The following is a 227129-nucleotide window of genomic DNA, read 5'->3' on the forward strand; positions in this document are numbered from 1 at the left end:
TGGCCAAGGCGATCGCGTCCGGCGACCCGCGCCTGATGCAGAAGGCCGGGCTTGAGGCCGAGATCGCTCGTCTCGAACGGCTCCGCGCCGCCCACATCGATGACCAGCATGCCATCCGCCGCCAGCTTCGTGATGCCGAGCGCGAGATCGAGCGTGCCACCCGCCGCATCAGCGAGATCGGGCAGGACATCGTCCGCTACGTGCCGACAGGGGGAGACGCCTTCGCGATGACCGTCATGGGCATAGCCTTTACGGAGCGCAAGCCCGCCGGCCGGGCGCTGATGCAGGAGGTCCTGTCCCTCGTTCAGCTTCAGCACGAGAAGGAGGCGATCATCGCCTCGATCGGTGGTTTCGAGCTTGTCTTCGCTGGCCAGCGTCTGGGACGTGAAGGCTACCACTACACGACCTTGGTTCGACGCACCGGCGCGGAGTTCGAAATCGACCTTCCCGTGACGGTAACGCCGCTCGGCGCCATCGCTCGCCTCGAACACGCACTGTCCAATCTTGAGGGCGAGCAGGACGCCTACCGGCACCGGCTCGCCGACGCGCGCAAACGCCTCGACACCTATGGCACGCGGGTCGGGGAGGCCTTCGCGTTCGACGCCGAGCTCGGTCTCAAGCGCGCGGAACTCGCCAAGATCGAGGTCGATCTTGCCAATGGCGGCGATAGCGCTGACACCGCCGGGTTAGCGGATGTCAGCAGAGCGGTCGCTTGATCGCCACGGTCTCGTCCGGCTCCCGCCTCAACGTGACAGCCGGTTCTCGTCATCGATCAGAGTGAGGCGCGACGGCGGTGAGGCGCCCCAGTCCCAGAGTACGAGATTGAGATCGGTCTCGGTTGCACCGGGCGCGAAGCTTCTGACCAGCAGCGCACGAAAGCCCTTGCCCATTAAGCGCCGGGCAAAGCTCTGCGCCCTCGCCTCTCCCGTCGCCTTCATCTGATCACGCCATGTCGTGTCGGCAAGCGCGGCCGCATCCATGCCTTCGGCCTTCAGCGCCTCCTCGTCTCGGCAATCAAAAACGTCCGCGATCTCCGCGTCGTAGGAGACGAGCGTCGTCGGCTGGAGGCTACCCGCCTGGTTGGCTTCCCGGAGCGCGGTCATCACCGTCAGCGACGAATAGAGTGCTGGCACACCCTTGGGATTGAAGCGTCCGCCGTAGAGTTCGGCGCCGCGGCCCGACAGCGGTTCACGCGCATAGATCGGGTTAAGGGCGCGATAGAGCGGGCCGCGATAGAGCATCGGTCGGATCAGGCGTAGACGCCGGCATCGACCGCATCGACGTATTCGAGCACGTCGTCAGCGCGGCCGCTGCGCACGAGCTGCATGGCGGTCAGCCCCGAAAAGCCCGGCAGCGGCTCGGATCGATACCAGGCATAGGCCATCATCGCCGACCCGAAACGCGGCTCGACCTTGTTAATGATCTCGACCATTTCGCGCAGACGCCTCTGGGTCTTGTCCGAACGGACCCGCTCCTTGCGCTGAACGGCGTCCTTGCCCAGCCCGGCTGTGCGCGCGACTTCCTCGCTTGTCGTGCGAAAGGCTTCCGCGATCTTGCGCGGGGCAAAGAAGCCGTCGTCGGCATATCGGACCAATCCCATAGTCGGTCTCCTTCGGAATCCTTATGACGCCTATTATGACGCAATATAGCGTCAGATAAAGCGGCATTCAAGGGGTTTAGCGATGAAAAGAGGGAGAGAAACCCGCTCGCAGAGCAGCCGGAGCGCCGCCGCTGGCGCTCAACCGACCGTCTCGCGATCCCGGCCGCGGCGCGCTCGCAAGGCGCTTCGCGCCCCGCTCGCGCCTGCCGGGCAGGGATGCTCGCCGGCAGTTGCGCCGCTCCGCTCGCCCTGCGGGCCGGAGGGGGTCTTCGGAAAGAAGACGATGAAGGCCGGCCGAGACGGTGGGCCCGAACCCTCGATGGAGCATTGCCATGGAACTGAGATTCGTCGATCCGCGCGCGCTGAAGGAGAACCCCGACAAGGCGCGCCACTCCAAGTCCAATCCCCAGGCCGACGCCTTGCTGCTCGCCACGATCAAGGCGGTCGGCATCGTCCAGCCGCCCGTGGTGACGCCCGAAGGTGACGGAGGCAACGGCTATGTCATCGACGCCGGGCACCGGCGCATCAAGCAGGCCATCGCAGCTGACCTTGAGGAGATTGCAGTCCTCATCGTTGACCGGGCTGAAGATGGCGGCGCCATGCGATCGCTCGCCGAAACATTGGCGCATGAGCCGCTGAACCCGGTCGACCAGTGGCGTGCCATCGAGCGGCTCGTCGCGCTCGGCTGGACCGAAGAGGCGATCGGCGTCGCGCTCGCACAGCCCGTCCGCCAGATCCGAAAGCTTCGCCTTCTTGCAAACGTCCTGCCAGCGATGCTCGACCAGATGGCCAAGGGCGATATGCCCGATGAACGCCAGCTTCGGACCATTGCGTCGGCCTCGCTTGAGGATCAGAAGGAGGTCTGGAAAAAACACAAGCCGAGCAAGGCTAATCCTCAGGCCTCGTGGTGGAGCGTCGCGCAGGCGCTGACCAAGACACGGATGTACGCGCGCGATGCAAGCTTCGGCGAAGACCTCGCCCAGGCCTATGGCATCCTTTGGCAGGAGGATCTGTTCGCCCCGGCCGACGAGGACAGTCGCTATACGACCGATGTCGAGGCCTATCTCGGCGCGCAGCACGAGTGGATGGCGAGCCATCTGCCCAAGCGCGGCGCGATCGTCGAGGTCAACGAGTACGGCCAGCCGAAGCTGCCGCCGAAGGCTGACCGCGTCTATGGCAAGCCCGGAAAATCCGACCACACCGCGATGTATCTTGATCGCGAGGGCAAGGTGCAGTCCGTCTGCTATCGCATGCCTGCTACAGCCAAGAAGAAGGCGGGCGATGACGAATTCGCTTCGGAGGACGGCCCGATCGAGACGCCGAAGGCGCGACCCGAGGTAACGCGCAAGGGCTTGGAAATGATCGGCGATCTTCGTACCGATGCATTGCATGAAGCGCTCGGACGAGCTCCGATCGAGGACGACATGCTGATTGCGCTGCTGGTGCTCGCCTTCGCCGGTCAGAATGTCAGCATCGCCTCCGGCAATGCCGATGGTTTCGCGCGCCTTGCACGACATGCTGCCCACCTGATCGACAAGGATGGCAAGCTCGCCTTCGAGCGTGAGAGTGTACAGCAGGCGGCTCGGGCCCTGCTGATGGACGTATTGTCTTGCCGCGTGAACCGGTCGGACAGTGGTATCGTTGCGCGCGTCGCTGGCGATGCGGTCGGCGCCAACAGCTTCCTGCCCAATATGGGCACGGAGGAGTTCCTGTCGTGCCTATCCCGAACGGCGCTCGAGGCGGCCTGCAGGGATACGCCCGTGTTGCCCCGACCGCGGGTGAAGGAAACGCGCGCTGAACTCGTCAAGCATTTCTCGGACGGGCGCTTCGTGCATCAAGTGGCCCTCTTCGCGCCCTCGACTGACAATGTCGTAGCTTGGGCCGAACGCTCTTCCTCGGCCGACCCAGACGAGCTCGACGAGACGTCTGAAGCGTCTGACGATCGTGACGGCAAGGACGCCGCAGCCGTGGCTGAGGATGTCGCGGTCGATGAAGGCTTTGAGGAGCCCGCCGGCTCCTATGCCGTCGCGGCCGAATAGCCCCTCCCCTCTCCTTCCGAACGATCTACGCCGTCGGCTCCGGCCGACGGCGGTTCTGTTTCCACAACCCGATACAGGAGGACGTCATGTCCGCACAAGCCATCTACGACACTGTGCCGCTCGGCTCTCTCGTCCGCTATTTCGATGGCACGCCACGACCACCCGAGCGATTCAAGAGAAAGCTCGCGGCCTGGGAGAACAACAACGATGGCGGTCGCCTCGTGCGCAAGAGCGCGCCACACACCGTCGGCACGCATACCACGCCGGCGAGCGTCACGCTGCACCAGGGCGACTTCGGCAACGCCGGCGTCATCGTCCTGAAGGTCTTCAAGACCTTCTCGGTGAATTCGGCGCTGACGTTCACCGTGATCGAACGTCCGATTCCTGGAATGGTGCGTGTTCTTGACCGCGCCGGCGACAATGCCGAACTTCTGCATCTCGCGGATACGCGCGCCGCGGCCAAGGCATGGCTCATATCGCACAGTTATTCCGACGCCGTGCTCGACGAGGTCTCCGCCGATGAGAGCAGATCGGACAGGGCTGAAGGGAGGGTGGCATGAACAAGCCTCAGCCCGCGCCCCATGACGACGACCCCACCCCTGCTTCGGCGGGGGTTTTGTTTGCCCGGACCCATGACGGCCTTCTGGTGGCGAAGGTCGGTGACCACGCCTTCGTCATGATGCCGGGCGCCAATGGGCGCCACTATCTCGCATCGGCCTGGCGGCTGTGCGCGCCGATGGAAGAATGGACACGCGTCGACTTTCACAGTCATGGCGGCGAGCTGAAAGACGAAGCCTCCTTTCGGGCGCGCGCACACGAAAATGCCGAGCATCAGCGCCACCGTGCCGCGCTCGGCCGGCGGGAGATTCGGTCCCGCGCAAATACGCCTTGGGGCGTGTCGCAGGGGGAGACCGTCTATTCGGACGGCGTCGTCGCCCATTCGACGGCGGGGCACGGCGGTTTTCATCTCGATGCCGCGCACAACACGAAGGTCCACCCTGCCCTTCGCGCGCCGGACGGCTGGTACGAGGAAGACTGCGCCTGGGCGGCCGTGGCGGAGGCCTTTCCGGAGCTGTTCACCGAATACGAACGTCGCTGCGCCGACCGGACGATCCGGGACTGGTATCCCGACGCCTGGGAGGCCATTCATAGCCGTCCCCTTCGACCGGGCGAATCCCATCAGAAGGATCGGCGCGAATTCGAGCGCGATCATGCCCTCCGCTGGGTCGTGATCTCCGCTATCCGCTCGGGCCATCATCCCGGCATGGCGGAATGCGTCGCCACGCTTGGCGGCAATCGCGGCGCCGCCGAACAGCGCCGCTATCTCGTTCCCTCGGGCGAATACGATCCCGGCCGCTTCGGGTTCGTCATCGATGAAGCGCGGCATCATCTCTACGACGGTCCCTCGAACTTCGTCGGATGGAGGTGACCAATGCCCTGGCACCTCATCTCCAAGGCCTTTGGCTGGTGCGCGCCACCGACGAGGACGGCATCACGCCCCTCCTCGTCGTCTGGCATCCGCTGCTCAAGCGGCATTTCAGCGGAGATGACGCCTGGAAGCGCGCCGTGCGGCTCTCCGTCCACTCTCCGGAGTCCTAGCGCCGTCTTCGCTCCGGGAAAGGCCAAGGAAGACGCTTCCATGATCGAGCCTATGCAACAACGCAATGCTGCTGGCGAGGATGGAGACAGCCGAGGGCGACACGCGTCGCCGCCTTCGCATCATCGAACGCCAGATCATCTCCCGCGCCGAGCGCATGACGGTCACCGATCGCGTGAGGCGACGACGGCTTGGTCGCGGCGCGTCAACCGGGACGCGCGCCGACGAGCGACTGTTCCGGCAACTTATTGCGGAACTCACACTGGCACGTCGCGGCGAAGTCGACGCTCTGACGCGCAAGCTCGAGCGGCAGGAGCTGGCGATCGCCGCGTTGCGATCGCGTCAGAGCAGTCCGGCGGCGCCGTGATTGCGCTGCGTCCAGGCGGGCCATAGCGATGAGGTGCCCGGCCGGCAAAGGCGAAACGGGCTGGCTTGGAGAAGGTCGGTCGATCATCGCGAGCCGATCTCGGTTCGCAGTCGAGCGTAGACCCTCGGCCGTCACTCCCTCGGTTTGTGCTGCGGTCTGAACCGGCCGCGGTCCTCTTCAAGGGCAAGTCGCGAGCGATCGGCGGCCGCCGTCTCGACATGGGGGGGCCGCGGCCTTCGCAGGCCTGAAGGCCCGCTCGTCCGCGCCCCGCCCATGCTCGCCGTGCAACCGCCGCCCCCTGAAGCGGCCCGCTCGCGCCGGTTCTGGTGGACCGCACCCGAGGGACAGACGGTCGAGGGCCGAAGCTCCCGAGGGCGAAACCGAGAAAGGATCTCACCATGACCAAGACTACTCGTTCCTCTCGCGCCAGCGCCCGTGTCATCCCGCTTCGCAAGGGCATCACTCTCGAAATGGTCCGGCTCGCTTGCCCAGACTCGGCGCAGGCGCAGCGCATCTCCGAAAGCTTTGGCCTTGCGATCCTGGACAGCGACGGCATACGCGATCTGCATGAGCGGCTCATCATCGAAACCGCCGACGCGCTCAAGGACGGCTTGAGTGAACGCGCCATGCAGATCCACCTTCAACGGATCGTCGGAGCTTATGTCGGGTCGGCCCACGGTGCCGGGCAGTTCTACACCCGCGCAGTCACTGAAGCGCGAGATGCGACCGCCAAGCTCGCCAACGACAGCCGCGATGAGGACCTCGATGGTCCGGTCGGCTTCGATAGCCAAGCCCAGCGCAGACGTGAATTCGCCGCCGACATGGGCGTGCAGGCTCACGCGCTTCGCATGGCCGCCGAAGGCGCCGTCGAAGCCTACGAAAAAGTCATCGGCGAGGCCTGGAAGCCGTTCGAGCGTCCCGTCGACAACACGACCGACACCGTCGGCCGGAAGGCGGCCACGGCGCAGATGTCAGCGTTCGACTGACCGTTGGCGCGGGGCCTCGGCCCCGCGCCTCTTCCACTGCAACCAATTGAAGGGCCGGTCCGCGAGATCGGCTCTTTTTCGTGTCGCGATGGCAACCATGTCAGTCGTCCAAATCACTCGCCATTGCTGCCCCTCCCGGTCCAGGTCGCTGCGCCGGACCCGTTGCCCGCACAACGGCTTTGCCGTCCTTCGCGTTGCTACGGCCCTTCCGGGTGCGCGGACTTCGGGCCCGGCGGTGGCGGACCCCGTGAGGGGCCGCGATGGGCGCGGCCTCCAGAACGGAGGTTATTATAATGAGCAGAAACGGAGAAAAGTCGCGAGGCGAGCTGTACGCCCGCATCACAGACCGCATCATCGCGGAGCTTGAACGGGGCGTGCGGCCCTGGGTTCAACCTTGGGCCGCGAATATGTCGGGCCGCATCACGCGACCGTTGCGGCATAACGGCCAGCCCTATACGGGCATCAATGTCGTGCTGCTTTGGTCAGAAGCCGTCGCGCGCGGTTTCCGCTCTCCTATCTGGATGACATTCAGGCAGGCCAGCGAACTCGGCGCGCATGTCCGCAAGGGTGAGACCGGCAGCACTGTGGTGTATGCGAGCCGCTTCACCAAGAGGTTGGCGGACACTCACGGCGACGAAGTCGAAAGGGATATCCCGTTCCTCAAAGCCTATACCGTCTTTTGCGTCGATCAAATCGATGGCTTGCCAGAGCATTACTACATTCGGCCGGCTGCCGTCGCATCAACGATCGAGCGCAATGCGCACGCCGACGCGTTCTTTGCCAACACCGGCGCGATTGTTCGGCACGGCGGCTCGATGGCGTTTTACGCGCCCTCGTCCGATCACATTCAGATGCCGCCGATCGAAAGTTTTCGCGACACGGACTCCTATATCGCCGTTAGAGCCCATGAGACCGTGCATTGGACCGCTCCCGCTCACCGCGTTAATCGCGATCTCAGCCGCTACGGCAAGGATCGGACCGAACGCGCGCGCGAAGAGCTGATTGCCGAACTCGGGAGTTGCTTCCTCTGCGCGGATCTCGGGATATCTCCTGAACTTGAACCGCGGCCGGATCATACAAGCTACCTCGCGTCGTGGTTAAAGGTCTTGTCTAGTGAAAAACGCTTTATCTTCTCGGCTGCCGCGCATGCGCAACGCGCCGTCGCCTATCTGCACGACCAGCAGCCGAAGGCCGCAGACGTCGAGGAGGCGGCATGATGAGCGCACAACGTAATGGGCACCGGCGCTTGCCGGCCCTTGTGTTCTGCGATCAGCGATTGCAACCCCTTGCTTGGCCGCTCGACGGCCAGCGCCCCTTTATTCCTCGTGCTGGATGTCGTGACCTGACGGTGATCTTGGTTACCACCCTTCGAGGGGATGACGTTCTGGCTTTGCACAGGTTCTCGCTTTGCCGAGTAAATCTCACTCGCGGCCTGCGGGTTCACTTTGCGCTTCCGCGTGACTCCTGGCGACTGGGCAGCACGCGCTTACCTTCCCGGTTGCCGCCTCTACGAGCAAGCTTGGGGAAGTGCCGGATGTGTGCGGTGAACGGTGATCGGGGTTCCGTCCTCGGTCAAGATCGACGGTCGCAATTCGTGTTTCCTTGGCGGTTTCTTCGGGCACACCCACGTCGTCCTCGATTGGGCATGTCTGACCGAAGGGCGTTGTCGCTGCGCGCCACCTCGCTCTTATCCCCGCAACAGCCGGTGACGACTTTCTTCCCCTGGACCGCTGCGCGTCCATTCCTCGCGCAAGACAAGAAAGTCGTGCCCCTGGCTGCCCTTTACTGCGTGCCGGCCCCTTCAGGGTGCGGGTCGAGCGCCTCCGGTCTGTCGCCAGCCATCGAGGTCGCGATGGGCGCGGCCCGAGAAACTGAAAAGGACACGAAAATGGCAACCATCGGTACCTTCACCTCGACCGGCAACGGCTTCAACGGCACGGTTCGCACCCTGGCCCTCAACGCAAAGGCCAAGCTGGTTCGGGTCGAGACCCCCTCCGAAAAGGGACCGCACTTCCGCATCTTCGCCGGAAATGTCGAACTGGGCGCGGCCTGGCAGAAGACCGCAAAGGACACCGAGCGCGATTACCTCTCGGTCAAGCTGGACGACCCGAGCTTCCCGGCTCCGATCTACGCCACCCTGATCGAGGTGGAAGGCCAGGAAGGTCTCCAGCTCATCTGGTCCCGCCCCAGCCGGGACTGACGGCCCGACCTTAGGCCCCGCCGAAAGGCGGGGCCTTTCCTCGGGTTCCCCTGCAATCTTGTCGAGCAGCGCGCTTCCCCGGCAAGAAACTCATCGAAAGACGTTGGCAGCAAACCGCCCGGCGGGCCCCAAGGAAATGAATCGACAAAGGTCGGCCTTGAAATTCCTGTCTCCTATCCAGCGAGCGGGCGAGATGGAGCTGGATTGCGAAAAGCGCCACGCTGCGTCACGTGCCGTCAGAGAAAATCTTGCAGCCGTGCGAGTTCGATGACATGCGCGGCCGATAAGACCTCGGTAATTAGTGGGGCTGCTGCGCAGTATGTATTTCATATAAGTGACGCGTCGCTTCAGGCTTGGCCATGAACTCCCGTATGCACGCCCTTAGCGTTCCTTCGGCCACCAAGTATGGACCCGTGCCATCATTGCGACGCGCATTATTCAGCGAGGGCCATTTGCGAAGGATGGCAGGAACGTCAAATTTAACGTGAGGTCCGGTCATTCATTCACTCGTCGAGACCGGCGAACTTTTCCATCGACCGCACCGGACATGGCGATAGAGACGAGTGTCGGCCGCATCCAAGCGGGCGCCTGAACGGCGCTCGTGGCGAGCGCTTTCTTGTCGCTCGCCGACAGCCGCAGGGCGGCGACGCGAGCGACGTCGGCCGCCCGCATCGCGCCGAGATGCCTCAGCGCCTGAACGACGGTGCCAGCCGCGCTGCCGGGAGCGATCAAGTGCTTGGGTGAAGCGTGCCGTAGATAGACGATCCGCTTGCCGAGCACGACGCGGCGGGACGGACCGTCGGTCAAATAAGTGTTCTTGGCAGGAACCTGGGTGGACAGGCCGAGGGCGTTGGCCGCGCGAGCGCCGGCAATCTGTACCCGCGAGTTCGTCTCCCGAGCAAGCGCTCGCGCGACATCGTCGGGTCCGGGCGAGAGCGGGCCGAGCTCCGGATGCACCTTGGGGAAGTCGTAGAGGCCGCGCACCAAGCGGCGCAGCCTGCCGCCCTTAGCCAGCCGCGAGAGCGCCTGATCGACAGCCGCGCGGCCGGCCATGTCGAGGAAATCAGCCGGCGTGAAGACGCTGCCGCGCCCGCCGGTGCGGGCGCGCTTCATGATCCTGTCCGGAACTGAGGATGGTGCAATTTTCATGTCAGAAAATAGTACATGTTTTTCTGACATTCAAGATTTCAAAACCATCCGCCCCCTCCCGATCCCGCCCGCCTGCTTCGCGCTTGTGCTGGCCGCGACGACCAACAAAGGCGGCGCTCGACGCTCACGTTTGAGCCAGCCGAGGCCTGCAGCGCTTCTTGAGCGCCGAACCACGGCGGGCGATGCTGATCAGGCACCACGTGGTGCGCAATATGGGACTGCCCCATAATGTGTTGACCGCGGTATCCTCGCCTTGAGTCCTTCCGGATCGTCCATGCAAAAACCGCCGTCGACCCAGATGTCGCCGACGCGGCGCCGACTGCGCCCGCTCTGACCGGCTATGACGAGCGGCACCAGGTCACGAATCTGCGCTTGCTCGACGCGGAAACCAACGGCGCCGATTGGAAAGAGGTTGCGCGGATCGTGTTGCACCTTGATCCGGGCCGCGAGCCTGATCGCGCCCGCCGCGCCTGGAAACCCCATCTCGCCCGCGCCCACTGGATGACCGAGCACGGCTATCGGCATCTGCTTCGTGGCGGCGCACCCCACTGACTCGGCACCCTACAAGATGCCCCATGCCCGATAGCGTGCCCTCCCGGTGGCCTCGCGCAAGCCGAGCTCGGCGACGAGGTTTTGGGCCGCACGGGGCGTGATCTCGAGCTCGGCCGCGATCATGCCGGCCGAGACGATCGGCCGGGTCAGCACGTAGTCGAGGAGATCCGGCAGTTTTGAAGTGGCGCGACGGCCGGCGAGCTTGCGGGCGAGCAGGTTTCTGGTCATCAGCCAGCGGTCGTGGTCCTTGCGGCCGACCTCGGCCGCAGCCGAAAGCGCATCGAGCTGCACGGCGAGCCGCGCCGCGGCGTCGCGTGGCCGCCGGCGCTCGCGCGGAATGCTTTTTAGCCCGGCATGCAGGCACGGCAGATGCCAGCGCGCTTTGCCGCGGTCGCGCAACAGCGCTGCGGCCAGCAGACGTCCGAGCCAAGGCATATGTTCGAGCGGTTCGATGGCGCCCCAAGCGTCGGCGGCGATTGCCGCCGCCAAGGTCGGCGGCAAGCCGCGGGTTTGATCGACCACGGCGCGCCAATGGTCGAGACGTCCGTCCTCGTCCCAGTCGGGATCGTAGATTAGGGGGGCCCGTTCTGGCCGCGACCGAGTCTCGTCGGCGAGCCTGCGCTCCGCCCTGGCGTTCGCGGCGTCGACCGCGGCGAAGGCGGCCGCCAGGTGAGGATCGGTGTCGATCACGCCGCGCGGCGCATCGAGATCCACCTCGTCCCCCTCCGCACCCTCATTGCCGCCTCCAAAACTTCCCTCATCGCTCTTTCGGCGGCCCTTTTCCTCCTCTCGCTCGCCCTGTCCTCGAAGGCCAGCAAGTCCGGCATCCGACAGCGCCCAATCGGGCTTCGCCTCGGCGATGCGCCGGCGGGCGCGCAGGACGGTATGGGCCCGGGTCAACTCGTGGGTGGGGGTACGGACGTCCATGCCGGCGTCGTGGAGCACGAGGTCATCGAGGTGGACAAGTTCGCCGTCAAGCCACAGACTGGCGCAGGCGTCGGCGAAGTGCGTCCGGCTGATCGCGCCGTCGCGGATTGGGCTTTTGGCCAGCCGCTCGTCGAGGCGGGCAACAGTGTCCTCGGCGGCCGCGAGCGGCCCGGCGAGCTGAGCCCAGGGCAGCGGATCGGGGATTTGATAGTTGGGTGTCAAGACCTTGATAACCCTAACGGGAATCGACCAAACGGAAGCTAACACAGCATTGGATTCCGTCATAGCGACCCGTGTTCTCCGGTCACTGCTCACTATCAAATCACCAAATCGGTAGTGTTGGACGTCAGAACTCGATTTGACGGCCCAGATCCCGGAAATGGCGACCGCCGAACGCCAGATCGACGAGAGATCGCATCCGTGCGGCCCGCCAATCGCGCGCTTCGATATATGGAAATTCCGGCAATTCCACAAAGACTTGCGGCTTTCGCGGTACGTTAGGTAGATTCATATATGGTCAATTATCTATTAACGCCCTCCCCCTCCCTCTCCCGGACGCGGCTTCCATCAATGTCATGCTTGCTGATCTCGATCCGGCTTCGGCCGACGACGATTCGTCCCTGCCGTTGTTTGCTTCGATTTCAGTAGGGCGCGGAACGATGAGGAGTACTGACGTGATGCCCCGTGGGTTCGACTGGAGGGATACTTTCTTCGGATTGCGGCCCTGGATCACCGGGCGACGAGGATGTTGTCAGCTGACAACAACGTGTTCCGGCGATTGGTGGACGTATGGCTAGCCTGTCCGCGTCTCCCATCACCTTCATGAGCAGCACGCAGCTCGATATCCGCGACTATGCCTACTTCATTCGCCTCCCTTGCCGCCCGCCAAGGGAGCGACTGTGCCCCTCGAAGGCGTCGAGCGCGATCCGTGCCGTCTCCGGCGGCACCGCGACCACGGCGATCTCCATCAGCGCGAGATAGTCTTCGACCGCCTGCAGCACGGCATGCCGACGTCGCGGCGGCCCTGTGCTGCGAGGTACAGGCCCGCATATGGCGTCGACGGCAAAGCGATGTCTCGCAAGCTCGGACATTGGTGGAAAGGGCAGGAGGGTCCGTTCGCCTTGCCGAGCCAGGGCTCGGCGCTGCGGGGCGGGTCGAGCACCTCAGCGATGAGCCGGCGGTGCCGCTCAATTCATGTGATCCGAAGTCGCCAACGTTAGCACGCTTGGCGATCCAGTTCGGTCGCACCAATACTGGCGATGTCAGCGACGAGGGTTGTTTCTGGTCGGACCCTAGTCAACCTGCGCGAATGGCAGCGGCAGACATCACGAACGGTACGGTGTTCTTCACCGAGCCGCTGTGGGATGGCGAGTTCGAAGCCGGGGAGTTTTCCGCTCTCATATTCGGCCGAGGCCGCGCGAAAGTCAGCTACTACAGGACTGAGCGCAGTCAGCGGCGCGCCGCCCATTTGGGAGTTTGCCGAGAACGCTACTGAGTTGTCAGCGTACAACTCGAAGCGAGCCGTCCGTCTCGAGGCTAGTCTAGTCTAAAGTTTGAGCCTCAATCGGCAGAAGGCCTATCGAATTATCCGCTTGGACATAAGCTTACTTGAGCTTACTTGCCGGTTGCTCTCAGATCGGGCCCAGTTAGAATTCGATTCGATTCGGACGTCAACGGTCGCAGCGGTCCGCGTCCAATAGCGAAGACCAATTGCGATCCGTGCGCTAGACCAGTCCGTCGCTTGCTGCCGTCCTCAGTCCAATCGCGGTAACTGATTCGGGTCGCCGTTAAGTTGTCAGCGTACAACTGCGTGCTTCTCATGCAATCGTGTGTGACGGCGGCGGGTGGTGCCTCAAAACACTCGTAGCCGTTAACCACTTGTTAACTCAATAATCCTTGCGGCTTCGAAAGAATCGGGCATTACTAATCATCAGCGCATTTTGAGACCAACTGCTCAAAATCCCGCAGATGCAGAGATCTAGAATGCCGACGTTAACCAAGCCCCTCGACGATAATGTGCGTGATCTCCGGTCGCTGATCAATGCCGACGCGGCAGAGCTTTCGACACGATTGCGCGCGCAGCAACTGCGAGACTTCCCGCCAGCGGCGGAGAAGACCATCCGTCGATTCTCATCGGCCGAAGCCGCACGCTTTATCGGCATCGCTGAGGGTTATCTTCGGCAACTGGTTTCCGAAGGGAAGGGCCCCGCTGCACCGCCGAACAGCCGTCGCAGCTATTCAATTGAAGACATTGACGCGCTGCGAAGCGACCTCGATAGCGCCGGCAAAGGCGCCCGCCGGTACGTTCCACACAGGCGCGATGGCGAGGCTCTGCAAGTCATTTCGGTGATGAACTTCAAAGGCGGCAGCGGCAAAACCACGACGGCCGCGCACCTGGCTCAATATCTTGCGTTCCGCGGCTACCGCGTCCTTGCAATCGACCTCGATCCGCAAGCGAGTCTCTCAACACTGTTCGGACACCAGCCCGAACTTGATGTCGGCGAGAATGAGACGATCTACGGTGCCATCCGCTATGATGCCGAACGCCGCGAAATGCCGGAGATCGTGCGAGGCACCTACATTCCGAACCTGCACATCGTTCCGGGGCAGCTTGAACTCATGGAGTTCGAGCACGAGACGCCCAAAGCGTTGATGACGCGTCAGAGCGACGACTCGATGTTTTTCGCCAGAATTGGCGAAGCGCTGGCCCAGGTCAGCGATGCCTACGATGTCGTGGTGATCGATTGCCCCCCACAACTTGGCTTCCTCACTCTCTCCGCCCTATGCGCAGCGACGTCAGTCCTGATCACCGTGCATCCTCAGATGCTCGACGTGATGTCAATGTCCCAATTCCTCAACATGACCGGAAGCCTTCTCGATGTCGTCGCCAAAGCCGGCGGCGCCACTCAATACGATTGGATGCGTTACCTCGTCACTCGCTACGAGCCCAGCGACGGACCACAAACGACGATGGTTGGTCTCATGCGCTCAATCTTCGGCTCGCGCGTGCTGACTCACCCAATGGTCAAGAGCACCGCGATCGCTGATGCGGGGCTCACCAAGCAGACTCTGTATGAGGTCGAACGACAGCAATTTACCCGCGGCACCTATGATCGGGCCACCGAAGCGCTTGACCTGGTGAACGGAGAGATCGAAGGCCTGATCAAGCAGGTCTGGGCCAGGAGTTGACGATGGCGCGCAAGATCAACTTTGATCCTCCCGTGACGGAACCCTCAGAAACGCACGAGGTCGCCCCGCAACGCGCGCGCCCGCTTCTCGGGCTTGAACGCACCATCAAGCAATCCGGTGCGCTTGGTGCGATATCGCACTCGCTTGGCGGCATCTCCGAGAAGGTAAAGCGTGCGGAGGAAATCGAGCAGAAGCTCATTGAAGGGCAGGTGATCGTTGATCTCGATCCGGCGCTCATTGACAACTCCTTTGTGCCGGACCGCATGGAGGCGACGGAGGAGCAAAACGCTGCATTCTGCGAGCTCATCCGCCAGCACGGCCAGAACGTACCAATCCTTGTTCGTCCGAAGCCCGGCGGCACCGAGCGCTATGAGGTAGCATTCGGGCACCGCCGCCTGAGGGCCGCGCGTGAGCTCGGAATAAAGGTGAGGGCGGTGGTTCGCTCCCTCACCGACGAGCAACTGGTCATCGCGCAGGGCCAGGAAAATAGCGGTCGCACTGATCTCACCTTTATCGAGCGCGCGCGTTTCGCAGCCCGGCTTGAGGATCGAAAATTTTCGCGCGAGATCATTATGGCATCGCTGAACGTCGACAAAGCCGCCCTCTCGCGGCTCATCGCGATCGCAACCCGGGTGCCCGCTGAGGTTATCGACGCCATCGGGCCAGCCCCGGCCTTCGGCCGTGTAAGGTGGCAGGAACTCACCGATCTGCTGGAGCAGGAGGCCAATCGTGCTCTCGCCCTCGATATCGTCAAGGCCCCAACTTTCAACGGGTTGGACACCGACAAACGTTTCGAGGCGCTTGCCGCGGGCCTGCGTAAAAAGACGTTGCGCGCGCGGGCCGAGAATTGGGCTGCCAAGGACGGAACGCATGCTGCCAAAGTCTCTCGCGTCGGCAAGAGGCTCACTCTGACATTCGACGATCGCGTAGCACCGAAGTTCGGCGACTTCGTCAGACAGAAGTTGCAGACCCTTTACGACGAATTCAAAGCCGGCGATCCCCCGGCATGAACCCAGCTTGCCCGGTCGGAATGAGCCGACTGGATCAGGACCACCGTAACCAAGTCGGAGAACCATAGGCAAAAGAAAAAGGCCCCCGTCACGTTGCCGTTCCGGAAGCCCCTTCTTTGTATTCGCACCCAAAGAATCACACTTCCGCGAATCAGTGTCAAGCGTTTTGGCGTCGTTTCGGCGAGCGGATTTTCTTTGCCCAACTAAGGCAAAGACATGCAGTCACATCCTCCAACGACGCCCTTTGGGCGGCGATCGCTGACGCTTGCCCATGTGGCAAGCCAAATGGGGGCCACGGCGCGACCGCCCGAAAAGGTCGTGCATAAATGGAACATATTCCACGCCATCTGTACGGCGCGGCCGCGCCTTGGTGTCTCCGAGCGTTCACTTTCCGTGTTGAACGCGCTTTTGACCTTCCATCCGGAGACGGCCCTGACAGGGGAGGACGACCTGATCGTCTTTCCGTCCAACGACAAGCTCACGTTGCGCGCACACGGCATGCCCGCTTCGACACTACGCCGGCATCTCGCCGTCCTGGTCGACGCTGGCTTGATCATTCGGCGCGATAGCCCAAACGGCAAACGCTACGCGCGGAAAAGCGGCGCTGGCGAAATTGAGCTTGCCTTCGGCTTCGATCTGTCACCGCTCGTCGTGCGGTCAGAAGAGTTCGAGCACCTGGCGGCTGACATTGAAGCAGAGGCGCGCGCGCTCAAGCTTGTGCGCGAGCGCGTCACTCTGTGCCGGCGCGACATCGCCAAGATGATTGCCACCGGCATCGAGGAAGGCGTCCCGACACGCAGGGGAGGGCAGGGGCCGGCCGACTGGCAAGACGTCCACGCCACGTTCAGGGCAATGCTAGCCCAGATTCCGAGGACCGCCACCCGTCAGCAGCTCGAGCCGATCGCTGACGAGTTGTCTCAACTCGCCGACGATGTGCTCAATCTTCTGGAAGCACACATCAAATCCAAGAATCCGAGCGCCAATGAGTCCCAGTCTGAGCGCCACATACAGAATTCAAATACAGATGCCCCTATTGATCTTGAACCTAGCCTCCAAAAAGGCAGGGCGGGGGGAGCTGAGCTAAAACTTCAACCATCGCGAGTCGCGGAAGGTTCGTATCCGTTGGGAATGGTCCTGAGTGCATGCCCGGACATCGTCGATTATGCGAAGGGCGGGATTTCGAACTGGCGCGATTTCCTGGCCACCGCGGGCGTTGTGAGATCGATGCTGGGGATCAGTCCGAGCGCCTGGGAGGAGGCGCAAACCGTCCTGGGCGAAATGCAAGCGGCGGTCGTCGTCGCATGCATCCTGCAGCGTGGGACGACGATCAGATCAGCTGGCGGCTACTTGCGCGGACTGACGCGGAAGGCGGAGGTCGGGGAATTTTCCCTTGGGCCAATCCTGATGTCGCAGATCAATTCTCGGCTTCACGAAAAGCGACGAGCTTGAGCGAGGTGAAGATGGGGGCTGTGGCAGGTTTCGGCTTGAGCGGGCTAAGCGAGATTGTTTGGCGCATTTCAGGCGACGTTGCCGACCTCACGCGAGCCAGGTGAAAGCGATGATCATCAGTTTTCCTCGGCTCCAGTGGTCGCTCCGGTTGCATGGCTTGGATACCTATGGCCGTCGGCGGCCGGTCATCACTGGAGAAGAATCCCTTGCCGTATTCCTCCGGAAACGGGTCGGTCCGGGATTCCATGCGCTCGCGCCCTCGGCGGCAAAATTATTTGGTAGGAACGGGTCCGGCGAGCTTATCTCTCGTCGCCTTCGCTCCTCGCCCTGCGGGACGTTTCGGGCGGGATGCCGCACGGCGCTTGCCCGCTGCCTGCGTTCGGTGGACATCGGCTCTGTTCGTCTTTCCAGCCAATACGGGCATCGCGAGGTGGCTGAGCCTTTGAATGTGTTGGTTTAAACCAACACGGGCAGGGGGGCCGCGCGTTCGGTTTCGTTAGCTTCCGGCACCACCAATGCCGCCTGTCCAATGGCGCGAACTGGTTTTGATTGAGCGCTTTCTTTGTTTGGTTTGGCCACCTGACTCTTCTGGCAGGGGATTTTGTGCCCGGTTTTCGGGAGTGTGGGGCACGCGCTGGTCCATTGCGGGTGTTGGTTCAAACCAACACCCGGGATGAGGAGGCCGGTCATCAAGGTAGGCGCGGCGCGCTGGAGGAGGAAAATCGATGAAACGGGCGCAGATAGTTTCATCAAGCTTCATCCGATGAACACGATCGTCATCAACAATCAAAAGGGCGGCGTCGGCAAGACGACGCTTGCAGTGCATCTGGCCTGGTTCATGGCGGAAGCTGGCCGCCGGGTTCTGATGATCGATGTTGATGCGCAGGGCAACGCGACAGACACGCTCAAGCAGCATACGGGGTCGACTTCGGCGGCCGATCTCTTCAAGCCCGCGACCCGACTTGCTGCTGGCGAAAACAACGGTATCACGCTGGCGCCGGCCGACAGCTCCCTGACGGATATCGATCGCGGCAATGCTGCTGCCGTCATGACCCTGCAGCAGAATCTCGCCGATGTCGCCGAACGATTCGATATCTGCGTGATCGACACCCCGCCGTCGCTTGGCCTTCGTAGCGTCGCTTGCCTGGTCGCCGCCTCCCATGTGCTGGCGCCGATTTACCTGGAAGACTATTCCGTAAAAGGCGTCAAAGGCCTGATGCAGACCGTGATCGGTGTTCAACGACGGTACGGTCGCCAGGACACGACATTCCTCGGCCTGCTGCCTTCGAACTTCAATACCAAGTCGCCTCGCCAACGAACGCATTTGGAGCAGTTATTGCGCGAAGCGGGCAAGTACGTGTTCCCAGGCCAAATTGTTGCAAGGGACGGCTATGCCGAAGCCGTTGCGGAACGGGTGCCGGTCTGGAGCTTGAAACGCCGATCGGCGCAAGAAGCGGGTCGAGAGATCCGCGCGATTCTCACCAAGATCGCAGAACGGCTTGATCAGGAGACAACTAGTGACGCTCGATCTCAGCTTTAAGGAACTCGTCGACGCCGCTGCAAATCCTAACGCGACAACCGGGAGGCCGCTCACGGTCGCTATCGACTGCATTGACGAAGACCCCGATCAACCACGCCGCAACTTCAGCGAACAGGAACTGGAGGAGCTGTCGCAAACGATTCGCGAGCATGGCGTGCTGCAACCCATCATTCTTCGCCGTTCCAGTGAGGATGGACGGTACGTCATCGCTATGGGCGCGCGCCGGTACCGCGCTACGCAGCGCGCGGGACTGCGTGAGATACCCGCATTCGTTCGAGACGTGGGCTTGCCGGATCGATACGCGCAGATGATCGAGAATATCCAGCGCGATGATTTGCGCGCGCCTGAGATCGCGAGGTTCATCGCAGACCGGCTGGACGCCGGCGATACCCAAGCGGATATCTCGCGCAAGCTAGGGAAGCCAAGAGACTGGGTGTCGCGCTACGCGTCAGTTCAAGGCATGCCGGAATTTCTCCGGGCGAGACTTGAGGGAAGTTCGATCCGCGCTCTTTATGAACTCTACCAGGCTTGGCGCACGCATCCGGACGAGATCGAACGGCGATGTGCGACGCAGGACAGCTTCACCGACGCACAGGCTCGGCAACTGGCCCGGGACGTACGCGCCGCGGCCGACCGCGCCAAGGGCCAGGACCAATCGCCTGCTGGACCACCTCGATCCGAAAGATGCGATCTCCCGCCGGAAGCTGTTCTGCCACGTATCGGTGCCAAAGGCCGAGAGGCAGCACCCGATGATCAACTGCCAAAAACGCGCCTCGTGTCACAATCGAAGTCGGCGCCATCGCTGGCAATCAGGGTTCGGTATCAGAACCGGGCTGGTCAGCTGGTTGTTGATCGGCTTGCAACGCAAGGCTCCCGTCACGCTGTGGTGTTGGTCGATGGTTCGGACAACGCAGAAGAGGTTCCAACGTCGGCACTCACGATCGAGGAGATCGTGTCGAGATGAACTCGTTCGACACCTTCGCAGCCGCAGAGACAGACTACCGGCGTGTGGCGGCGGAGCGACTTTCCCATCCGAAGGATGGCGCGTTAGCGCAGCAGCCGAAGGCCGAACGCGCTCCCCATAGCGCTGTAGTGAGGCCGCAGGCTGCTGGAAAGTCGCGGTCCACATCGCCGATGTTAGTTAGCTTGTTCGTTTACTTTGTTGCCGGCGGATCGGTGATCGCGATGGCTACTTGGTCAAAGAGGGACCGCGGGCGGAATTTGGCAGAGAGGGCAGGGCCCGTCGCGTGCTTCGCCGTAGCGAGCCCTGAACACACAGAGTATTGGTTTGAACCAACACCGAGGGGTACGTTTTTTTGCTTTCTAGTGCAGGATAGGCTTCGCGCCAGCGATGTATTACATCGCGATTGGGATTGGAGTGCATGGCTCTGATCTCGCTTCGCGTCTCCGACGAAGTCGCGGCGGAGTTCTCAGTTCTCGCAGCGACCCAGGGCGGCAAATCCGCGCTGCTGCGGCGTCTCATTGCTGATGCACTAGATGCACCAGCGCCGCGCATCTTGGCATTGCCGGTCGGACGGCCGGAGAAGGTGACGGTGCGATTTCGCGAGAGCGAGATGCGGCAGCTCGCAGAAGTTTCACATCAGCGTGGCATGACCCGAACTGGCTGGATCGTCGCGCTGGTGCGCTCCCGATTGGGGTCGCCAGTGCAACATTCCCCAGAGGAGCATGCCGCGCTTCGCGCCATCGTTCGCGAGCTCAACCGCATCGGAGGCAACATCAACCAGATCGCGCGCGCCGCAAACACCAGCGTGCTGCAGCGCAGGGCGGTTGAGCCCGATCTGTCCGCAATTCAAGAGGCCAAATTGGTCATTGAAACGGAACTCGCACAATTACGGAATGCGTTGAATGGCAACGCGGATTATTGGGATGGACGGCGATGAGTCGGCGCCGCTCGCCGCGGCCGACCGATCTGGCCTCCGAACTCCCGCCGATCTCGTATGTATGGGAAACGCCCAATCGGCGTCCACGGGGGGCCGAGTGGGATATCCCCGATCCGGCCGCCCCCGGCCGCCTTACGCCGGCGATTCGTGCAAAGCTCGAACGCATCGTGCGGCGGGCACCAGAGGTGATGGTCAAGATCACCGGTCGCACAAAGGGCGTGGTGCATCTCAAGTCGCACCTGGCATACATCACGCGCAACGGTGAGCTCGATGGCGAAACAGAGCAGGGCGCGGCGCTGACGGGTCGTTCCGGATTGAAAGACCTACAGCAACGCTGGGAGGATGATGCGGGTCTCGACGACAAACGCCGCCGCGACGGATCGCTTTCGGTCAACATCATTCTGTCGATGCCGGCTGGCACCGATGCCATCGCAGTCAAGGATTCGGCGCGGGCATTTGCGATCGAGACTTTCGGTCACAATCACGACTACGTCTTCGTCCAGCACCTCGACGATAAGCATCCCCACGTGCACTTGACCGTTCGGTCCTTGGGCCATGACGGCAAGCGCCTCAACCCCCGCAAGGCGCATCTTCAGGCCTGGCGGGAACGCTTTGCCGGCGAACTTCGGCTTCGCGGAATCGCGGCGGAGGCAACGCCGCGGCGAACCCGTGGGCGCATTCGAAAGGCCGACCGTGGGGCGGTGTTAGCTTTGCGCAAACGAAAGGTCACGCCTGATGTCGATCGGCTGGCGCGCGAGGAAATTCTCCGCGAGGTGAGGGGTGGCAAGACGACCGAACGACCTTGGAACGCCCGAATTTGGTCACGTCAGGACGCGATCCGGCAGCGCTATCTGGACTACGCGGCCGAGCTGCAGCGCTCTGGGACGGCGCGCGATGACGCGCTCGCGCGGCAGATTCGTCAGTTCGTCAAAGACATGCCCGCGGTCGAAACCCGCCGGCACGTGTTGAAGAGGGAGCTTTCGGAGCTTGCCGATAACCGGCGGCGCGACGCGGAGCAGGGCGTCATTGCCGACCAGCGCGGCGATACGCGAGGCGACGAACGCAGCAAGTAGCCCACCGCGGCTCTGGGCCTGAAATCGGTCAACCATTATTTGGGCTATGCCGGATGGACCTGGAATTTGCCGCAACGTTCGATACGCCTGGAATATACCCTAGTTGCTGCTCCAGGGCGATAAGGGCCTGGCGGGCTACCTCCAATGTCGTAGTCGCCTTGCTCATGGCGTCCCACGCTTCGTTCGATCGCAAGATCGCAGCCAAGCCAGTTTGAAACAGATTGTCTTTGACTGGTGGTGCGCAGTCTTCGAGGATTGCGTGTTCAAGATCGGGCAGCATCCCCGTCAGCGCTCGCTGCGCTGAAGCTTCCGCTTGTTCCTGGCTCTCAACCCTGGCGAGAGCCTTGCGATAATGCCGCAGTGCCTTGATGGTTTTCTTTTCAAGATCGGCTCGGTCGCTCAATGGCGTTCTCTCCCGAGAGAATGTTCAAACCGCTAGATGCCACCTGGAAACAAACGAAGATTTAACGCCGTACATGCAGCGGCGATGCGTTGAAGAAATCAACTCTTGAATCCCCCGCCTCGAAAACCTCTTCTGAGACGATCTCTATGGGACGGCCCCAGAGCAGGGGCCGGCTATGTAGGTCTGATCGTGCGGGGCGTCAGAAAAGAAGGAACTGCTCTTTCTTAAGAACCGGCAGCGATTCGCCTTTAACCTGCTTGGCAGGCACGTTCTTGATACTCGTCTCTCCGATCTTCAACTGACTCAATCTTACGCAGATTCTTCGCTCCTGAGGGCAGGGAAAGCTATTGTTATCTAAAATCCGCCTCACCAAAGCCCGCCAACATAGTGCCCGCCCAAGAATTTTGGGTGGAAATATAGAAAACTCAGCTGGCACCGCGCACGATTCGCCAAGATCATGTATGGTGGAAGTCGCCGCGTCCGGCTCGCATTAGTTGTGTTGGCTGTAGGAATAATTGGAATTCTAAATGAGCGAGCCAACGATCGTCTGTCCGAACTGCAAGACCGAATTCAAGTTGAATGAGTCACTTGCTGCGCCGCTTCCCGTGGCGATGTCTGTCAGACAATCACTCATTTCTTTGTCGGCTGCATGTCAGGCAGGCGAAGGTCAACAAACCAAGATGGAGGTGGTCTATCAATACCTGACGGGACCGCGTTTCCGTCACCGCATTGAAGCGATCGTCGAGAAGTTCTCTGACATGCATTCGGATCTCGAAAAAGAGCGCAAGGCGACAACCCGCCTTTGGGCAAAACGGGAAATGCAGATTAAAGGCGTGATCGAGTCTACGGTTGGTATGTATGGCGATCTGCAAGGAATAGCAGGTAAGTCACTTCAGGAAATCGACGGGTTGGACATGCAACTCCTCAAACCTCCGAAAGAAGATTCCGACAGCCCTGAAGCTAACGACGAGAGCGACACAAAGTCGCGTCAACAATCTTTTTCGCTAAAAATAATTAGGGGAGACAGCCTTTGACCACAACATTTGACCCTGTTCGCGAGGCGGAAGAGCTTCGCGAGCAGTTAGGTTCCGATCGGCGCCGATTACTTGTGTTCTTTGGTGCTGGCACATCTCAGGCCGTTGGCATTGACGGAGTGGTGCAGCTCACCAAGAATGTGGCGAGCGATCTAACGGGGGACCAGCGTGCTCATTACGATAGACTTCTCAGTCAATCTGGTACTGGGGCCCACGTAGAGCATGTATTAAACCGAGTCCGTCTTTGCCGAGAAATGATTGGGGACAGCAAGACGGTCGAAGCTGATGGGATCAAGGGTGAAGACGCTACGAAGCTAGATCGAGCTATTTGTAGCGCCATTTATAATCGCGTAAAGGTCGATCCTCCCAAAGGCTTCCAACTTCATGCGGAGTTCGCAGCATGGTTGAGTTCCATACAGCGGACCAAGCCCGTCGAGATTTTTACGACCAACTACGATCTGTTAATTGAGCGCGGGCTTGAGATCGCAATGGTGCCGTACTTCGATGGATTTGTCGGCACGGTCAACCCTTACTTCTCTGATGCTGCCGCAGATTTCAAAGATGACAATGATAATCAAGTCCACATTCCCCGATCTTGGGCGCGACTTTGGAAAATTCATGGGTCAATCGGTTGGCGAGCTGCAACGGAGGTTGTGACGGGTACAAAAAAGATACTTCGTCTTCCGCTTGTTCCGCCCACTACCAACGATGACTTGATGATTTTCCCTTCGAGGGAGAAGTATTTAGATTCTCGGCGGCTTCCTTTTGTTGCGCTTCAGGACCGGCTACGCCGGCTAACGGCCTCTGGAGAATGTCTTCTCCTTATCGCCGGGTACTCTTTTGGGGATCAGCACATAAACGATATTATTTTTGGCAATCTGCGTAGCAACAACCGCTTTTCTGCAACTGTATTGTCATTTGACTCGCTTAAAACCCTCGGCATCGGGGAGAACTTGATCAAGCCAGCACAAGGTATCAGGAATCTCACGGTTTACGGACCGGATATGGCTCTCGTTGGTGGCGTTCTGGGCAAATGGTCAGCTCCTGCGAAGCCTCCTGCAAGCATGACGAAATGGCCGTTTTGGGATGACGCGAGCGGTACGTTTAGTCTAGGCAATTTCGCGAACTTTCCCAATTTCCTACGAGAGTTCATCGGTGCCCGACAGCTCACGTTTATATCGCCTGCACCGCCGGTTTCGTCCGCCGCGCCCGTGACTCCGACAGCTCCGACGCCCGTAGGAGCGGTGGTAACACCATGAAAGACGAGGCGACCTATCTAGGAACAGTCCGCCGCGTGATCGGGGCCACAGTTTACGCCACCCTTTCGTCCGACCTTCCCTCGACGAGTCCTATTGTGCATGGCCGCGTTTACCGAGTAGGCCAAATTGGTAGCTTTGTTCGAATTCCCTTGGGGTTCTTGAATGCCTACGGAATCGTATCGATGGTTGGTGCCGCAGAGGTTCGCGGGGACTCGGCACTGGGGCCGGTTGCGGCCAATGCCGAGTGTACGCTGGAGATCAAGTTAATCGGCGAAGCATATCGGGGGTCGCCATTTCAACGTGGCTTGAGTATCTATCCGACCGTGGATGATGAGGTTCATGTCGTTACCGAAGACGATCTTGCAAAAATCTATGCGCCATCGGGATCTTCGGCGGTTTGCATTGGAACTCATTCAGCGTCCGAAAGCTTGGCGGCGACCCTTGACTTAGACAAGTTGGTAACGCGCCACGGCGCTATCCTGGGGTCAACCGGCGCGGGCAAATCAAACACGGTTGCGGCGATTCTAAAGGCGATCACAAGCGGCTCCTTGCCAAAGGCACAAGTCATCGTCATTGATCCGCACGGTGAATATGGGGCGGCCTTCAAGGGCATCAGCCGAGTTTTCAGCATTGGAGCCAAAGACCATCCCTTTTTGCTCCCCTATTGGTGTTTGTCGTTTGATGAGCTTGGCTGGTTTCTGGTCGATCGCCGTTCCGCGTCAGAGACCATGCAAGATGGCAATTTGCGCGACAAAACGTTTGAGATGCGACAGCAAGCTGCTGCAGTTGCTAATGTGGGAAAAAAGCAAAGCAAGCTTACCAGTGATGAAATCACGGTCGACTCCCCGCTACCATTTGATGTGAAGAAACTATGGTACCACTTCGACCGCTTAGAGCGGGTCACCTACAAAGATATGACCCGAACCAGCGAGGAGCTTGTCAAAGAAGGGGATGGGGCGACCCTAAAGTCTGCTCAATTCAAGCCGGCTGGTGCTGGCTCATCTGCGCCATTTAAGCCTCAGCCGCCGCCTGTTATGGCGTCATATACAAATAAGATTCTGCAACGTCTGCGTGACCGTCGTTATGACTTTTTACTGAACCCTGGAGATTACGACGGGGTGAAGCAAGATTTGGGTGATCTCGTTGACACCTGGATAAATCACGACCAGCCCATCACTGTATTTGACCTCGCCGGTGTTCCTCCCGAAGTCATCGATCTTGTTGTTGGCTTACTTTCGCGAGTTTTATTTGAAGTCATGTTCTGGGGAAGAGATTCCCCGGATATGGGCAAACAGCGTCCTGTACTGATGGTGTTCGAGGAAGCCCACCGGTATCTCCCAAGCGGCGAGGGCTTTTTCATTCAGGGCTATGCTCGCAGATCAGTCCAGCGAATCTTAAAAGAAGGAAGGAAGTATGGACTAGGTGCCCTTCTCGTCAGCCAACGACCATCTGAGTTAGACGAAACGCTACTATCTCAGTGCGGGACTTTCGTTGCCTTGCGTCTGACGAATGGTCAAGATCAAGGGCGAGTAAAGAGTGCGGTGCCGGATGAGCTGGCTGGGCTTGTCGATTTACTTCCCGCGTTGCGCACGGGCGAAGCAATTATTACCGGAGAAGCGACGCAGATCCCAAGCCGTGTTAGGGTTCAGCTTATTGAACCGCGCCCAAATAGTGGTGATCCAGAGGTTTCTAAGCTCTGGAGTGATAAGAGCAAGAAGGCGCCAGACTATATTGCTGCCGTTACGAATTGGCGTCGGCAGCGAACAACATAAAAAGGGACGGAACGATAATGGAGTATCAGTCGGTAGCATCTTCAAACGTGGCTGCGGTCGCTTACGACGATGCGACGAGCACGCTTGGTGTTAGGTTTCTGAATGGAACCGAGTATCACTACAGCGGTGTTCCGCGCGACGTTTACGAAGGACTATTAAGTGCGTCGTCCGTCGGGACATATTTTAATCAGCAGATAAGGAACCCAGGATACCCGTGCTCACGCGTGGGGTAGCTTTGTGTATTTTGATCAACGGCGTGGACTAGTTGAGTGTTTGAGGCAGCGGCGCGCCGCCATTTTTATTGCCAGCTCGTTCATCGTTATCAAGAAGTGCGCGTGGACAATGTAACGGACATTTCCAGTCTGCGCGAAATATGTGCGGACGTGACGGATCAATGCCAGATCTGGGGGGACACGTACATCCTTGTGCCAGGGCCCCGGGAGAACCCGGGTGCAAGACGGGGCCCTGCATGTTCAATTGGTGAATTCGTTTCATGCCAACTAACGCTCAGCCTTGGCGTTAGTTTCGCCCAAAATGGATGCGGTTCTCAAAATGAGCGTCAAGAAGAAAACGCCGAAGTTCTTCCGACCGATCAATAGTCCAGTTTATGTGCGCAATCTTCTGACCGGATGAACACCATGAGTTACGTTGACAGCGCACGGCGCAGTAGGAATTGGATTGAGGCGACAGTCGTCGCGCAGCATTGAGGTCGTAACGAGCGAAACGGAGCCGTCATGTCAGGTCCGCCCGTATGTTCATATGCAGAAGTTGAAAAAATCGAGTGGTATGTGGACACGTATGATTTCGAGGTGACTTCGCTTGGTTTCCGCTGGAAGGATTGCCCGTTCTGTGCAGCCTCCATGAGAAGCAGAACCGACAAGAAAGAATCGCATGTTCTGGCTGAATGCGAGAGTTGCGGATTCTGGCGGGTCGCGCACATAAAGAACGTGGGAGGCTTCCAGAGCGGTGAGCCAGTTCTTGCGTCACGTGGTGTGGCAAAGCTGTATGAGGTAGATTCGCTCGACGTTCCATTGGCTGATCTGCGGCGCTTCCTAAAGCGCGATCCCTTGCATTTGGCTCACGTGAATCCCTTTGTATTTGAGGAGCTAGTTGCGAGCTGTCTTAGGTCGGTATTCCCGGACAGCGAACTGATCAAGGTAGGAGGGCGGCGCGATCGCGGTATAGATCTGATGCTGCTTCAGACAAGCGGCGAAAACTACCTGGTACAGATCAAAAGACGATCCAACATTCAAAAGAATGAGGGAGTCGACGTCGTCAGGCAGCTGAACGGCGTGATATTCCGAGAGAACGCAGCTAAGGGATTGGTAATCACCACAGCGAAACGCTACACTCCGGATGCTGTCCAAGAAACCCGGATCAAGTCGAATCGGGGTAGTTGGCAATCCATCGATCTGTATGGCTACGAGGATATTGTTCGTTGGCTGAATTTGCCAAATCCTTCTCCCTATGAACCGTGGAAAGATGTCACGGGGAACTTAGAATTGTCTGATGAGTTTTGATGGACCCTAACCTGTAGCGCGGTTGTCTCCAGCGTTACCAATCTACTGCGTTCAGGAAGCTGCTTACGCGCTCCGGCCGCTTTCCCCTCACTCGTTCACTGCTCGTCACATGGTGGAACCTCTCGCTTCTTCCGCCCGTTGAGTGGGCGAAAGTGTTAATTGGGGCAGCGCGTTGTCGCACAGGGCGAAGCCGCAAAGGCCAGCGCGAAGCGGAAGGCGAAGCCGCACGGCTCCGGGTGCAGCGAGTGCGGATTGCAACATAAATCGTGTTATTGCAATGACTTAGGAAGGCTGAGGCGCGTCAAACGACCAGATCCTTAGTGGCACGTGTTAGCGTGAGATCATCACGTCAAAAAGAGAACATGATGACTGAACGTTCGGGTTCTGTGCGTAGTCCGCTGCAGCGTGATATCGAATTTCCCGCCTTATCTGGTGAGAAGGTCCGGCGACGCATACGAATCGCTAGAAGTTGTGCGATCTTTCGGTCACGCGCATTAAACCAACATCAGCGATTTCAGCTGGATTCTCGCGTTGTGCAATTTGCAAAGTGCGCCGCCGCACCCCAACATCCCGTAAGCGCCCCTTGGACAGGTGTCTATTGAACAAGCCTTCCCTCAGCCCCGAAGACTTGATGGCGATGATGTCGGATGTCGGCGGCCGTACCGAGTTGAGGCTTATTGTTGCCGAGCTAGAGACATGCCTGCGCGACGCTCAATCGTTTGATGCGCTCCACCTTGCGGCCACGTTCGGCGGGTTGCTCACAGTACCGGAGCTTCAAAGCAACTGTCTTCGCCTCGAAGCTCTCGTGCATCTCACGCTCGCCATAGGCGACGGTCAAAGCAATCCCAACCGAAAAATCGTAGGGCGCCTGTTTGCGGAAGCTGGAAAAGGAAGGCTCGGCGCAAAGGAAGATCCGGCCGAAGATGTCTTTGTAACGCTGATCGTGACCCCGCGCGGCGATTTCCGGGTCCTCGAAGGAATTTGGGAATCTGCAGGCTTCTATCTTCAGAGATTTGTAAACTTCCTGGAGCTTCTGCCGGCTGGAGACGTTGCCAACGAACTTCGTGAACCCGTCTACGCATTGTTGCGCTTGTCAGACGTCGTTTGCCAGCGAGCGGCCCTTGCCCGTTACCAGCTCGGCAGTGACAAACGATTCGAGGTGCTGCCCGCTTCGGTGTTGAACACAGTCAGTACGTGGGCCGAAATTGTCTCATTTACCGAGGCGGATTTCAAAGAGCATGGAATAGCCCTTGAACATCTGGTGGAGTTCGGATTTCCGGCGGATCAGCGGGCGATGCTGCCCTTCGAAACGATCGGGAACTCGACTTTAGAGCGATTTCCGATCGTGCATCGCGATGGCGAGTTCTGTTTCCTTCTGCCGACAGCGGCCAGCGCCGCTATTCGCCGGTACATTACCGAGATAATGGAAAGCATTGATCATCGGGAAGCCTTCATTGGCTTCCTGGCGCTCGAATACGGCCATCTCTTTGGGGACATCCCGCTGCTCGGCGAACGCCGGGGTGCTCCAATTGAATTTCAACGAACAGAAGATAGCCTTCTTGCTGGCGTGACGATGGAGGTTGATCCGGGGCTGTTCATCAACGTCGTGTTTTTCGTCGATCCTCTGAAGGACTTTGCGCAAGACGGCCTGATTGGAGAAATGCCCGATCTCGACAAGCTGAGTAAAGACGTCAAAGCGTGGATAGAAAGCGCAACTGACCCAGCATGTTCCTCGCCGGGATATCGCGCGGGAATGACTTTGCTCGTCGGGTGTGGCATCGGCCGCGGCGCCACTCGATTTCCTGTCCCGCGACTGCCAAAGGGTTGGAGCTTTCAGGCGATCAGCGCTGCCGATCTGCACACACTATGCTGGTTGAATGACTTCAATTCGCTTTCGATGTGGCGACTGCTTGAAAGCGAAAGGCGCCTCAATGAGCTTGGCGTTGCGCTTTTTAATATGAACGGCCTTCTCAATCTTGTCGGGTGGTCGCGCTCGTTGGACGGTCACCTCGTTCCACATGACGACATTCCAGACGAGTTTGCCAAAGACGATCTGAACGGCACCATCGTCGTAGAACAGAATGCTCTGCGTGGTGTGAGAGCGGCAGTTCTGCATTTCATCGACCCGCACTGCGCTCAGACCAGGGACGGCCGCTGGCTGAAGCTCCACAAAGAAGGCAGGTCAATATTTAAAGAGGATAACCGGGAGCCCTCCTACTATGCATACGACGGGCGCGGTAGCGGTGACTTCCCGCTCACCGCTTATGAATCGCCATCGCATGTTTGGTGGTGCGATCTGGATATGGCGGACAAATCTGCTCGTCCGTTTGCTCAAGATCGGATGAGAATGCTGCAGATGTGGCTCTGCCGGGGCGTTCCCGTCATGGAACGGGTCCTTGCGGGACTGCCTGCCGGGCCTCTATCGCTCAAATGTACATTTCAAGGACAGCCCGGCAACAAAGAAGGAATCGGTAATCGTGCCCGCCTCACATTCGAAGACGCGAAGGCGGCAATCACTCCGTCCATTGATCATGCCAACGCGACCGTTACTCTCACAGTCGGCCCCCGTTTCGAAGAAGCATTGTTTCATCCGGAAAACATAGCAGAGCGTGCCCTTGTCGAATGTCTTCTTGAGAGCTTTGCCGCGCTAGCTGGGCAAGACTTATCTGATCCGGAGCGATACGCCTTGCTCGGGGAAATTGTCCCCAACGTCCATGCGAGGCAGGCTCACGTCGTTCTTGCCGCCAGATTTCGGGACTTCGTGCGGGATTCTGTTTGGGTCGCCCCCGTCACCATCGATGAGGACGACGACGCATTTCTCAAGCTCGGGCTTGGTTGGCGGCTGCGCAAGCGTGCAGAGGGAAGCAATATCGTCGGAAAACAGGCGTGCCTCTCGTATCTAAATCCCCTTGTCGAATTGCTCGAAGACGAGATCTGCCAGGAACTTCGTCAACTTGACCGCCGATCCGTTATTGGGACTGTTCTGCTCAACCATGAGAGCGCGGCGGCGGATGGCGATAACTGGAGCCGCACCGCTGCGGCGGTGTTGGCCCTGCACAACGACCAGGTCGCCACCCGTGACACGATGACGAAACGTGAGGCTGATCGCACGACGGTTTTTATAGCATCGCGCATTCTGATCGAATTTGCGATCTGCGAGTGCCCATTGGTGGGCGGTCGAGGAATGGGCAAGCTTGATCTGTCCCGCCTTATGGCAAAGATCATGATGGTCCATAGGCTCGGCGGTTGGTCGGATGCGATCCGATGGGACGGTATGGAGCCTCGCTTACGCATAACGCCTCTCGGCGATGTCCACGCCAACTTTGCTTTCTATGATGGAATCCTTGCGCCGTTTGCGCGTGTGGCAAGCAACTTACGGGTTGATGATGACGTCAGCTCGTACGCGGAGGGCTTTGAAGAGGTTGAAGCTATCCCGACAGACCCGAATCCATGGCCCGCCGCTTTCTGGCAAGCCTGGGAGGAGGAGACCGGTGGTACGTTTGATGAGATGCGCAAGTTTCTCGACATTGTGGAGGACAACGTTCTGAAAACCGGGCGCGCGATAGTCTCCATCAAGCAGAGCCAGTTGCTGGGGTTCTTTGGCGGAGAGACTGCCGTGTCGTCGCTTGTCGCGCGCCGCATCGTGGAGAATCTCACCCTTGCCAGCAGATCGCGGTGGCGTGCGGTGCCCGACGGATTTGACGAAAAGGATCGGTTTCCTTGGCGTTTTCGGCGGCGGCTTTCCGTATTACGAAGACCCCTGATCCAAATTGATCTAAGCGATGATCCGACTTTTGTTCTAGCGCCAGGGCTCGTACGGGAAGCCGTAGTCTACATGATCGGCAATTATCATCGTGGCGACTTTCCCCGTTGGCAGCTAAAGCCGAAGATGAAGTCATGGGCTGGATCGTCCCGTCACAAGATGGGTAGTGCGTTTGCTCAGAAGGTCGCCGAGCGGTTGACAGAGCTTGGTTGGAAGACGGCCGTTGAAAAGAAGGTCACGGAAATTCTACGTGCTGGCTTCGATCGAGATTATGGCGACGTCGACGTACTTGCCTGGAACGACGCTACCGGTCGCCTCCTGCTTTGCGAGTGCAAGGATTTGCAATATCGCAAGACAGAGGGAGAAATCGCCGAGCAGCTCTCGGATTACCGGGGCGAAATCGACGATAAAGGCAAGCGAGACGACCTAAGGAAGCATCTCGATAGGATCGATCTGATCACGGGGCACCTTCCCAAGTTGCAGGCCTATGTTAGTATGTCCGAGACGCCGCTCGTTGAAGGTCATTTGATCTTCCGGAACCCGGTGCCGATGCAGTTCGCTTGGGAGCAGATGAGGGCCCGGACGGGGTTGCACACCTTTGCTGACCTTGATCGAATTTAGTTCTGACCAATATACCTCATGGGCGACGACGGCCTGAAGCAGAAATAAAAACTAAAAAGATCGACGTCGGCGATAAGCTGCTCTTTGCATCTCACTGCCGCAAGATGGTTTCGAAGCTGGGACGAACGTTCACCGAAGCAGTTGGCGGGTTACCTTGACCACGTCGTTGTCTTCAGCGGTCCCTTTCTTATCTTCAACAACTTTCAGCGGGAATTGTCCGACGGGCCGCGCGTGCTCAATTGCTAGGTGTCCGCCGTCCTTGGCTATCAATGATTGAAGTCGTTCGAATTCTCCGCACCAGATCGTTTCGACGTCGCGGTCTCGGCTTGCATCCCGAGGTTCGGTTGAATTGCCGAACGCAACCGCTCTGACTTGAAGAAGGTCGGACTTCGATCCTCCGGAAAGCTCAACGCCGTATCCGGGACTGGCCGCCTTCCGAAGGACAACTCGGCCGCCATTGACCCAAGCCGTCGCCATTCCTTCTGAAACTTCGTAACCCAGACCTGCCAAGCCTTCCAGCACGGCGCGCCGGCGCTCTTCCGCAGCCATCGCTTGAACCTCTGCCTCGATGAGGAAGTCCGCGCGCTGGATAAGTGCCGCCTCGTTGCCGACCGGATCTGTTGAAAGACTTTGGTCAATTTCGGATCGAAGCGAAGCGGCCTCGGCAGATTTCATTTCAGAAAGCTCGGCATGGCGCGCGCGGAGGTCGCATAGTAAGCGTGCGCGCTCGCGTCCACTCTTGACGGCGGTCGCCAAGTCGAGGAGCAGGCTATCCGCGAGAAGACCACGGCGGGCAGGGGCCTCCAGTTCCAGAGACGAGACGCGGGCCGAGAAGGGTCCTGGATCGATGCCGAGACCCTTCAATTCTCCCAAAAAGCCGTCGACCCGAAGCAGCGCCTGGTCTTCCTTCACACCGGGCTGCTGGGACGTCCATTCCTCCAAGCTCATACGCCTTTCACCTGCGCCAAGCCGGGCAGCGATGTCGCGCTGCAGATCGGAAACGCCTTTGGTCGGAGGCGCCGAATGAAGCATGAGAAAAGCCTTATTGATGGCTGCTTCCAGTCGCTCGGATGGCGTCCCCGAAGACGCAAGTCCCTCCCGAATTTGATGGGGGATTTGAATGCCCGACGTCTCGAGGCTGGCGAGGAGCGCTTGGGCAGTCCCTTTCATCCTCCTCAAGGCTCGTTTCGATTGCGCCTCCATCTCGGCAGCCTTCTCGGCGCGCCGTTCGGCGTCGGCCTGAAGGTACGATATTTCAGCCGGGATCTGCTTCTGCAGCTCGACGAATTTATCTGCCGACAGCAGACCACGAAGTGCGTCCCGTCGCGCAATGACTTTGTCGATGTCCGCTTTGTCGACCGTGCCATTGCATTGGCCGCGAGAGATCCAGTCCTCAATGGCGGCGTCCAACCGGGCGAGGCTTCGTCGGCAGATTGTCATAATTTCGGCGCGGGTCACGATACGGAAGGCTTTGGGACCGCTCATTGGACTCCTCCTTCGCTTCGAAGTGCATTCTCGACCGCTTTCTTGAGGCGTTGACGTTCGGTGTCCCCCGAATGCGTCCAGGCGTAAGACGAAACCCTGTGAATGTGAGGTACCGCCTTTCCCAGCACGTTCGGCCGCCAAACCTCCCGTGCTCGCGCCCTTTCCAAAAGACGGTGACGCGGGGCGTCACACTCCACACCGATCGCATAGAGTCCCGTCCGGGGATCGGTTATCGCGAAATCCAGGCTGAATGCTCCGCCGTCGCGTGCCTTTGCGGGCGTCCATCCTTGCGCTTCCATGAAATTCTCCACGGACTTCGTAAAGCCATCTTCGTCGTAATTCCCGAGATCGTGTTCAGCACTGTTCTCGGCTACCATCCGGTCAAGAAGTGTCCTGCCTGAATCACCGGCGCCTTCCGAGACGGTCCGGGCATATTCGAGATAGCCCTGAAGATAATCCCGCGGTACTCGCGGGCCGCGACGTGTGGTCAACAGGTCGGATATCTCCGAAATCGGCATCGAAGTTATAATGACGATCTTTTTCCGAGCGCGTGTCACCGCCACGTTCAAGCGGCGTTCACCACCGGCCTGTCCCAGCGCGCCGAAGCTTTTCCGGAATACGCCATGCTCGTTATGCCCGAAGGTGGTGGAGAAAATGATGACGTCCCGCTCGTCTCCCTGCACGTTCTCGACATTCTTTACGAAGAAACCCATGTCTTCGCCGCCTTCGATCCGTTCACGCTCGCGCATCAGGGCGTCGCGAAAGGATGCGTCATCTTCGGCGCGCTCTTCGAGGGCATCTTCGATCAAATCCGCCTGCTTGCGGTTGAACGTGACGACCCCGACCGAGGGAGGCGACTCGTCTTCCCAAAGATTGCTGAGGTATTGGACGACGTCGGCGGCTTCCTTCGGATTTGTCTGGTTCTTGTACACGCCGTCCGACCGGATCAACTCGATCGGTCGCACTTGGCGTATGATTTCGTCCGGATGGCGAACGGGAACGCTCAGCCGGTTTCCGTAGAAGGAAGCGTTCGAGAACGATATGAGCTCGCGATACTCGGACCGGTAATGGACCTGAAGGGTCCGGGACCTCAGTACCGATCGGGCGAGCTGGAGCAGATCGGGGCAGTCCTTAATCTCACGTCGGTTCCAGGTTTCAGTGAAGACGTCGCGTTCCTCCTCGCTTGCCGCTTCTTCGGGCTCTTCTCCATCAAAGATCGCCGCTTCATCGTTCTCGACCTTGCTCGCAAAGAAGCTGGTCGGTGGCATCTGCTTTTCGTCCCCACTGACGACGACGATTTTGCTCCGAAACAAAGAAGGCAGGGCGTATTCGACCGGCATCTGCGAGGCTTCGTCGAAGATGACGGTATCGAAGAGGCCGGGCTTCGGCTGAAGTACGCGGCTTGCCACGTCGGGCGTCATGAGCCAAACGGGCCTCAATGCGAGCAGGCCTAGTGCGCTCCCGCGATCGATGAATTCGCGCAGTCGCAGCGCCCTGTGGCCGGTTAGTCTCGTTATTGGCACCCAATCAGACACCGGCCGAACGCGGCGGGGATCGATGTCGTTGATGAGCAATTCCCTGTTGCAGTTCCGGATTTGTCTATCGGCTTCCGCAAGCGACTTGACCTTCACGTCGCTCGCATCACCGTCGAAAAGGACCTCTGGATTGGAGGCTTCCGTTGCGGCCTTCCATGCAATCCTGGCCTCGCGCGCGATTGTGCCGCGAACGCACGCGTCGAGATCGGATGCCGGCAGCCCCGATAGTTCTGTCGCCTTCGCCCTGAGGGTCTGGAAGATTGTGCGTTCCACCTCTCCAAGACGCACCGAACGAAGCCGAAATTCCTGAAAACTCGCGAGTGTCGGGGCAGCTTCGAGAATGAGACTGATGGCGGTTCTGTTTGAGCGCCCGCCATGGATTGCCGAACGCCGCAACCCGATCCAAAGCTCATCGAGATATGGTTTTAGCTGCTCTAGAGCTTGGGAGCTTACCACCCGCGCGTCGTGACGTTGAAGCGAACGTTCTGCACGATCGAAGAACGTATCCAGGTCCTTCACCGCGCCTGTCATGGCAGCTTGATCTAGCTCGGCTTTCTGAGGGCACTCGTCGATAAGCGACACGAAGCCATGAGCGCGCGTGACGATGGAATGCAGATTGCCGGCGAGGGCAGCCAAGGGAGCGGGCGGAAGCTTCGAGTCCGGAGCGCGATTGAAGAGCGCCATTACGTAGTCGGCAAGCTTGAGCCTTAACGGGCGCAGGCCCATCTCCAGGTCGATCGCATTATCGAACGACCGGACGCCCTCATTGTCCGGAACAAGCTCCATTGCAGTCATCATTTTTTGCAGATTTCGCTTTCGGATCCAGCGCATGGGATTGATATGCCCCAGTCCGCCGACGGGGCTAAGGACCGCCTTGGCCAGGGCGCCAAGTTTGCGAAGTTCGTCCGATCGACTTGAAATAAGCTTTTCCGAAATCCCGGGCTGGTGATGGGAGGCGTTGAGCGCGGACAGTCCCGCTTCGAGCTGGATAAGTCCGGCAAGAATATTGGTGCCCCGAGAACCGGTGCCCTCGGGACTTCGAAACAACGGAAGCCAACGGCTCAAATTACTGCAAAAGGTGTCGCCGATGGAGCGCAAATCGCCGGCTCCTGCCATCCACGTGCGCAAGCTCTCGGCGTCGGCGATGTCCAACGAGTCCGATGTCTCGGCATCAACCTCCTCGCGCCTTGCATCGATTTGCGCGAATGCACGTAGAGACTCCACCAGGGTGTCCGCGGTGCCCTGATCGGGATTGAAAAGCTTGAGTACGGAGAGGGCGCTACCTTCGAATTTCGCCGGTAACCAAAATCGTGCCAACGGTCCGCAATTTTCTTCGAGCGTGACGACATCTGCGGGGTGAAGATCCGTGAGCAACGGGCGGATCGACGGAAGATCCATCGGCTTGGGTTGATCTGCTTCGATGGCCAGGAGCTCGCCGAGCAGCGTGCGATAGGTCAATCCCGTATTTGGGTCCTCCGCATGTAGCGCCGTCTGCTGCCGATCGAGATCCGCTTCCAGCGATTCGATGCGCGCCGCCAACCGTTCGCGATCCCGCTTCCAAGCCGGAGCTCCGCCGACAGGCTGGCTATGCAAGCGCTCAACCTGCTCCCGGACCGATCCGATGATGGCACCGCGATCACTGTTGACATCGGTGATCATCACGAAACGGTTTCCCAGTCGTTCCTTATCCAAACGCTTCCTGACCACCTCGAGCGCAGCTTGTTTCTGGCAGATCACCAGCAGAGTTTTACCCATACCGATCGCATCGGCGACCATGTTGACGATCGTCTGGCTCTTCCCTGTTCCTGGCGGGCCTTCGACGACAAGCCCCGGCGCCTGGCGAGCTTCCATGACGGCCGCCTCCTGCGAAGGGTCGCTGTCCGCCGTGAAAAACCGGTCGATCTCCCGTGCACGGACCGGGCCATCGCTTTCCGGCTTGTGATCCGAAAGCCGAAGTGCGGCTTCGAGCGCGGTCGAGCTCGGTGGCAGGCCTCGAATCAATTCGAGATCCTTCATCACGGCCTGACCCATAAAGGCAAGATGGAACAAGACGGCGGACGGGAAGATCTGCCGTTCCTGGGCGCCAACCTTGACGTCCTTACCGGGCAAGGGCGACAGCGTGTTACAGGCTGCCGTTGCGAGATGTCCGAACGCGTCCATCACGTCCAACGCCGAGAAAGTCGCACGAGCAAGGAGTTCTTGGGCGGCTTCCTGCCACCTCTTGGCCTCTTGAATGCCGACCATTCCTTCAAGGGCAGGATTGAGGACGACGTATTCGGCGTCGGCGTCGGCGCTTCTCTCCCGCCCATACCCCAGCGTGACGTGTCCGCGATTTCCGACTTCCGGAATGACGCGCGCCGGCCACAGGAGCACGGGAGCGATGCGGGGCTTTGCGTTCGGCCTGCCGTCGCGCATCAATAGAAACGGGAAGGCCATATAAAGGCCGTCGATGCCGGTATCGCGCCTGTACAGTAGCGCGTGGGAATGCAGCGAACGGAGCCTCCGCTCCAATCCATCCTTCTCGGAGAATGCGGCTGGATCGATGTTGACCGTTCGGGTCCCGCGCGAAAGTAGATGCTCAAGGATCTCCGCGGCCGGCACCCTCGACGTATCGAGTTCGGTCAGATCCACCCGCGCAGTTTTTCCGATGAGCATGCGGGTGAGCGGTCCGCGCAGAACGCCACCGGAGATTCGCTTCGCGAAGAAATCCAATATCGTGGACACGTAACCCTGCTTCGGCAGGGGTTTCCAGGTTTCCGAAGCGACCGAAAGCAGCGCCAGCGCGCGCGCGATCGGCATCCTCCGGTCCAGGCGGAACTGGTTCGCCCACTCGTCGACGGACGAGACGCTGCATCTTGCAAAGTTCTCGATGCGATCGTCAATCGTGCGGTAGATCTCGCGTCGAGGCCGCATCAAAAGTGCTGCGGCTGCATCGCGGGAAAATCCGGTCAATCCTGCCGTGGAAGCTTCCTTGGCGGCTTCGTCAACGACCTCCGCAACGGATCGGAACTGGCCTGGCGACGCACTGAGAAGGATAACAAGATCCTCCTCGGCCGACTGGCGACGCTCGATCAGGGAAACCACGCCGGCATGGTCCGTGTCGGGAAACAGTTTCCTCTTTTCTTCCCAGAGTGCGGCCAGACGGGCCATGGATGTGGAAAGGAGATGGACGCGAAGTGTTTCCTCGTCGACCGCGATCTCGAGTTGCTGGAGGCGTTTTCGGACCGTCTCGGCCCGCAGCTTGAGACGCCAGAGCCAATCGTCAGGATCGACCTTCCGGATGAGATCCGGGGCCGGGCCGGTGATCAGATTGTATCCGTCATCCGGATGGTCGAGGAGCCACCCCGGCGTGACGATGTTGCCTCTGACGATCAGGGGCATTGACGGGTTCAAGGTCTTGAGGGCGATCGAAAGCCGTAAGTCGTCGGACAGTCCTTCTGCTCTGGCGAACTGACGAAGCGCGGAGGGAATTCTTGGCTCGAATCCGGCCTCGGACGCCCATGTCGCCACCGCGCCACGCAGTAGAAGGTCTTTTGCGGCGTTCCAGTTGGCCGCTTCGGCCGCCGCCAGCGCAAAGGATCCCGGCGAGCGGTATTGCTTGCCGCCCAAATAAATCGGCGCGCGGCCATCGACATCCTCGGAGCGAGCGGCAGCTTCAGGTGCCGCGACCGGCTCACCGGCAAGCCAGGCCTGGACTTCCTTCCACTGCCACCGCTGCCGACGGTCGCGGGCAAGTAAGCCGCGAAGCAGCAGCTCGGTATTGGCATTCAGATTTTCCGAAAGCGGAACGCCGTTGGTGAGGACATGGATCAGGAAGGCTTGCTCGTTGATACCCTCGAAGCACGCGCCGTTCGTGACGCGTTCCAGAAGTATCATGCCCATACTCCACCAGTCCGAGGCCGGTGCGACGCCGCCGGCAATCGCCTCGGGCGCCATGTAGCGTGTGGTCTCGAGGGGAGAGGCGATATCGAGGTCGAATTCCGAAAGGCGTGCTGAACCGAAGCCGGTGATCACGAGATCCAACGGATCCCGAGCGCGTAAGAAAATCGTTGAAGGGCGCAAATCGCGGTGTCTCAGACCCGCCTCTGATAGGGAATGAAGCGCTTGGCCGAGTTCGGTAACGAGGATCCGGATCGCTTCGGATCCATCCGCCTCTAGCGGTAGATCTGCAAGCGTCCCGCCCGTAAATTCCTCGACCACCTCGTATGCGCGGTCGCACCATCGTCCTGTCGCGAATATCTCGGGCACGTGATCACGTGGAAGTTTGCGCAGGAGGTCGTAGATTGCGCCGTCCGGCTCGGATCCCGCCGCATAGAGGGTAAGTACGCCCCTTAGGCCGTCTGACTCGCGAACGGCCGCGAAACGCTCGCGGACGGTGCTCGATGTACTCATCCGATCCTGTACGCGCCAACCGTCTATTGCCGTCTCGACGGGCTCGGGGTCCGGATCGGGCGTAGGTGAAGGCTCCGGTGCCGGCGTCGGGTCGGCGGGCCGCTCATCAACTGGCTCGCCGCACACGTTGCAAACGAGATCTCCGGGCGAATTCTCGTGGCCGTTTCTGCAGGCGGGCCCGCGTACCGGCGTCGGTATGGGCTGAGGCTTCGGAGCCGGTCCCCCGTGCGGCGTGATATCGACCGCCGACAGGTCCCACCCGCAGTTATGGGCATTTACCGTCCCTTCGCAGAAGATCTCGGTGAGTGGCCGTTCCGTGTCGCAGTTTGGGCAGAGCCTGATCATCGGGCGGACATCCCGCCGCTTGACGCTCGCTTATCATCTGAAGTGCTGAGTTTTGCACCAGCGTTCTCGAGCATTTCCCGCAAACGCCGGAAATCGTCCCGCCCCGGTATGCCCGCAAACCAGACGTCGCCGCGGTCATCGAACATGACGTCCACGGTTCTTTCCGCCTCGGTGATCGGCCGTTGGAAGGATCCAAAGCTCGTTTGGCCCAATGTAGTCAGTAAGTGGAGTTCCTGGTTGTCGCTTCCGCGAAGGGCGAGCGATTGGCTCTGGTTGACATCGAACGGTCCTGTAACAAGCGCGTCGATCAACCCGGGGAACGCATCGACCGTTTCCCTGATTTTAATCCACGGATGCCCGGTAAATACGAGCACGTCTGCCTCGGTGAGCGAACGCAGTCTTCCCAGAAGATCCATCAGGGCGACGGGCTGATCGAACGGCTCGCCGCCGGATATGGTGATGCCGTCCGCGGTCGGCATCCATTGAGCGATAGCGCTGACAACCTCGTCGATGGTCGTGATCCCGCGGCCCGGCGCCCACGTGTCCATCGAAATGCAGCCGGGACAGCGGATCGAGCATCCCTGAAACCAGATGCCGATGCGCCGGCCCGGCCCCAAGGTCGTGACGGGGAAATGGATTCGCGACAGGGCGATGCTTGCGGTCATGCGACCGGGCCGTCCGCGAACGTAACCGTCGTCGATGCGCCGGTCGTGATCTCCCGGACCTCATATCGGCGTCCAGTTTGCGCGTCGCTGTCGAAGAGGGCGCGTGAAAGCGGATTGATGAGATGCGCTTCGACCTGGTTCCGGATGCCTCGGCCGCCGTTCGAAAGGTCGGCTAGGCACAGACCGCGGAGCGTCGCTTTTGCGGCCTTCGAAAGGGAAACATCGTAACCCAGCGATCCGACATCGTTGAGCAGGGCATCGACCATCTGATCGAAGATTTCGTCCGCGACTTCGGGGCGGATGAAATCAAAGACGATGACGTTCTCTCCGATGCGGTTCAGTATCTCGGGCCGGTTAAGCACGGACTTAAAGTGCTTTTCGATTTCGCCGCGCACTTTTCGCTTCACAGTATCGAAAGTTTCGTCGGGCGTGACGTTGGCGATACGTTCGCCGGACGGACCCGGCGTATAAATCCCCAGGTTGGACGTGAACACAATGAAAGTCTCGGAGAAATAGACACGGTCGCCGCGGCCGGAAGTCAGGACGCCGTCGTCCAGCACCTGCAGAAATTTGTCGAGAATTCGTGGGTGCGCCTTTTCGATTTCGTCGAACAGAAGGACGCTGAAAGGCTTTTCCCGGACGGCATTGGTGAGTTCGCCCCCGACGTCGTATCCAACGTAACCTGGGGGCGCGCCGATCAAACGCTGGTCGGAATGCTCCGCGCTGAATTCCGACATGTCGAAGCGGATGTAGGCGCTATCGTCTCCGAACAGCAAACTGGTGATCGTCTTTGCGAGTTCCGTCTTTCCGACACCGGTCGGGCCGGCGAGGAATGCGACTCCCCTTGGCCGTCCGCCCCGTGGAGACTGGCCGATTCCGGTGACGGCGCGTTTAACGATATCTAGCATGTGGGTGACGGCATGGGCTTGGCCTTTTACCCGCCGCTTCACGAACCCCTCGGCCGAACTGATCTTGTCGCGGCTGATCTTGCGCCAGGGGTCTTCCGTTACGCCGACCTTGAAACGTCTGACCGCGTCCGAAATCCGGTCGAATGCGACATTCTCGCTCCGCGCGAGCTGTGCGACGGCGCTCAAATCGACAAGCAGAAGTCCTTCGGTTTCGTCGACGAAGCCTTCAATCGACTTTTCGACTTCGGCCTCTGCTGCATTTTGAGCACCCGGAAGACTTCGCATCAGCGAACGGATTAAGCTCCGTCGTGCCGCGTGGTCGGGTTTGCCGATAGGAATGTGTCGAACGCGCGGATTGCCGATAAGGAACCAGTCGGGCAGGTCGCCTTCCTTGTCGGCGATCCAGATGACCGTATTGAATAATGGTTGGCGGCGCTCGCCGGCGGGGCGGGCCCGCGCGGAGTGCGAGAGGATCAATGCGCGGGAGAACAATTGATGTTCTGCCGGCGAAAGCGCCTCGTTGCGCGTAATCAGACGTGAGGCGAAGTCGACAATGAGCACGCCCGGTGGACCGTCAGCGCCCACGAGCCGTTCAAGCGTTGCGGACAAAAGGTCAACGCCGCCTGCGGCGACCCCATTCACTGGTGTCAGGCCGAGCTGTGTCAAAAAACTGTCGTCGCCCGGCTCGAGAGCGCGAAACCCATTAAGCAGGTCGAAGCTGGCGATCCGCTGATATCCTGCCTCTTTCAAGGCGTCCGGAAGAGCGCGTGCGAGCGGCACTGCTGTGATGGTTCCGGGGATCGGTTCATGGATCTGCAGGTCTCGCGTATTGCCGGAAAGGACGAACTGGCTCCGGAGAGGCAGGAAACGCTGCAAATCACGCAGCCAACGCGCTTTTTCGACCGAACCCGCCAGCACCAAATGGCCCCCCGTTTACTCCACCGAGGCGACTATAGGCCGGATTGCTCGCCTACTTCGAGTGCAATCCAGGCACGATACTCGGGAAAATAGCATAATATACACGGCGAAATCGAGCCGGCTAACCTCGCTGGATCGTCGACAAGGGTGGGCAATGCAGAAAATCGGGGCAACGCTAAATTTCAGCTCGGGTGACTTGGTCGGGCACCTGAATTGCCGCTACCTGACGGAGCTCGATCTCAAGGTTGCGAACGGGGAACTCGAGAAGCCGAAGGTCTGGGACCCGGTACTCGAAGCGCTTGTGGAGCGAGGGGTGCTGCACGAGCAGGGCTTTATCGAGCATATCAAATCCGGCGGAATCGCCGTAACGCTGATCAACGGAGTTGGTGTCGACAGCATGTCTGTCGCTGCGACCGACGATGCGATGGCCCGCGGTGATCCGATCATTGTTCAGGGCGCGCTTCAGGCGGGCCGGTGGAGCGGACGGACCGACGTTCTACGCAGAGTGGAAACACCGAGCCATTTCGGCGCTTGGTCGTACGAAGTGATGGACACGAAGCTCGCCCGCGAAACGAAGGGCAACACGGTCCTTCAGATATCCCTGTACTCCGACCTGCTTTCCGAAAAACAAGGGGTGCAGCCGACCTCCGCCTATGTGGTGACGCCGGGCACTAACTATACTCCGGAAGCTTATCGTATTGCCGACTATGCTGCTTACTATAGGCACGTCAGGGGAAGCCTGGAGCGCTCGGTCTCGGTTACTGTCGCCGATCCTGCGTATCCCGAACCGGTCGAGCACTGCGAAATTTGTCGATGGCGCCGTCATTGCGATGACCAGAGGCGGGCCGACGATCATTTGTCCCTCGTCGCAAGCATCAGCAAATCCCAAATCGGAGAGCTGGTCAGGCACGACGTCGTAAGCACGGCTGCGCTCGCAACCATGCCTCTGCCACTCCAGTGGAGACCCGATCGGGGAGCCGCCCAAAGCTACGAGAAGATCCGTGAGCAGGCCAGGATTCAAGTCGAGGGGCGGACGCTGGGGTCGGTCGTGTACGAAACCCTGCCTCCGATCGCGGGATTTGGTCTATCTCGCCTTCCTGAGCCCTCGGCAGGCGACATCTTTTTCGACTTCGAAGGTGACCCATTCGTCGGAGACGGCGGGCTGGAATTTCTGTTCGGGTATCTTTACCTCGATGCTGACGGCGCCCCCCTATACACTGGGGATTGGGCCTCCAATCGGCAGGATGAGAGAGCCGCATTCGAGCGCTTTATCGACTTCGTAAGCGGACGCTTGGCGACCTATCCCGACTTGCACATCTACCACTTCGCACCCTACGAACCCGCAGCGTTGAAGCGCCTGATGGGTCGGTACGCGACGCGCGAAAGCGAGGTAGACAATCTGCTGCGCGCCGAGGTCTTCGTCGATCTTTTTGCGGTCGTCCGCCACAGTATCCGTGCCAGCGTCGAAAGCTATTCGATCAAGAAACTCGAGCCGCTCTATTCATTCGAACGAACCGTGGCGCTGGAGGACGTTGGCCGTGTAATGGCAAGGACGCAGGCGCGCTTGGAAATGGCAGATTCGTCGGGCATTCCTGAGGACGATAAGACCGCGATCAAGGGCTACAACCGGGATGACTGCGATTCCAACTCTGCGCTTCAGATGTGGTTGGAAGCGGTGCGAGCTAGTCTCATCGCCAATGGTGCAATAATCGAGCGGCCCGTTCCGAAGGTCGTGGAGATCAGCGAAAAGCTGGGCGATTGGCAGAAGAGGGTAGAGGGCCTTATCGTTCGGCTCACTAACGGCATACCCGACGACGTAGCCGATCGGACGGTTGAAGAGCATGCGCGCTGGCTTCTAGCGTACATGCTGGATTGGCACGGTCGTGAAAAGAAAGCCGTTTGGTGGGAATATTATCGGCTTCGCGATCTTTCAGCCGAGGACCTTCTCCACGAACGGGCGGGTCTCGCCGGACTAATTCTCCTTGAGCAGGCTGGTGGCACCGCCAAGGCGCCCATCCATCGCTACAAATTCGAGCTGCAGGATACCGATATCCGACCGAACGGCAAACTTCGGAGCATCGGAGGAGATCACTACGGAACTGTCGTCGCCATTTCGCACGATGATCGGACGATCGATATCAAGAAGCGCGGCGACACGGCCGGCTTCCATGCTGAGGCGGTCTTTACCCATAAATCGTTTGACCACGATGAGCAGGCTGAGTCCCTCTTTCGGCTCGGAGAATACGTGGCCGCCAATGGGTTGGAAGGCGAAGGGGATCATCGAGCCGCACGCGATCTTTTGATGGCAAACGCGCCGCGACTTCGGGGACAAATGCTCCAACTCGATCGCGAGCCGACGCTGATTGCCGCTGTGCGGATCGCTCTCGATTTAGATCATAGCGTTTTTCCAGTCCAGGGTCCGCCGGGCGCGGGGAAAACATACACTGGCGCTCGTATGATCTGCGCACTCGCCCGTGACGGTAAGCGGATCGGTGTTGCGGCGAACAGTCATAAAGTAATCCGCAACCTTCTCGACGGAGTGATTGTCGCGGCGGCTAGCGAGGGCTTGCAGATCCAATGCGTTCAGAAGGTGACCGACAAGGAGGATGATCTTCCGACTCTGCAATTCGCGACGAAAAATGAAGTTGCTCTCGATGCGTTGGGTGGCAGCTGTGCCGTTGGTGGAGGTACCTCCTTCTTCTGGGCTCGAGCCGACGCACGTCTTTGCGTCGATGTGCTGTTTATCGACGAAGCCGCGCAGATGTCACTAGCAGACGTGTTAGCAGTTTCTCAGGCGGCAAAAAGCATCGTGCTTCTTGGAGATCCTCGGCAACTAGAGCAACCGATCCAGGGAAGCCACCCGGACGGCATAGGCGTCTCGGCCTTGGATCATATCTTGGGGCCTCATGCTACCGTTCCGCCTGATCGTGGTCTTTTTCTTGCCGAGACTTGGCGACTGCATCCCCTTATCTGCGCTTTCAATTCGGAGTTATTCTACGACGGCCGCTTGAAATCTCGGACGGGCCTGGAGCGCCAAGAGATAAAGTCAATCGGTAGGCTAAAAGGTGCTGGCCTTCGATACCTCCCGATCGAGCACACCGGCAATCAGAGCTCCTCGCCGGAAGAGGCCGATGCTATCCACGATCTTGTCTCTGCGATCTTGGGATCTGGCACGACGTGGGTCGATCGACTCGGCGCCGAGTCCCCGATTGCACTCGACGACTTCTTAATCATCGCTCCATACAACGCACAGGTTTTCGAGCTCCAAGAGCGACTGCCAGGTGCGCGTATCGGAACTGTGGACAAGTTCCAAGGACAGGAAGCGCCCATAGTCATCTATTCGATGGCGACGTCCAGTCACTCCGACGCCCCGCGTGGTATGGAGTTTCTCTACAGCGCTAATCGCCTGAACGTTGCGACGTCGCGTGCGAAGTGTGTCTGCCTTATCGTTTCATCGCCTAGATTATTCGAAGCGGAATGTCGGACGCCTCGCCAGATGCAGCTGGCTAATGCATTTTGCAGATACCTAGAGCTGGCGACGCCGGTTTGAATTGGCCGACGTAATAGCTTTCGACCAAGCCGATCCATGGTCCCATCAAAGCGGCAGGCTGAATTGAGGCTCCGCCTGTACTTCGCCCTGTAGCGAAGAAACCGAGACACCTAAAAGCCGGACCGGCTTGGGGACCGGCATCTGCAGCAAAGCGACCGATAGGCGTTCCAGGTCGCTTCGGCTCGAAACCGCGACCGGGACAGATTTGCTGCGCGTGATAATCTCGAAGTCGTTAAATTTTATTTTAAGCGTCACCGTGCGTCCCCGGTTGCCGGCGCCTTCGCAATATCGCCAGACCTTGTCGATGAGCGGTTGGAGTTCGACGACCATAGCGTCGAAGTCAGTGAGGTCGGTGGAGAACGTGTTTTCGGCGCCGACGGATTTGCGGATCCGGTCGGCGCGGACCTCACGGTTGTCGACGCCCCGCGAGATCCAGTAGTAGTAGCTTCCGGCCTTCCCGAAGTTGGCCTGCATGAATTCAAGCGACTGGTTGCGCATGTCGAGGCCGGTGTAGAGGCCGAGAGCGTTCATCTTGGTGCTCGTTGCCGGTCCGATTCCATGAAACTTGCTGACCGGCAGGTTTTCGACGAACGCCGGTCCCATTTCCGGCGTGATGACGTACTGGCCGTTCGGCTTGCGGTGGTCGGAGGCGAGCTTTGCCAGAAACTTGTTGTAGGAGATGCCGGCCGAAGCGGCGAGGCCGGTTACTTCTTTGATCTTCGCACGGATCGCGAACGCCACGTCCCGCGCCAATGGAATGCTTTGCAGATTTTCGGTCACGTCGAGGTAGGCCTCGTCCAGCGACAGCGGCTCGATGATCGGTGTGTGCTCTGCGAAGATCTCACGGATTTGCTGCGAGACCGCCTTGTAGACTTCGAAGCGCGGCTTCACGAAGATCAGATCTGGACACTGCCGCTTGGCGGTTACCGAGGGCATGGCCGACCGCACCCCGAACTTGCGGGCTTCGTAACTCGCGGCTGCTACGACGCCCCGCTCCTGGGATCCGCCGACCGCGACTGGCTTACCGCGGAGATCCGGATTATCCCGTTGCTCAACGGACGCGTAGAAGGCGTCCATGTCGACGTGGATGATCTTGCGCTGGCGGCCCGGGGGAACTGCCTGGTCGTCATCGTCCTGGACGGTCACGTTGTCTGCCCGGCCGGATCTTCCTTGACGCCGCGGGCGACGATTTTGAGCGACCCGTCCGAAAGCGGCCGCTGCAGCTTCAAGACCTCGTCCGCAGGAGCCGTCATCCAGGTCTCGACTTCGTCCGGCGTCGTCAGAATCACAGGCATTGCCTTGGGGTGGATGGTGCCGACCTCGGCGTTCGGCTCTGTCGTGAGGAACGCGTAGAGATCGTTGGTCGTCTCGCCCTCCTTGACCTTCCGAACGGACGTCCAGTTGGTCCAGATGCCGGCGAAGCAGGCGAGGGGGCGGCTCTCATCGAGCGCGAACCAGATGTCGCCGCCTTCGGCCTTGTTGAACTCGCTAAACGAGTTGAACGGCACCACGCAGCGGTTTTCGGTTCCCAGCCATCTCGTCCAGTGTTTGCTCTTCACGTTGCGGATGTTGGTCGTGCCGCCGTCCGGCTCCATCCGGAGCAATTCGTTGAAATCGACCGCCTTGCCCTTGGCCTGCAGCTTTTCGGCTCGTTTTTTGGTGGCGTCCATCAACGCCTTTGAGGACGATGGCATGCCCCACCGCGCCGTGGCGAGTTCGCGTCCCCTGGCTCCGTTGCGCACGATCGGTGCCTTGTAGTCGGGAAACACGCCGGGCATCGGCGCCAGATTGCCGACGTACCGGTTGATCACCCGAAACAGCGCGATGATGGCGGCCTGGTTGGTGGTGATCGAGTAGAGATTACACACGGGGGTCTCGTCTGTTTTGACGGCCGCACGAACGGCTCTTGAACGGTCTCGAATCCTATTTGCGCGAGCAGGTGGTGTCGCTGATCTTGTACCTGCCGCCGGAGTATTTGGGCCAGTCGCACGCGGTGCCGGACCTGGTCATCTGTTCGGCTATGTCGACCTTGTCGAGGAAGCACTGTGCCACGATGCGGTCCCGACTGGTAGGTCGGGACCGGCCGTCGCAGACGGTGCCTTCACCCACTTGCAGGCAATGCACCGTCTTGCCCTCGATCATGCTCGACAGCACGCCGGCGGCCTGACCGTAGCCGGCTTGCCCGCGCTCGGGGGCGTCGATTCCGCAGATCCTCACGCGTACCTTGGCGCCATCGGCTTCCATGGTGAAGGTGTCGCCGTCCGACACGGCTAGAACCTTTCCCAGGTAGTCCGCCGCTATTGCTGGCGAACAAACAAATGCGGCGACCATTGCGGTGAGTAATCTCATTTCGGCATCTCCCGGCTACCGCCACATTCCCCGCATGCGGGCGCCTATATCCACCTTCGGCCCTTCCGGGGGTGCGCGCCACAGTACCGGCAGGCACAATCGGCCAGGCCGTCCGCTCGAACAGTTCCAGCAGCTTTTCGGGAATGAAGCGCGTCCTGGAGGCGTAGAGATGACGATCGCCCTGCGCGTGCTGGCCATGGACGAAGAAGCGCTGCGGCACCACTAGATGGAGGTCGTCCTTTGCGCGGGTCATGGCGACATAGAGAAGGCGACGTTCTTCCTCGATCTCGGCCGAGGTGCCGGCGCCGAGATCGGAAGGCATGCAGCCATCGACGACATTGAGTAGATAGACCGACTTCCACTCCTGGCCTTTGGCGGAGTGGATCGTCGACAGGATGAGGTAGTCTTCATCCAGCAGCGGCACGCCGGCCTGGTCGCTGGTCGCGTCGGGTGGATCCAGCGTAAGTTCGGTCAGGAAGCGTTCGCGCGAAGGATATCCGGAAGCGATCTGCTCGAGCTGGAGCAAGTCAGCCCGCCGGGTCTCGGCGTCTTCATGGATGCGATCGAGATGTGGTTCATACCACAAGCGAGCCCGCTCCAGATCGGCCGGCCATTCCGAATATCTGAGGTTGCCCAAGGTCTCGACGAAACCCTTCCAGTCGTCGCCGGCGCGCGGCGGCGTCGGGATGCCGGCGAGCGTGGCGATCGGGTCGGCAGCTTCCGCCATGCGTTCTAGCACGCGCTGCGCTGTCGCTGATCCGATGCCCGGCAGAAGGTGCAGCAGACGGAATCCTGCGACCCTGTCGCGCGGATTTTCGACGAACCGAAGCAACGCCAGCATGTCCTTGATGTGGGCGGCGTCGAGAAATTTCAGTCCGCCGAACTTCACGAACGGAATGTTCCGGCGCGTCAGCTCGATTTCAAGCGGACCGCTGTGGCTGGACGTCCGGAACAGAACGGCTTGCTCCTTGAGGAGCGTACCCGACTCGCGGTCCTCCAGGATGCGCTCGACGATAAAGCGGGCCTGGTCGGCCTCGTCGCGGACGGTGACGAGTTGCGGCTTGGCTCCGGACGTCCGATCGGTCCAGAGGTTCTTGGTAAAACGCTCCTTGGCGAGACCGATAACGCCGTTGGCGGCGGCGAGGATTGTCTGCGTCGAGCGATAATTGCGATCGAGCGTGATAATGTTCGCAGGCGGCGAGAACTGGTCGGGAAAGTCGAGGATGTTGCGCACGGTCGCGGCGCGGAACGAGTAGATCGATTGGGCGTCGTCGCCGACGACCGTGAGGCCGCGGCCTCCGGGCTTGAGCGCCAGCAGGATCGAGGATTGCAGGCGGTTGGTGTCCTGATACTCGTCGACCAGGACGTGGTCGAAGCGGCCGCCGATGTCATCGGCCAGGCCGGCATCGCCGACCATCTGCGCCCAGTAGAGCAGGAGATCGTCGTAATCGAGAACGTTCTGCTTCTGCTTGGCCTCGACGTAGGCAGCGAACAGCTCCTTCAGCTCCGCCGCCCATCCGGCGCACCATGGGTACGACGTGCCGATGACCTGCTCGATCGGCATCTCGGCATTGACGCAGCGCGAATAGATCGAGAGACACGTTCCTTTAGTGGGGAAGCGGCTTTCGGTCTTAGAGAAGCCTTTCTCATGCCTGACCAGGTTCATGAGGTCGGCGGAGTCTTCGCGGTCATGGATCGTAAAGGCTGGATCCAAGCCGATCTGTTCGGCGTATTCGCGCAGCAGCCGGGCGCCGATGCCGTGGTAGGTCCCGGCCCAAGTCAGTGCGTCCGTCATGACGCCGGCGTTGTCACCCAATACTTTGCGGGCGATGCGTTCGACCCGCTTGGTCATCTCGGACGCGGCACGCCGTGAAAACGTCATCAGCAGGATCCGGCGCGGGTCGGCGCCCTGAACGATCAGATGGGCGACCCGATGGCCGAGGGTGTTGGTCTTTCCGGACCCCGCTCCTGCGATCACCAGTAGCGGCGGCGCCCCCAATCCTCCCGCGGGGCCGTGCTCAACCGCACGCCGCTGCTCGGGATTGAGGGCTTCGAGGTAGGCGGTTGCCGTCTGCACCTTGGGCGTCCGTTCATGGTTGGAAGAAACGACGGTCAATGATTCCTGCCGTGATCGCAACCTAGACCTCCCCTCGAGGGTGACGCGGCTGCCAACCAAGTTGGAGCAAGGTCGCGGAGGGGCGCCGCCCGGCCTTGGCGCACTTGCGGCAGCGCAGACGGCTTGCAAGATCGTGCACGAAGGTGGTCGGCGGGTGCTTGAGGGCTGCCAAATCGACATCGTTCGGGGTCTTGCACCGTGAACACTGGATTTCCAGCCAGGGAAAGCCGCCGTTAATAGCCTGGTCAATGGTTGGCGAGGGGTCGATCGGTTCGCCATCGCTCCACATCCGCTCGTTCCAGCTTTCGCAGAGCAACCTGTCGGCCTGCTGGACCAGCGCAGCACCCTTGGCTCGCATCTCAGCTGATTGCGCAGCCAGAATGCCGGTCATCGCGCGTGCTTTCCCCAATTCCTTCGTCAGAGCCTTTCGGTCTCCGCCTGACAGCGGCGTGGGGTGGTGTTTTGGCGCCATTCGGACATCCAAGCGCAGACCAAACTCGGGGTGCAGGCTAGGTCATGTCAAATCCCGGCCAGCACCCGTCTTCTTCGTGTCTACCGGTGCGCTGCTGGCAGGTGTTGTCGAGCAGCCGCTGCGCGACGTCCTTCCAGACCGCGTTGCCGCCATACAATCGGACTGCATCGGTGGTCTGGATTTCCACGGTGCGCTCGCAGCGACGGCAGGAGATGCGCAGCACGTGGCGCTGGATTTCCGAAAGACGCCGCTGCCGCAGCTGGGCTCCGGTCGCATCGGCGCGAGGGTCTTTAAGGACCGATTCCCAGTATTCGGCCGGGAGGGGCGCATCCGGAGCCGCAGCGGAGGGGGCCCGACTGCGGCCGGCTTCAGCGGCGAGCTTTTCCATCTGTTTCGGGGTCGGCATGCGCCAGCTCGCGGGTCGGTCGGTCATCCCGAATTAGAACATAAAGAGAACGAAAGTCGAGTCCGATCGAGCCGCTCCGTGAAAAAATCATCGGGTTGGAAAGGTCGCGATGTCGGAACCAAGCCGGGCAATTCGTCTTGAATCCAGCATCAGTAGTGGAGTTCCCCCCGTCATGGCCCCCCGCGCTAACTGGAAAGGCTTTCTGCGTCTTTCCCTCGTCACCTGTCCGGTAGCGCTCTATCCGGCCACGTCGGAATCCGAAAAAGTCACCTTCAACCAGCTCAACCGGAAGACCGGCCACCGCATCAAATACGCCAAGGTGGACGCCGACACCGGCGAGGAGGTCGCCAACGAGGACATCGTCAAGGGCTACAAGGTCGACACCGACACCTTCATCGAGGTGACGAAGGAGGAGCTTGAGAACGTCGCGCTGGAATCGACGCGGACGATCGAAATCGACGAGTTCGTCGACCGCAGCGAGATCGACCCGAGGTATCTGATTCGTCCTTACTACCTGGTGCCGGACGGAAAGGTCGGCCACGACGCCTTCGCCGTCGTCCGCGAAACGATCCGTGAGATGAACAAGGTCGCCATCGGACGGGTGGTGCTGACCAACCGTGAGCACATCATCGCCCTCGAGCCGATGGACAAGGGCCTGATGGGGACGCTGCTGCGCTATCCTTACGAGGTGCGTTCTGCGGACGAATATTTCGACGATATTCAGGACGTCAAAGTCACCAAGGACATGCTTGATCTCGCCAAGCACATTGTCAACCAGAAGGCGGGCCACTTCGAGCCGGACAAGTTCGAAGACCAGTACGAAACCGCCCTTCTCGATCTCATCAACCAGAAGCGCGCCGGCAAACCCATCACCGCGAAAGCGCGCCCCCGCGGCGAGAACGTGGTGGACCTGATGGATGCGCTGCGCAAGAGCATCGGACGAGGCGCGGCGGCAGCGACAGAGGCGCCGAAAAAGCCAGCCAAGAAGGCGCGCAAGGCGGCGGCCGGGCAGAAGGAAATGCTGATGCCGATTGCCGGCAAGAAACCGGCCAAGGAGGCCGCGGCAAGGAAGCTGCCGGCCAAACCGCAGCGGAAGTCGGCTTAAGCGGGTTCATGGAAAGCTCGCTCCGACACGCCGGATGCGTCGAAAATTCCTGGGCGGACCGCTCTGGAAATTCTCTGCTCGCGAGGTAGACTGCACGGCTGATCGCATGGCAGCGATCAGGGGGCGGTGCGGGGAAGCGTCTCATGGCGAGAAAACTCAAGACCTACCAGACCTCGCTGGGCTTCTTCGATCTGGCGATGGCCGCTCCGTCGATGAAAGCGGCTCTGGAAGCGTGGGGCGCCGACAGCAATCTCTTCCACCAGGGCGCGGCGAAGGAAAGCGACGATCCGGACGTCATCGTTGCGGCCATGGAAAAGCCTGGCGTCGTTCTCAGGCGCCCGGTTGGAACCGACCGACCTTTCAGCGAACATGCCGAACTACCCACCGATCTCGGCGGCGGTGGACCAACGAAAGCCGCCCGCAAATCGAAAGGCCATAAGGCGAAGAAGCCTTCCTCTCGCCCCGTCGACAAGGCCGCGGAACGAAAGGCCGCTTTCGACTACGAACGGGAACGGAGGAGCCGCGAGCTTGAACGGGCGAAGGAAGAGGCCGCCAGGCAGAAGGAGCGTGGACGCCGTCAGCAGGCGGTCGACAAGGCGCAGGCTGCGTTGGACAAGGCCAAGCAGGAGCACGCGAAGCGGGCCGCCGCCATCCAGGCCGAGGCCGAGGCTATCGAGAAGAAAGCGCAAGTCGAAAAAGCCCGCTGGGATAAAGAGAAGGAGCGATTGGGAGCCGCGTTGCGGCGCGCGCAGGGTTAGTTTCTGTCACGCTCGGCGCCGGTCCTTCTAATCAGGAGGGCATTCTGGGCAGGTATCACCGATCGAGTTCAGCACGTCGCGAACCTCGGCCGCCGCTGCATCAGGGGAGACGCCTGTTGGCGGCTCTTTACGGGCGATATCGAACGCTCGCTCCCACGCATGCGGATCGGCGCGGTCCTGCATCCAACCGTGCCCCTCGCACTCGCGGATGGCGCCAGCGTCCTGAAGCACGTCAATCGCCCATCCGTGCATCGTCCGTATCACCGGCCTTCGTTGACTTGTCATCAGCATGGAAATGGCTCCTGAACGGCGAATCTGATCCGACTTTTTGTCTACCGAATACCAGTAGCGGCTTGCCGGGCTCGCCGGCGGCGCCTAGTTTACGTTAATTGCACTCCTCGTCACAGTCGCGCCGCATTGTGTTCTTGATGGCAGTCACCCAGAGAATCTTAGCTCGCGCGCACGCCGAATAGGATATAGTAGCCCTCGACACACCTCATTCAGCCCTTTGCTGCGCGAGTAAATTGCGATGTTACTTGGACCTACCGACCCGGAAGAAATCATTCGTTTTCTCTTAGAGGATACTCCCGAGCCGTACCTATTTGCGCGGGCGATCGGACTTCTTACACTCTGTGCGTGGATGAGGTGGCCCGATGACCAAGACGCCGTCCTGGACGCCCAAACGACGGCCGCGGCCACCGCTTTCTTACACGAGCGAACAAAAGGGAATATGCCGACAATCCCACTTACTCTCGACCGATTGTGCGATTCCATCGTGAATAGAAGAGCCGCTGGCCAATATTGGGAGGCATTCAATGAGCAGATGGGAATAACTGACATAGTCTCGTTCTTCATGCACTGCCCTGAGGAGCAGCGGCCCAGTCTAGGCAAAGCCTATTACTTCATCGATGAAGGGGGCCTCGTTTCGGCCGCTTCCGACGAAGAGGAACGAACGCCCTTGAAGCGCGACCGTTCATCCTTGAAGGATGCATGGAAGAAGCATGCTAGGTCCGGTCCATTGCTCTGGGCAACCCTGGTGTTTGAAAAAGACTCGGAAGCTTTTTGGTATGCGCCAGATGACATCCACTGCTTGAAGAAAGCAAATGCCTTGGTGCAGAGCAAACAACGGCTCTTGAATTTATTTGGTATTGCACTGTTCTCTCAGGAACGGCTCATCCAATTATTGCAGACGACCGGCGCCGCTCCGAGCAAATTCCCTCTCTTTCCAACAATCGTTAAGCCGATTGAGCCAGACATTGGCACGTTCGACAAAGAACAGCTACGGATCCTCGATAGCTACTCTGCGCCCCAATAACATCGGATTTCTCCACGTGGGAGGTGACGGATGGGTGTCCGGCATACGGCCTAAATCCGGTGCCGACGGACATAAGGCCGCGTACTTTCCTACGGTTATCTGCATCGTGCGAAACTCGGCGGCCGTCATGGCGCCGAAACCAACCGCAAGCAGCATGGGCATCGCAGATCTGCGAAAGCAGCGAGGCGACCTGCCAGGAGCATGCGTTTCGATCTGAATTTCGCGTCGGAACAATGCCAGACTATCGCCGCAAACCAAACGACAGCAACCAACGTCCGGCTCAGCGCGAGCGGAGATTCTGCGCGGGTCATCGCCGGTGCAACGATCTCCAAGCCGGCGCGTCGTGCACTTAAAAAAGAGCCGAGGCCTATTGAAGGCCTCGGCTAAGTCTAGGGAGGAACGACCATTCGCCCGGTGTATGACCAGGCCCGTGGGCCGCGACGGAGCTCAAACGCGTAGTTGCGTCGTGATCGCTCGATGTGTCGCTTGCGACGCGTCAATTGTATTTTACGAACCCCGGCTCGTGGGATTTGCAGTCGTGCTGCGCCCGACATGAATTCTGCATCTCCGGCATGAGCATGACCGTCGCAACGATCATCCCCAGATTGATGAGGACTCCCAGAACGGCCAGGCCGAGAATTGTCCCTTCTGACATTGATGATGCGTCAGACACGTCGTACTCTTCAGGTAGAAGCGGGTGCATTACTCTTTCCCCGGTTAAGCGATTGGCCTTCGAATAATTACGTGAGCCCGCGCTAATTTAAGATCATTCGGACGTCGATCACGCTGAGGCCCTTTGGATAAACGATCGTCGGATTCAGATCGATTTCCTCTATCTCGGAATAGGACATAGCGAGGTCTGAAACGCGAAGCATCAGGTCGACAAGTGCCCGACGATCGACAGGACCAGCGCCTCGGACGCCATCAAGCAGGGCGCGACCCTTAATCTCCTCCAGCATGCCGAAGGCGTCTGCCTCGTCGATCGGGAGCGAGCGGAATACGACGTCGCGTAAGGTCTCGACGAGTGTCCCGCCCAAGCCGAACATCACGACTTTGCCAAACGTCGAATCGGTCGTAACTCCGATGATAACTTCGAGCCCGCCCTTGGGCGCCATCGCGGCTACGAGTACACCCTGAACGGCGGCGTCCGCAGAATACTTTCGAGCATTATCCAGGATTAGGTTGTACGCTGAACGAACAGCACCAGCGCTCCCGATCGCCAACTGGACCCCGCCCGCTTCAGTCTTGTGCACGATGTCCTTTGAAACGACCTTCATCGCCACAGGTTGTAAACCGAGCATCTCAAAGGCGTTGACCGCTTCCTTCTCGTTGTGTGCCATGTAGGCGGGAGCCACAGGAGCGCCTGCAGCTTCCAATATCGCTCGACCTTCATGTTCGAGAACAATTTTTCGTTTCTCAGTACGGCAGTTCGCCAAGACGGTATCAAAGACGTCTTGACGTCTCACGCCGAAGTCGAAAGCGGGAGACGATGCTTTACGACGCACCTCTTCAAATTCGGCCAAAGCCTCCAGCGCTCGTATGGCGTGGTCAAGCGACGCGTAGACTGGTACGCCGATCTCCTGCATCCGTGAAAGGGGACGCGGCTTCTGGTGGCTTTGAAGGGCGGAGTAGAGGCTATGAATGAGAACGGGTTTGGCGCTTTGCTTTGCCAGTTCTCCAATGGCGTCTGTCGTTGCGAGCTCGATTTCTAACAACGAGGACGCAAATCGAACCGCGTACCCTCCAAAAAGCCCAGTGATGAGGAGCCCATCCACATTCGGGTCTTCAAGCAATGCCTTCGTACAAGCGGCGAATACGGACGGATCCGCGTCCGTGCCACCGGCTACGTCAACGGGGTTTCCAAGCGAAGCTGCCGGAGGCAGAATGGATGCGAGCTTCTCAGTCGTTTGAGCGGACAGTGTTGCCAGCGAAAAATTCCGATGGCTTAAGGCGTCGGCCGCGATGGTTGCGTGGCCTCCACCGTCGGCGAGGACCGCGATCCGACGGCCCCTGAGGCTGGGCGAACACTCGAGTGCCTGGGCGATCGGGAGGATTTCGTCCGAGCGTTCGGCCAAGATTGCCCCTGCCTGCTTGAGCACCTGCTGCGATACGAAGTAATTTCCTGCAAGAGCGCCGGTATGTGACTTCGCGGACGAGCGGCCAGCCTCGGATCGACCCGACTTGTAGATGACAACAGGCTTAGTCGCCGTTAGCCGGCGTAGCGCGCTCAAGAAGCGCGGGCCATCTTTGATTCCTTCGACGTAAACGATCAAAACGCGCGTGTTTGGATCGAGGGCGAAGTAATCTAGGTATTCGTCGAATCTCACGTCGGATTCGTTACCAATCCCGATATAGGTGCTAAGACCGACGGAGCCCTGAGCTTCAGCTTCGGTAACGAGCGCTAAAGCCATATTGCCGGATTGCGACAGCAGTCCGATGTGGCCTTTCCGCAGGTTGGAGAAGCCCACAATGTTACAAGCGTTGTGGGTGTTGAATATCCCGGACGTATTGGGGCCGATAATGCGCACTCCACCACGACGAGCGATAGCGACCATTTCGTCTTGAAGGGCCTTGCCTTCCTCATCCGCCTCGGCGAAGCCGCCGGCGAGGACAACAGCTCCCTTGACCCCCAGCGAGGAAAGGCGCTGCATCAGATCTGGAAGGGTTTTCGCTGGCGTGCAGACCAGGGCCAGATCGACCGTCGCAGGTACGTCGTCAATGCTCCGGTAGCACTTAAGTCCGAGAATTTCGGGCTCTCGCGGATTCACCGGATAAATCGTGCCGGTGTATCCGTCCTTGATGAGGCGCTCGATCGATCGAAAGCCGCGCTTGGTCGGGTCTTTCGACGCGCCGATGACGGCGATCGAGCGCGGATAGAGCACGTCAACGATATTAGGGCTCGGCACGTATCATACTCCCTTGAACACCGGAGCACGCTTCTCCGCGAAGGCGTCGATGCCCTCCTGCCAATCCGCCGTTGTGGAACAAAACATCATGCCTTCCAGCTCGGCGATAAGGGCTGCCTCGAACGTGGCGTCCGATGAAAAGTTGAGCAGGTTCTTCGCGAGCTCCATGGAGAACGGCGCTTTCGTCGCGATCTCCTTTGCAAAACGGCGAGCGTCCACAAGGAACTGGTCATCGGGGAAGCAGCGTGTTGCAAGCCCAATGCGCGTGGCTTCCGCGCCATCAATTCGCTCACCCAGGAAGACCAGCTCACGAGCTTTGCTGAGGCCGACCAGACGGGGGAGCAGCGTTGTTACGCCACCGCCGAGGAAGTTTCCGATGCTGATCTCGGGAAGGCCAATCCTGGCACTCTCGGCCATGACCAGGAAGTCGGACGCTATGGCAATTTCTGCTCCGGCGCCGAGTGCGAAGCCGTTAACTGCTGAGATCACGGGCTTCCCGAGCGTATAAATCTTCTTGCAGACCTCTTGCTCTCCCCGCAGGTACTGGCGGCGATCGAACGCGGTCCGGCCCTGCTTGTGTTCCTTGAGGTCCGCCCCGACGCAAAAAGCGCGACCCTCGCCCGTTATGATGACGACGCGGACCTGGCGATCAGCCTGCGCATGGTCCAAAGCTTGGTTGAGCTCGTCATATAACTGCTGAGTGACGGCATTCAGGCGATGCGGTCGGTTCAAACGAATCTCTGCTATCGCATCTTCGACGCTATAGATGATCGTTTCAAAGGCCGTGCTCATGTCGCCATCCTCAATTGCAAGCTGATAGCCTGCGAGACTGGGCAGAACTTGATGTGAGCCAGCGGCGTTGGCGAATACAAAATACTCAGACCCGATAAGTCGCGGTTATCTGACGGGCGAGGGAGGTCTGAGAAATCCTGTTAGTGGCCGAGCCGATGCTCAAGCCTGCTGGCAAGGCGGATGATCGGCCACAGAATGGCAAGATAGATCGCGGCGGCGAGAACGATCGGCGATGAGTTGAGCGTTGCGGCGCGGGCCATGTCGGCAGAATAGAGCAGCTCGGGTAGCGCCACGACGCTCGCGAGCGACGTCATCTTGACGACCTCGACAGTATTCGAGACGAGGTCGGGCAGCACGTTACGGATTGCCTGGGGCAAAACGACAAATAGCATTGTTTGCATGTAAGATAGTCCGGTTGACCGGGCCGCCTCTCTTTGCCCGCGCCCAACGCTTTCGAGGCCCGCACGGTAAACTTCGCCATAATAGGCGGACGTGTTCAGCAGGAAGGCCACGCAAACACACGAAAAGGGGGACAGCCGCACGCCCATGAAGGGCAGCCCGGCGTACAACAAGATGAGCAGGAAGAGCGGCGGAAGTGCCCTGAATAGATCAATGAACGCGATCACCGTAATTCTGACGGCCGTCAAGCGTGTTTGTCGTCCAAGGGCCACAACCAGGCCTCCAAGGAGTCCAAGCGGGATGACCGCCGCGCATATCAACAATGTCATCTTCAGTCCCTTCCAGAGAATAGGAAGAGAGTTGATCATTGTCTGATAGTCGAAATACTGGTGGGCCAGATTCATCAGGCGCGGGTCCAGGAAAACTGAGCTTCAATCCAGCGGCCGAGCACCGTGATCGGAATGAACAGTGCCAAGTAGGCAAGCGCTCCCATCGTTAGCGGGGTGATGTTTCCAACAAAGCTCTCGGCCGTGCTCGCGACATTGAGAATTTCCGGGACGCCGATGACGCTGCCGAGAGCCGTGTTCTTGATGATAACGATCGTTCTGTTGGTAAGCGGAGGTACGGTGATCCGAATGGCCTGAGGTAGGACGACAAAGAGTAGCGTCGGCGAATATCCGAGGCCGGTTGATCTTGCTGCTTCCCACTGTCCTCGGCGGACCGACAGGATTCCCGACCAGAAGATCTCTTCCGCAAATGCGGCCAGCACCAGACTTAGCACGATCCAAAGTACGGAGAAATTGGACAGATCGATGCCGAGGCCAGGTAAGCCAAAATAGGTCAACAGAATCAGAACCAGCGGAGGAAGAGACCGGCAAATGTCGCTAAAGGCGACGATGACGAAGTTGATCGCTCGTATCTTGTAGGATCGAATAATCGCAAGCAGGAGGCCCAAGCCAACGCCAGTCACGATGACGCAGGCCGCGACCTCGATTGTCACTAATGTTGCCCGCGCAATATCGTCGAAGTAACGGGCAACGAGGTCCGACCGAAAGAACGTGTCGATGAACTGGTTGGTTGTGCCCAAAGTCGCGCCCTATTCGATGCTTGAGCGGGAGACAAAGGCCTGGGTCTCAGGGCGCGCGCGCGAGCTGAAAATGTGCTCCGCCGTGCCCTGCTCTTCGATTACGCCGTCTCGCATCAAGATGATGCGATCCGCCGCTTCTCTCGCGAATCGCATCTCATGGCTTACCACGACCATTGTCATCCCAAGGCCGCGCAAGTCGCGCAGCACATTGAGCACGGAGTCGACCAAGCTGGGATCTAGTGCGGACGTTGGTTCGTCGAAGAGCATGAGTTTCGGCTCAAGCGCGATTGCGCGCGCAATTGCAACTCGTTGCTGCTGTCCTCCCGAGAGTTCCGAAGGGTATGCTTTGGCCTTGTGTCTGAGTCCGACTTCGTTCAACGCGGACAGCGCAATCGCATTGGCGGTCCGTCGGTCGTGCTTGAGAACGAGGCGCAAGGCCAACTCGACATTGCCGATGGCGGTCATGTGAGGGTAAAGATTGAACGATTGGAAGACCATGCCAATTGTGCGGCGGACTTGATTGAGGTCAGTCCTGGCGTCCAGGATGTTCACGCCGTCCACGGTGATCGAACCACTATCGGGGTCTTCAAGACGGTTAATGCATCTCAGGAGAGTACTCTTTCCCGAGCCGGAAGGACCGACAATAAAGACGAGCTCCTGCGGCGCTACGGTGAGATCAACCCCTTTCAGAACCTGGACCCCGGCGAATGACTTCTTGATCGCTCTCATCTCGAGAATTGGGTGTCCAGGCGAAGAGCATGGATTTGCAATATCAGGCCTGCGAGACATCGATTGCATAAGGTTCATGTTTTCGGCTTGCACGCAGGGGCTGGATGAGGTGTCGGATCGTAACCGGCGACGTCCGGCACTCCCAGGCCTGGGTAGATTGTGACGCTCGCTGAGTCGGGGTCGGGCGGAATGCCGAACCATTTTTGATGAAGCTGGGCGATGATTCCTGCCTGCTTCAAGCATTCAATGGCCAAATCCAATCTTTCGCGGAGGCGGAGGTTGTCCTTCTTCACCGGAATTGCAAATACCAGGCCTGTTGAAGTCTTTAGCGAAAGGGTCACCGCCGGGTTTTGTTTGACGATCCAGGCGGCGGCCGTGCTGCCGGTGAGCATCGCGACCGCTTTTCCCGAAAGGATGGCTTGAATTGCGTCAACGCTGGTTCCAAACGACTCGATCTTCCAGCCGACGGTAGAGGCCTGACCTCGCGCCCATTGATCGTAGGTCGAGCCCTTGTTTACCGCTATCGTCTTGTTCTTGAGGTCGTCGAGCCGCTCTAACGCAAGGCCACTCTTGGGAACGATGAGCTGAAAGTCCGTGTTGATGTAACCCTCGGTGAACAGGAGATTACTTGCGCGTTCCGCGTTCGCCGAGACCGGCGCTGCGAGGAAATCGTAGACCCCCGACTGGAGGCCGGGGACGAGTCCCGAGAATTGAACGGAGTCGAGCTGAATTTTCGTTCCGAGCTGCTTTTCAATCTCTTTGACGAGATCTACGTTAAAGCCGTCGAGCGTGCCGTCGACTTTCGGCATTGCATGTGGTGCGAACGTGCCGTCGATGCCGGCGCGAAGGGGTCCCTCTTGACAAAGGACCGCGGTGGTGCCTGCAAGCATCAGGCTTAAGATAGGAAATATAGCAATGAGGCGCACAGTACCCTCCGACCTCGAAGTCCCTATCAACGCCGCCAAACGACCATGCGGCATTAGGGAGTTGGGATAGCGCGACGCTTCCACAATTCAGTGTGCGGGGCCATTAAGAAAGTGCCGGGCGAGTATAGCTTAAACATATACGCGGCGCGTCTATTGACTTTGACATGACTCGGCATTGCGCCTTTAGATAGGTGCATCGAGCGTCGACCTCGGACTGCAGACCCGAGGTGGGCGCGGTTGTCTCAAACGAGGATGAGTTGTTCGCATGACGTTCAACCGAGAGCTCAGTGAATCGGCTGATGTGAGAGGGCAGGATCGCGCTGGCTCCGTGATGCTTCAGGTTCAGGACGAGCCGCATCAATCGATCTACGAGCAGGCCGACGTTCTTCTCGCGAAGTTTGAAGCAACGCCGCTGGCGCAACTTCTGTCACAGGCAAGGGCCCTGAGAGAAGAAGGGCATGGTCGGGTCGTCAGCTACTCCAGGAAGGTTTTTATCCCGCTGACCCGTCTTTGCCGGGATACTTGCGCGTATTGTACGTTTGCTACCGTACCCAGCAAACTCAAGTCGGCGTTCCTTTCGCCCGAAGAGGTGCTTTCGATTGCCAAAAGCGGCGTGGATGCTGGCTGCCACGAAGCCCTGTTCACCCTCGGCGACAAGCCAGAACTTCGGTACGAGGCGGCAAGGGTCGCTCTTGCCGAGTTGGGGTACTCTTCCACCGTAGAATACCTCACAGCGATGTGCAGCCTTGTTATGAAGGAGACGGGTCTGCTTCCGCACGTCAACGCGGGTGTGATGACAGAAGCGGAGATGGCTCAGCTGCGTGCTGTGAGCGTTTCGCAAGGGATCATGCTCGAAAGCGTTTCTGATCGTCTTTGTGAGAAGGGCGGTCCCCACTATGGTTCTCCAGACAAGGTTCCGGAGGTCCGTCTGGCGATGATTGCATCGGCGGGGCGCTTAGGCATTCCGTTTACCAGCGGGATTCTGATCGGAATTGGCGAGACGCGGCGGGAGCGGGTTGCGTCTCTATTGGCGTTACATCGCCTGCATTGGCAGTACGGTCACCTCCAGGAGATCATCATCCAGAACTTCAGGTCGAAGCCCGACACGCGAATGGCTTCGAACGAAGAGCCGGGGATGGACGAGCTGCTGTGGACCGCCGCGGTTGCAAGAATCATTTTCGGCGCGAAGATGAACATTCAGGTGCCGCCGAACCTGAGTTACGATCGGTTCTCGATGCTGCTGCAGGCTGGCATCAATGATTGGGGCGGAGTATCGCCTGTGACGCCCGATCACGTAAATCCTGAGGCGCCATGGCCCGATCTAAATCGATTGGAGACTGCGACGGCGGGAGCAGGTCTCAATCTTGTGGCGCGCCTGGCGATCTATCCCGATTTTGCGCAAAACGCCGACAAATGGCTTAGTTCCGAGCCGGCGCTGCGCACCCAAGTCCTAAGGTTTTCAGATGCCTCAGGTTTCGTGCGCGACGACGACTGGGCTCCGGGACTGTCGGGTATCTCGATACCCAAAATGCAGGGGGGCAGGTCCACCAGTTCGGTGGAGCGCCTGATTGCCCGTTCGTTATCCGGGGTTCGGCTGTCTGAGCGCGAGATTGCCGACCTTTTCGAAGCCCGGGGCGGCGACGTCGAGGCAATTTCGGTTGCTGCGGATGATCTACGGCAGAAGGTCTGCGGCGACGTTGTTCGCTATGTCGTGAACCGCAATATCAACTACACGAACGTCTGCACATTTAAGTGCGGTTTTTGTGCCTTCTCCAAAGGCAAGCTGAGCGAGCAGTTCAGAGGTACGCCGTACGACCTGTCATTGGAGGAAGTCGCCAGGCGCGCGCGGGAGGCGTGGGACAGGGGCGCTTCCGAGGTTTGTATGCAGGGCGGAATCAACCCGCATTACACGGGTGCGACCTATTTGTCGCTGCTAAAGGCGGTGAAAGATGCCGTTCCCGAAATGCACGTTCACGCCTTCTCGCCTCTCGAGGTGTCGCAGGGGGCGGCGACGTTGGGTCTGTCGATTCGGGCGTTTCTCGAGCAGCTTCGGGACGCGGGCCTCGGTTCGTTGCCTGGCACCGCCGCTGAAATCCTAGACGACGAAGTTCGCGCTCAGATCTGCCCGGACAAGCTCAGTGAGCGGCAGTGGCTCGAGATTGTCGGTACGGCTCATGAGGTGGGACTCAGGACCACCTCGACGATCATGTTCGGTCATCTTGAGCGCCCCATCCACTGGGCGCGTCACTTGCTGGCCATTCGCGATCTGCAAGAGCGTACGGGCGGGTTCACCGAGTTCGTTCCCCTACCGTTTGTTCACATGGAAGCGCCGCTTTATTCGCGAGGGATGACACGACGAGGGCCGACCTGGAGGGAGGTGCAGTTGATGCACTCGATCGCCCGCTTGGTGTTGCATCCTCTTATCCCAAACATCCAGGCATCCTGGGTCAAGCTGGGCACCGAAGGTGTGACGCGGCTTCTGCGGGCGGGTGTGAATGACCTGGGCGGAACGCTGATGAATGAAAGCATCTCGCGGGCCGCGGGGACTCAGCATGGTCAGGAACTGGGTCCTCAAGCAATGGAAGCATTGATCGCTTCGTTGGGGAGAATCCCGCAGCAGCGGACGACGCTCTACACGCCGATCTCGCAAGAGCGGAGAGAAGCAAGCTTCCGCGCCGCAACGCTCGCCGATGTCGTGCAAACGCCGTTCCGCGCCAAACGGAAGGCGCCGCGCAACGAAACACAAGCCGTTTAAGAAGGAAGGCAAGTATGGTCGAGAAGTCTTTGTCAATTTGCGTTGTTGGCGGTACTGGCGCCGAGGGAAGTGGCCTTGCGCTCCGCTGGGCGCAAGCTGGACATAAAGTTACCATTGGCTCGCGCGACGTCAGTAAGGCCCAAAGCGTTGCGGCGGAACTTAACGCCATCCTGGGCAAGGATTTGGTCGTAGGCGTGGACAGCAAGGCCGGATCTTCAAGCGCAGACATCGTGGTTTTGACCGTGCCGTTCAAAGCTCAACTCTCGACGGTGGAACTGCTGAGGGATGAACTTGCCGGCAAAATCCTGATCGACGTCACTGTGCCGCTTGTCCCGCCAAAAGTCTCCCAAGTGCAACTACCTGATCATGGCTCTTGCGTCGTCGGGGTTCAGCAAAAGCTTGGCTCGAAGACGAGAGTTGTCTCGGCTTTCCAAAACGTCTCGGCGCACAAGCTCAAAGACCTGAAGGTAGAGATCGATTGCGATGTTCTGGTCGCCGCCGATGATAAAGAGGCGCGCGAGACTGGGATATCACTCGCCAAAGACGCCGGTCTGCGCGGTATCGACGTTGGGCCGTTGGCGAATTCGGTCGTCGCCGAAAGCATGACATCGGTTCTGATCGGCATCAATCGGAAGTATAAGGTTCCTGATGCCGGTATCCGCATCACCGGCGTTGGAGTTGCGCAGCTAAACCAATGAAGTCGCAAGATCTGTTGATTCGTCCCCTTCGTGGTCTACCAGCTGTCGCTGCCGGCGACGACTTGGTTGGCCTCGCGTTGCGCTCGATCAAGTCGATGAATGATGAGCTCCAGGACGGGGACGTTCTGGTCATCACCCAGAAAATCGTCTCGAAAATGCAGGGACGCTCGGTCGACCTTGCGAGCGTCGTTGCATCGGCTGAAGCGATTGAGTTGGCGCGGAAGACAAACAAGGATGCTCGACTGGTCGAGCTGATCCTCAGGGAATCTAGCGAAGTCGTTCGGGCTGTACCCGGACTGATCATCGTCGCTCATCGTCTCGGCTTTATCCTAGCAAACGCGGGCATTGACCGTTCGAACTCGAGCGGCACTGAAGTGGTGCTTTTGCTACCGGAAGATCCGGACGGTTCGGCTGACGAAATTCGGTCTGCTATTTTGGCGAGGACCGGAAAGAACGTCGGGGTCGTGATTATCGACAGTATCGGTCGTGCTTGGCGCTTGGGAACGGTTGGTACCGCAATCGGCGTGAGCGGGATGCCCGCTCTTCTAGACCTTCGGGGGAATCTCGACCTCGATGGACGTCCACTCGAATCCACGGAAATTGGGTTGGCCGATGAGCTCGCAGCCGCATCGTCCTTGGTGATGGGGCAGGCCGACGAAGGAACGCCGATTGTTCTCGTTCGAGGCGTTCCCTATGAGAGGCTCGCTGGCAAGGCGACCGATCTGGTGCGTCCTAAGAACAACGATCTATTCAGATGAGCAGGTATTGTTATCCCTCTTGGATGGTTGGAGCGGGGTATGGTTGATCGGTTCCGAGTCCTCGCACTCGCGGGGGGAGTTGGCGGCGCCAAGCTGGCCTATGGTCTTGCGCGATCGTTAGGTGACCGTCTCACCGTGCTCGTTAATACGGGTGACGACTTCGAACATCTCGGCCTTCACATTTCGCCGGATCTAGACACGGTGATGTATACTCTTGGAGGGATCGCAAACCCGGAAACGGGCTGGGGAGTTGCCGGCGACAATTGGAACTGTTTGGATCAAATCGGAAAGCTCGGCGGACCAAGCTGGTTTCGTTTGGGCGACAAGGATTTGGCGACCCATGTGCTGCGTACAAATCGCTTGCGCCGCGGCGAGTCACTCACCGCGATTACGAACGACCTCTGTAGGGCTCTGAATATCACCTCTACGATATTGCCGATGACGGATGATACGGTCAGAACGATCGTGCATTCGTATACGCGGACGCTTCCCTTCCAGGACTATTTCGTGCGGTTGCGGTGCGACCTGCCCGTCACACGGCTTTCGTTCGACGGGGCGGAGACAGCTAAGTTCAATGAAGGGTTGTCGAAGTTGGCGAAGGGGCAAGAGCCTATTTGCGTGATTATATGTCCGTCGAACCCCTATCTGAGTATTGATCCAATTTTCTCGCTTCCTGGCCTTAAGGATTGGATCCATGACGTCGCGTCTGCCGTGATCGCCGTCTCCCCGATCGTAGGCGGAGCTGCGATTAAGGGACCTGCGGCCAAGATAATGGGCGAACTGGGTGTCGTCCCATCGGCACTGTCTGTGGCTCGCCACTACCGCGATGTCGCTGGTGGATTTGTCATGGATCGTGCTGACGCCGCTGATGCGGATGAGGTTCGCAGCTTGGGTATGGAGGTCGTTACCACTCAGACCGTTATGCGCGATCTCGATGGTCGAGTGACCCTAGCTCACGATTGTCTCGACTTCGCTAAGCGCCTTATGAAGGAAAGGTCGTAGCCATGCAGGTCGTTATTCCCTGTAAAGCGTTCGGCTCGGGCAAGTCGCGTCTGTCCGCATGTCTCGAATCGGTTTCGCGGCAAGAGCTGTGCAAGAGCCTATTTGTTCGCACGCTCGATCTCGCGATGAGAACCTTTTCGAGGCAGCAAATTTGCGTGGTGACCAACGACGAGAATGCTATCGCGCTGGCTCGAAGTCTGTCGATAGAGTGCGTGATTGATCCTGGCAGAGGTCTCAATGAAGGGCTTGAGACGGCAAAAAGAGAGATGTTGCGTGCAACCAGAGCGGCCGGAGCGATGTTGGTCCTTCCGATCGATCTGCCGTACGCCGACAAGCAAATTATCTCGAGCTTCTGCGAGTCAGACAAAGAGATTGTGATCGCGCCGGACGACGGCAGGACCGGGACAAATCTTCTCAGGATTCGTGCCCGGGCACTAAAGGAGTTTGCGTTCGAGTTCGGGGAAGGAAGTTATGAGCGCCACCTGGCTCAGGCCCGCGCCAAAGGATTGAGCGTGGAGACGGTTACCGATTGGCGGCTGGGATTTGATTTAGATGGCCCTGCGCAATACTCCAGCTGGACGCGGTGCAAGGAAGACGCGGCGGTCATTTAAGACATCCCGTGCACGAAAATAGGGCGAGCCGACGTATCCCTCTAATCAGGAGTAGCTGGAGGGTTCGTGATCCCATCCACAGCTTGCTACCTGGTGGGAAAGGTCCTCGTCCGCTCTTCTCGAGCAGAATTGTCCGGAGTATGCGCCGTTGGCTCTTGCGTCACTGGCTTCTTTGGCGACCCGCCTCGGCCGCGCTTTCTTAATTTCATGACGCTGGAGATGGTCTTCTCCTCCCTGTGGAATTGGTTCGCTGGGGTTTGTTCGACCCGAGAATGACGCCCACCGATTGGGCTTGATTGTCGCGCCGTCCGAAATTGTGTAAGCGGGCCACCGCTTAAGCGGGCAGGGCGCCCGTAGCGCGAAACCTTCGAATACCTGGGAGGAGCTATTGGCCGTTTGCAATGATGCCGATCCGATCGAACGTCTAAATTCGGCTCATTTAGGCAGCTAGTTGATGTCGAAGGTGGTCACCCTAATGCTGTTGCCGACGCGCGCGAAGACGGCAAGTATCGCGACCGCTGTGGGATGATATGCGGCTCGCCGAAATGCTATGCGGACGAAGTAGATACGAAGCTATGCATCCGCACCTCCGTGAGCCGGTGTATCCCGACTGTTCTTCCGCGGGCTTGATAACTAGGAGTTATGGCGCCGGTCCATTTTGTATTCGCCTGGCCAATTTGACTGTTTCATTGTCCGTTCGAGGCAAAGCGAACGGTGGAATGGAAACGAGGCTGTCGATTCTATGAGCGGTAATTCGGGGTTTGATGATATCGGTGCGGTGGCATCTGCCGTAAAGGCAAACGAGCAGTACGCGACGGACATCTTCGCTGAGCTTAGAGCGGGGAGCCTGTTTGGCGGCGGAATTACACGAGACGCCTATGGAAAGGGCGAGCAGTTCGCGCATGATTTGGTTGTTCGTCATGGGCGAGAAATGTCACTTGAAGTGACCCATGACGCCGCGCGAAATACCTATCTCACCCTTCCGGGGAGGGATCGGGGTCTACCCTCCGTCATCATCGGGTCACACCTGGATTCAGTTGCTAACGGGGGTAATTTCGACGGCGCGGCTGGCGTGATCGCCGGTCTTATTGCGGTAAAGTCGCTCGTAAGCATGAACTTTCGTCCGGTGTGCGATGTGACTGTTATGGGGGTACGCGCTGAGGAGAGCGTTTGGTTCGAGCAGTCCTACATCGGGAGCCGATCCGCACTGGGGCAGCTTTCCTCCCAGGCTTTAAAGGCGCCTAGGATCGACACCCGCAAGACTCTGGAGGATTACATCCGAGAGGCAGGTGGCGACCCTGAACTGATCCGGAGAGGACAGCCGTTCCTTAAGAAAGAGCAAGTGCGTGCGTTCCTTGAGGTTCACATCGAGCAGGCGCCCGCGCTCGTCGACGCAAAATGTTCCATCGGCATTGCCACAGGTATTCCAGGCAACTTCCGCTATCCGAACGTCAAGGTAACCGGCGAATATGGACACGTCGGTCTCTACAAGAAGTTCCGGCAGGATGCGGCTTTGGCCGCTGCGGAATTCGCTCTTTGCCTGGACCGCACGTGGGAGGAATGGGAGCTCAAGGAGCGGCCGATGGCCTTCACGATCGGGCGTTTCCACACGGATCCCAAGGAAGATGCCCTGACAAAGGTGGCCGGCGAGTGTACGTTTAGCCTCGACGTTCGCGCCTACAGCGAGAGCGACATCCTGGAGCTCCATGAGACGGTTCTCGGCTTCGCGGCTGAGATCTCACTGAAGCGCAAGGTCCGGTTCGAATTTGGCGCAACCACCAGAGCGGAGGTGGCTCTCGTAAATAAGGACTTCCGGAAGGGCCTTGAGGAAATTGCTCACGAGTTCAATTTTCCGTTCATTCGCCTCGGGAGCCCTGCCTCGCATGACGCAGCGGCGTTCGCCATCGCCGGCGTGCCGATGGGAATGATTTTCATTCGCAATGAGAACGGCAGCCACAATCCGGCAGAGGCGATGGAGATCTCCGACTTTCTGGATGCAACCGCCGTGTTGACGCGCTGGCTTCATCGCGAGTTGCGCTGACAGCGCAAGCGCGAGTACCAGCTCTCCCGAGGGGGCAGTTGCCCGCTCTCGATTGATGCACTTTCGATGAGGCTGAAATAGTATAAGAAACGACACATTAAGCGGAAGGAAATCGCGGTGAGTGACTTTGATCTCGTTCTTCAAGGCAACGTTGTTCTTGCCGACCAGGTGAGAGAGGGGTGGGTCGCCGTGTCCGATGGGCGCGTGGCATTGTTGGGAAGTGGAGCCCCGCCTGCCGCACGCGAGCGGCACGGACTAAAAGGTGCGTGGATATTCCCAGGCGCGATCGACGCTCAGGTCCACTGCAGAAGTCAGAAGAATCAAGAGGGCTTCGAGAAGGCCACAAAAGCCGCGGCTGCAGGCGGTGTGACCACTATCTGCGATATGCCCTTTGACGAAGATAACCTGATTTGCAACGTGCAACGATTTGATGCCAAACGAGCCGATGCAGAAGCTGAAGCTCACGTTGACGTTGCGTTGTTCGCCACGATCGATCCCTCCGTCGGAATAGATGTGATCCCGGAAATGGCGACCGCAGGCGCATGTGCATTCAAATTCAGCACATTTGAAGCCCATCCGACGAGGTTTCCCCGAACACCAACTCCCGTGTTGGTGGAGGCGTTTCGCAGTGTTGCGCAGACCGGACTGATTGCCTGCGCGCACAACGAGAACCAGGAGGTTATCGCCGACATGTTGGCGCGGGCCGCCAAGGCCGGGATGACCGGTCCGGAAGTGCACGCATATACACGACCGCCGATCAATGAAGCCCTGGCGATGCTAGAAATCTACGAAGCTGGCGTTGCTTCCGGCGCTCACGCGCATGTTGTACACTGCTCGATAAGCCGCGGCATCGAAATCTGCGAGGCTTACAAGCGTCAGGGACATCCGGTAAGCGTCGAGGTGCTTTTGCCTTTCCTTTTCCTCACGGAAAAGGACGTGGCGAAGCATGGCGCCAAGGCAAAGATCAATCCTCCTGTGCGCACGGCTGACGAACGAGAGAAGCTTTGGCAGCATGTAGTCGCCGGCCAGGTCGACCTCGTGTCTACCGACCACGTCGCCTGGTCCGCTGACCGAAAGTCAAATCCGGAGATGCTTAAGAACAATTCGGGATTCCCCGGCCTTGAGCTTCTGCTGCCGCTCTTCGTCACGGGGTGCCTGGAGCGCAACGTCAATCTGGCGGTTGTCAGTCGTTGCCTGGCTTTCAATCCTGCCCGTCATTTCCGGTTTGCTTCGAAGGGAGCGCTGGAGATTGGGCGTGACGCGGACATTGCTGTTGTTGAGCCGTCGGAATGGACCTATGATCCGACGGCCGGCGTGACCTGCGTCGATTGGAGCCCGTATATCGGTCGGAAAATGAAGGCGCGCGTCGCTTCGACGTGGCGCCGAGGAGAACTGGTGTTCGACGGATCGAATGTTCGATCGAAGCCCGGAAGTGGCAAGTTTGTCAGGCCGTTTCTGGGAAGCCGCCTGCCCAACCGATGACGATTTAACCCGTCTCGTTGAGCGCGGAGCGAATGTCAGTGACGATCAATTTTGCCAGCTTTGACAGTGGGCGATCGCTGGCATGGACGATGAACGCGCCAATCGAGATCGCGGGCAACAGCGGTTTCACAACGACGTTGGGTGAGGTTAGAGTTCTTGCTGAATACTCGTCAACAATGGCGAGTGGTGCACCACTTTCCACCAACGCGCATGCCGTAGCGCAAAAGCGGGCTTCGATACCCCAAGATAATGGTTCTCCCAGCGCCGCTACCGTCCGGTCGATTAGGTCACCCAGGACTGTTCCTCGTTCGAGGCGGACGATACTTACGCCTCTCAGATCAGAAATCCTTATCGCGTTTTGGCTCGCGAGCGGGTGGTCGTGGCGCACGACACATACAAGTTGTCCACGATGGACCGGGACACCGATGAGATTCGGGTGTTCTCCGAATTCCAGCACCAGTCCAATTTCGGCAACGCTACGCGCAACGTGATGAAAGATGGTCTCTCGTTCGCGGATATCGATTGAGATCCTGATGCCGGGCCGCCTAGCTGCAAAAGAGTGAATGGCTTGCGGCAGCACCGAATTGCCAAGGCTAGGCGTCGCCGCGATCCGGAGCGAGCCAAATCGGCCTTGCTTAAGGTCCTCGACTTTTCGCTGCAACGATCCGAACAGCAGGAAGATGGAGGAGCTTTCAGCATAGAGCGACAGCGCCTCTTCGGTCGGGATAAGGCGTCCGCGCACCCGCTGGAACAGCTCCATTCCCAACTGGTCCTCGGTGTGCTGAATCAGCAGGCTAACGGCCGGTTGGCTGATTTGCAGCAAATGCGCGGCCCCCTTCGTCGTCCCTGTTTCGACAACAGCGCGGAATACTTCGAGTTGGCGCAGCTTCATGTCTTGTCTCAAACCATCTGGCCCATGCACCACGTGCAGCGGCTCAACCTATCGAAAATTGGCAGATCACTAACGAACGAGCCTAAACGGCAATGGTATGCCAAGGCAAACTGTATACGGTAATTTTATATCTCTAGTCGGTTTTTTATTGGCGTCTTTGGGAGCGATTTGAGACAGATAGAGGCGTGATATACCCGTTATCCTGCATGAGCAGACTTGGCCGCCGCTACAATTCGGACCGGCATCACAAGTCTAACAGCGCAAATCGCGAGTTCGCCAGGAAGCGGAAGCGGTGATCGAAAAGTCGAGGGCTGCCGTTGACGCGGGCGTACGGTAGTTCTGAATGTTCACTAGGACGGGGGATCCGCTCCATGAAAAATTGGCGTGAGGTCATGACGCGTTCTAAGACTATAGAGGCGGCGCGGGTTTTGCTTAGGCCGTCCTTTAATCGTCGATAACAAGAAGAAATTGTGGTCAGCGTGGTGCAACGCGCGATCTTCAGACCGCTTCTGGGAGTCTCGATGTGGTAGATCTCGTTCAACTTCTCATCGCCGGCATCACGGTCGGTGTCGTCTACGGTTTAATCGCGTTGGGATTCTCAATTATCTGTAACGCCTCGGATGTCATCAACCTCGCGCAGGGCGAGTTCGTGATGATCGGTGGTATGGCGACGGTTTCGCTACTGGCGCTAGGTTTTAGTCTGCCGATTGCTGTTCTGTTGGCGATAATTTGCGCGATTGCAGTTGGTTTGATCTTCGAGAAGATTGCGATCGAGCCCGCGCTTGGATCCGGCACTACCAATCTCATTATCATTACAATCGGTTTATCGATTTTGTTGCGCGGTGCGGCCCTTCTTCTTTGGGGCAAAGATTTCCACTCGATCCCAGCATTCAGCGGTGTCGAGCCGGTCCGTTTTTTGTCGGCATCCGTGGTGCCTCAGACATTCTGGATCTTGGGGGTTACCTTGGTCCTCGTTGTTGCACTTTGGGTATTCTTCAGCCGATCTAAACTTGGAACGGCTTTCCGCGCTGTCTCAGACAATCCTGTCGCGGCAAGGATCGTTGGAATTGAGCCGCGCTTTATCATCACCCTTGCTTTCGGTCTTTCAGCAGCAGTTGGGGCCACTGCCGGCATTCTCGTGGCACCGGTTACTTTGACCTCATACGAGGTCGGGATCATGCTGGGATTGAAGGGGTTCAGCGCCGCAATTTTGGGTGGGTTGCAAAGTCCATTTGGTGCCTTCCTCGGCGGGATTGTCTTTGGTGTCATTGAGACGCTCGCGGCAGGCTACATTACTTCGGCCTACAAAGACGCAATCTCCTTCCTCGTTATCTTGCTTGTCATCTTTGTTCGTCCGCAGGGCTTTTTTGGCGGCGCTGTGAGGCATCGCGTATGAGAACCTTTGTTGAGCGTTTCGGTCCGATAGCGACGCTAGTTCTGATTGTCGCTTGTTTGCCTGTGTTCCTCCCAAATAGCTTTTACGTCGAAGTCGCGATCCTCATTGCGGTGAATGCGATTGTTTGCGTTGGTCTCAATCTGCTCTTTGGTTATGCCGGGCAGATCAGCTTGGGCCATGCCGCCTTTTTCGGTCTCGGAGCTTACTCATCGGCGCTGATTGCCATGCAGGGGATTCCATCGCTCCTGGCTATTCTCCTTGCTGTCCTGGGCGTGGCTGCCTTCGCCTATCTGATTGGGCGACCAATTCTAAAGCTGGCCGGACATTATCTTGCGATGGCAACGCTCGGTATTGGGTTGGTCGTCTGGACGTTCTTTTCGCGTGAGATCAGCTTGACAGGCGGTCCTGATGGAATGGCGGTTTCACCGTTCCGCATTGGGGGGCTTTCGATCACCACTCATATGGCGTGGTACTGGATAATTGGCAGTACGCTTGTTTTGACGGTGGCCTTCGCTGAGCGATTGGTGAGATCGCCGATCGGCAGGGCGCTGCGCGCTATTCGCGGATCGGAAGTTGCAGCGAAAGCCAGTGGCATCGACGTAGCCGGTTACAAAGTCTTTGTGTTCACGTTGTCGGCTGTACTGGCGAGCCTGGCGGGAAGTCTCTATGCAATGTTTGCGCAGTTCATCACTCCAGCGGAGGCAACATTCTTCCGTTCAGTCGAATTCGTTACGATGATAGTGCTTGGAGGTTTGGCGTCGATTTACGGTGCGGTCGTCGGTGCGGCGATATTGACGTTGCTGCCGCATCTTTTCGCACGTCTGCATGACTATGAGATGGTTGTAATCGGAGCGATTCTTGTTCTCTGCATGGTACTCCTCCCGCAGGGGTTGGTCCCGACTATCGCCAAGTTTGTAAGGGAACGGCGTCGATGACGAACGATTGCGTTCTTAAGATTGAAGGCGTCACCAAGCATTTCGGCGGCGTCTATGCTTTGACGGACGTTAGCTTCGACGTCAAGGCGGGGCACGTCCAGGCCATTATTGGTCCGAACGGAGCTGGCAAGACGACGCTCCTCAACGTGATATCTGGCATCAATCAACCGAATGCCGGGCGGGTCATTCTCGAAGGCAAAGACGTGACCGGGCTGCCATCGAACAAGTTGGCTGAAGCCGGTGTGGCGCGTACGTTTCAAACGCCTCAGATCTTCCAGCACATGACGGCTTTGGAGAACGTTGTTGTCGGTTCGCATTTGTTCACGGATCGCAATCTTCTGACGTCGATTTCGAATACGAAGGGGTTCCGGCAAAGCGAAGCGGAGCTTTTTCGGTTTGCTAAACAGTTGATGATCGACGTTGGTCTTGAGCACCGTATCAATGAGCATGCGTCGCAAATGCCCTATGGCGAGTTGAAGCGCTTGGAAGTCGCGCGTGCGCTGGCGCTGCATCCGAAGCTGCTGTTGCTGGATGAGCCTGCAGCTGGCCTAAATCACTCAGAGTCCAGTCAGATTGGCGCGATTATCCGCGGGCTGCCGAGCAAGGGTGTTACGCCTATTCTCATCGAACACGATATGAAACTGGTGATGAAGATTTCGGATCGTGTTCAGGTTCTTGAGTCCGGGCGTACGCTTTCGAATGGTACACCGGATGAAGTTCGGTCTGATCCTAAGGTTATTGACGCATATCTTGGAGCGGCGGACGAAAACGAGCTCTCTCTCAATGAGAAAAGGGTGGGCTGATGTTGCTTCGCTTGCAAGGAGTGTCGGCGCGCTACGGAGCAGTTGAAGCGCTGAAGAACCTTTCGCTCGAGGTCGGCGAAGGTGAACTTGTCTCGTTGATTGGCGCCAATGGTGCAGGCAAAACAACGACGATCCGAGCAATTGCGGGACTTTGTCACGTTTCGGCAGGGGATATTCAGTTTGATGGCCGCAGTATCAGCAAGCTCTCCACGGCCAAGCGTGTCAGCAGCGGCATCTGTCAGTCGCCGGAAGGGCGCATGGTCTTTCCGACGCTCTCCGTTGACGAAAATCTATCGATGGGCGCTTACAGCCGATCTGACAGCGACATTGAGGGTGACCGCGCCAAGGTTTACGAGCTGTTTCCCGCTCTGTCGCAAAAGAAGTCGCAGTCGGCGGGCTTTCTTTCAGGCGGCCAGCAACAGATGCTCGCGATCGGGCGGGCATTGATGGCTCGTCCTCGGCTTCTTTTGCTCGATGAGCCCAGCATGGGGGTCGCGCCGCTGCTCGTGAAGGAGATCTTTCAAAAGATCGTGGGGTTGAGAAAGTCGCGAGGCCTGTCCATTCTTCTTGTTGAGCAGAATGCGCAGCTAGCCCTGTCGATTTCGGATCGCACGTATGTCCTTGAGGCTGGCCGTCTGTTTCTGGAAGGGTCCTCAAAGGATCTCGCCAAGAACCCCACCATTCGCTCCGCATATCTCGGGTTGTAGGCCAAGCTCGAGCGGCATCGTTGGCTAGTTCGGGGCCCTTCAGCGCACACTTGTTTTACAGGTGCATCAAAACGTTGCGATTCGCTAACATCCTATATGTAGCGCTTATACGCAGACCCCTCTTTTTTACTGGACGCCGTTGGCTCGATTCCAGAGACTTGTTGAAAAGAAAGCCAGCGGCTTGCTGGTTCGAAGTGCGAATAGGGTTCGGTGTTGTAGTTTAGACAGGGGGATTGTTATGAGCTGGAAAACTTGGATTGCGGGAACTTGCGTCGTATCAAGCATTGTGACGTCGGCTCTTGAAGCTGCGTACGCTCAGACAAAGGAGCCTCTGTTGTTGGGCGGAACGTTCTCGACAACGGGACCCGTATCGTTTCTTGGCGATCCTGAACAAAAGGCCGTTGATCTCTGGGTCAAGAAGACTAACAACGAGGGCGGCATCAACGGTCGCAAAATCAAGTTCACATGGTATGACGACGGTGGCGACGCCAGGAAGGCGACCGCAAACGTTCGTCGACTGATCAATGATGACAAGATAACTGTGCTTGTCGGTGGATCGACGACCGGAGCGACGATGGCGATAGCTCCGATCGTTGAAGACGCAAAGATTCCATTCGTATCGGTCGCCGGCGGCACGGTGATCACGACACCGCCGAAGAAGTGGGTGTTTGCGTCGTCCTTCACTGACCGCCTTGTGGTCGAAGGCCTGTTTGCTGACTTCAAGGCGAAGAACTTGCTGAAGGTCGGCCTACTCTCCGGACCGGGCGGCTTCGATCAGTCATGTCGCGGCAGCGCGAAGGCCCTGGCGCCGACCGTCGGCTTGACGATTTCTTCGGACGAACTGCATGGCGATGGCGACACAGACATGACGGCGCAGTTCTTGAATATCCGCAATGCCAATATCGACGTTGTGCTTTACTGCGGGTTTGGCACGCCGACCTCAATTGTCGCACGCAATCATAAGCGTCTCGCTATCAAGCAGCCGCTCTATATGACGACCGGAGCGGCTTCAAAGCAGTTCATTAAGGGCGCCGAGGGCGCTGCTCAAGGCGTGAAGCTTGGCGTATCGGCTGTTCAGATTTCGTCCCAGCTTCCCAACGGACATCCGCAAAAGGCGGTAACGGAGGAGTTCATTAAGCTGTACTCAACCGCGTTCGGTGGCGAGGTGTCGCTGTTTGCGGCGGCAGGCTACGACGCCGGCTTGATTGTCGGAGACGCGCTGGCCCGCGCTGACAGCGTAAATTCGGAAAAGGTTCGCGACGCCATTGAGACAATCAAAGGCCTCAAGGTGATCGACGGAACATTGAACATGAGCCCCGAAAATCATCTCGGTCTCGATGCCTCCGGCCTCATGTTGGTCGAGGTTGATGGCGATGACTTCAAGCTTTTGAAATGAGGATCCGGCGGCTGCCGTGGCCGATATGGCTGCGGCAGCCGTTTGTCTTTCGAGAATTGTTGAAGAATGGTGATCGGAGTGAAGCGCCCCCCAGCACGAGAGATCAAGGAGATGCCAGCGATCGCCGGTGTTGGCCTCGCGACTGCAAAGGCGGGCATTAGATATCCGGATCGCTCCGATGTCATGCTCATGTGCATGTCGCCGGGCTCCTCGATCGCGGGAGTTTTCACCACGTCGCGCACAGCGTCCCCACCTGTGAAGTGGTGTCGAGAAAACCTTAAGGGAGGGGTGGTTCGCGCGATCGTCGTTAATTCGGGCAATGCGAACGCGTTCACCGGCGCGACTGGTCGCGAGATTGTACGAGAAACCGCAGCTCAGACCGCCGAGCTCCTCAATTGCAGTGCTTCAGAAGTTTTCGTTGCATCGACGGGCATCATCGGCGAGCCGCCACCGCTCAGCAAGCTTCTGCAGGCATTGCCAGTCCTGGCTGGTAGCATTGCTCCAACCAAGTGGATGGAGGCCGCAACAGCCATCCGTACCACCGATAGCTATGAGAAGGTCTCGACCAAGACCATCAAGTGCCTTGACGAGACGGTGACAATTAATGGGATTGCAAAAGGCGCTGGCATGGTCGCCCCGCAGATGGCGACGACGCTTGCGTTCATTGCAACTGATGCTGCGATCGAGCACTCGGTCCTTCAGAACTGCCTGCGGAGCGCGATTGACAAGTCCTTCAACTGCATTTCGATCGATGGCGACACATCGACGAGCGACACCATCTTGATGGTCGCGACTGGTGCGTCAAAGGCTCCGCTGGCGAAGGATGAACAATTTCTGGCGGCCTTTCAGAAGCAGCTCGATGAGCTCTGTCTTGAGCTGGCGCTTCAAGTTGTTAGCGATGGCGAAGGCGCAACGAAGCTCATCGAGATCTCCGTTTCGGGCGCTTTGGATGCTGCTGCTGCGCACCGCGTCGCGATGAGTATTGCCAATTCCCCTCTCGTCAAGGCGGCCATTGGTGGAGGCGATGCGAATTGGGGTCGCATTATTATGGCGGCTGGCAAAGCCGGTGTCGAGTTCGACCAGGCGGCCTTGAATTTGAAGATTGGCGGGATACCTGTCGCTAGCAAGGGTGAAAAATTAGACGGTTTTCATGAGAATCAGCTGTCTACTCATATGAAGCAGAGCGCGATCCTTGTTGAGTTGGACTTAGGACTTGCGCAGGGAAAAGCTACAGTTTGGACTTGTGATCTCACGGAAGAGTATGTCCGTGCAAATGGATCCTATCGCACTTAAACGGGGCCGATCAATGGCTCCATCATGTTCCACCTGCTAACCGATACACGGGTGAATGCACGGCTACAGTTTGATTTGGCACTTAGGTCAACGGTGCAATTCGCGAACTATAATTTACGGTAATGCCGCTCACTAAACTCGAATTCGACATTCGAGCTGAGGTCAATTAGGTAATAGAGAGAATGGCCGGGTCTCTTTTTGATGGAGACCCGTATGTAAACAAATGAAGACGCCGGGTATCCGAGGGGATGTTTAAGTTGAATGGTGCAGCGCGCTCAAAACGTCAGCTTGGCCCCAAATAGTTGACCGTCTAGTCCAGTGCGCCCAGGGAGCGCATGCGGAATAGCGTTTTACGAGAACCACACAAACGCAAGATTGGAGAAACAAGTGACTTCCATGAAATTCGGAATCAACTTCATGCCGACCGCCCCAGCGATGGAGGTCGTTGAGTGGGCGAAAGAGGTCGAGCGTGGCGGCTTCGATTTGCTCGGCATCGCGGACTCTCAATCAATTTGCCGCGATGTCTATGTGACTCTGGCGATGTGTGCGGCCAACACGGAGCGCCTACGCTTCGGTCCACGCGTCATTACACCGCTCACGCGCCATCCTGCCGTAGCCGCGTGCGCGGCGGCGACACTGGAAGAGCTCGCACCGGGACGAACGATGCTGGCAATTGGCACCGGGGACAGCGCCGCCTTCAATCTCGGCCTCAAGCCAGCGACACTTGGTCAGCTAAGTGAGTATGCGGTTGCGATCCGTGAACTGATGACATCCGGGACCACGGTGTATCAGGGTAAGAAAGCCAGATTGACATGGGGCCATTCGCCCGTGCCGATCTTTTTGGCAGCTTCCGGACCTAAAACCCTTCACCTGGCGGGTCTGATTGCCGATGGGGTCGTCGTTCGAACGGGCATCACGCCCGACATCATCCGGGATTCGATCGCGCACATCCATGCTGGCGCTCGCGAGGCAGGTCGAGACCCCTCGTCCATCGACATATGGTGGTGGCCCGATGTCAATATTGCAGGGACTTATCGCGAGGCGGTGACTGAGATCACTATGTCATTAGCGGCGGCTGGTAATCACATGACCCGCTTCACGACAGAGGGAAAACACATCCCGCCCGAACTCCTGCCAAAGCTCCAGGAATTGGGCAAGCGTTATGTTTTCGAAGAGCACGTTGCGGTAGGAAGTGCCAACTGCCGCCTGATTGAGGAGTTAGGTCTGATCGATTATCTCGCCGACCGGTTCGCGATTGTCGGAACCGAAGCCGACTGTGTTAAGAAGCTTGAGGCCGCTGCTGAAGCGGGTGCAAATCAGATATGGATAGGATTGCATTTCGGCGATAAGCATCGGTTCATGCGCGAGTGGGCGGCAAAGATCATTCCCGCATTCAAGTGAGATGGACACGACCGTCTGCATTGGACAGTTCGGTTGGATTGAACGAGCGGCGTTCTGATAGGTTGAAGCGGTCTTCCCGGAGCAGACCGCTTCAAGGCGTCTCGGTTAGCTGGCGTGTCAATTTAGCAGATCTTGCAATGACAGCCTCGTAGCCGCATTGTGCCCCGCCGTTCACATCAATTCGGCGTGATTTATGAAGCATCGGTCGGTTGAGAACAGATCGACCGGTGCTGTCCGATCAACTTATCGATCCGTGGCGAGTCGAGAGCCGAGCGAAGGCTATTCGTCAGCTTTGCTGTGGCTGCGACCCGCTGCAGGGAGGTCGGAGTGCAATGCGTTTAAGATCGATCATGACGAGATCAGCGCAGTAACCCACCTGATCTCCAATCTGATCAATGCGGTGGGAGAGCTCGTATGCCGCTACGACCCGGCAACACGGTGATCGTAGATGGCTTATTGTTCAACGAGGCTTCAGTGTTTGGCGCTGCTCGGCTCCTACATCAAACGTATTAGGCGCACGGTCAGCGAATATCAAATCGATATAGGCCGCCATAAAATCTAATTTGCCCGCGCAGAGCCGGTGCGTTTACGTAACGGACTATTTAGGGCGGAGTAGTCTGTGACTATAAGAATTGCGATTGCCAAGGAAATCGATGCAGCGGAGCCGCGTGTCGCGGCGACTCCTGATAGCGTCAAGAAGTTCAAGGCGCTGGGCGTCGATATCGCGATCGAGCCGGGAGCGGGCGTCAAGTCGGGCCTGCCCGATTCCGAATTCACCGCGGCCGGCGCTACCGTCAGCGCCGATGCATTGAAAGATGCCGACATCATCATCAAGGTGAAGCGGCCGGAGGCGAGCGAACTCTCCCAGTGCAAGCGCGGCGCGCTGGTAATCGCCATCATGGACCCCTACGGCAACGAGGCGGCGCTGAAGACGATCGCGGATGCCGGCGTTTCTGCCTTCGCGATGGAATTGATGCCGCGCATCACCCGCGCGCAGGTGATGGACGTGTTGTCGTCGCAGGCCAACCTCGCCGGCTACCGCGCGGTGATCGAGGCAGCTGAGGCCTTTGGCCGCGCCTTCCCGATGATGATGACCGCGGCGGGCACGGTTCCCGCGGCAAAAGTGTTCGTGATGGGCGTCGGCGTCGCCGGCCTGCAGGCGATCGCGACCGCGCGCCGGCTTGGCGCCGTCGTCACCGCAACCGACGTGCGGCCCGCCACCAAAGAGCAGGTCGAAAGTCTCGGCGCCAAATTTCTCGCGGTCGAGGACGAGGAATTCAAGAACGCCCAGACCGCCGGCGGCTACGCCAAGGAAATGTCGAAAGAGTATCAGGCCAAGCAGGCCGCGCTGACCGCCGAGCACATCAAGAAGCAGGACATCATCATCACCACCGCGCTGATCCCGGGGCGGCCGGCGCCGCGTCTGGTCTCGGCCGACATGGTGAAGTCGATGAAGCCCGGCTCGGTTCTGGTCGATCTCGCGATCGAACGCGGCGGCAATGTAGAGGGCGCCAAGCCCGGAATCGTCGTCGATGCCGATGGCGTCAAGATCGTCGGCTACACCAATGTCGCCGGCCGAGTCGCGCAGTCGGCCTCGAGCCTTTACGCCCGCAACCTGTTTTCCTTCATCGAGACCATGGTCGACAAGCCGAACAAGGCGCTCGCGGTCAATTGGGACGACGAACTGGTCAAGGCCACCGCGCTGACCAGAGACGGCGCCGTCATCCATCCGAACTTCCAGCCTAAATAGCCAGCCCAGGAGAGCCGCCATGGATCATATTGCACAGGCCGTCGATCCCTTCGTGTTCCGGCTGTCGATCTTCGTCCTTGCCGTTTTCGTCGGCTATTTCGTGGTCTGGTCGGTGACCCCCGCGCTGCATACGCCGCTGATGTCGGTGACCAACGCGATCTCGTCGGTGATCGTGGTCGGCGCGCTGCTCGCGGTCGGCGTTCCCATGATCTCGAGCGGCTCAGGCTGGGCGCGCGGCTTCGGCTTCATCGCGCTGATCTTCGCTTGCGTGAATATCTTCGGCGGCTTCCTTGTCACCCAGCGCATGCTGGCGATGTACAAGAAGAAGGTAAAGTGAGCGGCGTGCACCTCGGGGTGGCGAAGACAATAGGGGACCTGAGATGAACGCCAATCTGGCTGCATTATTGTATCTCGTGGCGGGTGTGCTGTTCATCCTGTCACTGCGCGGCTTGTCCAGTCCGGCATCGTCCCGCCAGGGCAATTTGTTCGGCATGGTCGGCATGGCGATCGCGGTCGCGACCACGCTCGCCAGTCATCCGCCGGCGGACGGCCTCGCCTGGGTGCTGGTGATCCTCGGCATCGCCATCGGCGGCGGCATCGGTGCCGTGATCGCGCGGCGGGTGCCGATGACCTCGATGCCGGAACTGGTCGCCGCCTTCCACTCGCTGGTCGGTATGGCCGCGGTGCTGGTGGCCGCCGGCGCGTTCTACGCGCCCGAAGCGTTCGACATCGGCAAGCCCGGGCAGATCCACGCCGCGAGCCTGATCGAAATGTCGCTCGGCGTCGCGATCGGTGCGCTGACCTTCACCGGCTCCGTGATCGCGTTCCTGAAACTGTCCGGCCGCATGAGCGGCGCGCCGATCATCCTGCCGGCGCGCCACATCATCAACATCGCGCTGGCTCTGGCGCTGGTGTTCTTCATCTTCGGCCTGGTGCGGTCCGGCAGCGCTCTCGACTTCTGGCTGATCACGATCATCGCGCTGGTACTCGGCGTGCTCATGATCATTCCGATCGGCGGCGCCGACATGCCGGTCGTGATCTCGATGCTGAACTCCTATTCCGGCTGGGCCGCGGCCGGCATCGGCTTCACGCTCGGCAATTCCGCACTGATCATCACCGGCGCGCTGGTCGGCTCGTCGGGCGCGATCCTGTCCTACATCATGTGCCACGCGATGAACCGTTCCTTCATCTCGGTCATTCTCGGCGGCTTCGGCGGTGAGACCGCGGCGGCCGGCGGTGGCGGTGGCGAGCAGAAGCCCGCCAAACTCGGCTCGGCCGACGACGCGGCCTTCATCATGAAGAACGCGCAGAAGGTGATCATCGTGCCCGGCTACGGCATGGCGGTGGCGCAGGCCCAGCATGCGCTGCGCGAAATGGGCGATCTGCTGAAGAAGGAGGGCGTCGAGGTAAAGTACGCCATCCACCCGGTCGCGGGCCGCATGCCCGGCCACATGAACGTGCTGCTGGCCGAAGCCAACGTGCCCTATGACGAGGTGTTCGAACTGGAGGACATCAACTCCGAATTCGCCCAGGCCGACATCGCCTTCGTGATCGGCGCTAACGACGTCACCAATCCGGCGGCCGAGGACGACAAGACCTCGCCGATCTACGGCATGCCGGTGCTGCAGGTCTGGAAGGCCGGAACCGTGATGTTCATCAAGCGCTCGCTGGCATCGGGCTATGCCGGCATCGACAATCCCTTGTTCTATCGCGACAACACCATGATGCTGCTCGGCGACGCCAAGAAGGTGACCGAGAACATCGTCAAGGGGATGTAGACTGCATTTACAATCAGCTGAAGAAAGTGAGGCACGCGGTGCCAGCTAACATGGATGGTTCGATTGAGTTGGAGGTTCCAAAAAGTCTTGTTTGGGAAAACTTGAACTATCCTGACGACCTCAGACAATGCATTCGCCGGATGCGAAAGCCTTGAGAGAGACGGGATGTCGGTTTACGGGCGGTTGCTAAGCAAAATCAGACCGGTTTCCGCGCGTTTCACGGGTGCAGTGTCCACGTTTCATCGCGCGGATGGCCGGCGCTAAAGCAAAGTAGAATCAGCGAGATTAATGATGGTCAAGTATACGGATATCGGCGTCGAAACCAGGGGTCACATCGGCATTATCGAGCTTCAGAAGCCGCCACTGAACTTCTTCGACGCGGTGCTGATCCAGCAAATCGCGAATGCGCTTGATGAGTTTGATGCCAACGTCGACATCCGGGCAAGCGTTCTCTGCGCGCAGGGCAAGGCGTTCTGCGCCGGTGCGGACTTCAAGGATCCGAACCGTCAGGAGACTGTTGCAAGCGAAGCGGCTAAGCAGGGCGATCCCGCCGACAACCTGGGTTCCATCAGCCACCTATACATTGAGGCTGTCCGTATCTATCGGGCCAATAAGCCGGTCGTAGCCGCCGTGCATGGTGCAGCCATCGGCGGCGGTCTCGGCCTTGCAGTATCCGCGGACTTCCGCGTCACGTGCCCCGAAGCACGCTTCGTCGCAAACTTCACGAAGCTCGGCTTCCACCCGGGGTTTGGCCTCACCGTTGCGCTTCCTGAACTGATCGGCAAAAATAACGCTGAACTAATGTTCTACACCAGCCGTCGCGTCACCGGCGAAGAGGCGTACCGTATGGGCCTTGCCAACGTACTGGTGCCGCAGGATCAGGTCCGAGCCGAAGCCCTGAAACTCGCTAACGAGATCGCTGAGTGTTCACCGCTCGGCCTGATCTCAACGCGAGCGACAATGCGCGCCGAACTCGCTGACCGCATTCACAAGGCGACTGAGCACGAGCTTAAGGAGCAAACTTGGTTGCGCTCGACAGAGGATTTTAGAGAAGGCGTCAAGGCGACGGCCGAGCGCCGGACGGCAACGTTCCGCGGATGCTGACCAAACGAACGCCGTCATTGAGCTTGTGGACTCGCAGTTTGTTCGGCTCGAGGAATTGGGTACGCGCTCTCAGCGCTGGTGAGGGATATCTTACCCACGCATTGGATGGTTAGTTTCGGAACGATTAGGGCCGTTAACGAACGGCTTGAGCATCGCATACGCCAAGCTGTGGAAAGGCGTCGGAATACTGTGGGCCTTGGCCAGCCGAACCAATTCTCCGCTTATCCCCTCAAGCTCGAGGCGCTTTCCGGCGTCTAGATCGAGCCTCATCGAAGCAACCGCGGTCGGAGGAAAGCTTTGCAGAAACTTCAGCGCATTCTCTGCCATATCATCGGGGAACTTTATGCCCTCCGCTTGACCGACCGCAATCACCTCTGCGATCGATTGTCTCACATATTGGAGAATGCCTTCGTCGTGGTAAACAACCCCGGCGGGCAGTCGCGACAAGCAATTGATCGCCGCGCCGGTCGCAAGTCCGACAAACTTCATCCAAAGAATTTTATCGATTTCGGGAGAAATCGAGGCATCGACGCCGACGCTCCTCCAAATGTCCACCATAGCTTGCGCGGGGGCCGGCACTTCGCATTCCGGATTTCCGAGGATAACGCGTTCCGCCCCGCCATATGAAATACTGAGTGGTTCGTCGATGCGTGTCACTGAGAAGACTGGTCCGACAGCGATTTTGGAGGGCGGCAGGATGGCCTTAAGATCTCGAAATACATTGATACCGTTCTGGATGGCCACCATAGAACCTGCCGGCCTCAAGGCTGGCAGGGCGGCCGTAGCCGCTGCCTGCAGATCGTAAAGCTTGACGGCCAGAAGGATGGCATCGACATCTTCGATCTCCCGGATGTCGGCCACGGCATTCAGGTTGTCCAATGAAAAGGGCAACCTTCCGTGCGCAATCAGTGGCCCAGATTTCAAAGCCTCCAGCCTGGAACCTCGGGCGACGAACGTTACGTCGGCGCCCCCGAGCTTCAACCACCCTCCATAGAGTAGACCGATGGCACCCGATCCCATGACCGCAACCCGCATTGCTCCTCCTTTTCTGCATTTGCAGCGATCAATCGAGCGTGCACTGCAGCACAAAGCTCAAACCCTCGAGGGGGGTTTGCCGGCCAGCCCCTTTCGGGAGAATATCGTTCCCTGGCTGATGACGAAAAAAGCGGCCCGGGATGCTCGGCAATTGATCAATAGGAGACGTTGCTTCGACCGCGTAAGTTTGAAACGGTGCCTATTCACCGGTAGTATACCGTACCGAACTTTCGATGCCTGAGCTGAAAATGCCGCATGCTCCTTCATCCGTCGTGGAATCCACGCCTACAGCTCGCGTGGATGAACCTGCGCGCGCTGAGGACGCGGCGCTACGCAGCTCACTCGGTGCGCCGAGCCGTGAAGACGTATTGTCGCAGCTATCTAAGATTTTGCAGTCCGCGAGCTTCGGTGGTGCGACACGAACGAAGGGTTTCCTACGGTATATCGTGGAAGAGACGCTTTCGGGAAATGGACACAGGCTCAAGCAGTACAGCATCGCTACTTGCGTTTTGGGAAGAGACAGTGAATTCGACCCGGAAGCGGATCCTGTGGTCCGTCTGGAGGCTGGGAAACTCCGGCGCGTGCTTGAGAATTACTATTTGCGCGAAGGATCAACCGATGTCGTAGAGATATCGGTCCCGAAGGGCAGCTATATTCCGTCGTTCAGATTTCAATCGCGTCGGTCCGAACCCGCGTACTCGGCGAACTCAACGAAACTTCAGCCAGACGCAACTCGAATGATCGTCGTGACGCCCAGTGGGCCGTTTGAAAGCAACGATTGTCGAAGTATTACGACGGGACTGTTTGAGCAATTGGTGGTTGAACTCGCCCGCTACAGTGACGTGTCGGTCGATTCTTGCGACGGCGCTGCGTTGTCGGCGGGCGGAAGAGTTACTCCGATCACTCTTGGACGAGAATCTAACGCGCGCTTCGTGATAACGAGTGGAAATCGACAGAGCGGCACGAAAGTTCGCGTAACCGTTCGCCTGCATGATGCGCAGAGCGAGTCGATCATCTGGACGGAATCGTGCGATTTTGACGTCGCTCAGGATTCCATTATGGAACTCCAGGACAAAGTAGCTCGGCGAGTGGCTGCCGATATTGCCGATTACCACGGAGTGATAGGTCGCTTGCTAAGCTTGCAGTCGGTTTGCGCCGAAGGCGAAGCATGGTCTGTGCAGAACGCGATTCAGAAGCATCGATATTTGGCTCGTGTCACCAACGAGAGTGTGTATCGAAGGGCTCGCTCCGATCTGGAGCATGGCATCAACGTGGCTCCCTACAATGCGATGATGTGGGCGGCTCTCGCCCACACTGTCTTTGCTGGAAATATCCTTGGCTTTAGTGACGATGCAGATTGGCTAAGTCTAGTCGATAGATATGCGCAACGGTCATTTGAGTTGGATAGAAAATGCGCTTTTGGTCATGTCGTCGCAGCGACACTTGGCGTTTATCACCGCGATCGTGAGGGGGTGATCGAAACTTGCCGTCACATCATGGAAGATAATCCTCACGCGCCAAGCACACGATTGAGTGCGGGATTCTTCCGATCGTTGGCGGGTGATTGGGATGCCGGTGAGCAGATGATTTCTTCGGCGCTTGAAATGATCACCTATCCGCCGGGGTGGGCGTTTCGAACGACTTTTTTAAATGCCTACCGGCAAAAAGATTACAACCGGGCGCTTTACGAGATCAAGAAATACCCCGCGGCTGAGCAGTTTACGCCCCCATTGCTGAAAGCGGCCGCGTTGGGGCAGCTCGGTCGTAAGGATGAAGCTCAACTGGCGATCGCCGAGGTATTCCGAATCTGCCCGCAGTTCGTGAAGCTTTCCGAGAGGTATTTCCGCTATCTTTCGTGTTTCGATCCTCTATCGGATCACTTGAAGGAGGGGCTTCATAACGGTGGTCTCTCGCTCTGAGACGCAAATACCGTTCCGCTCCTGCCGCCGGTCTGACTTTCAGGCTTCCGTAGCATACTTTTCCCGACGGTAGTGCACCTTCCGTGAACCGGCGGGATGCCTTCTAGTTCGTAGTTCGGCCTCAAGGGGCCCGTTCAGGAAATGAGCGGCTCGGCAGCAGATGCTCCGGCGCAACGAAGCGAAGGTGAACCCATGATCAAGTCTACCCTGCAGGCGCTTCTGTTTTTGGTCGCCGCTCTGATCTCTTTTGATGCCTCTTTCCCAGTTCTCGCCCAAGACTTTAAAGGTGAGGGCGGCAAGGTCCGTATCCTTTCGTTTCCGACCGGGAATGATTATCCGTTCCGGACGATCACCAAGCTCGGCCTGGACAAAAAGTACGGTTTTGAACTTGAAAACGTTGCAGTCCAACCCGGGGGAGCCGCGGTCACCGCTTTGCGCGCTGGCGCCGCAGAGGGAGGACTCATGAACTGGCTCGAGGTAGCGCGTGTTCGCGCGAACGGAGACCAGATCACGGCCGTTCTGCCCTTTATCAAGATGCCAAACGTCTGGGTAGCGCCTAAGAACTCGACTGCAAAGGACCTTCCTGGTCTAAAAGGCCTTAAAGTGGGTACCTACAATCGGTTTACCCCGGAATGGGTTCTCTATCTCGCGGTGGCAAAATCGAAGTATGGCTACGATCCGCGGTCGGAAAGCACAGTCCAAGAGGCGGGCCCGGGGCTCCTTCGTGGCCTTCTGGACCAAAAGCAGCTCGACAGCGCTTTTATCTTCTACAATCTCGCGATGCCGATGGTTGCTACAGGAGAGTACAAGATCCTGTTCACGAGCCGGGATCTCCTTGAGGGCCTGAATATTCCGACCACCATTATGCTGACCTCCGTCGCATTCCGGGAAGAGTACATTCGCACTCACCCAAAAAACGTAAGGGCGTTTGTGCTCGCCTATCAAGAGGCAGTGCAGTATCTGCGTAAGAACGACGAGATCTGGACGGAGCTGTTAGCGAAGCAGTCCATCACTGATCCAAAAGTCGTTGATCTGATGCGCGACTGGAGCCGTGACGTTACTCTCGAGAAGTTCTCTGACGACCCAATGTCGGAGACAAAGAAGCTTTTTGATACGCTTTACGCTGCTGGTGGAAAAGAGGCGACGGGTATCGATCAACTGCCAGCTGGCATTTTCAATACAGAAATCTCGAAGTAAGTCGCTCATGACTGGAATGTTTAAGAGCGATGTCTCGGTCAAGGCTGCATCGATCGGCTTGTTACTGCTCTTGTGGTATGCTGCAGCGCTGCTCCCGGCAAAGCCGATCTTTCCGCCGCCACATGTTATACTCGGCTACCTCATCCAAGATTTGCAGGGGCGGGTCATCTGGGAGCATCTGGTTATTACGTTGACCAGGATTTTTCTGAGTTTCGCCCTGGCTATGGCTGTTGCCGTCCCTTTCGGAATCGCGCTCGGCTTCTCATCGCTGGTGCAAAGGCTCTTCGGATCGTGGGTCACTATCGGATTGATGACGCCAAGCCTAGTCTTCATCATTCTTGCCTACACGTCCATGGGCCTGAACGAAGCGGCGGCGGTGATTGCAGCAGCCTTGTCCGTCGTCTGGGTTCTGACGATCAACATCTGGGAAAGCGCGAAGGCCGTTGATCCGAAGCTGATGCAAATGTCACGCGTATTTGGCCTGGGCACGTACCAGATCGTCAGGCGGGTTACCCTGCCTCAGCTCGCCGCGCCTCTGATGGCATCGGGACGTTTTGGCCTCGGCCTGATCTGGAAAATGGTGCTGTTCGTCGAACTCCTAGGCCGGAGCAACGGCATAGGATATCAGATTGAATACTACTATCAGCTCTTCGATCTTGGGCGAGTTCTCGAATATACGGTTTTCTTTGTGTCGATCATGCTCCTCATCGAGAAGGTAATCGTAGGTAGTCTTGAGCGCCGGCTGTTCCGATGGCGCCCTTCTGTTAGGATTGCTTGAGATGTCCGTATCCATACGCATCGAAGACCTCTGTAAGGACTTTCCGGCAACCTCGCATGGCTCATCTTGGCGGGCACTGGAGCATGTCAACGTCTCGGTTGAACCGGGAGAGTTCGTGACCATCCTGGGTCCCTCGGGATGCGGGAAATCGACCCTGCTCAACGTGTTGAGTGGGCTCGATACCGATTTCCAGGGCGGCGCGGCGATCGAAAGGGATGGTCAACGTACCAAGAAGGCGCGGATCGCCTATCTCTTTCAAGAGCCTCGGCTGCTTCCCTGGCGAACGGTTCGATCGAATATCGAGTTTGCCATGGATGCCGTAGGCATTCCCAGCAGCGAATGGGCCGGTCGATGCACCAAGTGGATCGAGCTCGTTGGCTTAAATGGATTTGCCGACTTCTATCCGCTTCAACTCTCGGGCGGGATGCAGCAGCGGGCCGCCATCGCGAGGGCCTTTGCGGTCGATCCGGAAATACTCCTGATGGACGAGCCCTTCAGTGCGCTCGACGAATTGACCGCACGCCGGATGCGCCAGGAATTGTTGACCCTTTGGGAGGCCAACCGCCGTACGGTGCTTTTCGTCACTCATAATTCGCTTGAGGCGGTCTATCTTTCTGATCGAATCCTCATCATGAAAAAGGGGCCTGGCAGCTACGTTTGCGATGAAGTCAAGCTGGATCATCTGGCGCGGCCGCGCCGGTACGACGATCCGGCCCAGTACGAGACGCAAAAGGACGTGTTGCAGAGATTGATGAAATTCGTGTCTTAGTCGTTGCCTGGCGCAAGGCGTTTTCCCGTCGTGAACGTCGCTGGGGTCCGGGTATCACACGTGAAAACCGTACCGGAGAAAGTAGTTGAAGCCCAGGTCGTTCGAGTACCGCCGTGTGGCCAATCTAGAAGAAGCCTACGAGCTTCTGTCAAAGTACGCTGACGATGCCAAGATCATCGCCGGCGGTCAAAGCCTAGTGCCGATGATGAATTTGAGGCTGGCATCGCCGTCGGTCCTGGTCGATATCGGAGGAATTGACGAACTCAAGCGAACGAGCTGCGATGGTGAAGTGCTCCGTATAGGAAGCTTGACGCGCCACAGGCAGGTCGAGACGGATGAACTCATTGCTCGGAATGCTCCACTGCTTGTCCTGGCCGTTCAGCATGTTGCGCATCTGGCCGTTCGAAACCGCGGAACGTTTGGTGGTAGCATTTGTCACGCGGATCCGGCAGCGGAATTTCCGGCATGCTCTCTTCTGCTCCAAGCCGAGATGGAGTTGGGATCGGTGCGCGGAATTCGCAGCGTACCAGCTAACGAATTCTTCCATGGTCCGTTTATGACCTCGGTCGAAGCCGACGAGGTTCTGCTCGCGGTCAAAATTCGGTCAGCTGCGTCGGACGAGCACTTCGCGTTTCACGAGCTTTCTCGTCGCCAGGGCGACTTTGCGATGTCCGGGGTGGCGGCAAGAGCGAAGTTCGCGCCGCAGCGGATCGAGACGCGCTGGGTCGGCTTCGGGGTGAGCGGTCATCCTATACTGCTGCCGGCTGTGACGGAGCTCTTCACTGAACGAGCTTTTGATGCTGTGAGCGAGTCTGAGGTGAGGGCGGCGGTGGATGATGATCTTCCGGCGGAAGATGATGACGTTGAAAAAGTGATGCTTCAAAGGACCCTGACTTCCGAGCTCGTTCAAAGATGCGCGTCGGATCTTATCGGTTCACGGGAGCGGAGGTCGGGCTAATGGACGATTTCGTTCGCGTTTCTGTTACGGTGAATGGACGCAAGTTTACGCGAGCTGTGTCCCCACGCTTGAGTGCCGCTGATTTTGTCCGGCATGAACTTGGGCTGACTGGGACGCACGTCGGTTGCGAGCATGGTGTTTGTGGCGCTTGTACGATCGTGGTCGACGGTAGCGTTACTCGCGGTTGCCTAATATTCGCGGTGCAGCTTGATGGCAGCGAAGTGGAGACCATCGAGGGAGCGTCCGAAAGCGGCCGCGTCGCCGAACTTCAAGCCGCATTTGTCGAGCGAAATGCGCTCCAGTGCGGGTTTTGTACCCCGGGGATGATCTTGACCGCAGCGGAGTTCGTCGGGAGGCATCACGAGTCAAACCGGGCGGAGATTCGTGAAGCACTTTCGGGCAATATCTGTCGTTGTACGGGCTATGAAGCGATCGTCGACGCAGTCGAGAACGTTTTAAAGGCGAAACGATGATGAAGAGCCAGCGGGCAATCGGTAGCTCACGGCCGCGCGCCGAAGCCAAGGTGCTTGTCCGAGGACAGGGGCAATATCTCGACGATGTCGACATGCCTGGCTTGTTGCACATCGCGTTTCTTCGGTCGCCGTATCCTCATGCGGGTATCGGAGTGATCAACGTCGCCGCAGCGCAGGCCCTCGACGGGGTTGTGAAGGTGGTCACGTGGAACGATTTATCGCCGATTTGTAAAGGTTGGGAAACGTCGCAGACATATGCTGGCTTGTTGATTCGATTGCAGACAGCTTTGGCCGATTCGAAAGTTGTATTTGTTGGTCAACCTGTCGTGGCAGTGGTCGCAGAAACGCGTGCAATTGCCGAGGACGCGATTGAACTGATCGAAGTTGAGTGGAATCCTGAGCCGGCGGCTTGTGAGCTTGATCAGGCGCTAACCGAAGGTAGTGCAACTGCACACACAGATCTGAAGAGCAATCTGGCTTACCATGCCAAGATCGGCGATCCGATCTCGCCCCATCCCTTTGAGACTGCGGAGCACGTCCTAGAGGAGAGTTTTTCCTTCAATCGTCTCACCGGTTGTTCCATGGAAACACGCGGGGTCGTCGCGAGCTATCTGGAAAGCGACGAGAGTCTTACGGTCTACCAGAGCCACACGGCGCCCCATCAGCTTCGATCGCTATATTCGATGCACCTCGGCCTTGATGAGGGGCGGATCAGGGTGATCTGCCCACACGTCGGTGGCTCGTTTGGTGTGAAAATACATCTTTATGCGGATGAGATTGCCACTGTTGCGACCTCTCGACTGATCGGAAAGCCGATCAAGTTCATCGCCGATCGGATGGAATCGTTCGTTTCCGACATTCATGCTCGAGAGCAGAAACTGTATGCCCGCCTGGCGCTAGATGGAGAGGGCCATTTCCTGGCGTGGGAAGCCCACTGCCGGCTCGCCATCGGTCCATTCTCGACTCATCCGGGCTCTAGTGTTCAGGAAGGCGACGAGGCGCTGCGCGTTGCAATGGCGCCTTATGTGGTGCCGTATGTCAGCGGCGAACTGGATGTTGTCTTTCAGAATAAGACAATGGTTGGCCAGTATCGAGGCGTCGGCCATCCGATGGCGGTCGCCATAACGGAATTCATGATTGACCAGGCGGCGGCGCGTCTTGGCGTGGAACCGGCAGAGCTACGACTCAAAAACTTTATTCCGGATGATTCCTACCCGTCTAAGACGCGCACGGGGGTCGATCTGGACGCCCTTTCGCACGAAAAGTGCATGAATAGGCTGCTGGAACTCGTCGAGCTGCCTACATTGCGCGCTGAAAACGCTCGTTTGCGGAATGAAGGCATTTACCGCGGATTTGGATTTGCAACTTTCGTCGAGCGGACAGCGACGAATGCGCCTATGAGCGCACATATTCGGAAAGCAACGGCGCAGGATGGTGTCACGCTGACGATTGATCCGTCGGGAGCTGTGCGGTGCAGCATTAGCGTGACAGATCAAGGGCAGGGTACTCACGCGGTACTCTCGCAGATCCTATCGGACGCTTTGGGCGTGCCACCTGAACGCGTGAAGATAGTATCCGGCGACAGCCAAGCGACGCCATATGGCTCGGGAGTGCGCGCCTCGCGCGGCACGCCGGTTGGTGGAGAGCTTGCCCTTCAAGCTGGTCGCGAACTGCGCGAAGTCGTGCTCAAGGCAGCGGGTCAGTTGCTACAGACACAGCCTGAAGCATTAGATATCCAAGACGGGATCATCGCGGAAGCCTTAACCGGTTCTCCCAGCATTTCGTTGGCCGATCTGGCGGAGATCATCTACTTTAAGCCGCAGCTCCTGCCTAAGGGGCCGCAGATCAGCCTGTCGTTGTCGAAGCATCTCGGACATGATTGGCCAGCCCTTGTGCCCACGAATGGCATACAGGCATCTCTTGTCGAGGTGGATGTCAAGACCGGCTTCGTTCGTCTGCTAAAGCATTGGGCCGTTGACGACTTCGGTACGGTGGTAAATCCGCTCCTGGTCTCCGAGCAAGTACGTGGCGGTATCGCTCAGGGAATTGGTCAAGCCCTGTTCGAAGAGCTGGTCTATAGCGAAGACGGCCAGCTTCTGAATGGGACCTTCGCCGACTACTTCATTCCTCTTGCAGCAGATTTACCGGATGTGATCGTCGAGCATGTGGAAACGCCCTGGCCACATACTGCGCTTGGTGCCAAGGGCGCCGGGGAAGCTGGTGCAACGGGCGCGGTGGGCGCAGTCCTGAACGCGGTGAATGACGCGATCAGGCCTCTGGGCGCGAAGATCACCGAGGTGCCAATGACGCCAGCGAGAATATTGAAAGCGCTGGGACGGTTGTGAGGGTTGTAGATGGACGTCAATAAATCGTGGCCCTCCTGGAGCCGCATTCACATTGCGAACGCAAACATCCCGGCCGACCTACTTGGGGATCGATCGGTCGCCGACGTCGGCGTAGATGGGCTTTGTAAGGTTGATCTGATCGTCGATGACGGGAAGATCGCAGACGTTGTTGCGGCCGGCGCTCCCTCCGCTGGACCGGTCTACGACGTCGACGCTGGAATCGTGCTGCCGCCGTTCGCCGATCTTCACACGCATCTCGATAAGGGACAGATTTGGCCGCGCGCGCGCAATCACGATGGTACGCTCGAGACCGCGCGAGCGCAAACTCGCGCTGATACCATAGCCAACTGGCGATCGGAGGACGTCGAAGCCCGCTTCGAATTTTCTCTCCGTTGCGCGTACGCCAACGGCTCCAACGCGATCAGAACGCACATTGATTGCCTTGTACCCGGTCAGGCAAATATCAGCTTTGGGGTATTTCGACGACTCCGCGAGAAGTGGGCCGGGCGGATTACGCTCCAGGCGGTAGCGCTCGTTAGTACAGACCTCTACGACACGCCGGAGAATGCGGCGGTTGTCGATATAGTTGCCGAGTCGGGCGGCCGTCTCGGCGGCATTACATTTCGACTCAGCGAGCTCGACGACCCGAGAGTGCTCGATGCACGATTGGACAGGCTTTTCGCTCTCGCGAGCGCAAGGGGATTAGATGTCGATCTTCATGTTGATGAAAACGGATCGGCCTCATCGAACACGCTTGCCCAGATCGCGCAAGCTGTTCTGCGGAACAGCTTCCAGGGACAAGTCGTCTGTGGCCACTGCTGCAGTCTTGCCGTCCAGGATGAGGCTGTGGTCTCCAGGACAATTGACGCAGTCAAGGAAGCTGGAATCAAGATTGTCAGCCTTCCGCTCGTGAACCAATATCTGCAAGGAAGAATTTCCAACGAGACGCCGCGCTGGCGTGGCATTCCGTTGTTGCGCGAGCTTCTTGCCGCGGGTGTGCCAGTGTCGTTGGCCAGTGACAATTGTCGCGATGCCTATCACGCGTTCGGAGACATGGATTTGCTCGACGTATTCGGCGGAGCCGTCAGAATCGGGCACCTGGAAGGAAATATGGGTAGTTGGTCGGCTGCGATCACCAAGACGCCTGCGTCGATTATCGATGCGCCTGGGCGGGGAATGATCAAAAGCGGCGTTCCTGCAGATTTCCAGATCTTCTCAGGACGGACGTTCAGTGAGCTTTTGACCCGGCATGCACCGAACCGTGTCGTGGTACGCGGCGGTCGCGCAATAGCCGAAAGGCTGCCCGACTTTCGGGAGTTGGACCACCTAATGAAAGCGGGTGCTGCTCGCTGACTGCCGTCAGCTGATTCAATGGGACGTATCACCTAGATGACGAGCCATCGCACGGGGACGTGAGGTGGTTCGTAATTTTCCGGATCGGTCGAATGGTTGGAGACGACTAATTTCGTTACTGCCGCCTAAGTAAAAAGCGATCGAAGTCGAGTGGAAACCGGTTAGCCCGTTCGTAGGCCTCCAGGATGTCGCTGATGATTGGAGAGTTCTTATGTCTCAAATCGTCGATCGACGTCGCGAGTTGATCCTTCGCGTGCTCCGCTCTGGCTTTCAGATCGTGTGATGCCGGCGATAGTACGTTTCCGTTGTCAACGACGACCTTTCCCTCCACGATGACCTTCGTGATTCCACGCCCCGTCTCGCCATAGACCAGCTGTCGGACGGCGCTGTTCATTGGGCGATAATTTGGCTGGCTGAGATCGATAAGGACGATGTCCGCGCGATAGCCGGGAAGCAGCCGACCGACCTGATCGCCCAGTCCGATTGCCCTGGCGGATCCGGCTGTGGCGGCCGTGAATGCCTCTTTTGCGGCACCGTTTCCGCTAACCCCGGCATACATGCCCCACATGAGAGCGAATGTCTTCATTGCCTCGAAAGGGTTTTGAGCGTCGTTACCGCTACAATTGTCGCATCCCAACCCTATGTTGATCTTCGCGTCCGCGTAGTCGAGAACGGGTGCGAAACCGTTTAGAAGCTTAAGGTTACTAGTCGGATTACAAACGAGATTTGCTCCGTGATCGCCGAGACGGGTGATTTCTGAGCGCGATATCCAGACTCCGTGCGCGATCGAGAGACGGGGACCCAGCAACCCGACTTCAGCAAGGTGTTGAATCAACGATTTTTCAGGGAATTTCAGGCGAGCCAGAACGGCCTGGGCTCGCGATTCATAGGTGTGTGTGAAGACCTGCAGGCCACGCTCCCGGGACAGCCTGGCGAAACCTTTCAACAATTCCTTGGAGCAACGTTGAGGGGCCGATGGTCCGAGGCCCCAGGTCACCAGCTCGGACTTAATCTCAAGTGTCCGCTCAACGAACCGGATCTGCTCGTCTGGATCGGAGGCTGCGGGGAGACAGCGGAGCGTGCGTTCGGGAAGCGAGTCCCAGTAGGCAACGCAATCGCATGCTGCGCGATCGGAGAGCTGCAGCGCGAGAACAGCCCTTATACCGATTTGCTCGTAAGATTGAACGATCTCTTCCACATGATCTTGATCGCTTCCGACGATTGAAACCATATCCTGGATCGTGGTGATGCCGTTAAGAAGGCATTCAGAAGCACCCAGAGCAGTCCTGGTTTGGATCAATTCCGACGAAAGGCGAGGATAGTGAGCCGGACTTGTGTAGAGCATCCAGGCGTCTAACGGCAGCTGTTCGAACATCCCCCGGAGCAAAGTATCATGCGAGTGGTAATGGGCATTGACGAGACCCGGAATGACCAAGTGACCTTCCGCGTCGATCACGTCCACATCGCTGCGGCCACCTTCTGCACTAGCGGAACCACCGATCGCCTCGATCCGTCCGTTGCGAACCAATAGATCCTGCTTTGGAGGATTATCCATGTTGCTGGCAATATCGAGAATTCGACCGCTCTTAATGAGGAGCGGCCTTGTCAAATCAGACATGAGATCAGTTTTTCCTTGATCGAAGGCTAGGACAAATCCCGCTGGATTATCTTAGGCATCCATAAGCTTAGTAACCTTGCCGACATTGGCCATTCCGTGTTCTCTGACCTCTTGCTCAACGTCGCTGGCTCGGCCCTGAGCCAGCACATCGATGATCTTTTGATGCTCGTGGCCGGGGATTTCGAGTTCCTGGTGATGCGCGTGATGCTTTCGAAAATAGGGGCGGAGCATCAATCGGATCTTTTTGGTTTGCCGAGTGAGGAGAGGCCGGCCGCTGAGAGACGTGATGTAGTTGTGAAACGCGTCGTGGTGCACGATCCACTGGCCTAGATCCTCCGCAGATTGATCCATCCTCGTTTTGAGGTGTTTCACCTCGTCAATTTCGCGCTGTGTTAGATTGGCGAGCGCATACCGGGCGCCAAGACCTTCGAGAACCGCTCTCATTTCAATGAGCTGAATGACCTCTTCCTTTGTGTATTCAGCGACGACAGCGCCTCGATTGGCGTAGATCGTAATGGCCCCGTCGCCTTCGAGGCGTCGTAGAGCGTCACGGACCGGCGTGCGGCTGATGCCAAGACGCTCACCTACCGCTTCCGTCGGGATACGCATTCCGGGGGACAACTCGCCGGACAGGATGCTTTCCAAAATCAAGTTGTAAGCCTGCTCTAAAGGCGACAGCGAGCGGGTCTCGCTTGCCCAATTGGCGGAAACATCGACGGATATGGTCTTCGGCGGGATCATCGCGTGCGTCCCCACTAGGCAGAAAATGCGATCGGCCGGCGATATTTAGCATGAGTCGCAACAGCAATGGCGTCGGCCTTCACAGCAAAAGCTCTGTCAAAACAAGCGGATAATTCCAGTGAAACTGGACGAATCCTATGCGCGCGTCCCTGAAGAGGGCGGGTCTTCGGATTGTGTTGCGATGCAGCACATTTCATGCTTGTTTCTTCTCGCTGTATAATCGTATACAAAGATACTATCATCCAATATTAACGACCGCAATGGGTACGGTTTGGAACGGGGGACTGGAAATGGCGCAGATCGGTGAAACGAGCCGGTTAGCAACGGCGGAGCAGTCGAACTCGCTCTTTGAATTCTATCGTTCGATGAATTTGCAAGGGCGGCGCACCTTCTGGGCCTGCACGGCAGGCTGGACGCTGGACGGTATGGATTTCATGCTGTTCCCGCTCGCTATTGGCACACTCGTTGCCGCTCTCGGCACCGACGCAAAAACCCTCGGGGGTATCGTATCCCTGACTGTACTTTGCAGTGCGGCAGGCGGCTGGTTGGCCGGCTTCCTCGCTGACCGCATCGGTCGCGTGAAGACCATGCAGATCACTATTCTGCTATTTTCGCTCGGCAGTCTGGCGTCTGCCTTCGCGCAAAACGTGGATCAATTGAGCTTGGCAAGGGCCCTTCTTGGCGTCGGCTTCGGTGGCGAGGCGGCAGTCGCGGCGGTCACGCTTTCAGAGGTCGTGGCCGGTAAGTATCGTGGCCGCGCAATGGGCTTCTATCAATCCAGTTACGCCGTGGGTTGGGGACTTGCCATTCTCATCCAGGCCATTGCGTATTCCACCTTTGCCGACGACCTTGCTTGGCGGATCATGTTCGGCGTCGGTGCGGCTCCAGCTTTGTTGATCTTCTTTATTCGGAGGAATGTTACCGAACCGCAAGTCGCCATTGCGGCGCGAAGCGAAGAGCCGTCGGTCTCGCTCTTCCGAATCTTCGATCGATCCAATCTTCGTGCCACGCTCACCGGCTCGCTGCTGACGATCGGAGCGCAGGGCGGCTTCTACGCTCTGATGACCTGGGTACCTCAGTTCCTGCGAACCGAGAGAAAGATCTCCGTCCTGGCGTCAACGCCCTATCTCATGACCCTCATCGGCGGTTGCTTCGCGGGCTACGTTACCGGTGGCTGGCTATCGGACAAATTTGGACGCAGGCCCGTCTTCATCCTGTTTTCGTGCGCGGCGGCAGGATGTGTTTACGTGTACACCCACGTGTCGCTCAGCGACGCGGAAATGCTGATGCTCGGCTTTCCGCTCGGCTTCTTCGCTGTCGGATACTATTCGGCACTGATGGCCTGCCTGAACGAGATGTTCCCGACCCGCGTTCGAGGTGCCGGCGTTGGCTTTACCTACAATGCAGGCCGCGCGGTGGGTGGCTTATTTCCGTTCCTCGTCGGCGCTCTGGCGGCCACGACCACGCTCTCAAGCGCCATCAGCATCTTTGCGCTGCTGTCCTACGGTCTCGTCTTCGTTGTCGCGCTGCTGTTTCTGCGAGAGACGAAGGGCACCGATCTCTCGATCTGATTGTCGAGACCACCAAATGGCTCCGCGGTAGATTCCGCGGGGCCATTCTTCTTTTCTGGGGCTGAAATGGCTGAAGGTCTCAACGAGCTCAAATGCAACATCGGTACCTCAACGACGCGGTAGGTCAATCAATTCAACAGGAGTGAAAGCATGGCGTTCAATATGGAAGGTGAGATCGAGTTGGCGGCGAGCCGAGAGATCGTCTGGAAAATGTTAAACGACCCTCAAGTGCTGAAGGAATGCATTCCCGGCTGCGAAGAGCTGCAGGAGGTCGAAGGAGGCTTCAAGGCCATTGCTAAAATGAAGGTCGGACCCGTATCGGCGCGTTTCGTCGGCCAAGTGAAACTCAGTGATCTCGATCCGCCTAATGGCTACCGTATCTCCGGTGAAGGTGAAGGCGGCATCGCTGGGTTCGCTAAAGGGGGGGCGACGGTCCAGCTGCGCGACTCCGAGGCAGGGACATTGTTGAACTACAGAGTTGATGCGCAGATCGGAGGTAAGCTCGCCCAGCTGGGGCAGCGGCTCATCGGCGGCACCGCCAAGAAGATGGCCGATCAGTTCTTCACCTCGTTTGGAAAATTGGTCCAAGAGGTTAAATGATACCTCAAAATAAAATTTGCGACTTGTCTCAGAAATTATTTGCGAGCGAAACGGGCCGTGATAAAACTGGCCGTTTCTTCTCGTTCCTAGAGAGGGGACCAATGGGTGAATTGCACGACTGGTTGCGGGAGCAGCCGCCCGGCCTGAAAACCTACCGGGTGTTTCGCGAGATGCTAGCCCAGGCAGCCGCAGCGGATCCGGGTCATCGGGCCGTCTACAGATTGCTTGCAGATCTCACATCAGGTTTCGAAGACTTCGATGAAGAGCCCGTGCCACCCGACTTGGCTGATCGAGCTTTTGCGCGCTTGCTTCAAATCGTTGATGAGGCCGAACGCTCGCTCGGTTCTTCGATCGAACATCAAATTGCGACGCTGAACGAGATTGCAGCCGTCAAGCTATACTGACGCAGTTGCGCGGTCGCGCTTGCAATCGAAAGATTTCGTTAACTCCTGCTTCGCTTGATCGAATGCGATTTAGTTCGGACATCACACACGAAAATTCTGTACATTTTAGCGTCATATGATATCATTATTGGTTTCTTCTTCAGCAAGGAGGGGGACCTCTCAATGACCGAACTCTATAGCTGGCTCGCGGTCCAGCACCCGGGCCTCAGAACATACAAAGCCTTCAGGGCGAAGGCGCAAGAACTTGCTCGCGCCGACCGCGAGCACAGAGCCTTCTACAAGCTTCTGTCAAATATGGTCGAGCCATTTATCGATACGTACAATGGCGAAGTCCTTCCGACCAAGCTTGCGGAGGAAACGTTTCGCCGTCTGCTCAACGTTGTGCAGAACGCTGAAAACGCGATAACGCTTTCGCCCGAGGTCGAGATGGGCGCCATGAACGAAATCGCGTCCGTCAAATTGATCTAGTCATCCACCGAAAGCTAGGCTTCGCTGTTAGCATAGGCAGCGGAAGGGTTTCCCCGCAGGTAAAAATCATGTAGCGTCGTCTCAATTATGAGACGGAGCGGCTTTAATGGATCCTCGTTTTGCTGAGATCGGCGGCCGGCTGCGGGCATACCGCATCGGGAAGGGGCTTAATGCCGAGCAAGTAGCCGAAATGCTCGGTGTATCTCGCGCCGCAGTCTATCGCATCGAGACTGGCGAGGTCGTCAAGATTGAGACCCTGGACCGGCTGGCTACCGTCCTCGAGACCAGTGTCGCCTCACTCCTGGGGGTCGGCGTCGAATACTACGGCAATGCCGTGGGCTATTTCGAGCGGATGCGCCAAATCGAGGAAAAATCGGAGCAGGTCGTCGCCCACTTCCCTCCCTTGTCATACCTCCTGACATCGGACGGATACGCCCAACATCTCAAGCAGACCTTGATTGAGGCCGCGCCACCGTCCGTCGAAAATCCCAAAGAATATGCTGCAGAAATCGACAAGATCATCGGCATCCTGGACGAGCGCAAATTCGGACGACGACGTCGTCACTTGAGCGTGGTGAACTTTGTCAACCTGCCTGAAATCGAGCGTTGGCTAAAGCTCGGCATCGTCGGGCGGTTCAACCTTCCCACCGATGAGGTGGCCAAGCGACGCGCCTCGGCACGGGCTGAAGTCGAGCACCTGATCTCTCTTATCGAGAGCGAGCCCATGGGAGTCCAAATCGGACTGATCGCGGATACGTTGCCCAACGTGACGTTCCAGCTCTTCCGCACTTCGGAGCGTACCCTGCTGGGCCTCAGTCCATTTCGCCTCGGGGGAGAATTGCCAAATATCAGGACTGGCGTCGCCATGCTGACGAGCGACGAGGAGCCTGTGCGGCTGTACGAACAGTTGGTCGCGAAGCTTTGGCGTAGCGCCCATAAAGGGCGCGACGCGGTTTCGCAGCTCCGGGCCGTTCTCCAGCGCTCAGGCATCGGACGCGGGCTCCGGAAGGCGTCCTGACGGGCGGGACGCGGCCCGCCGTCGTCAGGCCCTCTTGGCGAGCCTCGACGGAGCCGTCATGGTCTCGATCCGCATCAGGCCCTCAAGCTCTTCCGCGGTCATCAGCTCTTCCTCGAGCACGATGTCCGCGACCTTTCGCTTTTCGGCCAGTGCGCGCTTTGCCACGCGCGAGGAAACCTCATAGCCAAGCGACGGACCAAGTGCAGTGACCAGGCCGATCGATTGTTCGACTAGAGCCTGGCAATGCTCGCGGTCGGCCTCAATGCCGGTCACACATTTCGTCGTCAGCGTCGTGATTGCCGCAGTCAGATGGCGCAAGCAGGACAGCAGGCAGTATCCGATCGTCGGCTCGAAAGCGTTGAGCTGGAGCTGACCGCCTTCCGCACACATGGTCACCGTAATATCGTGGCCGATAACTAGAAAGGCGACCTGATTCACGACTTCGGGGATTACGGGATTGATCTTCCCGGGCATGATGGAAGAACCGGCCTGTACTGCAGGGAGGCGGATTTCGGCAAAGCCGGCCCGCGGACCGCTCGACAGGAGTCGAAGGTCGTTACAGATCTTCGACAGCTTGACCGCAATCCTCTTCAGCAGGCCCGAGAACAGAACAAACGCCCCCATGTCGGAGGTTGCCTCAATCAGGTTCGAGGCGAGGACCATGGGCCGCTGAGATACCCGCGCGAGTTCCTCGATTGCCAAAGCGGCATATCTTGGGTCGGAATTGATGCCTGTGCCAATCGCCGTTGCACCAAGATTTACCTCGTGAAATAGCCGCACGATTTCCTTCAGTCTTCCGACGTCTTCCTTGATGGTGACATAATAGGCATCGAACTCCTGGCCCAACGTCATGGGAACGGCGTCCTGGAGCTGCGTTCGACCAATCTTGAGAACGTCCGAGAACTCAACGGCCTTCGCCTTGAAGCCAAAAGCGAGTTCCTCGAGTGCGTACATCAATGCGTCGGATGCCAGGATGATCGAAAGCCTGAGCGCAGTTGGATAAGCATCGTTGGTAGACTGCGACATGTTCACGTCGTCGTTCGGGTGGAGCATCCCGTACGCGCCCTTGGGCTTTCCGAGCAATTCCAGGGCGACGTTGGCTACCACTTCGTTTGTGTTCATGTTCGTCGAAGTCCCTGCGCCACCCTGCACTGCGTCGACGATGAACTGTGCCTGATACTTATCCTCCTTTGCTATGCGTTGACACGCCTGTTCGATGGCCCGCGCCTTTTCCTTCGATAAGTGACCAAGCCGAAAGTTGGCTCGTGCCGCTGCCTGCTTGACGTAAACGAGAGCGCGGACGAAGTCTGGGAAATGGCCGACGATCACACCGGTGATGGGGAAATTCTCGACCGCCCGCAACGTGTGTACACCCCAATAGGCTTCTGCGGGGATGTCTCTCTCGCCGATCAGATCGTGCTCTCTGCGTGTCGACGCGCCTGTAAGTTCAATGGTCTCTGTCGTCGCGACCTTGATCGTGTCCGCCTTGGCTTTGACTGGTCTGTCCTTGCTCCGACGCTTAGGAGCGCGCGCCACCGGGTGAAATCGACCGTTTTTCATGAATCGTCTTCCATCTATCTACTGTTTAAGCTGGCGCGACCGCCGTGGCGCGAAGACCAGTCCACTGGGTTTGCAAGAAAGCGTTCGATGACCGATCGGTCCTCCGGGAGCAGTTCGCGACCTGCTTCGGCCCGAATGATGTGCCCCCAATTCGCCAGGGCATGGAGGCTCAGTCCCGCAGCCTTCAATCGCTCCAAAGCGCCGGGGAAAGCGTCGTGATAAAAGACCGTCAGAACGCGATCGACGATGGCGTTCGCTGCGCGAAGACCGCGAGCGAAGCCGATCTTGCTCGAGCCGTCAGTCGTGAGATCGTCCATTAGCAGCACGCGAAGGCCCTCGACCGGGCCGCCCTCTACCTGTGCATCTCGTCCAATACCAAGGGACCTCTTCCGGACATATCTGAAGCCCACCGAGCGGCGGTCGGCAAACGATGTCGCGAATGAAATTCCAGCGGTCTCCGCCCCGACAACGACTTCGAAAGCATCAGACGGTAGGTTTGCATCGGTGTACAGAAGGGCCAGGTCTACGACCTCCCGACGTAGAGTAGGGTCGCCGAAAAGCAGCCGTACATCGACGTAGACCGGGCTTGCCCATCCTCCGGCCAGGACGAAAGGCTGGGAACGGTTCACACTGATTGCCTTGGCCTGGAGAAGCAGTTTGCCAACTGCAAGGCCGATCTGGTCGTTCGTCACGGCGCAATCCCCGCTATCGACCAGGGGAGACTTTCCCCACCCCGAAACACCACGACTTCATCGTCATCCACAGCAACGGCCGCCGCGACGCGTGACGGCTTTCGCTCGAGAGTTATCGTGCCGGCGTTGACCGGAAGACCGTAGAACTTGGGACCATTCAGCGCTGCGAACGCCTCGAAACGATCGAGGGCTCCCTCTTCATCGAAGACCTGAACATAAGTTTGAAGTGCGGTCGCTCCAGCGAAAACCCCCGCCGAGCAGCAATCAGCCTGTTTCCGATTGCGAGGATGCGGAGCAGTATCTGTGCCGATGAAAAAGCATTCCGCCCCCGACGTTATAGCTCTTCGGAGCGCTAGGCGGTGCCGCTCGCGTTTTGCGACGGGGAGGCAGTAAAGGTGAGGCCGCAGTCCTCCCTGGAACAGGGAGGTGCGATTGATGACGAGGTGGTGCGGCGTGATCGTAGCGGCGAGCCTGGGCGCATGTGATGATACGACGTCAACGGCTTCAACCGTTGTGGCATGCTCAAATACGATCTTCAGCCCTTGGTGCCTGGCCATCAGGGGGATCAGAGCATTCTCAATGAACACCGCCTCTCGATCGAATATGTCGACCTGTGGATCGGTCGATTCACCATGGACAAGGAGAGGCATGCCGAGTCTTTCCATGCGATCCAGCACCGGATCGATCCGCTTAAGATCGGACACCCCGCTATGCGCATTCGTCGTGGCACCCGCCGGATAAAGCTTTGCGGCAACCCAAATGCCTTCGACAAATCCGCGCTCGAGTTCGTCCGGCCGGGCGTCGTCGGTCAGGTAGCAAGTCATCAGCGGCTTGAAGTCCGAGCCGGGCGCCCGAGCGCTGAGAATTCGATCCCTATAGGCGGTCGCCTCGGCGGCAGTCGTTATAGGAGGAACCAGATTGGGCATAATGATGCCCCTGGCAAACTGCGCCTCCGTGAACGGCAGGACTGCTCTAAGCATCGCACCGTCGCGGAGGTGAATATGCCAATCATCAGGGCGGCGGATGCTAATAGTCCCGTTGGTCGCACGAGACGCCGCCGATGCGATATCGAATAGGTGATCCAAGCTCATTGCAGTGCCTCCTCGATTGCGCTTCTCATCACGGAAACGCCTGCCAGGAAGTCCTCGATAGTCATCGCCTCATTTGGATTGTGAGAGCCATTCTCATTCCGTACGAAAACCATGGCGCTCGGAATTCCGGCATTGGCAAAGACGGCGGCATCGTGGCCAGCCCCGCTGGGCATTTCCTCGGCGAGTAGTCCGAGACGCCGTGAGGCGCGATTCAACCTACCGATCCATTCGGGATCCATCGTAGCGGGAGCGGAATCGATCCGACGATCGAACTCGAATTTCACTCCGCGTTCTTCTCCGATCATGGCGCATTCGGAGAGGAAAAGATCATAAAACGCTTCCAGCGTTTCCTTGCTCTGACTCCGGATGTCGATGCTGAACTGCACGGAACCGGGAATTCGCGCGATGGCGTGTTCGTTAGGGTCCGTACCGAAAATGCCAGTGGTGACAACGACGTCACGTCCTCTCTCAAGAAGTGTACGCCAATGCCGATCGATGTGCGTGATGAGGTCGGCCGCTGCAAACACTGCATCATGACGGAGCCAGCGCGGCACCGCGCCGGAATGCCCAGCCTCGCCTATGCAGGTTACGGCGCGGTGACGTACGTTTCCCCGGATACCGGTGACGATGCCCACCGGAAGCTCTCGTGCGAGCAGGACAGGGCCCTGTTCGATGTGCAATTCAATCCACGCCCCAACCGTTTTGGTGTCGAGCAGGGGTTCCCCCCTGGAAACGCGAGCGACGTCGACGCCCACATTTGTCATGCACTCAGCGAGCGTCCGACCCGTCGCAGGGTCTTTGTTGGATAGATCTTCAGGCGTAAGGCGACCAAATAGGGCGCTAGATCCCATATAGGCTTTGCCAAAACGAGCGCTTTCTTCTCCGCGGAGACCAAAAAGCTTCAGCGAACGCCGAGGGTTGAAGTTGGTCTCTTTCAGCCGGGCGAGAACCGCAAGGCCAGCGATAACGCCGGCAGCTCCGTCGAAATTGCCACCCTGCGGCACGGAATCGAGATGTGAACCACACGCGATAAAAGGAAGGTCTGGTTCTCGACCCGGCAACGTAACGACGAGATTGGCTCCGGCGTCTCTTTCGGTCTGCAAACCCAGTTGCCGAGCTTTTTTGTCGATAATGTCGAGGCCAATCGTTTCGCGATGCCCGTAGCTATCACGCGATATGCCGACCCCATCCGAGGTCCGCTCACGAAGAGCGTCGAAGAGCTCCTTGGCGAGAGCTCCGTCCGCAGCGCAAATTTGCGGCGATAAGGTTGCTGCTACGGTCATGTAGGGTCTACCCAAGCCAATTCCGGCTCGTCGGTCTCTTCGATCAGGGCTCCCCCAATGAGATCACTCACCTGCGGAATGTCGCGGTGCTGACAGAAGGTGGCCAGATCCTCAATTATCGTCGTCATGGCAGCCGGCTGAATGAACGTCGCCGTTCCCACCTGAACGGCCGAAGCGCCGGCCAGAAGATACTCCGCCGCGTCATCGGCGCTTATCACGCCACCACAACCAATAATCGGTATCTTCACCGCCTTCGAGCACTGAAACACCTGGCGTAGGACGATCGGCTTGATCGCCGGTCCAGACAGTCCTCCCATGATGTTTCCCAGGCAGGGCTTGAAGGTCTTCAGATCGATGGCCATCGACAATATCGTGTTGGCGACGACCACGGCATCTGCCCCGGCACTTTCTGCGGCACGAGCGACGTCAGCAATCTCGCCGGTGTTGGGAGTGAGCTTCACCCACAGCGGAAGATTCGTGGCTTCGCGCAGACGGCGAGTCACGATTTCAGTCGAGTCGGGGCGCATTGCGAAGGCCTTGCCATCTGCCTCGATATTGGGGCACGAGATGTTGGCCTCGATGGCGGCAACGCCTGGAATGGAAAGTTCACTTGCCAGGCTGGCAAAACCCTCGGCCGTCGGCGCCGAAATGCTGACGACGAGTGGCGTATTGTATTGAGCGTAAAACTTTATCGTGTATTGGATGAAATAGTCGACGCCTTTCGAAGGAATTCCGATCGCGTTTATCAGACTGCCGGGGCGTTCAACAACTCGGGGGAGGGGATTACCAGCGCGTAGCTCCCTCGTAATAGTCTTCGTGACAATCGCGCCAAGGCGATCGAAGTCCATCACCTTGTCGAGACCTTCGGCGAAGGTCCCGGATGCAGGCATAATTGGATTGCGAAGCCGCAGTCCGCCGGCGTTGACGGACAAATCGACAGTCTTCTCTGTCACGGCAATGCCTCCATCAGATCGAACACAGGCCCGTCCCAGCAGACACGTCGATGGACAATCTCTCCGTTCACGTTGAAGTCGCGAACACAGCAGTAACAAAGGCCAATTCCACAGGCCATTTGCTGCTCCATTGCAACTTGTCCGGTCAGATTGAATTCGCGAGCAAGTCGCTGTTGGACGCGTAACAGTCGGGCCGAACCACAGGTGTAGAATGCATCGCATGCTCCGTCTGCAATGAGGCGGCGGAGAATGCGCTCGACATTTGCGGGTCCGCTGGTCGTTTCAGAGTCAGTCACCGAGATAACGTTGGCGCCGTGTTCGCGGAACAGGTCGACGGAGACGAGAAGCTCAGGGCGGCGGGCGCTGAATACGGCGGTGACATGCGTGCCGTTTCGCCTGGCGGCCCGAGCTAACGGGGCCAGGGTGGCAAGTCCAGCGCCACGTCCGACCGCAACTATGTTGTGATGGGCTGGATCAAGTGTGAAGCCGACGCCCAAGGGGCCCATAATGTCGAGACGATCGCCGGGAACCAGCGTATCGAGACCACGCGTACCGACGCCCGAGACCTTGTAGAGAAATTCGACCTGGCGTTTCGTAGGGTCCGCTCCGTAGACGCTCATCGGTCGTCGCAGAAACGGCTGATCTCTGCCGGAGTGGGGGCAAAGCAACTGAAAGAACTGTCCAGGAACGGCGCTGGCTGCCTCTTCGCAGCAATTGACGACCAGATGCCGGTATTCGGCATTGATCGCCCTGTTTGCGACGACCTCGGCAATTTCGGCAACGACGCTTGGCTTCCAAGCTGTGGCGCATGAAGCATGGACATGGTTATGCAAAGTCGACATGAGGGGACCGATTTATTGATTCACTGGAGTTGAAAGCCTCGACGCTCGGGTAGGGACGTCAAAAGAGCGACGATGTCGGCGACGTACAGTGCGGCGAGCATGGCAATTGCCAGGGCGAAGCCGTACGTACCCGCAATTGCGCCAATTACGATTAGGCCAAATCCGCCGATGGCGCGCCCAATATTGAACAGGACGTTCTGCTCCGTTGCGCTGGCAACGGTGGGAAACAGTCGCTGATCAAAGCACCGTAATCCTACCGCAGCGCCCCACAACGGCCTGGAAGCGGTATCGGGCCGGGCTCTTTCAGCGCCAGCATGGAGCGCCTCGTCGCTCATCTGTTTACTCCCCGTCCAGTGCTCATGACTTGAGGTGACTGGTTTTAGCGAAGGGGCGAACCTAAAGGACGATTGTCGCATTTACAAGATAAATCTTTTTTTTTAGACAAAAGGGCGAGTCTGGGACGAGTCCTAATTCGGCATCGGTAGTATAAAACCGGAGTTCCGGGACGCGTCGGGTGCTCAGCCGCTGTAGCGGGCAGGTCGGTTTTCAGTGAAGTTCTGCAGGAAATGGCGCAGCTTTCGCAAACGAGGTTTGCTCTGTCTTCGTGCGAGGCGTGAGAGAAACGGTTGACCGATCGCAGCCAATGTCACTTGGCAGGGAATTGCGAGGGGCCCGTTCTACAGTGCGTCGGTCTTCAAGGGCGCGGCAGCTTCGGATCATCGCGGGATCTTCGATAAACGCCGCTGCTCTTCACCAGGACGTTAGCCAGATCCGGGCACACACCGTGCGAAACTGGATGGTAGCACCGCTCGGGAGCTTATCATCAAGGAACCCGGTCGCTCGCTTCCAGCCTGAACGCAATTCTGGGAGCCTTGGGATGCACTTGCGCCGGGAAGACGTCCCACAACTCTATAGCTGAAACTTATACTCGTTCGTTCCTTTTTAATGGACGGTGGACCCTCACCTTTGGGAGAAGTGACGCGACGTGCAGAATCTCTCTTGTAAGTATCGCGGACCATTTGGTGATGGCGGCGCCCCTAACAATGCAAATGGACATGATCATGCAGGAAGTGACCCGATACAATCTCACCATCGGCGGCAAATCAGTTCCCACCAGTGACCATTTCGAAGTCCGCAATCCCTCCACCGGCGCCGTTGTCGGGCTTGCGCCAAGCGGTAGTTCGGCCGATCTCAATGCGGCCGTTGAATCCGCTCAGCGCGCCTTTGTAAGGTGGTCAAAGACCTCGCACGACGAGCGCAAGAAGCTTTGTCATGCGGCAGCGCAGAAAATTAGCGACCACGCCGACGAAATAGCCCACCTCATCACTCTGGAGCAGGGCAAGCCACTGAATGGACTCGGATCAAGGTTCGAGATGAACCGCGCCGGTGCGTGGGCAACCTACACCGCTGGTCTGGATATACCGGTGAAGCTGATCCAGGATAGCAACGAAGGCCGTATCGAACTGCATCGTCGACCGATCGGGGTGGTCGGCTCGATCACCCCATGGAACTGGCCGGCCATGATCGCAATCTGGCATATTTTCCCGGCGCTCCGAGCCGGCAATACGGTTGTGAACAAGCCCTCCCCCTACACCCCTCTCTCCACCTTGCGGATGATTGAGTTGATAAACGAGGTGATGCCCGCCGGGGTGATAAATAGTATTGCAGGTGAAGACTCCCTTGGCGCCGCCATGTCGGAGCATGACGGGATCGGCAAAATCGTATTCACCGGCTCCGCCTCGACTGGCAAGAAAGTCATGTCGAGTGCTGCCAACACTTTGAAGCGCCTGACACTCGAACTTGGCGGAAACGATGCCGGCATCGTGCTACCAGATGTCGATCCGAAGAAGATCGTCGCCGACTTGTTTTGGGGTAGTTTTATCAACAACGGTCAAACCTGCGCGGCGCTGAAGCGGCTTTATGTGCACGACGATGTCTATGACGACCTATGCAAGGAGCTTGTCGCGTTCGCAAAGACCGTCCCGGTGGGCGACGGTATGAAGGACGATAGCCAGCTTGGCCCCGTGCAGAACCGTATGCAATTCGAGAAGGTTGCGCGTTTGGTTGATGCAGCCAAGAAGGGTGGCGGCAAGGTACTGATGGGTGGTGAGACGCAGAAGGGGACCTTGTTCTATCCAATCACCATCATTGCCGACCTGGACAACGGCAATCCACTCGTTGATGAGGAACAGTTTGGTCCCGCGCTTCCAGTCATTCGATATTCCGAAATTGACGAAGTCATCTCTCGCGCCAACGACAATCCCAATGGCCTCGGTGGCTCGGTCTGGTCAACCAACATTGAGAAGGCGCGCGAGTACGGCGCCGAACTCGAGTGTGGAACGGTTTGGATAAACAAGCATGGCCCGATCCAACCGAATGTGCCCTACGGCGGCATCAAAAGCTCCGGCATCGGTGTCGAATTTGGTGAGGAAGGCCTATTCGAGAATACAAACGTGCAAGTGATGTCCAGCTAAATCACGTCAAGCGCGAGCAGTAATGGCGGCAAATACGGAAGCGCAGTATCTGAACGCCGCAACGATGCTCTGTTCCAGGGTCTGTTCATTTCGATTATCTTCCGCACGGGCTCGCACTCGCTACAAAAGGGCGATCGCTGCAGAAAGAATGTGCATACCCGTTGTTACGGTAGTAAACCTAATCAATCTTCACCCATCGTGCACTCTTGTGAGCTTGCGTGAAGCAAGCTTGACGAGACGCGCTTCGCAGCAGCCCACACCAGTGGATCCGCTCCGCCAACCGACGCGCAACTCCATCCATCGTTTTTATCCAGCCTGATGGGATGAGCCATCGAATAGAGTCATCCTGCTTCAATATGAATACTATCTAAAATATCTGTGTGGACATTCAGAAGCGCTCAAACGTAGGACGCACGTACATGACTGAAATAAGTGGCGGGGAAGCTGTAGTCCGAGCTCTTCGAATGGATGGCGTCGAGTATGTCTTCGGGCTGCCCGGCTACCACATTATGGGCATTTACGACGCTTTCTACAATCAGCCGGACATTCGAGTTATCACCGTTCGGCATGAACAGACGACAGCATACATGGCTGACGGCTACGCACGCGTGAGCGGAAAACCCGGCGTTGCACTGGTTGTTCCAGGACCCGGTGTACAGAACGCAAGCGCAGCGTTGGGTACGGCATTTGCGTGCTCGTCGCCGGTCCTGCTGTTGGCGGGCCAGGTTGAGCGCGACAATATTGGAAGCGATCGAGGCGCGCTGCACGAGATTAACGATCAGCAGGACATCATCCGCCCCATTACGAAATGGCAGAAACGAGTCTTGCATCTCGACGGTATCCCCCAGGCAATTCAAGAAGCAATGCGGCAGATGCGCACCGGGCGACCTCGACCGACGGAAGTTGAGATGCCTCCGGAAGCGCTGTTGGAAAAGGGAGAAGTGCACTTTTCAGCGCTGACAAGTGTTTCGCCAACCTCACCAGACCCACAAAGCATTCGGTCGGCGGCTGAGTTACTGTGCGGAGCGCACAAGCCTTTGATTTGGGCCGGTGGAGGCACGATACTAGCCGCCGCTTCAAACGAACTGACCTCTCTGGCTGAAGCTCTGGGCGCTCCGGTCGCAACGACGCCCGAAGGAAAAGGAATTATTCCCGAGGACCACCCGCTTTCGATAGGCGTTGGAGTTTATGGCCACGGCTCGTCCACTTGGGCTTCGCAAGAAGCGGATGTGATACTTGCAGTCGGCACTCGTCTGACTGGACAGATGGTAGGTCTGAACGCGTTGCGGGCACCGCAGAAACTTGTACATCTGGACGTAGATCCAAGCGTAATCGGCAAGAACTATCCCGCGGAAATCGGCATTTTGTCAGACGCGCGCCTAGGATTGGGAGCCCTCGCGGAGGAAGTGCGTAAACTGGGTGCGAGACGCGATCGCTGGCCAGAAGCGTCGCTGGTTGATATCCGCAGTAAACAGGATCGCTGGCTGAGCGAAAAGGCACCACGCCAAAAGGAACTATGGTCTCGCATGCAACGGGTTTTGCCGGATGACACAATCATCGTAAGCGGCAATACCAACATGGGATATTGGGGGCACTATGCTTACCGCGCGAAAAAGCCGCGCAGCTACATAACTTCTTCATACTTCGCCAATTTGGGTTATGCCTTTCCAGTATCGTTGGGTGCCAAAGTGGCAGCTCCGGATCGCCCTGTTGTGTGCGTGACAGGTGACGGAGGGTTTATGTTTGCTCTATCCGAGCTTGCTACAGCCGTGAACTACGGGATCAACGTCATAGTGATCGTTTTTTCAGACTCTGCGTTCGGCGCAACGAAGGATGACCAGCTAACGCGCTTTCATGGGCGAGAGGTTGGCACCGAACTTAACAACCCGGACTTTGCGGAGTTAGCGCGCGTCTTTGGTGCCAATGGAATGAACGTGGAGCCGGAAAAACTCGACGAGGCCATCGAGGTTGCGCTAACAAATAAAGGGCCGACCGTCATAGAAGTTCTAGTTCCCACTCGGGTACCTCCGTTTCATGTCAATCCTCGAACCGAGTAGTACCTTCGTCGCTACGAAAGCTACACCTCACATATCGTGGCTCGCAGAAGGCAATTTGGAGCGGTTGGCGCAGAATGTGGCGGCAACCTGGAGAATTTTGTTCGAGGAGAGCAACTTGTCGACGTCTTCAATAAAAACCTAGGCTACTAAGGGAGAAGAAGAAATGAACCGTCAAATTCAACCGCCGAAGCAATATTCACTCGTTGAGCGCCAGCCCGCGGCTTCCTTTGAGGAAGAGCGGCTACATCGTAAGCAGCGCCTCGCCGCAACATTTCGCATCTTCTCTCGGTATGGCTTCGATAAAGGCCTTGCGGGCCATGTCACCGTGCGGGACCCCGAATTCCCAGATCGTTTCTGGATCAATCCGCTCTCGCAATACTTTGGTCAGATCAAAGTCTCGGATCTTCAACTGGTGGACCACGCAGGCAACATTCTGATTGGTGACAAGCCCATCAATGACGCTGGATTTGTGATCCATTCGGCGATTCATGAGGCCCACCCCGATGTCATAGCAGCCGCCCACACGCATTCGACCTATGGGAAGGCCTGGTCGATGCTCGGGAGGCTATTGGATCCACTGACGCAGGATTCCTGCGCATTTTACGAGGATCACGTCGTCTTCGATCCATTCTCTGGCGTCGTCCTGGATCCCGAGGAAGGCGTAAAAATCGCTAAAGCCTTGGGCTCTCACAAGGCGGCCATTCTGCAAAACCACGGACTTCTTACGGTTGGACCCACGATTGAGGCGGCAGCTTGGTGGTACCTGGCGATGGATGATGCCGCTCATGCCCAACTATTGGCCGAAGCAGCGGGGCAGACCCGTCTAATCCCGCACGACATTGCGAAGCTTACAGCTTCTCAAATCGGAACTCACAAGGGAGGCTATTTCAGCTTCCAGCCGATGTGGGATTGGATTGTTGCGGCCGAGCCGGACCTCCTCGACTGATATCAGCGGCGGACGAGAGACGGAGACATAGTGTCTCCGTCTCGCCTTCAAATCGAGGTGTCCAGCATCGCGCAACGATCGCGTCAAGATGAACAGCAGCGACAGTCGGCTCGGAATCAGACATCTCGCGCTGAATGCCGGCTCTCGTGGCGTCGTTTTCGTCCTTGATAACGATTTTGAGGTTCGCGATGTTTTGCACAAAGCGTTGCATGGGGCGGGATTTGAGTGCGTTTGCTTTGCCGATAGCTCCGGATTGTTGGCGACAGCCCGCAATCGCGTTCCTGTCTGTATTCTTCTTGAAATCAATCTTCGGGGCCGCTCCGGGATTGATCTCCTACGTGATTTGCCCGCTAAACAATATCCCGCGCCGATTCTTGTAATCTCCCGGCGGGTCGACGTAGCTACCGTTGTCGCCGCCATCAAGCTCGGGGCGGAGGATTTCGTTCCGAAGCCATTCGACCCTTCGGAGCTCATAGCGCGCATTAACCGCATCGCAGAACGTCAAGAGGCGCGTGGGGCGTTGCCGGCTGCCATCCAGTCCATTCGGTTCCCAGGGCGGGAGCGTCTATCCAGTCGGGAGATGGAAATCCTGGCAAAACTTGTCTCCGGCGACTCTGCCAAAGCGATCGGAAATGATCTCTGCATAAGCCCGCGCACTGTAGAAGATCATCGCCGAAACATTCTTCGAAAGCTTGGCGCCAAGAACATGACAGAACTAATGTTGATCGTACTAACATCGCCGCGATCATGACTACAAAGCCTAGCCACAAACCCGCGCTACTTGCCTGGGCGGTCTTTCCGGCTGGTGGACGTTTGAGCAGCTCCACCGGAAAATGCCTGGATGAACGGGCCGATCGGCATGCTGAAGGATTTCGAGCTGAAATCATCAAGGCCGAGGGAATGGTCCGACGCCGAGCTCAGGAAGCTTTTGGCGATGATCGGTTGGTGGTGCGGGGCGGGGGAAAGCGTTGCTGCGTTAGGCCGGAATACCGGCTCGGTAAAGCGCATGGCGCGAGATCTACGGTCTGCCCTGAAGAAGTGACTTGGCCCGATCTAGAGAGCGCGATGATAGCCGCATCAGCAACCTCCCTCGCTTGCACTTCCTCAATTCGGTGATCAGTATCAGCGGCCAAATCGCCTCAAAGACGGCGCGGAGGAGGCATATGTCTCGCGGTTCAAGGCAGGCCGTCGTTCATGTCGGAACGCATAGGGGCGTGCGGTATTCGCTCGTAGTGGGCAGTGAGCTGGGAGCGTGGCACTATTCTTTCGAGATCGGCTCTAAAATCAAGACTGGGCGCTTCCAGTGTAGGGTCACTCTTCTCGCAATCAGGCGAGTGACGATGCGCATCGACCGGGAGCTCCGACGAAGCGCCGCGCCACCAGCTATCGACGCACGCGACGCCTGGAAGGACTAGCTCGCCTCAGGCTCCCGCTTTTGGCAACTCCGCGAGTTCGCGATGCCGCCGAGGCGGATCAACGCTTCGTTTCAGGCCATGTCAATTGCCTTCCTCAACAGCATCATCGCCCGCCCGACGAGGCTGGCCATGTTTGGATATCGGCACGCTCTCCTTGCTCAAGGAGCGGAAGCTATGCTCCGAGGAGACCCGGAAGCTGCTTCTTGGCGAGGCAGTCTGTCGCTAGGGGCAGCCTCGAGTCATTCGGTATTGTGTGGTCCGAAGATGTGAGCGGCGGCGACAAGGGTCCGGTCGGAGCGGGAGGGATGAGTACGAGCTGAACGCAATGTGTGCACAGTCAGGATTGCACAAATGTTAGTCGTAGTTTTTACGGTGAAGCAGATTTACCCCCTTCTCACCTGTATTGGCGATTCTCCCATGGGGATGGGAGGACCCGTAGGCCCCCTGTTTTTGATTTGGAAGAGGAGGGGCGACATGTGTAAGGGACGTATGGCGGACGAGGGAGCCTGATAGGCTCGCGTCGCTTAAATAATCTTTATGGCGCTGAGAGCTTCCGGGCGTTCATCCTCGCAGGACGGAGCGTTGGTGGGTGCTGTCGTTCTCCGGCTGTCCAAAGCCGGATTTGCGCTGCCGTAGGTAATCAAGATCTCGCTCACTGTCATTCTCGAGCGGGGTCCGGGCATCCGACCACCGTCGCGGACTGCGCCTTGATGGTCGACCAGTTCATCCAGTTCACAGAGTCGCCGAGAGGAATTTCCATGTCGAGAGCGTTTCAAAGCATCAACAGCCGCATCCTTCTTCTTCCCATCCTCACCGTGGTCGCTCTTCTCGTGGCAGGCGCGCTCTCGATCATGTCGATCGCTGATATTACCCGCGAGGAGCACCAAGCGCGGGCCCGCTCGGTCGTTGAGGCTGCGGTCAAGGTCATTGAGATGTTCGAAAGCAAGTCCGCCAAGGGCGAGATGAGCGAGCAGGATGCTCAAGCCGCTGCAAAGGATGTCCTCCGCGCCATTCGCTACGACGAGGATGGTTACGTCGCAGCTTACACGATGGACGGCGTTTGCATCGTCAACGGGCTCTTCAGAAACCTGGAAGGTAAGGTGTTGTTGGACTTGAAAGATGCCAACGGCACGAAAATCTACGAAATGCTCATTCCCGCGGCCAAGCACGGCGGAGCCTTTATATATTATGTGTGGCCAAAAACGCAGAACACCCCGCCGGTCAGAAAGGCCGTCTATGCGAAGATGAGCAGCGGATGGCAATGGGGCGTTAATTCGGGGGTGTACCTCGATGCGGTTGAAGTCGCTACCTGGTCGGGTGCTGTGCGAAATGGCTGTGTCGTTATCGCCATGGCGCTGATCTCGCTTTCGATCGCTTTCTGGCTCGGCCGCCGGATTAGCCAACCAATCTTGAAGCTTACAGACGCAACGAACAGGCTTGCTGAGGGGGATCTCACCGTTGACGTGCCAGGGACGGAGCGCCGCGACGAGGTCGGCACGCTTGCACACGCTGTGGCGGTCCTGAAGGAGCGGTCCGCGGAAGCTGCGCGGCTCGCCGGCGAGCAGGACGAGCTTAAATCAACAGCTGCGCGGGACAAGCAGCTTGCCATGCGCAAGCTCGCTGATGGGTTTGAGGCATCCGTGAAGGCCGTTGTTGACGAAATCGCCATGACAGCGACGGGTATGGAGAGCTCAGCCAGCTCGATGGCCACCGCGGCAAGAGTGGCTAACGGCGCAACAACGGCTGCGGCGGTCGCCGCTGAACAGACCAGCTCAAATGTCGGGATGGTCGCCGCGGCAACAGAGGAGCTCTCCTCGTCGATTCAGGAGATCTCGCGCCAGGTGACGTATTCCTCTCAAATCGCCGCCGGTGCTGTCGCCGAAGCCGAGCGTGCGAATTCGACCATGACCAGCCTTGCAAATTCGACCAAGCGGGTCAGCGACATCGTTGAATTGATCACCGGCATTGCCGCGCAAACCAACCTGCTCGCGCTGAACGCGACGATCGAGGCGGCCAGGGCTGGTGATGCTGGGCGAGGATTCGCGGTTGTCGCCTCAGAGGTAAAGTCGCTGGCAACGCAGACAGCGAAAGCAACCGACGAGATCCAGTCGATGGTCGCCGAGATCGAGACGATGACGGGTAGCGCTGTCAGTACGATCCAGGGCATCGGCGGAACCGTCACCCGTATGAACGAGATCGCTGCGACGATTGCCGCGGCCGTCGAGGAGCAGGGATCTGCCACGCGTGAAATTGCCGGCAATATTCAGTTCGCGGCAACGGGCTCGCGCGAGGTGTCAGGCAATGTTTCCGAGGCGACAAAAGCCGCGTCACAGACGGGCGAAATCTCGGAAAATGTCCTGACGGCCGCACGGGGGCTCTCTAACGAAGCCGAGCGCCTGAAGTCTGAGGTGACCGACTTCCTGGCCGGGGTGCGGTGCGCCTGACGTGACTAGAGAGCCAAGGGGCGTTATTTGCGACGTCGCACTCCGGGGGTCTCCCTGCTTGGGCCGTCTAAGCATATTGGCTTGCCCTCACAGCGGTCATTACATCAGCTGCCTGCGCATGGGCTGCGGAGAGGTCAGGGTCTGTCTGAACGCCCAGCTCGACCCTCGCTTTTCCATCGGTGCGATATCGCCTTGACGGTAATAACCGTCCGAACGTCTCTCCCAACCGTAACTGACCTGAATTTGCATCTATGGCGGCCTACGGTCGCGCTCTGACTGCGATCGGCGCCGACTGGTTGGTCATGTCGCGGTCGAGACCGAGACATGGAAATAGGTGTTATTCAATGAAGATGGATCGAGTTGGATTTTGCTTCCTCGACCGCCGAATGGAGTTTCGTATCCAAGTTAACTCTCAATCAGCATCCTCGTGCGAATATATTTCATAAGCGGCATTTCGATCGCCAACATTGTTGTGGGGCAATTATGAAAATTCGCGTTTCGATTTTCACCACTGTCGTGCTTTTCGGCGTGGTCACCGCCTTGGGATTATCTGCGAGTCTCGCAGTAAGCATGTACGCGAATAATCAACTACGCGTTGGGGGACCACTCTATTCGCAGATTGCGTTAGGCAAGGATCTTGTTGCCGATGTCATCCCGCCGCCCGCTTATGTTATTGAGGCATTTCTTGAGGCGACCTTGGCAGTGCAGCAGCCAGAGAAGGTCGCCTACTACAAGGGTCGCCTCGTTCAGCTTCACAAGAAATTCAACGAGCGTCAGGAATTCTGGCAAAAATCCGAGCTGGAAACGAAGCTTAAGACGGCACTTACTGTGAAGTCTTACTCCGAGGTCAAGCGGTTCTGGTCACTTATCGAGGACAAGATGCTGCCGGCTTTAGTCAAGGGCGACCAGTATGAAGCTCTTTTTGTGTATAGCCAGTTGACCTCAGTCTACGACGCACACCGCGCGATTGTCGATGAGATCGTAAAGCAAACCAACGCCGACAATATTGAGCTTGAAGCGGTAGCGGCACAGCGCATCGCAAAATTCTCAATGCTCGTTTGGAGCGTGTCCGGTACAGTAGTACTGATGATCGTGCTGGGTATCACAGGCATTGCGATCGGCGTCATCCGCCCCATGGTTCGCATGACTTTAGCAATTTCTCGAATAGCAGCCGGCGATCTCAGCATCGTCATACCCGGAGCAAACCGCGTCGACGAGATCGGCAACATGGCAAAGGCAATAACCATCGTTCGTGAGAACGCGGAGAACAAAGCGCGGGAAGAATCTGAAGCCAAGGCGCTGCAGGATCAAGCCGCCGGCCAACAGCGTAGAGCCGAGATTATCGGCGTCGCCGATGATTTTCAGGAAGCGATCGGAAAGATCATCGAAACAGTGTCTGCGGCCGCGATCGAACTCGAGTCTTCGGCGACGAGCCTGTCGGCCACAGCGGAGCGCTCACAGGAATTGGCGACCACAGTGGCGGCCGCTTCGGAGGAAGCTTCGACTAATGTGCAGTCGGTGGCATCAGCGACCGAAGAGTTGTCTACCTCTGTCAACGAAATCAGCCGCCAAGTTCAGGAGTCAGCTCGAATCGCTGGAGAAGCCGTGGATCAGGCCCGCTTCACCAACGAGCGTGTCAGCGAATTGTCAAAAGCGGCGGGCCGTATCGGCGACGTTGTGGACTTAATCAATACTATTGCTGGGCAAACCAATTTGTTGGCGCTCAATGCGACCATCGAGGCCGCCCGCGCGGGGGACGCTGGCCGGGGTTTTGCGGTGGTCGCATCGGAAGTAAAGGCTCTCGCTGAACAGACAGCAAGAGCAACAGGCGAAATCAGTCAGCAAATTTCGGGTATTCAGGCGGCCACCGCGGATTCCGTGACTGCCATTGGGCAGATCAGCGGCACAATCGAAAAACTTTCAGAAATTTCGTCGACCATCGCCGCCGCCGTTGAAGAGCAGGGGGCCGCCACCCTAGAGATATCCCGCAATGTGCAACAAGCGGCGCACGGCACGCATCAGGTTTCGTCTAACATCATGGACGTGCAGCGTGGTGCAAGCGAGACTGGCTCTGCATCCTCCCAGGTGTTATCCGCTGCTCAAATGCTGTCCGGCGACAGCAACCGCTTAAAGTCTGAGCTCGGCAGGTTCCTGGAGTCGGTTAGGGCAGCCTAAGAAACTTGGTGGCAGCAGTCAAATAGTTGGCTCGATGTGGCAACAAGGCTGTCAGCGGCTGACCGGATTCCTTGACGGCGAGGTCGGGAATGCGACCGCCCGCGTTGACCTGATCGATCAGGCGTTCGCGAAAGCGATGGAAAGCTCTGTCGAAGTATGGCGGCGAATTCCGATCGGGCAGATGGCGGTCAATGTCTGGCAAGCATTGTCGAGTTCTACCTCGCGGAGCGTCATCGTCTAGACGTCGGAAACGGTTGTGCGCTGCCTGCGCTGACTACTGCCGCGCACCGGATTGTCGATCAGACATTGGGCTCGCTTGGTCGCAATCGATGAGAGGGGCCGGGATGGCCGCGCTGATGGAGCTTTTTATGTTCCCAGGCGTAACCGGCGCACCACCGCGCATGGACGGCAGAGCGGCGAAGTCTGTCTGAAGCCTCAGCTCGACCCTCTCTTTTCCATCGGTGCGATATCTCGCCGACGGTAGCAACCGTATGAACGTTGTTCCCAACCGTAACCGACCTGAATTTGCGTCTGGGGCGGCCTACGGTCGCGCTCTGACTGCGATCGGCGGCGACTGGTTGGCCATGTCGTGGTATCCGCGCCGAAGACATAGGAAAAGGTGAGAAACAATGAAGATGGATCGAGTTGGATTCTGCTTTCTTGACCGCCCGTCCGTTGCCAAGCAAATTGAGCTCGTCCAGAAGGTCGAAAACCTGGGCTATGATTCCGCCTGGGTCACGGAAACGCGGCTTGCTCGCGATGCGTTCTCCGTGCTCGGAGGCTTCGCTGCGGTTACGAACCGAATCAAGCTTTGCACAGGCATTGTGAATACTTGGACGCGCGGTCCTGCCCTGATGGCGATGACGCTGGCGACCTTGGACGAGATGGCGCCTGGCCGTGTCATCTGCGGTCTGGGAGCGTACTGGGATCCGCTGGCGTGGAAGCAGGGCATCGAACGGCGAAAGCCGCTCTCGCAGATGCGGGAGTATCTTGAAGCAGTTCGCCGCCTCCTCAATCTCGAAACCGTCACGATCGAGGGCGAGTTCGTGCACTTGCGCGATATCAGCCTAGATCTCGGTCACGGGGCTCCACGTGAGCCGCGGCCGGCCAAGCTCTACATCGGCCCCACGGGCCCGGTGATGACCGAGCTCTCCGGCGAAATCGCCGACGGTGCAATCCTGAACGGACTTCTTTCGGTACCCTACACGAGAAAATTGGTCGAAAGCCTCAAGGTGGGCGCGACACGGGCCGGTCGCTCGTTCGAGAACTACGATCGACCGCAGTTGATAAACGTCTCGATGGCGGACGACCCGAAGGAAGCCCTGGAGCATACCCGCTATTTGATTGCCAAGTATCTCGGTCAGCAGCCCCACATCGGCAAGGCTTCTGGATTGGATCCCGAGCTCCTGGAGCGCATCAACAAGACGATGGGCGGCTGGCCGGCGCGGCCTGGTGGCGTCGAGGACGCGGCGAAGCTGGTCAGCGACGACATCGTCAATTCGATGGCAATTGCCGGGAACGCGAGCCACATCAAGGACCGTACCCAGGAATGGATGGATGCCGGCATCAGCTATCCCGTCATTCTGCCGCTCTCCGAAAACTATGACGAGATCGCCGAGCAGCTTGCGCCAGGAAAGTGGTAGCCACTTTCCGCGCGGCCGGCGGAAAGCGAGACCGATTGATCTCATGATGACACTCAAAACGGTATTCGCCGACGTCCGCGACGTAACCCTCGCCTATGGTCAAGGCGAGGAAAGCGTCATGGCTGTGGATCATCTCGATCTCAAGGTTGGGCGAGGCGACTTTATCGCTGTTGTCGGGCCGAGTGGGTGCGGCAAGTCTTCACTCATGAAGCTCTTGACCGGACTTGTGCCGCCAACGAGAGGGGCCGTCTTCATCGATGACAACCAGGTGACGCGCCCGATTAAGGGCGTTGGCATGGCGTTTCAGAATTCGACGTTGATGCCGTGGCGCACGACACTCGACAACGTGATGCTACCGTTTGAGATCGTCGAGCCGCACAAGCGTCGCTTGCGCGGCAACCGCAAACATTATGTGGGGCTTGCCGAGCGCATCCTGTCATCGGTAGGACTCGACAAGTTCGGACAAAAGTATCCCTGGCAGCTGTCGGGTGGCATGCAGCAGCGGGCGAGTTTGTGTCGGGCACTGATTCACGAACCTGAGCTTCTGATGCTTGACGAGCCGTTTGGCGCGCTCGACGCGTTTACGCGTGAGGAGCTTTGGTCGGTCATGCAAAGCCTCTGGATGGAAAAGAAATTCACATCCGTTCTGGTGACACACGACTTGCGTGAGGCCGTGTACCTGTCCAACGTGGTTCACGTTATGAGCAAGCGACCCGGACGGCTCGTGATGTCCCTGGATATCGACCTTCCTCGTCCTCGAACGCTTGAAACAACCTTCTCTCCCGCCTTTATGGACTTGGTTCATCGCCTGCGGGACAAAATCCGCGCCGAGCATGAACTATGATGCGCCTTAGGTACGTTCAGGCGCTCGCGCCTTGGCTCGTGACCATCGTCCTGTTTTTGGTATGGGAGCTGTCCTGCTGGCTGTTCTCTGTTCCGTCATTTGTGCTCCCGAGACCAAGCCTGGTCTTCAAGACGATGTATCAGTTCCGGCAGCAGATTGAGTACCATGGTCTGCAGACATTATTCAGTACCGTCGTCGGATTCGGCCTTGCTGTTGCAGTTGGGCTGCTCATAGGGATCGCGGTCGGTGCCTCCAGAATCGTCTATACGAGTCTCTACCCGTTGCTCATCGGATTCAATTCGATTCCTAAGGTAGCTCTCGTTCCGGTGATCGTAATCTGGTTCGGTATCGGCACAATACCGGCGATCATTACCGCATTCAGCACTGCCTTCTTTCCGATTGCGGTCAACGTCGCGACCGGTCTCGCGACGATCGAACCGGAAATGCGGGACGTGCTGCGTTCTCTTGGTGCAAGTCGCTGGGAGATTCTCACCAAGGTGGGCATTCCTCGATCGACGCCTTATCTCTTCGCTTCGCTCAAGATTGCAATTACGCTTGCGTTCATCGGCTCCGTCATTTCTGAAACCGTGGCATCAGACCGGGGAATTGGGTATCTAATGCTGTCAGCGTCCGCTCGTTTCGAAGTTCCGCTGGTATTCGCCGGCCTTCTCGTTGTCGGCGCGATGGGTATCGCAATGTACGCGATCTTCGCCATCATGGAACATCGGATGACCCGATGGGCGTTCCGCGGAAATGAGTTCACGACGTAAGCCGGATCGGCGCAGGGTCTAGTTCAGCAGCCCCGTCGTTTCCAGAGCGCCGGAGATCTCAAAGCGCACATCCTCGAGCGGTGCCAAATAGCGAAGATAACTATCTGCTATCCTACCGAAGTTGGGCGAGATGCGAAGCACGTCGGCCGCGGCAGCGCGAGCTTCACTGTCTCGACCAAGGCGGCTCAGGATCGTCGCTCTCAACAATGACGGCGTGAGGTGTTCTGGCGCATGATATTTATTGATCTCGCGCAGCGCGTCCTCGAATTCCCCACGCCGGAAATGGTTGAGGCAGACTGCACGATACGCCCAGCCCGGCGGGTGCAGCATGGTCCCGAGCGCTCCCTTAAGCATCTCCGTGCCTTGATCCCAGTCCCCCGAGAGGGCGCGAAAAAAACCGGCGCTGAGCTTGGTGCTGGGGGCATGCGGATTGAGCTCGAGAATTCGATGACAGGTCTCCCGGACGTCGCCTAGATGCCCTTCATAGAGCTGATAGAGGGCCATTGATACGTGACCGAAGGCGCAGCGGTGATCCAGCTCGAGCGCTCGCTGGGCATACCGGAGGACCAGCGGCTTCCAATGGTCATCGTTGTCGAAGCCAAGAACGTTTCCGTAGAAGATGGTATGCGCAAGAGCCGCCCAAACCATTGGCTGGTCGGGCGCACGTTCGATCCCGTACTCCAGATCCCGGCGTGCGAGGCGATAAACGCGCTCTGTGAGCGTACGCGCCAAGTACCGATGGCGGTGGATCGAGTCCCGTAAGTTCCACCGATCGGATGGCCCGTATACGGCATTCAGGCTGAGAATATGAGGGATTGCGCCATAGAAGTCCGCGAGAGCGCAGGCGATGTGGCTTGCGAGCCGATTCTGGCTCGCGAGCGCGGCGGCGGAGCTATCAAGGTCGAAGGATTCCGACCAAGCGACAGTATCTGCTTTTACGTCACGTAGCTGCGCTATCACTCGCAGTCCCGAGTCGAACTGTCTGACGCTTCCCGAGAGCACAAATGCCGTTTGATAATGCGTATCGCCAGCGCTAGGCTGCTGCTGATCCCTATTATCGGGAAGGGATACAGCAATGTCGCCGTAACGCGACAGAGCTACGACCAATTGTTCGAATAAGCCCTCCGCGAATAATTCGCAATCGGGCTGACCGGCTCGGTAGGCAAACGGGAGGATCGCAACACGTGGTACTTCGTCGGCAGCTGAGGAAGTCCCAATAGAGGCTGGTAAAGCTCGCGTGTCTGCCCGTATGCCCCACTCGAACACCGGTACATATGTGCCTTTTGGGATGTGGATGCGGACCGGCGCAGACCCTCCAGCTCGCAGATAGAAAATCTCGAGGGCCTTTCGTAGTTTCCCCGCTTCGAGGCGAACGAGAGGGTCGATCTCGGGATCGAATGTCGTGTCTCGGCCGAGAGCTTCGGTTGCAATCGAATACTGCTTGAGGTTCCGTGCGCTTCCGCTCAATGTCTGTTCGACAATGTACCGCAGGAAAGCTTTGATCCTCGGTCCCCCTTCGAATTCGGGCGCATCCAGGATGCGGGTGACTTGATCCCTGATTTCAAGCGGGGTCGGCGCAAGCGCCTGTGCGCCGTGTGGCGCAGTCGTTGCTTCTCGGGACGCTTTCTCGGTATCCTGCATGACCTTGTCGCCGGCGGATGTTCCGTCGCCTCGGTTCGTACCGTACCAAACGTAGTGTTCGGACCGTTTCGAACTTCCGCGTCCTGACACAATACTTACATTTCCAATTCGGCACTGCAAGCCGACCTTGCTGCGACTTTGCGGGGCGCGGCCACACGCGTGAGCCATGGTGCAATTGGAAGCAGACCTATGAGAAAATTGGATCGCCGTGCGCTGGTCGCCGGAAGTCTTGGTGCACTGGTCCTTCCCGGTTTCCTGCATGCGCAGAGCGCGAATGAGCGCGTCCGTTTCGCGTTGGACTGGGTGTGGCAAGGCAACCATAGCATCTGGACTTACGGTGCAGAGCAGGGAGTTTTCGTCCGCGAGAAGATCGACCTGTCGATCGAGCGGGGCTATGGCTCCGCCGACAACCTGAACAAGCTGGCATCGGGAGCGCTCGATATTGCGTTCGTGGACCCGAACCTGCTGCCGAAATTCAATAGCGAGAATCCATCGGTGCAGATGCAGGCGGTCTGCGTGATGTATGATGCTGCGCCGAGCGCGATAACGTTCTTAAAGGACTCCGGCATCAAGACCGTCAAGGATCTCGAAGGCAAGCGGCTCGCGGTCACCGAGACCGACGCAAGCTGGCCTCTTTTCCGCGTGGTCTGTCAGCTTAACGGCGTCGATCTAGATAAGATCAAGGTTGTCAATGTTTCCCCACAGCTGCGTGACAGCCTAGTGATCCAGAAGCGAGTAGACGCGGCGCTCGGCTTTTTCGTCACGTCCGTCATCAACATGGTCTCCGCGGGGGTCCCGCGCGACGACATTGCATACATCAAGTACAACGACACGGGCCTCGAACTCTATTCTCTCAGCCTGGTCTGCCGCAAAGACTATGCGGCCAGGAATCCCGCCGCCGTCTCTGGATTTGTCCGCGGAACGGTGCAGGCCACCCGAGCGATGCTCGCCAGCAGACGGGCCGCCGTCGAGAGCCTAATCAAGCGCGACCAGCTCCTGAAGCTGGATGTCGAAATGCTGCGCAACGACCTCATGATCGACGGGGCGTTGCTCACGCCATGGACGCGGGAGCACGGCTTGAGCACCGTAGACCGTGCCCGCTTCGAGCGTACCGCCGCGCAGGTGGCGAAGGCGTTCAACCTCGCCGTGATTCCCAAGATGGAAGACGTATACACCGACAGGTTTCTGCCGCCCGAGGCCGAGCGCAGATTGGTGTGAGGCCGCTGTGGTCGCGATTATCAAGCCTGGTGAGATATGAACGAAAAGCTATGTGACGCCATCGACGGGTTGATGCCCTCGTTGACCGACCTATTCAAGGCGATTGCGGTGCGCAGCCATGACGGTGTCGGGATATCGCGTGATGCGTATGGTGCGGTAGAGACCGCGACCGGCGATATACTGATCGAGTATGCGCGCGCGCGCGGTCTCGATGCGCGCTATGACCGCGTCGGGAATGTCAATGTCACCCGCAAGGGACAGTTCGACAAGCCTCCCGAAATTCTCATCGGGTCGCACATTGACTCGGTTCCGCGAGGTGGGAACTACGACGGGCTCGCGGGAGTAATCGCTGGAATCGGAGCTCTGGCCGCGCTGGAGCATGGCGGTGGCGCCGGTACGGGTGGCCTGCGCGTGCTGGGTTTCCGGGGAGAAGAGAGCCCTTGGTTCGGTACGGCCTATCTCGGCAGCAAGCTTTTGATGGGGGCGATCGGTCGCGAAGAGGCGGAGCGCCTCAAGCGCTTCGATACCGGAAAAACGTTGGTTCAACACCTTGAGGCCCTTGGCGTAGACATCTCCCAGCTCGGTCGGGCGGCGATCCCCCTGGATCGGGTGAAAGCTTACTTGGAGCTTCACATCGAGCAGGGGCCCCATCTCGAAAGCATCGACAAGCCTCTCGCCGCGGTGACGGCGGTTCGCGGTAACATCCGCTATCCGTTTGCGACTTGCGAGGGACGCTATGCCCACTCTGCCGGGGTGCCAAGGCACCTGCGCGCGGACGCGCTGATGGCGACCGTCAAGTTGATCGCCTATTGCGACGAGCTTTGGCGCCGCGAGATCGAGGCGGGGCATGATGATCTGGTTTTCACCTGCGGCATCCTTCAGACCAATTCCGCAGAGCATTCAATGACCAAGGTGCCCGGCGAGGTGGCGTTCTCTTTCAATGTTGGCGGTGTCAGCGATGCCGTAATGGAGCGGTTTCATGCGGCGGCGATGGACAAAGCGCATGCCCTTGCCCAGGAGCATCATGTTCGCTTCGACTTCGGTTCGCGAGTCGGAACGAACGCAGTTGATCTGGACAAAGACATTGCCGAGCTCTTGCGATGGGTCGGCCGGGAGGCCGGTATCGACGTGGAGCGAATGCCGTCGGTCGGGCATGATGCGGCCATGTTTGCCCGCCGGGGAATTCCCACAGGCATCATCCTGGTCCGGAACGCCAATGGTAGCCACAACCCCGATGAACACATGGAGATGACCGACTTTGCTGTTGGTCTGAAATTGCTCACGATGAGTACGGCGAGAATCGCTGCTCAGAACGGCTGAATACGCGTGGAAGGGGACCGCACAATTGGCGAATGCTTTGCAAAACCTGTCGATTGACGGGGCGATCGCTGCTGCACGCGAACGTTATGTGCAACAGCGTCAGAAGAGCGCAGACGCGTACCAGGCTGCGCGAAAGGTGCTGGCTGGCGGCAACACCCGGTCAGTGCTCTATTTCGATCCATTTCCCCTTACGCTACAGCGGGGCGAGGGCGCCGATGTATGGGACATCGACGGCCATCGTTATTGCGACTTCGTTGGCGAGTTCTCTGCTGGGCTCTACGGCCACAGCGAGCCAGAAATTAGGAAGGCGATCATCTCGGCCCTGGATGGCGGAATAGTCTTGGCCGCGCCGACTCTCGCGGAAGAATGCCTTGCCTCCGCCATACGCGACCGCTTCCCCTCTCTTGAACGCCTTCGCTTCTGCAATTCCGGCACCGAAGCAAACCTTCTGGCGATCACAACGGCGATCTCTTTCACGGGTCGCCGCAAGATTATGGTCTTTCGAGAAGCGTACCACGGAGGCGTATTGGTGTTTTCGGGCGGGGGTAGCCCGATGAACGTCCCCTTCGAGTTTCTCCTGGCGGATTACAACGATACGGAAGCAGCAGAGAGTATGATCCGCAAGCACGCGCATGAGTTGGCTGCGGTGATCGTGGAGCCGATTCTCGGTGCTGGCGGAAACATTCCTGGTAGCGCGGAGTTCTTGCGGACGCTCCGTCGCTTGACGCAGCTCACGGGCGCAGTCCTGATCTTTGACGAGATCAAGACCTCTCGTTGTGGCTCCGGAGGAGTGCAAAAACTGTTCAACATCACTCCGGATATGACCACTCTGGGCAAATATGTGGGGGGCGGGCTGCCAACGGGCGTCTTTGGAGGGCGGGCGGATATTATGGGTTGCTTCGATCCGTTGGGCGCAAACACCCTCCGCCACGCCGGGACCTTCAACAATAATGCCTGTTCGATGGCCGCCGGTCTTGCAGGTCTGACTAAAGTCTTCAGTGCCGACCGAGCAGACCGCTTTCTGCGCGATGAAGAAGCCTTCCGGCTGGAACTCAACGAAATCATGACGTCGTTGAACGTTCCCATTCAGTTCGTGGGCCTGGGGTCGATGTTCACGATACATTTTTCGAGCAAGCCGATTACCCGGCCGAAAGACATCGAACCTGTCAGTCGACGGCTGGGTCAGCTGTTCCATCTGGAATGTATTCTGGCCAATGTGCTCGTAGCCTCGCGAGGCGACGTTTTCATGAGCTTGGCTGTCGAGCCCAGGCACAAGGCGGCGCTTTCTCAGGCCATACTGTCATTCGTCGACGCTTACGGCGATCTGATCCGCCGGGAAGTGGCGAAATCGGCGCAGGAGCGTGACATGTCGACGCGCGGAGCATGAATGGAAATTGACGCCAGATCGCTCTCGCGCGACGAAAGCTACAAACTACTATCAGGTGCGATCGTTCCGAGACCGATCGCATGGGTCTGCAGCGGCGTTGAAGCCGGAAGGATCAACCTGGCGCCGTTCAGCACTTTCACCTTCGTGTCTTCCATGCCGCCGACCGTCGGCTTCAATTGCGATAAGCGTGATGGTGAACAGAAGGATACGTCGCGCTACATCAACGAGAGCCGCGAGTTTGTGGTCAATATTGCTGATGAGAGCCTCCTGGAAGCGCTGCATCTAAGCTCCGAGAGGCATCCGCCGAACGTGAGCGAAGTTGAATTGCTCGGTCTGAAAACTGTAGCAAGCAGCAAGATCCGTACCCCGCGGCTCTCGGATGCTCCGATCAGCATGGAATGCCAGCTCGTTCAGGTCCTCAACTTTGGATCGACGGGGTCCGAGTTCTTTGTTGGTGAAGTGTTGGCATTTCATATTCGAGATGACATCTACTGCAACGGTAGGATTGACTCGAGGCGTCTCCGGCCGATCTGTCGTTTAGGTGGGCCGAACTATGCGTCGCTTGGCGAGATCATCGCGATGCGTCCCGTTAGGGGTTAGGAAGGGCCTTAGCCGAGTGGGCCACGCTCCCAAGCTTGGTGGTGAATGAGGCGTCCGCAGTACGATGTTTAGCAATCCGATCCGGCGCCTGCGTTCATTGCGTAGTGCTGGATATCGTTGAACGGAACTTCTCGTCTCGCAGCCGGCCGAAGTCGCTCCACCGCGCCGAATATCGCACAAACCTCACACATGATCGCTGTCCACCGCTTGTTCACCGAGACGAACGTCCATTGCGGAGTCATCGTTTGGGTTAGGCGTTCGGAAACGCGTTTGCGAGCGAGGTCGGCATGTGAGCGCGCGAGTTGCTCGGCGCGTTCGGCATCACGCGTGCAAATCGCTTCGACAATTTCTCGGCGCCCGCGGACGATTTCGCCGACGTGAGCGCGATAGGCGGGTTCACTGGGAAAGCAGTCTTTTGTCATCGCCAATCGGGCGATGCGAAGATCCGTCGTCAATTGTTGAACATAAAGCAATGCAACAGGGAATTCCTGCAGGCCGCTCCGATCAATGCATGAGCGGAAATTCGCGTTGAGCATAGCCGCCTAGTTGTCCAGCTCCATTGCGGTCTCGAAAGATTGTCGCTCGATGTCTATCGAAGCGATTTGTTCCTCGGAACGACTGACTGCAGCCCATCGAGTGACGAGCCGTAAGGCCTCCAAATGTTCGCGGATATCGTTCCATTCCATCGGTGCGACCCGTGCACCGCGATTGGGAACTAACTGCACCACCCTCGGCGGCGAACCGCACCAGCGCCTCGCGAACGGGTGTCCTAGAAACGCCTAGGCGGCCAACCAGGGTCGCCTCGTCCAAGGCCCCGCCCGGAACCAGAGAGTAAACGAGGCGATTTCCTGCATCAACGCCCTATATCCGGAGGCGATCTGCTCGAGCTGGATCAAGTCTGCCCGCCGCGTTTCAGCGTCCCCATGGATGCGGTCGAGATGCGGGTCGTACCAGAGCCTTGCACGCTCGAGGTCGACGGGCGGCTCCGAATATCGGAGATTGCCCAAGGTCTCGACAAAGCCCTTCCAGTCATCACCGGCGGGCGGCGGCGTCGGTATGCCCAAAAGCGCCGCGATCGGATCGGCAGATTCCGCTATGCGGTCGAGCAGGCGCTGGGCGGTTGCCGATCCGATGCCGGGCAGGAGATGGAGGAGCCGGAATCCCGCGACACGATTGCGTGGATTCTCGACAAACCGCGGCAACGCCAGCATGTCCTTGATATGAGCGGCATCGAGGGTCGACTAGGTCCGATAAGAGTATATTGACATAATGGCACAGTGCGTTATGTCGCCATGCGTCGCTAGAAGGGGATCGCTAACGATGCTGCGATGGCAACATTCGAGGTCGCCTGATCTGTTTGGTGATTTGGGAATCCTGGAGCATTGCTTTTTAAGCTCCTAAGCGAGTCAGGCCACGTCAAGGCGGCAAGTTTTCGGGCTGCAGGAACGACCCGAGGCCATCCAACAGGCAAGCGGAATCGAGAATGAGCCACACTTCGGAAACGGTAATTGAGCGGGTGACGCTTCCCGTGCTGCAACGGTGGAAGCAGGAGGGAAAGCGCCTCGTGATGACGACCGCCTACGATGCGGTTACGGCGCGCATTGCCGATCCCATCGTGGATATGATCCTTGTCGGAGACAGCATCGGCAACGTCTGCCTTGGCTTTGACAACACGTTGCCGGTCAGCATGGCGATGATGAACCACCACCTGGAGGCCGTCGCACGCACGAGGCCTCGTGCCTTGCTTGTGGCCGATATGCCGTTTCTAAGCTATCACCTCAGCCCAGAGGAGACGCTGCGCAACGCCGGAGGCTTTCTGCAGCGTGGCGCGGACGCCGTAAAGCTTGAGGGCGGAGCCAAGCGCGTCGAAATGGTGCGTGCACTGGTCGATTGCGAAATTCCTGTGATGGGTCATCTTGGGCTCACTCCGCAAAGCATCAATGTCATGGGTGGATTCAAGGTGCAGGGCCGGAAAGCCGATGACGCCTTGCGGCTGCTCGATGATGCTCACCGTCTGCAGGAGGCCGGATGCTTCGCTCTGGTCCTCGAAGGCATTCCGGCAGAGCTGGCCGCGCGGGCGACTGAATTTCTGACGATACCGACCATCGGTATCGGCGGGGGCTCCCGCTGTTCCGGCCAAGTTCTCGTACTCCATGACGTGCTTGGCCTGACTAAAGGCCATCGCCCGAGATTCGTTCGCGCCTATACAGACGGTTATGGACTGTTACAGGAGGCGCTGTCGCGCTGGGCTGCGGACGTTCGCAACGGTACCTTTCCCGGACCGGAAGAGTCCTATCGGCTTCCCGAGGGCCTTGGGGACACGATCGCAAACTGGAGGCCTTCCGACCCAAGCTGACATTGAGGCTGCCACACAAACTATAGCGACAGTCGCCGGGCTTCGCCACGCTCCCGTCATAGGTCTTGCCGACTAGCCGATACGCCTCCCGGTCGAGCCGTGCGGGATCTGTGGTTGGCACATCCAGTTGATGCGACAGCTAGGTCGCAATGACTGGTGCGGCTTCCGCATCCGCGACGGACGAGCGTCCGACGGGCCGTTATGCGATCAGATTTGGATGCTGCAGTGCGAATTCCTTCCGTCGTGGCAAGAATGATTTGCGACGGGTGTATTTTTCCGTCGCGGGGTTATGAGTAACCCTGCAGTTAAGGCCGCGCTATCACTGCCGGTCCGTCTAGTTATACGCCAGACAAGCGACGATCAAAGAACGAAGGGTACGACTGATCCAGAGCAGCGCAAGGCCGATTTCGTCCGGTTGCGCCGACTGGCCGCAGACGAGGACGTGCTGCTCGTGCGGCTGATGCTCACATCGCATGGTCGACGGTGCATTCTGACATTTGTTACGAGATAGGGGAGGGGCATGAGGTTCGCTACAGTTGAAAAGCAGGGGGGATCGCGACTCGGTGTTTGCATTGGCAATGAAGTCGTCGATATTTCGGACGCCTTTGGCTCAAGCTTGCCCGACCTCGGGGCTTTTCTAAGCGCCGGAATGGGAGGCCGGCTCGAAGAAGTGGGGCGCCGCGTCGCCTCTGCGTCGGCCGCGGCGCGCCGGTCCATCGATCAGACCTTTAGGCCCCCCGTGGAAAAGCCAGGAAAAATTCTTTGCCTTGGGCTCAACTACCGTGATCACGCCAAGGAGGCGGGCCTGGCGATCCCGGAATATCCCGTGGTATTTCTGCGCGCCGCGACGTCGTTGGCTGCGCACAATCAGGACATTCCGCTTAGTCCGCTATCAAGCAAGCTCGATTTCGAAGGTGAGTTGGCGGTTGTGATCGGCAGGCGTGCGCGGAACGTTGCCCGTGGCGAGGCGCTCGACTATGTGTTCGGCTATTCGATCCTCAACGACCTGAGCTATCGGGATTTTCAATTACGCACGCCGCAGTGGACGGTAGGAAAGAATTTCGACGGTACGGCCCCGCTCGGTCCGGTGGTTGTGACTGCCGACGAGTTGCCGCCTGGCGCCAAGGGCCTTCGCCTCGTTACCCGCGTTAATGGCGAGGTGGTGCAGGACGGAACAACTAGCGACATGATCTTCGATGTCGCTGACAGCGTTGCCGATCTGTCGTCGACGATGACCCTCGAGCCTGGGGACGTTATAGCGACCGGCACACCAGCTGGCATTGGTGGCACGCGCAAGCCCCCCCTGTGGCTCAAGTCCGGAGACGTGTGCGAAGTTGAGATCGAGCGCATCGGCACACTGAGCAATCGCATTACCTGAAGAGTATCTGCGCTGCTCAATGTTTGTGATGGATCGTGGACAGTTCGTCGATCCGGCGATGATGGCGGAGCCAACCGCTTGTCGCATCGTTACCAGGGAGGAATAAATGACGCAGAATTTCAGCCGGCGGGCGATTATCGGCGGCATTGGTGCGGCGTTGTCGACTGCGGCTATGCTGCCGGCGAAGGGTGACACGCGATCGCTCTTTGTGGGCAAGTCGGTCCGACTCGTTACCGAGTACCCGGCGGGTTCTGGGCCAGATCTGGTCGGCCGATTGATTGCGCCACGCCTGTCGGAAATGCTGGGGGGCAACTTTGTCGTTGAACCCCGCCAAGGGGCTGGTGGTCGGATAGCTGCCCAAGGGGTGGCGGGTGCACCTGCCGATGGATCAACATTGCTCTTGATGACCGCGGCTCAGACTGTCATCGCCGTCACGGACCCAAAGATCTCATACAATGTGTTGAACGACTTTCAGTTCGTGTCGATGCTTGTCGAGTACCCGTTCTTCATCTTCACTTCTGCAACGTCAGACTACAATTCGCTCAGCGCACTACTGGACGCCGCACGCAAGAATCCAAGCGAAATCACCTACGCCACACCAGGCGTCGGCACGACTACTCACCTTGCCATGGAGATGCTCGTGAAGCACGCTGGTGTAACCATGACACACGTACCATACGCTGGGGCCCAGATGCTGCCTGATGTACAGAGCAACGTGGTGTCGAGTGGCGTCGGCAATTTAGGCGCCATGAAGGGTCTCATCGATGCGGGCAATCTCCGCGCCTTGGCGGTTACCTCCAAGGGTCGTGACCCGCTGACACAGACGGTCCCGGCCGTATCCGAGAATGTGCCCGGATATGATGTCACGACCTGGATCGCTCTGGCCGCGCCCTCCGGAACACCAAGACCTCTAGTCGATGGGTTGCATGAAGCTGTCAGGAAAATCATGGAAGAACCCGAGATACGCGAACGCCTGTCCATAGTCGGCTTCTCGCCCGTCACGAATAAACCGGAGGAGATGCGGGCGCGCGTAGCCTCTGACATCGCCAAGTGGGCCCCATATGGTACTGCGCGGCGTTAGCTCGAGCATCGCCGTTCGTGGAACGTATCCGGCGCTGCTGAAGTCGCTGGTGGGACTTGTCCCACGTCGTCAAGTTAGAGGGAGGTCAACCGTTGCTGCCTGTAAGACGTCTTAGTCATATCGTTATGGAGTCCCCGCAGGTCCAGAGGCAAGCCGAATATTACGAGCGTGTTATTGGCTTGGTCGAACTCGGTCAGGAGGGATCCACCGTTCACCTCGGGACACAGTTGGGCGCTTTGGCCTTGACCATTCAGCAAGGCCAGCGTTCACGGTTGCGGCGCATTTGTTGTCAAGTGGATTCCAATACGGAGCTGTCGGACGTTGCCCGTGTTCTTGATAGTATTGGAATATCGTCAACAAGAGAGACGGGATCTTATCCTGGAATAAGCGCGGTGCAGAGCTTCGCCGGGCCCGACGACTTGAGCATTGATCTATTCAACGTCGTAGCGAACCAGCCCCCCCGGGCCGGCAAGGGTGGCGTAAACCCTCTAAAGCTCGGCCATGTGGCGTCCTGTACGCAGAGCATTGATTCAACGATCTCTTTCTACAAGACCGTTTTGGGATTCCGGTTTTCTGATTCGATCGAAGATTTTTTTGTATGGCTTAGATGCTGCGCTGACCACCACACGCTGAATTTCATTGCCGGCAAGCGCACCGGGCTCCATCACATAGCCTTTGAACTTCTCGATCGAACACGCTTGCTGGACGCATGCGAAGTTCTCGGCTCCCACGATATCGATATTTTTTTTGGACCAGCGCGCGCCGGGGTGGGTCACAATCTGCACGTCTACCATCGCGCGCCGGACGGCTACCTAGTCGAATTTTTTACTGAACTGGACCAAATGTCCGACGAATCGACAGGCTACTTCGACCCTCGCCCTTGGCACCGTGACAGTCCGCAGCGGCCCAAGGTCTGGAAATTAGGAAAAGATCGTTTGTCGGTATGGGGCATGCCTCCTCCTCCAGAGTTTCTGGAGTAGCGGTTCGCTTGCCTTCCACAGCAAGCAAAGCACCGACGGCGATTGGCGAGTCAAGGAAGAGTGATGAACTGGAGAATGTCAGTGAGCGCGAACAGCACAATATGGACGTATTTTGCGGGGCTCGAACTTCGCCAATCCTACAAGAAGGCGGGTGACTTCGTCGTTCGGTGTCTAGAAGCGGGCGAGGGGCCCACGCTCCTGTTGTTGCACGGCGGCGGCGGGCATGCGGAAGCCTATACGAAGAACATCGCAGCGCTGTCGGAACGGTTCCATGTTGTGGCAGTCGACCTCGTGGGACACGGCTATTCAAGCATACCGGGCCAGGCAGGCGTACCTGATGTAGCAGAGCCAAATTTCGACTTGCTCGTCAAATTCATCGACGCCGTTCATACCGCGGTGACGGACGAACCGGTCTATATCTGCGGACTTTCTTTCAGCGCGGTTGCGGGGGCGCTCTACGCCGGACAAAATCCCGGGCGGGTGAAGAAGCTGATACTTAACACCGGGGTTCCGCTCGAATGCGATGAGGTCGGTGGGGCGGCGTGGCGCAGAGTCCTGCAGATGCCCAGCGAAACCGCGAAAGGGTGGTCGAGGGAGCAGGTCCGCCAAAGGCTCGGAGTTCTTTTCAAGGGCGGTGCGGACAACGTTCCCGAAGAGCTCATCGATATACGGCACGCCATTTTCAAGCGGCCTGGGATGTCGGAATTCAACAATCGATTTGTAAGGCGGATGATGCGGACCGTGGCTGAGCCGTCGCCGTTGACAGAGCGTGAAGGTCCTGAAGCACTGCAGAACATCGCATGCGAAACGTTGTTGGTCTGGACGCCGACGAATCCAGGCCAGTATCCCAGCGTGGCGGAAAAGGCGCTCACCTTCTTGAAGAAGGGGCGTCTCGTCGTGTTCGAGGATTCGCATCACTGGCCGCAATGGGAGGAGGCGGAGAAGTTCAATCAACTCGTCTTGGAGTTTTTGGGCGAATGACCCGAATAAAGCTGAGCCCGGGTCTTCGGTGGCGAGGATGGTTGGCGTGCTTTGGTTCGGCATGCGATCCGGCGGATTCTTTCCATCGCGGCAAGAATGATTTGCAAACGGAGTATTTTTCCGCCGCCGGGCTGTGACTAACCCTGCAGTTAACCGCTGCCACTGATGCCCGCGCACCTGCGTAGGAGCTTGACGGCGCAGGTGATCGGGCAGTTCACGCCCGGCACTAGTTTGTCCCGCGCTGCGCCGATCAAACGGCGACCAATGAACGAGAAGGGATTAGTCATGGCTGTTGCGGACAGCGTTGCCGTCGTCGGAGCGGGGCCGGTGGGGCTGATCGCAGCACTCGGGTTGGCGCAGGCCGGGGTTCCGGTGACCGTCATCGAGCGCGAGTCGCAAATCGTCGCGTCGCCGCGCGCGATCACCTATCACTGGTCAGCGCTCGAGGGGCTCTCGCGGCTGGGCTTGCTCGAGGAGGCGCTAGGTATCGGATTCGCCAAGCAGGACTACAGTTTCCTGAATTTCGCGACCGGCGAGCAGATCAACTACAGCCTTGGCGTCCTCGAGGGACGAGCGCCGTTTCCGTTCAATCTCCACCTTGGACAGGATCGGCTCGCCGAGATCGCACTGCGCCGGCTCCAGCAATATCCCCATGCGGAGGTCCGCTGGAGCACGAATGTGCGCGAGCTGACCCAGGACGGCAGCGGAGTGGCTCTGCACGCCGAAGGTCCTGAGGGCCCGGTCGATCTGCGCGCGGGATGGGTTGTCGGCGCCGACGGCGCGGCAAGCGCCGTGCGCAAGGCATTGGGTTTGGAGTTCGAGGGAATCACGTGGCCGAAGCGGTTCATCGCGAGCAACGTTCGGTACGACTTTTCCAAGCACGGCTACGCGCGTACCACGTTCCTGATCGATTCGACCTATGGCGCGATCATCGTGAAGCTCGACAAGGGCGACCTGTGGCGTTGTACCTACAGCGAGTCGCTGGAGTTGGCCGAGGAGAGCATTTCCGAGCGCATGCCAGCGTACTTCGACGTCATCCTGCCCGGAGCGCGGGACATCGAGGTTGATGCCTTTGCGGCCTACCGTATGCATCAGCGCGCAGCCGAGCGTTTCCGTGTCGGCCGCGTGCTGCTTGCCGGCGATGCGGCGCATGCGACCAATCCCAGCGGCGCTTATGGCCTCACCTCGGGCCTGTTCGATGCCTTCGCGCTCTACGACGCGCTCGCGGCCGTTGCCCGCGGCGATGTCGACGACACGGTCCTCGATCGATACGCCATGGAGCGACGCCGAATCTTTCTCGAAATCGTGTCCCCCGCCGCTGTGGAGACCAAGCGGCTCATCTTCGATACGACGGATCCGCAGCAGCGCGACGCAGACCTGGTCCGGTTGCGCCGCCTGGCCACGGAGCCGGACGTGCTGTTGGAGCGGCTCATGCTCACCGCGCGGATGCGCTCCGAGCCGCTGGTGCTGGCTTCCTAGACATGGAGCCCGCCACATATGTCCTGTCACGCCATGCCCCGACGGATCGAAGCCCGCGCTTCCATGCCGGTCCATCCCAGAGTGAGAAAAAGGTCGTAGATCATGAGCCGAATCCCCGTTGTGTTTGTTCCTGGACTCGCAGCAGACGGGCGCCTCTGGCAGCCTGTCATGGACGGGCTCGCCAGCGTGGTCGACCCGAAGGTCGCGGCCTGCAAGGGCAATTCCATAGCGGCCTGGGCCGATGAAATCCTCTCGCACGCACCCGACAGGTTCTTCATCGCCGGCACCTCCATGGGCGGCTACGTAGCGCTCGAGGTCGCGCTGCGGGGAGACGATCGGCTGGCGGGCGTGATCTTGCTCAACACCAATGCCCGCTCGGCATCGCCGCAGCAGCGGGAGCGCGGCGGCGCGCTCATCGACGAGGTCCGCAGCGGGAGTTTCGATCAGGTCGTCGAGAGGCTTGCCGGCTTTATCGGCGGTGGAAAGCCCGAACTGACGGAGGCCGTGGCCCAGATGACTCGCGATGCAGGAGCTGACACCTTCGTACGACAGCAGCAGGCCGTACTCGAACGGCAGGATCGCCGGGCCGAACTGCCTCGAATGAACCTGCCGACGCTCGTGATCGCAGGAGACGACGATCGGGTGACGCCGCCGAGCGTGAACAACGAGATCGCGCGTCTCGTTCCGGAGGCCGAGTTGGAGATCCTTGCCTGCGGGCACCTTTCAACGCTGGAGGTGCCGTCGGAGGTCTCCGAGACGATCGAACGGTGGCTCGCCATTCATCAGGCGGCAGCGCCAGCGAAAGGCCGTGCCTCTCCCTCCCGGTCCTGATCCTCGATACGAAAGTGAGATCGTCATGCGCATCTGGCATCAATCCGTTACCGAGCTCGACGCGCTACCGCAGTACGCAGCGTCATTGTCGCGTCGCTTCGCCGACGTGGCGAGCCAGGGGACTGAGGTGGTCCTGCACGGGGTGCCGTCCGGGACCTACGGATCCTCGTCTCCTGCGCAGGCGCTTGCGTATCCCACGGAGAGGCATCGGATCGCGGACCTGGTGCTCAGGCAGGTCGAGCAGGCCGAGCGCGAAGGATTCGACGCAGTGATGATAGCATCGTTCGCTGAGCCGGCTCTTCGTGAAGCTCGTGCTGCTCTCGACATTCCTGTGACGTCGATGACGGAGAGCGCTTTGTTCGCCGCCTGTTCGGTTGCCTCCCAGGTCGGTATCGTCACGATCGGCCTTGCAGGCGTGAGTATGCTGCAGGAGGGCGTGGCTCGGCACCAGCTCAACTCCCGCGTCGCCGCCGTGGTCGGCCTTGAGCCAACACTGACCGAGTTCGACCTGCAAAACGCTTTCAAGAAGCCAGACGTGGTGCGTGCATCATTCGAACGAGCTTGCCGGACGGCAATCGACGCCGGTGCCGATGTCATCATTCCCGGCGAGGGCGTGCTCAACGAGCTCGCAGTCCACCTCGGCATCCAGGAGGTAGACTCGGTCGGCGTGCTGGATGCTATCGCCGTCACCGTCCTGCACACCGAGATGCTTGTCCAAGCCTATCGCAAAGCCGGGCTGCGCACCGGTCGCCGGTGGGGATATCCGAGGGTGCCGGCTGACGTCAGGCGCGCGCTGGATACTCCGAGGGCGCTGCCAGCCACATAATCCGCACGTCCTGACCCGCCCGTTTCCTGCGCCGCCCAACAACCCAACAAGGAGCTATCTGTGACCCGTCCATATGCCCCCAAGAACCAGGCATTGTTCGATCAAGGCCTGGCCACGCGCCGCGCCGTCCTCGGCCCGGAATACGTCGATGCGTCGATCAAGAACGCCACGGACTTCAACATCGACATGCAGGAACTGGTGACTCAGTACTGCTGGGGCGACGTCTGGAATCGTCCAGGGTTGGATCGCCGCACCCGCTCGTTCCTGAACCTGGCCATGATCAGCGCGCTGAACCGTCCGCATGAGCTGAAGCTGCACGTGCGCGGCGCCATCAACAACGGTCTGACCAAGGACGAGATCAAGGAAGTCTTCCTGCAGGCCGCGATCTACTGCGGCGTGCCAGCGGCGATCGATTCGTTCCGCGTCGCCGCGGAGGTCCTCAAGGAGATGGACAACTGAAAGGCAGGTCACAGCGCCGAAGCCGGCGGGGAGCGTGCGGCACCGGGGAACCGGCATTCGTGCCGGTCCAGCACGAATGATTTGCGAGCCAGGTATTTCTCACCCGGAGCCGGTGACTACTCTCTCGTTCACCCAACGCGCAGGGCAGGGCTCGCGTCCTTCAGCGCTTTCTGAGGAGACAAAAAATGTCAGGGTTTGTTCGCCTCATGCGGTTGCTGCTGGTTCTTTCCGCCGCACAGCCGATTCTTCCGGCTCATAGCCAGACATTTCCCAATCAACCTCTGAAAATCATCGTTCCGTATTCGGCGGGCGGCGCGACCGACCTGGTGATCCGCGCATTCGCCGACACGGTCCGGGAAAGCCTGGGACAACCGATCATTGTCGAAAACAGACCCGGCGGCGGCACGATCACCGGCATGAATGCATGCGCCAAGGCGCCGGCGGACGGCTACACGTTGTGCGTGACCAACTCCGACAGCCTTTCCTTTGCGCCGCTGCTTTTCAGCCGGCTTCCCTACGATCCGGCCAAGGACCTCATCGGTATCACGAAGGTAGCATCGGCGCCGTCGGGATTGTTCATCAACGGCACGCTACCGTTAAACAGCTTCGCGGAGGTCATTGCCTATGCAAAAGCCAATCCGGGCAAGCTCAATTTCGGATCATTCGGCGCAGGATCGGTCGGCCATCTCTATGCCGAGTGGTTCCGCCGAGAGTTGCAGGCCGACATGACGCATGTGCCGTATCGTGGCTCTGCCCAGGTAGCCACCGCTCTCATCAGCAACGAGGTGCAAATCGCATGGCTTGCACTGTCCAACGCACTTGAATTCGTCGCGGCGGGTGCGATCAAGCCTATTGCAATCGACTACGGCACGCGTGCGCCGCAGCTTTCCAACATTCCGACGCTTGCCGAATTGAACGCGAACCCCAAGAGCATCCAGTCTTACTTCGGCCTGTATGCGCCTGCGGCGACACCTACCCCCGTGATCGAGCGCTTGAATTCAGCCTTCACGTCCGCTCTGCGCGACAAGAAGGTACAGGAGAAGATGGCGACGGCCTATTTCACGACAAATCCGACCACTGTCGATGAAATCAATCGGTTCCGCCGCGACGAAGCGGAGATCGCCCGTAGAATGGCCTCGACGATTGGCTTGAAGCCAGTGGACGCGCCTGAATGAGCCTGCGCCATCCGGCCGGAGTAGGTTCTCACCCCGTGCCACGCTGGTCCGACGAGCCGGCGCCAATGGGTGCGTGCTTGCGTCCTGATGAGGCGGTACTTGCAGAGTTGCCAGCCGTCGTTGCCGCTGGTGGCCACTCATTCCACTTTCGCTCGTAATCCTGCTGGGCGAAGTGCGCAAGCAGGAAGTCGATGAAGACGCGAATCTTGGCCGGCTGATGTTTGCGTGAGTGATAGGCCAGGTTGATGGCCAGAGCAGGCAGATGCCAATCCTGCAGCACGGGTACGAGACGCCCTGCTTTAAGGTCATCATAGATCGTATACATCGGTTGGAGCAAAATACCGCCGCCGGCAAGGGCGGCGGCGCAAAGCACTCGGCCCTCGCTGGACAATAGTGCCGGCTTGAGCCGCACCGTCTCTGTTGTGTCGCCCCGCGAGAAGACAAGCGGCTGAATCTCCCGTGAGAAGCCGTAGATCAGCGTGGGATGACACTCCAGCTCCTTGGGAGTCGATGGCGCGCCGCGCTCGGCCAGATACTTCGGCGATGCGGCGGGAACGTAACGAGCTTGCGTCAGCTTTCGTACGGTAATTCCCGAGTCAGGTTCGAAGGGGCGCGTTCGCACTGCAATATCTACTCCCGATTCGATTGCGTCCGCGTAGTGATTGGCCGCGAGGATCTGAATCGACAGGCCAGGATACAACCGCCAGAATTCAGGAAGCATCGGCGCAATGTGCATCATCGCGAATGAGGGCGAACTTGTCAGCGACAGCACGCCGGACGGCCGAACGCTGTACTGACCGACAGTTGCATCGGCGTCCGCGAGTTCCACGAGCAACTGCACGCAACGTTGATGGTATGCACGACCGGCTTCCGTCGGCCAGAGTCGACGCGTTGTCCGTTCCAGCAGTCGTGCCCCCAGCCTCTGCTCTAGGGCACTAAGGCTACGACTAGCGACCGAGTCCGACAGACCAAGCTTTTCTGCAGCACGCGTGATGCTGGATAGCTCTACGGTCTGAACAAACAACTCCATTTGGGTGAGGCGATCCATGGTAGTTCTTTCTGTTCAAACGTCTTTCGAGCGGACGATAGCGATCCGGTCGCCATGCGTCCTCTCGGACCCGAGGGCAACCACGAAGATACGGCGCAGGGTGAAAGGCGTCGCGTAAAATCGTGTGAGGGCGAAACTGAATAGGAAGGAGAATGCCCGCGTTCGGGTAGCATAGGTGGGTTGTAACTATTTGATCAAGAAAGGTTTTTACGCCAGTCTGTCACTGGCCGGTTAGAAAGCCCATGAGGACTTCGCCGACTCGAACGACAACTAGATAAAGGGTTGGCCACCACCGTATGCGTGAATCTTCAACTCTGAACTGAGGCCTATGCAGCGAAACGGAAAGTATATCGTAGGTTCGGTTGGTGTGGGGAAAAGCGGTAGCCTTAACTGTCGCTGTGCCGGGCTAATGGCAAGGCAAGTGACGCTTCGGATCAGGGCCTTCGCTATCCCTCTTCGATTTATGCCAAGATTGACTTAACTTGCAAGTCGAACCCGTTCCGCGCGCACGGCTCGTGGCTTCCTCCTTGTCCCATCTGGTTCTGGTGTATTAGGCCGCGGCTTCTCCAGGCCCTTCAAGCATCGGCGTGTCGAGGCTGGCTATTTCCGGCATCGCCTTGCCGGCGATCGCCTGCAGGTCGCCCACCATGCCAACAGTGGATTCAATGACCGCAACGATTTGAGTTTCACGCTTGGCCCATTGGCGAGCCATGAATTTGCGCTCCTTGTCTAGATCCTCACGCATGTCGTTGAACTTCTCGACGACGGCGTCGACCCTCTGGCGAAATCTCGTGCCCGTGAGGTACTCGTAGACCTGCTCCATTTTGGTTTGCTGTCCCTGTTGGACCAGCCGCGAACTCGATATCTCGATGAGGGACTGACGTAGCGCAACCGCCACGGCCAGTGCGCAACGCGGGTGCGCCACCCAAACGCCGGCGACCAGGTCAAAATGCTCGATCTGCTTGGGAAGGGCGTGTGAGATGATGAGGGCAATGTCGGCGCCACAGCGCCGCTGGTCCTCACGGAGCTTGGCCAGCCAACCATCGCTCCAGGCCTTGGTCCGCTTGGACTCCCAGAGGATCATGCCGGCGGGTTGCCCGACAGAGCCGTTGACTTGCTGAATAACATCGGCCCCCAACTCGCCCTTGGCGACCGGCTCAATGACATCCATCGGAAACTTGCCGCGCAAAAGCTCCTCAAGCTCAACCTCGAAAACCTCCCCCTGGGTTTGTTGCGAGCCTTGCTCCGCTTTGCGCCTCAATTCCTCGATCGTGCGCGTCATTGATTCGATGGTCTGGTCCTTCTCGGCGACCTTCAGGCGCGCAGCTTCATCTGATTCTTGCTTGGCCTTCGCCCGGATGTCGTCAACCGAAGCCTGCACGCGCTTTTCAATAGTGAGGTCCATTTCGCGCTTTTCGTCAGCCAGCGCGCGCTCCTTGCGCATTACCTCGGCTTGAGCCTGCTGCGCCTCAGCCAGCTTCGCGTCGCTGGCTTCAAGGTTCTTGCGCAGCTCGGCGGTCTCCGCCGCCTTGGCCTGTAGATCCCCCGCAACCGCTTCACGGGCCTTTTTGGCCTCGGCTGCCACCAGTTGGCTGCGCTCGGCCGACAGCCGCTGCGCCACCTGGTCTTCAATCTGCTCACGCGCCCGTGCGACCGCGTCCTGCTCCTTGCGCAGGGCCTCGGTCTTCCTGGCGACCTCTGCGTCCTTGGCTGCCAGTTGCTCATTAAAGCGCTGTCGTGTTTCCGCGAGGAGGGGAGCGGCCAGCGATTCCGTGAGCTTGATTTCGTGGTTGCAGTTCGGGCAATGCAGGGTGGGCTCGTGCGAAGCGCCGGCGCCGGTTGCTCTGAGACTCATGAACTTCCCCTCATTGGTACGGCCGGATTCAACATCATCTGCGGGCGATTGCGATGTCGCGGCGCTGGATGTCCACATACGGCTAGCCGAACATGGACTTGGCCACCGGTTTTCCACCGAAACCGCATGCTCGAGGTGTCGACAAAGCCCTGGCTGCAGAAGCTGTTGAGCTAGGAATGTATTCTAAATGAGAACAAAACGGGATCAAGTCATTTGCAGGGATGCATGGGCGCGGCAAAAAAAGCGGCAAAGTAGGGTGACGCGATAGGGCCTAATGCCCTATCTTTGCTAAATAAATAACCGGCAATGGAAGCGGCAAAATGACCACGATTGCAGCGATGGAGCCGCTTCTTCCCGACGATAATAAGGAACTCGAGGACCTGGCGACTGACCTGGTGGCGAAGGCCAGCGGCCTTGCCACCCGCTTGCATCCAGTGCTGCGCGCGTCCGTCGGTGACCTAGTGCGTTCAATGAACTGTTACTACTCCAACCTCATTGAGGGGCACAACACGCTGCCAGTCGATATCGACCGCGCCATGAACAACGAGCTCGCACCAGAGCCGGAGCGGCGCAACCTCCAGCTCGAGGCGCGCGCACACATCGAAGTGCAACGGATGATCGACCGCGGGGACGGGCCCAGCCCAGTCATGTCCGAAGCGTTCATCACCTGGACGCATCGCAACTTCTGCGAACGCCTGCCGGCAGAAATGCTGGTGGTCGAAAATCCAGAGTCCGGCCGCAAGATCACCATGGCTCCGGGCGTGCTGAGATCCGAGCATGTCCGCGTTGGCCGACATGTCGCGCCTGACCCGGTCGACCTGCCGGCGTTCATCAAGCGGTTCGCCGAAGGCTATACGTCGCCCAACCTTTCGAGGCTGCGTAAAATCATCGGCGTCGCCGCATCCCACCATCGCCTGGCGTGGATCCACCCCTTTATGGACGGCAACGGCCGGGTTGCGCGACTGTTCTCGCACGCGCTGCTGCGCGAACTGGATGTGGGATCAGAGCTCTGGTCGGTTTCGCGTGGCCTTGCGCGTAGTGTCGATAACTACAAGACCATGCTGCAGGCCGCGGACGAGCCGCGACGCGGCGACCTCGACGGCCGTGGCAATCTCACTCTGGCAGGCCTTACGGAATTCTGCCGCTATTTCCTCTCGACCTGCATCGACCAAATCGACTTCATGGAAGGCCTTCTGGAGCCCTCCGAGTTGCTGCGACGCATGGAGATCTGGGCAAAGGAAGAGACGGCGGCAAAGCGGCTGCGAAAGGGCTCATGGCCCATCTTGCGTATGGCGGTCCTCGATGGCGAGTTCGCCCGCGGCGACGCGGCCGATTTTACCGGCTATGCGACCCGGCAGGCACGCACCGTGCTCAACGACCTCATCAATCAAGGCTATCTCATTTCCGAGACCACTCGCAGCCCGGTGCGGCTGGGATTTCCGGCAAGCGTGGTCGATCGTTGGTTTCCACGGCTTTATGGGGGAGGGCAGTGATCGCGACGCCTCATACCTTTCGTGTTGTTAAACGCGCAGAGGCGTCACACACCAAAGCTGAATTCCCGTGGAGCCAACGATGCAAGGATCCATCTGTTCGTCTTTGGTGGGGCGAGCCAAATAGATGGCTGCAATCAACCTGGTCCGGATCGATGACGACAAGAACATGGCGCGGTTCTATAAGCTGGACGTACAGCCGACCCTATTCGGCGAATGGTCGCTGATCCGTGAATGGGGCCGAATAGGACGTGCAGGGACGGTTCGCATTGAAGCGCATCCGACTCGCGGCAAGGCTAATCTCGCTTTGATCCTGAAATGGGCAGAGAAACAGAGGCGAGGGTACCCGTGCGTAGCCGTAGATCATGCGGCAGGGGTCGCGATGTCGTGGCCTGCTGCACTTTGACAGCGTGTCGGCTATGGACGGGGTCGGTTCAGCGCTCAACCCAGCGGCTTCAAGCCGTTCACGATGATCTTGGAAAGAAAATCGGCATAGCGTTCGGCCAAGCCATCTTGCTCGTACTCTGAAAACAACACGTCCCTGATAGGCTTCGCCGTCGCAAATATTTCGCAGACACCTAACAGGACCATGTACAGGAACCGAGCGTCTATATCGCCACGGACTTCATCAAGCTCAATGCCCTTCAAAACGATGTTTTCGAGCCGTTGATAGGATGTTTTGTTGAAATCACGCCTGACGGTTTTGGCTTTTGCATCGCTTGCCAAATAAATTTTATCCAGCAGCAGCGGCCAGAAATTTGGCGTTTCGACGTAAAACGACAAGAGAGTCTTGATGCGGAGCTCGATTTTCTCGGCCGTGGTGCCAGGAATATCGCTAATAGCCGTGAGGCGATCGCTGATATCCAAAATGAACCGGTGGGCGAGCTGGACCAGAAGGTTGTCCAGGGTCCCAAAGTAATAACGGACGAGCTTGGGATCGACGCCGGCAGCTTTGGCGATATTCGTCTGGGTTAGTTGATCCGGGCGCTTGTCCCTTAGAAGCTGCCGCGCGGCCGTAAGCACTCGATCAGCACCAATATTGTCCTGCCCAACCGGTCTGCCCTTTCGCCGAGGCACCGCGGACCGCGGCGGAACGACAGGCTTTTTGGTCACCGATCTCAAGCAATCCTCCTACGATTGGTCAGCTGTAGGGATTACGACGTTCGCGACAATCTTCCAACTGCCCCTTTTATTCCTTACAGAAGGAATTCTTATTGACGACGCTCCGGACTGGTGCGATCTTGCTGCATCTGCGTGGGGCAGGAAGCGTTCGGCTGGGAAGACCAAAAATGAGATACCTCATCGCGGCCGATACGGGAGGCACCTTTACCGACCTTGCCGTCCACGACATGGTGACCGGATCGACGAAATTCGGAAAAACGCTCACCGATTACGGCGATCTTCTCGATGGCGTTATCCGCGGCCTGGAAGACACGGACGCGGATGTCAGCGATGCAAAGCTTCTAAAGCATGGCACAACCCATGTAATTAACGCGCTTTTGGAGCGCCGCGGAGCAAAAACTGCGTTGGTGACCACCGCTGGATTTCGCGATGTCGTCGAGATCGCTCGCGGCAACCGCTCGGTGCCCTTCGATCTGTATTATCGAAGGAATCCGACCTTTGTTCCGCGGCATTTGCGTTTCGAAATCGAAGAGCGGATCGGCGGCGATGGAGCCGTCCTAAAGCCCCTGGACACCGCAGGCCTCGCATCCCTTATCCCTATTTTCCGTAGCAACGGAATTCAAGCGGTAGCGATTTCCTTTCTTAATTCCTATCGAAACCCGGTTCATGAGGAGGAGGCCTGTCGATTCTTCCGAGAGATGCTGCCCGATGTCTTTGTCTCCGCGGGTTCGGAACTGTCGCGCGAGTGGTCTGAATACGAACGAACATCGACGGTCGTCGCGAATGCTTTTGTCGGAGCCGACATGGCGTCTTACATCCACCGATTTGAGCAAAGGCTGAAGACAGCCTCCTTTCCGGGACGTCTTTACATGATGGGCTCAAGCGGTGGCGTCCTTTCCGTTGCGCAGGCGACCGTTCTTCCGATTGCGATGGTTGAATCCGGCCCGGTCGGCGGCTGTATCGCCGCCGCGGAATATGCGCGGGCTCTTGATATTGAAAAGGCCATTGCATTCGACATGGGCGGTACAACTGCAAAATGCGCCCTGGTCGAAAACGGCAGGTTTGAATCTCAGTCGACCTATTTCGTTGGCGGCTATGAGCGCGGCGTTCCGATCCGCACACCTGTTTTGGATATTGTGGAGGTTGGCGCAGGAGGAGGCTCGATCGCCTGGTTGGACGATAACAAGCGTCTCCACGTCGGGCCGCGGAGTGCGGGGTCGACGCCGGGGCCAATTTCCTTTTCGCGTGGTGGAACCGAACCCACTGTTACAGATGCGAATGTCATTCTCGATCGCATTGGATCCAATACCTTCATGAATGGCCGGCTGGTGCTAGATGCGAAAGCCGCGGCCCGCGTCATTGAACAAAAACTCGCGATCCCGCTTGGATTTTCCGGCCCTGATAGAATTGATCGCGCTGCGCAAGGTATTCTGGACCTTGCCTTGACGGCCATGACCGGTGCGATCAAGGAAATTTCGATTGAACGCGGCCGTGATGTTCGAGCTTTCAAGCTCATCGCCTTCGGCGGCGGCGGCCCGATGTTCGGAGCGGAATTAGCGCGCTCCCTGGGCATACCGGAGGTCGTGGTTCCGCCCAATCCAGGCGCTTTCTCTTCCTTCGGAATGCTGATGGCCGACGCACGGCGCGATCTGGAGAAAACCCATCTTCAGAAGCTTTCCGAAACCTCGCTTGAGGCTCTCCGGGAAAGTCTGAAATCACTCAAGGATCAACTCACCGGCGAAATGACGAAGGAGTATGGCGTTTCGAGTATCGCGATCGAATTCGAAGCCGATATGCGTTATCCGTCTCAAGCGCATAGCGTGCGGATCCGGCTCCCGGAAGATTTAACCGTGGCGGCAATTACGAGCGCCTTCGAAGCCACTTATCGCCAGCGTTACGGGCATATCAACGCTTCACTCAAGCCGGAATTCGTCGTTCTGCGTTCAATCGGTTTTGTGCCGACGCCGCGCCCAACCTTGGAAGATGTCGGCCGTATGGCCGACAATTCCAATGTTAAGCCTCATGCGCAGCGGAACGTCTATTGCCGGAGGACGCGTCAGCGCCTTGACACCCCGGTGTTCCGCCGAGCAGACCTGCCGGTTGGCTTTTCCGTATCGGGACCAGCGATCGTCGAGGAGTATAGCTCCACAACGATCATCGGCTCCGGTGATCGGCTAACTGTAGGAACCCTTGCGGAACTCAGAATTGCTGTCGGTTAGCAAAAGGTCGGAGGTGAACTCATGAGCGTGCAATTCGCTGTCCCGGAGGAAGCCGCGGTCGTGTCTCACGATCCCATTGAGTTACAGGTGGTTCGGCAGCGCCTTGTGGCGATCCCGAACCTCATCGAGAAAAATGTCGAGCGAACGGCGTTTAGTCTCCTCGTTCAGGAATACAAAGACTTCGCAATTGGCTTTGTGGATCCAAAGGGACACCTTGTGACGCAATCACGTTACAGCCTCCCGGGATTTGTCGCTAATGCGCTGGGGCTGGGTGTGCGTGAAGCGCTCAAGGTCTTCGGGGGCGCGAATCTCCATGAAGGGGATGTCGTCCTGGTGAACGGGTATGTCATCGGCAAGCACTTGAACGACGTCGTCGCGTTGACACCGGTTCGATGCGATGGAGATCTGATCGGCTTCTTCGCTGTTCTGGTACATTGGATTGATGTGGGCGGTCGTGTCGTCGGTTCCTGTTTGTCTCCCGACGCTACCGATATATGGCAGGAGGGTCTCCAGCTTTCGACCGTGAAACTCATGTCACGCGGTCAAAGGGTCGACGATATATATCGAATTGTCCTCGCCAACTCTCGATTTCCCGATCTTCTCGCAGGCGATCTCCAGGCACAATTGGGCGGCTGTTTCATGGGCCGCGACATGGTGCACGAAGTTATCGCCGACCACGGAGTTCATGCCGTAAAGGCGGCCATAAGCGAAATGCAGGACGACGCATCTGTAGCCTCCGCTCGCGCGATCGCCGAACTGCCGAAAGGCGTGTTCAAGGCTTCGTCGTTTCTCGATGATGACGGCATCAACCTTGGCGTTCGGCTTGCAGTTGAAGCCGTAGTGACACTCGACGAACGCGGCCTGACCATCGATCTATCCGGCCTTAACGAACAGGTTCTGGGTCCGATCAACCTTTCATTCGATGGCGGTGCAGTTACCTTCGCGCGTGTTGCCGCCAAAGTTCTTCTGGCGCCCGGCACTCCCGTCAACGAGGCCGATTTCGACCATGTTCATGTCATAGCCCCAGTGGGAACGTTTATGAGTGCGCGGCCTGGCGCTGCGATGGGGCAGGGGGGATTCAACGGTCCCACGATTGTCGATACAATTTTTCGCGCCCTCGCGGCCGCTCTACCGGATCGGATTCCCGCCGGTCATCACGGCACTTTCGGTATTCACCAGATTACGGGTACTAACCGCTTCGGCGAACCATTTCTGAGCCTCGACGCGATGTCTGGCGGGTGGGGTGCATTTTCAAAAGCCGATGGCCCCAATGCCCTTCGCTCAATCACCCACGGCGATGTGCGCGATGTTCCAGTTGAAATTCAGGAAGCACTTTACCCGTATCGCATCGAGGCTAAGCGTCTGGTGCAGGACAGTGGCGGAGCGGGCCGTCATCGCGGTGGTTTGGGAGTGGAAAAGATCTATGCGTTCCCGTCCACGAAGCGGCTTCGCTGCAATATCACGGTAGAGCGCACTGAATGCGCCCCATGGGGAGTGGCGGACGGACAGAACGGTGCAACGCCGTTTGTCGAATTGCGATCCGCCGATGGTACTCGGCGTCTGCTTCGCAAGAGCGACGTCGAGCTCAACCAAGGCGATGTCTTGCGGGTTGTGAGCGGCGGGGGCGGCGGATATGGCGCGGGCTATTTCCGGGATGTGGAGTCGGTCCTGGCCGACGTGCGCGATGGTTATGTGTCTCAGGAGTCGGCATTGCGGGATTATGGCGTGATTCTCAATGAGCAGGGTGACATCGATCAGCCGGCTACCGCTGTTATGAGAGATAAGTTGCTTTCAGGCGCCTGAGTACGTGGCATTGCTGCGACCGTCCCATCCTCAGCCCGGTTGTGATTGCACAAGCGCCGGCCACCGCCGGCTGATGCCTCCCAAAAAATTCCGCATCTCGGGATAATTACTTGTCGGTGCGCCTCGCTGCGCCACAATGCCTGCGAAATTGCCGCTAGCTGTCCGCATGTGCAGTCTGCGGCAAGGTTGCCTAAAATTCCTTGACTCAGGAAATAAAGATCGGAAGAGTGGCGTAATGGCCTGTTGAAAATTGCGGGTCAGAGCTGTCAGCGAAATCGGAGAGCAACCATGAGCCACGGCCATGCAAAGACCCCTGAATTCGATCAGGGCGCATCCGCAAATGGCAAAACTGTCGCCGGCGGAATTCTCGGGCGCATCGATGCATCTCCTCAAGATGTGGGTCTCGATGAATCCAAATTGGACCTGTTGCGTCGTTCGATTGAAGAGGACATTGCCCGTGGACACTCAGACGGGTCGGTTTTGCTGATTGCCCGGCACGGCAAGATCGTCATGCACGAAGCCATTGGCTACTCGGACAGGGCCAACAATCGCAAGGCTCTGATCAGCGATATTATGCCGATCATGTCCGTGACGAAGCAACTGACGGCAGCGATGGTGCTGCGCTTCGTCGATACAGGCCGGCTTGCACTCACCACGCGAATTGCCGAGGTCATACCGGAATTTGCATCGGGAGGAAAGGAGCGGGTCACAATCCGCGATGCGCTTAGCCATCAGGCGGGCCTTCCGATGCAGCATCCTCTCGAGGATTGGAAGGACGGTAACGAAGCCTACGTACAGCGCATCTGTAAACTTCCCTTCGAACCGGCGCCTGAAGGTGTTGCAAATTATCACGCAGGAGCGGCCCACGCCGTATTAGGCGAAGTGTGTCGCCGTCTCGATGGCGGAGGACGTTCGGCCCGGAAAATTATGGAAGCCGAGATTTTCGAACCGGCAGGAATGACGGAAACGGCTCTCTCGCTTCGAGACCGGCCAGATCTTGTTGGGCGGCTTGTGCCGATCGCGATCAGAGACGAGGGACCAGGAGCGTTGCCTGCGCGCGACGTGGAGCAGGTAAGCCGCATCTGCCAAGACATCGAATTTCTCGCGGGCGGCGCATTTTCCACAGGATACGATATCTACAGATTTGCGGAGATGCTTCGATGCAATGGCAGATCAGATGGCCGGCAAGTGCTATCGCCCGCCGTTGTCAAAATTGCGACAACAACCATACAGACAGGCAACAAGCGGCACGGTTTATATACTGATGTTGTCGCCCGGGATCACACTGATCTGTTCCCTGCCAACATAGGCTTGTCGTTCTACATACGAGGCGAGGGAATTTTCATTACCCATATGGGGACGCTCTGTTCGCCGCGGGCATTTGCTGGATCGGGATTCGGGGGACAACTCTTCCTCGTCGATCCAGATCGCGATTTGACTTTTGTTCATTTAGTTGCCGGCTTTCCTCAATTGTACCAGTCACGCAAGCGATCGCAGCGAATTTGCGATTTGGTGATTTCCTCAGTCATCGACGTCTAAGGCGCTGCTTCACGTCTCGTGAAAGCGCCACACAAGCCTTATCATCCGAGATAGAGATCAAATATGCCGTTGGTGCTTGTAAGCGTGCGCAAGGGAAGACCGCCTGAAGTTCGTCGCTGCATCCCGGATCGCATACAGGCCGCGCTGGCGGGAATTCTCGAATTCCGGATGAAGACCGCTTTCGGACAGGCGAATTTCTCATCCGGAAAAAGTTTTGCGCGGCGCGCGGAGTATAAGTGATGAACCATGTGTTGAGAGCTTTATCCCGGCCGGACCAGTCACATGCTTCCGGAGGCGAAGCCCATAGCCGGTACAATCGACAGTGGTGGTACGTCCAGCGGCCCGTCGATAAATTGGGCGCGGAGCATTTCGAGTTTCGGACCGCGAAGGTTGCTCCCCTGCAGGACAACGAAATCCTTATCAGGCATCATTATCTTTCGCTGATGCCTGGCAATCGGGCGTGGATGCAGCGCGACACGTATGTCCCCATGCTTACCACAGGACAGGTTATGCCGGGGCGCGCCATTGGTGAAGTTCTTGAATCGAAAGATCCGGACTACAAGCCAGGCGATGTCGTGGAGACGATGCTTGGATGGCAGGAATACGTCGTCGCGCACGCATCCGTGCTCACGCGGCGCGATAAAAGCGTTCCGATGAACCATCTACTCGGCGTGCTCGGATCAAGCGCGCTCACCGCCTATTTCGGCCTTTTTGATGTTGGCCAGCCGCGCGCAGGCGAAACACTGGTGATTTCCGCAGCTGCGGGGGGCGTGGGTTCTATCGTTGCCCAATTGGGCAAAATAGCGGGTTGTCGGGTCATCGGGATTGCCGGCGGCGAGGAGAAGTGTGCATGGCTCCGCGATGCAATCGGGCTCGATGGCGTCGTCGACTACAAGGCAGGCCCGATCGAAGAGGCTTTGAAGCAACTGTGTCCCGATGGACCGGACCTGTTTTTTGACAACACGGGGGGCCCGATCCTGGAGGCGATGCTTCCTGTCATGAAAATCGGCGGGCGTATCGTGTGCTGCGGCAACACCGCTCAATATGATTCACCGATGCCAGAGCATGGGCCGAAAGGAATCCCCATCACGCTTATCGCGCGCGATCTTCGGATGCGCGGCGTTCTGCTGATGAATTATCTGAATCGCCGCGGCGAAGCAGAGGCCGCGTTGTGGCGTTGGACGGCCGAAGGTCGACTGAAGCCGATCTATTACATCGTCGATGGGTTGGAGAATGCCCCCACCGCGATGATCGGGCTGATGGCTGGAGCAAACCGGGGGGTGTCGCTGGTGCGCATCTGATGCGTTCCAAGCGCTCGGTTATCCGAACTTTGCGCGAAACATCACGGGGACAGTTGAAGGAGACCAGCGGGTACTGAAAGTCAGTGCCGCTATAGACATGCACTAAATTAAAGGGGCAGAACGTCATGCAATCGGAAATTGAGCGTCGTACGATCAGACGGATTATGTGGCGTCTGATCCCGTTCATGGGACTGTGCTACATGATCAACTGGCTTGACCGCACGAACATCGGTTTTGCCGCTTTAACTATGAACAAGGCGCTGGGTATTTCAGCCACGGTTTATGGTGCTGCAGCCGGTATCTTTTTTTTTGGCTACGTCATTTGCGAGGTGCCGAGCAATCTGGCCTTGGCGAAGGTCGGCGGGCGCATCTGGATCGCCCGCATTTTAATTACATGGGGCCTGCTCGCTGCGGGAATGGCGCTGGTATCGGGCGAGCGCAGTCTCTATGTCGCGCGCTTCCTGCTCGGAGCCGCGGAAGGAGGCTTCTATCCGGGTGTGATTTACTATTTCAGTCAGTGGGTCCCGAGCCAGTATCGAGCAAGGATGTACGGATGGTTCGGAGCATGTGGCGCGTCAGCCCTTATCTTGAGCGGCCCCATCGCAGGATACATTCTTCAACTTGATGGCTTGCTGGGACTCGCCGGGTGGCAATGGCTGTTCGTCATTGAAGGGCTGCCTGCGACGATACTCGGACTTGTCTGCCTTCGGTATCTTCAGGATTCGCCGTCACAAGCCAACTGGCTTGCCCCGGAAGAGCGGAAGTGGCTGACGGATACGCTCGACCGCGAACGCAATACACTTGCGGCCGGAGAACATATTTCAATCTGGCGCGCGGTGCTGGACTGGCGCATTCTGGTGCTTTCAGGCGCTTACTTCTTCTTCGGGTTTGGGCTTTACGGCGTCGCGCTCTGGATGCCCCAGATCATCCGGGAATTCGGCTTCACGACAGTTCAAATCGGATACCTGACAGCGCTTCCGCCAATCTGCGGGACCCTCTGGATGATCTTCTGGACCTGGCATTCCGATTACAAAAATGAAAGGCAATGGCACCTTGTTCTGACGGGCCTGATCGGAACGTCCGGACTTCTGCTTGTCGCCTGGCAGTCGTCGAATATTGTTCTGGTCATGATAGGCTTCTGCCTGACGTCGATCGGCGCCTTCACGACGTTTCCGATCATCCTGACCTGGCCGACGGCGGCCTTGTCCGGCGTCACCGCAGCGGCAGCTACGGCGGTAATAAATTGCATAGGGACCTCGAACGGCTATTTCGGGGCCCAACTGATCGGTGTCCTGAAGGACCTTACCGGGGATTTCAGAATTGCAATGTTGCTGACTGCTTGCGGCCTCTTTATTGCGCCATTACTGATCTTCATTTTCGGCAGCTTCTTGAACATAAAGATTCGGGACGAACGTTCGGTGACCGCGGTTGTGAAGCCGATTGATGCGAGATGATCGCGATCCGGCGGCCTCTTATCCGATTGCATCCCCCGAGGTGAGGACGTTGAGCTCGGCTTCTCCTCGGAGGACTTGACTATAATGCGCGTTCGAAGGCGTAGCGCAAATGCGCCTGGCTATTCCTATTGTGAAGGTGAGCAGGCAGATCACCAAGATGCAGCCTGATCACCACACCCACTGGCCGAAATCGGCAATTGCCCGGACCCACGATTTGGGCCGAGATCGATATTTCGGACGGGAGTTCGCGTCTTTACTATTTCAGCCGGAGTGCGATCGCCTCTACCTCGACCAATGCATCCTTCGGCAGTCGGGCAACTTCGATGGTCGATCGCGCCGGAGGGGCGCTGTTGAAGAATTCGGCGTAAATGCCGTTCATCACAGTAAAATCGTCCATGTTCTTGAGAAACACAGTTGTCTTCACAACGCTGGCGAACGAGGCGCCACCCGCTTCCAAAACCGCGCCTAAGTTTGCAAGCGATTGCCGTGTCTGCTTTTCGATTCCGTCTAGAATTGATCCTGATATTGGATCGATCGGCAACTGGCCTGACACAAACACGAACTCTTCGGTTCGAGTGGCCTGGGAATAGGGGCCGGCCGCGGCAGCGGCCTTGTCGGTGACAACTAGCGACTTCATGGTCATGCGTTCTCCGTTCTGTGTACACTGTAAGATCGCTTTAGCCGATGCGAAGGCTTCGCGACGATTTGCTGTAGAGTCGTTGTAAAGGTCAGGCGCGCTGCGGTTGCTCTGGGTCGATGCTCCTACGGCCCCGAGCAAATAATCCTCGCAAGCGGCCGCTTCTAGAGCGTGCAAGATCGCGAAGAAGATCTGCTCAGGCTATAGGCATCCGTTAAGTGATATTCGAGGTATCGATTGCGTCCGCGACCATCTGCGCAGTCACGGCCGATAGAGTCCAACCGAGATGGCCATGGCCGGTATTGTAAAAAATGCCTGGTGCGCGGCTTTCCCTGACAGTGGGCATCATATCCGGCATCATTGGTCGTAGCCCGGCCCAAGGGACTACGCGCCGAGTACTCATCGTCGGAAAGAGGCGCCGTGACCAATCGATCAGCGGTTGGATCCGGTCGGCGCGAATGTCGAGGTTAAAACCATTGAACTCTGCTGTGCCGGCAACACGAAACCGGTCAACTCCTAGGCGGCTCGTCACGATCTTTGCGGCATCATCCAGCAGGCTAACCTTCGGCCCGGCTTGCTGACTGATTTCGTCGTCTAGGTGCACCGTAATTGAGTAGCCTTTGACGGGATAGACGTTTACGTGGTCCCGATTCAACGCCGCTAATTGGCGGCTTCCAGTCCCCGCACAAATTACGACTCTGTCAAACTCAAGCTGATGACTTTCTTGAGAGTGTCGATCACTGCTTCGAGTGTAGCTAACCTGCACACTACCCTTCGACGCATTTATGCTTGAGACGGAGGCTTGATTGACGAAAAGTGCTCCGCGCCGATGGCAGGTCTGCGCAAGACCAAACGTGAATTTGTGTATGTCACCTGTCGCATCGGACGGTGTGTAAAACCCCCCGAAGAACTTGCCGTGCAAGCTCGGCTCAATCTGCTTGATCTCTTCATTGGTGACGGCGTAGCGTTCTAAACCGCTTTCATTGAGGATCTTGTTAGCGCGTTCGGCGGTCTTGAAGCTATCGGCGTCGTGGTAGAAATGCAGAATGCCGCGCTTGTCTAAATTAAAATCAAGCGATTCTCGCTCTGCAATGGCGAACAAATGCTTTCGCGCTTCGAGGGCAAGCTTAACAGTGTGGGCTGTATTTGACCGATATTGCGGGATCGCAGCCATAAACTCTGCGAGCCACGAGTACTTGTGCCAGGATGGGCGCAAGTTCATCAGAAGCGGCGCGTCCTGCTTGAACATCCATTTCAAGCCCTTCGCTATCGTTCCCCAACTATTCCAAACCTCTGCGTTGCTTGCAGAAAGTTGGCCGCCGTTTGCAAATGAGGTTTCCATTGCGGCATATGGCTGCCGCTCAATTATTGTAACGTTATGACCTCGGCAAAGAAGGGCGTCAGCGGTAGTGACACCCGTTACTCCAGATCCGATTATCCCGATATTCATGGCTTTCCCGTCGACGATGACGATCGACTATCGATCGCTTCACCCCATCTGTCGCGGGTACCTGAGAGTTTTGCCGGGTTAAACCGGTTGTCCCCTTCGGTGGGCGTAAGACGCCTCTCTCCAGATTGTTCAACTGCACGGTCCCTTGTGTCTGAGAGTTTATTGGGGGTTGCTCCTTCGACGTCGCAAAAGCGATCTCTCCCGGGCAGTCTATGAACGGTGTAACCTTCTCATGTTGCTGCTGTTTTTGCAAGCCATATACCGTGCATACGGTGTGAAATAGCTTCGTTGACCGGCCTGAGAGGCCAATGTTACCGTATCCTTAGGCGGTCCCGGGCGTTCAACAACGATGCCCGCTTTTGCGTAGAGCGAATTCCATCGGCAGCTTACGACTACGATTTCAAGCTGTGCACTCGCGGTCTTAGTACCGCTGCCGGATCGCCACCAGGACCGCGTCTTGTCTTCAAGCGCTGGTAGGCCGGCCAGAAACCTTAATCACCGGCCTTTTGGCATTTGTTTTGCTTTACGAGAATCTTCCATTCGACAAGCAGTGAGCGGGCATCCGAAGAGTATACGCGAAGATACCATTTCTGCTACTATTAGCGACTTTTATGGCAGGAGATTCCACCATGACGCCGGTTTCGGGTGTGAAGGCCGGACCCACCAAGCTGGTGCGGCGGCGTGTGAAAGTTGGCTTCATCCTCCTTCCAGGGTTCACGATGTTTTCGTACTCAGCCCTGGTCTATATTTTGAAACATTGTACCGACCCCGCGGCCGCAGTCGGGATCGACTTTGAGTATCTGGTTTTAGGACAGAAGCCAGCTCAAACGACTTGTGGTGTCGAAGTGCCATCGACGGCACCCCTGCACGCCGCCCGCACTTGTAACTACGTTTTTGTGATAGGCGGGAGGACAGCAGCTCCCATCGAGAACCGCAGGTCAATTCTGGAAGCACTAACCAGTGCCGATATGAATAACGCAACTCTTGTAGGAGCAGGTTCGGGACTATTTGTGTTGATCGAGGCCGGATTTTTCGATCGGCTGCCTTGCGCAACAGATTGGTATCGCGGCACAGACCGAGATACGCGTTTTGCGGAGGTACAGCAAATCTCAGGCGTTAACTTAGTGGTGAGTGGCAGAAGAGTTAGCTGCGCGGGAGGGCTGGCGGCGCTCGAGCTCGGGTCATGGCTCTTGGAGCGTCATTATTCCGCTATCGGCGTCGACCTGCCTGCACCGCAAGAGCTTTCTGCCTCTCCACCCGATCAGAATTCTGGAATGAGAGAACCCGAACTCGATACGAGAGTACTCCGGGCACTGAAGATCATAGAAAGAAATCCTGGACGGCCCTTAAAAGTTAAAGCTCTCGCATTATCTCTGGGAACTTCCAAGCGGCAGCTCGAACGCCTGTTTCAGCAGGAAATGAAGCAATCGGTCCAGCAATACTGCCGTCATCTTCGACTCGGTTATGGCTATTGGCTTCTTTTGAATACCGCGAAGTCGATCACCGAAGTTGCGACGGTTACCGGATTCTCCGATAGCTCTCACTTCAATCGATGTTTTCGAACTCAATTTGCAACGACGCCAACAAAGGCACGACAATCAAAAGTAAGCGTGGATGACGTTATATCGCCGCGATGGGCAGCTCTCTACGAAAGGGTCGCAAAGAGCGGTCAGGACTCGGACTTATCGCGTTCGAGAGAGTCAGTGTACGCGAATCTGGCTCACTCTGTTGTTGGCTCACCCACTCGAATAAAGCTCTCGGATCAATCGTCGCCTAACGGATCTATTTTCACGACGTATAACAGTGGTGGCTGTCAACCTTCTAGTTTAAGCCGCCGAAGTAAGCACGCTGAACCTCAGGATTTGACCTAAGGTAGTCCGCCGACCCTTTCACAATAACCTGGCCTTGGAGTAGAACGTATCCATAGTCAGCAATAGCGAGGGTTTGATTTACGTTCTGCTCAACCAAGAGCACCGTGACTCCTGCTTTTGCGATCTCGCGAATGACATTGAAGTTTTCTTGCACAAAGAGAGGTGAAAGACCCAGCGACGGCTCGTCGATGATGAGCATGTCAGGGTCCGTCATCAATCCGCGCCCGATCGACACCATTGCCTGCTCGCCGCCCGAGAGTGTTCCCGCAACCTGCTTCTCGCGCTCCTTCAGCCGCGGAAATATGTGAAACACTCGCTCCAGACTCGAGCGAATTTTGGCATTGGATCGCTCAGTATAAGCACCGACACGCAAATTTTCTTCAACGGTCATTCGACCGAAGATACGGCGACCTTCCGGTATGCATCCAATACCGAGCCGAACAACCTCGTGGGTTTTCAATTTGTGGAGATTGTTTCCATTGAAAGTGATTGTACCGATTCGTGGCGGTGTGAGCCGAAGAATTGATCTGATCAAAGTCGACTTGCCCGCTCCATTCACACCGAGAATGCAGCTTATCTGTCCCGGCAGAACATCTAAATCGACGCCCGTCAGGACGTCGACGGTGTCATAGGCAGTGTGCACTCCGCGAACGGTAAGGATCGGGTTCATGACTGCCCCAAATATGCGCGTCGGACTGCGGGATCGGCCGCTACTTCCCTGAACTTTCCTTCGCAAATCTTTTGACCGTAGTTCAAGACGATGCAGTGGTCGGTTACACGCTCGATGAGACCCATCTCATGCTCAACGATAATAATAGTAGGGCTTCCGAATTTTGGTCTTATAGCCAGGATCTCATCCATCAGCTGGTTCGTTTCGTCATGAGTCATTCCCGCTGATGGTTCGTCCAACAGAAGCAGAGAAGGCCGTCCAACAAGAGCTCGACAAATCTCAACTCGTCTGCGATCAATCATCCCGAGTGTTTCAGCTTGCTCAAACATCTTCTTCGCCAGGCCAGGATCGAAGTTGGACAGCAAATCCTCGACTTCTTCCGCCAGTTGTCGAAGCTCAGTGTGAAAAGCAGATCTTCGCACAATATTGTGCCACAACGTGCTACTGATGCGTTCCTGAGCTCCAACAGCGACATTATCGAAGACGGAGAGTGGAAGGCAAAGCCGCGAGCGCTGAAATGTCCGAGCCAGGCCCCGTGAGGCGAGTTGATCAACCTTCACTTTCGTGGTGTCAGAACCTTCGAAAGTAATTGATCCAGAGCTTGAGCGAACCAGTCCACTGATTGTGTTAAAAAACGTGGTCTTTCCCGACCCGTTAGGTCCAATGAGACCAATCACATCCCCTCTTGAAATGGATACATCGAGTTCGTTGAGGGCACACAAGCCGCCAAATCGAACGGTAAGGCCAGACGTCGCAAGTATCGTATCGTTCATGCTGTGACACCTTCCTGCAAGCGTCGCATTCGTCGAGGCAATATCCCGGAAGGGCGAACGATAAGAACGAATATCACTACCAACGCGAATATGAGGAAGCGGTACTCCTGAACAATTTGGAGTTTCTCAGGTAGGAGCACGACCAACAGCGTCGCGGGAAGGATGCCCCATATGTTTCCAACGCCTCCCAATATGAGAATTGACACAATCGCTAGGCTATCGCCCAGCTGAAAATTTGCTGGCGCGATAAAAGCGGTCATTTGCGCATAGATCGCACCTGCAAGCCCAAGAAGAAAATTGCCCAGGGTGAAGGCGAGTAGCTTCCAATACCAGACACGCAAACCAAAAATCGATGCCGCTGTCTCGTCCAGCCGCACAACGTCCAGCCACACGCCAATCCATGATCGATTCATCAATCCGATTAGCAGTCCTGATAATCCGACGAAGCCTCCTGTCAAGATCACATAGTTTACGTACGACCCGAAGGTATACCCGCCCAATTGGATATCCCGACTAAAATCCCAACCGAAGAGAATCAGCCCTGGAAGCTTAATTCCCTGTGGTCCCCCGAGCACATCACTTGCGTCCACAAAGACCGTAAACATAACGCTGAACGCGAGCGTCGTTAACGCCGCATAGTGCCCTCGAGTTCGAAGGACGGGAGCCAACAGCACAAAACCAATCACGACAGACACCGCACCTGCAGACATCAAGGATATCAGGCCCGGAACATCGCCGAGGCGAGCAAGCATAGCTACCGTGTATCCACCGGCCCCCATAAATGCTGCAGCACCAAAATTCGTCAATCCAGCGAATCCCATTTGGATCGTAAGACCGAAACAAGCGAGGACGTAGATCAGGACGGTCGCGAGCATCAGTAACCCGAAGGTATCCTCACGCAAGGAGACGATCAAAAAGGCCGCCGACACCACGAGACTTGCACGAAGCAAGTTTGGCTTTTCCTTAGCAGCAAGTTCAGCCGCGACGAGCAATCCGGTGCGATGCGCGAGCCAGGTCCCAGCGGTTGCGACGAGCAGCGCAAGAATGAAAAGCGCCTCGTTGTTGATCTCAATGACTGCCGACAAAGCGCCAGTAGCCGCAACTATTGTAGTCAGCAGCGCTGCAATTCGCCTCGGCACCGTACCAAATTTATACATTGGTTATACTCGCTCGCTGGTACGCTCGGCCAATAAGCCGGTTGGCCGCCAGGTAATGAGCATGATCATTACCGCGAATCCTATTACGTTCTTGTACTCACTGAGAGACGGTGTCGCCGCGACAACTAGCGTCTGCAAGGCGGCAAAAAGAAACCCTCCGAGTATCGCCCCCCAAATGTTTCCTAGGCCGCCTACAATTGCAGCTGAAAAACCGATAACAGACAGCAGCAAGCCCATGCTGTAGCTTACCTCGCTGTAATAGAGCCCGTACATGACGCCAGCGAACCCCGCAGTCATGGATCCGAGCGCGAAGGTAAGAGGCGCAATACGTTCAAAATTAATCCCCATCATACTGGCGGTCTCGGAGTCCTCGGCTACGGCACGCATCGCCAAACCGAACCGCGTCCTATTGATGATTAGATAGACGAGCGCGATTGATCCGACCCCTCCAGCTATAAGGAGCATTCCGTCCCATCTCACATGAGCTCCCAGAAACTCATATCCGCCCGCCGGCAACAACGAAGGGAATCGTTGCGGATTTGACCCATTAGGAAAGAACAGCCGAATGCTTTCACGGATTGCTGTTCCCACCATCATGGTCATAAGAAGCATGTTGACAGGCGGCGCATCGCGCAGTGGAAGAATGAGCACCCGGGAGATAAGGGCCCCCAATGTACTGGCGAACAGGATTGCAGCTGTGAAACCGAGTACGAGCTGAAACACAATGGGCAAGCCCATTGCGTCAGCGAACCAAACAGTAACGAGGCCCGCAAATGCACCGAACGTAAAGACGTCTCCATGTGAGAACTTGATTACGTTCATCACACCAAAGAAGATCGTGAATCCCATTGCTACAAGACCGTAGACGGTGCCTTGCATGAGGCCGTTTAGTATGTGTTGGATCCAAGTGGCCATACTATCCTACTGCCATGTTCCGGCGATGGAGATTAACGAGGCGCATATTGCGGGCATCGACATTACTGCGGCGGTTTCTTCAACTTTCGTCTCCCGCTCGCATATTCACTATCTTCCCAAACGACCCACTTCCCATCCTGGACGATGTATTTGGTGGTCTGAAGGGTTACGTTTTGGCCATGATCATCGAAGGTGATTGGCCCCACGATGGACGGACGATCTTTTGTCTTTCGGAGCTCCGTGGTCACGGCTGCTCTTGTGGGCCCGACCTTCTCGATCGTCTCCAAAACAAGCGTCGTCGCAGCGTAAGAGAAATGGCCGTAGGCTTCGGGTGCCTCCTTAAAGCCTGCTGCTTCGTATTTTTCTGTAAAGAACTTACCACCGGCCGTTTGCGATAGAGGAGGGCTGTCGTAGAACGCGATAGTGCCTTCTGATAATTCTGGTCCGACCGCCTTGATATAGGCATCACCCATGATCGCAGAATTGCCTTCGAATTGCGCCTTGATGCCCAGTTTCTCCATTTGCGTTCTCAGTCTGGCGCCGAGAGGGACCAACCCGCCGAAGAAAACCACCTCAGGATTGAGCTCTTTTACTTTTGTAAGCTCAGCTGAAAGATCCTGTTGATCCGGAGGAACACTGAATGTTGCAAGGATTTGGTTGCCTTGCTCGCCTGTATAGAGGCTGAAGTATTTCGTCGTTGACTTTCCGAAGTCGGTCGAGTCGGCAAAGGCGACGAAGGTCTTATAACCCGCGTCTTTCATGAACTTCGCGCCGACCTTGTTCTGACCTATTAGAGCACCAGTTACGCGATGAATCTCGGGATAGTTGTTGCCGTACGTAATGTCTGGAAGCACAGCGGCCCATACAACCATCGGCAGCTTATATCGGTTGAAAATGTCGATTGCGGCCATGGCGGTTGAAGAGCAGTAGAACGGAATTGCCGCAATAATCGACTTGTCGACCGCTGCCTTGGTTACAACCTGGACCCCGACGTTCGGTTTACATTCATCGTCGAGCGCCACAAGCTCGTACTCATACTTGGCCGCTGAACTCGCGTTCATCGCTCGAACTGCGAGTTCCGCGGAGTTCCGGCCACCTAAGCCATAAGCCGACAGGGCGCCCGTCAACGGTCCTACCCAGGCAATCTTAACCTTTTCCTTGGCTTCCGCTCCATTACCGACCGCCCCAACCGAACCACCGATGACCGCGGCGATTACGCACTTTGCTAGGAAACGCATCCAGATACCTCCATCTAATTGACCGGCTTCTGCTGACCGGCTTCGACCGTATCGAGCTCCGAACCAGGCGCGATAGGACAAATGCGCACCTGAATTTGGATGATTGCGACGTCATGGAGTACGGCGGCGAGGCTTTCATATCCCCCCGGCCTGCCAATTCTATCGAGACCATCGCGCTCGGGCGAAAGTAGCTTTGATGGTCGACCGGTAACCCGCACCTCGGGTGATAGCGGCGAGCTCTTCACCAGAGAGAACATGGTCACAGGCGAGCATCGATCAACGTTCCGGATAATAGCCGATCGGGGTTTTCTTCATGAGACTATATTGGTCATCGACATCTCCATTCGTAAGAAAAGTCACCGTAAGCGCGCACGAACTTGGGTTAAGCGACAAGTTGGAAACGCTTCCGACTCGCGTTGCGCCGAACAAGCCCGACCGGGCATTATTGGCCTACAATCCGCTTGGGCAGCTCCCAACACTCGTTCTAGATGACGAGACCGTGCTTTACGACAGCCTCGTAATCATCGAGTACCTCGATCAGATGGCTGGCGGGGCCAAGCTTATTCCATCCTCGCCGGAGCGACGAATTGAAGAGCTTCGGCAGCACGCTCTGTGCAACGGACTTCTTGACCTGTTGGTGCAATGGCGCATCGAGTCTACCAAGGATGCACCGCAGATTGCTCTCATTAATGCCTTCAACCTGAAGACCGGTATGATTTGGGCAAGACTGGAGGCGACAGTCGAGGCGCTTTCACAAAGGCCGTTCGGCTTGCCATCAATTACGCTGGCTATCGCCGCTGAATACGCTGACTTTCGGTTTCCGGCGCTTGGTTGGCGAGAAAAGTACCCGGCTCTCTCTAGCTGGCACCAATCGATACAGTCACGACCATCCTTGGCCGCTACCAGATTTTTCGATAGCTCGAAGCCTCAGTAAGAAGCAAAGTATGGACGCTTGTGATCCAAATAGCGCGATGAGTGAATCTCGAACGATCGACGGAACAGTTGCTGCGCAGCAACGACAACCGTCCGCACTGCCGTTTCTTACACCGAACTGAACCGACGATCTCAAAAGACTATCACGGCTTCCACAAACGAAAGGATCAAAATGTCGAAACTTGAGCGCAGACTGATTCCAACGCCAGAAGGTCAGATCGAACTGTTAGTTGAAGGCAAGGGGCCTCGTATTGTCTTGCTCCCCTCGTTAGCGAGAGGCGCAACCGATTTCGATGAGATTGCGCCAATGATTGCTGCGGCCGGATTTCGCGTTCTACGACCTCAGCCACGCGGCATAGGCGCGAGTACAGGGCCGACCGAAGGGATCACATTGATCGATCTTGCCGCCGATGTCGTCGCTGCTATCGAAGCTGATTGTGCACCGGAGAAGCCCGAAGCATTGGTTGTTGTCGGCCATGCGTTCGGCAACTGGGTCGCGCGGGTACTCGCCCATCATTGGCCATCGATGACAAAATCTGTCGGACTTCTCGCAGCCATTATCGGCAGTACAATTTCGCCCGAACTGCTGATCTCGGTTAATGTCGTATCCGATAATTCCAAGCCGGAAGCCGAACGCCTATTCTATTTGGAACGCGACTTCTTCGCTCCAGGGCATGATGCTTCCGTATGGCTACCCGGCTGGTACACAGAGGTCTCTCAATTCCAGCTCGCGGCGACGTTTGCCACGGCTGACAGCAGTTGGACCGAAGTAGGTAAAAAGCTCCCGGTACTTTATGTCGCCCCGGAGTTTGACAAGATTGCACCCGTCCCCGAAGAGCAGTTCTTGCGGGATCGCGTAGGCCATCTAGCGATACTGGAAATCATTCATGGTGCTGGCCATGCATTGCTTCCGGAGAAAGTGTCTGAAGCTGCCGCTGTACTGGTCTCGTTCGCCCAGTCCATCATGCGGGGCGAGGATGGCCGGTCTAAGTCGGCTTAAGTTGCCCAAAGCCTCCTTCAAACGACCGCAAACAGCGATTCGATGGAGCTTAGCCAAAGCGGGAGGAGTTCGGTCAGGCAGCGCCTGTAAACGAACTTCTCAACCTTGTGATGGAGCGCTTAGGAAGAGTCTGGCGCCGACAGGTGTTCCCGCGCAATGCGATGGGAAAGGTAGAGCAGAGCCGGCGGAGAGAGCGCTTCAACGACCTGTACTCTCCAAGCTCGTATGTTTGCCGTGAGCACACCGCCGGCGCTCCAGCCGCGGTCGGTAAACATGCTCCCAGCGCTTATTACAAGTGAAGCGTAGCCCTAGTTACGACGAAAGAGATGGATTTGACCGAAGCTAATATTTCTAGGGACGTCGCGATCAAGAGGGCTGATGCTCTGTTCGAATCCGGCCAGTTTTTAGCGACCCTTGATCGAATGGTACGCTACAAAACGAAGAGCCAAAGCTCAGCCTATAGCGGAGAATTGCTATCTTATCTCGAAATCGAAATTATTCCTGCATTTGCGGCTCTTGGATTTGAAACGCAGATTGTACAATCCCCCACCGGTAACGGCCCAACGTTGCTCGCGACTCGCGTTGAAAGCGAGGAGAAACCCACCGTTCTGATGTACGGGCACGGCGATGTGGTTAGCGGCATGATAGGTGAATGGAGCAATGGAATCGATCCATGGCGCTGCACAACCAGGGGAGGTCGTATCTACGGGCGCGGTACTGCTGACAACAAAGGTCAACATGCAATCAATATCGCAGCTCTAGGAATAATTCATGAGTTGCGAGCCGGAAAGCTTGGCTTCAACGTCAAATTTATTGTTGAAATGGGCGAGGAGATAGGGTCGCCTGACCTTTCGCATGTCTGCGAACGCCATCGTGAAACACTCAAGGCAGACTTGTTTCTTGCATCGGATGGTCCTCGGTTATCAGCAGAGCGCCCGACCATATTTCTCGGTTGTCGAGGCGCGCGCCGTATACATCTAGATCTTAATTTGCGGGATCGGTCACATCACTCCGGAAATTGGGGTGGACTTCTAGCTAATCCAGCAACGATTCTTGCCTCCGCTATTGCAACGTTGGTCGATGGTAGTGGTCGTATCTTACTTGAGGAACTCCAATCGCCGCCCATGACCAGTCAGGTCCAAGCGGCTCTTGCCGCCGTTATGGTTTCGCCAGGTCCCGACGAGCCGTCTTTGTCAAAGGACTGGGGCGAGAAGGGAAAATCGCCGGCTGAAAGGCTCTATGCGTCGAATGCTCTAGAAATCCTTGCCTTCGCTGCTGGCAACGTGACGAACCCCGCCAATTCTATTCCGGGCCAAGCTCAAGCGGTACTACAGCTTCGTTTCGTGGTCGGCACCAAAATTGAAGAGGTTGTACCCGCAATCGAGAAGCATCTTAACGAGCGCGGCTATGGCGAGATAAAGGTGAGCCAATCCCAATACTTCAATGCATCCCGGACAGATATCGACAATCCTTGGGTTTCCTGGACAGCTGAATCAATGCGACGGACCACAGGAAAGTCTCCCGCGCTTCTCCCCAATTTCGGTGGCTCGTTACCCAATGACGTATTCACAGATATTCTCGGCCTCCCAACGATCTGGGTGCCGCATTCCTATCCTGGCTGCTGCCAGCATGCACCTGATGAGCACATCTTATTGCCGCTAGCGGCGGAAGCCCTTCGTATTATGACGGGCATCTTTTGGGATCTCGGCGGGCTAGAAACTCGTGTGCCACCGTCCGCGGCAAATCACGATCGAGCAGATCCAGCGCTTCTTTGAGTACTAATGCGATCGCAAAGAAAACTGGCGTATGAGGAATTGAGATGAGACTGGTTCTGCTGGGACCGCCGGGCGCGGGGAAAGGCACGCAGGCAACGCGGATCGTCAAACGCTTTTCGATCCCGCAATTGTCGACCGGCGAGATGCTGCGCGAGGCGGTCGCGGAAGGTACGGCTTGCGGATTGCGCGTCAGACGCATCATGGATCGCGGCGAATTGGTGCCCGACGATGTCGTGGTGTCTGTCATCGCCAACTGTATCGACCATTCCGACGCGGCAAACGGCTTCATCCTCGACGGCTTTCCGCGCACGGTCGCGCAGGCCGAAGCACTCGATCAGGAAACTCGCCACCAGGGGCATCAAGCTCGATACGGTGCTTCAGCTCGAAGTCGATGAAGATGCACGACTCAACCGTATCAGAGGTCGCGCCGAGGAAGCAGTAAACAAGGGTGAGCCTGTGCGCCGCGACGATAATCCCGAGGTCTTCAGGACCCGATTGGACGTCTATCGCGAGCAAACCGCACCGGTTACCGAATACTACCGGTCGCAGGGGTTACTCAACATCGTCGACGGTTTGCAGCCGATCGACGTCGTGACCGAACAACTCACTGCTGCGCTTGCAGCATTGCCGTCCCCATCAGGTCAGGGGTGATCGAGCGGTTGGTCGGCCAGCATTTCGGCGTGGCGCCGAAGCTTAACCAAATGGCGGCCCAATCTGCCGCTCACATGCGGCTCGCATATGTTCCGCAAGATTGCGGGACGCAAGACCGGTCTTCGTTCCAAGGTGACCTCGGCACCTTCGTTGGTCCGACGAATGGCGGGGCAAGCTGAATGCGCACACCACCGAAGAGCTGGTTCGGATGATCGGGTGCTGCCGCAAAGAAGAGACCGCTTGCGTTGCCACAAGCGGCCCCAGTCAGGGAGAAAATGTCGGCATTAGTAGCGCCAGAATTGTACGAGTTGCGACTGCGTCTCCGGCCGGTTACTGGAGACTGGTATTGCGGTTGCCCATAGACGGCTTGATCAGACGTGGGTCCAGTAGCTCTTCTTAGCAGAGCCTCTCAACGTCCCGCAGGTAGATAATTGGACGGTTTGTACAGCTGCCGCGGAGGGCCGAATGTCGGACGCGAGCTTTGCCTGTCTTCTCCTGGTCGCGCACCGACATTTCCGATCCGCAACCACCACCCCCGGCGGAGGCCGGAGGAACGAGTTTGCGTCACCGGCCTACATCAGGAGGCAATCTTGACGATGGCTTTGCCAAAGTTGCGGCCCTGCAACATGCCGATGAACGCTTCCGGCGCGTTTTCCAGGCCGTCGGTCACATGCGTACGGTAGTTGATCGTCCCGGCCGCAACCTTTTCGGCCATCTGCCTGATCGCGTCCGGGACTTTCGCTAGGTGATCCAAAATGACGAAGCCTCGCATGGTGGCCCTCGCTTTGAGGAGTTTCATCAGGTCTGGACCCGGGTAGGGCGATGTATGGTTCAATTGTGCTATTAGTCCGCAGATGAGCACGCGCGCGTTGTTGTTGAGCAGAGGCCAAATAGTTTCCAGGATGACGCCTCCGACGTTCTCAAAATTGATATCGATGCCATCGGGGCAAGCGGCGGTGAGCCGACTCGCGAAATCTGCAGCCTTGTAGTCAATGCATGCGTGATAGCCGAGCTCAGAAACGGCGTAGGCGCATTTCTCGGGACCGCCAGCTATCCCAACCACTTTGAGGCCCATCTCTCTTGCGAGCTGGCCGACAAATCCTCCAACAGCACCGGAGGCCGACGAAACCACAATCGTCTCTCCGCTCTTTGGCGCGCAAAGGTCGAGGAACCCAATGTGAGCGGTCCAACCAGGCAGGCCCATCGGGCTGAGCCAAGCCGAAAGCGGCGCGAGGTTCTGGTCGATCTTGCGCATAGGCGGCGATTTCAGAACCGCGAAATCCTGCCATTGGCCAGGGCCCCAGACATAGTCTCCTTCCTTGAAGTCGGGATGCTTCGATATAACGACCTGGCCGACGGTGTGACCGGTCATGACATCGCCAAGCTGAAGACCCGGAATATAGGAGTCTCCACCATCCATTAAGCTGCGCATGTAGGGATCGAGCGAGAGCAGATGGTTTCGGACAAGAACTTCGCCATCGGACAGTTTTGGTGTGTCCACTTTGACGAGCGTGAAATCAGCCAGGGTCGGGACGCCCTTGGGGCGCTTGGTGATTACAATGCGGCGATTGGACGGCATCTTTAAACCTCATCTTGGATGAAGGAGCGACGCTGCATCTTCAACCAAATCGCTTGACCTATGTCAAGACGACCGGTCGCATTCAACTGCTCGAAGGCGACATCAAAGCCCTGCAGGCTTATGTAAGCGTCGCGCTCTGCCGCGGCCTTTTATGGCTTGCTAGCCCGCGACCGGGACAATTCTGGATAGCTTGACGACTGTAAGATGATCGGTCATATTGAACACAAATGCCCCGACCGAGCGTAAAAGAGCAACTGATCGAAGCCGCCGTCGAGACCCTCCATAGGCAGGGTTTCAACGCGACTGGCGTTCAGAGTATTGTTGATGCAGCCGGCGTGCCCAAGGGCTCGTTTTACAATCACTTCGAAAGCAAAGAGGCGCTTGGTGTCGAATCGCTCGATCGGTACTGGCAGGGAGTTCTTCGCTCGCTGAGCATTCTCCGCGATCCGGAAATTCCTCCGGTCCCGCGACTGAAGGCATATTTCCGCTCCCTGGACGAGATTTTGCGCAAGCGGAAGTATCTCTCCGGCTGCATGATCGGCAACATGGCCACTGAAATGGCGGACCAGAGCAGTCTAATCCGAGAACATCTTGCGATGATCCTGGCGGCCTGGACCCGCGCGATCGAATCCTGTGTCAAGGAAGCCCAAGCCGATGGCTCCATGCGCAAGGATATCGATTCGAGAAGCATCGCCTCCTTTCTACTGAATGCCTGGGAAGGGACAGTGATGAGAGGCAAGGTCGACAAGGACCGAAGCGCGCTTGCGGCTTTCGAGAAGGTGGTCTTCACAACCCTGTGCTAGCAAAGACGGGACGCGCCAGCACTCGAGAGTATTGGGTGGAAGACGACTGGTCATAGTAACCCGGACAGATCATGACCACCGGCGGGTGAAGAGATGTGTTGATCCTGTGGAGTGTCGTCATCGAGCACGGCCCTTCCGGACAGACCTGGCTGACCTTCGGCAGGCGCCCGAGCTTGGCGGCCGTATCAGGAAGGGCTAGCGGGGAACGACCGCGGATCAGGACCGGCCGTAATCAGGTGCTTCAACAAACAAGCAGGGAGAAGAAATGACCGGGCAAGTTCTAGGCAAGGTCGCTTTGGTGACCGGCGGCGCATCCGGCATCGGCGAGGCGGTTTCCGAATTGCTGGCGCGCGAGGGCGCATCTGTCATGGTGACCGATGTCGACGATTTGAATGGCCCTGAAGTCGCCGCGCGAATCAAGAAGGCTGGCGGGGAGGCGAGCTTCCTGCATCATGACGTCACTAGCGAGGCGCGCTGGATCGAAGTCGTGGCTGAGGTGATGAAGTGCTATGGCCGGCTCGACGTGCTGGTCTCGAACGCCGGTATCGGCATATCGGTGCCGTCGATCACCGAGATGTCGCTGGCAGACTGGCGGCGGCAGATCGCGATCAATCTCGACGGCGTGTTCTTGTCAGTGAAACATTGCCTGCCGGCGATGCGCAAGACCGGCGGTGGTTCCGTGATCATGATGTCGTCGCTGGCGGGCCTGCGTGGCGGGGCCGGGCATTCCGGCTATTGCGCGACCAAGGGTGGTGTGCGGCTGTTCGCCAAGGCAATCGCGATGGAATGCGCAACGTTCGGCGACGGCATCCGCGTCAACTCGGTGCATCCCGGCTTCATCGACACGCCGATCTGGGGCAAGATCCCGAACGAAGCCGCGGGTGGCGGCCAGAACGCGCCGATCGATCCCGGGGAACTCGCGAAAATAGCAACGCCGCTGGGGCGCGCGGGCGAGGCCGCAGAAGTTGCGCAGGGCGTATTGTTTCTGGCGTCCGATGCGTCGCGTTACGTGACTGGGACCGAACTCGTCATCGATGGTGGCATGAATGCGGGCGGTGTGGTGCGGAGGTAGGGCAGCTACCCGCCAGCACCCCCGCCGTAGCCGTACGCCAGCAACAGCCCCTCTTGGTCTGATAGCCCTTCACCGCCTTCATCGCGTCGTCGCCGACGCGGCCGTCCGTGCCGCCGGTGTCGAAGCCGGCTTTTGTCAGCTGTGTCTGCAGCTCTTGCACTTCGGGGAAGTGTTAGCGCGCGCTCGGAGCCGGGGAAGGGCTGGATGAAGGGCGGCGCACCGAGGCGCGGTCGCCGAGATGTGTGGTGATGCCACTCATCTGAAAAATCGACCGCAGGTCCTTGCAGAGATGATGCGAGCCAAACAATGAGCCTCGGGGGCCGAATTGCATCAGGTGTCTTATGAAACGCCTGCCGACCAGAGTTCGCCAACGCCGCCAATTATCCTGCTATCCGCCCAGGTGCGGCGCTCTCAAGCAGCCGCATATCTAGGTTCGGGAGCTCTGGCATGGCAACCCACCATGCCAACGATCGACTCCAGCACGGCGAGGATCTGGGTTTCACGCTTGGCCTACTGCCGGCCCGTGAACTTGCGTTCCTTGTCTAGGTCGTCCCGCATATCGTTGAACTTCTCGTGTTCAGGCCGAATTTTGATGCCTGCCGAAACGGCGAAAGAGGGAAAACTCCGCGGATTAAAAGTGTCACTAAGGTCCTGGCGCAATTGGAGAATCTGTCGTACTCGAATGCAGCCATTGGCTCTCGCAGAAAACAGGGAGCTAACAGATTTTGCAAGACACCGGGGTCGCGAAGGCCGGTGGCCTGGCGGCAAGGTTACCGTGCGAAACCAGCTCTCGAAAATCGATCGCATCAGGGGCGGTTCTTGAATCTGTTTAATTTCGCCGGACGTATCCGCGACGGGCTTTGCGCGCGAGCCAGGATTCGAGCGCCTCGACGGCCTGCACCGGCCCAGCGAACAGATCGAGGCGCCGCCGGCCGCGCTGGCCGAGTCGCCCCCATTCGCGCACCAATGCAGTATCGCCAAAGAGTGTCGGCTCGATCGTGAGCACATAGTACCGTGCCATGTTACGGGCCGGGTCGCGGCGTTCGAGCACGAGGTATTGCACCGTGAGTTCGGACATGCGTTTAGAGTCGCAGTCGCCGAAACGGCCGTCCAATTAAATTATTGAATCGATCAGGGCCAACGATTCAGAAAATTTATACCACCGATCAAACGATTGCGGCGCGCTCAACGACACTTGCTGGCAATTCGAGGAGAGTAGCCTCGCGGGCGCATGGGCCTGTGTCGCAACAGGGCCCTCCGCGGCCAACGACCGCTAGGAGCAATGGTCGATCGTAGATCAAATCGACGTCCCTGCGGGTACTGACCTCCTTCCATGCGCTAGGTCCTGTGAAGGGCCGACGGTTGGCAAATGTCAGCTGACCTATGCGATCGCTTGAATGGCGTTCGAGTAGATGCTCGCCGGGCGGCTCAAACCGTAATGATCACGCAGCGTCGTGCCGGTGTAGTCGTGACGGAACAGGCCGCGCTTGCGCAGGATCGGCACCACCTGCTCGGCGAAGACGTCGAACCCGCCGGGTAGCCAGGGCGGCATGACGTTGAAGCCGTCGGCGGCGCCATTCTCGAACCAGGTCTGGATGTTGTCGGCAATCTTTTCCGGCGGACCGGCGATCACCCAATGGCCGCGTGCCCCGGCCAGGCGCTGCACGAGCTGGCGTATAGTCGGGTTCTCGCGATCAACGATGTCGATCACCAGCTTGAAGCGGCTGGCGACGCCGTGCGCGCCGCCGGTGTCGATCAGATGACGGGGGAAGGGGCCGTCGAGGTCGAACCCTGAAAGCTCGAGACCGATCATCTGGCGCAATTGGGTCAGCGAATACTCGGGTTGGATCAGTTCGTTGAATTCGTCCTGCAACCGGTCCGCCTCGATCTGCGTGCTGGCGATGAAAGGGCTGATGCCGGGCAGGATCTTGATCTGGTCCGGATGGCGGTCGAAGGCTTTCGCCTGACGCTTGATATCTGCGTAAAACTCCTGGGCGCTGGGGAACGTCTGATGCGCGGTGAAGATCGCCTCGGCAAAGCGCGCCGCAAAGGCGCGTCCGTCCTCGGACGAGCCGGCCTGCACATAGACCGGCCGCCCCTGCGGCGTCCGTGAGATGTTGAGCGGCCCGCGCACGCGAAAATGCCTTCCAATGTGATTGATCGCGTGGATCTTGCCAGTGTCGGCGAAAACACCCGAGACGGGGTCGTTGATCAGCGCGTCGTCTTCCCAACTGTCCCAAAGCCGCGTGATGACATCGAGATATTCCCGCGCCCGCTCGTAGCGTTCGTGATGCGGAGGATGCTCGGGCAGACCGAAATTCTGCGCCGCCCGCGGCGTGCTCGTGGTCACGATGTTCCAGCCGGCCCGGCCGCCGCTGATGTGATCCAGCGAGGCGAACAGCCGCGCCAGATTGTAGGGCTCGGTGTAGGTGGTCGATGCCGTGGCGATCAGGCCGATCCGCTTGGTGGCGGAAGCGATCGCGGTGAGCAGGGTGATGGGTTCCAGCCGGAACCGCTGGGCGTAGCGGACATTGTCCGACAGCGCCGGCCCGTCGGCGAAGAAGACAGCGTCGAACTTGTGCGCTTCGGCGCGCTGCGCCAGCTCCTGATAGTAGGTGACATCGAGAATGCGATCGGCGGCCGAATCCTTGTGGCGCCAGGCAGCCTCGTGATGACCATCCGGGTAGATGAAGAAATTGAGGGAAAGTTGCCGTCGTTCGCTCATAGGTAAGACCCGCGGGTACTGGATGTTGCAGTGGTCGAGACTGTATGTCTGCCGTCGCTTTGATGTCGATGAAATGAATTTGCGTTGTTAAGTTGGATGCAAGCATGAAGCGTGCGAGCAGAACGCCAATCGAAGACGAGGGCTATTGCCACGACCCGAAACGATGACGCTTGCAGCGATTTTATCGCGCCGCGATGCGAGAAGTGCGTTGCGCCGCAACGAATTTCGCTTCGCTTGCAGCCGCGCGAGCGGTCATCATTGCAAATCTTCCAGTGTGAGCACCGGCGGCGAAGCGTTCGTTGCCTGTCGGCAAAAACAAAGCTGGTTTCGTTTCATTGACTGGCGGCCGTTCGGTTTTACCATTCAGGGTGTCAACACGAGGTCGTCCAACATGCTCCAGTTTGATCCCGATGATCGATATCGCGGCTGTTGCTGCCCATCGGAGCACGTTGCGGCCCAGTAGGCCCACAGCCTGAAATAATTTCACTTAATCTCCGCCGTCGCTCACGCGACCGGTGTGCGGCGGAGCTTTGCCTCAGGCGTCGCGATGATGAGAACACGATCATGAGCAACACGACAACCATCGATAACGACATTCCGCGCGCGGACATCGTCAAACGCGCGGCGAGGGTAGGCGCCGAGATCAGGAATATCGAGCTGTCGGGCGATCTTTCGGACCAAACCATCCGTGCCATCAACCAGGTGCTGCTCGAGCACAAGGTCATCTTCTTCCGCGATCAAGGGCATCTCGACGATGCCGAACAGGAGCGTTTTGCCGTTCGGCTGGGCAAGCTGGTTCCGCATCCGACCGTCGGCGCGATCAAGGGCACGTCGTCGATCCTGGAACTGGATTCGGGCCGGGGCGGCGGCCGCGCCGACCAATGGCATACCGATGTCACCTTCGTGGATGCCTATCCGAAAATGTCAGTGCTGCGCGGCGTGGTGATCCCGCCCTATGGCGGCGATACCGTCTGGTCGAACACCGCGGCGGCCTATCTCGATTTGCCGGCACCGCTGCGCAAGCTCGCCGACGAACTGTGGGCCGTGCACAGCAACGCCTATGACTATGCCGTGAAGAAGCACGCGACCGAGGCTGACAGGAAACACTTCGAGGAGGTGTTCACCGGAACGGTCTATGAGACCGAGCATCCGGTGGTTCGCGTCCATCCCGAGACCGGCGAACGCACACTCGTGCTGGGCAATTTCGTGCAGCGCTTCGTCGGCCTGCCGAAGTATGACGGCCAAAAGCTGTTCGACCTGTTCCAGTCGCATATTACCGCGCCTGAAAACACAGTGCGCTGGAGCTGGAAGGCCGGCGACGTCGCGATTTGGGACAATCGCGCCACGCAGCACTACGCGGTCAATGATTATGGCGATCAGCACCGGATCGTCCGCCGCGCCACCATCGATGGCGACGTTCCGGTCAGCGTCGACGGTCGCCACAGCGTGACGCGCGTCAAGTCATCCAAGCCCCAGACCGCCAAAGCCGCCTGATTTAAGTCCACACAGGGAAATCACAACATGAACGCGATCAAGCAAATCCTTCGTGCCCGGCGCCTCGCCGTGCGCAGGTCTGTGCGCCTTCTGCTCGCCGGCGCCGTGGCGCTGGGCCTGACGGCGCCTGCCTTCGCCGAGCCGCCGCTGGAAAAAACCGAGATTCGCTACCAGGGATGGGCCGGCCAGGTGACGTTCACCGAGCTCGCTGAAGACCTCGGTTATCTCGCGCCGCTGAGGCTCAAATGGGTCGGCAACACCATAAGCGGTCCGCAGGATATTCAGACCGTGGTCACCGGCGACATCGATATCGGCGGCGCGTTCTACGGGGCGATCCTCAAGCTGATCGCAGCGAAAGCGCCGATCAAGGCGGTGGTCGGTTATTACGGCTCTGATGCCAACACCTATTATGGCTACTTCGTGAAGGATGACAGCCCGATCAAGACGGCACGCGACCTGATCGGGAAGAAAGTCGCGGTCAACACGCTGGGCGCACATCTGGAATTCGTGCTCCGCGAATATCTGGCCCGGAACGGCCTCAGCGCCAGCGAGGCCAAGCAGGTGACGCTGGTGGCGATCCCGCCGGTCAGCGGCGAACAAACGTTACGCCAGGGCCAGGTCGAGGTGAGCGCGCTAAGCGGCGTGTTGCGTGACAAGGCGCTGGAACGGGGCGGCATCCGCTCGCTCTTCAACGATACCGATCTGTTCGGCGAGTTCACCGGCGGCGCCTATGTGCTGCGGGACAAATTCATCAAGGACAATCCCGAGGCCTCGCGCAGACTGGTGGAGGGGATTTCGCGGGCCATCCAATGGGCCCAGACCACGCCGCCAGAAGAGGTGAAGGCCCGGTTCGACAGAATCGTTGCGGAGCGCAAGCGCAACGAGGATGCCTCCTCGATCAAATACTGGAAGAGCACCGGCGTTGCGACCAAAGGCGGCGTGATCTCGGACCGCGAAATCCAGGTCTGGATCGACTGGCTGGAGAAGGACGGCCTGTTCAAGCCCGGGCAGGTCAAGGCTTCCGATGTCTACACCAACGCGTTCAACTACTTCCGGGTCGGAAAGACGGCGGACGCACGATGAGCTCGGTCAAGATCAGCTTCCAGCAGGTCCGCAAGGAGTTTGTTGTTCGCGGCGAGGGAAGCGGGCCGTCGGACCGCTTCCCTGCGCTGGAGGATATCACGCTCGACGTGCGACCCGGCGAATTCCTGGCCCTTGTCGGCCCGAGCGGCTGCGGGAAATCGACGCTGCTCGATCTGCTGGGCGGCCTGACGGCGCCGACCAGCGGCCGCATCCTGCTCGACGGCCGGCCGATCGAAGGGCCGGCGCGGGACCGCGGCATCGTGTTTCAGCAATACGCGCTGTTTCCCTGGCGTACCGCCGCGCAAAACGTCGAATTCGGACTCGATATCGCAGGGTTCAAAGCAAGAGAGCGGCGCGAACGGGCGATGCACTATCTCGAACTGGTTGGTCTTTCGGCTTTCGCCGAGCGCTATCCGCACGAACTCTCCGGCGGCATGAAGCAGCGCGTCGCGATCGCGCGCAGTCTCGCTTACGATCCGGAAGTGCTGTTGATGGACGAGCCGTTCGCGGCACTCGATGCCCAGACCCGGGAGACACTGCAGGGCGAATTGCTGCGGATCTGGCGGACGACCGGCAAGACAATTCTTTTCATCACGCACGGGATCGACGAGGCGGTCGTGCTCGGCCAGCGGGTGGCTGTCATGACGTCGCGTCCTGGCCGCATCAAACAGGTCGTCGAAATTCCCCAGGCGCTTCGCAGCGAAACCGAGGACGTGCGGTCGCTGCCTGAATTCGGTCCCGTGCGGCATGAGGTCTGGTCTCTGCTGCGCGAGGAAGTGTTGAAAGCCCAGCAACTGGCTGGTGGTACCGGCGCTGCCCGCGCCGGTCGCGCTTTGGAGGAGGTTGCCCATGTCTAGCCTTGAGATGCTGACGCTCCTTGAACTTGCGCAGGGGCGGCCGGTCTCGCTGGTCCGCGCGGAACGACGACCATCGCCGGTACTAGGTGCCGCTCGCCGACTACTGGGCTGGCTGGGTGCCTTCGGGCACCGATCGTTGTTACTGGTGGCGCTGTTGTCGATATGGGAGGCGGCTCCGAGGCTGGGCCTCATCGACGCTGTGTTCCTGCCGCCGTTTTCGGAGGTCATCGCCGCCGGTTGGCAGCTTGCACAATCCGGCGAGCTTTACGACGACGTTTCCGCCAGCCTGCTGCGCGCTCTGAGCGGATTTCTGATCTCGGTCGTGCTGATTGTACCACTTGGTCTCGTGATCGGCTGGTATGCAAGGCTCGGCAATCTCCTGAACCAGTTCATCGAGATCTGCCGCAACACCGCACCGCTTGCGCTGCTGCCGGTGTTCATCCTGCTGCTCGGGATTGGCGAGCTCTCCAAGATCACCATGGTGGTCTATAGCTGCGCCTGGCCGCTTCTGCTCAACACCATTGCCGCGGTCAAGCAGGTCGATCCGCTGCTGATCAAGTCGGCGCGGACCATGGGCGCAACCCCGCAGCAGCTGTTTCGTAAGGTGATCCTGCCGGCTTCGCTTCCCACCATCTTTGTCGGTATTCGTCTGGCCAGCGCTTCGGCGATGCTGGTGCTGGTCGCTTCGGAAATGGTCGGCGCCAAAGCGGGTCTCGGCTATCTCATCATCAACAGCCAGTACAGCTTTCTGATCCCGCAAATGTATTTCGGCATTTTGGGGATTACCGTCATCGGGTTGGCCTTCAACGCCATCCTTCAGGCACTGGAACAGCGCTTCATGCGGTGGAAGGCGCCGGTAACGGCGTGAGGCAGCACGTGCTCACGCGACGATATCGCCCCGACGCCATGCGCGATTTCAATTGATTTCTCCTGGAGGAGTGAACGATGACGATACAACCCCACCGCGCCGGGCGGGTGTCCGCACCAGCCGGATCCGTGGAATTCGATGCTGACGTGCTGGTGCTCGGCGGCGGACCGGCGGGCACCTGGGCTGCGGTAAGTGCGGCGGAGCGCGGGGTTCGCGTCGTGCTGGCCGACAAGGGCTTTTGCGGCACGTCGGGTGCGACTGCTGCGGCCGGCACCGGCGTCTGGTATGTCGATCCGGATCCAGCGCTGCGCGAGGCCGCGATGGCCGACCGCGAGAGGCTGGGCGGTTATCTTCAGGATCGCCGCTGGATGGCGCGGGTGCTCGACCGGACCTACGAACAAAGCAACCGGTTGGCCGGTTGGGGTTATCCCTATCCGACGGATGATCATGGCAAGGCGCAGCGAAACTCCCTTCAGGGGCCGGAATACATGCGCCTGATGCGCAAGCGAACCAAGCAGGCCGGCGTTACCATTCTCGATCACAGCCCTGCGCTCGAATTGCTCGTGGACGACGACGGCGCCGTTGCAGGTGCCAGCGGCGTGCGCCGTCAGAAGCATGATCGTTGGACCGTGCGCGCCAAGGCGGTCGTGATCGCAACCGGCGGCTGCGCGTTCCTGAGCAAGACCCTGGGATCGAATGTTCTGACCGGCGACGGCTATCTGATGGCTGCGGAGCTTGGCGCCGAATTCACCAGTATGGAGTTTTCCAACCCTTACGCGATCTCTCCCGCCTTCGGTTCGGTAACGAAGACGTTGTTCTATGGTTGGGCGACCTTCACCTATGCAGACGGCAGCGTGGTTCCAGGCGCAGCGTCGAAGGGCGGACGTTCGGCCATCGCCCGTGCGCTGCTTCAGGGACCGGTCTATGCCCGGCTCGACAAGGCCGACAATGACGTGCAGCGTCACATGCGTGTGTCGCAGCCGAACTTCTTCCTGCCATTCGATCGCACCGGCATCGACCCGTTCAAGGATCGCTTTCCAGTCACGCTGCGGCTGGAAGGTACAGTTCGCGGTACTGGCGGCCTTCGCATCGTCGACGATACTTGCGCCACCAGCGTACCGGGACTTTATGCTGCCGGCGACGCAGCCACACGTGAGTTGATCTGCGGCGGTTTCACCGGTGGCGGCAGCCACAACGCTGCCTGGGCGATGTCGTCGGGGACCTGGGCGGGGCAGGGCGCCGCTGACTACGCCAGACAGTTCGGCACGATCGCCGGGCGGCGGCTGTCATCTGCAGGAACTATCGCGTTTCGAAACCGGTCGCGGCGCGCATTTGAACCGGCAGCTCTGGCCAAGACAGTGCAGGACGAGGTCGTTCCGTATGAACTGAACTACTTCCGCGAGGCGTCCCGACTGCATGGAGCGCTCGCGCGCCTCGACGCGGCATGGCTCGACATTTCGGAGGCGGATGCTGCGAACAGCTCCGATGTGTTGCGAGCCCGCGAAGGCGCGGCCATGCTGGCAACCGCACGGTGGATGTATCGTAGCGCACTGGCCCGTCAGGAAAGTCGCGGCATGCATCGCCGCGACGACTACCCCGGGCAAGACGACCGGCAGCGTCATTATCTGACGACGGGCGGGCTCGACGACGTCTGGACCTCGATCCGGCCGTACGCTGAGGCCGTCTACGCGGAGGCTGCGGAATGATCGAGGTCATTGATGCCGAGCGCTGCACATCATGCGACATCTGTGTCAATGTGTGCCCGACCAACGTCTTTGACAAGACGGAAGGAATTCCGGTCATTGCCCGCCAGAGCGATTGCCAGACATGTTTCCTCTGCGAGCTCTATTGTCCCGAGGATGCGCTCTACGTCTCGCCTTTCGCAGATGAGAGCCAGCCCGTCGACGTCATCGCACTTCAGCGAACGGCTGCGATGGGCAGTTACCGTCGGGCGGTTGGCTGGACCGACGATACGCGGGATCGGCGTGGCATCGACTCCAGCTATCTGCTTTTTGGTCACTGAGCTCCAGGCTGCGGGTATCCAGATCGCGACCGAGGATTCGGTGGCCGCGATCAAGGAGATAAGCGGCACCATCGAAAGATTGTCGGAGATCTTATAGACCATTGCCGCCGCGGTGGAAGAACAGGGCGCGGCGACGCAGGAATCTCCCGCAATGTGCAGCAGGCCGCCGAAGGGACGGGGCAAGTCCCCGCCAACATTGCTGACATCACCGGCTATGCCGAACGGCAAGCACGCACTGTCCTCTATGAACTTATTGCGAAAGGCTGCCTAGCTTAGCCAGCTATGCGCCATTCTAATGGTCGGCGTCAGCTTGTAGGTTGATCGATACTGGCGGCAGGGGCCTGGTTTTGGCAAGCTTCGTTTCGTACCGGGCCGCGAGATCAAGTAGCCGCCTCTTGATAAATGGATCGGCACGGCTTGCGAGCTCGCGGAGCAAATTGGCTCGCTGTTTGTTAAATTCATCTTCCAGCATGGATCACCAAATAATCCCGATTATACGGGTGGTCATTGTTCCAAGTTAGTTTTGATCGGGTTGTGGTCAAGCGTACAAAATCATCGGTCTTCCCAGGCGGCTCTCAATGGTAACGTTCGGACGCTGATCGAAAATACAATGCGCGTAAGCGGTCCGGCCATCTAGGAAAATATTCCATAATCTATGTTATGCGAACAATATCAATATCTTAGTATGATACGACTTTCTCGCCCTTACTGCAATAGTTGCGTAAGTCCCAGGTTCGAGCCTTGGTGCGCCAACCAAGCCTTTCAGGCGCTTGGCATAGCTGGATCTCCGGTTAGAGCCGGATTTTGATCTGGGTCACCTTTGGCGCATGTGCTATTTTCGTTCACGGCGTAGCACGTGTGACTGATGTCCAGTGTTCGAACGACTGTACCCGCTTGCACGTAGCAGAAGACGGTAGCGCTGCCGGTAACCTGAGCGCCCAGCAAATGGATGTCACCACTGTGGTGAAGGCTTCGCAGGCTGTCTCGAGCGAGATTGAGCTGCCGAGGCTCATCGAAACACTGATGGGGATCGCGCTACAAAACGCAGGCGCAGATCGCGGCTTGCTGATTTTGTCGCGACACAATGACTTCTGGATCGAGGCGGAAGGCCAGTCGAAGGGCGAAGAAATCGCGGTTGTGATGCGCCAGGCTCCCCTCTCCGGAGCCGATTGTCCGGAGGCATTGCTGCAGTACGTTATTCGCACGCAAAAAACTCTCATCGTTGATGACGCGACGCGGCCGGATCCGTTCTACGACCAAGAGTACGTCCATCGCCGACATCCCAGGTCGATCCTCTGCCTGCCACTGATCAAGCAGGCCAAGCTGGCCGGGTTCCTCTACCTTGAGAATACGCTAGCAACGCACGCTTTCATCCCCGATTGTGTTGCGGTGCTGGAGCTCTTGGCAGCCCAGGCTGCGATTTCTCTTGAGAACGCCCTTCTCTACCGTGGTCTGCAAGAGCGCGAGGCTCGCATCCGCCGGCTCCTCGATTCCAATATCATCGGAATACTGTTCTGGAATGCTAGTGGCAACATCAGTTACGCCAACGACGCTTTCTTGAGTATGACCGGCTACTCCAGGCAGGAGCTGGTTTCCGGAACGGTCGGCTGGAAGGACATGACTCCGGAGGAATACCACATTGAGGACGCGCGGCGGCTCGAACAGCTCCGGTCGAGCGGACAGGTCGCGCCTCGTGAGAAGGAATACTTCAGAAAGAACGGGAGCCGGGTTCCTGTTCTAATCTGTTCGGAGGGATCACTGGACGAAAGCATCTCCTTCGTTCTCGACCTGACAGAACGCAAGCAGGCCGAAGCCGAAGCGCGCGAGCGTGAGCGGCGCTATCAGGAAATGCAGCTCGAGTTGGCGCACGCGAACCGGGTCGCCACAATGGGCCAACTTACCTCCTCGATCACTCATGAGGTCGCCCAGCCTATCGGCGCTATTGCTATCAACGCCAGCGCGGCGCTGAGGTGGCTTGGCCGGAAGGCACCTGATATCAAGGAAGCGCGGATATCGATAGAGCGAATCGCCGAAGACGCCCATCGCAGCGTTGAAGTGATAGGCCGGATTCGTGAACTCTTCCAAAAGGCGCCGCCGCGCAAGAGGCACTTGGATCTCAACGAGGTGATCCGCGAGGTGATCGTTCTGACCCATGGCGAAGCGCTGAAAGCCGGGGTTTCGGTGAAGACGCAACTTGCTGAAGGGTTGTCGCTCATCGAGGGCGATCGTGTCCAATTACAGCAGGTTTGTCTCAACCTCGTTGTCAACGCAATCCAGGCTATGACCGCTATGGCGGACGGGGCACGAGACTTGCTCATCACCACCGCCCTGACCGAAGCAAACTGCGTGCTCGTCCGAGTCGCTGATTCCGGGCCAGGTCTCGATCGACACACGCTCGAGCATGTTTTCGATCCATATTACACTACCAAACCCGACGGTTTAGGTATGGGCCTAGCAATCTGCCGTTCAATCATGGTTGCTCACAACGGACGCTTGTGGGCGAGCACCAACCAGCCCTGCGGAGCCGTCTTTCAGTTCACGTTGCCGGCTGACCACGCGGCGGACTCTGGCCAGGCTTGGGGTACACCAGGTAGCTGATGAATCGTGGGTCGCCGTTCGAAGCTTGCAGGCGTTCGTGTCCCGTTTCATGTTTGGCGGATCGCGCTCGGTCCCGATTTGCTGTCGAGTACTGGGCGTCCTCGGTCTACGATCCGAGGTCTGGCGACTGGGAACTGCCATCAGAGCCCTGTATGACGGTGTAGCCCTCGACCGTGCGGAGCTACCACCGGCGCGCCCGGCCGGGTTTCCTCAGGCGGATTTCCAAAAGGGAAGTTGCTCCGGTGGCCGAGGGAAGTCCTTCGGGCCCAGCCCAGGAGCGGTGAACTCTTATGATTGCATCGGCGCGCCGGCTTCCGGCCCGCCATGCGCAAATCCGCACGACATCCTGCAGGCATCTGGCGCTGCCCGCTCACAGCCGTTCGCCGACGAAATAGCCTGACAACCCGGTACCCGGTGCGCAATTGATGTATTCGAAGATCTGGTCTTGCTCCGGCAGCACGAACACCTCGTGCCAGGTGCGGAGCTGATTGGCCTTGCCAAACTTGCGATAGCGAGCGATCGCGGCGGTGAAGATCGCCTCGTGCGACGCATGGCGCTCGGCCCAGTTCTCCATGTGCTCCAGGGAAAGGAAGTAGCCGAGCGCGTGGGTCTCGAGTTCCGGCCTGCCTCCGGCATCGCAGGTCTGCTGAAAGCGGAGCGAACAGCAGCCGGTGGCCTCGGGGCTTTCCTTCAAGTAAGCCATGCCGCGTTCCAGTGGAGCACGCAGATCGCGCATGTAATCCTCGGTCTGCGCCGGGTCGCAGCGGCCCCAGAACGCGGCGGAGCGGATGACGGTGAAATTCAGCGGCGTGATGATGCGCCAGCGTGCCGACCGGGTGTCGCGGACGACCGCCGCCGGTAAATCCTTCATCACAGGCGCCAGCGCATCCACCGCGGCCAGCGGGATCCGGTCCCGCATGGCGCCGTAATAGCCGCAATAGGGCGTCGGATAGACCGCCACTTCAGGCGATCGGCTGAGCGCGGCCGGATAGTCTTTCCAATACAGCGTCTCCTGCCGCTCCACCGGTACGGTGAGGCTTTCACGGAAATAGCCATTCGGCTCGGCAAGCCGCGCGGCGTCGGTCCACCAGGCCGTCAAATGCGGATTGGCGAGCCAGTCATCGCGGCGCCCCTGATCAACCCAGTAAGTCGCGACGATGTGGGTATAGAGACCGTTCTGGTCGATAAACCAGGCATGGTCATGCACCGTCGGTCCGCAGGCAAGGCCGATCGCCGTCTCGATCCAGGGGAAGAACGGCGACGTGTAGACGCTCGCGGCATCACGCCCCTGAATGCCGTGGAACGCCACGCACAGCGTCTCGCACTTGTTGGCGAAGCCGGCAGACCATCGTTGCACCACGGGTTCAAAGCCCTTGGGCTTGCGCAGCGGATTGACGCGATCGAAAACCTGAAGACCCATTGTTCTCTCCCCTGTTTTTCTTTGTTAGTGAACGCCGAAATACGCTTTGTGGAGTTCGGCATTCTGCTTCAGCGATTCCGCATCGCCCTCCGCCACGACCTGGCCCTGCACCAGCACATAGCCGTAGTCGGCGACGTCGAGCGTCTGGCGCACATTTTGTTCGACCAGCAGGATCGACAATCCGGCCGTCTTCAGCCGCCGCACAATTCCGAATACCTCGGCAACGAACAGCGGCGACAATCCAAGCGACGGCTCGTCGAATACCACCAGTTCGGGATCGGTCATCAGCCCGCGCGCAATCGACAGCATCGAGCGCTCGCCGCCGGAGAGCGTGCCGGCCAACTGACCTCGCCTCTCCCGCAGCCGCGGAAATGTCTCGAACAGTTCTTCCATGCGCGCGGCCACGCGCCTGGCGTCGCGCATCAAGAGACCTCCGACCTTCAGATTGTCGAGCACCGTCATGCGCGGCAGGACACGGTTACCCTCGGGGACCGTGGCTATGCCGAGCGCGGCGATCTTGTGGGTCGGCATGTTCGCGAGCGCATCGCTGCCGAAATACACCTCGCCCTTGCGGACACGGTTGAGGCCGAGAATGGTGCGGATCAGCGTGCTCTTGCCGGCACCATTGGCGCCGAGGATGCAGGTCACCGTGCCCGGCTTGACCTCGACCGTGACACCCTTCAGCACATCGGCGCGGTCGTAACCGGCGGTGATGCCGATTGCCGAGAGCTTACGCGTTGCGGCGGCGCCGGCGATCATTGGCTCACTCCGAGATACGCGGTCTGGACATCGGGATTGGCGATCAGCGCATCGAAGCTGCCTTCGAAGATCTTGCGGCCGAAATTCAGCACGACGCAGCGGTCCGAGACGCGGCGGATCACGTCCATTTCGTGCTCGACCAGGATCACCGCCAGATCGGGCATCTCTTGACGAAACGCCAGCAGATCATCCATCAGCTGGCGCGTTTCGTCATGCGTCATGCCCGCCGACGGTTCATCCAGCAACAGAAGCCGAGGCGTTCCGATCAGCGCACGGCAAATCTCGATCCGACGGCGATCGATCATCGTGAATGAGCCGGCCGGCTGAAACAGCCGGTCGGCAATCACGGGATTGAAACGATGCGCCAGCGCGCGGGCGTGATCGACCATCCCGCTCAGTTCGTCGCGCCAGCGCCGGCGACGAAACAGGTTTGTAAACAGCCTGAGATCCAGCCTGCACAGGGCGCCGACCACGATATTGTCGAACACGCTCTGGTCCAGCATCAGCCGCGAGCGCTGGAAGGTTCGTGCGACGCCTGCCTTACCGATGATCTGCGGTGGCTTGGCGAACAGATCGCGCGCGTCTAGGCGCACCGATCCGGCCGATGGCTTGTAGAGTCCGGTTACCACGTTGAAGAACGTGGTCTTGCCCGATCCGTTGGGACCGACCAGCCCGACCGTTTCGCCCTTGCCGACCTCGATATCGAGGCTATCAAGCGCGACAAGACCGTCGAAGCGCATCGTGAGGCCGCCGCAGGCCAGCAAGGGAGCGTTCATGCGTCCGTTCCCGGCCGCCCGATGAAGCGTGACAAGTCGCGGATCGGACGCGGCAAAATACCTGATGGACGGAACAGCAGGATGGCAAGCACCAGCAACCCGAAGATCAGCAGCCGGAATTCCTGAATTGCCTGCAGCTTTTCGGGAATGACGAGGATTACCATGGCGGCGACCACGGTACCCCAGAAATTGCCGAGCCCGCCGAGCACGATGATCGACAGCATCAGCAGGGAGTCGCCGAGCCCGGAGCCGTTTGGCGTCACGAACCCGTTCATCATGCCATAGACCGCCCCGGCAACGCCGATCACCGCGTTGCCGATCAGGAAGGCAACGACCTTCCAGTGGGCGATCGACAGGCCGAATACCGAAGCCGCGGTCTCGTCGCAGCGTACGGTGTCCAGCGCGATCCCGATCCACGACCGCTCGAGACGGCGGATCAGTGTGAATGCTACCGCGAAAATGCAGATCGAAAGCACGGCATAGGGCAGATAGAACGACACGTCCCACGGGCCGACCGACGACACCCGGTTGAAGTCGAGGCCGAAGATCGAAAACCCCTTGATCTTCATGCCTTGCGGGCCGCCCAGCGTGTCGTTCACCTCCAGCAGGCTGCGCAGCAGCAGGCCGAATGCGATGGTCACAAGTGCCGCATAGTGCCCGCGCGTCCGCAGTACCGGCAGCAACAAAACGACCCCGATCGCGCCGGTCACGATGCCGCTGACAACAAGGATCATCAGATGCGGAATTCCGGCATACGCCGTCAATACGGCGGCCGTGTACGACCCGAGCACGAAGAACGCCGCCCCGGCGAAGTTGGCAATGCCTGCGAACGCCAGTTGAAGGTTCAGTGCAATGCAAGCCGTGGAAAACAGCGCCACGGTCGCCAGCATCAGAAGTGTGTAATGTTCGCCGCGAAAGACGGCGATCAGGCCCAGCGCGCAGACGAAAGCGACGCCGTTGGCGAATCCGCTGTAGTCGCCGCAGATCGCCACGACGTCCTGACCGAGTGGCGTGCGATCGGCGATCGCGAACATCGCCAGAAAGGCCGCGAGCAGGCCGAGCACCTGAATCTGTGATTCCGCATGCATCATCAGGCCGCCGCCTGCAAACAACAACGCTACCGTGAGCACGACCACGGCGCGCGGATGACGCTGCATCCGAAGCGGCGATAATACGGGAATCGGGGAAGGAATGCTGCTCATCACACCCGCTCGCTGCGGCGCTCGGCGATCAAACCGGTCGGGAAGATCGCGATCAGGACGATGATTGCCGCGAATGCGATGACGTCCTTGTACGCACTCGAAACCGGCAGCGCGACCACGACCAGGGTCTGTACGCCGGCAAACAGGAAGCCGCCAATGATTGGCCCGAGCATGCTGCCGAGTCCGCCGACGACGGCCGAAGCGAAGCCGATGATACCGAGCAAGACGCCCATGTTGAAGTTGATCTCCCGGTAATAGAGCCCGAGCATGCAGCCCGCGAACGCCGCAAGCGCGGAGCCCAGCGCAAACGTTCCCAGAACCACCGTCTGGAAATCGATCCCCGACAGCCTTGCCACCTCGCCGTCCTGCGCGACCGCGCGAATGGCCAGACCAAATCGCGTGCGGGTGATCAGAAGATGCGTCCCTAGCACCAGCAGCAGGCCGGCGGCGAGGATCATCACGCTGTCGATGCCGACACTGAACGAACCGGCTTTAATGACGCCGCCCGGCAGCAGCGCCGGAAACGGCTTTGGATTGCCGCCGTTGGGCACGCCGAGCCGGATGGCTTCGCGCAGCACGGTGCCCGCCATCAAGGTGGCGAGCAGGACATTGACACCGGGTGCATGGCGCAGCGGCAGCACCAGAACGCGGCCGATGATCGCCCCGGCCAACGCGCCGATGGTCACGGCCGCAGCTATTCCCGAAGCCAGCGCCAGCACCGGTGGCAGCGCAACCAAACCTCCCGCAAGCCCGGCCGCGCCGAGGCTGGAGAATGCGCCGACGGTCACGACGTCGCCGTGCGAGAACTTGATGACGTCGAGCACGCCGAAGAACAGCGAGAAGCCGACCGCGATCATCGCGTAGATCACGCCCAGCATCAGGCCGTTGAAGAGCTGCTGGGCAAGAATGCCGACGTCCATCGTGGAGTCCTGATTGTAAGGAAGATTTGTCGATGCGGCGGGGGCCCGAGCCGAAGCTCGCCGCTAGTTCTCGGCTAGTTCTTGGCGAGCTTCTTCTTGCCGGCGGCATAGTCACTATCTGGCCAATAGACCCACTTGCCGTCCTGGGCCACGTAGACATTGGCGTTGACGATGTTCTGGCGGTGATCGTCGAAGTTGATCTCGCCGACCAGCGCCTTGTAACCCTTGGTGACGTTGAGCACCTCTTTCATCTTCTTGCGATCGGGACCGGTCTTTTCGATCGCATCCATCACCAGATTGGTGGCGGAATAGGCGAACGGGCCGTAGGCGTCGGGGTCCTCGCGGAAGCCGGCCTTGGCGTAGGCCTCGAGAAACGCCTGGCCTTGCGGATATTTGCTGATCGGGGCGCCGTTGTGGAACGAGATCGTGCCCTCGCCGGCAGCACCCGCGCCCTCGAGGAAGCCGGCCGTCATGATGCCGGACACACCGGCAAGCTGTGCGGCGACGCCGACACGGTCCATCTGTGCGCGCAAGCGGACGCCGAGCGGCGTCAATCCACCGATCAGAATGAGGTCGGGCTTGAGATCCTTGATCCTGGTCAGCTCAGCCGTAAAGTCCTGCTGGTCGGGGCTGACCGGAAACGTCGCAACGATCTCGCCGCCGGTCGGCTTGAGGTATTCAGTGAAATACTTGTTCTGGCCCTTGCCGTAGTCGGTGGTGTCATGAACGACGACAAACTTCTTGTAGCCCTGCTTGGTGAGGAAATCCGCGGCCAGCCTACCCTCATTAATCATGGTGCCGTTGACACGATGGATTTCGCGGTAATCGTTGCCATAGGTGATTTCGGGCAGGATCGCACCCCACACCACCACAGGAAGGCCGAATCGCGAATAGGTATCGACGGTGGCAATGCCGACGGCGGAACAGTAATGCGTGATGCCGGCGATGATGGAGTTGTCGGCAGCTGCCCTGGTTGCGACCTGAATGCCAACATTCGGCTTGCACTCATCGTCAAACGTAACGAGTTCATAGGTGTATTTCGCTGCCGGATCAGCGTTCCGCAGCTGCACCGCCAGTTGCGCCGAATTGCGGCCGCCGAGGCCCGGTGCGGAATTGCCGCCCGACAGCGGGCCGATGAACGCGAGCTTCACGGTATCCTTGGCAAGCCCCGCGAACGGGAACGACGCTGCGAGGGCCAATGCGCCGCTTAACGACAGCAACAAACCGGAATTAAGTTTCATGACCACCCCACTCCTCTGTGTCGGCAGAAGTGTAGAGCGGTCCTTTCCGGGGTGGACAGTGCACATTTCTGCAGAACGATGTGCGCCGAGCGCAAGAGCGATGAATGTTGCCCTGCACTGCCACTTATTGCCACAAGCTGCCTTCATTGTGGGCTAAAGCACCGTTTCAACGGCAAATCCGTGCATCCGAACTGGCCAATGGGACTCGTTAAGTGCCTAAGGCTCCGCGCAAGAGCGCCAAAGGCAGTCGTTCGAGATATGGCCTGGGGGGCGTGATGCCTCCTCCGCGCTCGCCGAAAGAATCATGTTGGAAATCTATCGAAACGTGTCCTCGACAATGGTCTATTGCGGCGGCAATGCTACCGATTCATCGGCCAGCATCGCGTCGACATCATCTTTACTGAAGCCCAGATCGGCAAGTATCTCCGAGGTATGTTCGCCGATCAGGGGCGCCCTGGTGCGGCTAATATCCTGGCTCGCGATGGGCGGTGTACCCGGTATTTGCGCGATGGCGATGGTGCTGACGCCTGGATGCTCGAAATAATCGACAGCTTTCACGGCCTTGGTTTGCCGGTGATCAAGGAAGTCAGCATAGGTTTGTACTGGCGCGTTCATGACCCCAGCTGCCGTCAACTTGTTCGCCCAGTAGGTGGTCGGCCGCTTCGCAAACTCCGCACGAAGAATGGCGAGCAACGGTGCTTCATTCCGAATTCGCAACTCGCGACCCTGATAGGCCGGATCGGTCGCTAGCTCGGGCCGCCCTATGACGTCACATAAGGCTCCAAAGTGTTGCTCACGCATCGCCGTGACATTCAGATAGCCATCGCTGGTACGCAGCGTAGCGACCGGAGAATATAGCGGTTGAGGCTCGCCGCCCTCGAGATGATATTCCATGATCTTCGCCGCCTGGAATGCCGCAGCCGACTGCATCAGGCTGGCCTCGACGTACCCACCTGTGCCGAATCGAAACTTTCGCAGAAGTGCAGTGGTAACCGCCTGAAACGCGTAGAGACCGGTAACGACGTCAACCGGAATCATGGTGAGACGGTTGGGGACACCGTCGCTCGATCTGGCGACGGTCATCAAGCCCGAGAAGGCCTGGATCACGGCGTCGGTGACCGGCAGCATGTGATCGGGTCCCTGGCTGCCGAACCCATTGATCGACAAGTAGATGATCTCAGGGTTGGCGGCCTTGGCGTCCTCGTAACCAAGCCTGTATTTTGCCATCACGCCGGGCCGAAATGCCTCGATGACGACGTCGCTTTGCTTCATCAGGAGGTGCGCGACCTCAAGTCCGCGCGGTTTTGTCAGATCCAGCGCAATCGACCGCTTTCCCCGGTTGAACGCGATCGAGTGCGCGGTGTTTTGGCCATACGAACGGCCGAGGGTACGACCCCAATCTCCTGTAATCGGCTCCGCTTTGATAACGTCGGCGCCATGCTGCGCCAGCAACATCGCGCTATGAGGCCCTGCGATACCCTGACTGAAATCCAGGACGCGAATTCCACTAAAGGCTTCTTTGTCGGTCATAATCGTTCCGCAGGCCGTAGGTCAGTGTTTGCTCTGGGACGGCTCGCTTGCGGTTACTCCGAAGGTACATTGGCGGCCTTCACCACAGCGGACCATTTTTTGATTTCGGCTTCCACAAAGCGGGTGAAATCACGCCCAGCCAGCTTGCCGGGCGCGACGCCTTGCGTTGCGAATTTCTCAGCAATTGCCGATGTGGCCAGAATTTCCTTCATCACTTCGACCATTCTTGTATACGCGGGATTGCCATTGGCCGCCGGCATATAGAGCCCAAACCACGCCGTCGCCTGAAAGCCGTTGACACCGGATTCATCCAGTGTCGGGACGTTGGGAAGCGACGCCGCTCGCGTTATGCTGGTGACGGCAAGGACGCGAATGTTTCCGGCCGAGGCGGCCGGAAGCACCGTCGGCAGCGTATCGAACATGATCGGAATGTGGCCGCCGAGCAGATCGTTCATCGCGGGCGCTGCTCCCTTGTAGGGAATGTGAACGATTTCGACGCCCGCCATTTGCTTGAACAACTCGCCTGACAGGTGATTGGCGCCCCCTATCCCGGACGAGCCGAACGACAGCTTGCCCGGATCTTTCTTGGCCATAGCGATGAGCTCGGCGACGTTCTTAGCCGGAAAATCCTTAGCAACGACAAGCGCGTTCGGTGCGCTCGCGACCACGGCAACGGGCGAGAATGCGCTTTCGGTATCATATGGCAGCTTACGGAACAGGCTCGGATTGATGACGTGATGCGTTGCTGTGAGGAGCAGCACGCTGCCATCGGCGTCGGATTTCGCCACCATTTCGGATCCAATGGTGCCCGAAGCGCCGGCGCGGTTTTCCACGATGGTCGAAACACCGAGCTTCTCACTGAGATATTGGGCGATGAAGCGCGCGAGAATATCTGTCGTGCCGCCCGCTGGGAATGGAACGACAATCTTGATAGCGCTCGGCGGAAACTGCTGCGCCGTCGCCGGGACAACAGCGATTATGAGAGAGACGAGCGCCGCGCCGATCGCAAGCCGGACCATTCTCATCTTTACAGCCCTATTCATATAGTTTCCTCCGAACAGCTGTCGACCTGCGTGTTGCAACGCGTCATGGCTGTCGCAAAAGCTTGGCGCGATCGACGAGCGACCGCTCTGATACGTAGAATTCCCTCGCCCATTGCTCGTATTCGTGCGGCGAGCGCTGCCATTTTGTCTGCTTCAACGTCTCAAGCAACTTGCGATACTCGTCGCTTTCGGCCGCGGATTTGAACGCCTGGTACAGCTTGTCGACAATTGGCGCCGGCATGCCCTTCGGTCCGACCAGTCCGTAAGGTGCGGGATAGACGAGATCGTAACCCAGACTTTTCGCCGTCGGCACGCCCGGGAGCCAGTCCATCGGTAGCGCGTCGAAGGAAAGCAGCACGCGCATCTTGCCTGACTCCGAATAGGGCAGGATCGTGCCGACCGCATCCACCGTGGCCATGGTGTGGCCGCCGAGCACGGCGGTGCCGGCTTCGCTGCTTCCCCTGTAACCGACATGCGTGATCTCGATGCCGGCCATCCCGGCCAGAGCCTCCGCCAGCAGATGCATGGTGGTGCCTGCGCCCGCGGTAGCGACCGTTACCTTGCCCGGATTGTCCTTGGCATAGGCGATGAGGTCGGTGACGTTTTTCAGCGGCGAATCCGCGTTGACCGCGAGCGCAAAGCTGTAGCCACCGAGACCTGCGATCCAGGTGAAGTCCTGGATAGGATCCCAATCGACCTTCTGCATGTAGGGATAGCGCAGCAATCCCGCCGTGGCGGCCGCGATTGTGTACCCGTCAGGTTTTTCGGCTTTTGCCATCGTGGACGGCGCCAGGGTGGCGCCTGCGCCGGGCTTGTTCTCGATGATGATCGGTTGGCCAAGTTGCTTGGACGCAAGCTCACCGAGTTTCCGGAACGTGACATCGGTGGCGCCACCCGCCGCAAATCCAACCAGCAGTTTGATGGATCGAACAGGATAGGCGTCCTGCGCTATGGCGATTTGGCCATTCGCTGCAACCAGTGCGGCAGCGAGCATCCCGTGACGCACCGAAGCCCAAAGTGAATTCATGCGTGTACCTCTCGTGTTCGAATCAAGTTCTTTCGGCTCGGTCATGGCTGAGCCCGCTGCGCATTCCAGGACTTGCGGTTGTTCAACTCATCGACATCGAAACCTGCAAGTTGCCGGTAGCTGCGCTCGGCGTCCTGAAGTGCGGTCGCCGCATCGCCGTGAGCGCCGCGCCGGGCCATCGCACTCACTTTCTCCATGACGTCCCCGGCCTGGCGGCGGTTGGCCAGTTGCACGCCGGTGGTGACCGGGCGCCGATACGCCTCATATCCATGCAGCGCCTCTTCAATACCGCCTGAGGTGGCCATGTTGTAGGCGAGCACGCGCGCATCGAGAATGGCTTGCGAGGCGCCATTCGACCCAAAGGGATACATTGCGTGGGCGGAGTCGCCCAGCAGCGCACAACGGCCAAAGACCCAGCGTGGCAGCGGGTCGATATCCGCCATTGGATATTCATATGCTTCCGACCCCGATCCGATCAGGCGATGAATGTCCAGCCAGTCGAAGCGGTACTGTTCGACAAATGAAGCCACGACATCGGGCGCAACGCCGACATTCCAGTTTCCGAGCTCGGCGGCGGCGGCTGGACCTCTCGGACGCACGAGCAGCCAATTGAGGAGGCCCGGGGCGATCGGATAGACCACGATCCGCTGCGTCTCATCGCCCAGAATGATCATTGTCGCGCCGCCGAGAAATGGCCCGGCGCGTGTGGTGCCGCGATACATGACCCAGCCATTGGATGCCAGTGGCGTCACGCCGCCATTCAGGCCGTCTCTGACCGCCGAACGGATGCCGTCGGCCGCCACGACGATGTCGGCCGTATGGGAGACGGATCGACCCGAGAACTGGTCAACGGCTTTGATATGGACCTTTCCGGCGCTTTCCTGAATGACGCTGGTCACGCGCTGTCCGGTCTTGATGGCCGACTGGCCCAGGCGTTTGCCTACGGCCTCTACAAGGATGCGCTGTAGTTGACCTCGATGAATGGAGTATTGCGGCCACCGATATCCGGCTTCGAGACCGCGGGGCTCGGCCCAAATCAGCTGCCCTGAGGCATCGTAGTAAGCCAATTCCCTCGTGAGCAGGCCCGAGCGCGCGAGCTCCCCTTCGAGGTCCAATTCGCTCAACTCGCGGACCGCATGCGGCGGAAGATTGATCCCAACGCCAACATCGCGAATTTCACGTGCCGCCTCGAGCAGAACAACGTCGCTATAACCTGCCGCATGCAGGCTGAGCGCCGCGGTCAAGCCGCCGACGCCCGCCCCTACGATCGCGATCCTCATCGAACCTCACTCTGTCAGGCAGCAATGGACCCGGACGTCGGGAATTCGACCATGGCCTCGCCGGTCGCAACGTGCTCGTCCTTTTGATTTCGGACCAGCACATCGATCAGCACCCAACGCGAGTTCTGCGTGGTCTGCTTGGCCTTGATCACACCTACTGGCTCAATCGTGTCACCCGGCTTTACCGGCTTCAGCCAGCGCGTTTCCAATCGGCGGTGAATGGCGCCGGCGGGATAGGCCCAATCGGTCAACATGCGGGTAATCAGCCCGAAATTGTTCATGCCGTGCATGATGATGCCGCCGAAATTGGTCTTGCCAAAACTGTTCTTCATGTAGTTGTCGTCAAGATGCAGCGGGTTGTAGTCGAGCGATCCATCGCAAAACAGGCGGATCGACTCCCGCGAGACCGCGAATTTCGGACCGCTGATGGTGTCGCCGATAGCCAGGTTCTCGAAGCTGGTGGTCATGGTGCTTATTTCCTTTTCTCTTCCGCAGTCACGCGGGTCTGATGGTCTGGCCGCGGCCGGAACAGATGACATCGCCATGCTGATTGAAGAACACATTGTCGTGGACCACGAAGAGACGTTCACGCTTGATGAATTTGTCCAGCGCACGGGCGTGCAAGGTGATGGTGTCGCCAGGCCTTGCAGGCTTGTTGTAACTCCACGACTGGCCGGCATTGACGGTGCCCGGTGTCCGCATCCAATCGTCCGCAGGGGTGCAGGAAAACATCAAAAGGATGTGGATCGACGGAGGCGCGATCAGTCCGCGAAACGGCGTGGTCTTCGCGTAGTCCTCGTCGAAGTAGAGCGGGTGATCTTCGCCGACCGAGCGGCAGTACAACTGGATCGCTTCCAGGGTCAGCTTGTAGGGGATCGTCTTGCGCGGCTCACCGGGCACGATCTCGTCCCACACCTTCCGCAGGTTAGCGTCTTTCCAGAAGTCGGTTTCGAATGCTGGCGCTTGCGTCACTGAGGCTCCTCCGATACTGTTCGCCTGGCGAACGAAATGGTCGATTTATGAACTATGCGCGGAGCATCGCGACTCCGCAAGGGAATAAACATGCCAAAGGAAAGCGACGGATACGTACGCGCGATCGAGCGGGGTTTCGCACTTGTTGAAGCGCTCGGCCGTTCGCCGGGTCGGCACACGCTATCGGAAGCGGCCGACCACGCAGGACTTAATCGCGCAACCGCGCGGCGCATGCTCGCGACACTGGTCAAGCTGAAATACTGCGAGGCGGATGGCCGTTACTTCCGATTAAGGCCCCGAGCGCTGGGCCTCGGATTGTCCTATCTCAACGCACTGCCATTCTGGGGCTATGCACAGCGGGCCCTGGAAGACCTCCGCAACGAAATCGGCGAGTCCTGCGCACTCGCCGTGCTCGATGAAACCGATATCGTCTACGCGCTGAGACTGCCGGCACGGCGAATTCTCTCCGCCAATCTCGGCATTGGAAGCCGGCTTCCCGCTCACCTTGTTTCATTGGGGCGGGTCCTTCTGGCAAACCTTCCACCTGAGGAACGGCACAACTATCTTGCGCACACGGCACTCAAGCCAATTACGCCACGTACCATTGTCGATCCTAAGCAGCTTGCTGAAGAGCTGGAGTTGACCAGGGAGCGCGGTTACGCCTGGGTCGACGGCGAACTGGACCCAGCGATCTGCGGCATAGCGGTTCCAATTCGCGACCAAAGCGGCAGCGTCGTCGCGGCGATCAGCATCAATTTGATTTCCGGCACTTCAAATGAGGCCGCTGCGAAAAGACGTTACGTCGTGCGGCTTCAAAAGACGGCCCAGGACATTCGTACCCAAGCAGCGTAGTTTGGGTGCATTTCTTTGACACCCAACAAAGTTTCGGCGACTTCCGAACGGCCGCTTAGCGCGGCCATAACCAGCCACATGTGCGCGATCTCGGTACCCCTATGCGCTCTTGGTCGCTATCACGACGAGCGCCGAAGCCGGTTCAGACGACACCTGTGTCAGCTTATGCGGTATCGTGGAATCGAATTGGACGCAGTCACCCGGATTGAGCGTTTCCTTGCGCTTTCCAATGACGATCTCGATCCGTCCGGTGAGGATAAACAGGATTTCCTCACCTTCGTGGTGACTCATGATGCGACCGCGTTTCGCCGTCTTAGTCGGCCGGACGATAAACGCGCGCATTGTGCGTTCTGGAGCCAGTCCGGCGACAAGTGACAGGTGAGTGTCGACGTCTCCCGGCTTTCCGTTCTTCGCGCGGACGATCGTGACCGGGTCGTGGTCGTCGGGCTGGCCGTAGAAGCGATCCAGCGTCGTACCGAGCGCTTCGGCGATCTTTATCGCCGAGCCGATCGATGGCGAAGAGAGCCCACGCTCAAGCTTCGAAAGGTAGCTGCGGGTCAAGCCGGAATCGGACGCGAGCTGTTCAAGCGTCATGCCGCTCTGGACGCGCAGAAATTTGAGGTTGAGTGTCATATCTGCCGGACGGTCTGGAGGTGGTACATGCATCGTTTTGCCCCAAACCTTCCGCAAAATCAAAGCTGAGGCCGTTGCCGCGAGCCGTTTACAGATCCAGCACCAGCTTCGAGCCGGCACAATCTCCCACACAGACGATCACTTCGTTGTGCCGCTCCTCCGGCAAAAGTACGCGGTCGCGGTGGATCGGGGGCCCTTCGGTCCAGCGTGTCCGGCAGGCACCGCAGATGCCGCCCCCGCACGATACCGGCACGTCTATGCCCATGGCTTCCAGCGTTCCGAGCAACCCGATCTCCGGGGTGACGGTGGCATGCCTCTTGCTCGCGGACAGAAAGAGTTCGTAAGGGGGCACGTCGCTCTTGGCGACGAGCTTCGGCGGAATGAACATCTCGATGTGCTTGCGCCCCTCCGGCCAGGACGCGACCGCTTCCTCGAAGGCCAGCAGCATGGGATCGGGGCCGCAACATGCCGCAAAGCCGTCTCCCGTGAAGTCACCGACGATCTCCCTGATCGTCGGCTTGGCCTGCCTGGTGGTATCGTAAACTCGGACGCGACCCGCCTCGATCGCCGACGCTATCATGTCGGGCAGCACCGGGCGCCCTCTGCTGGCCCAATGAAGCACGTAGTTCGAACGGCCCCGGCGGTCGAGATGGCGGATCGCCGAGATGAAAGGCGTCACACCGATTCCGCCCGCCACGAACACGTTCATGCCTTTCGGGTCGAGTGCGATGCCGCCTCTGGGAAGAGAGACGGACATCGGCTGGCCGACCTCGACGCGGTCGTGCAGGAATTGCGAACCACCACGACCTTCGCGTTCCCGCTTCACTGCAAAGACGTATCGCCTGTTGTCGTCCGGCTCGTTGCAGAGCGAGTAGGTTCGGACAAGACCCGGATCCAGGTGAACGTCGATGTGCGCACCCGGCCTGAAGGGCGGAAGTTCCCAATCGTCTTGGTCGACCAGCGTAAAGCGCTTGGTGTCGTTGCCAAGATCCTCGATACGGAACACGACGGTCGAGACCGTCTTGATCGCCTTGGCCATCTAGATCGCCCTCACGACATCTCCGACGCGCAGGGTGCCGCCGGCGATGATCTTGCAGTTCAGTCCGGAGCGGTTGATCATTGGATCGAAGACCGCCTTGCCAAGGATTTCTTCGATGTGGCGGCATGGGGTCGAGAGCCGGGTCGCTTCGACGACCGTCTCGCCGAGTCGAAAGCGCCGTCCGACGAGATGATTGAGCGGAACGCCCTCGACGGTGACGTTTCGTCGATGCTCGTCGGGCAGCATCTCGATTCCGTGGTCGCGCTTGAGAGCCTCCAGCGTTTCCATCTCGAACAACGTGATCTGACGTCCCTCCTCCGGCTTGTGCGAGTAGAACCCGGTCTCATGGCCGATCAGGTATCGGTCGCCTTCGATGCCGCGACCTGCGATCAGCTCTAACGATGGAAACGAGCGCATGGGCAGAAATGCCCGCGGGGTCTTGTGCAGGAAACGCACGACACCTTGCCAATACGTCGTCGCTTGTTCGGTCTCGGCTACGGTGGCATCCATCGTATCACCCTCGTTCATGATCATTCTCCTAAGTCCTGCGCGTCGCCTAGCGGCGCCCGGCAAGCGATTTGTCGAGCGTCTGACCCACATCGGTCAGCACCTCGAGCACCACCGGCCCTTTCGTCGACAACGCCTGCGCAACGATCTCCGGAGCGTCGCTCGCGTCATCGATGCGATATCCAGCGGCACCGTAGGCGCGCGCCAGGGCGGAAAAGTCCGGATTCGAAAGGTCGGTACCGTGGGGCCGGCCTGGAAAGGTTCTCTCCTGATGGGTGCGGATCGTGCCGTACGATCGATTGTTCGACACGACGATCTTGAGATCGACGCCTCTGGCGACCGCCGTCGCAAGCTCGTTTCCCGTCATCAGGAAGCCGCCGTCTCCGCAGAACGCGATCACCTGCCGTCCTGGAAAGCGCAGACTGGCGGCAAGACCTGACGGAACGCCGCTGCCCATCGCGCCGCACGCGGAGCCGAGCAACCGCGCAGTCGGTTCGAATTTGAAGATTCGGTGAACCCATCCGGCGAAATTGCCCGAGTCGGTCGTGACAATTCCGTCTGACTTGAAACGGGACGCGATCGCAGCCACCGCGTGACCGAACACGTCCGCGGCTGGAACGCCCGACTTTGGCCAACCGTGCGTCGCGCTCCGCGCCCCAGCTGCCGCTTCGAGCCAAGCCGCTCGGTCCGTCGGAGCCGACGGCACGACGAGCATCGCGGAAATGAACGGGTGCGATCCGGAGACGATGGCGACTTCGGTCTGGAAATGGGTTCCGATCGTGTCGGGATCCGGATGGACATGCACCAGCGGCTGACGCGCCGACGTCTGTCGCGGAAACGCGAAGCCGAGTGAGGTTAGATCGCCCAGCCGCGTTCCGACCGCGACGATCAAGTCGGCGTTTTCGAGCAATTTGACGTGCGCCGGCGATGTAAAGAAGCCGAGTTGGCCCGCCCACAGGCGATGCCCGTTCGGAAACTGGTCCTGCATCTTGTTTGCGACCACGACGGGTACGTTCCACTTCTCGCAGAACATGACCAGGTCGTCTCGAAACGACGACGTTCGACATTCGCCGCCTACCAGCAGGATCGGCCTTTTCGAGGCGGACAGGATGGTGGCGGCCTTCTCGATCGCGGCAGCGCTGGGCTCCGGACGCGCCGGTCCGTTGATCCTTGCGGACAGTCCGTCCGCCGCATCGGAGAGAAGATCCTCCGGCAGCTCGACCGCGACAGGTCCCGGAGTTCCCGCATGCGCGGCCGAGAAGGCGCGTGCCATCATCTCCGGAGCGAGGTCCGCCGTGTTCAGCCTGGCCGACCACTTCAGAACGCCGTCGAAGGAGCGCCCGCAATCGATCTCCTGGACCGCGTCGCGGCCTAGGTTGGGCCGATCCACCTGACCGACCAGCATGACGAGCGGAATGGCCTCCTGCGCGGCAACGTGTAGACCAAGCGCGGCGTTGAAGGCCCCCGGCCCGCGACTTGCCATCACCACGCCGGCTCGCCCTGTGAGCTTGGCGTCGGCGACGGCCGCAAGGCAGGCGCTCCCTTCATGACGGCAGGTGACGAGATCGATCTCGCTGCGGTCGCGAAGCGCATCCAACAACGGCAGGAAGCTCTCTCCGGGGACGCCGAAGGCGCGGTCGACGCCGTGCGCGATCAGGCTGTCGGCGACGAGCTCGGCGACGCGGTAAGTCATGCGACGACGCTCCCGTCCTGCTTGATCGTGCGGAGTTCGTCGGCAACGCGAAGCGGCGCTTCGGTACGCGTCTGCAGCGTCTCGATCGAGAGACCTTCGAGGATGGCCGTCACCGCCAAGCCTTCAGGGGCGACATCGACGATGGCGAGGTTCGTGAAAATGCGGGTCACGACCTTGCGGGCCGTCAGCGGATATCCGCAGCGCTCAACGATCCGGGAATGCCCTTCCTTTGTCGTATGATCCATCATGACCCAGATGGACTTTGCGCCGACCGCCAGGTCGATGGCGCCGCCGATGCCGGGAGGAGATCCATTTTCGCCGGTCGTCCAGTTCGCCAGATCACCGTCCTCGGAGACCTGGAAGGCTCCGAGTACGGCAACGTCGAGATGGCCGCCGCGCATCATCGCGAACGAAAGGCTGGAGTCGAAATAGGAGCCGCCGTTCCTGAGGGTGATAGGCATCTTGCCGGCGTTGATGAGGTCCCAGTCCTCATGGCCCTCCGGGGGCTTGGGTCCGACGTTCAGCACGCCGTTCTCGCTGTGGAGAATCACGCCAGTGTCCGGCGGGAGAAAGTTTGCCACGTTGGTGGGAGCCCCGATGCCCAGATTCACGAACCCCTCGGTCGGAAGGTGCAGTGCCACCATACGTGCCAGCGCGTCGCGTGAGAGCGGATTCATGGTTGGCTCCTTACGAAAACACGGTCTACGAAGATGCAGGGCGTGACGATGGACTCGGGATCCAGTTGGCCGGTCTCGACCACGCGGTCCACTTCGATGGCGACCGTCTCGCCCGCGGTCGCCATCACCGCACAATGGTTTCGGGCGGTCTTGTTGTAGGTGACGTTGCCGAGACTGTCGGCCAGGTGCCCCTTGACGAAGGTGAAGTCGGCGCGCAGAGGCAGCTCGAGGATGAACTCGCGTCCCCCCACCATGATCTTCTCCTTGCCGTCCGCGAAGACAGTGCCGACTCCGACCGGTGAAAGGAAACCGCCAAGACCGGCGCCGCCGGCCCGGATGCGTTCGACCAGCGTTCCTTGAGGGACGAGTTCTAGCTCGACGGTGCCGGCGCGATACTGCTCCGCGAATTGTTTGGCGCTCCGCGGATAGGAGCAGATGATCTTTCGGACGATCTTCGCGCCGAACCAGGCGGACAGATCGTCATCTGAAGAACCCGCGTTGTTCGAGATCACGACGAGGTCGCGAACGCCCTTGTCGAGCACCGCCTTGATGACGTCTTTCGGAAGACCCGCGCCCCCGAAGCCACCCATCATGACGGTCTGACCGTCCTTGACCCCTTCGACTGCCGCTTCCGCGTCTCTGACAACTACGTTCCGCATGATCATGCCCGCTCTGTTGTTGGAGTTGGATAATCGGACGACAGCCCCCGCCCGATACGGTCGAGCAGCATCTCGTTGGTTCCGTCGGCGTAGGCTGCCATCCGCACTTCGGCCAGATGCATGTTCAAACGGTGAGTCGCACTCGCCCCCGTGGCGCCGACGATCCGAATGCACTGATCTATTCCCCAGATCGCGGTGTCGACCGCGAACTTCTTCGCCTGCGCAGCCAGACTCACGGGATTGGTGCCTTGCTGTATCTGCTCCGCAGCCCGAAAGACCAATGCGTTCGCCGCCTCCAGCCGAACCGAAACCTCCGCCAGTTCCCACCGCAAGCCCTGGTGTCCCGTGAGCGCCTTTCCGAACGCGTTACGGTTTCCGCAATACGCAACGGCCTCCGACAACGCCGCCTGTAGCGTCGCGATGCACATTGCCGCCACGTGCACGCGCGCAGCGTTGACCGAAGACATCGACGCCTTCAATGCGGCTCCTGGAAGCGCGATCAGGCACCAGCCCGGCACAAAATGATCGTCGAAAGCGATCTCCGCCAAGCGAAAGGAACGCGCACCCGGAACGAGGATTTCGTTGCGCCGGACCGACTCGGCATGGTCGAGTGGCACGTAGAAGCTCGCGATCTCGCCCGGATTCGAAGAGTCGGTTACCTTCGCGAGCACGATGAGACCACCGACGATCAAACCGTCGGTCAGCCAGGCTTTGGCACCCTTGAGATTCCAGCCATCTTCAACGGGCTTGGCGGTCGTAGTCATGGCGGAAGCGTCGCTGCCTCCGCCTGGTTCGGACATCGCGATCGTGAAGAGAAGCTCGCCGCGAAGTGCGGGCGCCAGAAACCGCTCGATCTGCGTCGGCGTGCCCGTCTGCGAAATTCGTGTAACGCCCCCCTGATGGTGGTTCAAGCAGAACGCGGCCGCGAAGCCGTGACGCGCCATCTCCTGGGCTACGCGGATCTTGCAGAGGTACGAAGCTTCGTGGCCGCCGTGGGCGCGCTTGGCCTGCAGCCCCAACATGCCGGTCGCGGCCCAGGCTGCAATCCACTTCTCCGGGAGCGCTTTCCCCGACGTGTGGGCAGCCAAGACGCCTTCCGAAAAGGCGCCCGTGCAGAACTGCCGGGCACGCGCGACGTGGGCGCGCTCCTCGGCGGAGAGTAGAGTGTCGAACTGGTGATAGAAATCCATCGCTTGGCGACCTTTCGATCACTTCTGCAGCGGCGCGCCGATGTCCTTGGCCCACTTGTCCCAGTAGACCTGCTCTTTGCCGATGTCGGCCGTGAAGCTTTCGGCGGTCGAGCCGCGGATCGGCACGGCGCCAAGCGTGTCGAGATGCTTGAGAAACTCCGGATCGTCGGCACCCTTGTCGAGTGCGGCACCGATCTTCGCGACGACCTCGGGCGTTAGATTCGCCGGACCAGCGACGCCGAACCAGGGTGAAACGTCCAGGGCCTTGCCGCCCCCCTGCTCAACCGTCGGAAGATCCGGGAACGCAGGAGACCGCTCGCTCGACGCCACCGCGATCGCCTTGAGGGTCCCGGCCTGGACCTGTTGCCCGACCGTGGCTTCCGTGAAGAAGCCGACCTGAACCACGCCGGACATGGTGTCGGTGATGGGTTGATTTCCCCCCGAGTAGTTGATGAAGGTCATCTTCGTGCCGTTCACCATGTCGAACAGCGTGCCGCCGATGTGAGAGGTTGCGCCGAACGTGCCCCCGAAATTCACTTCGCCCGGATGCGCGTTGAGATAGGAGATGAGCTCGTTGACCGTCGATACGGGCAACTTCGGATTCACGACGACAAGGTTGCGTTGCTTCGCCACCTTGCGGATGTACGTGAAGCTCTTCTGCTGGTCGTATCGGACTGACTGATAGAGCGCGCGGGCGCGAGTGTTCGAGGATTCCACCGCTACGAGCAGCGTGTAACCATCGGGGTTTGATCGCGAGACGTTGTTTGCGGCGATCGTTCCGCCAGCACCGCCGTTGTTTTCGACGACGACGGTCTGACCCAATTCCTTCGCGAGCAACCGGCCGATTACGCGTCCCATAATGTCGGTCGGCCCGCCGGGCGGAAATCCGACGATCAGCTTGATGGTCTTCGACGGATAGCCGTCGGCGGCCTTCGCCGGCGCCGAAAGAAGTCCAATGCAAAGCGCGGCTGCTGCGAGCGCCGTCGATTTTGTGAAGTGCTGGAACATGACCGACCTCCCGGTTGCTGGATTTCTTCGGACAATCGGCAAGAGGACACTTTGTGTCAAGAAGGAAACACGTATGACGGGTAGTCGCGCCCAAACTGGGGCGCGGGCTCAGCTCGTAAGTGCTTCATACTACAGCAAAGTGCTCAGATTTTCAGCAATCTCACTGCGCGCGACCGCTCCGTCGTTCGCGCCTGCCGAGTTGCCTCGACGCCCTTAGTGTACTAGACGATCGGTCTAATGGTGAGGGATGATCGGAAAATGTCGGCTGGAGAGCGGGGCGCGGTGGGCTATGCGCCGACACGCGAGGTGTTGGTCCGCTGCGGGATGGAAATGCTGACGGAACACGGGTTTACGGCGACGGGCCTGGACGCGGTGCTGCGCCGCGCGACCGTGCCGAAGGGGTCCTTCTATCACTACTTCGACAGCAAGGCGGACTTCGTCCGGCAGGTCATGGAGGCCTACGACTCCTTTTTCCGCCGGAAGTTGGATCGCGCCCTGGATGACGAAGGCGTGGCGCCTATAGATCGACTGCGAACCTTCGTTGAAGACGCCAAGCGTGGCATGGCCAAGTACGCCTATACGCGGGGTTGCCTCGTCGGGAATCTCAGTCAGGAGGTCGAAGTGCTGCCCGAAGGCTACCGTGCGGCGCTCGACGGCATCGTGAAGGGGTGGCAGCACAAGGTGGAGCGCTGCCTGGAACTCGGGCGCAGCGCCGGCGATATCGACACCTCCGCGGATTGCGCCGCGCTGGCAGAATTCTTCTGGATCGGCTGGGAGGGCGCCGTCATGCGAGCCCGGCTGGTCAGGAACGGAGCCCCGCTCGACACATTCATCGCGGGATTCCTCGCAGGTTTGCCCCGCTCCCGCAAAGCGGGCGTGCCGCATCGACGCCAAAGATAAGGGAGCTGCAGCTTGTACAACGCCGTACTCATCGAAAAGGATGAACGAGGATACCGTGCCGACGTGGTCGAATTGGCGGATGACCGCCTGCCCGAAGGAGACGTGACCGTTGACGTCGAGTTCAGCACACTCAACTACAAGGACGGATTGGCCGTCACCGGAAAAGGTCCGATCGTCAGATCCTTCCCGATGGTGCCCGGGATCGATCTTGCCGGTGTTGTCTCGTCGAGTTCCGATCCGACCTTCGCGCCCGGCGACCGCGTCGTTCTCAATGGATGGGGCGTCGGCGAAGGCCATTGGGGCGGCCTGGCGCAGCGGGCCAAGGTGAAGGGCGAATGGCTTATCAAGCTGCCGTCTTCTATGGGGAGCCGCCAGGCAATGATAATCGGGACGGCTGGCTACACGGCTATGCTGTCGGTGATGGCGCTCGAACGGCACGGCATCCGCCCGGGGAGCGGCGACGTGCTGGTCACCGGCGCCGGTGGCGGCGTCGGAAGCATCGCCATCATGCTGCTGCACAAGCTCGGATTCCGCGTCATCGCGTCCACCGGCCGTCCGGAAGAAGAGGCTTACCTCAAAGGCTTGGGCGCGTCCGAGGTAGTCGATCGATCCACGCTCTCGCAGCCCGGCAAGCCGCTTCAGAAGGAAAGGTGGGTCGGCGCGATCGATTCGATCGGTAGCCATACGCTCGCCAACGTCTGCGCCGGCATCAAGGCGGACGGCGCGCTTGCGGCATGCGGCATGGCACAAGGTCTCGACTTTCCGACCAGCGTCGCACCCTTCATCCTGCGGGGAGTGACACTCTTCGGCATCAACAGCGTGACGCGCCCAAGAGCTGAACGCGTCCAGGCTTGGGATCGCCTCGCCTCGATCCTGAACGAGGCGGATCTTGAGAAGACGGCCTTGGAAATCGGCCTGCGAGAGGTCGTGCCGGCCGCGGCGCGCCTCATGGCCGGACAGGTGCGCGGACGTATGGTCGTCGACGTTAACAGGTAACGTCGAGGAAGCAGAGCGACGCGCGCGACGTCCGGGATCAACGCGGCCGCCTCGCAAGAACGGGAGAAACTGATCGATGGCCGCTTTGGAACAAAAGGCAAGCGATGAGCCCGGGCTCGGGTTCTCGACGCGCGCGATACACCACGGATATGACCCGGCACTTAATGCTCGCGCCTTATCCCCGCCCATTCACATGACCTCGACTTTCGCCTTCGACGGCGTGGCCGAAATGGACGCGGCGGCTGCACTGGGGGGGAGGCTCTACGCGCGGGAGTACAATCCCACGACCGCATTGCTGGAATCTCGTCTTGCCAACTTGGAAGGCGCCGAAGACGCCGTTGTCCTGGCCTCGGGGATGGCCGCCTTCGCGGCCTTTTCGCTTTCGCTGCTTTCCCAAGGTGACGAACTCATCGTCCACCGGATGTTATATTCGAATACGACGACCATGACGGAGCAAGGGCTGCCGCGGTTCGGCATCAACGCCGTCCCGGTCGATCTCAGAAATCCTGCGAATCTGGATACCGTTCTCACGCCCCGCAGCAAAGGGGTCTATTTCGAGACGCCCGTCAATCCTACCGGCGATGTCCTTGACATAGAAGCGATCGCGCACCGCGCGCGACAGGCCGGCCTCTTGGTCATCGTCGATGGAACGTTTGCATCCCCCGCACTTCAGAGGCCTCTCCAGCATGGAGCCGACATCGTGCTGCATTCGCTGACCAAGTACATCAGCGGGCATGGGGACCTTCTCGGGGGCGCTCTCTTGGGAACACATGGACTGATCGAGAAAATCCGCGATCGCGGATTGCGATACATCACCGGGGCCGTGCTCTCGCCGATGGCCTCGTCTCTGATCCTGCGCGGGATGAAGACTCTTCCCCTTCGGATGGATCGCCACGGGTCCACCGCGCTTGCGATCGCGCGAATGCTCGAAGCCCACCCCGCGGTTGCATGGGTGAACTATCCATTTCTTGCGTCGCATGCCCGACATTCGATCGCAAAACGTCAAATGTCGGCGGGCACCGGGATGCTTTCCTTCGGGCTCCGTGGGGGTTTTGAAGCCGCCCGACGCTTCCTCGACAATCTAAAGCTCATCACGCTGGCGGTCAGTCTAGGAGACGTCGAGACTCTCATCTTTCATCCCGCAAGCCTGGTCCGCGCACGGCTTGCTGTTCGTCCCGAAGCCCGCTTGCAGAGAGGCGTAGAAGATGACTTGATCCGTCTTTCGGTCGGCCTCGAAGATCAAGCAGATCTGCTCCGCGACCTCGAGCAGTCGTTGAGCCGTCTCTGACCCGCACCTGAGCAAGAGCCTTTCATCGAGAGGAATCCAAATGATCGCCGCGCCGCCAGGACTCGAACCCGCCATGGATCTGGCACGGGTGGAGCTATCTCCGCAAAAAGAAGTCGTCCGCAAGTTCTACAAGGACATGTGGGATCACGCAGACATCACTCTGATCCCCGAGATCTTTCAGCCGGACTTCACCTTCCGAGGTTCACTCGGCCCCGTCCTGGTCGGCTACGACCAGTTCGCAGATTACGTCCGATGGGTGACGGACTGCCTCGAGAATTATACTTCCGACATCCTTGCCCTCGTCGAACAGGGCGACCAGGTTTCGGGGAAGTTGCGCTTTCACGGCATCCACCGCCGCCCGATGTTCGGTCACGCCCCGACCGGGCGTCACGTATGGTGGTTCGGTGCGCCGATCTTCACGTTCCGCGACGGCAGGGTGTCGGATCTGTGGGTTCTGGGTGACATCCACGGACTGATCTCCCGTCTCGCGCCAGATGCGACTAACAAGCTGGAATTCACAGCAGGCAATTAGCCCTACTCAATGATCGCGCGCCGAGCGCGGCCACCTTTGACCCGAAAAGGAGACCAGCCATGTATACGCCTCCCGCCTTCAAGGACGAAGACGTCGAGAGCATCCGGAAGACCATCCGCGACGCCCGCCTGGCCAATCTGGTGACGGCGACCGCCGAGGGCCCGCTTGCGACGCCTCTTCCTTTGTTTCTCGACGAAAGTGAGGGCGAACACGGCGTCATCTACGGGCATCTTGCGAAGGCCAATCCGCACTGGCAGGTTCCTCCGATCGGAGACGCGCTCGCGATATTCATGGGCCCTGAGGCGTACGTGACGCCGTCCTGGTACGCGACCAAGCAGGAGACCGGCAAAGTCGTGCCGACCTGGAACTACGTGGCCGTACACGCGTACGGACCGATCGAATTTTTCCAGGACCCGGAGCGACTGCTCGACGCGGTTACGCGCCTGACGCGGAAGCACGAAGAGGCGCGCGCGAAGCCGTGGACGGTCTCCGACGCTCCCGTGGACTTCATCGCCGCCCAGTTGCGCGGCATCGTCGGCATCCGCATTCCGGTGGTGCGATTCGAGGGCAAGCGCAAGATGAGCCAGAACCGCCCGGAGGCCGATCGCGTCGGCGTCGCGGCAGGCCTGGCGGCCAGCGAACATCCTGCGGACCGTGCCGCGGCCCCTCTCATTCCCGTGCCTGCCTAGCTTTCGGAGATACGATGTTCGAGCTTCAGACGTTCGCACTGTTCCTGGCCGCGGCGACGATCGTGGCGGTCACACCGGGGCCGGGCATCTTCTACATCGTCGCTCGCACGCTGGCTGGCGGCCGGACCGAAGGCTTGGCTTCCAGCGTCGGCTTGGGTCTCGGTGGTTTCGTGCACGTCCTCGCTGGCGCGATCGGCATCTCGGCCTTGGTGATGGCGAGCGCGGAAGCGTTCACTGCCCTGAAGATAGCCGGCGCCTTCTATCTCATCTGGCTCGGCATCAAGACCTGGAGGGAGGCGCGCGTCGCCGCGCCGACAGAGGTCCGGACGACCGGCGCTGGCCGTGCGTTGCGCGAAGGCATCGTCGTCGAGGCCCTGAACCCAAAGACGGCCGCGTTCTTCCTCGCCTTCATTCCGCAGTTCGTCGACACGACCGTGAACGTGGCTCTGCAGTTCGTCGTGCTCGGCACGATTTCTGTCGCCTTGAACACCGGTGTCGACTTGATCGTGACCCGTTGGGCGGCCAAAGCGAGGGATGGACTAGCCAGGCGCCCCACGTTCATAGCGCGTGCGAGACAGACATCTGGAGCGGTGATGTGTGGATTGGGTGCCGCGCTGCTGGCCGCGCGACGCGCGAACTAAGGCACGCCGCCGGCCAAAGAACCCAGCCTTGACCGTCCCCAAGCTTGTGCCGACCGCACCGACCAACGTGACGTTCGGCCGTATCTTATCGCGAAGGCTCGTCGTAGTTGGCCGGCTGCGAATCGATGCCGGCAGTAGCGAGCGCCTCGAAGAGACGCGGACGAAGCGCTGCTTATCCTTTTGAGTAGAGTGATGACCAAGCGTGCGCGGAAAGTTGTTGCGGCGGCCGGCCCGGCGGCAATGCGAGGATTCAAGCGAGGGCCCACGGTGACCACTCCTGTGTACCATCGGGATTTTTCGAAGGTCTTAGGAAATTTCGCGGCTTGTTGGCGGAGAGGGAGGGATTCTCTGCCAGGGTCTCAATGACCTCGAAAACCGAAATAAAACCAGCGTTTCCGGACAACCGCAGTGGGTTGTGCGTACCGGTAGTCTGTACCGGAACGGGCGGCCCACTCAAACGGATTCGCGCCGATGGTAAACGGCTTCCACCATCCTGCACATCGGCAATCGCAAACCACTCCAGGGCATCCGTAGGTTCCCCGCGAGAAGAAGATGGGATTTCGCTCGTTCGGACACCGGACGCCCTCGTCGCAATCGAAGACCCTCGGCCGCGCCTACGGCGCTGCAATCCGTCGAGCTGGCCGTAGTGCGTCCCGCACCGGACGGGAATGGCCGCCTTGCGCCAGAAGCTGCCAGTCGCGAATTAACGCAGACAATGTCTGCTTCTCGGAAGAAGAAATCGCCCGTCAGATTGTGCCATGTCCGAAAAGTAGCGCAAGGCGACCGTACCCCCACGCAACTAATCTAGGCGGCTTCGCGCCGGCGACGTCGCTCCGCCAGATCCGTGAAACGGACAACATTCGGCGGAAGATTCGGCTCGGCGGCGAGCATTGGCTGAACGATCTCATGTTCAATAACTGTGGTCTCGCAGTTTGCCGCTTCGATGGATGTCAGGAAGGTGCGGCCGGCATCAGTGATCTGCCATCCACTGTCGTCGCGGATAACATAGCCGCTGGAAAAAATGCTCAGATCCGGCGCGCGCGCCGCCAGGCGCTTCATGCGGTCCGACCAATCCGCGCCGCTAGACATTAAAATGGCGACAGATCTAGTGACGTCAGCGTGCGTTGCTCGTCCTCCTGGGTGTCCCGCCAGGACCTTCAACGTCGTGATCTGAATGCTCACGCCACGCCCCGCAACCACTGATGACAATACGCAAAAAGAAAGACCGAACGTATCGATCTGTTGAGGGATATGTCGAGTGATTGCAGTCGAGACGATGTCCGGCTTTGCCGAGTTTTCCCGACTGCGTCAAATTGGCAACAGATTAGCGGTCATTTGTACCGAAATAGGCCGAGCGCGAGCGCTTGGAGGCTTTGCGCCAGGAGCGGCCGTTCGATACGCATTGGATCTAAGCATTGTTCTTCAGCGTGATCGTTCAGAACCAGGTTGATTGACTCCGCTCCACCTGCAACCGCGACTTCGACGCCGTCGAGCATGACCAAGCGCGCAGCGACCGCGATCTCTTGCAGACCGGATGCGCACTGGCGGTCAATCGTCGTGCCGGCGACCGTCACCGGAAGATCGGTGCGGATCGCTCCTTTGCAGGTCACGTTCATTTGTTCAGCGGACCGCGGTAAGCCTTGCCGATGCCCGTGCGCAGTCGAAAATGATCACGGCTTCATTTATGGTTATTCTCCGATTGGGCGTGGTAACCACGCATTCCAAGCTTGAGTCAGTCTCGTCGTGCAAACAGCATCAGGTGATTAGGTGGGGTCGCCGAACTGGATGTTGATGGACCTTATTCGCTTGAAGTAATGGCCGACGTCCAATTCGTCGCTCTTGCTTATGCCACCGTGGATCTGAACAGCCTGTTCGGCGATGAATTTTGCGGCGTTGCCGACTTTTGCTTTGGCAACGGAAGCCAGTTTCGATCCATGCGGTTCCTTTGCCACAAGGCTGAGGCTCAGATGTTGTGTCAGCGAGATCGCTTCTTCGAGGGCGACGAACATGTCAACCATGCGGTGTTGCAGTACCTGAAACGTCCCGAGCGATACGCCGAACTGCTTGCGCGTCCTGCTGTACTCCAGCGTTGACGCATTTAGTTTGCTCATTGCGCCGACGGCTTCCGCGCAGAGCGCTGCGATAGCACGATCGCGGCAGGCATCCAGAGCGCCGGCACCCTCGCCTTCGGTGCCCAGCATCTGGTCGGCTGGCACGTGGACGTCCCTCAGCGTGAGTTCCGCGGCGCGACGGTCATCGATGGTCTTGAATCCCTGCAGGTCGAGGTTCGCCGAATGACGATCGATGATAAAAAGGCTCACCCCTGCGCGATCGTGCTGTCCACCGGAGGTTCGTGCCGAGATGATCAGTTTGTCGGCCCACGGCGCACCAATCACAGCCGTCTTCGTTCCGCTCAAGACGAAATTGTCCCCCCGGCGTCGGGCCGTCGTCGCGACGTTGCTGAAATCGTGGCGTGAATGTCCCTCCGCCCACGCCGGCGCCCACACCGCGCGACCGTCCATAATCTTCGGCAGGAATTCCTGCCGTTGCTTAGGAGAGCCAACCTCTTCGATCAGGCCGCCTGCGAGAACGACCGTCTCGAGGTAAGGCTCGACGACAAGATGGCGGCCGAACTCTTGCATTATGATCATGGTCGCGAGCGATCCGCCACCGAGGCCGGCAGAGCTTTCCAGAAATGGCGCTGCGCATAACCCGAGTTCGGCAAATGCGCTCCAGTGCTTGCGGCTCCAGCCCTCATCGGTCGCAATAATCTTCAGGCGCTGCTCAAAATCGTATTGATCGCGCAGAAACCGCTGAATGTTGGAACGGAGCAATTCCTGCTCTTCGGTTAACGGGATGCCCATTGGATGCCTCACACAGGTCCACTGCAAGCCCAGCACCGCTTTTGCGATGATGTTGCGCTGGATCTCATTAGAGGCGTCGAAAGTCGAGAGACATCGTTGCGGCCCGGGGATCGATGCCAAGAGCTTCAAGACGAGTTTTGAGCATGGGTTCAAAGGCAAGGCGCTTAACGATCAGAGCTTGTCCTGGCCGCAACGGCCTTCAGTTTGGCCGAAACAGCCCTCCTATTATTGAGCTTGCAAGAACGAATGTTCGAAATCAAAGACGGTCGGCCCACCACGATTATATGGTTCGAGTTCGTCAAAGCGACGCCACACTGAACGATCAAACCAATTCGGGAAGCTAAGGAGCTAGAATGACCGAGCGGCGCTGGTTAAGTACTCTCCTCCCGATGGCCTCAATGTCGACATCGACCTAACAGCAGACTCGGTATCGCTGGTTGATTTGCTCCGCTCCATTGTATCAAAAGCCGGCATGAGTATCACCTCATGCTCCACTTGAAATCGCGGATGACAGTTCAGCCAGGCCGATAGGCAAAAGCCGCGAACGAGGCCTAGACGACTTTCCTCTCGCCACCGACGCATTGTTGCAAGGTAACGCAGGAGTACATTCATGACGACCGCACTCATTACCGGCGCTTCCAGTGGCATCGGTGCAGTCTACGCGCGCCGCCTGGCCGCACGTGGTTATGATCTGGTTCTCGTCGCGCGGGCAGCCAGCCGGTTGAAGGCACTTGCGGAAGAGCTGCGCGACGCGCACGGCGTTACGATCGAAGTCATTGCAGCGGATCTCGTCGTCGACCTCGAGCTCGAACCGGTCCTTCAGCGTCTCCGCTCTAATCCTCAGATCGACATCCTCGTCAACAACGCCGGCACAGGACTAATCGGCGACTTCGCCGCTGCTGACCCTGCCAAGATGACCAACTTGCTGCGACTTAACGTTGTCGCGACCACGATGCTGGCGTCCGCAGCCATCATCGGTATGGTCGAGCGCGGCAACGGGGCAATCATCAATGTCGCTTCCGCGCTGGCATTTCAGCCTGAGTACCTTCGCGGGATCTACGCAGCTACAAAGTCCTATGTGATGACGCTGACGCAAAGCCTTGCTGCCGAAGTGACGTCAAAGGGCGTCTATGTCCAAGCCGTACTCCCTGGCGCCACGCGCACGGAAATCTTTGAACGATCCGGTGGCGACATCAGCAAGGTGGCCAACCTTATGGAGGTCGAGGATCTCGTCGATGCTGCCCTGGTCGGTTTCGATCGAAAGGAGCTGATTACAATTCCGCCCCTCCCAGACCTAGCGACGTGGGAGGCGTTTGAACAAGCGCGTGGCGTTTTGGCTTCGGGCTGCTTCAACTCTCAACCGGCCGCGCGCTATCGAATCGGACAGCGTGACTTGCGTCGCGATAGCTGATAGCTGCGACCAGCGATGGTCACCTTGGCGTGACGCTTCAGCGCATCTAGATGTAACCAACACAAATGGGAGGATTTGCGATGAGTGATGGAAAGATCGGGCTGCAGCTGCGCTCGTTGCTCAAGAAGAGTGGCGAGCTCGAATTGTCGCTAGTGAGCATCGTGACGCCCGAACCTGCAGAAGATGAGGTCGTGGTCCGCGTAGAGGCGACGCCTATCAACCCGTCCGATCTCGGGCTCGTGATCGGCCCGGCCGACATGTCGACTGCCAAGGTCTCGGGCTCCAAGGAATCTCCCGTGGTCACGGCGAAAATGCCGGAAGCCGTCATGCGGATGATGGCGGCGCGGCTCGATCAGTCGCTGCCGGTCGGCAACGAGGGCGCCGGCACCGTGATCCGGACCGGATCGTCGGATGCTGCCAAGGCGTTGATGGGCAAGACGGTCTCGATGATCGGTGGCGCGATGTACAGCCAGTACCGCACCATGAATGTGAAGGACGTGATGGAGCTGCCGGCCGGCACCACTGCTGCCGAAGGCGCGTCCTGGTTCGTCAATCCCCTGACCGCGCTCAGCATGACCAAGACCATGCGGCGCGAGAATCACAAGGCGCTGGTGCATACCGCAGCCGCGTCGAACCTCGGCCAGATGCTCAACAAGGTCTGCATCAAGGACGGCATCGGCCTCGTCAACATCGTGCGCAGCAAGGAGCAGGCCGACATCCTGCACAAGATCGGCGCCAAATATGTCGTCGATTCCACCGCTGCCACTTTCATGGACGATCTCACCAACGCGTTGGTGGAAACCGGCGCCACGATCGCGTTCGACGCCATCGGCGGCGGCAAGCTCGCCGGGCGGATCTTGACTTGCATGGAGGCCGGAGCCAACAAGACGGCCAAGGAATACAGTCGATACGGCTCCAACGTGTACAAGCAGGTCTATATCTATGGCAGCCTCGACAACCGTCCGACCGAATTGAGCCGGTCGTTCGGGCTGGCCTGGGGCGTAGGCGGCTGGCTGCTGACGCAGTTCCTGCAAAAGATCGGCCCGGCCGACATCGGCAGGCTGCGCCAGCGTGTCGCCTCCGAACTCAAGACCACCTTCGCCAGCCACTACACCAAGGTGGTCTCGCTGCAGGAGACGCTCGATCTCGCCAATATCGACGTCTACAACAAGCGCGCCACCGGCGAGAAGTTTCTCATCAACCCGAGCAAGGGCTAACGATAACGACGAGCGGTCCTCTCTCCGGCAAAATCTGGCTTGCGGTCTCCCGGCACACCGTCACCATGCCCGTCGACATGAAGGCGGCTTCGGCTGCCGCCAGCGCCTCCTTCTTCGCGAGGTTAGTCACCCACTTGTCGGACATCGGAAACGAACGCGCCCCGTCATTGATCGAGGTGCATTCGTAGGCGCTTACCATGTTGCGATCGAAGCCCGGCGCCTGCGTGCCCGCCGGTGGCCGCCGCGCTCACAGTGGCTGCCCCCAAGCAGTTGGCGGCTATCCAGATCGCTATGGCGAATACTCCCCTGCGCTTGTTGCGGCTGTTTCGCATTCATTTGCGGTGCAATGTTCTCCCGTTGGGCGAGGTTTTGCAGCGTGCGTCCGGCCGCGATTCTTGGTCGACTCGAGGGCAGAGACCCCGTTGCCGCTGTCGATGAGGACTGCTTGCTGCCGGTATTGATCAGCTCCGGATTGAACGGCGGCACGGGCAGTCGATAGCGGGAATGACAAAAGCGCGGTTGGCCCCAAGAGCACGACATCGTGCTGATGTCGCATCTGCATCCCGAGCACACAAACGGCATTCGCGCCCTCGATGGTTCCATGGGTTTCCGAACGCCGAGATCATGGTGCGGGCAAGGGAGGAATTTGTGTCGGGAGACATTGTTGCGGCTAGGTGTTTGATGCCGAGAGTTTGAAGATGCGTTGAGCATGGGATCAAAGGCGGTGCGCTCAATGATCATAGCTTGTCCTTGGCCGCAACGGCCCCCAGTTTGGCCGAAAGTGCCCTCCTATTATCGAGCAGCGTGCAAGCACGAATGTACAAAGCCGGGGACGGTCGCCGCGCCACGATTGTATGGTTCGATTTCGGCAACGGCGAATGCCACGCCGAACGATCAAAAAAATGCGGGAAACCAAGGAGCTAGAATGACCGAACGGCGCTGGTTAAGTAATTATCCGGATGGCCTCAACGCCGACATCGACCTAACAGCAGACTCGGGATCGCTGGTCGATTTGCTCCGCGCCAGTTTCTCAAAGTTCGGCGATCGCGTCGCCTACAACTTTTTCGGAATCGATATAACATATCGGACAGTGGATCTGGTTAGCTCGCACTTTGCATCGTATCTCCAAAGCATTGGCTTGGAGAGAGGCGATCCGGTGGCGGTGATGCTGCCTAACGTTCCGCAATATCCGATCGCCGTGGCAGCTATCCTCAAGGCGGGAATGATCGCCGTGAACGTCAATCCCCTATACACGCCGCGGGAACTCGAACATCAGCTAAAAGATTCCGGTGCTAAGGCAATTGTGATCCTGGACAAGTTTGCAGCGACGTTGGATCAGTGCGTCGCAAGAACAAAAATAGATCATGTCGTGCTCTGCTCGATCGGCGACATGCTGCCGTTTCCCAAGTCGGCCATTACCAACTTCGTCACTAGAAAAATAAAGAAGATGATTCCGGCGTTTGAATTAGCGGGCTCAGTAAAATTCTCACAAGCTCTGCGGCTCGGAAGTCGTCTGGTTCTCAAAAATCCTGAGATCAAGCCTGACGATGTTGCGGTTCTGCAGTACACTGGTGGCACCACCGGCGTATCGAAGGGGGCAATCCTCTCGCATCGAAATCTGGTCGCCAACGTTTTGCAAAACGAGGCATGGTTTGGACTAGCACTCGACACGATTCCCGCAGGCGAGCAGCCAGTCACGGCATGTCCCTTACCGCTATATCATATCCTCGCGTTTATCACGAGCATGGTTATGCTGAGGGTCGGCGGCAAGAATGTGCTGATACTCAATCCGCGTGATACGAGCGCCACCTTGAAAACTCTAAGGGCTCATAAAGTCCATATGTTTCCGGGCCTCAATACGCTCTTTAACGGATTAATGGCACATCCGGATTTCGACAAGGTCGATTGGAGCCATCTCAAGGTGACAACGGCCGGCGGCATGCCGACCAATCCGGAGACAGCTCGACGCTGGAAACTGCGCACCGGAAGCACGATTTGCGAAGGATACGGTCTGTCGGAGGCTGCTGGCACGGTAACCTGCAATCCGCCGACCGGAGACATCAGAGCTCCTGGTGTCGGCCTGCCCGTTCCCTCGACGTTCGTATCTCTGCTGGACCCCACAGGAAAGGAAGTCGGTCCGGGCATGGTCGGCGAAGTCGCGATCAAGGGGCCGCAGGTCATGCGCGGATACTGGAAGCGCGAGGAGGAGACGTCTCAAGTGTTAGACTCCCGGGGTTACTATCTCACGGGGGATCTGGGATCCATGGACCAAGATGGCTATCTCAAGATCGTCGACCGTAAGAAGGACATGATCCTGGTGAGCGGTTTCAATGTGTACCCCAGCGAGATCGAAAGCGTGGTTGCGGAACTGGAGGGCGTCCTCGAATGCGCCGCGGTCGGCACCCCAGATACCGATACGGGGGAGGCCGTCCGGCTGGTTGTCGTGCGAAGAAACAACGCGTTGAACGAAACTGATGTGAAGGCGCATTGTCGCCGTCATCTTACGGGATACAAGCAGCCCAGGATCATCGAATTCGTCGAGTCCCTTCCGAAGTCATCCGTCGGAAAAATACTCAGGAAGGACATGCGGGCCTTACGCGCCGATCAAAAATTGAACACGAACTTGCATCCAGGCCACCTGACAAGGGTGAAGTAGGGCCGCACCACCCTCTGGTGCCCCACGAATTGCAGCCGCGGACAGACCGGCTTCTAAGGCGCCATGTAGGCCACAGCCGCTCGCCGCCGAATTTAGCCAGGACACAAGGAAACCATATGTCCACACACGTAATGAAGCTTCTCAATTTGAGCGGCAAGACGGCTCTGATAACTGGCGGTTCGCGGGGGCTTGGACTGCAGCTCGCTGAAAGCCTCGGAGAGGCCGGCGCACGCATTGTAATCACGTCTCGAAAGGCGCCAGACCTCGAGGCCGCCGCAGCGGCCCTGACCTCGCGCGGCATCGACGCGCAATGGATAGCCGGAGACGCGGCGCGGCCGGACCAGGTGGAATACGTTTGCACCGAAGCATTGAACCGGTTGAAGCAGATCGACATCCTGGTCAACAATGCCGGCACGCCTTGGGCGGCCCCGGCTGAGAGTCATTCTATCGAAGCATGGGACAAGGTGATGAACCTCAACATCCGAAGCGCCTTCTTGTTCAGCCAGGCGATCGGGCGGGCCAGCATGATCCCCAACAAGCATGGTCGGATCATCAACGTCGCCTCGATCGCAGGGTTGGGCGGAAATCCGGCGGGAATTGAGTGCGTGGCCTACAACACCAGCAAGGGTGCACTGGTGAACTTCACCCGGGCGCTAGCGGCTGAATGGGGCGAGCATGGCATCACGGTAAACGCGATCGCACCCGGATTATTTCCGAGCAAGATGGGCGATGGACTTTTGGAGAAACTCGGCATGGATAACGTAGTCGCGCAAACACCTCTGGGGCGCATAGGCGACGAAGACGACCTCAAGGGCCTCGCACTATTGCTGGCATCGTCGGCCGGCAAACACATAACGGGTCAGATTATTCCGGTCGACGGCGGAATGAGTTGCGCGATGGGATGAACGTGACTTCCATACGATAGGCTGTCACTGGTCATGTCCAGTTGATCGACACACTGAGAACCGAGATCCCATCAGCGGTGTGTTCCGCCAAGTCCGAGCATGGACGATAGTACAAAGCATTTCGTGACCGCTCGCCTCCTTGTTGGCCGAGAATGCCCACTCCAGGAGCGAGCATTGCGGAATGCATTGTGAGGACGCTTCGACGAGCTCGCGTTCCGTCGCTCAACAGAAAACGCAATCTCACTATTGGGAAATGCCTCAACGCGGGTTCGCCGATAATCTCGCCGACTTATCAACGCCAGGAGAGCTTTCGTGTCCCATATGATTACACGCTTAGGCAATTCAGATACGTAAGTCGGGACGTTACCCGGCCGAGAAAGATGACGTCGTTGCTGTTCTCGGCGGCGCTGGCAGTCTCAGGCTGCGTTCCCGCATTTTGCCATCGCCAGCTCCGCACCAGCCTGGGCCGTGATGTCGGCGAGAACGATCTCCGTCACTGCTGCAGGGCTTCGATAGGTCGCAAGCAAAAAAAAGCCAGGGCTACAAAATGAAGTCCTGGCAGTCTGGGAGAAAACGGAACCAATGAGTCACGCCTACAAGCAAATTGACGAGCTTTCGCTTCGCCGCAAGCGCAATCCACGATCCTGGCCGTATCTGCCTCCGTAGTTGGCCGAAAATACCTCGTGCGGCGTCGCATCATCGCAGACCTCTCGACCCGTCACTCTCGTCCCGGCCCTAGGGTTGCTGACGCAAATGCAATGAAGGCGCCTGACGCCTGAATCAATAATGCAGATCGGAGGAAGCAATGGGATGCCTTACTGTATGGTCTCGCCGACAAATCCTTGTGATTGTGTCGCTGAGCCTTCTAACGTCGCCGACGCTGGCCGAAAAGGCGTATGGGCCTGGGGTCACCGACAGCGAGATCAAAATCGGACAGACAATGCCATACAGCGGACCAGCATCCGCCTGGGGCACGATCGGCAAAGCCCAGGCCGCATATTTCAAAATGATCAACGAAAATGGCGGCATTAACGGTCGCAAGGTTACCCTTATCTCCTACGATGACGCATATAGTCCGCCGAAAGCCGTCGAGCAGGTCAGGCGCCTGGTCGAGAGCGACGAAGTCCTGCTAATCTTCCAAATGCTTGGCTCTCCCTCGAACGCCGCGGTTCAGAAATATCTGAACCAACGGAAAGTCCCACAGTTGCTCTCCGTCACCGGAGCCACTCGGTTCAGCAACTATAAGGAATTTCCATGGACGATGGCCTTCAATCCCAACTACCAGTCGGAGGCCCACATCTACGCGAAGTTCATCCTGGCAAACTACCCTAATGCAAGAATTGGAGTTCTCTACCAGAACGACGATCTTGGGAAGGACTATGTGAAGGGTCTGAAGGATGGTCTAGGAGATAAAGCGGCCAGCATGATCGTATCGGAAGTATCCTACGAGGTCACCGATCCGACTGTAGACAGTCAAATTGTAAGGCTAAAAGCGTCGGGGGCCGATCTCTTCTACAATATAACCTCAGCCAAACACGCCGCTCAATCGATAAGAAGGGCAGCGGAGCTGGGATGGAAGCCCGTCCAGATCCTGGGCATCAACTCGACCTCCGTTGGAGCGGTCCTCAAGCCGGCCGGAACAGACGCTTCAACCGGGATTCTCAGCGTCAATTACACCAAGGACCCACTCGATCCCCAATGGTCCAGCGATCCCGGCATGAAGCGGTACTTCGTGTTTATGGACAAGTACTATGCAGAGGGCGATCGGCTTTCGTCGCTCAACTCTTACGGCTATTTGGCTGCACAAGTTCTGCAGCAGATCCTTCAAAGAGCGGGAGACGATCTGACCCGGGAAAATATCATGAACATTGCCACGAACCTCAGCGAGATAACGACTGACTTGTCGCTGCCAGGCATGACAGCATCGACATCGAAGACTGACTATCGCTTAAATAAGCAATTTCAAATGATGCGCTTCGACGGAGAACGTTGGGAATTGTTCGGCCCGATTCTGGTCGACGAAATGCCCACCGACTGAATCCGGGTTTCGAAGCAAGGGATCGCTGGCGTTCGCTTCGCCGCTAGACCGAATGGGCCTCGTCCATCGGTCGAAAGTGCCTCCTGAAGGCGTGCGACGAAGAGTTGGGCTGCACCGTTGCGATCTACGCGATATTGCGACCCGGTACATACGAAAGAGGCAACATGTCATCGCTTTTCGATTTGCCGGCAAGGTCGCCATTGTAACAGGATCGTCCCGCGGCATTGGCCGGGCGATTGCCGTACGCTATGCCGAGCACGGCGCGCAAGTCGTGATATCTTCGCGAAAAGCGGGCCCATGCGAAGAGGTCGCCAAGGCAATAAATCAGGAATACGGCCCCGGGCGGGCGATCGCCGTGCCTGCTAATATCTCGTCGAAGGATGATCTCGAGAACCTCGCGGCGACGACGCGGGCCAAATTCGGCAAGATAGATATCCTTGTATGCAACGCGGCTTCGAACCCGTACTACGGCCGGCAGATCGACATTTCAGATGACCAATTCAGAAAAATCCTTGAGAACAATATCATCGCAAATCACTGGATGATCGCTGCGGTCGTTCCCGGGATGATCGAGCGCAGGGATGGAGCGATTGTTATCATCTCTTCCGTCGGCGGACTCCGCGGCTCACCCGTAATCGGCGCCTACTGCATCTCGAAAGCTGCAGACATGCAACTGGCGCGCAACCTTGCCGTGGAATACGGAGAGTACAATGTCCGCGTGAACACGATCGCGCCAGGTCTCATAAAGACGGACTTTGCAAAGGCGCTCTGGGACGATCCCGATACCCTTGCCCGCGCAACCGCGAATACCCCACTCAGACGCATTGGTGATCCGGACGAGATCTCCGGGGTCGCCGTACTCGTCGCATCGAAGGCAGGCTCGTTCATGACGGGGCAGACAATTGTAGTGGATGGCGGTCAAACGATTTGAGACGAAAGCGTAAGCCCGTGCGGGAGCGAGCCGAACGCTATTCACTTGCGACACGGCACAAGCGCGATAGATATGATCGAGTAAGCAAGTTGGGCGCACTGCTTCATACCGCTCTGGCATGCGTCCGCTATTCCCCATGCGTTCCGCGAGTTCGATATCCACCTGGATGCGATCACGCTCGAAAGGCTGACGGTATCTCCTGCGATTACGGGCTTGATTCAACGCAATTCGCGAGATCGCAATGGCGGCCCTCGACACGGCAGCCCGTTGCCCCCGCTGCGCGAGCCGCTACCGACGTGCGAACCAGACGGGACGGGTCCCTCATAGCCGCGATTGTTTGCTTCCATCCCGTTTACTGAATGGGTTGAGGTTTAGACTGTCGGGCAAACTCCACTACGGTCTACGTCGTGAAAGTGAATGAGGCCGAGGTGCGTACATCGTCGACCTCGATGTCCTCGAAGAACCGCAGTCAACTCCCCTGAAGCGGGTCGCTCAGTCAAAGTGGGATGATGGAACCGTTCTCGTACAACGACTTTCGATATAATCCCACACACGACGTCTACCACTGTCCTGCGGGTAAGACCCGGACGACGATCGGGACACTTGTGAATGATGGAACTAAAATGCCCTACCCGGCGAGGAGTATGATTGCGACGGCTACGAACTCAGAGCACAACGCTGTCTGAAGGGTCCATTTCGCAGAATTCGGCGTAGTCAGCATGGAGCCGCTCGCGACTTCACTCCTTTCCGGCGCCGGCACGAGATCTTCGAGCAGTCGCGTCGTGAGCGCAAAAAGATCGAGATGCGATTCGCGCATTTGAAGCGTATCCTGAAGTTCGGCCGGCTTCGACTGCGCGGCCCACGAGGCGCGCAAGAAGAGCCTTGTTCTGGCTGCCATCGCTCAAACCAGCGATGGCTAGCATCGCTGGTTGCATGACGGCCACCCGGCTCACGCCTTGTTTATTGCGTAACGTAAGAGTTGCGTAGGCATGAGAGCCGGTGGATCAAAATCCATCGGGTTTAGCGAAGCCGAGCAACATCCATCGGTTTCCGCCGGCTTTTGCAACAAAATCCGCCAGATGCAGAAATGGACTAAGGTTGCTGGTTCTTGATGTGCGGCAGACGATCTTCAGGGGGAACATTACCGCTATCAATAATGAAAAACTCGGTATCCGCCGCGCCGTCCCTGTGCTGCTTAGCCTTTTGATATGCCGGACTTTCGTACCAAGCCTTGGCTGCCGCCACATCGGGAAATTCAATCAGGACGACACCTTCGAGCGACCCCATCAACTCTAGTGGCGCGAGCGGTGTATAAATGGAAAGAAACTTCGCGCCCCGTCCCTCAAAAGTCGGGCCGGCTGCCTTCCAATAGGCTTCGAGTTTTTGTCGATCATGCACGCTTCTGTTCAGGGCAATCATGTAAGCAGGCATTGTTGGCTCCCAGGGGCACGTTTCTAACATATGGAGATTTAGCCCTAGGGCTTGACTGTTATAGAATGCTTGGACGTCTCACTTGGCCAATAATTGTCACCATTGCGTCAAAAGCGACCATGACGGCCCCGAAGCGAGACTTCTGCTATTCCTCCAGGGGCGGACACGACTCGGACACCTCGGTCGTAATGTCGATCGTCGTGGGTGTCTAAGGCGGTTCAGAAGGCGAATTCCAAACTGGCGTGGGCTACCAATTCGCCGGTAGCCGCAAACGATACGCGAGTTTCCGTAAAGGCTGACGCTTTGCCAAAGCGCAGGACTTCTGATTTTACATGGAAGTCGTCGTTGACGGCGGGACGCAAGAAGTGCGTGTGTTGATAGACGGTGCCTTTAGATTGGCGCTCAGTCGTATGCATTGCCAGCGATGCAACCGTATCAATTGCAGCCATAATGGCCTGACCACACACAGCACCAGTGGAAAACCGGAGGGCATCATGTTGGGGAAGCAGTGCGGAGACCGAGCCAGGGCTAACCTTGAAATCACGAATCCCCAGCATCTTCACCCAAGGAGCGAAAAGAAAATCGTAAAACTCATCAACCGTAGCGTCCGTTAATGGAACGCAATGAAGCGGTATTGGCTTTGCAACGTGGGTCATTTGTGGGGCCTGATGCTCGGATTACGATACGGTAGTGTAACTCTATTACCTCATCCGGCTGTCCTAGTTGAAGTGGAATGCACGGCAGAGGCCAGTTAAATCGTTCTTCCTGGATGGCTTCCAGACGGCGAGGAGTTGCGACAATGCCGGAATGTCGAGTGTTGATAGGTCGGTCCGCACTTTCTCATTCAGCTGATAAGTGGTTTCGGCGCGATGTACTCCCGCCGGGATAGCCGAGCCAGTGCGGTCGGTTGGCTGAAGCCAGCAGCATTAGAAACAGCGCGCGACGGGCCTGGTACTTGGCGGCGGACCGGCTGCCTTCAGAGCCCTGCATGACGACGTGGCCCTCGATCGTGCAGAGGTACCACCGGCACGCCCGGCCGCGTTTCCTCATGCGGATTTCAAAAAGGGGGAGTTGCTCCGGCATCGTATCGCGGGTCTCTAATTTAAAGCGCTGATTCCAAGTGATCTTCCATTCCGCTCGGCAGGTCGGGCCGCTACGAATGAGGATATAGAGACCGCTCTGGTCGAGAAATGAAGCATGATTGTGCATCGTCGGTCCGTTCGGAAGGTCGATCGCCGTCTCGATCCAGGAGAAGCGACGGCGACAATATGTGTCACGACAAACGTTGGTTGCAAAAAGAGTTGATCATGTTCGCTAACAAATCCGGGGGTATTTTGACGGAAATGTTCGACTAACCACCAACCTCGCCATCGAGAATGTCTCCAAACATTTCCCAATGATCGCCGGTCAGGCGCTGCATTTGAAACTGCTCGATCGGAAAGAAATCCGTGGGACTTGTGTTGATCTTAATCCCGGGCAGAAAAATATCGTTTTCGAGATTCTTCAGATTAGCCGCCTGGCGCATTAAATTTTCTCGTGTCAAATCGTCGCCGCACTGCTTTATCGTATGCACGAGTGTCTGCGCCACGCCGTAAGCGTACAGGGTTGAGCCATCCGTCTTATCGCCGTCGGGCAAATACTTGTCCATGAATTCTGTGAACCTCTTGATACCCGCGTCATCCTTCCATCGGCTGTCCGTCGCGTCCTTCGAGTAATTCGACGATAGAAGCCCTTGTGCGTTTTCGAAACCGGCCGCTTTAATGGCGCTGAGCGAGGAGCTGATGTAGCTGATAATGTGAAGGGGTTTCCAGCCAAGCTCGGCGACCTTCTTAATACTCTGCGCGCCGAATTTCGGTGTCGTCATGCTCATAAGTACGCCTACATTGGCGGCCTTCAGTTTGACGATGTGGGTGTCGATCGTTGGTTCAGTAATTTCGTAGCTGTTTTCTGCGATGATCAGCGAGGCATGGCTTCCGAGCCCGTCCTTCAAGCCTTTAAGAAGGTCCTTTCCGGAATCGTCGTTCTGATACAGAACGCCGATTTTGACGCCGGGATGGTCTTTCAACAGATACTTGGCATAAGCCCGACCCTCGCTTTGGTAGTTCGGTTGCCATCCGATCGTCCAAGGAAAATTCTTAGGATCGCCCCACTTCGTTGCGCCTGTTGCGATGAAGATCTGCGGCACCTTTTTGCTATTCATATATTTATGAATAGCCGAGTTGGACGGTGTGCCGATCGAATTGAAAATCGCAAAAACCTCGTCGCTTTCCACCAACTTGCGCGCCTGCTCCACGGCCTTGGGAGGACTGAAGCCGTCATCGTACGAAATGAAATTGATCTTGCGCCCGTTGATGCCGCCCTGCTCGTTAATCATCTTGAAATAGGCGGCGTGCACCCGTCCTATGATTCCATAGGCCGATGCCGGTCCGCTATAAGGAGAAATATTGCCTATCTTGATCTCGGTATCGTTCGCGCCGGTATCATATTTGCTCTGCGCAAGAACCGTCTGCGACGTGCATATAAGCGCCGCAGCGGCAATCAAATTGAATGTGTGGAAGGATTTCATTGAGTGTTCTCCTTGTGCTTAGGAATGCGCAGCAATCGGGTGTTCCAGCGGGCCGAAATCCGTAACGTCCTGTTGCAGGACGCGCCTTGACCAGCCGTTCAGGGCCAGTACGAACTGTTTCGTCTCCGGGAGGAAAGGAAATAGAGGATAGATGTGAACCGAATCATCGACGAGTTCGACGGTGACATCGACACCTTGGGCTTGCGCGCGCTGGAGTATCCTGCGGGTGTCGTCGAAAAGCGCCTCGTTAGTGGCTGCGGTCAGAAACAACGGTGGCAACAAACGAAAATCGCCGAACAGTGGCGAGACGAGAGGATCGCGAGGCTCGTGACCCTGGAAGTAAGATGCCGCAAGGAATGTCAGGCTGTCTCGGTTTGCGGCCGGATCCTTGCCGTCCGCAAGCCGGAGGCTTTCACCACTTAACGTCATGTCGGCAAAGGGACAAACTGCCAGAATGCCTGCGGGGAGTGAATCGCCGGCCGACCGAAGCGCCATCGCGAGGGCGATTGCAAGGCCGCCCCCCGACGATTCGCCGCTGAGGATGATGCGTTCTGGTGAGATGCCCTCGCGGAGCAGACCTCGATATGCATCAACCGCGTCGTCGAGAGCGGCCGGATACGGGTTCTCCGGGGCGAGCCGATAATCAACCGTAAAACACTCGCCTTCGACGGCCTGCGCAAGGCGCGCGGCATAGTTCTGCGAACTATCGGCTGACCCAACGACATAACCGCCCCCATGGAAATGAAGGACGACGGGTCCCGACTTCGAACTCGATGAATTGATGCGGATCGTCCGTACGCCGTTAAGCTCCCTCTCGGCACTTTCGAGGCCGCCGTCCGGTGGAAAGTTCGTTAGGAGGAACCGTTCGTACGCCTTCCTCAAGCCGTCGTAGCCTTGAGCGGCATCCTCCGGCGTTAGCGCATTTTTCCACAGATCGTATGCCTTACAGCTTTCGGGACGGGAGAGGCGGAATCCCTCCTGAACCGCGGACAGGCCGAATACCTCGCCGATTGGTTGATCGACCGCCTTCAGGACATCGTATTTCCAGCCTAGTCCCCAGCTTGTCTCCGCCAGCGGATCGATGCGCGACATACCCTTCCAACGGCCGTTTCGCATACGGATCCGTTCGCGATCGGACTCGTGCACGAGCTTGACCATCGCGCGCGCGCCGGATTGAACGCGCGTGGTGCGCGGCCGGCGGCGGGTCTCGTACTCCCGCAAGGCGTTCGGAATGTCGTTCGATTTAGAAAGTACGGTGGCGATCGTCCAAGCGTCTTCCATTCCCTGGCATGCGCCCTGGGCCAGGAAGGGCACCATCGGATGCGCCGCGTCGCCGAGCAGGGTGATGCGTCCGCTTGTCCAATTTTCAATCGGATCGCGATAGTACATTCCCGTAATAAAAGCGGTATCGATCTGATCCAGCAGTTGTTTTAGTCGTGGCTCAGCAGCGGAGAACGATCGCCTAAACTCCTCGATGTTACCGCCCTCTTCCCACGATTCTCGCTGCACTTCCGTGTCCGGAACGGACGCAAGGACGCTGTACAGTTTCTGCGGCCGAACCCAGTACGACACGATCGTGCGGCCCGGACCGGTCCAATTGTGTCCGCGCTCCGGCAGGTCGACGGACGAAAGGCGGTCGCCCGGAATGAGGGCGCGCCACATCAGAATATTGGCGGCTTGGGCCGGCTTGTGCCCCCACAGTCTTTCGCGGACTAGCGAATGAATGCCATCTGCGCCAACAACGGCATCGGCTTCTAGAACCTCGCCGGTAACAAGCTTGACCCATGCCAAATCCGCGGTCTGCCCGAGTTCCTCACAACGAGCTCCGAAGCGCAGCACCCCGGCGGGAAGCCCCTTAGCGAGCAGGTCAATCAAGTCCGCGCGGTGCAGATTGTACAGCGGCGCACCATAACGCAGCGCAGCCTCTTCACCGAGCGGTGTTGCAAAGAGCATTCGGCCAGTTTCGAAGTCGTTGGTATCCCAGGCCTGGGGAATGACGCCGACGGCGAGCAGCTTGTCCTCAAGTCCTAACTCGCGCATTACCAGCGTGCCGTTTGCTCCGATCTGAATCCCCGCCCCGATTTCGCGGAAATGCGGTGCCTGTTCGACGACGGTTACATCAATGCCCTTTTTCACAAGAGCTAGAGCTGCGGTTAAGCCTCCAATGCCGGCACCAATAACGATGACTTTCATTCGCTGCCCGCTGGTTTTGGATCCGACCGCGCTATCATTCGCGGTCTAAGCTCGGGGTGTGCAGATGCCACTGGAAGCGCCGGTAATGAGTGCGGTCGTCATGAATGTACTCCTACGTTACCTTGCAACAGTTCGTTGGCATTCGGGATAGGTACTTAACCAGCGCCGTTCGGTCATTCCGAAGTGTTCTGATCTTTCAGCGTGGCGTCGCCTTTGACGAAATCGAACCGCATAATCGTGGTGCGACGACCATCCTTGATTTCGTACATTCGTTCCTGCAAGCCCAATAACAGGAGGGCAGTTTCGGCCAAACTGAAGGCCGTTGCGGCCAGGACCAGCTTGATCATTAAGCGCGTTACCGTTGAACCCCGCTCAAAACGCACCTTGAAACTCTCGGTACACTGGGCCGCAACGATGTCTCCCGACTTTCAAGACTCTGACTGGCGGCGAAGACTGTATCGGTTCGCTATCTTCGCCTTCTGTATGACCGGAGAGGCGCTGCCGGGTCTCCTCAATGCGTTTGGCGCCCTTCCGCTTGCAGTTCTGATCGATCGCGCCCTCTCTTCAGCAATGCGCTCAATGATCATAGCGTCTCTTGGCCGCAACGGCCTTCAGTTTGACCGAAGCGGCCCTCCTGTTATTGGGCTTGCAGGAACGAATGTACGAAACTAGGGCCGGTCGCCGCGCCGTTCGCACTACCCTCTAGTGCCACGCGAATTGCAGTCGCGGACGGCTGGCTTCCAAGGCGCCATGTAGGCCACAGCCGCTCGCCGCCGAATTTAACCAGAACGCAAGGAAACTATATGTCCACACACGTAATGGAGCTTCTCAATTTGAGCGGCAAGACGGCTCTGATAACTGGCGGTTCGCGGGGACTTGGACTGCAGCTCGCCGAAAGCCTCGGAGAGGCCGGCGCACGCATTGTAATCACGTCTCGAAAGGCGCCCGACCTCGAGGCCGCCGCAGCGGTCCTGACCTCGCGCGGCATCGACGCGCAATGGATAGCCGGAGACGCGGCGCGGCCGGATCAGGTGGAATACGTTTGCACCGAAGCACTGAACCGCTTGAAGCAGATCGACATCCTGGTCAACAATGCCGGCGCCTCTTGGGGTGCCCCGGCTGAAAGTCATCCTATCGAGGCATGGGACAAGGTGATGAACCTCAACATCCGAAGCGTCTTCTTGTTCAGCCAGGCGATCGGGCGGGCCAGCATGATCCCCAACAAGCATGGTCGGATCATCAACGTCGCCTCGATCGCAGGGTTGGCCGGAAATCGTTCGGGAATCGAGACGGTCGCCTACAACACGAGCAAAGGTGCACTGGTGAACTTCACCCGGGCGCTTGCGGCAGAATGGGGCGAGCATGGCATCACGGTAAACGC

Annotated in this window: 200 protein-coding genes, 9 pseudogenes and 1 riboswitch (1 of these 210 cut by a window edge); of the genes and pseudogenes, 119 read left to right on the top strand and 90 right to left on the bottom strand. The window is 58.6% G+C overall.

What is annotated here, in order from left to right; genetic code table 11:
- A protein-coding gene (locus tag JQ611_RS06345; protein ID WP_212464846.1) for a helicase-related protein crosses the window boundary here: on the top strand, positions 1 to 716 show its end. It extends 4384 nt beyond the left edge of the window; 716 of the gene's 5100 nt are visible here — the last part of the coding sequence; its start codon lies beyond the left edge, outside the window; it ends in the stop codon at positions 714 to 716.
- Between the two features lie 27 nt (positions 717 to 743).
- Here JQ611_RS06345 and JQ611_RS06350 read toward each other — a convergent pair whose 3' ends face one another.
- Together JQ611_RS06350 and JQ611_RS06355 are read right to left on the bottom strand one after the other, a co-directional pair.
- Positions 744 to 1241, bottom strand: a complete 498-nt coding sequence (locus JQ611_RS06350) for an RES family NAD+ phosphorylase (RefSeq protein WP_212464847.1) — start codon at positions 1239 to 1241, stop codon at positions 744 to 746.
- Positions 1242 to 1249: 8 nt separating this feature from the next.
- Positions 1250 to 1600, bottom strand: a complete 351-nt coding sequence (locus tag JQ611_RS06355) for an antitoxin Xre/MbcA/ParS toxin-binding domain-containing protein (protein ID WP_212464848.1) — start codon at positions 1598 to 1600, stop codon at positions 1250 to 1252.
- A 332-nt stretch (positions 1601 to 1932) separates the two neighbouring features.
- On the opposite strand from JQ611_RS06355, the gene JQ611_RS06360 reads away from it, so the two are divergent.
- The 8 genes from JQ611_RS06360 to JQ611_RS06395 all read left to right on the top strand — a co-directional run bounded on the left by JQ611_RS06360 (position 1933) and on the right by JQ611_RS06395 (position 8789).
- Entirely contained in the window at positions 1933 to 3639 is a 1707-nt protein-coding gene (locus tag JQ611_RS06360; RefSeq protein ID WP_212464849.1) for a ParB N-terminal domain-containing protein, read from the top strand.
- An 86-nt stretch (positions 3640 to 3725) separates the two neighbouring features.
- Positions 3726 to 4199, top strand: a complete 474-nt coding sequence (locus JQ611_RS06365; RefSeq protein WP_212464850.1) for a hypothetical protein — start codon at positions 3726 to 3728, stop codon at positions 4197 to 4199.
- On the top strand, positions 4196 to 5068 hold the full coding sequence (locus tag JQ611_RS06370) for a DUF7007 domain-containing protein (RefSeq protein ID WP_212464851.1): 873 nt from the start codon (positions 4196 to 4198) through the stop codon (positions 5066 to 5068). The genes JQ611_RS06365 and JQ611_RS06370 overlap by 4 nt, the downstream gene beginning before the upstream one ends.
- A complete protein-coding gene (locus tag JQ611_RS06375; protein ID WP_212465050.1) occupies positions 5059 to 5238 on the top strand; it encodes a hypothetical protein in 180 nt (59 codons plus the stop codon). The genes JQ611_RS06370 and JQ611_RS06375 overlap by 10 nt, the downstream gene beginning before the upstream one ends.
- Positions 5239 to 5303: 65 nt before the next feature.
- Positions 5304 to 5603: a hypothetical protein gene (locus tag JQ611_RS06380; protein WP_212464852.1), complete on the top strand. Its 300-nt coding sequence runs from the start codon at positions 5304 to 5306 to the stop codon at positions 5601 to 5603.
- Positions 5604 to 6001: 398 nt separating this feature from the next.
- The gene (locus JQ611_RS06385) at positions 6002 to 6589 is read left to right on the top strand and encodes a hypothetical protein (protein ID WP_212464853.1); all 588 of its coding nucleotides are present in this window, start codon (positions 6002 to 6004) and stop codon (positions 6587 to 6589) included.
- Between the two features lie 293 nt (positions 6590 to 6882).
- A complete protein-coding gene (locus JQ611_RS06390; protein WP_212465025.1) occupies positions 6883 to 7806 on the top strand; it encodes an ArdC family protein in 924 nt (307 codons plus the stop codon).
- 671 nt (positions 7807 to 8477) lie between these two features.
- Positions 8478 to 8789 carry a DUF736 domain-containing protein gene (locus JQ611_RS06395; protein ID WP_212465026.1) on the top strand — a complete coding sequence of 104 codons (312 nt, stop codon included), beginning with the start codon at positions 8478 to 8480 and terminating at the stop codon, positions 8787 to 8789.
- A 495-nt stretch (positions 8790 to 9284) separates the two neighbouring features.
- Here the strand turns inward: JQ611_RS06395 and JQ611_RS06400 are convergent, their stop codons facing one another.
- Positions 9285 to 9902 carry a DUF6088 family protein gene (locus JQ611_RS06400; RefSeq protein WP_212464854.1) on the bottom strand — a complete coding sequence of 206 codons (618 nt, stop codon included), beginning with the start codon at positions 9900 to 9902 and terminating at the stop codon, positions 9285 to 9287.
- A 366-nt stretch (positions 9903 to 10268) separates the two neighbouring features.
- Here JQ611_RS06400 and JQ611_RS06405 point away from each other — a divergent pair, with 366 nt between their 5' ends.
- On the top strand, positions 10269 to 10490 hold the full coding sequence (locus tag JQ611_RS06405) for a DNA -binding domain-containing protein (RefSeq protein WP_249132999.1): 222 nt from the start codon (positions 10269 to 10271) through the stop codon (positions 10488 to 10490).
- Positions 10491 to 10499: 9 nt separating this feature from the next.
- On the opposite strand, the gene JQ611_RS06410 is transcribed toward JQ611_RS06405, so the two are convergent.
- Positions 10500 to 11702: an RHE_PE00001 family protein gene (locus tag JQ611_RS06410; RefSeq protein ID WP_212464855.1), complete on the bottom strand. Its 1203-nt coding sequence runs from the start codon at positions 11700 to 11702 to the stop codon at positions 10500 to 10502.
- 572 nt (positions 11703 to 12274) lie between these two features.
- Complete coding sequence (locus JQ611_RS41575; protein ID WP_249132974.1) at positions 12275 to 12418, bottom strand: hypothetical protein; 144 nt, start codon at positions 12416 to 12418, stop codon at positions 12275 to 12277.
- A 224-nt stretch (positions 12419 to 12642) separates the two neighbouring features.
- Between JQ611_RS41575 and JQ611_RS06420 the strand changes: the two genes are divergently transcribed.
- The 4 genes from JQ611_RS06420 (at position 12643) to repC (ending at position 17065) form a co-directional block, all read left to right on the top strand.
- On the top strand, positions 12643 to 12912 hold the full coding sequence (locus JQ611_RS06420) for a hypothetical protein (RefSeq protein WP_212464856.1): 270 nt from the start codon (positions 12643 to 12645) through the stop codon (positions 12910 to 12912).
- A 488-nt stretch (positions 12913 to 13400) separates the two neighbouring features.
- Positions 13401 to 14606: a plasmid partitioning protein RepA gene (gene repA / locus JQ611_RS06425; protein WP_212464857.1), complete on the top strand. Its 1206-nt coding sequence runs from the start codon at positions 13401 to 13403 to the stop codon at positions 14604 to 14606.
- Positions 14607 to 14608: 2 nt separating this feature from the next.
- Positions 14609 to 15616, top strand: a complete 1008-nt coding sequence (repB, locus tag JQ611_RS06430; RefSeq protein ID WP_212464858.1) for a plasmid partitioning protein RepB — start codon at positions 14609 to 14611, stop codon at positions 15614 to 15616.
- Between the two features lie 216 nt (positions 15617 to 15832).
- Positions 15833 to 17065, top strand: coding sequence for a plasmid replication protein RepC (repC, locus tag JQ611_RS06435; protein WP_212464859.1), 1233 nt, complete (start codon positions 15833 to 15835; stop codon positions 17063 to 17065).
- Here repC and JQ611_RS06440 read toward each other — a convergent pair.
- Both JQ611_RS06440 and JQ611_RS06445 read right to left on the bottom strand, forming a co-directional pair.
- Positions 17031 to 17312, bottom strand: a complete 282-nt coding sequence (locus JQ611_RS06440) for a hypothetical protein (protein WP_212464860.1) — start codon at positions 17310 to 17312, stop codon at positions 17031 to 17033. The two genes, repC and JQ611_RS06440, sit on opposite strands and share 35 nt — an antisense overlap.
- 209 nt (positions 17313 to 17521) lie before the next feature.
- A complete protein-coding gene (locus JQ611_RS06445) occupies positions 17522 to 17815 on the bottom strand; it encodes a hypothetical protein (RefSeq protein WP_212464861.1) in 294 nt (97 codons plus the stop codon).
- Between the two features lie 13 nt (positions 17816 to 17828).
- On the opposite strand from JQ611_RS06445, the gene JQ611_RS06450 reads away from it, so the two are divergent.
- The 4 genes from JQ611_RS06450 (at position 17829) to JQ611_RS06465 (ending at position 21579) form a co-directional block, all read left to right on the top strand.
- Positions 17829 to 18605, top strand: coding sequence for a ParA family protein (locus JQ611_RS06450; RefSeq protein WP_212464862.1), 777 nt, complete (start codon positions 17829 to 17831; stop codon positions 18603 to 18605).
- Positions 18583 to 19569, top strand: coding sequence for a ParB/RepB/Spo0J family partition protein (locus JQ611_RS06455; RefSeq protein ID WP_212464863.1), 987 nt, complete (start codon positions 18583 to 18585; stop codon positions 19567 to 19569). Before JQ611_RS06450 ends, JQ611_RS06455 begins: the two co-directional genes overlap by 23 nt.
- A 418-nt stretch (positions 19570 to 19987) precedes the next feature.
- Positions 19988 to 20506, top strand: coding sequence for a MobC family plasmid mobilization relaxosome protein (locus tag JQ611_RS06460; RefSeq protein WP_212464864.1), 519 nt, complete (start codon positions 19988 to 19990; stop codon positions 20504 to 20506).
- The gene (locus JQ611_RS06465) at positions 20503 to 21579 is read left to right on the top strand and encodes a relaxase/mobilization nuclease domain-containing protein (RefSeq protein ID WP_249132976.1); all 1077 of its coding nucleotides are present in this window, start codon (positions 20503 to 20505) and stop codon (positions 21577 to 21579) included. The genes JQ611_RS06460 and JQ611_RS06465 overlap by 4 nt, the downstream gene beginning before the upstream one ends.
- Positions 21580 to 21607: 28 nt before the next feature.
- Here JQ611_RS06465 and JQ611_RS06470 read toward each other — a convergent pair whose 3' ends face one another.
- A complete protein-coding gene (locus tag JQ611_RS06470; RefSeq protein WP_212464865.1) occupies positions 21608 to 21982 on the bottom strand; it encodes a hypothetical protein in 375 nt (124 codons plus the stop codon).
- Positions 21983 to 22581: 599 nt separating this feature from the next.
- On the opposite strand from JQ611_RS06470, the pseudogene JQ611_RS06475 reads away from it, so the two are divergent.
- From JQ611_RS06475 to JQ611_RS06500, 6 genes and pseudogenes are all read left to right on the top strand, one after another.
- A pseudogene (locus JQ611_RS06475) lies at positions 22582 to 22932 on the top strand (DUF2130 domain-containing protein); the annotation flags it as partial.
- A gap of 80 nt (positions 22933 to 23012) precedes the next feature.
- Positions 23013 to 24275: an SIR2 family protein gene (locus JQ611_RS06480; protein WP_212464867.1), complete on the top strand. Its 1263-nt coding sequence runs from the start codon at positions 23013 to 23015 to the stop codon at positions 24273 to 24275.
- Positions 24272 to 26047, top strand: a complete 1776-nt coding sequence (locus tag JQ611_RS06485; protein ID WP_212464868.1) for an ATP-binding protein — start codon at positions 24272 to 24274, stop codon at positions 26045 to 26047. The genes JQ611_RS06480 and JQ611_RS06485 overlap by 4 nt, the downstream gene beginning before the upstream one ends.
- A 17-nt stretch (positions 26048 to 26064) precedes the next feature.
- Positions 26065 to 26280 (top strand): KTSC domain-containing protein, encoded by a 216-nt coding sequence (locus tag JQ611_RS42940; protein WP_212464869.1) that lies wholly within the window; start codon positions 26065 to 26067, stop codon positions 26278 to 26280.
- Positions 26281 to 26781: 501 nt separating this feature from the next.
- A complete protein-coding gene (locus tag JQ611_RS06495; RefSeq protein WP_212464870.1) occupies positions 26782 to 27567 on the top strand; it encodes a restriction endonuclease in 786 nt (261 codons plus the stop codon).
- A gap of 598 nt (positions 27568 to 28165) precedes the next feature.
- Entirely contained in the window at positions 28166 to 31951 is a 3786-nt protein-coding gene (locus JQ611_RS06500; protein ID WP_212464871.1) for a hypothetical protein, read from the top strand.
- 129 nt (positions 31952 to 32080) lie between these two features.
- On the opposite strand, the gene JQ611_RS06505 is transcribed toward JQ611_RS06500, so the two are convergent.
- The 4 genes from JQ611_RS06505 to JQ611_RS06520 are packed head-to-tail and all read right to left on the bottom strand — an operon-like array spanning position 32081 to position 42199.
- Positions 32081 to 33436, bottom strand: a complete 1356-nt coding sequence (locus JQ611_RS06505) for a hypothetical protein (protein ID WP_212464872.1) — start codon at positions 33434 to 33436, stop codon at positions 32081 to 32083.
- The gene (locus tag JQ611_RS06510) at positions 33433 to 39708 is read right to left on the bottom strand and encodes an AAA domain-containing protein (protein ID WP_212464873.1); all 6276 of its coding nucleotides are present in this window, start codon (positions 39706 to 39708) and stop codon (positions 33433 to 33435) included. Before JQ611_RS06510 ends, JQ611_RS06505 begins: the two co-directional genes overlap by 4 nt.
- Positions 39705 to 40373 (bottom strand): 4Fe-4S single cluster domain-containing protein, encoded by a 669-nt coding sequence (locus tag JQ611_RS06515; RefSeq protein ID WP_212464874.1) that lies wholly within the window; start codon positions 40371 to 40373, stop codon positions 39705 to 39707. Before JQ611_RS06515 ends, JQ611_RS06510 begins: the two co-directional genes overlap by 4 nt.
- A complete protein-coding gene (locus JQ611_RS06520; RefSeq protein WP_212464875.1) occupies positions 40370 to 42199 on the bottom strand; it encodes an AAA family ATPase in 1830 nt (609 codons plus the stop codon). Before JQ611_RS06520 ends, JQ611_RS06515 begins: the two co-directional genes overlap by 4 nt.
- 154 nt (positions 42200 to 42353) lie before the next feature.
- Between JQ611_RS06520 and JQ611_RS06525 the strand changes: the two genes are divergently transcribed.
- The gene (locus JQ611_RS06525) at positions 42354 to 45749 is read left to right on the top strand and encodes a TM0106 family RecB-like putative nuclease (RefSeq protein ID WP_212464876.1); all 3396 of its coding nucleotides are present in this window, start codon (positions 42354 to 42356) and stop codon (positions 45747 to 45749) included.
- A gap of 45 nt (positions 45750 to 45794) precedes the next feature.
- On the opposite strand, the gene dinB is transcribed toward JQ611_RS06525, so the two are convergent.
- The 6 genes and pseudogenes from dinB to JQ611_RS06555 form a co-directional block, all read right to left on the bottom strand.
- Complete coding sequence (gene dinB / locus JQ611_RS06530) at positions 45795 to 46895, bottom strand: DNA polymerase IV (protein WP_212464877.1); 1101 nt, start codon at positions 46893 to 46895, stop codon at positions 45795 to 45797.
- Positions 46892 to 47617: an SOS response-associated peptidase gene (locus JQ611_RS06535; protein WP_212464878.1), complete on the bottom strand. Its 726-nt coding sequence runs from the start codon at positions 47615 to 47617 to the stop codon at positions 46892 to 46894. Before JQ611_RS06535 ends, dinB begins: the two co-directional genes overlap by 4 nt.
- Positions 47618 to 47672: 55 nt before the next feature.
- Positions 47673 to 48098 (bottom strand): thermonuclease family protein, encoded by a 426-nt coding sequence (locus JQ611_RS06540; protein WP_212464879.1) that lies wholly within the window; start codon positions 48096 to 48098, stop codon positions 47673 to 47675.
- A gap of 15 nt (positions 48099 to 48113) precedes the next feature.
- Positions 48114 to 50175, bottom strand: a pseudogene (locus JQ611_RS06545) (ATP-dependent helicase).
- A 61-nt stretch (positions 50176 to 50236) separates the two neighbouring features.
- Positions 50237 to 50686, bottom strand: coding sequence for a hypothetical protein (locus JQ611_RS06550; RefSeq protein ID WP_212464880.1), 450 nt, complete (start codon positions 50684 to 50686; stop codon positions 50237 to 50239).
- A 37-nt stretch (positions 50687 to 50723) separates the two neighbouring features.
- On the bottom strand, positions 50724 to 51119 hold the full coding sequence (locus JQ611_RS06555) for a hypothetical protein (RefSeq protein WP_212464881.1): 396 nt from the start codon (positions 51117 to 51119) through the stop codon (positions 50724 to 50726).
- A gap of 145 nt (positions 51120 to 51264) precedes the next feature.
- Between JQ611_RS06555 and JQ611_RS06560 the strand changes: the two genes are divergently transcribed.
- Complete coding sequence (locus JQ611_RS06560) at positions 51265 to 52197, top strand: Ku protein (RefSeq protein ID WP_212464882.1); 933 nt, start codon at positions 51265 to 51267, stop codon at positions 52195 to 52197.
- Positions 52198 to 52340: 143 nt separating this feature from the next.
- Positions 52341 to 52955, top strand: coding sequence for a cell envelope biogenesis protein TolA (locus JQ611_RS06565; protein ID WP_212464883.1), 615 nt, complete (start codon positions 52341 to 52343; stop codon positions 52953 to 52955).
- Positions 52956 to 52982: 27 nt separating this feature from the next.
- On the opposite strand, the gene JQ611_RS06570 is transcribed toward JQ611_RS06565, so the two are convergent.
- Positions 52983 to 53246 carry a hypothetical protein gene (locus JQ611_RS06570; protein ID WP_212464884.1) on the bottom strand — a complete coding sequence of 88 codons (264 nt, stop codon included), beginning with the start codon at positions 53244 to 53246 and terminating at the stop codon, positions 52983 to 52985.
- 238 nt (positions 53247 to 53484) lie between these two features.
- Between JQ611_RS06570 and JQ611_RS06575 the strand changes: the two genes are divergently transcribed.
- Together JQ611_RS06575 and JQ611_RS06580 are read left to right on the top strand one after the other, a co-directional pair.
- Positions 53485 to 54270, top strand: a complete 786-nt coding sequence (locus JQ611_RS06575; RefSeq protein ID WP_212464885.1) for a hypothetical protein — start codon at positions 53485 to 53487, stop codon at positions 54268 to 54270.
- 201 nt (positions 54271 to 54471) lie between these two features.
- Positions 54472 to 54657, top strand: a complete 186-nt coding sequence (locus JQ611_RS06580) for a hypothetical protein (protein WP_212464886.1) — start codon at positions 54472 to 54474, stop codon at positions 54655 to 54657.
- A gap of 109 nt (positions 54658 to 54766) precedes the next feature.
- On the opposite strand, the gene JQ611_RS06585 is transcribed toward JQ611_RS06580, so the two are convergent.
- From JQ611_RS06585 to JQ611_RS06615, 7 genes are all read right to left on the bottom strand, one after another.
- On the bottom strand, positions 54767 to 54973 hold the full coding sequence (locus JQ611_RS06585) for a hypothetical protein (RefSeq protein WP_212464887.1): 207 nt from the start codon (positions 54971 to 54973) through the stop codon (positions 54767 to 54769).
- Between the two features lie 52 nt (positions 54974 to 55025).
- On the bottom strand, positions 55026 to 57176 hold the full coding sequence (locus JQ611_RS42670; RefSeq protein WP_212464888.1) for an acetate--CoA ligase family protein: 2151 nt from the start codon (positions 57174 to 57176) through the stop codon (positions 55026 to 55028).
- 3 nt (positions 57177 to 57179) lie between these two features.
- Positions 57180 to 57968 (bottom strand): enoyl-CoA hydratase/isomerase family protein, encoded by a 789-nt coding sequence (locus JQ611_RS06595; protein WP_212464889.1) that lies wholly within the window; start codon positions 57966 to 57968, stop codon positions 57180 to 57182.
- Between the two features lie 140 nt (positions 57969 to 58108).
- A complete protein-coding gene (locus tag JQ611_RS06600; protein WP_212464890.1) occupies positions 58109 to 58771 on the bottom strand; it encodes an amino acid ABC transporter permease in 663 nt (220 codons plus the stop codon).
- Positions 58771 to 59454, bottom strand: a complete 684-nt coding sequence (locus JQ611_RS06605; RefSeq protein WP_249132978.1) for an amino acid ABC transporter permease — start codon at positions 59452 to 59454, stop codon at positions 58771 to 58773. Before JQ611_RS06605 ends, JQ611_RS06600 begins: the two co-directional genes overlap by 1 nt.
- Positions 59455 to 59463: 9 nt before the next feature.
- Complete coding sequence (locus JQ611_RS06610; RefSeq protein WP_212465030.1) at positions 59464 to 60192, bottom strand: amino acid ABC transporter ATP-binding protein; 729 nt, start codon at positions 60190 to 60192, stop codon at positions 59464 to 59466.
- Between the two features lie 65 nt (positions 60193 to 60257).
- Positions 60258 to 61109, bottom strand: a complete 852-nt coding sequence (locus JQ611_RS06615) for a transporter substrate-binding domain-containing protein (RefSeq protein ID WP_212464891.1) — start codon at positions 61107 to 61109, stop codon at positions 60258 to 60260.
- A gap of 265 nt (positions 61110 to 61374) precedes the next feature.
- On the opposite strand from JQ611_RS06615, the gene cofH reads away from it, so the two are divergent.
- The 7 genes from cofH (at position 61375) to JQ611_RS06650 (ending at position 70456) form a co-directional block, all read left to right on the top strand.
- A complete protein-coding gene (gene cofH, locus JQ611_RS06620) occupies positions 61375 to 63864 on the top strand; it encodes a 5-amino-6-(D-ribitylamino)uracil--L-tyrosine 4-hydroxyphenyl transferase CofH (protein WP_249132980.1) in 2490 nt (829 codons plus the stop codon).
- A gap of 14 nt (positions 63865 to 63878) precedes the next feature.
- On the top strand, positions 63879 to 64562 hold the full coding sequence (npdG, locus tag JQ611_RS06625; protein ID WP_212464892.1) for an NADPH-dependent F420 reductase: 684 nt from the start codon (positions 63879 to 63881) through the stop codon (positions 64560 to 64562).
- Positions 64559 to 65320: a coenzyme F420-0:L-glutamate ligase gene (gene cofE, locus JQ611_RS06630; protein WP_212464893.1), complete on the top strand. Its 762-nt coding sequence runs from the start codon at positions 64559 to 64561 to the stop codon at positions 65318 to 65320. The genes npdG and cofE overlap by 4 nt, the downstream gene beginning before the upstream one ends.
- Before the next feature lie 39 nt (positions 65321 to 65359).
- The gene (gene cofD / locus JQ611_RS06635; protein WP_212464894.1) at positions 65360 to 66322 is read left to right on the top strand and encodes a 2-phospho-L-lactate transferase; all 963 of its coding nucleotides are present in this window, start codon (positions 65360 to 65362) and stop codon (positions 66320 to 66322) included.
- A 2-nt stretch (positions 66323 to 66324) separates the two neighbouring features.
- Positions 66325 to 66933 carry a 2-phospho-L-lactate guanylyltransferase gene (gene cofC, locus JQ611_RS06640; RefSeq protein WP_212464895.1) on the top strand — a complete coding sequence of 203 codons (609 nt, stop codon included), beginning with the start codon at positions 66325 to 66327 and terminating at the stop codon, positions 66931 to 66933.
- 742 nt (positions 66934 to 67675) lie between these two features.
- Entirely contained in the window at positions 67676 to 68974 is a 1299-nt protein-coding gene (locus JQ611_RS06645; protein WP_212464896.1) for a hydantoinase/carbamoylase family amidase, read from the top strand.
- A gap of 117 nt (positions 68975 to 69091) precedes the next feature.
- Positions 69092 to 70456, top strand: coding sequence for a dihydroorotase family protein (locus JQ611_RS06650; RefSeq protein ID WP_212464897.1), 1365 nt, complete (start codon positions 69092 to 69094; stop codon positions 70454 to 70456).
- A 4-nt stretch (positions 70457 to 70460) separates the two neighbouring features.
- Here the strand turns inward: JQ611_RS06650 and JQ611_RS06655 are convergent, their stop codons facing one another.
- The gene (locus JQ611_RS06655; RefSeq protein ID WP_212464898.1) at positions 70461 to 71348 is read right to left on the bottom strand and encodes a LysR family transcriptional regulator; all 888 of its coding nucleotides are present in this window, start codon (positions 71346 to 71348) and stop codon (positions 70461 to 70463) included.
- Positions 71349 to 71871: 523 nt separating this feature from the next.
- Here JQ611_RS06655 and JQ611_RS06660 point away from each other — a divergent pair.
- The 11 genes from JQ611_RS06660 (at position 71872) to JQ611_RS06710 (ending at position 83911) form a co-directional block, all read left to right on the top strand.
- Positions 71872 to 72744: a branched-chain amino acid ABC transporter permease gene (locus JQ611_RS06660; RefSeq protein ID WP_212464899.1), complete on the top strand. Its 873-nt coding sequence runs from the start codon at positions 71872 to 71874 to the stop codon at positions 72742 to 72744.
- Entirely contained in the window at positions 72741 to 73679 is a 939-nt protein-coding gene (locus JQ611_RS06665; RefSeq protein ID WP_212464900.1) for a branched-chain amino acid ABC transporter permease, read from the top strand. The genes JQ611_RS06660 and JQ611_RS06665 overlap by 4 nt, the downstream gene beginning before the upstream one ends.
- Positions 73676 to 74482 carry an ABC transporter ATP-binding protein gene (locus JQ611_RS06670; protein WP_212464901.1) on the top strand — a complete coding sequence of 269 codons (807 nt, stop codon included), beginning with the start codon at positions 73676 to 73678 and terminating at the stop codon, positions 74480 to 74482. The genes JQ611_RS06665 and JQ611_RS06670 overlap by 4 nt, the downstream gene beginning before the upstream one ends.
- 2 nt (positions 74483 to 74484) lie before the next feature.
- The gene (locus tag JQ611_RS06675) at positions 74485 to 75189 is read left to right on the top strand and encodes an ABC transporter ATP-binding protein (protein ID WP_212465032.1); all 705 of its coding nucleotides are present in this window, start codon (positions 74485 to 74487) and stop codon (positions 75187 to 75189) included.
- Positions 75190 to 75523: 334 nt separating this feature from the next.
- Complete coding sequence (locus JQ611_RS06680) at positions 75524 to 76585, top strand: ABC transporter substrate-binding protein (protein ID WP_212464902.1); 1062 nt, start codon at positions 75524 to 75526, stop codon at positions 76583 to 76585.
- A 66-nt stretch (positions 76586 to 76651) separates the two neighbouring features.
- The gene (argJ, locus tag JQ611_RS06685; RefSeq protein WP_249132981.1) at positions 76652 to 77878 is read left to right on the top strand and encodes a bifunctional glutamate N-acetyltransferase/amino-acid acetyltransferase ArgJ; all 1227 of its coding nucleotides are present in this window, start codon (positions 76652 to 76654) and stop codon (positions 77876 to 77878) included.
- 396 nt (positions 77879 to 78274) lie between these two features.
- Positions 78275 to 79279 (top strand): LLM class flavin-dependent oxidoreductase, encoded by a 1005-nt coding sequence (locus tag JQ611_RS06690; protein ID WP_249133005.1) that lies wholly within the window; start codon positions 78275 to 78277, stop codon positions 79277 to 79279.
- Between the two features lie 625 nt (positions 79280 to 79904).
- Positions 79905 to 81029: a Re/Si-specific NAD(P)(+) transhydrogenase subunit alpha gene (locus JQ611_RS06695; RefSeq protein ID WP_212465033.1), complete on the top strand. Its 1125-nt coding sequence runs from the start codon at positions 79905 to 79907 to the stop codon at positions 81027 to 81029.
- 19 nt (positions 81030 to 81048) lie between these two features.
- A complete protein-coding gene (locus JQ611_RS06700; protein ID WP_009398926.1) occupies positions 81049 to 81366 on the top strand; it encodes a proton-translocating transhydrogenase family protein in 318 nt (105 codons plus the stop codon).
- A gap of 43 nt (positions 81367 to 81409) precedes the next feature.
- The gene (locus JQ611_RS06705; protein WP_192736793.1) at positions 81410 to 82807 is read left to right on the top strand and encodes an NAD(P)(+) transhydrogenase (Re/Si-specific) subunit beta; all 1398 of its coding nucleotides are present in this window, start codon (positions 81410 to 81412) and stop codon (positions 82805 to 82807) included.
- A gap of 291 nt (positions 82808 to 83098) precedes the next feature.
- The gene (locus JQ611_RS06710; protein WP_212465034.1) at positions 83099 to 83911 is read left to right on the top strand and encodes an enoyl-CoA hydratase/isomerase family protein; all 813 of its coding nucleotides are present in this window, start codon (positions 83099 to 83101) and stop codon (positions 83909 to 83911) included.
- 90 nt (positions 83912 to 84001) lie between these two features.
- Here JQ611_RS06710 and JQ611_RS06715 read toward each other — a convergent pair whose 3' ends face one another.
- A complete protein-coding gene (locus JQ611_RS06715; RefSeq protein ID WP_212464905.1) occupies positions 84002 to 84946 on the bottom strand; it encodes a ketopantoate reductase family protein in 945 nt (314 codons plus the stop codon).
- A gap of 233 nt (positions 84947 to 85179) precedes the next feature.
- On the opposite strand from JQ611_RS06715, the gene JQ611_RS06720 reads away from it, so the two are divergent.
- The 8 genes from JQ611_RS06720 to JQ611_RS06755 all read left to right on the top strand — a co-directional run bounded on the left by JQ611_RS06720 (position 85180) and on the right by JQ611_RS06755 (position 94738).
- Positions 85180 to 86865, top strand: coding sequence for a hypothetical protein (locus JQ611_RS06720; protein ID WP_212464906.1), 1686 nt, complete (start codon positions 85180 to 85182; stop codon positions 86863 to 86865).
- A gap of 141 nt (positions 86866 to 87006) precedes the next feature.
- Positions 87007 to 88062, top strand: coding sequence for an ABC transporter substrate-binding protein (locus tag JQ611_RS06725; protein ID WP_212464907.1), 1056 nt, complete (start codon positions 87007 to 87009; stop codon positions 88060 to 88062).
- A gap of 7 nt (positions 88063 to 88069) precedes the next feature.
- Positions 88070 to 88840: an ABC transporter permease gene (locus tag JQ611_RS06730; RefSeq protein ID WP_212464908.1), complete on the top strand. Its 771-nt coding sequence runs from the start codon at positions 88070 to 88072 to the stop codon at positions 88838 to 88840.
- 1 nt (position 88841) lies between these two features.
- Positions 88842 to 89609: an ABC transporter ATP-binding protein gene (locus JQ611_RS06735; RefSeq protein WP_212464909.1), complete on the top strand. Its 768-nt coding sequence runs from the start codon at positions 88842 to 88844 to the stop codon at positions 89607 to 89609.
- Positions 89610 to 89694: 85 nt separating this feature from the next.
- Positions 89695 to 90567, top strand: a complete 873-nt coding sequence (locus JQ611_RS06740; RefSeq protein ID WP_212464910.1) for a xanthine dehydrogenase family protein subunit M — start codon at positions 89695 to 89697, stop codon at positions 90565 to 90567.
- On the top strand, positions 90567 to 91040 hold the full coding sequence (locus JQ611_RS06745; protein ID WP_212464911.1) for a (2Fe-2S)-binding protein: 474 nt from the start codon (positions 90567 to 90569) through the stop codon (positions 91038 to 91040). Before JQ611_RS06740 ends, JQ611_RS06745 begins: the two co-directional genes overlap by 1 nt.
- Positions 91037 to 93385 carry a xanthine dehydrogenase family protein molybdopterin-binding subunit gene (locus JQ611_RS06750; RefSeq protein ID WP_212464912.1) on the top strand — a complete coding sequence of 783 codons (2349 nt, stop codon included), beginning with the start codon at positions 91037 to 91039 and terminating at the stop codon, positions 93383 to 93385. The genes JQ611_RS06745 and JQ611_RS06750 overlap by 4 nt, the downstream gene beginning before the upstream one ends.
- A 9-nt stretch (positions 93386 to 93394) precedes the next feature.
- Entirely contained in the window at positions 93395 to 94738 is a 1344-nt protein-coding gene (locus tag JQ611_RS06755) for a cytosine deaminase (RefSeq protein WP_212464913.1), read from the top strand.
- 115 nt (positions 94739 to 94853) lie between these two features.
- On the opposite strand, the gene JQ611_RS06760 is transcribed toward JQ611_RS06755, so the two are convergent.
- Positions 94854 to 96356 (bottom strand): amidohydrolase family protein, encoded by a 1503-nt coding sequence (locus JQ611_RS06760; RefSeq protein ID WP_212464914.1) that lies wholly within the window; start codon positions 96354 to 96356, stop codon positions 94854 to 94856.
- 51 nt (positions 96357 to 96407) lie between these two features.
- Positions 96408 to 97097, bottom strand: a complete 690-nt coding sequence (locus JQ611_RS06765) for a GntR family transcriptional regulator (RefSeq protein ID WP_212464915.1) — start codon at positions 97095 to 97097, stop codon at positions 96408 to 96410.
- A 290-nt stretch (positions 97098 to 97387) separates the two neighbouring features.
- On the opposite strand from JQ611_RS06765, the gene JQ611_RS06770 reads away from it, so the two are divergent.
- The 5 genes from JQ611_RS06770 (at position 97388) to JQ611_RS06790 (ending at position 101158) form a co-directional block, all read left to right on the top strand.
- The gene (locus JQ611_RS06770) at positions 97388 to 98668 is read left to right on the top strand and encodes an MFS transporter (RefSeq protein ID WP_249132982.1); all 1281 of its coding nucleotides are present in this window, start codon (positions 97388 to 97390) and stop codon (positions 98666 to 98668) included.
- A 150-nt stretch (positions 98669 to 98818) separates the two neighbouring features.
- Positions 98819 to 99268: a carbon monoxide dehydrogenase subunit G gene (locus tag JQ611_RS06775; protein ID WP_212464917.1), complete on the top strand. Its 450-nt coding sequence runs from the start codon at positions 98819 to 98821 to the stop codon at positions 99266 to 99268.
- On the top strand, positions 99265 to 99672 hold the full coding sequence (locus JQ611_RS06780; RefSeq protein ID WP_212464918.1) for a hypothetical protein: 408 nt from the start codon (positions 99265 to 99267) through the stop codon (positions 99670 to 99672). Before JQ611_RS06775 ends, JQ611_RS06780 begins: the two co-directional genes overlap by 4 nt.
- A gap of 162 nt (positions 99673 to 99834) precedes the next feature.
- Positions 99835 to 100140, top strand: a complete 306-nt coding sequence (locus JQ611_RS06785; RefSeq protein WP_212464919.1) for a hypothetical protein — start codon at positions 99835 to 99837, stop codon at positions 100138 to 100140.
- A gap of 106 nt (positions 100141 to 100246) precedes the next feature.
- The gene (locus tag JQ611_RS06790) at positions 100247 to 101158 is read left to right on the top strand and encodes a helix-turn-helix domain-containing protein (RefSeq protein WP_212464920.1); all 912 of its coding nucleotides are present in this window, start codon (positions 100247 to 100249) and stop codon (positions 101156 to 101158) included.
- Positions 101159 to 101182: 24 nt separating this feature from the next.
- Here JQ611_RS06790 and JQ611_RS06795 read toward each other — a convergent pair whose 3' ends face one another.
- The 7 genes from JQ611_RS06795 to JQ611_RS06825 are packed head-to-tail and all read right to left on the bottom strand — an operon-like array spanning position 101183 to position 107914.
- Positions 101183 to 102718, bottom strand: coding sequence for an aspartate ammonia-lyase (locus tag JQ611_RS06795; protein ID WP_212464921.1), 1536 nt, complete (start codon positions 102716 to 102718; stop codon positions 101183 to 101185).
- Between the two features lie 14 nt (positions 102719 to 102732).
- Positions 102733 to 103410 (bottom strand): orotate phosphoribosyltransferase, encoded by a 678-nt coding sequence (locus tag JQ611_RS06800; protein WP_212464922.1) that lies wholly within the window; start codon positions 103408 to 103410, stop codon positions 102733 to 102735.
- A complete protein-coding gene (gene pyrC, locus JQ611_RS06805) occupies positions 103407 to 104501 on the bottom strand; it encodes a dihydroorotase (RefSeq protein WP_212464923.1) in 1095 nt (364 codons plus the stop codon). Before pyrC ends, JQ611_RS06800 begins: the two co-directional genes overlap by 4 nt.
- Positions 104498 to 105784: a Zn-dependent hydrolase gene (locus JQ611_RS06810; protein ID WP_212464924.1), complete on the bottom strand. Its 1287-nt coding sequence runs from the start codon at positions 105782 to 105784 to the stop codon at positions 104498 to 104500. Before JQ611_RS06810 ends, pyrC begins: the two co-directional genes overlap by 4 nt.
- A complete protein-coding gene (locus tag JQ611_RS06815; RefSeq protein WP_212464925.1) occupies positions 105781 to 106737 on the bottom strand; it encodes a dihydroorotate dehydrogenase in 957 nt (318 codons plus the stop codon). The genes JQ611_RS06810 and JQ611_RS06815 overlap by 4 nt, the downstream gene beginning before the upstream one ends.
- Positions 106734 to 107579 carry a dihydroorotate dehydrogenase electron transfer subunit gene (locus tag JQ611_RS06820; RefSeq protein ID WP_212464926.1) on the bottom strand — a complete coding sequence of 282 codons (846 nt, stop codon included), beginning with the start codon at positions 107577 to 107579 and terminating at the stop codon, positions 106734 to 106736. Before JQ611_RS06820 ends, JQ611_RS06815 begins: the two co-directional genes overlap by 4 nt.
- Before the next feature lie 20 nt (positions 107580 to 107599).
- Positions 107600 to 107914 carry a hypothetical protein gene (locus JQ611_RS06825; RefSeq protein ID WP_212464927.1) on the bottom strand — a complete coding sequence of 105 codons (315 nt, stop codon included), beginning with the start codon at positions 107912 to 107914 and terminating at the stop codon, positions 107600 to 107602.
- 735 nt (positions 107915 to 108649) lie between these two features.
- Here JQ611_RS06825 and JQ611_RS06830 point away from each other — a divergent pair.
- From JQ611_RS06830 to JQ611_RS06845, 4 genes are all read left to right on the top strand, one after another.
- The gene (locus tag JQ611_RS06830; RefSeq protein WP_212465035.1) at positions 108650 to 110053 is read left to right on the top strand and encodes an aldehyde dehydrogenase family protein; all 1404 of its coding nucleotides are present in this window, start codon (positions 108650 to 108652) and stop codon (positions 110051 to 110053) included.
- Between the two features lie 419 nt (positions 110054 to 110472).
- Entirely contained in the window at positions 110473 to 112110 is a 1638-nt protein-coding gene (locus JQ611_RS06835; RefSeq protein ID WP_283816733.1) for a thiamine pyrophosphate-binding protein, read from the top strand.
- 163 nt (positions 112111 to 112273) lie between these two features.
- Positions 112274 to 113056 carry a class II aldolase/adducin family protein gene (locus JQ611_RS06840; RefSeq protein ID WP_212464929.1) on the top strand — a complete coding sequence of 261 codons (783 nt, stop codon included), beginning with the start codon at positions 112274 to 112276 and terminating at the stop codon, positions 113054 to 113056.
- Positions 113057 to 113144: 88 nt separating this feature from the next.
- Positions 113145 to 113807: a response regulator transcription factor gene (locus tag JQ611_RS06845; RefSeq protein WP_212464930.1), complete on the top strand. Its 663-nt coding sequence runs from the start codon at positions 113145 to 113147 to the stop codon at positions 113805 to 113807.
- Positions 113808 to 113833: 26 nt separating this feature from the next.
- Here the strand turns inward: JQ611_RS06845 and JQ611_RS06850 are convergent, their stop codons facing one another.
- On the bottom strand, positions 113834 to 114064 hold the full coding sequence (locus tag JQ611_RS06850; protein ID WP_212464931.1) for a hypothetical protein: 231 nt from the start codon (positions 114062 to 114064) through the stop codon (positions 113834 to 113836).
- Between the two features lie 1117 nt (positions 114065 to 115181).
- Here JQ611_RS06850 and JQ611_RS06855 point away from each other — a divergent pair.
- Entirely contained in the window at positions 115182 to 116915 is a 1734-nt protein-coding gene (locus tag JQ611_RS06855; RefSeq protein ID WP_212464932.1) for a methyl-accepting chemotaxis protein, read from the top strand.
- 483 nt (positions 116916 to 117398) lie between these two features.
- A complete protein-coding gene (locus tag JQ611_RS06860; protein WP_212464933.1) occupies positions 117399 to 119090 on the top strand; it encodes a methyl-accepting chemotaxis protein in 1692 nt (563 codons plus the stop codon).
- Here JQ611_RS06860 and JQ611_RS06865 read toward each other — a convergent pair.
- Complete coding sequence (locus JQ611_RS06865; protein ID WP_212464934.1) at positions 119077 to 119292, bottom strand: hypothetical protein; 216 nt, start codon at positions 119290 to 119292, stop codon at positions 119077 to 119079. The genes JQ611_RS06860 and JQ611_RS06865 overlap by 14 nt on opposite strands.
- 427 nt (positions 119293 to 119719) lie before the next feature.
- Here JQ611_RS06865 and JQ611_RS06870 point away from each other — a divergent pair, with 427 nt between their 5' ends.
- The 3 genes from JQ611_RS06870 to JQ611_RS06880 are packed head-to-tail and all read left to right on the top strand — an operon-like array spanning position 119720 to position 122347.
- Entirely contained in the window at positions 119720 to 120733 is a 1014-nt protein-coding gene (locus JQ611_RS06870) for an LLM class flavin-dependent oxidoreductase (protein WP_212464935.1), read from the top strand.
- A gap of 43 nt (positions 120734 to 120776) precedes the next feature.
- On the top strand, positions 120777 to 121577 hold the full coding sequence (locus tag JQ611_RS06875) for an ABC transporter ATP-binding protein (protein ID WP_249132983.1): 801 nt from the start codon (positions 120777 to 120779) through the stop codon (positions 121575 to 121577).
- Positions 121577 to 122347 carry an ABC transporter permease gene (locus tag JQ611_RS06880; RefSeq protein WP_212465036.1) on the top strand — a complete coding sequence of 257 codons (771 nt, stop codon included), beginning with the start codon at positions 121577 to 121579 and terminating at the stop codon, positions 122345 to 122347. The genes JQ611_RS06875 and JQ611_RS06880 overlap by 1 nt, the downstream gene beginning before the upstream one ends.
- Positions 122348 to 122365: 18 nt before the next feature.
- Here the strand turns inward: JQ611_RS06880 and JQ611_RS06885 are convergent, their stop codons facing one another.
- Positions 122366 to 123988: a hypothetical protein gene (locus JQ611_RS06885; RefSeq protein WP_212464936.1), complete on the bottom strand. Its 1623-nt coding sequence runs from the start codon at positions 123986 to 123988 to the stop codon at positions 122366 to 122368.
- Between the two features lie 189 nt (positions 123989 to 124177).
- Here JQ611_RS06885 and JQ611_RS06890 point away from each other — a divergent pair, with 189 nt between their 5' ends.
- Genes JQ611_RS06890 through JQ611_RS06905 form a run of 4 tightly spaced genes read left to right on the top strand, consistent with a single transcriptional unit; the run spans position 124178 to position 128513 of the window.
- The gene (locus tag JQ611_RS06890; RefSeq protein WP_212464937.1) at positions 124178 to 125206 is read left to right on the top strand and encodes an ABC transporter substrate-binding protein; all 1029 of its coding nucleotides are present in this window, start codon (positions 124178 to 124180) and stop codon (positions 125204 to 125206) included.
- Positions 125207 to 125242: 36 nt separating this feature from the next.
- A complete protein-coding gene (locus tag JQ611_RS06895) occupies positions 125243 to 126526 on the top strand; it encodes a hydantoinase/carbamoylase family amidase (protein ID WP_212464938.1) in 1284 nt (427 codons plus the stop codon).
- 25 nt (positions 126527 to 126551) lie between these two features.
- Positions 126552 to 127913, top strand: coding sequence for an aspartate aminotransferase family protein (locus JQ611_RS06900; RefSeq protein WP_212464939.1), 1362 nt, complete (start codon positions 126552 to 126554; stop codon positions 127911 to 127913).
- Positions 127914 to 128513 carry a flavin reductase family protein gene (locus JQ611_RS06905; RefSeq protein WP_212464940.1) on the top strand — a complete coding sequence of 200 codons (600 nt, stop codon included), beginning with the start codon at positions 127914 to 127916 and terminating at the stop codon, positions 128511 to 128513.
- Between the two features lie 68 nt (positions 128514 to 128581).
- On the opposite strand, the gene JQ611_RS06910 is transcribed toward JQ611_RS06905, so the two are convergent.
- The 3 genes and pseudogenes from JQ611_RS06910 to JQ611_RS06920 form a co-directional block, all read right to left on the bottom strand.
- Positions 128582 to 129049 carry a hypothetical protein gene (locus tag JQ611_RS06910; protein WP_212464941.1) on the bottom strand — a complete coding sequence of 156 codons (468 nt, stop codon included), beginning with the start codon at positions 129047 to 129049 and terminating at the stop codon, positions 128582 to 128584.
- Positions 129018 to 129323 (bottom strand): GntR family transcriptional regulator, encoded by a 306-nt coding sequence (locus JQ611_RS42945; RefSeq protein WP_212464942.1) that lies wholly within the window; start codon positions 129321 to 129323, stop codon positions 129018 to 129020. Before JQ611_RS42945 ends, JQ611_RS06910 begins: the two co-directional genes overlap by 32 nt.
- A gap of 17 nt (positions 129324 to 129340) precedes the next feature.
- Positions 129341 to 129748, bottom strand: a pseudogene (locus JQ611_RS06920) (ATP-dependent helicase); the annotation flags it as partial.
- Between the two features lie 248 nt (positions 129749 to 129996).
- Here JQ611_RS06920 and panB point away from each other — a divergent pair.
- From panB to JQ611_RS06970, 10 genes are all read left to right on the top strand, one after another.
- Positions 129997 to 130869 (top strand): 3-methyl-2-oxobutanoate hydroxymethyltransferase, encoded by an 873-nt coding sequence (panB, locus tag JQ611_RS06925; protein WP_212464943.1) that lies wholly within the window; start codon positions 129997 to 129999, stop codon positions 130867 to 130869.
- Between the two features lie 520 nt (positions 130870 to 131389).
- Positions 131390 to 132247, top strand: a complete 858-nt coding sequence (locus JQ611_RS06930; RefSeq protein ID WP_212464944.1) for a fumarylacetoacetate hydrolase family protein — start codon at positions 131390 to 131392, stop codon at positions 132245 to 132247.
- Between the two features lie 106 nt (positions 132248 to 132353).
- On the top strand, positions 132354 to 133328 hold the full coding sequence (locus JQ611_RS06935) for a tripartite tricarboxylate transporter substrate binding protein (protein WP_212464945.1): 975 nt from the start codon (positions 132354 to 132356) through the stop codon (positions 133326 to 133328).
- Between the two features lie 242 nt (positions 133329 to 133570).
- Positions 133571 to 134308, top strand: a complete 738-nt coding sequence (locus tag JQ611_RS06940) for a VOC family protein (RefSeq protein ID WP_212464946.1) — start codon at positions 133571 to 133573, stop codon at positions 134306 to 134308.
- 81 nt (positions 134309 to 134389) lie between these two features.
- Positions 134390 to 135289 (top strand): alpha/beta fold hydrolase, encoded by a 900-nt coding sequence (locus tag JQ611_RS06945; protein ID WP_212464947.1) that lies wholly within the window; start codon positions 134390 to 134392, stop codon positions 135287 to 135289.
- A gap of 285 nt (positions 135290 to 135574) precedes the next feature.
- The gene (locus tag JQ611_RS06950; protein WP_212464948.1) at positions 135575 to 136768 is read left to right on the top strand and encodes an NAD(P)/FAD-dependent oxidoreductase; all 1194 of its coding nucleotides are present in this window, start codon (positions 135575 to 135577) and stop codon (positions 136766 to 136768) included.
- A 102-nt stretch (positions 136769 to 136870) separates the two neighbouring features.
- Positions 136871 to 137599 carry an alpha/beta fold hydrolase gene (locus JQ611_RS06955; RefSeq protein WP_409411256.1) on the top strand — a complete coding sequence of 243 codons (729 nt, stop codon included), beginning with the start codon at positions 136871 to 136873 and terminating at the stop codon, positions 137597 to 137599.
- 25 nt (positions 137600 to 137624) lie between these two features.
- Positions 137625 to 138425 carry an aspartate/glutamate racemase family protein gene (locus tag JQ611_RS06960; RefSeq protein WP_212464950.1) on the top strand — a complete coding sequence of 267 codons (801 nt, stop codon included), beginning with the start codon at positions 137625 to 137627 and terminating at the stop codon, positions 138423 to 138425.
- A gap of 93 nt (positions 138426 to 138518) precedes the next feature.
- On the top strand, positions 138519 to 138884 hold the full coding sequence (locus JQ611_RS06965; RefSeq protein WP_249132984.1) for a carboxymuconolactone decarboxylase family protein: 366 nt from the start codon (positions 138519 to 138521) through the stop codon (positions 138882 to 138884).
- A gap of 185 nt (positions 138885 to 139069) precedes the next feature.
- The gene (locus JQ611_RS06970) at positions 139070 to 140059 is read left to right on the top strand and encodes a tripartite tricarboxylate transporter substrate binding protein (RefSeq protein WP_212464951.1); all 990 of its coding nucleotides are present in this window, start codon (positions 139070 to 139072) and stop codon (positions 140057 to 140059) included.
- A gap of 28 nt (positions 140060 to 140087) precedes the next feature.
- Here JQ611_RS06970 and JQ611_RS06975 read toward each other — a convergent pair whose 3' ends face one another.
- Positions 140088 to 141107, bottom strand: a complete 1020-nt coding sequence (locus JQ611_RS06975; protein WP_212464952.1) for a LysR family transcriptional regulator — start codon at positions 141105 to 141107, stop codon at positions 140088 to 140090.
- A 550-nt stretch (positions 141108 to 141657) separates the two neighbouring features.
- Entirely contained in the window at positions 141658 to 142962 is a 1305-nt protein-coding gene (locus tag JQ611_RS06980) for a DUF2130 domain-containing protein (RefSeq protein ID WP_212465039.1), read from the bottom strand.
- Between the two features lie 320 nt (positions 142963 to 143282).
- Between JQ611_RS06980 and JQ611_RS06985 the strand changes: the two genes are divergently transcribed.
- Together JQ611_RS06985 and JQ611_RS06990 are read left to right on the top strand one after the other, a co-directional pair.
- Positions 143283 to 144455, top strand: a complete 1173-nt coding sequence (locus JQ611_RS06985; RefSeq protein ID WP_249132985.1) for a Fic family protein — start codon at positions 143283 to 143285, stop codon at positions 144453 to 144455.
- 124 nt (positions 144456 to 144579) lie between these two features.
- Positions 144580 to 144858: a WGR domain-containing protein gene (locus JQ611_RS06990; RefSeq protein ID WP_212464953.1), complete on the top strand. Its 279-nt coding sequence runs from the start codon at positions 144580 to 144582 to the stop codon at positions 144856 to 144858.
- A gap of 35 nt (positions 144859 to 144893) precedes the next feature.
- Here JQ611_RS06990 and JQ611_RS06995 read toward each other — a convergent pair whose 3' ends face one another.
- Entirely contained in the window at positions 144894 to 145565 is a 672-nt protein-coding gene (locus JQ611_RS06995; RefSeq protein WP_312011874.1) for a TetR/AcrR family transcriptional regulator, read from the bottom strand.
- 176 nt (positions 145566 to 145741) lie between these two features.
- Here JQ611_RS06995 and JQ611_RS07000 point away from each other — a divergent pair, with 176 nt between their 5' ends.
- From JQ611_RS07000 to JQ611_RS07020, 5 genes are all read left to right on the top strand, one after another.
- The gene (locus tag JQ611_RS07000; protein ID WP_212464955.1) at positions 145742 to 147793 is read left to right on the top strand and encodes a hydantoinase/oxoprolinase family protein; all 2052 of its coding nucleotides are present in this window, start codon (positions 145742 to 145744) and stop codon (positions 147791 to 147793) included.
- Between the two features lie 21 nt (positions 147794 to 147814).
- A complete protein-coding gene (locus JQ611_RS07005; RefSeq protein WP_212464956.1) occupies positions 147815 to 149596 on the top strand; it encodes a hydantoinase B/oxoprolinase family protein in 1782 nt (593 codons plus the stop codon).
- A 288-nt stretch (positions 149597 to 149884) separates the two neighbouring features.
- Positions 149885 to 151135 (top strand): serine hydrolase, encoded by a 1251-nt coding sequence (locus JQ611_RS07010; RefSeq protein ID WP_212464957.1) that lies wholly within the window; start codon positions 149885 to 149887, stop codon positions 151133 to 151135.
- A 239-nt stretch (positions 151136 to 151374) separates the two neighbouring features.
- Positions 151375 to 152436, top strand: coding sequence for an NADP-dependent oxidoreductase (locus tag JQ611_RS07015; RefSeq protein WP_212464958.1), 1062 nt, complete (start codon positions 151375 to 151377; stop codon positions 152434 to 152436).
- Positions 152437 to 152561: 125 nt separating this feature from the next.
- A complete protein-coding gene (locus tag JQ611_RS07020) occupies positions 152562 to 153890 on the top strand; it encodes an MFS transporter (RefSeq protein ID WP_212464959.1) in 1329 nt (442 codons plus the stop codon).
- A gap of 256 nt (positions 153891 to 154146) precedes the next feature.
- Here JQ611_RS07020 and JQ611_RS07025 read toward each other — a convergent pair whose 3' ends face one another.
- Complete coding sequence (locus JQ611_RS07025; protein WP_249132986.1) at positions 154147 to 154527, bottom strand: Rid family detoxifying hydrolase; 381 nt, start codon at positions 154525 to 154527, stop codon at positions 154147 to 154149.
- Positions 154528 to 154741: 214 nt separating this feature from the next.
- On the bottom strand, positions 154742 to 155977 hold the full coding sequence (locus tag JQ611_RS07030) for a D-amino acid dehydrogenase (protein ID WP_212464961.1): 1236 nt from the start codon (positions 155975 to 155977) through the stop codon (positions 154742 to 154744).
- Positions 155978 to 156105: 128 nt separating this feature from the next.
- Positions 156106 to 156191: riboswitch (glycine riboswitch) on the bottom strand.
- Positions 156192 to 156606: 415 nt separating this feature from the next.
- Here JQ611_RS07030 and JQ611_RS07035 point away from each other — a divergent pair.
- Complete coding sequence (locus JQ611_RS07035; protein WP_212464962.1) at positions 156607 to 157848, top strand: GlxA family transcriptional regulator; 1242 nt, start codon at positions 156607 to 156609, stop codon at positions 157846 to 157848.
- Here JQ611_RS07035 and JQ611_RS07040 read toward each other — a convergent pair.
- The 5 genes from JQ611_RS07040 to JQ611_RS07060 form a co-directional block, all read right to left on the bottom strand.
- Complete coding sequence (locus tag JQ611_RS07040) at positions 157799 to 158518, bottom strand: ABC transporter ATP-binding protein (protein WP_212464963.1); 720 nt, start codon at positions 158516 to 158518, stop codon at positions 157799 to 157801. The genes JQ611_RS07035 and JQ611_RS07040 overlap by 50 nt on opposite strands.
- A complete protein-coding gene (locus tag JQ611_RS07045; protein ID WP_212464964.1) occupies positions 158515 to 159291 on the bottom strand; it encodes an ABC transporter ATP-binding protein in 777 nt (258 codons plus the stop codon). Before JQ611_RS07045 ends, JQ611_RS07040 begins: the two co-directional genes overlap by 4 nt.
- Positions 159288 to 160448 carry a branched-chain amino acid ABC transporter permease gene (locus JQ611_RS07050; protein ID WP_212464965.1) on the bottom strand — a complete coding sequence of 387 codons (1161 nt, stop codon included), beginning with the start codon at positions 160446 to 160448 and terminating at the stop codon, positions 159288 to 159290. The genes JQ611_RS07045 and JQ611_RS07050 overlap by 4 nt, the downstream gene beginning before the upstream one ends.
- A gap of 3 nt (positions 160449 to 160451) precedes the next feature.
- Complete coding sequence (locus tag JQ611_RS07055) at positions 160452 to 161363, bottom strand: branched-chain amino acid ABC transporter permease (RefSeq protein ID WP_212464966.1); 912 nt, start codon at positions 161361 to 161363, stop codon at positions 160452 to 160454.
- A gap of 62 nt (positions 161364 to 161425) precedes the next feature.
- On the bottom strand, positions 161426 to 162601 hold the full coding sequence (locus JQ611_RS07060) for a branched-chain amino acid ABC transporter substrate-binding protein (RefSeq protein ID WP_212464967.1): 1176 nt from the start codon (positions 162599 to 162601) through the stop codon (positions 161426 to 161428).
- 313 nt (positions 162602 to 162914) lie between these two features.
- Between JQ611_RS07060 and JQ611_RS07065 the strand changes: the two genes are divergently transcribed.
- The 4 genes and pseudogenes from JQ611_RS07065 to JQ611_RS07080 all read left to right on the top strand — a co-directional run bounded on the left by JQ611_RS07065 (position 162915) and on the right by JQ611_RS07080 (position 166960).
- Positions 162915 to 163535 carry a glutathione S-transferase family protein gene (locus tag JQ611_RS07065; RefSeq protein ID WP_212464968.1) on the top strand — a complete coding sequence of 207 codons (621 nt, stop codon included), beginning with the start codon at positions 162915 to 162917 and terminating at the stop codon, positions 163533 to 163535.
- A 171-nt stretch (positions 163536 to 163706) separates the two neighbouring features.
- Positions 163707 to 164534, top strand: coding sequence for an alpha/beta fold hydrolase (locus tag JQ611_RS07070; protein ID WP_212464969.1), 828 nt, complete (start codon positions 163707 to 163709; stop codon positions 164532 to 164534).
- Between the two features lie 347 nt (positions 164535 to 164881).
- A complete protein-coding gene (locus tag JQ611_RS07075) occupies positions 164882 to 166309 on the top strand; it encodes a M20 family metallopeptidase (RefSeq protein ID WP_212465041.1) in 1428 nt (475 codons plus the stop codon).
- Between the two features lie 44 nt (positions 166310 to 166353).
- Positions 166354 to 166960: pseudogene (locus tag JQ611_RS07080) on the top strand (adenylate kinase).
- Between the two features lie 577 nt (positions 166961 to 167537).
- Here the strand turns inward: JQ611_RS07080 and JQ611_RS07085 are convergent.
- Entirely contained in the window at positions 167538 to 168539 is a 1002-nt protein-coding gene (locus JQ611_RS07085; RefSeq protein ID WP_212464970.1) for an NADP-dependent oxidoreductase, read from the bottom strand.
- Between the two features lie 227 nt (positions 168540 to 168766).
- On the opposite strand from JQ611_RS07085, the gene JQ611_RS07090 reads away from it, so the two are divergent.
- Together JQ611_RS07090 and JQ611_RS07095 are read left to right on the top strand one after the other, a co-directional pair.
- A complete protein-coding gene (locus JQ611_RS07090; RefSeq protein ID WP_212464971.1) occupies positions 168767 to 169342 on the top strand; it encodes a TetR/AcrR family transcriptional regulator in 576 nt (191 codons plus the stop codon).
- Between the two features lie 265 nt (positions 169343 to 169607).
- Positions 169608 to 170414 (top strand): SDR family NAD(P)-dependent oxidoreductase, encoded by an 807-nt coding sequence (locus JQ611_RS07095; protein ID WP_212464972.1) that lies wholly within the window; start codon positions 169608 to 169610, stop codon positions 170412 to 170414.
- A gap of 5 nt (positions 170415 to 170419) precedes the next feature.
- On the opposite strand, the pseudogene JQ611_RS07100 reads toward JQ611_RS07095, so the two are convergent.
- The 4 genes and pseudogenes from JQ611_RS07100 to JQ611_RS07115 all read right to left on the bottom strand — a co-directional run.
- A pseudogene (locus JQ611_RS07100) lies at positions 170420 to 170655 on the bottom strand (peptidoglycan-binding domain-containing protein); the annotation flags it as partial.
- A gap of 588 nt (positions 170656 to 171243) precedes the next feature.
- A complete protein-coding gene (locus JQ611_RS07105) occupies positions 171244 to 171492 on the bottom strand; it encodes a WGR domain-containing protein (protein ID WP_212464973.1) in 249 nt (82 codons plus the stop codon).
- Between the two features lie 303 nt (positions 171493 to 171795).
- Complete coding sequence (locus JQ611_RS07110) at positions 171796 to 173139, bottom strand: LLM class flavin-dependent oxidoreductase (protein ID WP_212464974.1); 1344 nt, start codon at positions 173137 to 173139, stop codon at positions 171796 to 171798.
- Positions 173140 to 173320: 181 nt separating this feature from the next.
- On the bottom strand, positions 173321 to 173626 hold the full coding sequence (locus JQ611_RS07115) for a hypothetical protein (RefSeq protein WP_212464975.1): 306 nt from the start codon (positions 173624 to 173626) through the stop codon (positions 173321 to 173323).
- A 77-nt stretch (positions 173627 to 173703) separates the two neighbouring features.
- On the opposite strand from JQ611_RS07115, the gene JQ611_RS07120 reads away from it, so the two are divergent.
- The 8 genes and pseudogenes from JQ611_RS07120 to JQ611_RS07150 all read left to right on the top strand — a co-directional run bounded on the left by JQ611_RS07120 (position 173704) and on the right by JQ611_RS07150 (position 182062).
- Complete coding sequence (locus JQ611_RS07120) at positions 173704 to 174633, top strand: TauD/TfdA family dioxygenase (protein ID WP_212464976.1); 930 nt, start codon at positions 173704 to 173706, stop codon at positions 174631 to 174633.
- A 27-nt stretch (positions 174634 to 174660) separates the two neighbouring features.
- Positions 174661 to 175716: an ABC transporter substrate-binding protein gene (locus JQ611_RS07125; RefSeq protein ID WP_212464977.1), complete on the top strand. Its 1056-nt coding sequence runs from the start codon at positions 174661 to 174663 to the stop codon at positions 175714 to 175716.
- On the top strand, positions 175713 to 176573 hold the full coding sequence (locus JQ611_RS07130; protein WP_212464978.1) for an ABC transporter ATP-binding protein: 861 nt from the start codon (positions 175713 to 175715) through the stop codon (positions 176571 to 176573). The genes JQ611_RS07125 and JQ611_RS07130 overlap by 4 nt, the downstream gene beginning before the upstream one ends.
- Positions 176566 to 177441, top strand: a complete 876-nt coding sequence (locus JQ611_RS07135; protein WP_212464979.1) for an ABC transporter permease — start codon at positions 176566 to 176568, stop codon at positions 177439 to 177441. The genes JQ611_RS07130 and JQ611_RS07135 overlap by 8 nt, the downstream gene beginning before the upstream one ends.
- A gap of 77 nt (positions 177442 to 177518) precedes the next feature.
- Positions 177519 to 179147, top strand: a complete 1629-nt coding sequence (locus JQ611_RS07140; RefSeq protein WP_212464980.1) for an FAD-dependent oxidoreductase — start codon at positions 177519 to 177521, stop codon at positions 179145 to 179147.
- Positions 179144 to 179464 carry a ferredoxin family protein gene (locus JQ611_RS07145; RefSeq protein ID WP_212464981.1) on the top strand — a complete coding sequence of 107 codons (321 nt, stop codon included), beginning with the start codon at positions 179144 to 179146 and terminating at the stop codon, positions 179462 to 179464. Before JQ611_RS07140 ends, JQ611_RS07145 begins: the two co-directional genes overlap by 4 nt.
- Positions 179465 to 179468: 4 nt before the next feature.
- Positions 179469 to 179740, top strand: a pseudogene (locus JQ611_RS41590) (methyl-accepting chemotaxis protein); the annotation flags it as partial.
- Positions 179741 to 180409: 669 nt separating this feature from the next.
- Positions 180410 to 182062, top strand: a complete 1653-nt coding sequence (locus tag JQ611_RS07150) for an ATP-binding protein (RefSeq protein WP_212464982.1) — start codon at positions 180410 to 180412, stop codon at positions 182060 to 182062.
- A gap of 370 nt (positions 182063 to 182432) precedes the next feature.
- On the opposite strand, the gene JQ611_RS07155 is transcribed toward JQ611_RS07150, so the two are convergent.
- The 12 genes from JQ611_RS07155 to JQ611_RS07210 form a co-directional block, all read right to left on the bottom strand.
- A complete protein-coding gene (locus JQ611_RS07155; RefSeq protein ID WP_212464983.1) occupies positions 182433 to 183482 on the bottom strand; it encodes a phenylacetaldoxime dehydratase family protein in 1050 nt (349 codons plus the stop codon).
- A gap of 24 nt (positions 183483 to 183506) precedes the next feature.
- A complete protein-coding gene (locus JQ611_RS07160; RefSeq protein ID WP_212464984.1) occupies positions 183507 to 184241 on the bottom strand; it encodes an ABC transporter ATP-binding protein in 735 nt (244 codons plus the stop codon).
- On the bottom strand, positions 184238 to 185017 hold the full coding sequence (locus tag JQ611_RS07165) for an ABC transporter ATP-binding protein (RefSeq protein WP_212464985.1): 780 nt from the start codon (positions 185015 to 185017) through the stop codon (positions 184238 to 184240). Before JQ611_RS07165 ends, JQ611_RS07160 begins: the two co-directional genes overlap by 4 nt.
- The gene (locus JQ611_RS07170) at positions 185014 to 186219 is read right to left on the bottom strand and encodes a branched-chain amino acid ABC transporter permease (RefSeq protein ID WP_212464986.1); all 1206 of its coding nucleotides are present in this window, start codon (positions 186217 to 186219) and stop codon (positions 185014 to 185016) included. The genes JQ611_RS07165 and JQ611_RS07170 overlap by 4 nt, the downstream gene beginning before the upstream one ends.
- On the bottom strand, positions 186219 to 187139 hold the full coding sequence (locus JQ611_RS07175) for a branched-chain amino acid ABC transporter permease (RefSeq protein WP_212464987.1): 921 nt from the start codon (positions 187137 to 187139) through the stop codon (positions 186219 to 186221). The genes JQ611_RS07170 and JQ611_RS07175 overlap by 1 nt, the downstream gene beginning before the upstream one ends.
- A gap of 74 nt (positions 187140 to 187213) precedes the next feature.
- A complete protein-coding gene (locus JQ611_RS07180) occupies positions 187214 to 188380 on the bottom strand; it encodes a branched-chain amino acid ABC transporter substrate-binding protein (protein ID WP_212464988.1) in 1167 nt (388 codons plus the stop codon).
- 342 nt (positions 188381 to 188722) lie between these two features.
- The gene (locus tag JQ611_RS07185) at positions 188723 to 189910 is read right to left on the bottom strand and encodes a CaiB/BaiF CoA-transferase family protein (protein ID WP_212464989.1); all 1188 of its coding nucleotides are present in this window, start codon (positions 189908 to 189910) and stop codon (positions 188723 to 188725) included.
- Positions 189911 to 189963: 53 nt separating this feature from the next.
- Complete coding sequence (locus tag JQ611_RS07190; RefSeq protein ID WP_249132988.1) at positions 189964 to 190953, bottom strand: Bug family tripartite tricarboxylate transporter substrate binding protein; 990 nt, start codon at positions 190951 to 190953, stop codon at positions 189964 to 189966.
- A 43-nt stretch (positions 190954 to 190996) separates the two neighbouring features.
- Entirely contained in the window at positions 190997 to 191980 is a 984-nt protein-coding gene (locus tag JQ611_RS07195; protein WP_249132989.1) for a tripartite tricarboxylate transporter substrate binding protein, read from the bottom strand.
- A 41-nt stretch (positions 191981 to 192021) separates the two neighbouring features.
- Positions 192022 to 193260, bottom strand: a complete 1239-nt coding sequence (locus JQ611_RS07200) for an FAD-dependent monooxygenase (RefSeq protein ID WP_212464990.1) — start codon at positions 193258 to 193260, stop codon at positions 192022 to 192024.
- 14 nt (positions 193261 to 193274) lie between these two features.
- A complete protein-coding gene (locus JQ611_RS07205) occupies positions 193275 to 193727 on the bottom strand; it encodes a MaoC family dehydratase (RefSeq protein ID WP_212464991.1) in 453 nt (150 codons plus the stop codon).
- A gap of 28 nt (positions 193728 to 193755) precedes the next feature.
- Positions 193756 to 194232 (bottom strand): MaoC family dehydratase, encoded by a 477-nt coding sequence (locus JQ611_RS07210; RefSeq protein WP_212464992.1) that lies wholly within the window; start codon positions 194230 to 194232, stop codon positions 193756 to 193758.
- Positions 194233 to 194322: 90 nt separating this feature from the next.
- Here JQ611_RS07210 and JQ611_RS07215 point away from each other — a divergent pair, with 90 nt between their 5' ends.
- A complete protein-coding gene (locus tag JQ611_RS07215) occupies positions 194323 to 195084 on the top strand; it encodes an IclR family transcriptional regulator C-terminal domain-containing protein (protein WP_212465044.1) in 762 nt (253 codons plus the stop codon).
- Between the two features lie 99 nt (positions 195085 to 195183).
- On the opposite strand, the gene JQ611_RS07220 is transcribed toward JQ611_RS07215, so the two are convergent.
- Genes JQ611_RS07220 through JQ611_RS07255 form a run of 8 tightly spaced genes read right to left on the bottom strand, consistent with a single transcriptional unit; the run spans position 195184 to position 202490 of the window.
- A complete protein-coding gene (locus JQ611_RS07220; RefSeq protein ID WP_312011873.1) occupies positions 195184 to 195849 on the bottom strand; it encodes an XRE family transcriptional regulator in 666 nt (221 codons plus the stop codon).
- Entirely contained in the window at positions 195806 to 196756 is a 951-nt protein-coding gene (locus tag JQ611_RS07225) for a PDR/VanB family oxidoreductase (protein ID WP_212464993.1), read from the bottom strand. The genes JQ611_RS07220 and JQ611_RS07225 overlap by 44 nt, the downstream gene beginning before the upstream one ends.
- Positions 196757 to 197284, bottom strand: a complete 528-nt coding sequence (locus tag JQ611_RS07230) for an MOSC domain-containing protein (RefSeq protein ID WP_249132990.1) — start codon at positions 197282 to 197284, stop codon at positions 196757 to 196759.
- 28 nt (positions 197285 to 197312) lie between these two features.
- Positions 197313 to 198956, bottom strand: a complete 1644-nt coding sequence (locus JQ611_RS07235) for a thiamine pyrophosphate-dependent enzyme (RefSeq protein ID WP_212464994.1) — start codon at positions 198954 to 198956, stop codon at positions 197313 to 197315.
- Positions 198953 to 199633, bottom strand: coding sequence for a 3-oxoacid CoA-transferase subunit B (locus JQ611_RS07240; RefSeq protein WP_212464995.1), 681 nt, complete (start codon positions 199631 to 199633; stop codon positions 198953 to 198955). Before JQ611_RS07240 ends, JQ611_RS07235 begins: the two co-directional genes overlap by 4 nt.
- Complete coding sequence (locus JQ611_RS07245) at positions 199630 to 200292, bottom strand: 3-oxoacid CoA-transferase subunit A (RefSeq protein ID WP_212464996.1); 663 nt, start codon at positions 200290 to 200292, stop codon at positions 199630 to 199632. The genes JQ611_RS07240 and JQ611_RS07245 overlap by 4 nt, the downstream gene beginning before the upstream one ends.
- A 2-nt stretch (positions 200293 to 200294) precedes the next feature.
- Positions 200295 to 201482, bottom strand: coding sequence for an acyl-CoA dehydrogenase family protein (locus tag JQ611_RS07250; protein ID WP_212464997.1), 1188 nt, complete (start codon positions 201480 to 201482; stop codon positions 200295 to 200297).
- 18 nt (positions 201483 to 201500) lie between these two features.
- Entirely contained in the window at positions 201501 to 202490 is a 990-nt protein-coding gene (locus JQ611_RS07255; RefSeq protein ID WP_212464998.1) for a tripartite tricarboxylate transporter substrate binding protein, read from the bottom strand.
- A 258-nt stretch (positions 202491 to 202748) separates the two neighbouring features.
- On the opposite strand from JQ611_RS07255, the gene JQ611_RS07260 reads away from it, so the two are divergent.
- The 6 genes from JQ611_RS07260 to JQ611_RS07285 all read left to right on the top strand — a co-directional run bounded on the left by JQ611_RS07260 (position 202749) and on the right by JQ611_RS07285 (position 207536).
- Positions 202749 to 203390 (top strand): TetR/AcrR family transcriptional regulator, encoded by a 642-nt coding sequence (locus JQ611_RS07260; RefSeq protein WP_249132991.1) that lies wholly within the window; start codon positions 202749 to 202751, stop codon positions 203388 to 203390.
- Between the two features lie 12 nt (positions 203391 to 203402).
- A complete protein-coding gene (locus JQ611_RS07265) occupies positions 203403 to 204386 on the top strand; it encodes an MDR family oxidoreductase (RefSeq protein ID WP_212465000.1) in 984 nt (327 codons plus the stop codon).
- Positions 204387 to 204462: 76 nt separating this feature from the next.
- Positions 204463 to 205674: a PLP-dependent aspartate aminotransferase family protein gene (locus JQ611_RS07270; protein ID WP_212465001.1), complete on the top strand. Its 1212-nt coding sequence runs from the start codon at positions 204463 to 204465 to the stop codon at positions 205672 to 205674.
- Between the two features lie 40 nt (positions 205675 to 205714).
- Positions 205715 to 206206 carry an ester cyclase gene (locus tag JQ611_RS07275; protein WP_212465002.1) on the top strand — a complete coding sequence of 164 codons (492 nt, stop codon included), beginning with the start codon at positions 205715 to 205717 and terminating at the stop codon, positions 206204 to 206206.
- Between the two features lie 59 nt (positions 206207 to 206265).
- Positions 206266 to 206895: an FMN-binding negative transcriptional regulator gene (locus tag JQ611_RS07280; RefSeq protein ID WP_212465003.1), complete on the top strand. Its 630-nt coding sequence runs from the start codon at positions 206266 to 206268 to the stop codon at positions 206893 to 206895.
- 14 nt (positions 206896 to 206909) lie between these two features.
- Positions 206910 to 207536, top strand: coding sequence for a LysE family translocator (locus JQ611_RS07285; protein ID WP_212465004.1), 627 nt, complete (start codon positions 206910 to 206912; stop codon positions 207534 to 207536).
- An 804-nt stretch (positions 207537 to 208340) separates the two neighbouring features.
- On the opposite strand, the gene JQ611_RS07290 is transcribed toward JQ611_RS07285, so the two are convergent.
- The 3 genes and pseudogenes from JQ611_RS07290 to JQ611_RS07300 form a co-directional block, all read right to left on the bottom strand.
- Entirely contained in the window at positions 208341 to 208595 is a 255-nt protein-coding gene (locus JQ611_RS07290; RefSeq protein WP_212465005.1) for a hypothetical protein, read from the bottom strand.
- A 350-nt stretch (positions 208596 to 208945) separates the two neighbouring features.
- Positions 208946 to 209149: pseudogene (locus JQ611_RS07295) on the bottom strand (acetyl-CoA C-acyltransferase); the annotation flags it as partial.
- A gap of 150 nt (positions 209150 to 209299) precedes the next feature.
- Positions 209300 to 210529 carry an acyl-CoA dehydrogenase family protein gene (locus JQ611_RS07300; protein ID WP_249132992.1) on the bottom strand — a complete coding sequence of 410 codons (1230 nt, stop codon included), beginning with the start codon at positions 210527 to 210529 and terminating at the stop codon, positions 209300 to 209302.
- Between the two features lie 481 nt (positions 210530 to 211010).
- Between JQ611_RS07300 and JQ611_RS07305 the strand changes: the two genes are divergently transcribed.
- Together JQ611_RS07305 and JQ611_RS07310 are read left to right on the top strand one after the other, a co-directional pair.
- Positions 211011 to 211811 (top strand): SDR family oxidoreductase, encoded by an 801-nt coding sequence (locus tag JQ611_RS07305; RefSeq protein ID WP_212465006.1) that lies wholly within the window; start codon positions 211011 to 211013, stop codon positions 211809 to 211811.
- 80 nt (positions 211812 to 211891) lie between these two features.
- Complete coding sequence (locus tag JQ611_RS07310) at positions 211892 to 213028, top strand: zinc-binding dehydrogenase (protein ID WP_212465007.1); 1137 nt, start codon at positions 211892 to 211894, stop codon at positions 213026 to 213028.
- Positions 213029 to 213083: 55 nt separating this feature from the next.
- On the opposite strand, the pseudogene JQ611_RS07315 reads toward JQ611_RS07310, so the two are convergent.
- Both JQ611_RS07315 and JQ611_RS42950 read right to left on the bottom strand, forming a co-directional pair.
- Positions 213084 to 213266 (bottom strand): annotated as a pseudogene (locus JQ611_RS07315) (MBL fold metallo-hydrolase); the annotation flags it as partial.
- Between the two features lie 122 nt (positions 213267 to 213388).
- Positions 213389 to 213508, bottom strand: a pseudogene (locus tag JQ611_RS42950) (MBL fold metallo-hydrolase); the annotation flags it as partial.
- Between the two features lie 445 nt (positions 213509 to 213953).
- Here JQ611_RS42950 and JQ611_RS07320 point away from each other — a divergent pair.
- From JQ611_RS07320 to JQ611_RS07335, 4 genes are all read left to right on the top strand, one after another.
- A complete protein-coding gene (locus JQ611_RS07320) occupies positions 213954 to 215684 on the top strand; it encodes an AMP-binding protein (protein WP_212465008.1) in 1731 nt (576 codons plus the stop codon).
- 131 nt (positions 215685 to 215815) lie between these two features.
- Entirely contained in the window at positions 215816 to 216589 is a 774-nt protein-coding gene (locus JQ611_RS07325; protein ID WP_283816739.1) for an SDR family oxidoreductase, read from the top strand.
- Between the two features lie 805 nt (positions 216590 to 217394).
- On the top strand, positions 217395 to 218627 hold the full coding sequence (locus tag JQ611_RS07330; protein WP_212465010.1) for an ABC transporter substrate-binding protein: 1233 nt from the start codon (positions 217395 to 217397) through the stop codon (positions 218625 to 218627).
- A gap of 52 nt (positions 218628 to 218679) precedes the next feature.
- Positions 218680 to 219558 (top strand): SDR family NAD(P)-dependent oxidoreductase, encoded by an 879-nt coding sequence (locus JQ611_RS07335; protein ID WP_212465011.1) that lies wholly within the window; start codon positions 218680 to 218682, stop codon positions 219556 to 219558.
- 628 nt (positions 219559 to 220186) lie between these two features.
- On the opposite strand, the gene JQ611_RS07340 is transcribed toward JQ611_RS07335, so the two are convergent.
- The 7 genes from JQ611_RS07340 to JQ611_RS07370 all read right to left on the bottom strand — a co-directional run bounded on the left by JQ611_RS07340 (position 220187) and on the right by JQ611_RS07370 (position 226095).
- Entirely contained in the window at positions 220187 to 220456 is a 270-nt protein-coding gene (locus tag JQ611_RS07340; RefSeq protein WP_212465012.1) for a hypothetical protein, read from the bottom strand.
- A gap of 194 nt (positions 220457 to 220650) precedes the next feature.
- Positions 220651 to 220989 (bottom strand): DUF1330 domain-containing protein, encoded by a 339-nt coding sequence (locus tag JQ611_RS07345; protein ID WP_212465013.1) that lies wholly within the window; start codon positions 220987 to 220989, stop codon positions 220651 to 220653.
- Between the two features lie 218 nt (positions 220990 to 221207).
- A complete protein-coding gene (locus JQ611_RS07350; protein ID WP_212465014.1) occupies positions 221208 to 221645 on the bottom strand; it encodes a PaaI family thioesterase in 438 nt (145 codons plus the stop codon).
- Between the two features lie 184 nt (positions 221646 to 221829).
- Positions 221830 to 222198 carry a hypothetical protein gene (locus JQ611_RS07355; RefSeq protein WP_212465015.1) on the bottom strand — a complete coding sequence of 123 codons (369 nt, stop codon included), beginning with the start codon at positions 222196 to 222198 and terminating at the stop codon, positions 221830 to 221832.
- A gap of 142 nt (positions 222199 to 222340) precedes the next feature.
- Positions 222341 to 223555, bottom strand: a complete 1215-nt coding sequence (locus JQ611_RS07360; protein ID WP_212465016.1) for an ABC transporter substrate-binding protein — start codon at positions 223553 to 223555, stop codon at positions 222341 to 222343.
- A gap of 18 nt (positions 223556 to 223573) precedes the next feature.
- On the bottom strand, positions 223574 to 225748 hold the full coding sequence (locus tag JQ611_RS07365; protein ID WP_212465017.1) for an FAD-dependent oxidoreductase: 2175 nt from the start codon (positions 225746 to 225748) through the stop codon (positions 223574 to 223576).
- A 173-nt stretch (positions 225749 to 225921) separates the two neighbouring features.
- A complete protein-coding gene (locus JQ611_RS07370; protein ID WP_212465018.1) occupies positions 225922 to 226095 on the bottom strand; it encodes a hypothetical protein in 174 nt (57 codons plus the stop codon).
- Positions 226096 to 226551: 456 nt separating this feature from the next.
- Between JQ611_RS07370 and JQ611_RS07375 the strand changes: the two genes are divergently transcribed.
- Positions 226552 to 227129 (top strand): SDR family NAD(P)-dependent oxidoreductase (locus JQ611_RS07375; protein ID WP_212465019.1); only part of this gene is annotated, 578 nt, incomplete at its 3' end.

This window comes from Bradyrhizobium sp. AUGA SZCCT0182 (assembly GCF_018130185.1).
Lineage (GTDB): Bacteria > Pseudomonadota > Alphaproteobacteria > Rhizobiales > Xanthobacteraceae > Bradyrhizobium.

What these genes read in the sequence shown, in the direction of transcription:
- JQ611_RS07230 (WP_249132990.1), bottom strand. Translation starts at nt 197,284, where the DNA reads ATGAACGAGGGTGATACGATGGATGCCACCGTAGCCGAGACCGAACAA.
- JQ611_RS06855 (WP_212464932.1), top strand. Translation starts at nt 115,182, where the DNA reads ATGGTCGACCAGTTCATCCAGTTCACAGAGTCGCCGAGAGGAATTTCC.
- cofE (WP_212464893.1), top strand. Translation starts at nt 64,559, where the DNA reads ATGAAGTCGCAAGATCTGTTGATTCGTCCCCTTCGTGGTCTACCAGCT.
- JQ611_RS07020 (WP_212464959.1), top strand. Translation starts at nt 152,562, where the DNA reads ATGCAATCGGAAATTGAGCGTCGTACGATCAGACGGATTATGTGGCGT.
- JQ611_RS07285 (WP_212465004.1), top strand. Translation starts at nt 206,910, where the DNA reads ATGTTCGAGCTTCAGACGTTCGCACTGTTCCTGGCCGCGGCGACGATC.
- JQ611_RS06570 (WP_212464884.1), bottom strand. Translation starts at nt 53,246, where the DNA reads ATGCTGATGACAAGTCAACGAAGGCCGGTGATACGGACGATGCACGGA.
- JQ611_RS07050 (WP_212464965.1), bottom strand. Translation starts at nt 160,448, where the DNA reads ATGTATAAATTTGGTACGGTGCCGAGGCGAATTGCAGCGCTGCTGACT.
- JQ611_RS06665 (WP_212464900.1), top strand. Translation starts at nt 72,741, where the DNA reads ATGAGAACCTTTGTTGAGCGTTTCGGTCCGATAGCGACGCTAGTTCTG.
- JQ611_RS06585 (WP_212464887.1), bottom strand. Translation starts at nt 54,973, where the DNA reads ATGCACCCGCTTCTACCTGAAGAGTACGACGTGTCTGACGCATCATCA.
- JQ611_RS07340 (WP_212465012.1), bottom strand. Translation starts at nt 220,456, where the DNA reads ATGGCAGCCAGAACAAGGCTCTTCTTGCGCGCCTCGTGGGCCGCGCAG.
- JQ611_RS07195 (WP_249132989.1), bottom strand. Translation starts at nt 191,980, where the DNA reads ATGAATTCACTTTGGGCTTCGGTGCGTCACGGGATGCTCGCTGCCGCA.
- JQ611_RS07135 (WP_212464979.1), top strand. Translation starts at nt 176,566, where the DNA reads ATGTCTAGCCTTGAGATGCTGACGCTCCTTGAACTTGCGCAGGGGCGG.
- JQ611_RS06890 (WP_212464937.1), top strand. Translation starts at nt 124,178, where the DNA reads ATGAGAAAATTGGATCGCCGTGCGCTGGTCGCCGGAAGTCTTGGTGCA.
- JQ611_RS07255 (WP_212464998.1), bottom strand. Translation starts at nt 202,490, where the DNA reads ATGTTCCAGCACTTCACAAAATCGACGGCGCTCGCAGCAGCCGCGCTT.
- JQ611_RS07240 (WP_212464995.1), bottom strand. Translation starts at nt 199,633, where the DNA reads ATGAATCCGCTCTCACGCGACGCGCTGGCACGTATGGTGGCACTGCAC.
- JQ611_RS07200 (WP_212464990.1), bottom strand. Translation starts at nt 193,260, where the DNA reads ATGAGGATCGCGATCGTAGGGGCGGGCGTCGGCGGCTTGACCGCGGCG.
- panB (WP_212464943.1), top strand. Translation starts at nt 129,997, where the DNA reads ATGAGCCACACTTCGGAAACGGTAATTGAGCGGGTGACGCTTCCCGTG.
- JQ611_RS06395 (WP_212465026.1), top strand. Translation starts at nt 8,478, where the DNA reads ATGGCAACCATCGGTACCTTCACCTCGACCGGCAACGGCTTCAACGGC.
- cofC (WP_212464895.1), top strand. Translation starts at nt 66,325, where the DNA reads ATGCAGGTCGTTATTCCCTGTAAAGCGTTCGGCTCGGGCAAGTCGCGT.
- JQ611_RS06465 (WP_249132976.1), top strand. Translation starts at nt 20,503, where the DNA reads ATGAGTCGGCGCCGCTCGCCGCGGCCGACCGATCTGGCCTCCGAACTC.
- JQ611_RS07165 (WP_212464985.1), bottom strand. Translation starts at nt 185,017, where the DNA reads ATGAACGCTCCCTTGCTGGCCTGCGGCGGCCTCACGATGCGCTTCGAC.
- JQ611_RS06370 (WP_212464851.1), top strand. Translation starts at nt 4,196, where the DNA reads ATGAACAAGCCTCAGCCCGCGCCCCATGACGACGACCCCACCCCTGCT.
- JQ611_RS06775 (WP_212464917.1), top strand. Translation starts at nt 98,819, where the DNA reads ATGGCGTTCAATATGGAAGGTGAGATCGAGTTGGCGGCGAGCCGAGAG.
- JQ611_RS06600 (WP_212464890.1), bottom strand. Translation starts at nt 58,771, where the DNA reads ATGAATCTGGCCCACCAGTATTTCGACTATCAGACAATGATCAACTCT.
- cofH (WP_249132980.1), top strand. Translation starts at nt 61,375, where the DNA reads ATGACGTTCAACCGAGAGCTCAGTGAATCGGCTGATGTGAGAGGGCAG.
- JQ611_RS07085 (WP_212464970.1), bottom strand. Translation starts at nt 168,539, where the DNA reads ATGCCGTCCAATCGCCGCATTGTAATCACCAAGCGCCCCAAGGGCGTC.
- JQ611_RS06355 (WP_212464848.1), bottom strand. Translation starts at nt 1,600, where the DNA reads ATGGGATTGGTCCGATATGCCGACGACGGCTTCTTTGCCCCGCGCAAG.
- npdG (WP_212464892.1), top strand. Translation starts at nt 63,879, where the DNA reads ATGGTCGAGAAGTCTTTGTCAATTTGCGTTGTTGGCGGTACTGGCGCC.
- JQ611_RS07030 (WP_212464961.1), bottom strand. Translation starts at nt 155,977, where the DNA reads ATGAATATCGGGATAATCGGATCTGGAGTAACGGGTGTCACTACCGCT.
- JQ611_RS07185 (WP_212464989.1), bottom strand. Translation starts at nt 189,910, where the DNA reads ATGACCGACAAAGAAGCCTTTAGTGGAATTCGCGTCCTGGATTTCAGT.
- JQ611_RS06645 (WP_212464896.1), top strand. Translation starts at nt 67,676, where the DNA reads ATGAGCGGTAATTCGGGGTTTGATGATATCGGTGCGGTGGCATCTGCC.
- JQ611_RS07370 (WP_212465018.1), bottom strand. Translation starts at nt 226,095, where the DNA reads ATGATCAAGCTGGTCCTGGCCGCAACGGCCTTCAGTTTGGCCGAAACT.
- JQ611_RS06970 (WP_212464951.1), top strand. Translation starts at nt 139,070, where the DNA reads ATGTCAGGGTTTGTTCGCCTCATGCGGTTGCTGCTGGTTCTTTCCGCC.
- JQ611_RS07105 (WP_212464973.1), bottom strand. Translation starts at nt 171,492, where the DNA reads ATGTCCGAACTCACGGTGCAATACCTCGTGCTCGAACGCCGCGACCCG.
- JQ611_RS06360 (WP_212464849.1), top strand. Translation starts at nt 1,933, where the DNA reads ATGGAACTGAGATTCGTCGATCCGCGCGCGCTGAAGGAGAACCCCGAC.
- JQ611_RS07130 (WP_212464978.1), top strand. Translation starts at nt 175,713, where the DNA reads ATGAGCTCGGTCAAGATCAGCTTCCAGCAGGTCCGCAAGGAGTTTGTT.
- JQ611_RS06400 (WP_212464854.1), bottom strand. Translation starts at nt 9,902, where the DNA reads ATGAAGCGCGCCCGCACCGGCGGGCGCGGCAGCGTCTTCACGCCGGCT.
- JQ611_RS06985 (WP_249132985.1), top strand. Translation starts at nt 143,283, where the DNA reads ATGACCACGATTGCAGCGATGGAGCCGCTTCTTCCCGACGATAATAAG.
- JQ611_RS06720 (WP_212464906.1), top strand. Translation starts at nt 85,180, where the DNA reads ATGCCTGAGCTGAAAATGCCGCATGCTCCTTCATCCGTCGTGGAATCC.
- JQ611_RS06365 (WP_212464850.1), top strand. Translation starts at nt 3,726, where the DNA reads ATGTCCGCACAAGCCATCTACGACACTGTGCCGCTCGGCTCTCTCGTC.
- JQ611_RS06860 (WP_212464933.1), top strand. Translation starts at nt 117,399, where the DNA reads ATGAAAATTCGCGTTTCGATTTTCACCACTGTCGTGCTTTTCGGCGTG.
- JQ611_RS06385 (WP_212464853.1), top strand. Translation starts at nt 6,002, where the DNA reads ATGACCAAGACTACTCGTTCCTCTCGCGCCAGCGCCCGTGTCATCCCG.
- JQ611_RS07025 (WP_249132986.1), bottom strand. Translation starts at nt 154,527, where the DNA reads ATGAAGTCGCTAGTTGTCACCGACAAGGCCGCTGCCGCGGCCGGCCCC.
- JQ611_RS06750 (WP_212464912.1), top strand. Translation starts at nt 91,037, where the DNA reads ATGATGAAGAGCCAGCGGGCAATCGGTAGCTCACGGCCGCGCGCCGAA.
- JQ611_RS07095 (WP_212464972.1), top strand. Translation starts at nt 169,608, where the DNA reads ATGACCGGGCAAGTTCTAGGCAAGGTCGCTTTGGTGACCGGCGGCGCA.
- JQ611_RS06870 (WP_212464935.1), top strand. Translation starts at nt 119,720, where the DNA reads ATGAAGATGGATCGAGTTGGATTCTGCTTTCTTGACCGCCCGTCCGTT.
- JQ611_RS06670 (WP_212464901.1), top strand. Translation starts at nt 73,676, where the DNA reads ATGACGAACGATTGCGTTCTTAAGATTGAAGGCGTCACCAAGCATTTC.
- cofD (WP_212464894.1), top strand. Translation starts at nt 65,360, where the DNA reads ATGGTTGATCGGTTCCGAGTCCTCGCACTCGCGGGGGGAGTTGGCGGC.
- JQ611_RS06540 (WP_212464879.1), bottom strand. Translation starts at nt 48,098, where the DNA reads ATGAGATTACTCACCGCAATGGTCGCCGCATTTGTTTGTTCGCCAGCA.
- JQ611_RS07270 (WP_212465001.1), top strand. Translation starts at nt 204,463, where the DNA reads ATGGCCGCTTTGGAACAAAAGGCAAGCGATGAGCCCGGGCTCGGGTTC.
- JQ611_RS07355 (WP_212465015.1), bottom strand. Translation starts at nt 222,198, where the DNA reads ATGCACAATCATGCTTCATTTCTCGACCAGAGCGGTCTCTATATCCTC.
- JQ611_RS06975 (WP_212464952.1), bottom strand. Translation starts at nt 141,107, where the DNA reads ATGGATCGCCTCACCCAAATGGAGTTGTTTGTTCAGACCGTAGAGCTA.
- JQ611_RS07350 (WP_212465014.1), bottom strand. Translation starts at nt 221,645, where the DNA reads ATGACCCACGTTGCAAAGCCAATACCGCTTCATTGCGTTCCATTAACG.
- JQ611_RS07110 (WP_212464974.1), bottom strand. Translation starts at nt 173,139, where the DNA reads ATGAGCGAACGACGGCAACTTTCCCTCAATTTCTTCATCTACCCGGAT.
- JQ611_RS07060 (WP_212464967.1), bottom strand. Translation starts at nt 162,601, where the DNA reads ATGCGTTTCCTAGCAAAGTGCGTAATCGCCGCGGTCATCGGTGGTTCG.
- JQ611_RS06565 (WP_212464883.1), top strand. Translation starts at nt 52,341, where the DNA reads ATGGCGAGAAAACTCAAGACCTACCAGACCTCGCTGGGCTTCTTCGAT.
- JQ611_RS07360 (WP_212465016.1), bottom strand. Translation starts at nt 223,555, where the DNA reads ATGAAATCCTTCCACACATTCAATTTGATTGCCGCTGCGGCGCTTATA.
- JQ611_RS06825 (WP_212464927.1), bottom strand. Translation starts at nt 107,914, where the DNA reads ATGAGCGACGAGGCGCTCCATGCTGGCGCTGAAAGAGCCCGGCCCGAT.
- JQ611_RS07065 (WP_212464968.1), top strand. Translation starts at nt 162,915, where the DNA reads ATGAGACTATATTGGTCATCGACATCTCCATTCGTAAGAAAAGTCACC.
- JQ611_RS06755 (WP_212464913.1), top strand. Translation starts at nt 93,395, where the DNA reads ATGGACGTCAATAAATCGTGGCCCTCCTGGAGCCGCATTCACATTGCG.
- JQ611_RS07250 (WP_212464997.1), bottom strand. Translation starts at nt 201,482, where the DNA reads ATGGATTTCTATCACCAGTTCGACACTCTACTCTCCGCCGAGGAGCGC.
- JQ611_RS06580 (WP_212464886.1), top strand. Translation starts at nt 54,472, where the DNA reads ATGCGTTTCGATCTGAATTTCGCGTCGGAACAATGCCAGACTATCGCC.
- JQ611_RS06555 (WP_212464881.1), bottom strand. Translation starts at nt 51,119, where the DNA reads ATGACCGACCGACCCGCGAGCTGGCGCATGCCGACCCCGAAACAGATG.
- JQ611_RS07290 (WP_212465005.1), bottom strand. Translation starts at nt 208,595, where the DNA reads ATGAAGCGCCTGGCGGCGCGCGCGCCGGATCTGAGCATTTTTTCCAGC.
- JQ611_RS06955 (WP_409411256.1), top strand. Translation starts at nt 136,871, where the DNA reads ATGAGCCGAATCCCCGTTGTGTTTGTTCCTGGACTCGCAGCAGACGGG.
- JQ611_RS06780 (WP_212464918.1), top strand. Translation starts at nt 99,265, where the DNA reads ATGATACCTCAAAATAAAATTTGCGACTTGTCTCAGAAATTATTTGCG.
- repB (WP_212464858.1), top strand. Translation starts at nt 14,609, where the DNA reads ATGGCGCGCAAGATCAACTTTGATCCTCCCGTGACGGAACCCTCAGAA.
- JQ611_RS06725 (WP_212464907.1), top strand. Translation starts at nt 87,007, where the DNA reads ATGAGCGGCTCGGCAGCAGATGCTCCGGCGCAACGAAGCGAAGGTGAA.
- JQ611_RS06795 (WP_212464921.1), bottom strand. Translation starts at nt 102,718, where the DNA reads ATGAAAAACGGTCGATTTCACCCGGTGGCGCGCGCTCCTAAGCGTCGG.
- JQ611_RS06880 (WP_212465036.1), top strand. Translation starts at nt 121,577, where the DNA reads ATGCGCCTTAGGTACGTTCAGGCGCTCGCGCCTTGGCTCGTGACCATC.
- JQ611_RS06485 (WP_212464868.1), top strand. Translation starts at nt 24,272, where the DNA reads ATGAAAGACGAGGCGACCTATCTAGGAACAGTCCGCCGCGTGATCGGG.
- JQ611_RS06690 (WP_249133005.1), top strand. Translation starts at nt 78,275, where the DNA reads ATGAAATTCGGAATCAACTTCATGCCGACCGCCCCAGCGATGGAGGTC.
- JQ611_RS07045 (WP_212464964.1), bottom strand. Translation starts at nt 159,291, where the DNA reads ATGAACGATACGATACTTGCGACGTCTGGCCTTACCGTTCGATTTGGC.
- JQ611_RS07320 (WP_212465008.1), top strand. Translation starts at nt 213,954, where the DNA reads ATGACCGAACGGCGCTGGTTAAGTAATTATCCGGATGGCCTCAACGCC.
- JQ611_RS06905 (WP_212464940.1), top strand. Translation starts at nt 127,914, where the DNA reads ATGGAAATTGACGCCAGATCGCTCTCGCGCGACGAAAGCTACAAACTA.
- JQ611_RS06350 (WP_212464847.1), bottom strand. Translation starts at nt 1,241, where the DNA reads ATGCTCTATCGCGGCCCGCTCTATCGCGCCCTTAACCCGATCTATGCG.
- JQ611_RS07180 (WP_212464988.1), bottom strand. Translation starts at nt 188,380, where the DNA reads ATGAAACTTAATTCCGGTTTGTTGCTGTCGTTAAGCGGCGCATTGGCC.
- JQ611_RS06515 (WP_212464874.1), bottom strand. Translation starts at nt 40,373, where the DNA reads ATGACCGCAAGCATCGCCCTGTCGCGAATCCATTTCCCCGTCACGACC.
- JQ611_RS06730 (WP_212464908.1), top strand. Translation starts at nt 88,070, where the DNA reads ATGACTGGAATGTTTAAGAGCGATGTCTCGGTCAAGGCTGCATCGATC.
- JQ611_RS06495 (WP_212464870.1), top strand. Translation starts at nt 26,782, where the DNA reads ATGTCAGGTCCGCCCGTATGTTCATATGCAGAAGTTGAAAAAATCGAG.
- JQ611_RS07215 (WP_212465044.1), top strand. Translation starts at nt 194,323, where the DNA reads ATGCCAAAGGAAAGCGACGGATACGTACGCGCGATCGAGCGGGGTTTC.
- JQ611_RS06440 (WP_212464860.1), bottom strand. Translation starts at nt 17,312, where the DNA reads ATGGAATCCCGGACCGACCCGTTTCCGGAGGAATACGGCAAGGGATTC.
- JQ611_RS07155 (WP_212464983.1), bottom strand. Translation starts at nt 183,482, where the DNA reads ATGGGTCTTCAGGTTTTCGATCGCGTCAATCCGCTGCGCAAGCCCAAG.
- JQ611_RS06375 (WP_212465050.1), top strand. Translation starts at nt 5,059, where the DNA reads ATGGAGGTGACCAATGCCCTGGCACCTCATCTCCAAGGCCTTTGGCTG.
- JQ611_RS07170 (WP_212464986.1), bottom strand. Translation starts at nt 186,219, where the DNA reads ATGAGCAGCATTCCTTCCCCGATTCCCGTATTATCGCCGCTTCGGATG.
- repA (WP_212464857.1), top strand. Translation starts at nt 13,401, where the DNA reads ATGCCGACGTTAACCAAGCCCCTCGACGATAATGTGCGTGATCTCCGG.
- JQ611_RS06575 (WP_212464885.1), top strand. Translation starts at nt 53,485, where the DNA reads ATGTTACTTGGACCTACCGACCCGGAAGAAATCATTCGTTTTCTCTTA.
- JQ611_RS06445 (WP_212464861.1), bottom strand. Translation starts at nt 17,815, where the DNA reads ATGAAACTATCTGCGCCCGTTTCATCGATTTTCCTCCTCCAGCGCGCC.
- JQ611_RS06820 (WP_212464926.1), bottom strand. Translation starts at nt 107,579, where the DNA reads ATGTCGACTTTGCATAACCATGTCCATGCTTCATGCGCCACAGCTTGG.
- JQ611_RS06960 (WP_212464950.1), top strand. Translation starts at nt 137,625, where the DNA reads ATGCGCATCTGGCATCAATCCGTTACCGAGCTCGACGCGCTACCGCAG.
- JQ611_RS06390 (WP_212465025.1), top strand. Translation starts at nt 6,883, where the DNA reads ATGAGCAGAAACGGAGAAAAGTCGCGAGGCGAGCTGTACGCCCGCATC.
- JQ611_RS07140 (WP_212464980.1), top strand. Translation starts at nt 177,519, where the DNA reads ATGACGATACAACCCCACCGCGCCGGGCGGGTGTCCGCACCAGCCGGA.
- JQ611_RS06460 (WP_212464864.1), top strand. Translation starts at nt 19,988, where the DNA reads ATGGCTCTGATCTCGCTTCGCGTCTCCGACGAAGTCGCGGCGGAGTTC.
- JQ611_RS06810 (WP_212464924.1), bottom strand. Translation starts at nt 105,784, where the DNA reads ATGACCGTAGCAGCAACCTTATCGCCGCAAATTTGCGCTGCGGACGGA.
- JQ611_RS07010 (WP_212464957.1), top strand. Translation starts at nt 149,885, where the DNA reads ATGAGCCACGGCCATGCAAAGACCCCTGAATTCGATCAGGGCGCATCC.
- JQ611_RS06700 (WP_009398926.1), top strand. Translation starts at nt 81,049, where the DNA reads ATGGATCATATTGCACAGGCCGTCGATCCCTTCGTGTTCCGGCTGTCG.
- JQ611_RS06910 (WP_212464941.1), bottom strand. Translation starts at nt 129,049, where the DNA reads ATGCTCAACGCGAATTTCCGCTCATGCATTGATCGGAGCGGCCTGCAG.
- JQ611_RS07175 (WP_212464987.1), bottom strand. Translation starts at nt 187,139, where the DNA reads ATGGACGTCGGCATTCTTGCCCAGCAGCTCTTCAACGGCCTGATGCTG.
- JQ611_RS07190 (WP_249132988.1), bottom strand. Translation starts at nt 190,953, where the DNA reads ATGAATAGGGCTGTAAAGATGAGAATGGTCCGGCTTGCGATCGGCGCG.
- JQ611_RS07090 (WP_212464971.1), top strand. Translation starts at nt 168,767, where the DNA reads ATGCCCCGACCGAGCGTAAAAGAGCAACTGATCGAAGCCGCCGTCGAG.
- JQ611_RS06550 (WP_212464880.1), bottom strand. Translation starts at nt 50,686, where the DNA reads ATGGCGCCAAAACACCACCCCACGCCGCTGTCAGGCGGAGACCGAAAG.
- JQ611_RS06505 (WP_212464872.1), bottom strand. Translation starts at nt 33,436, where the DNA reads ATGAGCGGTCCCAAAGCCTTCCGTATCGTGACCCGCGCCGAAATTATG.
- JQ611_RS07260 (WP_249132991.1), top strand. Translation starts at nt 202,749, where the DNA reads ATGTCGGCTGGAGAGCGGGGCGCGGTGGGCTATGCGCCGACACGCGAG.
- JQ611_RS07125 (WP_212464977.1), top strand. Translation starts at nt 174,661, where the DNA reads ATGAACGCGATCAAGCAAATCCTTCGTGCCCGGCGCCTCGCCGTGCGC.
- JQ611_RS07330 (WP_212465010.1), top strand. Translation starts at nt 217,395, where the DNA reads ATGGGATGCCTTACTGTATGGTCTCGCCGACAAATCCTTGTGATTGTG.
- JQ611_RS07070 (WP_212464969.1), top strand. Translation starts at nt 163,707, where the DNA reads ATGTCGAAACTTGAGCGCAGACTGATTCCAACGCCAGAAGGTCAGATC.
- JQ611_RS06735 (WP_212464909.1), top strand. Translation starts at nt 88,842, where the DNA reads ATGTCCGTATCCATACGCATCGAAGACCTCTGTAAGGACTTTCCGGCA.
- JQ611_RS07225 (WP_212464993.1), bottom strand. Translation starts at nt 196,756, where the DNA reads ATGGCCAAGGCGATCAAGACGGTCTCGACCGTCGTGTTCCGTATCGAG.
- JQ611_RS07280 (WP_212465003.1), top strand. Translation starts at nt 206,266, where the DNA reads ATGTATACGCCTCCCGCCTTCAAGGACGAAGACGTCGAGAGCATCCGG.
- JQ611_RS06715 (WP_212464905.1), bottom strand. Translation starts at nt 84,946, where the DNA reads ATGCGGGTTGCGGTCATGGGATCGGGTGCCATCGGTCTACTCTATGGA.
- JQ611_RS06770 (WP_249132982.1), top strand. Translation starts at nt 97,388, where the DNA reads ATGGCGCAGATCGGTGAAACGAGCCGGTTAGCAACGGCGGAGCAGTCG.
- JQ611_RS06380 (WP_212464852.1), top strand. Translation starts at nt 5,304, where the DNA reads ATGCTGCTGGCGAGGATGGAGACAGCCGAGGGCGACACGCGTCGCCGC.
- JQ611_RS06840 (WP_212464929.1), top strand. Translation starts at nt 112,274, where the DNA reads ATGAACCGTCAAATTCAACCGCCGAAGCAATATTCACTCGTTGAGCGC.
- JQ611_RS07145 (WP_212464981.1), top strand. Translation starts at nt 179,144, where the DNA reads ATGATCGAGGTCATTGATGCCGAGCGCTGCACATCATGCGACATCTGT.
- JQ611_RS07275 (WP_212465002.1), top strand. Translation starts at nt 205,715, where the DNA reads ATGATCGCCGCGCCGCCAGGACTCGAACCCGCCATGGATCTGGCACGG.
- JQ611_RS07365 (WP_212465017.1), bottom strand. Translation starts at nt 225,748, where the DNA reads ATGAAAGTCATCGTTATTGGTGCCGGCATTGGAGGCTTAACCGCAGCT.
- JQ611_RS06895 (WP_212464938.1), top strand. Translation starts at nt 125,243, where the DNA reads ATGAACGAAAAGCTATGTGACGCCATCGACGGGTTGATGCCCTCGTTG.
- JQ611_RS06745 (WP_212464911.1), top strand. Translation starts at nt 90,567, where the DNA reads ATGGACGATTTCGTTCGCGTTTCTGTTACGGTGAATGGACGCAAGTTT.
- JQ611_RS07305 (WP_212465006.1), top strand. Translation starts at nt 211,011, where the DNA reads ATGACGACCGCACTCATTACCGGCGCTTCCAGTGGCATCGGTGCAGTC.
- pyrC (WP_212464923.1), bottom strand. Translation starts at nt 104,501, where the DNA reads ATGAGCTTGGATCACCTATTCGATATCGCATCGGCGGCGTCTCGTGCG.
- JQ611_RS07235 (WP_212464994.1), bottom strand. Translation starts at nt 198,956, where the DNA reads ATGACTTACCGCGTCGCCGAGCTCGTCGCCGACAGCCTGATCGCGCAC.
- JQ611_RS07335 (WP_212465011.1), top strand. Translation starts at nt 218,680, where the DNA reads ATGGGCCTCGTCCATCGGTCGAAAGTGCCTCCTGAAGGCGTGCGACGA.
- JQ611_RS06765 (WP_212464915.1), bottom strand. Translation starts at nt 97,097, where the DNA reads ATGATCCCGCCGAAGACCATATCCGTCGATGTTTCCGCCAATTGGGCA.
- JQ611_RS42940 (WP_212464869.1), top strand. Translation starts at nt 26,065, where the DNA reads ATGGAGTATCAGTCGGTAGCATCTTCAAACGTGGCTGCGGTCGCTTAC.
- JQ611_RS06760 (WP_212464914.1), bottom strand. Translation starts at nt 96,356, where the DNA reads ATGTCTGATTTGACAAGGCCGCTCCTCATTAAGAGCGGTCGAATTCTC.
- JQ611_RS06560 (WP_212464882.1), top strand. Translation starts at nt 51,265, where the DNA reads ATGGCCCCCCGCGCTAACTGGAAAGGCTTTCTGCGTCTTTCCCTCGTC.
- JQ611_RS07150 (WP_212464982.1), top strand. Translation starts at nt 180,410, where the DNA reads ATGGATGTCACCACTGTGGTGAAGGCTTCGCAGGCTGTCTCGAGCGAG.
- argJ (WP_249132981.1), top strand. Translation starts at nt 76,652, where the DNA reads ATGGTGATCGGAGTGAAGCGCCCCCCAGCACGAGAGATCAAGGAGATG.
- JQ611_RS06595 (WP_212464889.1), bottom strand. Translation starts at nt 57,968, where the DNA reads ATGAGCACGGCCTTTGAAACGATCATCTATAGCGTCGAAGATGCGATA.
- JQ611_RS06850 (WP_212464931.1), bottom strand. Translation starts at nt 114,064, where the DNA reads ATGCGCTTTACCGAGCCGGTATTCCGGCCTAACGCAGCAACGCTTTCC.
- JQ611_RS07345 (WP_212465013.1), bottom strand. Translation starts at nt 220,989, where the DNA reads ATGCCTGCTTACATGATTGCCCTGAACAGAAGCGTGCATGATCGACAA.
- JQ611_RS06885 (WP_212464936.1), bottom strand. Translation starts at nt 123,988, where the DNA reads ATGCAGGATACCGAGAAAGCGTCCCGAGAAGCAACGACTGCGCCACAC.
- JQ611_RS07245 (WP_212464996.1), bottom strand. Translation starts at nt 200,292, where the DNA reads ATGCGGAACGTAGTTGTCAGAGACGCGGAAGCGGCAGTCGAAGGGGTC.
- JQ611_RS07120 (WP_212464976.1), top strand. Translation starts at nt 173,704, where the DNA reads ATGAGCAACACGACAACCATCGATAACGACATTCCGCGCGCGGACATC.
- JQ611_RS06410 (WP_212464855.1), bottom strand. Translation starts at nt 11,702, where the DNA reads ATGACGGAATCCAATGCTGTGTTAGCTTCCGTTTGGTCGATTCCCGTT.
- JQ611_RS07035 (WP_212464962.1), top strand. Translation starts at nt 156,607, where the DNA reads ATGACGCCGGTTTCGGGTGTGAAGGCCGGACCCACCAAGCTGGTGCGG.
- JQ611_RS06980 (WP_212465039.1), bottom strand. Translation starts at nt 142,962, where the DNA reads ATGAGTCTCAGAGCAACCGGCGCCGGCGCTTCGCACGAGCCCACCCTG.
- JQ611_RS06450 (WP_212464862.1), top strand. Translation starts at nt 17,829, where the DNA reads ATGAACACGATCGTCATCAACAATCAAAAGGGCGGCGTCGGCAAGACG.
- JQ611_RS06510 (WP_212464873.1), bottom strand. Translation starts at nt 39,708, where the DNA reads ATGATCAGGCTCTGCCCAAACTGCGACACGGAACGGCCACTCACCGAG.
- JQ611_RS07040 (WP_212464963.1), bottom strand. Translation starts at nt 158,518, where the DNA reads ATGAACCCGATCCTTACCGTTCGCGGAGTGCACACTGCCTATGACACC.
- JQ611_RS07310 (WP_212465007.1), top strand. Translation starts at nt 211,892, where the DNA reads ATGAGTGATGGAAAGATCGGGCTGCAGCTGCGCTCGTTGCTCAAGAAG.
- JQ611_RS06705 (WP_192736793.1), top strand. Translation starts at nt 81,410, where the DNA reads ATGAACGCCAATCTGGCTGCATTATTGTATCTCGTGGCGGGTGTGCTG.
- JQ611_RS06875 (WP_249132983.1), top strand. Translation starts at nt 120,777, where the DNA reads ATGATGACACTCAAAACGGTATTCGCCGACGTCCGCGACGTAACCCTC.
- JQ611_RS06930 (WP_212464944.1), top strand. Translation starts at nt 131,390, where the DNA reads ATGAGGTTCGCTACAGTTGAAAAGCAGGGGGGATCGCGACTCGGTGTT.
- JQ611_RS06950 (WP_212464948.1), top strand. Translation starts at nt 135,575, where the DNA reads ATGGCTGTTGCGGACAGCGTTGCCGTCGTCGGAGCGGGGCCGGTGGGG.
- JQ611_RS06935 (WP_212464945.1), top strand. Translation starts at nt 132,354, where the DNA reads ATGACGCAGAATTTCAGCCGGCGGGCGATTATCGGCGGCATTGGTGCG.
- JQ611_RS07000 (WP_212464955.1), top strand. Translation starts at nt 145,742, where the DNA reads ATGAGATACCTCATCGCGGCCGATACGGGAGGCACCTTTACCGACCTT.
- JQ611_RS07325 (WP_283816739.1), top strand. Translation starts at nt 215,816, where the DNA reads ATGAAGCTTCTCAATTTGAGCGGCAAGACGGCTCTGATAACTGGCGGT.
- JQ611_RS06990 (WP_212464953.1), top strand. Translation starts at nt 144,580, where the DNA reads ATGGCTGCAATCAACCTGGTCCGGATCGATGACGACAAGAACATGGCG.
- JQ611_RS06835 (WP_283816733.1), top strand. Translation starts at nt 110,473, where the DNA reads ATGACTGAAATAAGTGGCGGGGAAGCTGTAGTCCGAGCTCTTCGAATG.
- JQ611_RS07055 (WP_212464966.1), bottom strand. Translation starts at nt 161,363, where the DNA reads ATGGCCACTTGGATCCAACACATACTAAACGGCCTCATGCAAGGCACC.
- JQ611_RS07015 (WP_212464958.1), top strand. Translation starts at nt 151,375, where the DNA reads ATGAACCATGTGTTGAGAGCTTTATCCCGGCCGGACCAGTCACATGCT.
- JQ611_RS06790 (WP_212464920.1), top strand. Translation starts at nt 100,247, where the DNA reads ATGGATCCTCGTTTTGCTGAGATCGGCGGCCGGCTGCGGGCATACCGC.
- JQ611_RS06785 (WP_212464919.1), top strand. Translation starts at nt 99,835, where the DNA reads ATGACCGAACTCTATAGCTGGCTCGCGGTCCAGCACCCGGGCCTCAGA.
- JQ611_RS06845 (WP_212464930.1), top strand. Translation starts at nt 113,145, where the DNA reads ATGAACAGCAGCGACAGTCGGCTCGGAATCAGACATCTCGCGCTGAAT.
- JQ611_RS07160 (WP_212464984.1), bottom strand. Translation starts at nt 184,241, where the DNA reads ATGATCGCCGGCGCCGCCGCAACGCGTAAGCTCTCGGCAATCGGCATC.
- JQ611_RS07205 (WP_212464991.1), bottom strand. Translation starts at nt 193,727, where the DNA reads ATGACCACCAGCTTCGAGAACCTGGCTATCGGCGACACCATCAGCGGT.
- repC (WP_212464859.1), top strand. Translation starts at nt 15,833, where the DNA reads ATGCAGTCACATCCTCCAACGACGCCCTTTGGGCGGCGATCGCTGACG.
- JQ611_RS06525 (WP_212464876.1), top strand. Translation starts at nt 42,354, where the DNA reads ATGCAGAAAATCGGGGCAACGCTAAATTTCAGCTCGGGTGACTTGGTC.
- JQ611_RS06710 (WP_212465034.1), top strand. Translation starts at nt 83,099, where the DNA reads ATGGTCAAGTATACGGATATCGGCGTCGAAACCAGGGGTCACATCGGC.
- JQ611_RS06655 (WP_212464898.1), bottom strand. Translation starts at nt 71,348, where the DNA reads ATGAAGCTGCGCCAACTCGAAGTATTCCGCGCTGTTGTCGAAACAGGG.
- JQ611_RS07005 (WP_212464956.1), top strand. Translation starts at nt 147,815, where the DNA reads ATGAGCGTGCAATTCGCTGTCCCGGAGGAAGCCGCGGTCGTGTCTCAC.